193 protein-coding genes, 1 tRNA gene, 3 rRNA genes and 1 CRISPR repeat array (2 of these 198 running past the window's edge) are annotated in these 230,686 nt (G+C 48.7%); of the genes, 134 read left to right on the forward strand and 63 right to left on the reverse strand.

Translation table 11 applies throughout. The annotated features are described in order from the left end of the window. The 6 genes from H9I35_RS07425 to dnaA form a co-directional block, all read right to left on the reverse strand. Nucleotides 1–305, reverse strand: the start of a protein-coding gene (locus H9I35_RS07425) for an HsdM family class I SAM-dependent methyltransferase (protein WP_187418788.1). Its footprint begins 1,360 nt before the window's first position; only the first 305 of its 1,665 coding nucleotides appear in the window; the start codon lies at nucleotides 303–305; its stop codon lies beyond the left edge, outside the window. A 1-nt stretch (nucleotide 306) separates the two neighbouring features. Then, nucleotides 307–3,480 (reverse strand): type I restriction endonuclease subunit R, encoded by a 3,174-nt coding sequence (locus tag H9I35_RS07430; protein WP_187418789.1) that lies wholly within the window; start codon nucleotides 3,478–3,480, stop codon nucleotides 307–309. Between the two features lie 172 nt (nucleotides 3,481–3,652). After that, nucleotides 3,653–4,198 carry a DciA family protein gene (locus H9I35_RS07435; RefSeq protein WP_187418790.1) on the reverse strand — a complete coding sequence of 182 codons (546 nt, stop codon included), beginning with the start codon at nucleotides 4,196–4,198 and terminating at the stop codon, nucleotides 3,653–3,655. A 17-nt stretch (nucleotides 4,199–4,215) separates the two neighbouring features. Next, nucleotides 4,216–5,379: a DNA replication/repair protein RecF gene (locus tag H9I35_RS07440; protein WP_187418791.1), complete on the reverse strand. Its 1,164-nt coding sequence runs from the start codon at nucleotides 5,377–5,379 to the stop codon at nucleotides 4,216–4,218. Then, nucleotides 5,379–6,482, reverse strand: a complete 1,104-nt coding sequence (gene dnaN, locus H9I35_RS07445) for a DNA polymerase III subunit beta (protein WP_187418792.1) — start codon at nucleotides 6,480–6,482, stop codon at nucleotides 5,379–5,381. The genes H9I35_RS07440 and dnaN overlap by 1 nt, the downstream gene beginning before the upstream one ends. Before the next feature lie 271 nt (nucleotides 6,483–6,753). Then, complete coding sequence (dnaA, locus tag H9I35_RS07450; RefSeq protein ID WP_187418793.1) at nucleotides 6,754–8,154, reverse strand: chromosomal replication initiator protein DnaA; 1,401 nt, start codon at nucleotides 8,152–8,154, stop codon at nucleotides 6,754–6,756. Between the two features lie 100 nt (nucleotides 8,155–8,254). Here dnaA and msrB point away from each other — a divergent pair, with 100 nt between their 5' ends. The 3 genes from msrB (at nucleotide 8,255) to gyrA (ending at nucleotide 14,395) form a co-directional block, all read left to right on the forward strand. Continuing rightward, nucleotides 8,255–9,328 (forward strand): peptide-methionine (R)-S-oxide reductase MsrB, encoded by a 1,074-nt coding sequence (gene msrB / locus H9I35_RS07455; RefSeq protein ID WP_371809433.1) that lies wholly within the window; start codon nucleotides 8,255–8,257, stop codon nucleotides 9,326–9,328. A gap of 573 nt (nucleotides 9,329–9,901) precedes the next feature. After that, a complete protein-coding gene (gyrB, locus tag H9I35_RS07460) occupies nucleotides 9,902–11,821 on the forward strand; it encodes a DNA topoisomerase (ATP-hydrolyzing) subunit B (RefSeq protein ID WP_187418794.1) in 1,920 nt (639 codons plus the stop codon). A 102-nt stretch (nucleotides 11,822–11,923) separates the two neighbouring features. Further along, nucleotides 11,924–14,395 (forward strand): DNA topoisomerase (ATP-hydrolyzing) subunit A, encoded by a 2,472-nt coding sequence (gene gyrA, locus H9I35_RS07465; protein WP_187418795.1) that lies wholly within the window; start codon nucleotides 11,924–11,926, stop codon nucleotides 14,393–14,395. A 995-nt stretch (nucleotides 14,396–15,390) separates the two neighbouring features. Here the strand turns inward: gyrA and H9I35_RS07470 are convergent. The 3 genes from H9I35_RS07470 to H9I35_RS07480 form a co-directional block, all read right to left on the reverse strand. Beyond that, nucleotides 15,391–15,699 (reverse strand): MGMT family protein, encoded by a 309-nt coding sequence (locus H9I35_RS07470; RefSeq protein WP_187418796.1) that lies wholly within the window; start codon nucleotides 15,697–15,699, stop codon nucleotides 15,391–15,393. Then, nucleotides 15,684–16,751 carry a threonine aldolase family protein gene (locus H9I35_RS07475; protein WP_187418797.1) on the reverse strand — a complete coding sequence of 356 codons (1,068 nt, stop codon included), beginning with the start codon at nucleotides 16,749–16,751 and terminating at the stop codon, nucleotides 15,684–15,686. The genes H9I35_RS07470 and H9I35_RS07475 overlap by 16 nt, the downstream gene beginning before the upstream one ends. A gap of 265 nt (nucleotides 16,752–17,016) precedes the next feature. Beyond that, the gene (locus H9I35_RS07480) at nucleotides 17,017–17,448 is read right to left on the reverse strand and encodes an Hsp20/alpha crystallin family protein (RefSeq protein ID WP_187418798.1); all 432 of its coding nucleotides are present in this window, start codon (nucleotides 17,446–17,448) and stop codon (nucleotides 17,017–17,019) included. 654 nt (nucleotides 17,449–18,102) lie between these two features. Here H9I35_RS07480 and H9I35_RS07485 point away from each other — a divergent pair. From H9I35_RS07485 to H9I35_RS07535, 11 genes are all read left to right on the forward strand, one after another. After that, on the forward strand, nucleotides 18,103–19,119 hold the full coding sequence (locus H9I35_RS07485; RefSeq protein ID WP_187418799.1) for a helix-turn-helix transcriptional regulator: 1,017 nt from the start codon (nucleotides 18,103–18,105) through the stop codon (nucleotides 19,117–19,119). 606 nt (nucleotides 19,120–19,725) lie between these two features. Continuing rightward, entirely contained in the window at nucleotides 19,726–20,052 is a 327-nt protein-coding gene (locus H9I35_RS07490; protein WP_187418800.1) for a hypothetical protein, read from the forward strand. A 76-nt stretch (nucleotides 20,053–20,128) separates the two neighbouring features. Then, nucleotides 20,129–21,157 (forward strand): hypothetical protein, encoded by a 1,029-nt coding sequence (locus tag H9I35_RS07495; protein ID WP_187418801.1) that lies wholly within the window; start codon nucleotides 20,129–20,131, stop codon nucleotides 21,155–21,157. A 538-nt stretch (nucleotides 21,158–21,695) separates the two neighbouring features. Next, nucleotides 21,696–24,203 carry a CRISPR-associated helicase Cas3' gene (cas3, locus tag H9I35_RS07500; RefSeq protein ID WP_187418802.1) on the forward strand — a complete coding sequence of 836 codons (2,508 nt, stop codon included), beginning with the start codon at nucleotides 21,696–21,698 and terminating at the stop codon, nucleotides 24,201–24,203. Between the two features lie 12 nt (nucleotides 24,204–24,215). Next, nucleotides 24,216–24,899, forward strand: coding sequence for a type I-C CRISPR-associated protein Cas5c (gene cas5c, locus H9I35_RS07505; RefSeq protein ID WP_187418803.1), 684 nt, complete (start codon nucleotides 24,216–24,218; stop codon nucleotides 24,897–24,899). Then, a complete protein-coding gene (gene cas8c / locus H9I35_RS07510) occupies nucleotides 24,896–26,758 on the forward strand; it encodes a type I-C CRISPR-associated protein Cas8c/Csd1 (protein ID WP_187418804.1) in 1,863 nt (620 codons plus the stop codon). The genes cas5c and cas8c overlap by 4 nt, the downstream gene beginning before the upstream one ends. Nucleotides 26,759–26,763: 5 nt before the next feature. Continuing rightward, on the forward strand, nucleotides 26,764–27,612 hold the full coding sequence (gene cas7c / locus H9I35_RS07515; protein ID WP_187418805.1) for a type I-C CRISPR-associated protein Cas7/Csd2: 849 nt from the start codon (nucleotides 26,764–26,766) through the stop codon (nucleotides 27,610–27,612). Between the two features lie 8 nt (nucleotides 27,613–27,620). Continuing rightward, a complete protein-coding gene (cas4, locus tag H9I35_RS07520; RefSeq protein ID WP_187418806.1) occupies nucleotides 27,621–28,259 on the forward strand; it encodes a CRISPR-associated protein Cas4 in 639 nt (212 codons plus the stop codon). Nucleotides 28,260–28,273: 14 nt separating this feature from the next. After that, complete coding sequence (gene cas1c / locus H9I35_RS07525) at nucleotides 28,274–29,305, forward strand: type I-C CRISPR-associated endonuclease Cas1c (protein ID WP_187418807.1); 1,032 nt, start codon at nucleotides 28,274–28,276, stop codon at nucleotides 29,303–29,305. 15 nt (nucleotides 29,306–29,320) lie between these two features. Next, nucleotides 29,321–29,608, forward strand: a complete 288-nt coding sequence (gene cas2 / locus H9I35_RS07530; RefSeq protein ID WP_180487405.1) for a CRISPR-associated endonuclease Cas2 — start codon at nucleotides 29,321–29,323, stop codon at nucleotides 29,606–29,608. 167 nt (nucleotides 29,609–29,775) lie between these two features. Next, nucleotides 29,776–31,425: direct repeats of the CRISPR family, unit length 31 nt; unit sequence GTCACTCCCTTACGGGAGCGTGAATTGAAAC. A 304-nt stretch (nucleotides 31,426–31,729) separates the two neighbouring features. Then, entirely contained in the window at nucleotides 31,730–32,302 is a 573-nt protein-coding gene (locus tag H9I35_RS07535) for a flavin reductase family protein (protein ID WP_187418808.1), read from the forward strand. 255 nt (nucleotides 32,303–32,557) lie between these two features. On the opposite strand, the gene H9I35_RS07540 is transcribed toward H9I35_RS07535, so the two are convergent. The 4 genes from H9I35_RS07540 to H9I35_RS07555 are packed head-to-tail and all read right to left on the reverse strand — an operon-like array spanning nucleotide 32,558 to nucleotide 36,768. Further along, the gene (locus tag H9I35_RS07540) at nucleotides 32,558–33,004 is read right to left on the reverse strand and encodes a YbaN family protein (protein ID WP_187418809.1); all 447 of its coding nucleotides are present in this window, start codon (nucleotides 33,002–33,004) and stop codon (nucleotides 32,558–32,560) included. Next, nucleotides 33,001–34,707 (reverse strand): amino acid ABC transporter ATP-binding/permease protein, encoded by a 1,707-nt coding sequence (locus tag H9I35_RS07545; RefSeq protein ID WP_187418810.1) that lies wholly within the window; start codon nucleotides 34,705–34,707, stop codon nucleotides 33,001–33,003. Before H9I35_RS07545 ends, H9I35_RS07540 begins: the two co-directional genes overlap by 4 nt. Further along, nucleotides 34,704–36,440: an ABC transporter ATP-binding protein/permease gene (locus tag H9I35_RS07550; RefSeq protein ID WP_187418811.1), complete on the reverse strand. Its 1,737-nt coding sequence runs from the start codon at nucleotides 36,438–36,440 to the stop codon at nucleotides 34,704–34,706. The genes H9I35_RS07545 and H9I35_RS07550 overlap by 4 nt, the downstream gene beginning before the upstream one ends. Continuing rightward, nucleotides 36,433–36,768: a nitrous oxide-stimulated promoter family protein gene (locus tag H9I35_RS07555; RefSeq protein ID WP_187418812.1), complete on the reverse strand. Its 336-nt coding sequence runs from the start codon at nucleotides 36,766–36,768 to the stop codon at nucleotides 36,433–36,435. Before H9I35_RS07555 ends, H9I35_RS07550 begins: the two co-directional genes overlap by 8 nt. A gap of 235 nt (nucleotides 36,769–37,003) precedes the next feature. On the opposite strand from H9I35_RS07555, the gene H9I35_RS07560 reads away from it, so the two are divergent. The 15 genes from H9I35_RS07560 (at nucleotide 37,004) to H9I35_RS07630 (ending at nucleotide 52,692) form a co-directional block, all read left to right on the forward strand. Next, on the forward strand, nucleotides 37,004–37,399 hold the full coding sequence (locus tag H9I35_RS07560; protein ID WP_187418813.1) for a hypothetical protein: 396 nt from the start codon (nucleotides 37,004–37,006) through the stop codon (nucleotides 37,397–37,399). A 35-nt stretch (nucleotides 37,400–37,434) separates the two neighbouring features. Continuing rightward, nucleotides 37,435–37,719: a transcriptional repressor gene (locus H9I35_RS07565; RefSeq protein ID WP_187418814.1), complete on the forward strand. Its 285-nt coding sequence runs from the start codon at nucleotides 37,435–37,437 to the stop codon at nucleotides 37,717–37,719. 47 nt (nucleotides 37,720–37,766) lie between these two features. Beyond that, the gene (locus H9I35_RS07570) at nucleotides 37,767–38,306 is read left to right on the forward strand and encodes a MotA/TolQ/ExbB proton channel family protein (protein ID WP_187418815.1); all 540 of its coding nucleotides are present in this window, start codon (nucleotides 37,767–37,769) and stop codon (nucleotides 38,304–38,306) included. Further along, nucleotides 38,306–38,710 (forward strand): ExbD/TolR family protein, encoded by a 405-nt coding sequence (locus H9I35_RS07575; RefSeq protein ID WP_187418816.1) that lies wholly within the window; start codon nucleotides 38,306–38,308, stop codon nucleotides 38,708–38,710. Before H9I35_RS07570 ends, H9I35_RS07575 begins: the two co-directional genes overlap by 1 nt. Continuing rightward, nucleotides 38,694–39,386, forward strand: coding sequence for an energy transducer TonB (locus H9I35_RS07580; protein ID WP_187418817.1), 693 nt, complete (start codon nucleotides 38,694–38,696; stop codon nucleotides 39,384–39,386). The genes H9I35_RS07575 and H9I35_RS07580 overlap by 17 nt, the downstream gene beginning before the upstream one ends. Nucleotides 39,387–39,540: 154 nt before the next feature. Next, on the forward strand, nucleotides 39,541–41,577 hold the full coding sequence (locus tag H9I35_RS07585; protein WP_252722628.1) for a TonB-dependent receptor plug domain-containing protein: 2,037 nt from the start codon (nucleotides 39,541–39,543) through the stop codon (nucleotides 41,575–41,577). 45 nt (nucleotides 41,578–41,622) lie between these two features. After that, nucleotides 41,623–42,579 (forward strand): hypothetical protein, encoded by a 957-nt coding sequence (locus H9I35_RS07590; protein ID WP_187418818.1) that lies wholly within the window; start codon nucleotides 41,623–41,625, stop codon nucleotides 42,577–42,579. Nucleotides 42,580–42,650: 71 nt separating this feature from the next. Continuing rightward, nucleotides 42,651–43,565, forward strand: coding sequence for an InlB B-repeat-containing protein (locus H9I35_RS07595; RefSeq protein WP_187418819.1), 915 nt, complete (start codon nucleotides 42,651–42,653; stop codon nucleotides 43,563–43,565). A 177-nt stretch (nucleotides 43,566–43,742) separates the two neighbouring features. Then, on the forward strand, nucleotides 43,743–44,195 hold the full coding sequence (locus H9I35_RS07600) for a hypothetical protein (RefSeq protein WP_187418820.1): 453 nt from the start codon (nucleotides 43,743–43,745) through the stop codon (nucleotides 44,193–44,195). Between the two features lie 32 nt (nucleotides 44,196–44,227). Beyond that, the gene (locus H9I35_RS07605) at nucleotides 44,228–45,808 is read left to right on the forward strand and encodes a leucine-rich repeat domain-containing protein (protein WP_187418821.1); all 1,581 of its coding nucleotides are present in this window, start codon (nucleotides 44,228–44,230) and stop codon (nucleotides 45,806–45,808) included. A 90-nt stretch (nucleotides 45,809–45,898) separates the two neighbouring features. After that, on the forward strand, nucleotides 45,899–46,138 hold the full coding sequence (locus H9I35_RS07610; RefSeq protein WP_187418822.1) for a hypothetical protein: 240 nt from the start codon (nucleotides 45,899–45,901) through the stop codon (nucleotides 46,136–46,138). A gap of 26 nt (nucleotides 46,139–46,164) precedes the next feature. After that, nucleotides 46,165–46,518, forward strand: a complete 354-nt coding sequence (locus H9I35_RS07615) for a hypothetical protein (protein WP_187418823.1) — start codon at nucleotides 46,165–46,167, stop codon at nucleotides 46,516–46,518. Nucleotides 46,519–46,917: 399 nt separating this feature from the next. Then, entirely contained in the window at nucleotides 46,918–49,107 is a 2,190-nt protein-coding gene (locus H9I35_RS07620) for a bacterial Ig-like domain-containing protein (protein WP_187418824.1), read from the forward strand. A 217-nt stretch (nucleotides 49,108–49,324) separates the two neighbouring features. Continuing rightward, nucleotides 49,325–51,967, forward strand: a complete 2,643-nt coding sequence (locus H9I35_RS07625) for a cadherin-like beta sandwich domain-containing protein (RefSeq protein WP_187418825.1) — start codon at nucleotides 49,325–49,327, stop codon at nucleotides 51,965–51,967. Nucleotides 51,968–52,083: 116 nt separating this feature from the next. Beyond that, nucleotides 52,084–52,692, forward strand: coding sequence for a hypothetical protein (locus H9I35_RS07630; RefSeq protein ID WP_187418826.1), 609 nt, complete (start codon nucleotides 52,084–52,086; stop codon nucleotides 52,690–52,692). Between the two features lie 130 nt (nucleotides 52,693–52,822). On the opposite strand, the gene prtP is transcribed toward H9I35_RS07630, so the two are convergent. Continuing rightward, the gene (gene prtP, locus H9I35_RS07635) at nucleotides 52,823–54,658 is read right to left on the reverse strand and encodes a dentilisin complex serine proteinase subunit PrtP (protein ID WP_187418827.1); all 1,836 of its coding nucleotides are present in this window, start codon (nucleotides 54,656–54,658) and stop codon (nucleotides 52,823–52,825) included. Nucleotides 54,659–54,687: 29 nt separating this feature from the next. After that, complete coding sequence (gene prcA / locus H9I35_RS07640) at nucleotides 54,688–56,562, reverse strand: dentilisin complex subunit PrcA (RefSeq protein WP_187418828.1); 1,875 nt, start codon at nucleotides 56,560–56,562, stop codon at nucleotides 54,688–54,690. Nucleotides 56,563–56,832: 270 nt separating this feature from the next. Here prcA and H9I35_RS07645 point away from each other — a divergent pair, with 270 nt between their 5' ends. Beyond that, complete coding sequence (locus tag H9I35_RS07645; RefSeq protein WP_187418829.1) at nucleotides 56,833–57,624, forward strand: class I SAM-dependent methyltransferase; 792 nt, start codon at nucleotides 56,833–56,835, stop codon at nucleotides 57,622–57,624. A 118-nt stretch (nucleotides 57,625–57,742) separates the two neighbouring features. Then, complete coding sequence (locus tag H9I35_RS07650; RefSeq protein WP_187418830.1) at nucleotides 57,743–58,366, forward strand: class I SAM-dependent methyltransferase; 624 nt, start codon at nucleotides 57,743–57,745, stop codon at nucleotides 58,364–58,366. Nucleotides 58,367–58,600: 234 nt separating this feature from the next. Here the strand turns inward: H9I35_RS07650 and eno are convergent, their stop codons facing one another. Further along, complete coding sequence (eno, locus tag H9I35_RS07655; protein WP_187418831.1) at nucleotides 58,601–59,902, reverse strand: phosphopyruvate hydratase; 1,302 nt, start codon at nucleotides 59,900–59,902, stop codon at nucleotides 58,601–58,603. Between the two features lie 289 nt (nucleotides 59,903–60,191). Between eno and H9I35_RS07660 the strand changes: the two genes are divergently transcribed. Next, nucleotides 60,192–60,731: a hypothetical protein gene (locus tag H9I35_RS07660; RefSeq protein ID WP_187418832.1), complete on the forward strand. Its 540-nt coding sequence runs from the start codon at nucleotides 60,192–60,194 to the stop codon at nucleotides 60,729–60,731. Nucleotides 60,732–60,833: 102 nt separating this feature from the next. Continuing rightward, nucleotides 60,834–61,511: a carboxylesterase family protein gene (locus tag H9I35_RS07665; protein ID WP_187418833.1), complete on the forward strand. Its 678-nt coding sequence runs from the start codon at nucleotides 60,834–60,836 to the stop codon at nucleotides 61,509–61,511. A 25-nt stretch (nucleotides 61,512–61,536) separates the two neighbouring features. Here H9I35_RS07665 and H9I35_RS07670 read toward each other — a convergent pair whose 3' ends face one another. Further along, on the reverse strand, nucleotides 61,537–62,736 hold the full coding sequence (locus tag H9I35_RS07670) for a MalY/PatB family protein (RefSeq protein WP_187418834.1): 1,200 nt from the start codon (nucleotides 62,734–62,736) through the stop codon (nucleotides 61,537–61,539). A gap of 102 nt (nucleotides 62,737–62,838) precedes the next feature. Continuing rightward, nucleotides 62,839–63,708: a DUF3737 family protein gene (locus H9I35_RS07675; protein WP_187418835.1), complete on the reverse strand. Its 870-nt coding sequence runs from the start codon at nucleotides 63,706–63,708 to the stop codon at nucleotides 62,839–62,841. Nucleotides 63,709–63,786: 78 nt separating this feature from the next. Here H9I35_RS07675 and H9I35_RS07680 point away from each other — a divergent pair, with 78 nt between their 5' ends. After that, nucleotides 63,787–65,706, forward strand: a complete 1,920-nt coding sequence (locus tag H9I35_RS07680; protein ID WP_187418836.1) for a sigma-54-dependent Fis family transcriptional regulator — start codon at nucleotides 63,787–63,789, stop codon at nucleotides 65,704–65,706. An 84-nt stretch (nucleotides 65,707–65,790) separates the two neighbouring features. On the opposite strand, the gene H9I35_RS07685 is transcribed toward H9I35_RS07680, so the two are convergent. Continuing rightward, nucleotides 65,791–66,354, reverse strand: coding sequence for a hypothetical protein (locus H9I35_RS07685; RefSeq protein ID WP_187418837.1), 564 nt, complete (start codon nucleotides 66,352–66,354; stop codon nucleotides 65,791–65,793). Nucleotides 66,355–66,491: 137 nt separating this feature from the next. On the opposite strand from H9I35_RS07685, the gene hprK reads away from it, so the two are divergent. The 5 genes from hprK (at nucleotide 66,492) to pyrE (ending at nucleotide 70,199) form a co-directional block, all read left to right on the forward strand. Further along, nucleotides 66,492–67,481: an HPr(Ser) kinase/phosphatase gene (gene hprK / locus H9I35_RS07690; RefSeq protein ID WP_187418838.1), complete on the forward strand. Its 990-nt coding sequence runs from the start codon at nucleotides 66,492–66,494 to the stop codon at nucleotides 67,479–67,481. A 35-nt stretch (nucleotides 67,482–67,516) separates the two neighbouring features. Next, nucleotides 67,517–67,783 (forward strand): HPr family phosphocarrier protein, encoded by a 267-nt coding sequence (locus tag H9I35_RS07695; protein ID WP_187418839.1) that lies wholly within the window; start codon nucleotides 67,517–67,519, stop codon nucleotides 67,781–67,783. Between the two features lies 1 nt (nucleotide 67,784). Continuing rightward, nucleotides 67,785–68,396 carry a transcriptional repressor LexA gene (gene lexA, locus H9I35_RS07700; protein ID WP_187418840.1) on the forward strand — a complete coding sequence of 204 codons (612 nt, stop codon included), beginning with the start codon at nucleotides 67,785–67,787 and terminating at the stop codon, nucleotides 68,394–68,396. 1 nt (nucleotide 68,397) lies between these two features. After that, complete coding sequence (holA, locus tag H9I35_RS07705; RefSeq protein WP_187418841.1) at nucleotides 68,398–69,411, forward strand: DNA polymerase III subunit delta; 1,014 nt, start codon at nucleotides 68,398–68,400, stop codon at nucleotides 69,409–69,411. Between the two features lie 110 nt (nucleotides 69,412–69,521). Next, on the forward strand, nucleotides 69,522–70,199 hold the full coding sequence (pyrE, locus tag H9I35_RS07710; protein ID WP_187418842.1) for an orotate phosphoribosyltransferase: 678 nt from the start codon (nucleotides 69,522–69,524) through the stop codon (nucleotides 70,197–70,199). Between the two features lie 97 nt (nucleotides 70,200–70,296). Here the strand turns inward: pyrE and H9I35_RS07715 are convergent, their stop codons facing one another. The 8 genes from H9I35_RS07715 to H9I35_RS07750 all read right to left on the reverse strand — a co-directional run bounded on the left by H9I35_RS07715 (nucleotide 70,297) and on the right by H9I35_RS07750 (nucleotide 76,826). After that, nucleotides 70,297–71,469, reverse strand: coding sequence for a phosphoribosylaminoimidazolecarboxamide formyltransferase (locus H9I35_RS07715; protein WP_187418843.1), 1,173 nt, complete (start codon nucleotides 71,467–71,469; stop codon nucleotides 70,297–70,299). A 116-nt stretch (nucleotides 71,470–71,585) separates the two neighbouring features. Then, the gene (locus H9I35_RS07720; RefSeq protein WP_016521158.1) at nucleotides 71,586–71,816 is read right to left on the reverse strand and encodes a hypothetical protein; all 231 of its coding nucleotides are present in this window, start codon (nucleotides 71,814–71,816) and stop codon (nucleotides 71,586–71,588) included. 211 nt (nucleotides 71,817–72,027) lie between these two features. Next, nucleotides 72,028–72,495 (reverse strand): heavy metal-binding domain-containing protein, encoded by a 468-nt coding sequence (locus H9I35_RS07725; protein ID WP_187418844.1) that lies wholly within the window; start codon nucleotides 72,493–72,495, stop codon nucleotides 72,028–72,030. Nucleotides 72,496–72,521: 26 nt separating this feature from the next. Then, entirely contained in the window at nucleotides 72,522–73,178 is a 657-nt protein-coding gene (locus H9I35_RS07730) for a DUF2715 domain-containing protein (protein ID WP_187418845.1), read from the reverse strand. Between the two features lie 178 nt (nucleotides 73,179–73,356). Then, nucleotides 73,357–74,448, reverse strand: a complete 1,092-nt coding sequence (gene rfbB, locus H9I35_RS07735) for a dTDP-glucose 4,6-dehydratase (RefSeq protein WP_187418846.1) — start codon at nucleotides 74,446–74,448, stop codon at nucleotides 73,357–73,359. Continuing rightward, nucleotides 74,433–75,032 carry a dTDP-4-dehydrorhamnose 3,5-epimerase gene (gene rfbC, locus H9I35_RS07740; protein ID WP_187418847.1) on the reverse strand — a complete coding sequence of 200 codons (600 nt, stop codon included), beginning with the start codon at nucleotides 75,030–75,032 and terminating at the stop codon, nucleotides 74,433–74,435. Before rfbC ends, rfbB begins: the two co-directional genes overlap by 16 nt. A gap of 104 nt (nucleotides 75,033–75,136) precedes the next feature. Beyond that, on the reverse strand, nucleotides 75,137–76,009 hold the full coding sequence (rfbA, locus tag H9I35_RS07745) for a glucose-1-phosphate thymidylyltransferase RfbA (protein ID WP_187418848.1): 873 nt from the start codon (nucleotides 76,007–76,009) through the stop codon (nucleotides 75,137–75,139). Between the two features lie 217 nt (nucleotides 76,010–76,226). Next, nucleotides 76,227–76,826 carry a flavodoxin gene (locus H9I35_RS07750; RefSeq protein WP_187418849.1) on the reverse strand — a complete coding sequence of 200 codons (600 nt, stop codon included), beginning with the start codon at nucleotides 76,824–76,826 and terminating at the stop codon, nucleotides 76,227–76,229. Nucleotides 76,827–76,985: 159 nt separating this feature from the next. Between H9I35_RS07750 and H9I35_RS07755 the strand changes: the two genes are divergently transcribed. Beyond that, nucleotides 76,986–77,444 (forward strand): YbhB/YbcL family Raf kinase inhibitor-like protein, encoded by a 459-nt coding sequence (locus H9I35_RS07755; protein ID WP_187418850.1) that lies wholly within the window; start codon nucleotides 76,986–76,988, stop codon nucleotides 77,442–77,444. A 94-nt stretch (nucleotides 77,445–77,538) separates the two neighbouring features. Here the strand turns inward: H9I35_RS07755 and H9I35_RS07760 are convergent, their stop codons facing one another. Next, the gene (locus H9I35_RS07760; RefSeq protein ID WP_187418851.1) at nucleotides 77,539–77,979 is read right to left on the reverse strand and encodes a Dps family protein; all 441 of its coding nucleotides are present in this window, start codon (nucleotides 77,977–77,979) and stop codon (nucleotides 77,539–77,541) included. 298 nt (nucleotides 77,980–78,277) lie between these two features. On the opposite strand from H9I35_RS07760, the gene H9I35_RS07765 reads away from it, so the two are divergent. The 5 genes from H9I35_RS07765 (at nucleotide 78,278) to H9I35_RS07785 (ending at nucleotide 83,996) form a co-directional block, all read left to right on the forward strand. Beyond that, complete coding sequence (locus tag H9I35_RS07765) at nucleotides 78,278–78,712, forward strand: GNAT family N-acetyltransferase (RefSeq protein ID WP_187418852.1); 435 nt, start codon at nucleotides 78,278–78,280, stop codon at nucleotides 78,710–78,712. Continuing rightward, complete coding sequence (rihC, locus tag H9I35_RS07770) at nucleotides 78,712–79,629, forward strand: ribonucleoside hydrolase RihC (RefSeq protein WP_187418853.1); 918 nt, start codon at nucleotides 78,712–78,714, stop codon at nucleotides 79,627–79,629. Before H9I35_RS07765 ends, rihC begins: the two co-directional genes overlap by 1 nt. A 25-nt stretch (nucleotides 79,630–79,654) precedes the next feature. Next, entirely contained in the window at nucleotides 79,655–81,076 is a 1,422-nt protein-coding gene (dcuC, locus tag H9I35_RS07775) for a C4-dicarboxylate transporter DcuC (RefSeq protein WP_187418854.1), read from the forward strand. An 83-nt stretch (nucleotides 81,077–81,159) separates the two neighbouring features. Beyond that, nucleotides 81,160–83,028: a PfkB family carbohydrate kinase gene (locus tag H9I35_RS07780; protein WP_187418855.1), complete on the forward strand. Its 1,869-nt coding sequence runs from the start codon at nucleotides 81,160–81,162 to the stop codon at nucleotides 83,026–83,028. A 47-nt stretch (nucleotides 83,029–83,075) separates the two neighbouring features. Next, nucleotides 83,076–83,996: a ribokinase gene (locus H9I35_RS07785; protein ID WP_187418856.1), complete on the forward strand. Its 921-nt coding sequence runs from the start codon at nucleotides 83,076–83,078 to the stop codon at nucleotides 83,994–83,996. 94 nt (nucleotides 83,997–84,090) lie between these two features. Here H9I35_RS07785 and H9I35_RS07790 read toward each other — a convergent pair whose 3' ends face one another. After that, nucleotides 84,091–84,279, reverse strand: coding sequence for a hypothetical protein (locus H9I35_RS07790; protein ID WP_187418857.1), 189 nt, complete (start codon nucleotides 84,277–84,279; stop codon nucleotides 84,091–84,093). 170 nt (nucleotides 84,280–84,449) lie between these two features. On the opposite strand from H9I35_RS07790, the gene H9I35_RS07795 reads away from it, so the two are divergent. After that, nucleotides 84,450–85,802: an MATE family efflux transporter gene (locus H9I35_RS07795; protein WP_187418858.1), complete on the forward strand. Its 1,353-nt coding sequence runs from the start codon at nucleotides 84,450–84,452 to the stop codon at nucleotides 85,800–85,802. 97 nt (nucleotides 85,803–85,899) lie between these two features. On the opposite strand, the gene H9I35_RS07800 is transcribed toward H9I35_RS07795, so the two are convergent. Continuing rightward, nucleotides 85,900–86,385: a flavodoxin family protein gene (locus H9I35_RS07800; protein WP_187418859.1), complete on the reverse strand. Its 486-nt coding sequence runs from the start codon at nucleotides 86,383–86,385 to the stop codon at nucleotides 85,900–85,902. A 19-nt stretch (nucleotides 86,386–86,404) separates the two neighbouring features. Here H9I35_RS07800 and H9I35_RS07805 point away from each other — a divergent pair, with 19 nt between their 5' ends. The 13 genes from H9I35_RS07805 (at nucleotide 86,405) to efp (ending at nucleotide 101,548) form a co-directional block, all read left to right on the forward strand. Further along, nucleotides 86,405–88,876 (forward strand): ATP-binding cassette domain-containing protein, encoded by a 2,472-nt coding sequence (locus H9I35_RS07805; protein WP_187418860.1) that lies wholly within the window; start codon nucleotides 86,405–86,407, stop codon nucleotides 88,874–88,876. Then, nucleotides 88,873–89,433 (forward strand): NUDIX hydrolase, encoded by a 561-nt coding sequence (locus H9I35_RS07810; protein ID WP_187418861.1) that lies wholly within the window; start codon nucleotides 88,873–88,875, stop codon nucleotides 89,431–89,433. Before H9I35_RS07805 ends, H9I35_RS07810 begins: the two co-directional genes overlap by 4 nt. A 2-nt stretch (nucleotides 89,434–89,435) precedes the next feature. Continuing rightward, nucleotides 89,436–89,960: a hypothetical protein gene (locus H9I35_RS07815; protein WP_187418862.1), complete on the forward strand. Its 525-nt coding sequence runs from the start codon at nucleotides 89,436–89,438 to the stop codon at nucleotides 89,958–89,960. Nucleotides 89,961–90,041: 81 nt separating this feature from the next. Next, nucleotides 90,042–91,355 carry an SH3 domain-containing protein gene (locus H9I35_RS07820; protein ID WP_187418863.1) on the forward strand — a complete coding sequence of 438 codons (1,314 nt, stop codon included), beginning with the start codon at nucleotides 90,042–90,044 and terminating at the stop codon, nucleotides 91,353–91,355. Between the two features lie 11 nt (nucleotides 91,356–91,366). After that, nucleotides 91,367–93,370, forward strand: coding sequence for an ABC-F family ATP-binding cassette domain-containing protein (locus H9I35_RS07825; protein ID WP_187418864.1), 2,004 nt, complete (start codon nucleotides 91,367–91,369; stop codon nucleotides 93,368–93,370). A 194-nt stretch (nucleotides 93,371–93,564) separates the two neighbouring features. After that, nucleotides 93,565–94,704 (forward strand): redox-regulated ATPase YchF, encoded by a 1,140-nt coding sequence (gene ychF / locus H9I35_RS07830; RefSeq protein ID WP_187418865.1) that lies wholly within the window; start codon nucleotides 93,565–93,567, stop codon nucleotides 94,702–94,704. Between the two features lie 92 nt (nucleotides 94,705–94,796). After that, nucleotides 94,797–96,290 (forward strand): phosphohexomutase domain-containing protein, encoded by a 1,494-nt coding sequence (locus H9I35_RS07835; RefSeq protein WP_187418866.1) that lies wholly within the window; start codon nucleotides 94,797–94,799, stop codon nucleotides 96,288–96,290. Continuing rightward, entirely contained in the window at nucleotides 96,287–97,111 is an 825-nt protein-coding gene (gene phnC, locus H9I35_RS07840; RefSeq protein ID WP_187418867.1) for a phosphonate ABC transporter ATP-binding protein, read from the forward strand. Before H9I35_RS07835 ends, phnC begins: the two co-directional genes overlap by 4 nt. Then, a complete protein-coding gene (gene phnE / locus H9I35_RS07845; protein WP_187418868.1) occupies nucleotides 97,108–97,911 on the forward strand; it encodes a phosphonate ABC transporter, permease protein PhnE in 804 nt (267 codons plus the stop codon). The genes phnC and phnE (H9I35_RS07845) overlap by 4 nt, the downstream gene beginning before the upstream one ends. Further along, nucleotides 97,911–98,726, forward strand: a complete 816-nt coding sequence (phnE, locus tag H9I35_RS07850) for a phosphonate ABC transporter, permease protein PhnE (RefSeq protein ID WP_187418869.1) — start codon at nucleotides 97,911–97,913, stop codon at nucleotides 98,724–98,726. The genes phnE (H9I35_RS07845) and phnE (H9I35_RS07850) overlap by 1 nt, the downstream gene beginning before the upstream one ends. 38 nt (nucleotides 98,727–98,764) lie before the next feature. Further along, a complete protein-coding gene (phnD, locus tag H9I35_RS07855) occupies nucleotides 98,765–99,748 on the forward strand; it encodes a phosphate/phosphite/phosphonate ABC transporter substrate-binding protein (protein ID WP_187418870.1) in 984 nt (327 codons plus the stop codon). 42 nt (nucleotides 99,749–99,790) lie between these two features. Continuing rightward, the gene (gene earP / locus H9I35_RS07860; RefSeq protein ID WP_187418871.1) at nucleotides 99,791–100,924 is read left to right on the forward strand and encodes an elongation factor P maturation arginine rhamnosyltransferase EarP; all 1,134 of its coding nucleotides are present in this window, start codon (nucleotides 99,791–99,793) and stop codon (nucleotides 100,922–100,924) included. A 54-nt stretch (nucleotides 100,925–100,978) separates the two neighbouring features. Next, nucleotides 100,979–101,548 carry an elongation factor P gene (efp, locus tag H9I35_RS07865; protein ID WP_016521129.1) on the forward strand — a complete coding sequence of 190 codons (570 nt, stop codon included), beginning with the start codon at nucleotides 100,979–100,981 and terminating at the stop codon, nucleotides 101,546–101,548. A 144-nt stretch (nucleotides 101,549–101,692) separates the two neighbouring features. Here the strand turns inward: efp and H9I35_RS07870 are convergent, their stop codons facing one another. The 5 genes from H9I35_RS07870 to H9I35_RS07890 form a co-directional block, all read right to left on the reverse strand. Beyond that, nucleotides 101,693–103,243, reverse strand: coding sequence for a tripartite tricarboxylate transporter permease (locus H9I35_RS07870; protein ID WP_187418872.1), 1,551 nt, complete (start codon nucleotides 103,241–103,243; stop codon nucleotides 101,693–101,695). Nucleotides 103,244–103,255: 12 nt separating this feature from the next. After that, nucleotides 103,256–103,726 carry a tripartite tricarboxylate transporter TctB family protein gene (locus H9I35_RS07875; RefSeq protein ID WP_187418873.1) on the reverse strand — a complete coding sequence of 157 codons (471 nt, stop codon included), beginning with the start codon at nucleotides 103,724–103,726 and terminating at the stop codon, nucleotides 103,256–103,258. A 96-nt stretch (nucleotides 103,727–103,822) separates the two neighbouring features. Next, nucleotides 103,823–104,797 carry a Bug family tripartite tricarboxylate transporter substrate binding protein gene (locus H9I35_RS07880; RefSeq protein ID WP_187418874.1) on the reverse strand — a complete coding sequence of 325 codons (975 nt, stop codon included), beginning with the start codon at nucleotides 104,795–104,797 and terminating at the stop codon, nucleotides 103,823–103,825. 205 nt (nucleotides 104,798–105,002) lie between these two features. Beyond that, nucleotides 105,003–106,751 carry a phenylalanine--tRNA ligase subunit beta gene (gene pheT, locus H9I35_RS07885; RefSeq protein ID WP_187418875.1) on the reverse strand — a complete coding sequence of 583 codons (1,749 nt, stop codon included), beginning with the start codon at nucleotides 106,749–106,751 and terminating at the stop codon, nucleotides 105,003–105,005. Between the two features lie 131 nt (nucleotides 106,752–106,882). Continuing rightward, nucleotides 106,883–108,439 carry a phytoene desaturase family protein gene (locus tag H9I35_RS07890; RefSeq protein ID WP_187418876.1) on the reverse strand — a complete coding sequence of 519 codons (1,557 nt, stop codon included), beginning with the start codon at nucleotides 108,437–108,439 and terminating at the stop codon, nucleotides 106,883–106,885. A gap of 260 nt (nucleotides 108,440–108,699) precedes the next feature. Between H9I35_RS07890 and H9I35_RS07895 the strand changes: the two genes are divergently transcribed. The 14 genes from H9I35_RS07895 (at nucleotide 108,700) to H9I35_RS07960 (ending at nucleotide 122,241) form a co-directional block, all read left to right on the forward strand. Next, the gene (locus tag H9I35_RS07895; protein ID WP_187418877.1) at nucleotides 108,700–109,131 is read left to right on the forward strand and encodes a helix-turn-helix domain-containing protein; all 432 of its coding nucleotides are present in this window, start codon (nucleotides 108,700–108,702) and stop codon (nucleotides 109,129–109,131) included. A gap of 176 nt (nucleotides 109,132–109,307) precedes the next feature. Next, complete coding sequence (locus H9I35_RS07900) at nucleotides 109,308–109,601, forward strand: HPF/RaiA family ribosome-associated protein (protein ID WP_187418878.1); 294 nt, start codon at nucleotides 109,308–109,310, stop codon at nucleotides 109,599–109,601. A gap of 186 nt (nucleotides 109,602–109,787) precedes the next feature. Further along, the gene (locus H9I35_RS07905; RefSeq protein WP_180487334.1) at nucleotides 109,788–110,045 is read left to right on the forward strand and encodes a phosphopantetheine-binding protein; all 258 of its coding nucleotides are present in this window, start codon (nucleotides 109,788–109,790) and stop codon (nucleotides 110,043–110,045) included. Nucleotides 110,046–110,055: 10 nt separating this feature from the next. After that, nucleotides 110,056–110,304 carry an acyl carrier protein gene (locus tag H9I35_RS07910; protein ID WP_016521120.1) on the forward strand — a complete coding sequence of 83 codons (249 nt, stop codon included), beginning with the start codon at nucleotides 110,056–110,058 and terminating at the stop codon, nucleotides 110,302–110,304. Nucleotides 110,305–110,375: 71 nt separating this feature from the next. After that, nucleotides 110,376–112,403: an AMP-binding protein gene (locus H9I35_RS07915; RefSeq protein WP_187418879.1), complete on the forward strand. Its 2,028-nt coding sequence runs from the start codon at nucleotides 110,376–110,378 to the stop codon at nucleotides 112,401–112,403. A 73-nt stretch (nucleotides 112,404–112,476) separates the two neighbouring features. After that, nucleotides 112,477–112,842 carry an ApeI family dehydratase gene (locus tag H9I35_RS07920; protein ID WP_187418880.1) on the forward strand — a complete coding sequence of 122 codons (366 nt, stop codon included), beginning with the start codon at nucleotides 112,477–112,479 and terminating at the stop codon, nucleotides 112,840–112,842. Between the two features lie 3 nt (nucleotides 112,843–112,845). Then, complete coding sequence (locus tag H9I35_RS07925; RefSeq protein WP_187418881.1) at nucleotides 112,846–113,649, forward strand: glycosyltransferase family 2 protein; 804 nt, start codon at nucleotides 112,846–112,848, stop codon at nucleotides 113,647–113,649. Continuing rightward, on the forward strand, nucleotides 113,642–114,640 hold the full coding sequence (locus H9I35_RS07930; RefSeq protein WP_187418882.1) for a lysophospholipid acyltransferase family protein: 999 nt from the start codon (nucleotides 113,642–113,644) through the stop codon (nucleotides 114,638–114,640). The genes H9I35_RS07925 and H9I35_RS07930 overlap by 8 nt, the downstream gene beginning before the upstream one ends. Before the next feature lies 1 nt (nucleotide 114,641). After that, a complete protein-coding gene (locus H9I35_RS07935) occupies nucleotides 114,642–115,076 on the forward strand; it encodes an acyl-CoA thioesterase (RefSeq protein ID WP_187418883.1) in 435 nt (144 codons plus the stop codon). A gap of 22 nt (nucleotides 115,077–115,098) precedes the next feature. Further along, nucleotides 115,099–115,728: a LolA family protein gene (locus tag H9I35_RS07940; RefSeq protein ID WP_187418884.1), complete on the forward strand. Its 630-nt coding sequence runs from the start codon at nucleotides 115,099–115,101 to the stop codon at nucleotides 115,726–115,728. After that, complete coding sequence (locus H9I35_RS07945) at nucleotides 115,700–118,057, forward strand: MMPL family transporter (protein ID WP_187418885.1); 2,358 nt, start codon at nucleotides 115,700–115,702, stop codon at nucleotides 118,055–118,057. Before H9I35_RS07940 ends, H9I35_RS07945 begins: the two co-directional genes overlap by 29 nt. Before the next feature lie 72 nt (nucleotides 118,058–118,129). Beyond that, complete coding sequence (locus tag H9I35_RS07950) at nucleotides 118,130–118,546, forward strand: hypothetical protein (protein WP_187418886.1); 417 nt, start codon at nucleotides 118,130–118,132, stop codon at nucleotides 118,544–118,546. Nucleotides 118,547–118,696: 150 nt separating this feature from the next. Continuing rightward, nucleotides 118,697–118,990 carry an addiction module antidote protein gene (locus tag H9I35_RS07955; protein WP_187418887.1) on the forward strand — a complete coding sequence of 98 codons (294 nt, stop codon included), beginning with the start codon at nucleotides 118,697–118,699 and terminating at the stop codon, nucleotides 118,988–118,990. 218 nt (nucleotides 118,991–119,208) lie between these two features. Beyond that, nucleotides 119,209–122,241: a leucine-rich repeat protein gene (locus tag H9I35_RS07960; protein ID WP_187418888.1), complete on the forward strand. Its 3,033-nt coding sequence runs from the start codon at nucleotides 119,209–119,211 to the stop codon at nucleotides 122,239–122,241. A gap of 142 nt (nucleotides 122,242–122,383) precedes the next feature. On the opposite strand, the gene H9I35_RS07965 is transcribed toward H9I35_RS07960, so the two are convergent. Next, a complete protein-coding gene (locus H9I35_RS07965; protein ID WP_187418889.1) occupies nucleotides 122,384–124,774 on the reverse strand; it encodes an efflux RND transporter permease subunit in 2,391 nt (796 codons plus the stop codon). Between the two features lie 220 nt (nucleotides 124,775–124,994). Here H9I35_RS07965 and H9I35_RS07970 point away from each other — a divergent pair, with 220 nt between their 5' ends. From H9I35_RS07970 to H9I35_RS08000, 7 genes are all read left to right on the forward strand, one after another. Further along, nucleotides 124,995–126,197 (forward strand): dicarboxylate/amino acid:cation symporter, encoded by a 1,203-nt coding sequence (locus H9I35_RS07970; protein ID WP_187418890.1) that lies wholly within the window; start codon nucleotides 124,995–124,997, stop codon nucleotides 126,195–126,197. 231 nt (nucleotides 126,198–126,428) lie between these two features. After that, a complete protein-coding gene (locus tag H9I35_RS07975; RefSeq protein ID WP_187418891.1) occupies nucleotides 126,429–126,746 on the forward strand; it encodes a TetR/AcrR family transcriptional regulator in 318 nt (105 codons plus the stop codon). Nucleotides 126,747–126,800: 54 nt separating this feature from the next. Then, nucleotides 126,801–127,682 carry a TetR/AcrR family transcriptional regulator gene (locus tag H9I35_RS07980; protein WP_187418892.1) on the forward strand — a complete coding sequence of 294 codons (882 nt, stop codon included), beginning with the start codon at nucleotides 126,801–126,803 and terminating at the stop codon, nucleotides 127,680–127,682. 1 nt (nucleotide 127,683) lies between these two features. After that, the gene (locus H9I35_RS07985) at nucleotides 127,684–129,195 is read left to right on the forward strand and encodes a TolC family protein (protein ID WP_187418893.1); all 1,512 of its coding nucleotides are present in this window, start codon (nucleotides 127,684–127,686) and stop codon (nucleotides 129,193–129,195) included. Continuing rightward, nucleotides 129,192–130,121: an efflux RND transporter periplasmic adaptor subunit gene (locus H9I35_RS07990; protein ID WP_187418894.1), complete on the forward strand. Its 930-nt coding sequence runs from the start codon at nucleotides 129,192–129,194 to the stop codon at nucleotides 130,119–130,121. Before H9I35_RS07985 ends, H9I35_RS07990 begins: the two co-directional genes overlap by 4 nt. A gap of 71 nt (nucleotides 130,122–130,192) precedes the next feature. Continuing rightward, nucleotides 130,193–133,348, forward strand: coding sequence for an efflux RND transporter permease subunit (locus H9I35_RS07995; protein WP_187418895.1), 3,156 nt, complete (start codon nucleotides 130,193–130,195; stop codon nucleotides 133,346–133,348). Between the two features lie 21 nt (nucleotides 133,349–133,369). Continuing rightward, a complete protein-coding gene (locus H9I35_RS08000) occupies nucleotides 133,370–133,681 on the forward strand; it encodes a PG0541 family transporter-associated protein (protein WP_187418896.1) in 312 nt (103 codons plus the stop codon). Between the two features lie 487 nt (nucleotides 133,682–134,168). On the opposite strand, the gene H9I35_RS08005 is transcribed toward H9I35_RS08000, so the two are convergent. The 3 genes from H9I35_RS08005 to H9I35_RS08015 form a co-directional block, all read right to left on the reverse strand. After that, complete coding sequence (locus H9I35_RS08005) at nucleotides 134,169–134,936, reverse strand: class I SAM-dependent methyltransferase (RefSeq protein ID WP_187418897.1); 768 nt, start codon at nucleotides 134,934–134,936, stop codon at nucleotides 134,169–134,171. A 119-nt stretch (nucleotides 134,937–135,055) separates the two neighbouring features. Beyond that, entirely contained in the window at nucleotides 135,056–135,709 is a 654-nt protein-coding gene (locus H9I35_RS08010) for a cupin domain-containing protein (protein ID WP_187418898.1), read from the reverse strand. A gap of 143 nt (nucleotides 135,710–135,852) precedes the next feature. Next, a complete protein-coding gene (locus H9I35_RS08015) occupies nucleotides 135,853–136,515 on the reverse strand; it encodes a Crp/Fnr family transcriptional regulator (RefSeq protein ID WP_187418899.1) in 663 nt (220 codons plus the stop codon). Nucleotides 136,516–136,603: 88 nt separating this feature from the next. Here H9I35_RS08015 and H9I35_RS08020 point away from each other — a divergent pair, with 88 nt between their 5' ends. The 8 genes from H9I35_RS08020 to H9I35_RS08055 all read left to right on the forward strand — a co-directional run bounded on the left by H9I35_RS08020 (nucleotide 136,604) and on the right by H9I35_RS08055 (nucleotide 143,569). Next, nucleotides 136,604–137,554 (forward strand): ABC transporter substrate-binding protein, encoded by a 951-nt coding sequence (locus tag H9I35_RS08020; protein WP_187418900.1) that lies wholly within the window; start codon nucleotides 136,604–136,606, stop codon nucleotides 137,552–137,554. Next, nucleotides 137,529–138,287 (forward strand): ABC transporter permease, encoded by a 759-nt coding sequence (locus tag H9I35_RS08025; protein WP_180487311.1) that lies wholly within the window; start codon nucleotides 137,529–137,531, stop codon nucleotides 138,285–138,287. The genes H9I35_RS08020 and H9I35_RS08025 overlap by 26 nt, the downstream gene beginning before the upstream one ends. After that, complete coding sequence (locus H9I35_RS08030; protein ID WP_187418901.1) at nucleotides 138,265–138,951, forward strand: ABC transporter ATP-binding protein; 687 nt, start codon at nucleotides 138,265–138,267, stop codon at nucleotides 138,949–138,951. Before H9I35_RS08025 ends, H9I35_RS08030 begins: the two co-directional genes overlap by 23 nt. A 56-nt stretch (nucleotides 138,952–139,007) precedes the next feature. After that, nucleotides 139,008–139,628, forward strand: coding sequence for a DUF3261 domain-containing protein (locus tag H9I35_RS08035; protein WP_187418902.1), 621 nt, complete (start codon nucleotides 139,008–139,010; stop codon nucleotides 139,626–139,628). Beyond that, nucleotides 139,625–140,833, forward strand: coding sequence for a beta-ketoacyl synthase N-terminal-like domain-containing protein (locus H9I35_RS08040; RefSeq protein WP_187418903.1), 1,209 nt, complete (start codon nucleotides 139,625–139,627; stop codon nucleotides 140,831–140,833). Before H9I35_RS08035 ends, H9I35_RS08040 begins: the two co-directional genes overlap by 4 nt. A gap of 116 nt (nucleotides 140,834–140,949) precedes the next feature. Continuing rightward, on the forward strand, nucleotides 140,950–141,453 hold the full coding sequence (locus H9I35_RS08045) for a hotdog family protein (RefSeq protein WP_187418904.1): 504 nt from the start codon (nucleotides 140,950–140,952) through the stop codon (nucleotides 141,451–141,453). Between the two features lie 51 nt (nucleotides 141,454–141,504). Beyond that, complete coding sequence (gene fabG / locus H9I35_RS08050; protein ID WP_187418905.1) at nucleotides 141,505–142,245, forward strand: 3-oxoacyl-ACP reductase FabG; 741 nt, start codon at nucleotides 141,505–141,507, stop codon at nucleotides 142,243–142,245. Nucleotides 142,246–142,306: 61 nt separating this feature from the next. Then, nucleotides 142,307–143,569 carry a beta-ketoacyl-ACP synthase gene (locus H9I35_RS08055; protein WP_187418906.1) on the forward strand — a complete coding sequence of 421 codons (1,263 nt, stop codon included), beginning with the start codon at nucleotides 142,307–142,309 and terminating at the stop codon, nucleotides 143,567–143,569. A gap of 131 nt (nucleotides 143,570–143,700) precedes the next feature. Here the strand turns inward: H9I35_RS08055 and H9I35_RS08060 are convergent, their stop codons facing one another. After that, nucleotides 143,701–144,213 carry a ferritin gene (locus H9I35_RS08060; RefSeq protein WP_187418907.1) on the reverse strand — a complete coding sequence of 171 codons (513 nt, stop codon included), beginning with the start codon at nucleotides 144,211–144,213 and terminating at the stop codon, nucleotides 143,701–143,703. 182 nt (nucleotides 144,214–144,395) lie between these two features. On the opposite strand from H9I35_RS08060, the gene H9I35_RS08065 reads away from it, so the two are divergent. Together H9I35_RS08065 and hutH are read left to right on the forward strand one after the other, a co-directional pair. Continuing rightward, nucleotides 144,396–145,775, forward strand: coding sequence for an MATE family efflux transporter (locus H9I35_RS08065; protein WP_187418908.1), 1,380 nt, complete (start codon nucleotides 144,396–144,398; stop codon nucleotides 145,773–145,775). 159 nt (nucleotides 145,776–145,934) lie between these two features. After that, nucleotides 145,935–147,515 carry an HAL/PAL/TAL family ammonia-lyase gene (hutH, locus tag H9I35_RS08070; RefSeq protein ID WP_187418909.1) on the forward strand — a complete coding sequence of 527 codons (1,581 nt, stop codon included), beginning with the start codon at nucleotides 145,935–145,937 and terminating at the stop codon, nucleotides 147,513–147,515. A 44-nt stretch (nucleotides 147,516–147,559) separates the two neighbouring features. On the opposite strand, the gene H9I35_RS08075 is transcribed toward hutH, so the two are convergent. Genes H9I35_RS08075 through H9I35_RS08085 form a run of 3 tightly spaced genes read right to left on the reverse strand, consistent with a single transcriptional unit; the run spans nucleotide 147,560 to nucleotide 151,008 of the window. Then, the gene (locus tag H9I35_RS08075; protein ID WP_187418910.1) at nucleotides 147,560–148,567 is read right to left on the reverse strand and encodes a glycoside hydrolase family 130 protein; all 1,008 of its coding nucleotides are present in this window, start codon (nucleotides 148,565–148,567) and stop codon (nucleotides 147,560–147,562) included. 53 nt (nucleotides 148,568–148,620) lie between these two features. Next, the gene (locus tag H9I35_RS08080; RefSeq protein ID WP_187418911.1) at nucleotides 148,621–149,388 is read right to left on the reverse strand and encodes a response regulator transcription factor; all 768 of its coding nucleotides are present in this window, start codon (nucleotides 149,386–149,388) and stop codon (nucleotides 148,621–148,623) included. 12 nt (nucleotides 149,389–149,400) lie between these two features. Further along, complete coding sequence (locus H9I35_RS08085) at nucleotides 149,401–151,008, reverse strand: cache domain-containing sensor histidine kinase (RefSeq protein WP_187418912.1); 1,608 nt, start codon at nucleotides 151,006–151,008, stop codon at nucleotides 149,401–149,403. 330 nt (nucleotides 151,009–151,338) lie between these two features. On the opposite strand from H9I35_RS08085, the gene H9I35_RS08090 reads away from it, so the two are divergent. The 6 genes from H9I35_RS08090 (at nucleotide 151,339) to H9I35_RS08115 (ending at nucleotide 157,796) form a co-directional block, all read left to right on the forward strand. Next, a complete protein-coding gene (locus H9I35_RS08090) occupies nucleotides 151,339–152,724 on the forward strand; it encodes a GH1 family beta-glucosidase (protein WP_187418913.1) in 1,386 nt (461 codons plus the stop codon). A 111-nt stretch (nucleotides 152,725–152,835) separates the two neighbouring features. Then, on the forward strand, nucleotides 152,836–154,152 hold the full coding sequence (locus tag H9I35_RS08095) for an extracellular solute-binding protein (RefSeq protein ID WP_187418914.1): 1,317 nt from the start codon (nucleotides 152,836–152,838) through the stop codon (nucleotides 154,150–154,152). A 55-nt stretch (nucleotides 154,153–154,207) separates the two neighbouring features. Continuing rightward, nucleotides 154,208–155,083: a carbohydrate ABC transporter permease gene (locus H9I35_RS08100; protein WP_187418915.1), complete on the forward strand. Its 876-nt coding sequence runs from the start codon at nucleotides 154,208–154,210 to the stop codon at nucleotides 155,081–155,083. A gap of 88 nt (nucleotides 155,084–155,171) precedes the next feature. After that, entirely contained in the window at nucleotides 155,172–156,017 is an 846-nt protein-coding gene (locus H9I35_RS08105) for a carbohydrate ABC transporter permease (protein WP_187418916.1), read from the forward strand. Nucleotides 156,018–156,129: 112 nt separating this feature from the next. Continuing rightward, a complete protein-coding gene (locus H9I35_RS08110; RefSeq protein ID WP_187418917.1) occupies nucleotides 156,130–157,101 on the forward strand; it encodes a hypothetical protein in 972 nt (323 codons plus the stop codon). Beyond that, entirely contained in the window at nucleotides 157,098–157,796 is a 699-nt protein-coding gene (locus tag H9I35_RS08115; protein ID WP_016521084.1) for a LysM peptidoglycan-binding domain-containing protein, read from the forward strand. Before H9I35_RS08110 ends, H9I35_RS08115 begins: the two co-directional genes overlap by 4 nt. 155 nt (nucleotides 157,797–157,951) lie before the next feature. Here H9I35_RS08115 and H9I35_RS08120 read toward each other — a convergent pair whose 3' ends face one another. After that, nucleotides 157,952–158,512, reverse strand: a complete 561-nt coding sequence (locus H9I35_RS08120) for an NUDIX hydrolase (RefSeq protein WP_187418918.1) — start codon at nucleotides 158,510–158,512, stop codon at nucleotides 157,952–157,954. Nucleotides 158,513–158,745: 233 nt separating this feature from the next. Here H9I35_RS08120 and H9I35_RS08125 point away from each other — a divergent pair, with 233 nt between their 5' ends. The 7 genes from H9I35_RS08125 to rrf all read left to right on the forward strand — a co-directional run bounded on the left by H9I35_RS08125 (nucleotide 158,746) and on the right by rrf (nucleotide 166,035). Then, on the forward strand, nucleotides 158,746–159,042 hold the full coding sequence (locus tag H9I35_RS08125; RefSeq protein WP_252722630.1) for a hypothetical protein: 297 nt from the start codon (nucleotides 158,746–158,748) through the stop codon (nucleotides 159,040–159,042). Beyond that, nucleotides 159,005–159,361 (forward strand): helix-turn-helix transcriptional regulator, encoded by a 357-nt coding sequence (locus H9I35_RS08130; RefSeq protein WP_187418919.1) that lies wholly within the window; start codon nucleotides 159,005–159,007, stop codon nucleotides 159,359–159,361. Before H9I35_RS08125 ends, H9I35_RS08130 begins: the two co-directional genes overlap by 38 nt. Before the next feature lie 32 nt (nucleotides 159,362–159,393). Further along, nucleotides 159,394–160,218: a cytidylate kinase-like family protein gene (locus H9I35_RS08135; protein WP_187418920.1), complete on the forward strand. Its 825-nt coding sequence runs from the start codon at nucleotides 159,394–159,396 to the stop codon at nucleotides 160,216–160,218. Nucleotides 160,219–160,836: 618 nt separating this feature from the next. Continuing rightward, nucleotides 160,837–162,373, forward strand: a 16S ribosomal RNA gene (locus H9I35_RS08140). A gap of 144 nt (nucleotides 162,374–162,517) precedes the next feature. Continuing rightward, nucleotides 162,518–162,591: transfer RNA gene (locus tag H9I35_RS08145), tRNA-Ile, on the forward strand. 246 nt (nucleotides 162,592–162,837) lie between these two features. Further along, nucleotides 162,838–165,779: ribosomal RNA gene (locus tag H9I35_RS08150) — 23S ribosomal RNA — on the forward strand. A 144-nt stretch (nucleotides 165,780–165,923) separates the two neighbouring features. Next, nucleotides 165,924–166,035: ribosomal RNA gene (rrf, locus tag H9I35_RS08155) — 5S ribosomal RNA — on the forward strand. The 16S, 23S and 5S rRNA genes sit together here with 1 tRNA gene alongside, the layout of an rRNA operon. A 116-nt stretch (nucleotides 166,036–166,151) precedes the next feature. On the opposite strand, the gene H9I35_RS08160 is transcribed toward rrf, so the two are convergent. Further along, on the reverse strand, nucleotides 166,152–166,823 hold the full coding sequence (locus H9I35_RS08160; protein WP_187418921.1) for a hypothetical protein: 672 nt from the start codon (nucleotides 166,821–166,823) through the stop codon (nucleotides 166,152–166,154). Between the two features lie 45 nt (nucleotides 166,824–166,868). Here H9I35_RS08160 and H9I35_RS08165 point away from each other — a divergent pair, with 45 nt between their 5' ends. Next, nucleotides 166,869–168,698: a hypothetical protein gene (locus H9I35_RS08165; protein ID WP_187418922.1), complete on the forward strand. Its 1,830-nt coding sequence runs from the start codon at nucleotides 166,869–166,871 to the stop codon at nucleotides 168,696–168,698. On the opposite strand, the gene H9I35_RS08170 is transcribed toward H9I35_RS08165, so the two are convergent. Then, entirely contained in the window at nucleotides 168,688–169,239 is a 552-nt protein-coding gene (locus H9I35_RS08170) for an MBL fold metallo-hydrolase (protein WP_187418923.1), read from the reverse strand. The two genes, H9I35_RS08165 and H9I35_RS08170, sit on opposite strands and share 11 nt — an antisense overlap. Continuing rightward, nucleotides 169,236–169,901: a pentapeptide repeat-containing protein gene (locus H9I35_RS08175; RefSeq protein ID WP_187418924.1), complete on the reverse strand. Its 666-nt coding sequence runs from the start codon at nucleotides 169,899–169,901 to the stop codon at nucleotides 169,236–169,238. The genes H9I35_RS08170 and H9I35_RS08175 overlap by 4 nt, the downstream gene beginning before the upstream one ends. 53 nt (nucleotides 169,902–169,954) lie before the next feature. On the opposite strand from H9I35_RS08175, the gene H9I35_RS08180 reads away from it, so the two are divergent. Together H9I35_RS08180 and murI are read left to right on the forward strand one after the other, a co-directional pair. Then, nucleotides 169,955–170,239, forward strand: coding sequence for a hypothetical protein (locus H9I35_RS08180; protein ID WP_187418925.1), 285 nt, complete (start codon nucleotides 169,955–169,957; stop codon nucleotides 170,237–170,239). After that, nucleotides 170,236–171,075, forward strand: a complete 840-nt coding sequence (gene murI, locus H9I35_RS08185) for a glutamate racemase (RefSeq protein ID WP_187418926.1) — start codon at nucleotides 170,236–170,238, stop codon at nucleotides 171,073–171,075. The genes H9I35_RS08180 and murI overlap by 4 nt, the downstream gene beginning before the upstream one ends. A gap of 182 nt (nucleotides 171,076–171,257) precedes the next feature. Here murI and H9I35_RS08190 read toward each other — a convergent pair whose 3' ends face one another. Continuing rightward, nucleotides 171,258–172,454: an NADP-dependent isocitrate dehydrogenase gene (locus tag H9I35_RS08190; RefSeq protein ID WP_187418927.1), complete on the reverse strand. Its 1,197-nt coding sequence runs from the start codon at nucleotides 172,452–172,454 to the stop codon at nucleotides 171,258–171,260. A 139-nt stretch (nucleotides 172,455–172,593) separates the two neighbouring features. Here H9I35_RS08190 and H9I35_RS08195 point away from each other — a divergent pair, with 139 nt between their 5' ends. Next, nucleotides 172,594–173,817 carry an LL-diaminopimelate aminotransferase gene (locus tag H9I35_RS08195; RefSeq protein ID WP_187418928.1) on the forward strand — a complete coding sequence of 408 codons (1,224 nt, stop codon included), beginning with the start codon at nucleotides 172,594–172,596 and terminating at the stop codon, nucleotides 173,815–173,817. Nucleotides 173,818–173,877: 60 nt separating this feature from the next. Here H9I35_RS08195 and H9I35_RS08200 read toward each other — a convergent pair whose 3' ends face one another. Then, nucleotides 173,878–175,104 carry a hypothetical protein gene (locus H9I35_RS08200; RefSeq protein ID WP_187418929.1) on the reverse strand — a complete coding sequence of 409 codons (1,227 nt, stop codon included), beginning with the start codon at nucleotides 175,102–175,104 and terminating at the stop codon, nucleotides 173,878–173,880. Nucleotides 175,105–175,242: 138 nt separating this feature from the next. Here H9I35_RS08200 and H9I35_RS08205 point away from each other — a divergent pair, with 138 nt between their 5' ends. The 4 genes from H9I35_RS08205 to H9I35_RS08220 are packed head-to-tail and all read left to right on the forward strand — an operon-like array spanning nucleotide 175,243 to nucleotide 180,019. Next, on the forward strand, nucleotides 175,243–177,618 hold the full coding sequence (locus H9I35_RS08205) for a chemotaxis protein CheA (RefSeq protein ID WP_187418930.1): 2,376 nt from the start codon (nucleotides 175,243–175,245) through the stop codon (nucleotides 177,616–177,618). 11 nt (nucleotides 177,619–177,629) lie between these two features. Further along, complete coding sequence (locus H9I35_RS08210) at nucleotides 177,630–179,069, forward strand: CheR family methyltransferase (RefSeq protein ID WP_252722631.1); 1,440 nt, start codon at nucleotides 177,630–177,632, stop codon at nucleotides 179,067–179,069. Between the two features lie 11 nt (nucleotides 179,070–179,080). Continuing rightward, nucleotides 179,081–179,566 carry a chemotaxis protein CheX gene (locus H9I35_RS08215; RefSeq protein ID WP_016521068.1) on the forward strand — a complete coding sequence of 162 codons (486 nt, stop codon included), beginning with the start codon at nucleotides 179,081–179,083 and terminating at the stop codon, nucleotides 179,564–179,566. A gap of 18 nt (nucleotides 179,567–179,584) precedes the next feature. Then, nucleotides 179,585–180,019, forward strand: a complete 435-nt coding sequence (locus H9I35_RS08220) for a response regulator (protein ID WP_016521067.1) — start codon at nucleotides 179,585–179,587, stop codon at nucleotides 180,017–180,019. 69 nt (nucleotides 180,020–180,088) lie between these two features. Here the strand turns inward: H9I35_RS08220 and H9I35_RS08225 are convergent, their stop codons facing one another. Continuing rightward, nucleotides 180,089–180,829: a helix-turn-helix domain-containing protein gene (locus H9I35_RS08225; protein WP_187418931.1), complete on the reverse strand. Its 741-nt coding sequence runs from the start codon at nucleotides 180,827–180,829 to the stop codon at nucleotides 180,089–180,091. Nucleotides 180,830–181,006: 177 nt separating this feature from the next. On the opposite strand from H9I35_RS08225, the gene H9I35_RS08230 reads away from it, so the two are divergent. Beyond that, nucleotides 181,007–181,672 (forward strand): DUF4912 domain-containing protein, encoded by a 666-nt coding sequence (locus H9I35_RS08230; RefSeq protein WP_187418932.1) that lies wholly within the window; start codon nucleotides 181,007–181,009, stop codon nucleotides 181,670–181,672. A 74-nt stretch (nucleotides 181,673–181,746) separates the two neighbouring features. Further along, on the forward strand, nucleotides 181,747–183,345 hold the full coding sequence (locus H9I35_RS08235; protein WP_187418933.1) for a 1,4-alpha-glucan branching protein domain-containing protein: 1,599 nt from the start codon (nucleotides 181,747–181,749) through the stop codon (nucleotides 183,343–183,345). A gap of 53 nt (nucleotides 183,346–183,398) precedes the next feature. Here the strand turns inward: H9I35_RS08235 and H9I35_RS08240 are convergent, their stop codons facing one another. Then, nucleotides 183,399–184,712 (reverse strand): UPF0164 family protein, encoded by a 1,314-nt coding sequence (locus H9I35_RS08240; protein ID WP_187418934.1) that lies wholly within the window; start codon nucleotides 184,710–184,712, stop codon nucleotides 183,399–183,401. Between the two features lie 154 nt (nucleotides 184,713–184,866). Here H9I35_RS08240 and H9I35_RS08245 point away from each other — a divergent pair, with 154 nt between their 5' ends. The 3 genes from H9I35_RS08245 (at nucleotide 184,867) to H9I35_RS08255 (ending at nucleotide 193,359) form a co-directional block, all read left to right on the forward strand. Further along, complete coding sequence (locus H9I35_RS08245; protein ID WP_187418935.1) at nucleotides 184,867–187,887, forward strand: hypothetical protein; 3,021 nt, start codon at nucleotides 184,867–184,869, stop codon at nucleotides 187,885–187,887. Beyond that, complete coding sequence (locus H9I35_RS08250; RefSeq protein ID WP_187418936.1) at nucleotides 187,887–192,548, forward strand: SpoIIE family protein phosphatase; 4,662 nt, start codon at nucleotides 187,887–187,889, stop codon at nucleotides 192,546–192,548. The genes H9I35_RS08245 and H9I35_RS08250 overlap by 1 nt, the downstream gene beginning before the upstream one ends. 454 nt (nucleotides 192,549–193,002) lie before the next feature. Next, entirely contained in the window at nucleotides 193,003–193,359 is a 357-nt protein-coding gene (locus H9I35_RS08255; RefSeq protein ID WP_187418937.1) for a hypothetical protein, read from the forward strand. A 492-nt stretch (nucleotides 193,360–193,851) separates the two neighbouring features. Here H9I35_RS08255 and H9I35_RS08260 read toward each other — a convergent pair whose 3' ends face one another. From H9I35_RS08260 to H9I35_RS08270, 3 genes are all read right to left on the reverse strand, one after another. Beyond that, nucleotides 193,852–194,406, reverse strand: a complete 555-nt coding sequence (locus tag H9I35_RS08260) for an NAD(P)H-dependent oxidoreductase (RefSeq protein WP_187418938.1) — start codon at nucleotides 194,404–194,406, stop codon at nucleotides 193,852–193,854. A 198-nt stretch (nucleotides 194,407–194,604) separates the two neighbouring features. Beyond that, nucleotides 194,605–196,377: a flavocytochrome c gene (locus H9I35_RS08265; RefSeq protein WP_187418939.1), complete on the reverse strand. Its 1,773-nt coding sequence runs from the start codon at nucleotides 196,375–196,377 to the stop codon at nucleotides 194,605–194,607. Nucleotides 196,378–196,397: 20 nt separating this feature from the next. After that, a complete protein-coding gene (locus H9I35_RS08270; RefSeq protein ID WP_187418940.1) occupies nucleotides 196,398–198,371 on the reverse strand; it encodes an FAD-dependent oxidoreductase in 1,974 nt (657 codons plus the stop codon). Nucleotides 198,372–198,649: 278 nt separating this feature from the next. On the opposite strand from H9I35_RS08270, the gene H9I35_RS08275 reads away from it, so the two are divergent. The 3 genes from H9I35_RS08275 to H9I35_RS08285 all read left to right on the forward strand — a co-directional run bounded on the left by H9I35_RS08275 (nucleotide 198,650) and on the right by H9I35_RS08285 (nucleotide 201,896). After that, the gene (locus H9I35_RS08275) at nucleotides 198,650–199,099 is read left to right on the forward strand and encodes a low molecular weight protein-tyrosine-phosphatase (RefSeq protein WP_187418941.1); all 450 of its coding nucleotides are present in this window, start codon (nucleotides 198,650–198,652) and stop codon (nucleotides 199,097–199,099) included. Between the two features lie 89 nt (nucleotides 199,100–199,188). Continuing rightward, nucleotides 199,189–200,763 carry a glutamate--tRNA ligase gene (gene gltX / locus H9I35_RS08280; RefSeq protein ID WP_187418943.1) on the forward strand — a complete coding sequence of 525 codons (1,575 nt, stop codon included), beginning with the start codon at nucleotides 199,189–199,191 and terminating at the stop codon, nucleotides 200,761–200,763. A 77-nt stretch (nucleotides 200,764–200,840) separates the two neighbouring features. Further along, nucleotides 200,841–201,896 (forward strand): Fic family protein, encoded by a 1,056-nt coding sequence (locus H9I35_RS08285; RefSeq protein WP_187418944.1) that lies wholly within the window; start codon nucleotides 200,841–200,843, stop codon nucleotides 201,894–201,896. A gap of 80 nt (nucleotides 201,897–201,976) precedes the next feature. Here H9I35_RS08285 and H9I35_RS08290 read toward each other — a convergent pair whose 3' ends face one another. After that, on the reverse strand, nucleotides 201,977–203,443 hold the full coding sequence (locus H9I35_RS08290; RefSeq protein WP_187418945.1) for a DUF6938 domain-containing protein: 1,467 nt from the start codon (nucleotides 203,441–203,443) through the stop codon (nucleotides 201,977–201,979). Nucleotides 203,444–203,773: 330 nt separating this feature from the next. Here H9I35_RS08290 and H9I35_RS08295 point away from each other — a divergent pair, with 330 nt between their 5' ends. From H9I35_RS08295 to fabZ, 4 genes are all read left to right on the forward strand, one after another. Then, entirely contained in the window at nucleotides 203,774–204,730 is a 957-nt protein-coding gene (locus tag H9I35_RS08295; RefSeq protein WP_187418946.1) for an ACP S-malonyltransferase, read from the forward strand. Beyond that, a complete protein-coding gene (gene fabG, locus H9I35_RS08300; protein ID WP_187420765.1) occupies nucleotides 204,730–205,473 on the forward strand; it encodes a 3-oxoacyl-[acyl-carrier-protein] reductase in 744 nt (247 codons plus the stop codon). Before H9I35_RS08295 ends, fabG (H9I35_RS08300) begins: the two co-directional genes overlap by 1 nt. A 55-nt stretch (nucleotides 205,474–205,528) precedes the next feature. Further along, nucleotides 205,529–206,779: a beta-ketoacyl-ACP synthase II gene (gene fabF, locus H9I35_RS08305; protein WP_187418948.1), complete on the forward strand. Its 1,251-nt coding sequence runs from the start codon at nucleotides 205,529–205,531 to the stop codon at nucleotides 206,777–206,779. A 360-nt stretch (nucleotides 206,780–207,139) separates the two neighbouring features. Continuing rightward, complete coding sequence (fabZ, locus tag H9I35_RS08310; RefSeq protein WP_187418949.1) at nucleotides 207,140–207,577, forward strand: 3-hydroxyacyl-ACP dehydratase FabZ; 438 nt, start codon at nucleotides 207,140–207,142, stop codon at nucleotides 207,575–207,577. A 93-nt stretch (nucleotides 207,578–207,670) separates the two neighbouring features. Here the strand turns inward: fabZ and H9I35_RS08315 are convergent, their stop codons facing one another. Then, a complete protein-coding gene (locus H9I35_RS08315; protein WP_187418950.1) occupies nucleotides 207,671–208,870 on the reverse strand; it encodes an integrase catalytic domain-containing protein in 1,200 nt (399 codons plus the stop codon). A 212-nt stretch (nucleotides 208,871–209,082) separates the two neighbouring features. Here H9I35_RS08315 and H9I35_RS08320 point away from each other — a divergent pair, with 212 nt between their 5' ends. From H9I35_RS08320 to H9I35_RS08335, 4 genes are all read left to right on the forward strand, one after another. Beyond that, nucleotides 209,083–210,348 (forward strand): ABC transporter substrate-binding protein, encoded by a 1,266-nt coding sequence (locus tag H9I35_RS08320; protein WP_187418952.1) that lies wholly within the window; start codon nucleotides 209,083–209,085, stop codon nucleotides 210,346–210,348. 76 nt (nucleotides 210,349–210,424) lie between these two features. Beyond that, nucleotides 210,425–211,306 carry a carbohydrate ABC transporter permease gene (locus H9I35_RS08325; protein WP_016521048.1) on the forward strand — a complete coding sequence of 294 codons (882 nt, stop codon included), beginning with the start codon at nucleotides 210,425–210,427 and terminating at the stop codon, nucleotides 211,304–211,306. Further along, nucleotides 211,303–212,145, forward strand: a complete 843-nt coding sequence (locus H9I35_RS08330) for a carbohydrate ABC transporter permease (RefSeq protein ID WP_187418954.1) — start codon at nucleotides 211,303–211,305, stop codon at nucleotides 212,143–212,145. The genes H9I35_RS08325 and H9I35_RS08330 overlap by 4 nt, the downstream gene beginning before the upstream one ends. 54 nt (nucleotides 212,146–212,199) lie before the next feature. Continuing rightward, complete coding sequence (locus H9I35_RS08335; RefSeq protein WP_187418956.1) at nucleotides 212,200–213,366, forward strand: aminotransferase class I/II-fold pyridoxal phosphate-dependent enzyme; 1,167 nt, start codon at nucleotides 212,200–212,202, stop codon at nucleotides 213,364–213,366. 161 nt (nucleotides 213,367–213,527) lie between these two features. Here the strand turns inward: H9I35_RS08335 and H9I35_RS08340 are convergent, their stop codons facing one another. Next, the gene (locus H9I35_RS08340; RefSeq protein ID WP_187418957.1) at nucleotides 213,528–214,529 is read right to left on the reverse strand and encodes an ABC transporter substrate-binding protein; all 1,002 of its coding nucleotides are present in this window, start codon (nucleotides 214,527–214,529) and stop codon (nucleotides 213,528–213,530) included. A gap of 448 nt (nucleotides 214,530–214,977) precedes the next feature. Between H9I35_RS08340 and H9I35_RS08345 the strand changes: the two genes are divergently transcribed. Beyond that, nucleotides 214,978–216,585 (forward strand): ATP-binding cassette domain-containing protein, encoded by a 1,608-nt coding sequence (locus H9I35_RS08345; RefSeq protein ID WP_187418959.1) that lies wholly within the window; start codon nucleotides 214,978–214,980, stop codon nucleotides 216,583–216,585. Nucleotides 216,586–216,604: 19 nt separating this feature from the next. Then, nucleotides 216,605–217,663 (forward strand): glycosyl hydrolase family 18 protein, encoded by a 1,059-nt coding sequence (locus H9I35_RS08350; RefSeq protein ID WP_187418961.1) that lies wholly within the window; start codon nucleotides 216,605–216,607, stop codon nucleotides 217,661–217,663. 75 nt (nucleotides 217,664–217,738) lie between these two features. On the opposite strand, the gene H9I35_RS08355 is transcribed toward H9I35_RS08350, so the two are convergent. From H9I35_RS08355 to H9I35_RS08370, 4 genes are all read right to left on the reverse strand, one after another. Continuing rightward, nucleotides 217,739–219,118 carry an MATE family efflux transporter gene (locus tag H9I35_RS08355; protein WP_187418963.1) on the reverse strand — a complete coding sequence of 460 codons (1,380 nt, stop codon included), beginning with the start codon at nucleotides 219,116–219,118 and terminating at the stop codon, nucleotides 217,739–217,741. Then, complete coding sequence (gene creD / locus H9I35_RS08360; protein WP_187418964.1) at nucleotides 219,115–220,509, reverse strand: cell envelope integrity protein CreD; 1,395 nt, start codon at nucleotides 220,507–220,509, stop codon at nucleotides 219,115–219,117. The genes H9I35_RS08355 and creD overlap by 4 nt, the downstream gene beginning before the upstream one ends. Nucleotides 220,510–220,529: 20 nt before the next feature. Then, nucleotides 220,530–222,512, reverse strand: a complete 1,983-nt coding sequence (locus H9I35_RS08365) for a hypothetical protein (protein ID WP_187418966.1) — start codon at nucleotides 222,510–222,512, stop codon at nucleotides 220,530–220,532. A gap of 69 nt (nucleotides 222,513–222,581) precedes the next feature. Next, entirely contained in the window at nucleotides 222,582–223,652 is a 1,071-nt protein-coding gene (locus H9I35_RS08370; RefSeq protein ID WP_187418967.1) for a DUF2804 family protein, read from the reverse strand. 128 nt (nucleotides 223,653–223,780) lie between these two features. Here H9I35_RS08370 and H9I35_RS08375 point away from each other — a divergent pair, with 128 nt between their 5' ends. Next, complete coding sequence (locus H9I35_RS08375; protein ID WP_187418968.1) at nucleotides 223,781–225,232, forward strand: MBL fold metallo-hydrolase RNA specificity domain-containing protein; 1,452 nt, start codon at nucleotides 223,781–223,783, stop codon at nucleotides 225,230–225,232. A gap of 126 nt (nucleotides 225,233–225,358) precedes the next feature. Here the strand turns inward: H9I35_RS08375 and H9I35_RS08380 are convergent, their stop codons facing one another. Together H9I35_RS08380 and H9I35_RS08385 are read right to left on the reverse strand one after the other, a co-directional pair. Further along, entirely contained in the window at nucleotides 225,359–226,072 is a 714-nt protein-coding gene (locus H9I35_RS08380) for an IMP cyclohydrolase (RefSeq protein ID WP_187418969.1), read from the reverse strand. 1 nt (nucleotide 226,073) lies between these two features. Then, nucleotides 226,074–227,468, reverse strand: coding sequence for an ATP-dependent 6-phosphofructokinase (locus H9I35_RS08385; RefSeq protein WP_187418970.1), 1,395 nt, complete (start codon nucleotides 227,466–227,468; stop codon nucleotides 226,074–226,076). A 128-nt stretch (nucleotides 227,469–227,596) separates the two neighbouring features. Between H9I35_RS08385 and H9I35_RS08390 the strand changes: the two genes are divergently transcribed. The 4 genes from H9I35_RS08390 to H9I35_RS08405 all read left to right on the forward strand — a co-directional run. After that, complete coding sequence (locus H9I35_RS08390; protein WP_187418971.1) at nucleotides 227,597–228,202, forward strand: LemA family protein; 606 nt, start codon at nucleotides 227,597–227,599, stop codon at nucleotides 228,200–228,202. Nucleotides 228,203–228,231: 29 nt separating this feature from the next. Next, nucleotides 228,232–228,936, forward strand: coding sequence for a TPM domain-containing protein (locus H9I35_RS08395; protein ID WP_187418972.1), 705 nt, complete (start codon nucleotides 228,232–228,234; stop codon nucleotides 228,934–228,936). Continuing rightward, on the forward strand, nucleotides 228,927–229,754 hold the full coding sequence (locus tag H9I35_RS08400; protein ID WP_215905292.1) for a TPM domain-containing protein: 828 nt from the start codon (nucleotides 228,927–228,929) through the stop codon (nucleotides 229,752–229,754). The genes H9I35_RS08395 and H9I35_RS08400 overlap by 10 nt, the downstream gene beginning before the upstream one ends. Nucleotides 229,755–229,885: 131 nt before the next feature. Beyond that, a protein-coding gene (locus H9I35_RS08405) for a hypothetical protein (RefSeq protein WP_187418973.1) crosses the window boundary here: on the forward strand, nucleotides 229,886–230,686 show its 5' portion. The gene runs 39 nt beyond the window's last position; the window shows 801 of its 840 coding nt (coding positions 1–801); it begins with the start codon at nucleotides 229,886–229,888; the stop codon falls past the right edge of the window.

The raw sequence follows: 230,686 nt of genomic DNA on the forward strand, positions 1-230,686 counted from the left end.
GCAAGTGTCTGATGCGGCTTTAATCGGGGAACTGACCCCGGAAGATAAGTAAACAGGTCTTCAACTTCGTCTTCTGTAAAAAAATCGTATTCGGCATCCCACTTTTCCGCTTTCTTCAGTCGCGCACCATATTCAGGCGCTCGTTTTGCTTCGTAACCGAATTTATCATTGAAAAATTTATAGAGAAATATTTCTGTAATGATTTTGTATTCGCTTCCGTTGTTTGCAAGACCGTAAGCTCCCGTGGTTGACTTTAATGAGTCGATAAGCGCAATCGTTTTTAAGTTCAAGTTCTGTTCTGCCATTTTATATTATCGCTCCGTAACTATTATATTGATTTATGTATTCATTTGAAATTAAATTGGTGATGTATTTTTTGTCATCAATTGCGGCTTTTATTCCCAGAGAGTATAGTTTTGTCGCTACATTTGACATTACATCCTGCTTGAATTTGCTCTGGCTGTTGGTTTCAAGTATGTGCGGGTTCAAGTCTACATACGAATCTATAAGGTGTTTCATTTCATAAAGATTTTCGCACAAGACCATCTCATTGCTTGAGATTATTGCAACAGGGCGTTTTGTATTTTCTTCCAGAATGCGCTTGTGAACACGGACAAAACGCTCGTCGTTGTTGTATTTCTTTTTCAAGAGATTGTTCCTTGCATTGATTTCCTTTATCTTTTTCATTACTTCATCCATGTAGTGGATATTTTCTTTTGCATCTTTAACCGATTCCGGAACAAAGCCTTTTTTGCGGAAGAATGAACGGAATTCCTCTGCAAGATTAACATACTTATCTTCGACTTTATCGAAATTAACTTCAAATTCGCGCTGAACACGTTCGTACTTATCGCGTAAATCATTAATGAAGATTTGAAGTTCTTCGGGAACGCCTTTTACGAATTCAAAGTCAATCTCGCTCAGGGCAAGATTGATAATTCCGCTCACATCTTCCTTGTGTTCATTGCCTTCAAGTAAATTGATGCGCTCTATTCTATGGGTAACTTCGCTTATAAGAGAAGGAATCGTACCGGGAAGCATATCACGAACTTTTGCAGTCAGATCTTCATCGCCTGATGAACGGATTCGGTTTATGAGAGCTTTTGCCTCGTCTAAAACACTTCTCAGTTCATACAGTTTGTTTTTATCTTCAATCTCATCAAGCTGAATTCTGAATTCTTCCCGGTTTGAAACATCAAAATACCAAAGAATTGACTTTATGTTCCGGATTTTTGCAGCGATTTCTTCTTCGCTTTCAAGAATAGCCTGTGCCGGAGGAAGCTCTTCGCCGGTTTCTTTTGAATCATTCGTGCGGTTCAGTTCTTTCAGATAACGTTCATTCGTAGCGTCAAAATTTTCTTTTATGTTTACAAAATCAACAACATAACCGTATTTAAAATCTTTGTATGGGCGGTTTACGCGTGTTAATGCCTGCAGCAGATCGTGGCCGTCAAGTTTGCGTCCTAAATACATTTTTTTCAAACGGGGTGCATCAAATCCGGTAAGAAGCATTTGATTTACGACAAGTACATCTATGCTTTCTTTTTTCTTGAATTCGTCGATGTATGCCTTGCGCTCTTCCTTGTCGCCCTCGTCATGAAGAATAAGCGCTGCAATCAAAGGCTTTTGAATCGACGGAGCTTTCATCGGGTCGTATTTTTCGGCAAGCTTCAAGTCCTCATATTTTTTTGCCTCATCGTACCGTTTTGTCCAAAGTTCATAAAATTTTCTTGCCTGCGGATTTGTCTTACACACAACCATTGCGGCGACCGTATCATCAGAGTTTTCTATTCTGAACCTTCTTATGTCTTGTATTACATAGTCGATGAGAGCGTTCAAATACGTTTCATTTTCAATTATTTTATCTTTATCTATATCAGGCTTTTTGACTTCAACATCACCGGCCAGTTTATCAAGAATCGCTTCAAGTTTTTCACGATAGACAGTCTGAATCGGTTCACGCATGAGCTTTAATGTGTATCCGTCCGCTATTGATTTGTCGTAATAGTAGGTGTTGATGTAATCGCCGAATACACGCCAGCTTTCTCTCTCTTCTTTTAAAAGCGGCGTTCCTGTCATTGCAATTTTAATTGCATTTTTGTCAGCTTCCAAAAGGTTGGCAAGAAATGAGCCTTCCGGATTATAACCTCTGTGCGCTTCATCAATAAAAAAGATTCTCTGGAGATTTGTACTGTATGAATTCACAACTTCTATAGGCGTGTGGTCTTCTTCAAATTTCTGGATGTTCACGACCATAATTTCAAGCTCGCCGGTATTATTTTCAACAAGACTGTTGTCTTTGATATCTTTCATCAGTTCGTCTCTTGAAGATGCAGAGCGAACTTTCAAGCCCCTGCCGGCAAACTCATCCATAGCCTGTTCCATGAGAGATATACGGTCAACGATAAAATAAAATTTTGCAGCAATATTTTTTGTTGCAAAGAAATCCGTAAGACTTTTTACGGAATAATATGCCAATGCGGTTTTTCCGGATCCTTGAGTATGCCAAATGATTCCGCTTTTTATTTTCCTATCAAGAGCATCCCTAATTGCAAGAGAAGCGAATAACTGTTGATAACGCATGATGTGTTTTTGCAATTCTGTAACGGTTTCTCCGGTATCAAGTTCTTTTTTTAAATCAACATATGCAAAACCGTATCGAAGCAAAAACAGGAATCGTTCTTTGCTCAACATTGATGTGATGATCCTGTTTGTCGGCGTACCGGGTTTACAGTTAGTTACAAACTCCGGATGATGAGGAAGAGAAATGCAGTTTCGGTGCTTACAGATTTTTTTTGTAATTTCTTCTGTCAACGGCAGATAAGGATAGTTTTCTGCAAAATTTTTAGTCTCTTCGCGGAATACATTGTAGAATGCTTTTTCTTTGGATGTACAACAATAGAACGCTCCTTGAACAGGAATTCTATTCTGGCTGTCGTATTCCTGATTATTTGAGTAAATCATCAGTTGTGTGATATTGAAGAACCTTCGAAATGCCTTATTTCTAAACCGCGCATTTGTTCGATCAAATTCTGCACGCATTCCTTCGTGGTTATTAGGCTTCTTAACTTCAATAAAAGCAAGAGGTAAACCGTTTATAAAACATGTTATATCCGGGCGGAAACTGTCTTTTGTATCTTCGTTTTCACAGGTAAATTCGGTTGTTATATGCCAGGTATTATTTTCCGGAGTGTCAAAATCAATGAGATGAATTCCGGAATTTGAAGAAAGAAGTGTATAAAATTCTTTACCGAGGTCATCGTTGTTCAGACATGTAATAATTTTATTAAGGAAGTTTTTACAATCTGTATCGGAAAGCGCGGGATTTAATTTATGAAGTTGAGAAAGAAAAATATTAGTTAGGATATTTGTTTTAGAATCATATATTTCTATTTTATCAAGGTAGACATAACCAAGCTTGCATAAATGCAAAGCCGCCGGCACTTGAACCCTTGTATTTTCATTAAAATCCGATGACATTAAGAACCAACCTTTATTCTCATAATATCATATAATTATTTATTTTTGCAGATAAGAACGATATGTCGATCCAAGCCGGCTTAATTCTTGGAAAAAATCCCAAATATGAAATCATACCGGCGGCAGACGCCGTACGAGCAGAAAAAAATACGAACGCCGAACAAAAGCCCTTTTATTGTCCTTCGCCTTTTTCCGCTTCCGCGGCTTTTTCCATACTCAATTTCAGCGCATCGAATTTCGCCTGCAGTTCGGAAGAAAGAGACTGCCCTTTCCGCACCTGATTTTTTTCCGGCTCTCCGTAAGCCTTCTTATATCGTTTTTCAATTTTCCGCCGCTCTTCGGCGACCTGTTCGTCGTAGCTTTTGCCGCAGAGTTCCGCACCGCTTCCTTTCAGCTTAAACGACAGCGTCGTTATGCCGAGTTCCGGCGCGGCCCGCTGTAAGCCTGTCAAAATAAATTTCGAATAAATCTGCAAAATCTGAATCCAACCCGGATGATCGGCTTCGACAAGTAAAACGCCTTTTTCAAACTGTACGGGATTCGTATGAGCGCAAAGCTGCTCACCGTAATCGCGGCCGGAAGAACGCACTTTTGACACTACTCTCTTCCACGTGTCTATAAGTTTTCCGCTTTGATCGAGCGTTTTTTTGTCGAGGTTAGAAAATAAGCTCGTTATCATATCCGCTGCGGAAACGATATTTTGTTCGCCGTTATTCATATACGCTCCCGCCGATTTTATTCGTGCAGCCGATTCGATACTTCATTGCTTTGCGGAAAACTTTTTGATTCTTTTTCCCGCATCTCGTGCCATTCTCCGTTTTCGATACCGAAAATGCGCGTCGTCGAACGTTTATAGCGTTCGTACGGCTCGCCCGGTAAAAACGTGCAAAAAAGCTGATCGTAGTCGGGCAAAATCGCCGTCATTTTTTGCCGCTTGTCGGGGTCGAGTTCGAGCATGACATCGTCCATCAAAAAAACCGGCTTTACTCCGGTAACTCTCGTATAATAAACGGCTTGCGATGCGCGAAGCAAAAGCGCCGTAAGCCGCTGCTGTCCCGTCGACGCCGTCGGTATAAATTGATTTCCTCCGCGCATAAAAACGACTCGGTCGCGATGAGGTCCGCTCATCGTCGTTTCCATCATTTTATCCCGATCGCGCTTTTCCGAAAGTCTCTCCCGTATTTCTTCCGGCAAAGGAAAACGCGTAGCCGCTCCGTCTTCCGTTTCTTTCCACGACGGCACATAAACGATACGCACACCGTCTATACCCGCGACATCCTCATATAATTTTCCGAAAATCTGATTGAATTGAAAAACCGCCGTTTTGCGTTTTTTTTGTACTTCAAGTCCGCACTGCGCAAGCTGCGTATCGTAGACGTCGAGCATTTCGTACGAACGGTCTTTTAATAATTGATTGCGGTTTTTTAAAATTTTTTTATAATTGCGCAGATCGTCGATGTACAGCGTATCGAACATAGTAAGCGATTGATCGAGAAAAAAACGGCGATGCTCCGGGCCTCCGGTTGCAAAGCGCATATCGTCGTGACAAAAGAGAACGCACGGAATCGTATTTATCAATTCTTTTCGATCCTGAACTTTCTTACCGTTTTTTTCGATTCGTTTGATACCTTCCGCACAGCGTATGTCGATTTTTTGAACGTTGCCGCTTTCCTGTTTGTAAAGCGCGTGAAGCGCGAAGGCCTCTTCTCCCGTTTTTACGATTTGCGAATCGGTATAAGTGCGGAACGAAGAACCGTATGCGGAATAATACAGCGCTTCGAGAATATTCGTTTTACCCTGCCCGTTCGTACCGACAAAATAAATTTCCTTTCCCGAAAAATCTATTCTGCCGTTTTTCAAATTGCGAAAATTGTCGACTGCGAGCGATAAAAACGGCATCAGTTGAGATTCATCGGCATGATGATGTGGAAATAATCGGCTGCCGGTTCGGCTCTCATCGTGATCGCTTTCATCGGTTCGGTAAATTCGAAAACGATGTTTTCCGTGCCTATCGCTTTGATAGGTTCGGCGACATAGAGATAGTTGAGTGCAATCGTTACTTCTTCGCCGTCGTATCTGCACGGGATCTCTTCGACCGCCGTTCCCAAATCGGTTTCAGGCGAAATGAGCGTCAGCGTACCCGGTGACACTTTAAACAAAAGCCGGCTCACCTTTTTGTCGATGAGAATCGTCGTGCGCCTGAGCGCCGAATCCAAATCGTTTTTATTAACTTGAAATGAAAACTTTTGTTTTTCGGGAATAACTTTTTGATAATTAGGAAATTGTCCTTCAAGAAGTGCGGACGAAAATTCATAATTACCGAATTTTACGTAAATCAATTTGTCGACGACGGCGACCGAAACGTTTCCTTCATCGCTCGCATGTTTCAAAATGCAGCTCAATATTTTTATCGGAACGATGGCCGACGGAAAATCGTTTATGCCCTGTGCAATCGATTTCGCCGAATACGAAAGACGGCGGCCGTCAGTCGAAACCATAATCAAATCGTCGTCTTTTTTCGTAAAAAAAACGCCCGTCATAAAATAGCGGTTCGCATCTTCGGAAACGGCGAATATAGTCTGCGAAATCATCGCTTTCAAATCTTTTGCCGCGACATCGAAAAAGGGAACATCTTCAGCCTGTTTGACTGCAGGAAATTTATCGCTCGCTATGCTCTTCAGCTGAAATTTTATTTTTTTTGCGACAGGCGTGATCGTTATCTTTACGTCTTCCTGTTTGAACTCTATTTCACCCTGAGGCGATGAAGCGAGGATGCTCATAAATTTATCGCAATATACCGTCGTCGATCCTTCTTCCTGTACATCGACCGGAATTTTTGTTAAAAAGCCGACCGACGAATCGGTAGCTTTTATCGTAAGCGTATTGTTTTCCGCGCTCAAAAAAATATTCGATAAAATCGAAATTGCGCTTTTATTTGTAATGATTTCCTGAGCAACGGCGATTTCTTTGATCATCGCATCTCTGTCGAAAGAAAATTTCATATTAAGCTCCTGTATCGATTACGCAATAGTATTGTTTTTATTGCGTAGATTCGTTTTTATTCACAAAATGTCTCTTCTTAAATTTATAATATATATATAAATTTAGTCATCATAATAATAAGGCCGGGCAAAGTGTGGAAATCTCATGTATTTGATTATACTATAGAGATTTACGCTGTATATAACTTTATGTTCTCCGTCCACATGTTATACACTTTTCCACATTGTATACCTTTTTGTTCGTCTTTTCCACAACATTATAGCACATTATTCACTTTTTGTAATCTTTGATTTCCCTCATCAAAAGTTGAATTCTCGCTTCTAGCGACGAATCGATTTTTATCTCCGATGAAATTTTATCGTACGAGTGCATGACCGTCGAATGATCCCGTCCTCCGAATTCGCTTCCGACTTCCGTAAAAGAATATTCGGTAAGCTGCCGCGCAATGTACATGGCTATTTGACGCGGGATCACATATTTTTGATCGCGTTTTTTACTTTTCAAATCCGCGACTGAAATTGCATACATATCGGCGACGACTTTTTGAATAGTTTCAATGGAAATATTTCCGGCCGACGGACTTGAAAAAATATCGCGCAGCTGTTGTTGAGCCACTTCGATCGTAACCGGTTTTTGAATCAATTCCGCGTAGCCCGTCATCTTCGTCAAAGCAGATTCCAAATCGCGCACATTCGTTTCGATATTTTTTGCAATATAATCAATAACGTCTTCCGGAATTTGCTTATCGAGCAGTTTTAATTTATTTAATAAAATTGCGCGCCTCGTTTCGTATGAAGGCAATTTCAAATCGATGCTGAACCCGTTCGACAAGCGGCTCTGCAAACGCTCGCTGAATACTTTCATTTCTTTAACCGGGCGGTCGCACGTAAAGACGAGCTGCGAGTTTTTGTCACGGAGCGCATTGAACGTATAAAACAATTCTTCCTGTACTTTTTCTTTTCCCTGTAAAAAGTGGATATCGTCTATAAGCAGCACGTCGAGATTTCTGTATTTCGATTTGAATTTATCCATCTCTTTCGCTTTTAAGCCGATCGACCAGATAAATTCGTTCGTAAAAGATTCCGCCGAAATATAGCAAATTTTCAATTTTTCATCGCGTTGAAAAAGATAATTTCCTATCGACTGCATGAGGTGCGTTTTTCCGAGCCCGACGCCGCCGTAAAGCAAAAGCGGATTGAACCTCTTTCCCGGCTCTTTTGCCGCTGCGAGAGCCGCATTGTATGCGAAACTGTTATCTTCTCCGGGTATGAACGTTTCGAACGTAAAAGCTTCGTTCAGCTGCGGATGTTTTTTTTGCGATGCGGGAAAAGCGGGTTTTTCATCGTTCTTTTTTTGAGGAGCGGGGTTTTGAGAGGGCCCCGTTTCGGCAATATTTTCATTGCTTACGATGTGCTGCAGCTTTATATTTTTTTGCCCCGTCAGCGATTCTATTTTTTTTGCGATTTTATCGATATTGCCTTTTTTTAGCATCGTTTGCCACAAAAATTCGGACGGAACGGATACGGTTATGGTATTATCGGTATCTTCAATATAAGTCATATTGAACCAAAGTTTGAATTCCGTTTCCTGTTGAGGACCTGCATTTTTATATTCTTCGTGAATTTGATCCATTGCGTAAAACCAAACTTCACGATAGTTATTATTGGGCATAGAGATTAATTATAAACGAAAGTTCTCGTATCTGTCAATTTTTAAAACGGCATATAGACATCTGTAACCATTATTTTATATTTTTATTTATAAAACAGATATGAAACGATTACAATATATTAAAACGGCGTGTGCATTTTTATGTGCCTTTGTATTATGTGCGTCTTGCGCAAAAACGCAGGAACGAACTATTTTGAAAAAAACGCAAAATATTGTAAAAATAGGCGGAAAAACAATGGAAAAAGAAATCTACCTTGCAGGCGGCTGTTTTTGGGGTGTCGAAGCCTATTTCGAACGGCTTCCCGGTGTTACGCTTACCGAAACGGGATATGCGAACGGAAAAACCGATAAAACGACCTATCGCGAATTGGACGAAACCGACCATGCGGAAACCGTCCGCATCGTCTACGATCCTACGATAATTACGCTGGAAGAACTCCTTGCACATTATTTCAGGATCATAGACCCGACTTCCGTCAATCGGCAGGGAAACGACAGAGGCCGCCAATACCGCACCGGCATTTATTATACGGATGCATCGGACGAAAAAGACGTGCAAAACTTTTTGGATTTTATGCAAAAAAAATATTCCGCACCGCTCGCTATTGAAAAAAGCCTTTTGAAGAATTTTGTCCGCGCCGAAGACTATCATCAAAAATACCTCGATAAAAATCCCGGCGGCTATTGCCATATCGATTTGCGCCTTGCGGAAAAACCGCTGTACGATGAAAGCCGCTTTGCCGTGCCGTCCGAAGACGCGCTCAAAAAAAAGCTTTCTCCGCTGCAATACGATGTAACGCAGCATCGGGCGACCGAACGGCCCTATACGAGCGAATACGACGCTTTCGATGAAAAAGGAATCTACGTCGATATCGTAACGGGAAAGCCTCTTTTTTCTTCGACCGACAAATACGACGCGGGCTGCGGTTGGCCGAGTTTTACGAAACCCATAACGACCGATGCCGTCGGCTACGAAAAAGACACGAGCCTCGGCATGCTGCGCACCGAAGTGCATTCCCGAACGGGGGACTCCCATTTGGGACACGTGTTCGACGACGGGCCGGAAGATGCGGGCGGACTTCGTTACTGCATAAACGGAGCTTCTCTCAAGTTTATCCCCTATGCCGACATGGAAAGAGAAGGCTACGGCGATTACATGCCCTATGTAAAATAAAACGATATAAAATTTAATAATTCGGACGGAGCCGGTCGGAAGAACCGCCCTTTGCGGCTCGCTCACGCTCGGCCTCCTCACTCGCCTGCGCTCGCTCCGGTGGCTGCCTGCGGCACCGCTCCGGCCGGGCGTAGGCTTTTTGTGCACTGCTCGAAATAGCTCGACGCACGGCATGGATGCCGTGTCGTACCTTTGCAAAAACAGCGGCGTATTTTTGCAAAGCAAAAATACGGTAGTGAGCGCTGCACGGATGCTGCGCGAACGACCACTGCTCGGATTTGTTCGAATAAGTCTGGTGTCGAAAAACGCTCAACGCGTTTTTCTTTTATCCGTGCGGAGGCTTTAATACCTCATCCATTCGGATGTTATAACAAGGTATGAAAGCCGACTGCGATTCCTTATGAGGACACAAAGCGCGGCGTTTATGCGCGCTTTGTGATAGGATACACTCGCGATTTCTCCGCACTGCTCGAAATCGCGAGTTCTTTACTTTTTTCCCTTTTTTTGCTATATTAAAATATCAATTTTTTCTATAATATAGACAAACATATTGAAAATCATCAAAGGTAAAACATGAGTCAATCACCGAAAAATTATTCAGCGGGCAGCATTCAAGTTTTAAAAGGTCTCGAAGCCGTACGCAAGCGGCCGGGTATGTATATCGGTTCGACCGGTCCGCAGGGGCTTCATCATCTCGTATATGAAGTCGTCGACAACAGTATCGATGAAGCGATGGCGGGTTTTTGCGACCGGATCGTCGTTGCACTCGAAAAAGACGATATCGTCCGCGTCGAAGACAACGGCCGCGGCATTCCCGTGGGTATGCACCCGACGGAACACGTGAGCGCGCTGGAACTCGTTTTAACGCGTCTGCACGCCGGCGGCAAATTCGACAAAGGGGCGTACAAAGTTTCCGGCGGTCTCCACGGCGTCGGCGTCAGCTGCGTCAACGCGCTTTCCTCTTGGATGGAAGCGACGATCGATTCCGACGGCAAACGCTGGTTTCAGCGCTATGAAATCGGCGTGCCCAAGACGAAAGTGCAGGAAATCGGGCCGACCGACCGTCACGGCACGCAGATACGCTGGAAAGCCGACAAAACGATTTTTACCGAAACGACGACTTACGATTTCGACATCCTTGCAAAACGCTTGCGCGAACTCGCGTTTTTGAACAGCGGCATTACGATCGTATTCCGCGACGAGCGGCTCGAAACGCCGAAAGAGATCATCTTTAAATTCGACGGCGGCATCCGCCAATTCGTAAACTATCTCAACGAAGGGAAAAACGTCATTCCGGCGGAACCGGCTTTTATCGAAGGCGAAGACGACGGCGTTATGACCGAGCTCGCGCTCCAATACAACGACGGCTACAACGAAACGGTTTACACTTACGTCAACGATATTAATACGGTCGAAGGCGGAACTCATCTCGACGGCTTTAAAATCGCGCTGACTTTCGTACTCAATAAATTTTTGGAAGCGAATCAAAAACTTTCCAAAAAAATGGACGAAAAGCTCACCGGTGAAGACGTCCGTGCGGGCATTACCGCCGTTTTATCGCTCAAAGTGCCCGAACCGCAGTTTGAAGGGCAGACGAAAACGAAGCTCGGCAACAGTGAAGTGCGCACGATAGTCGATTCCCTCATCAAAGAAAAATTGACGCTCTTTTTCGAACAGCATCCGCAGGATTTGGAAAAGATTCTCGAAAAAGCGATCGGTGAAGCGAGCGCGCGGATTGCGGCTCGGCGGGCAAAAGAAGCGACGAGGCGCAAAAGCGGTCTCGACAGTTTCGGTCTTCCGGGTAAACTTTCCGATTGTTCGTCGAAAGATCCCTCCGAATGCGAAGTGTACATCGTCGAGGGCGATTCCGCAGGCGGTTCGGCCAAAAAAGGCCGCGATTCGAAGCGGCAGGCCATCCTTCCGCTGTGGGGCAAAATGCTCAACGTCGAAAAGACGCGGATCGACAAAGTGATCAACAACGATAAACTCGAACCGGTTATCGCGTCTTTGGGCGCAGGGATCGGTAAAGATTTCGACATATCGAAGCTCCGTTATCACAAGATAATCATCATGGCCGATGCCGACGTCGACGGTTCGCACATCCGCACGCTGCTGTTGACGTTCTTTTTCCGCTATATGCCGCAGATCATCGAAGACGGTTATGTGTACCTCGCGATGCCGCCGCTGTACAAAGTGAGCTGGAATAAAAAAGAGTGGTACGTATACGACGACAACGAAAAAGCCGAAGTTTTGAAACAGCTCGGCGACAATGCGGCAAAGGCTTCCGTTCAGCGCTACAAAGGTCTCGGCGAAATGGACGGTACGCAGCTGTGGGAAACGACGATGGATCCCGCGAGACGAAAAATGAAGCGCATAACGATTCCCGATGTCGTCGCTGCCGATAAAATGTTTACCGTGTGCATGGGAGAAGCGGTCGAACCGCGCCGCAAGTTTATCGAAGAAAACGCCGTTTACGCCAATTTGGACGTTTGACGTTTTGCGCTTGTCATCCGCCGGCTCGATCGCTCGCAGCCTGCGCTTTCGGCGGCAAAACGCAAGCGTAATGACCCGATAAAATCAATAAGGATTGCAATTATGGAAGAGATACAAACACCGGAAGGCGGTACGCTGATACCGATTCCTATCGACGCGGAAGTCAAACAGGCGTATATCGATTATTCTATGTCGGTCATCACGAGCCGTGCGCTCCCCGACGTCCGCGACGGATTAAAACCCGTTCACCGCCGCATATTGTACGCGATGGACGAACTCGGTCTTCGAAGCAGCGGCGCGACGAGAAAGTGCGCGAAAATCGTTGGAGACGTGCTCGGTAAATTTCACCCGCACGGAGATGCTTCCGTCTACGATGCGATCGTTCACTTGGGTCAGGATTTTTATCTGCGCTATCCGGTGATCACGCCGCAGGGAAACTTCGGTACGATTGCCGGAGACCCCGCCGCCGCATACCGCTATACCGAAGCGAAGATGGCAAAGCTCGCCGAAGAGATGGTCGCGGACATAGACAAAGATACGGTCGATTTTGTTCCGAACTTCGACGAAACGGCAAAAGAGCCGACCGTGCTCCCGTCGAAACTGCCGTATCTGCTTGTAAACGGCGCGTCCGGCATTGCAGTCGGTATGGCGACGAATATGCCGCCGCACAATCTCCGTGAAATCGCGTCGGCCGTCTCGGCCTATATCGACAATCCCGACATAACGATAGAAGAATTGAGCAAAATCGTGCGCGGTCCCGATTTTCCGACCGGCGGCATTATTTTCGGGAGAGGCGGCATCAAACAGGCGTATAAAACGGGTCGCGGCAAAATAATCGTACGCGGCCGTTTCAACATCGAAACTTCGAAGGGCGGCCGCGAATCGATTATCTTTACGGAAGTACCTTACGGTGTAAATACGAAAGTACTGTGCGAACGCATCGGCGAACTTGCGCGCAACAAAGACATCGACGGCATAACCGGCATAAACGACGAAAGCTCCGACCGCACCGGTATGAGGATCGTTATCGATTTGAAGCGGGGAGCGATTACGAAAATCGTATTGAATCAGCTGTTTACGAAGACGGCGCTTCAATCGAATTTCGGCGTCATCAACCTCGCGCTCGTCGGCGGTCGGCCGCAGATCCTCACGCTCAAGCAGCTCGTACAGCACTTTGTCGAACACCGCGATCAGGTCGTCACGCGCCGTACGCAGTTCGAACTCAACAAAGCGCTCGCGCGAGAACATATTTTGCAGGCGCTCATCGTCGCGATAAACAATATCGACGAAGTGATCAAAATAATCCGTGCGAGCCGCGACACCGAAGGTGCGAAAAACAATCTCAAAAAACGTTTCGATTTCGACGACGTGCAGGCGCAGGCGATCGTCGATATGCAGTTGAAACGCCTCACACATCTCGAAATCGACGATTTGAAAAAAGAGCTTGCGGAGCTTGAAGCGCTTATCGCACACTTACGCGATCTGCTTGCGCATCATGAAAAGCTGCTCGCTCTTGTCAAAACGGAAACGAACGAACTGGCAGAAAAATACGGCGACGACCGCCGTACCGATATCGTTGCGGATGAAATCGAAGAGATCAACGTCGAAGACATGATCAAACAGGAAGACGTCGTTATCCTCGTTTCAAAGCTCGGCTATATCAAGCGGCTTGCCGCGACGCAGTATAAAAGTCAGGGGAGAGGCGGCAAGGGCAGCTTCAGCGCAAACCTCGTCGAAGACGATTACATCAATCAGATTTTTATCGCATCGACGCATGACTGCATCATGTTTATTACGAACGAAGGAAAAGCGTATTGGATAAAAGTCCACGAAATTCCCGAAGCGTCGAAGATGAGCCGCGGTTCGCACATCAAAAGCCTGCTCGCCGTTTCCGCCGACGAAGAGATTACGACGACGGTGACGGTAAAAGAATTTGCCGGAGACAATTACGTGCTTATGGCAACGACGAACGGCGTCGTCAAAAAAACAGCGCTCAGCGATTTTGCAAACGCAAAGACGAAGGGCGTCATCGCGATCAAACTCGACGGCGGCGACAAACTCGTCAGTGCGATTTTGACTGCCGGCAAAAATGACGTATTTTTCGTTTCAAGACGAGGAAAAGCGCTCCGTATATCGGAAGACGACGTACGGCCTATGGGACGGGCAAGCCGCGGAACGCGGGGTATGAAACTTGCCGAAGGAGACGAAATCGCGGCGGCCGTGCGCGCGGAAGCGGGTAAGAGCATCATGCTCGTTACCGAAAAAGGCTTCGGTAAGCGGATCGATCCGGAAGACTTCAAATCGCACGGACGCGGTACCAGCGGACAGCGGTGTTACGGCAATACCGAAGAGCGCGGCGAAATAATCGGTGCCCTTGCTGTCGCCGACGGAGATGAAGTGCTGTGTATCACAAGTCAAGGGAAAACGCTCCGTGTTGCGGCGGGCGATATCAAAGAGCAGGGCGCATCTTCAACCGGAGTGTCCGTCGTCAAAGTGGATGCACCGGATTATCTGGTCGGCATTGACCGTGTAGCCGACGATGAAGAGGATAAGGACGATACAAAAAACACGTAGTTATATGTATTTTGTTATAATACAATGAAATAGGCGGTTTTGTCGGAGTGGGTTTTTTAAAGAAATTTCATGTTTTTTTTAAGAAAGTGCTGACAAAAATACATCATTGCCGTATAATGGGATAATACGGGACAACCGATGTTGCGCATTTTATACGGTTGCGGGTGGTCATCAGGCAGGAGCCGGATCGCGGAAAGCGGTCCGGCTCTCTTTTTTATCTGAGGATTTTGGGTATCATCTATACGGCCGCCGCCTGTTGCCGATTCAAAAGGCTCTGTAAACCTGTAGATACGGAACTATCATAATATAGCAGAGTTTTCAACAATGGGTATAACTTGTGGAAAAACCTTGTCGGGCGCTTAATGTTTCACGTGAAACAGTTATTGAAAGCCGCGCGGAGATAATGGCGATACGATTGGTTTTTTATACAGGCCGCGTCAGCTGTGAGCGATTGTTACCGAGTGTTTCACGTGAAACATTTATATGTGTTTTGAGATCGCTGCGGGACGGATAAAGCGGATTCGCTGCGAGCCGTTTTACCGGAGCAGATGGGAATCGGTATTCGGCCGATATGTTTCACGTGAAACAATTATTGAAAGCAGTCTTTTCCGCAAATGCGATTTTATAAAATCTCATAAGAAAAAGACACGGCGATACAAAGTTCGGGGCTAATAAAAGTACGAGGTTTTAAGTAAATACATCAGCGCTAAGATTCGAGTAAAAAAGGCGGTATAAGAGTCGGACACGGGAGTAGGGTAATTTTATAAAAAAGATGGAACAACTTTCGGTATGCGGTAAAACTTTGCCGATATTTTGATCGGGCGTGTCGAATGTTTCACGTGAAACAACAAACTTATCCACAGTCTTTCAACAATGTGGATAACTAACGAACGGTTGTTTGTATATCTGTAAACGACCGTTTGTTAGTTTCTTAATCCCCGCAATCAGATCGGAGATTAAACTTTTTACTATAACGAAGGTCCGTAAGCGTTTTTTTATATTTTCCAGCGGTGTTTTTCCAAATCGACGCAAGTGTCGTTTTTGAACGAAACGCCTTCGGCAAGGAGGCGGTTTTTTTGCTCGGGGAAATTCGGCGCAATGCGGCCTGAATGATTGACGACCCGATGGCAGGGATAGCCGCCGTAATCTTCAGCGCGGCTCAGGACGTTTCCTACAAGACGCGCGTTTTTATCCCTACCGATGGGATGTGCGATTTGCCCGTAGCTTGCGACTTTGCCTTCGGGGATTTCTTCGACCGCCGAAAGAATTTCGTATATCAAATCTTCCGTTACGATTTTCCGCATAGCGAATGCTCCGAAAGTGCTTTCAATAATCGTTCGACCTGCTCGTCAGTTGTTGCCCAGCTTGTCGCAAGGCGGACGACGGAGTGCGTTTCATCCGCTTTTTCCCAAAAAGAAAGACCGATTTTTTTAGAAAGCCGGGCGTAATCTTCGTTTTTCAAAACGATAAAGATTTGATTTGTAGGGGAAGCGAAATATTGCCGGAAACCGTGGGTGTCGAGGAATGAGCGGATTTTATCTGCGGCGCGGATGGCATTTTCTCCGATGCGGAAGTACAGGTCGTCTTCAAAAAGCGTTTCAAATTGAACGCCCAAAAGTCTGCCTTTTGCAAGCAGCGCGCCGTGCCGTTTTATCGTCGTTACAAAATGAGGTAAGCGGTTTTTATCGGGAATGACGAGCGCTTCGCCGAAAAGAGCGCCGCACTTTGTCCCGCCTATGTAAAAAGCGTCCGAAACGACCGCAAGGTCGGAAAGCGTTACGTCGTTTTCCGGAGATGAAAGCGCATAGGCAAGCCGCGCCCCGTCGATGTAAAGCGCAAGCGCATATTCGCGGCATAGGGCGGCAATATCGGACAACTCCTTTTTGGAATAAAGCGTGCCGCATTCGGTCGGCTGGGAGATATAGACCATGCCAGGCTGAACCGCGTGCGCTCTGTTTTCATCGGCATAAAAATCGTGCAGATACCGCTTGAGCGTTTCGGCCGAAAGCTTTCCCGCAATGCCTGCAAGCGTGAGTACTTTGTGGCCGCCCGCTTCGATTGCTCCCGCTTCATGCACGGTGATGTGTCCGGTATCCGCCGCGACGACTCCTTCGTACGGGCGCAAAAAAGCGTCGATGACTGTTGCATTCGTCTGCGTTCCGCCGACAAGAAAATGAACGGCGGCATCAGGACAGCTTGCAGCTTTTCGTATCAGGTTCCGAGCCCGTTCACAGTGTTCGTCCGTTCCGTAGCCGGAAGTTTGCTCCGTATTCGTTTCCGCAAGACGCTGCAAAATTGCCGGATGAGCGCCTTCCAGATAGTCCGATGCAAAATTCGGTTTATTTTCGGTTTGCATAGTACGTGTATTATATCATAAAAGCTTTTTATGGGTCTGTAAATAAAAGGACTGTCTCAAAACTCGGTTACTTTCTCGACAGCCTGTCGAGTTTAAAATTAAGTCTTTATATTATAATGACTTAATTTTAAACGTCGCACATAAAATTAAGGAAGCTGTCCAAAAACTGAAGTTTTTGGACAGCCCCTTTCTGAAAACTTTACTCATACGGCACGATCTGTTTACGGTGTGATGTGCCCGTGCCGTATGCTTTACGCGCTCTGCGTCAGTCGGCGGTGATCGCTATGCGTTTGGGTGCGGAAAGCGCTTTGCGCGGTATGGCTACCGTGAGTACTCCGTTTTTAAAGGACGCGGCAACCTGTTCGCCGTTGACATCGTCGGGAAGCGTAAAGCGGCGGCTGAACTCGCTGACGCGGCGTTCGCGGATGAGCCATTTGCTTTCATCTTTTTTCGCGTTTTTATTCTGCTCCTCTTTTTTCTCTTCGTGATGCGAAGAGATGGTCAAAACGTTGTGGTCGAGTTCGACGTTTACGTCTTTTTCGTTCATGCCGGGCAAATCCATTTCAAGCATGTACGCGTCTTTCGTTTCTTTTACGTCGACTTTCGGCACGCTGAAAGAAGTACCGAAGTTGAAATCGTTCATCGTGTCGTTCAGTGCGTGGTTAAAAAAGCTGTTGAAAAGTGCCAATTCGTTCATATCAAACCTCCAATATTTTTTTGTAATTCACGGAAGCCGCTTTGTAGAGCCGTTTCCGTGCGGGCTGCGATCCTTTCGATTCCGCAGCTCTCACTTATATTCTTAGCAATTTTTATGCCAACTATCTAAAAAAAGATAAAACCGGTAAAAAACGTAGATTTTATCTCGGATGAGGCGATAATAATCGATAAAAACGGCGTTTTTGCCGGAAATTTTTATTAAAACGAGGTATTTCTTTTTTTTGTACACGGTAAACGGTACCGATTTATTTGTGGATTCGGAAAAATTCCGTCAAAAATATACATATTGTATCATTTTAACGTGATTGAGTGTGTCAAAAATATACACTTGGATATACCTGTTAGAAAGGATTGCGCGTATTCTTGATTGGCAATTTCCGCTTTCACTGCTGCGCGATACGGCCTACGCCGCCGTGGAGCCGTGCCGAAGGCAGCGACCGCAGCGGAGCGAGGACGCCGCGCGTTAGCAAGCGGCGGAAGGGCGGACGGCAAAAAGGTTTCGTCCCGATAAAAAACAAAGAGCCGAAGCGGCGCGATCGGGCTTTGCTGCGGGAAAACTTAAAATACGGGAAAGAATCGCTCACGGAAAATATTTTCTGCGCGTTTTATAAAGCGGTGTTATACTGGTAACGTTATGGCAAAAAAGCTGAAAAAAGACCGTGAAGAAAAAGTAAAAGTTTTTCGCATTCTCAAAATCGACGAAATCATCCGCAGCGGAAAATTTCCGAACGCATCGTATTTGTGTAAAAAATTTGAAGTATCTCGCAGCACGATTATGCGCGATATCGATTTTTTGCGCGATCGATATAACGCGCCGCTTGAATACGATGAGGAAAAGCGCGGTTATTATTATACCGATCCGACGTTTTTTATAAAAAGCGTCATGATTTCCGAAGGCGATCTGTTCGCCGTATCGGCGGTTATTCCGCTTTTGGAACAATACCGAAATACGCCGCTCGAATCGTCCATGAAAAATATTTTCAATACGGTTATAAATCTCATGCCCGAAGAAGTTTCCGTCGATTCGTTTTTTTTGTCGGGTGATTTAAGCTTTATAAGCGATCCGCTGCCCCAGATAGACAACGGTGTTTTTTATGCGGTTTTCGAAGCTTTGAAAATGCAGCGTACGCTCGCATTCGAATACAAATCGCTCGGCGATAAAACCTACCATGTGCGGTTTGCAGAACCCTATCACGTGATCTGCCAAAAAGGGAATTGGTATATGCTCGCGTATTGTTTGAAACATAAAAAGTGCAGGATATTCGCTTTTTCGCGGATGAAAAATCCGAAAACGACGGAAGAGCGTTTTGATCGTCCGAAAGATTTTAATCCGAAAAAATATTTCGACAGCGAATTCGGCGTTTGGAATACCGCCGGCGCTCCGGTAAAGATAGAGCTTTTGTTCGATGAAAAGATAAACACGTATATTTTGGAACGCAGCTGGCACCCGACGCAACGCTTGCGGCACAATAAAGACGGCAGCGTATATCTTTCATTTAAAACGAATCAGCTGCCGGAAGCGCTTCATTGGGTTATGAGCTTCGGGAGCGCGGTTACCGTGCTCAATCCGCCTGAGCTTATCCAAGCGGTAAAAGCGGAAGTTCGAAAGATGGGTAAATTGTATTGGGCATCTCGAAAAACTCACCTTTAGCGACTTTTTCGAGATGCTGACGAGTTGTAACTCGCTGTATTATCGCGAGTTACAACATCGCATTTTCAAAGTTACCTCGAAAAACTGCAGTTTTTCGAGGTTCCCTATTGACGGAACGGATTTAGTGGGGAAACGCGACGTCCGCGATTTTTTAAGGAAACGCAATGTATTTTACTTTCGGCTGCCGGCCGAAAAATATACGCTTTTAAAGCGGCCTTCGGGAGGGAGAAGTCTCTCCCTGCGGGGCTGTCCAAAAACTTCAGTTTTTGGACAGCTTCCTTGATGTACTATGCGACGTTTAAAATTAAGTCATTACAATATAAAGACTTAATTTTAAACTCGACAGGCTGTCGAAAAAGTAACCGACTTTTGAGACAGCCCCTACCCTCTCTGCGGGGATACCCCGCAACGCCCCGTTCGCTTGTCATCCGATCGTTATCATCAGATCGACCGAAGCGAAAATCGGATAAAAAAAATTATCTGTATCACTTGTTGATACACCCTCTATTGTATACTTTCTTTGTAAAGCTCTTACAGCACTGTTACGGCAATGATCGTGCCGTAGCGATTCGGCACGTTTATCGAACTGTGCGCATGGAGGTTTGTATGACGGAACAACAGATGAAAAATCGAAAGATGCTTCAGGACGGAGCGGCTCTCACGGCGCTCGAATGTCTGGATGAGTCAGGCGGAGATATGGACTATGCTTGGGAGAGTATTCAAGGCTATTGTCTTACCTATGCGGAAAACACTCATATCATTCACGAAGCAAAAAGAGCGTATAAACAGGTGCTTAGAATGCGGGAAGAGGAAGAACGGCTCAGAAGAGACTCTGAAATATCTGCATGGGGTGAACTTATCGGTATTGTGATTTTTTGGGGCGGTGTTATTCTATTTTTTTCATGGGTTTGGCGAGCATGTACTTCTTTTTGAAAAGGCTGCGTATCATCGCTGACGGCAGTCGGAATCGCATATCCGGAGGGATTGTAATCAACTATCGGAGGTTTGTATGACGGAACTGAAAAATCGAAACGATGCGGATGTCATCGTTCGGGCGGAAGGAAAGTCGGATTCTCTTTATTGGGGCTTTAATCGGACGGGGACGGGACAGCTTGATTTTTGCGGAAAGTTCGAAGACATCACGGAAGGAGTGCTTGATGCGAGACAGACGCTCGACGGAAGTCCGTATTTTTCGAGCGCATGGTATACGTATGCGGACGAAGCGCTTTGCAGGGACATCCGCGTGTATCTTGCAAACGATTTTGAAATCGCGGATGCCGATACGTTCGCGTTTTTGATTCACGTCGGCGCGCTTTTGCTTGCGGTCGAAAGCGGCGATTCTTTGCTTGCCGCGGAACTGCTTGCACGCCGGACGGCTTTGTTTATGAAGTTTCCGCAGCTTACGCTCTTTATCGTAAAACCAGTTGCGGCGGAAGCGCTTTTTGCGTGGCTATACGGGCACACGCACAGCGATGCGGCCGCCTTTACCGCGCTTTACAAAACGAATGCGATGCCGGGTGCCGGTAAAACCGATACGGGATTTTTACTGTATTGCGCGGCAAAAGACGTTTTAAAACCCGATACCGCAAACGAAACGCCCGAGCAGATGTTTATACGGTATTTTAAAAATCGCAATACGGCGTTTACGATCGGCATCGTCGGAACAAACTTTTACGGCTGGAACGACGGATCGGATTTCCTCGACGATACGCTTTCCGAAAAAATCGGCGACGATATTTTAGCCGGCACTCAAAAAGTACGCGACGCAAAGAAAAAGCTCTATGCGTCGCTTCGTGTGAGTGTACAAGCCGAACCCTATAATCCGCACGATGCCAATGCGATTTCCGTTTCGGCGGAAGACGTTTGCGCGAAAGTCTTGGGCTATGCGGGTTTGCAACGCGCGGGCTATATCCGTGCGACCGGAGCTGCGATCCTTCGCGCCGCCAAACCGAATATGTTCCGTTTTAACGCGAGTCTTGCGCGCATCGGCGATATGCAAAACGGTAAGGGCGGCATTGTCGTGCGGGTGGAAGTGTGAGAGGGGATGTGTGTCTTCGGCTGACGCAAGGATGAGCTGTAAGCGGGTAGGCGGTAAAACGCTACAGGCAGGTTCCGCATAAAATGAGTTGCGGAACCTGCCTAGTATAGACATTATACACAAACAAACTGTTTCAATTCACGTTTTGTACGACATTTTACTATAACATAAAAAAAACGTTGTGTGAAGAATAAAAAAATCACAGTTTTACTTGACGAAAATGGTTTTTAGATGTATTATTTTTATATACAAATAAACTGAATTTTTATTCAAAAAGAGGATACCAATGCATAGTTCGTGTAATGTCGAAGAAACGGAAATTCATACTATAAAGCAATGTGCGGTAGCTGCATTATGTTGTAGCGCGAAGTTTATCGATTCCGAGCAAATAAAATCGGCAGGCTTGCTGCATGTCGTGAGCGAAAGGAATTTTTTACGTCAAAAGCATATACGGATGGAAACAAATGTATGAAAAAATGTTGGTTGGAAATAGTATTTTCTTGCATTATCTCAAAGATGTCTTATACTGGTGTTGTCTATGAATTTGTGGGCGCGATACCGTGAGTCGGACGGCGGCTATCAAAAATTATCCGACCATTTGCGGCAAACTGCGGAATTATCAAAAAGTTTCGGAAAAAAAATTCATCTTGAATACATAACGCAGCTTGCAGGTTTGCTGCACGACTTGGGAAAAGCGTCTCCCGCTTGGCAACTGTATTTACAAAATTCGGTACGGGAAAAAAAGCAGCATAAAAAAGATCACGCTACGGCAGGCGCACAATACCTTTTGCATCGTTTGTCGAATGAGGTCGGGCTTGCGGAAACGGCGATTCAGGCAGCGGTTATGTTCCATCACGGTTCGGGGCTTCCCGATATGTTGGGCCTCGACGGCAGGTCGGAATTCCTTGAGCGGTTGAATAAAACAACAGACGATACCGGATTGGATCAAGCAAAAGCCGGACTTCCGCAAGAGGTCGAGCGGGATATTGCCGAATGCATAAGTAAATTTGATTTGCACGATGGCGGGAAAAACCAGCTTGCGCTCCCGTGTAAGGCCGGCTGCATGAATGTCGACAGGCAAATTGATCGAAAAAAATTCTTTTTTAACATGGGCTTGCATTTGCGGAACCTTTCCAGCTGCCTTATCGATGCCGACAGAACAAACAGTGCGGCTTTTGAAGAAAATAAAGCAATGTTGCTTGATGATTGTAATGCAATTCCCGATTGGGGTGTTCTTTTGCAAAAACTGGAACGGGAATTAAAAAAGTTTTCAAATACCGATGTGCTCGGCAAAATACGGAAAACGGTTTCCGACCGCTGCGCCGAATTGGGCGCGGGTGAAAAGAGAATATATACGTGTTCGGCTTTTACCGGCGCGGGTAAAACGCTTGCATCGCTGCGCTTCGCCCTCGTACAGGCTCAAAAATACGGGGCAGACCGTATTTTTATCGTCGCGCCGTACACTTCGATTTTGGATCAAAATGCCGATAAAATCAGAAGCATTCTTGAAGATGAGCGCACGAGGGGCAGCATCGTTTTGGAATGTCATTCAAATATATCCGCCGAGAAAAAACGGGATTTAAAAGAATCGGAAGACGAATATGATAAAGCGGAACAAACGTGGACTGCGCCCGTAGTCATTACGACTATGGTGCAGTTTCTTGAAACCTTGTTCGGTTCGGGAACGAAAAAAATACGCCGAATGCATCGGCTGGCAAACAGTGTTTTGGTATTTGATGAAGTACAAACGCTGCCTTTAAAAGCGACCTATCTTTTCAATTGGGGATTGGAATATCTTGTGAAATGCTGCGGATGCTCCGCTTTGCTTTGTACCGCAACGCAGCCGTGCTTGGATAAAATCGGAGAAAATCGCTACAGGCTTCATATTGATGATGAAGTGATACCGAATATGTTCGAACACTTCGATATGCTTAAACGCGTTAAATTTATCGATAAAACTGCCGGCGGCACAAAAAAACACGGCGCAGGCGATATCGCTTCGTATATTCAAAACGAAATGAAAACGCACAACAGTTTTCTTGCCGTTGTAAATACCAAACCGCAAGCAAAAGAATTGTTTGAGCTTATTAATAAGTCCGGCTGTGCGGATTACGTGTATTACTTGAGTACGAATATGTGCCCTGCGCACCGGAAAGATATAATAAAAACCGTAACGGATGATCTTCCCTTACAAAAAAGAATAGTTTGCGTAAGCACCCGTTTGATAGAAGCCGGTGTCGATGTCAGTTTTGAGGGTGCGCTGCGTTATCTGGCGGGTTTGGATTCCGTTATTCAAACGGCGGGGCGCTGCAACAGAAACAACGAATTGCACGATGCATGCGGAAACGCCGTATGCGGGAAGCTTGCGTTATTCGCTCTCGAAGGAGAAAAGCTCCATTCACTCGAAGAATTAAAAATAGGTCAAAAATGCATGGAACGGGTTCTGCGTGAATACGATTCTGTGGAATGCAATTCGCGCGAATATGAGGCGTCTGAAAAAAACGACGATGCGAAAAACCTGATTCAGCCCCAAATAATCGAACGGTATTTTAAATACTATTATGCATCTTTTACCGACGATGTACTTCAGTACAATATAAGGGGCAAAGATTCAACCGTCTTGGATATGTTGTCCGATAATCCGTCCGCTGTCAACGAATACAAACGCACTCATAACGGGAAAAAATGGCAGCTGCCGTACATGCAGGCATTTAGAACCGCATGGGATAATTTTGAAGTGATTGCGGATGCGACGACCGGTATTATCGTACCGTATAAAGACGGAGAGCGCTTAATCAATTCTTTGAGCGCTCTTGAAAAATCCGACAACGATTATTATGCGTCTTTAAAATCCTTATTGAATGAATGTCAGCAATACACGGTAAATATGTACACAAATCGCATACAATATTTGGGGAGCAAGGGCATGATATATGAGATTATTCCCGAATCGGGTATCTACGCGCTCCATGCAAGTTTTTACAGTAACGATTTCGGTATAACGGAAGAGATTACAAGCGATAATTTATCGCCGTTACATTATTAAAAGGAGGCTGCTTTGAAAGAAAACAGTATTGAATATCGGCTTACCGGACGATATGCGCTTTTTACCGATCCGATTACCAAAATCGGCGGCGAAAAAAGCACCTATCTTGTTCCGACGTATGAAGCGCTGAAGGGAATAACGCAAAGCATATATTGGAAGCCGACGATCGTTTGGGTTATCGATAAGGTAAGACTTATGAATAAAATCGGTACGGAATCGAAAAATATTAAACCGCTGTGTTATAACGGCGGTAACGAATTATCCGTATACACGTATTTAAGAGATATCGAATATCAAGTAAAGGCGCATTTCGAGTGGAATATGCAGCGCCCCGATTTGGAACAGGACCGGAACGAAAACAAGCATTTCGATATGGCGCACCGTTCTCTTGAAAAAGGCGGAAGACGGGATATTTTCCTCGGCGCACGGGAATGTCAAGGGTATGTCGAACCGTGTGAATTTGGCAGCGGCAAAAGTTTTTACGACGACGATGAACCGTTTGCTTTCGGTTTGATGTTTCACGGTTTTGATTATCCTTCGGAAGTCGATACGGACGTTCTTTCCGCCCGTTTTTGGCAGGCAAAGATGGAAAAGGGAATAATAGAATTCCCTCGTCCGGAACAGTGCACGATACGGCGTGAAATACGAAATTACAGTGTAAAAAATCCCAAAATCGGAACGGAGGGAGATGTATGAGCTGGCTTACCGAATTGGAAAAAGTATACGACAATACGATAACAAAAAAATCGGCCGATAGGCCGGCGCCCATATATCATATTTCCAATAACGCTTCCGTGACGGTTGTTTTGGACGGAAAAGGGAAGTTTATAAAAGCTGAGCTTATAGACGCAAAATCGCGAGAACGGATAACGACGATGCCCTGTACCGATTCCTGTGCATCGCGTTCCAGCGGTGCCGATCCGTATCCGCTGTGCGATAAACGGGAATACGTTTACGGCGACCCTGAAAAACACGGCATGTATATGAATTTATTAAAAAGCTGGGCCTGTTCCGCATTTGCAAACGATAAAGTAAAAGCCGTTTATACATATGCTGCAAAAGGGACTTTGGCGGAAGATTTAAAACGTTCGGGTATAGCCTGCGATGATGTGTCCGATTTTATTCGCTGGAGCGTTGAGCTTCCCGGAGATACAAAACCGGAACTATGGAACGATGAAGCGACGCAAAACAGCTGGATACAATATTATAATTCCGATGCTTTTGATGAATATTGTAAAGTTCAGTTTACCGATAAAAAAGACCGGGAAAAGCGTATCAGAGAAACGGGCTTAAACTATACGGACGGAAGCAGTACAAAAATTGCCGCATACCATCCGGCAAAAATACGGCACGGCGGAGATAAAGCAAAAATCATTTCGTCAAACGATACTCAAAATTATACGTTCCGCGGCAGGTTTTTAACCGATAAGGAGGCGTGCCAAGTCGGAGCCGACGCGACGCAAAAAGCGCATTGTGCCTTACGCTGGTTGATAAGGCGGCAAGGGGAGAGCTTGGGAGACGGACTTTCCGTTGTAACGTGGAATGCGGCAGGCGATAGGCTTCCGTCTATTGTCGAAGGAAGCGGAATCTTTGACTACGGCGTCGATTTCGCAGAAGAGGGTAAAACGCAAAAAAAAGAGTATGAGACGGCGGAAGAATTCGCTTACGCGATGAATAAACGTCTGGTCGGGTACTACGGTGATATCAGTAATCCGCAAAATATTATGATACTGGTTATAAAAGAAGCGACACCGGGGCAGGGGCGCGCTTCAATAGCCTTGTACAGAGAATTGCAAAATACAGATATCGTACAAGCTTTGAATAACTGGTATGACGGACTGTTGTGGTATAGAAGTTATTGGCAGTGGAACAAGGACGGCGCAGGGGACTATGTACATTCGATAGGCACACCCTCTCCCAAAGACATAGCCGAATGCGCGTACGGCGAGCGGGTAAAAGCGAACCAAATTGAAAAAACCGTTCAACGGCTTTTACCCTGTATTCTTGACGGCAGTGCGATCCCCTTTGATTTGGAACAGCAATGTGTGCTCTCGGCGTCAAAGCTTTTGACAACTGACAAGTCTAAACGGAATTCGGTATTGGAAACAGCATGTGCTGTTTATAAATATAATAGAAATAGAATAAAGGAGGAATATCAATTGGCTTTGGAAGAGAACAGAACAAGCCGCGATTATCTTTACGGCAGGCTCTTAGCCGTCGCTCATCAAGAAGAACGAGCCGCATTAAAAGAAATGGATCAAAATCGGGAGACGAATGCGATGCGCTATATGCAGCAATTTGCTTTACGGCCGGCTTCGACATGGAAACTTTTATATACGGACAAACTCAAACCTTATCGGCGGCACCTTAAGCCGGGATTAGCGGAATGGTTTGAACAAAGATTGCAGGACATCAGCGTATTGTTTAATGCTGATGATTATACTAACGACAGTCCGTTGTCCGGCGAATACTTACTCGGCTATATGTGCCAGTTAAAAGCGTTTAGAAAAACAGCTGACGATACGTCAAATACAAATAACAATACGGAGGAATAAACAGTATGGCGGCTTTAAAAAACAAAATCGATTTTGCGTTGGTGTTCAGCGTAAAAAATGCAAACCCGAACGGTGATCCTTTGAATGGAAATATTCCGCGGACAACCTTGGACGGATACGGTGAACTTTCAGACGTATGTCTTAAAAGAAAAATCAGAAACCGTTTGCAGGATGCAGGCGAAAATATTTTTGTGCAGTCCGACGATTATCGAAAAGATGATTATCGTTCGCTGCGCAGCCGTGCGGAAGCGGTACTCGGTAAAGCGATGAAAAACGAAACGGAGCTTCACGAGCTTGCGAATAAAACGTGGATCGATGTAAGAAGTTTCGGACAAGTATTTGCATTTAAAGGCGGAGATGCAAAAGGCGTTTCTGTCGGTATTCGCGGACCGGTAACCATCCACCCGGCATTCAGCATCGACCCGATCAACGTAACAAGTTTGCAGATTACAAAAAGCGTCAGCGGCGAAGGCGACGGAACCAAGCGCGGTTCGGATACGATGGGTATGAAACACAGTGTCGATTTCGGCATGTACGCAACATACGGCAGCATTAATCCGCAGTTGGCCGAGCTCACGGGATTCGATGATACGGATGCCGATAAAATCAAACATGCGCTGCTTCACATATTCGACAACGATGCTTCATCCGCGCGCCCTGAGGGCAGTATGGAAGTGATAAAGCTTTTTTGGTGGAAGCACAATTCGAAAAGCGGTCAGTATTCCGCCGCTAAAGTTCACCGTACGTTAAAAATTACTAAAAAAGACGGTGTTTCGCAAGCAAAATCGGCGGATGACTATACTATAACGACGGATGATTTACCGGACTTGGCGCCGGAAGTTCTTTCGTTTTAGGTGCTCTAATGTACTCCGAATCCGACTACCTGCTGCTCAGCGGGCTTCAGCATTTGCGCTTTTGTCCGCGCCAGTGCGCGCTTATACACATTGAACAGCAATGGAGCGAAAACTTTTTTACGGCGGCAGGCCGGGTTCAGCACGAAAAAGTTCATGGCAACATGGCGGAGTCGCGTAAAACCGTAAAGACCGAGCGCAATCTGAAAATTGCCTCGGCTCTTCTCGGTATTACCGGCTGTACCGACGCCGTCGAATTTTATTCCGACGGAAAAATCATTCCGGTAGAATACAAGCATGGAAAACCGAAAGAAAACACTTGTGACGAAGTTCAGCTATGCGCTCAAGTTATCTGCCTTGAAGAAATGCTCTGCCGGACGATAGATGAAGGAGCGCTGTTTTATTTTAAAATCCGCCGGCGCATTCTCATACCCATCACCGATGAACTGAGAAAAGAAACGATCGAGCTTGCCGAGCGCTTCCATCGCTTCGTTTCGGACGGAAAAACGCCTGCGGCCGTCTATTCTAAAAAATGCGAAAGCTGTTCGTTTATCGACGAGTGCTTTCCCGAATCCGCCGGCAAAAACAAATCGGCAGTCGATTATATCAGGCGACGCTTGCGGCAGGGGGTTTCCGCGCTCGATGAATAATATACGGAGGATGTATGCAGCGCTTTCTTAACACGCTTTATATTACCACGCAAAAAACATATCTGCATAAAAAAGGGGAAGCGGTGGAAGTCGTTGCCAACCGCAAGGTGCTCGCGCTCATTCCTTTTATAACGCTCGACAGTATTATTTGTTTCGGGAATATTTTCGTCAGTCCGTTTTTGTTGGGCGCTGCGCCCAAATACAATATTACGATAAGTTTTTTAACGGAAACGGGAAAATTTCTTGCGCGTGTGCAGGGACCGGTTGCGGGAAATGTTTTGCTTCGAAAGGAACAGTACAGAATTTCCGACGATAAAGGAAAGTCCGCTTCGCTTGCAAAATATTTTATTATCGGAAAGCTGGCCAATCAAAAAACCGTGCTGCAGCGCTCACTGCGCGATCACGGTGAAAAAATCGATGCCAAGAGAATTCAAGATGTTGTTGCGCTTTTGGGTTCGAATATCGATAAGGCGGAAAAAGAATGCGACTTGGATGTGCTTCGAGGAATTGAAGGCGATGCGTCGAAAGCGTATTTTTCCGTCTTCGATGAATTGATTATTTCTCAAAAAGACGGATTCAAATTTGAAGGACGTAACCGGCGGCCTCCGCTCGACGCGATAAATGCAATGCTTTCGTATGTGTACACGCTTTTGTATCACGATATGATAAGTGCTCTGGAATGCGTCGGTCTCGATCCTGCCGTCGGCTTTATGCACCGCGACAGACCCGGCCGTTTAAGTCTTGCCCTTGATCTTGCCGAAGAGTTTCGTTCTTTTTTTGCCGACCGATTGATTCTTTCGCTTATCAACCGAAATGAAGTTACCCCCGAACAATTTGAAAAAACCGCAAGCGGTGCCGTCAGCATGGATGAAGCGGCTCGCAAAACAGTAATTACCGCGTATCAAAAAAAGAAAGAAACCGTTTTGCAGCACCCGTATATAGAGAAGAGAATGCACCTCGCAATTCTGTTCCATACCCAAGCGCGGCTTTTGGCCCGACATATACGCGGCGATATTGACGGCTACCCGGTATACCTTTGGAAATAAAAGAGGGCGCGCACGATGATGATGCTGGTAAGTTATGATGTGGCAAAAGATGAAAAAGGGGAAAAGCGGCTCCGGCATGTAGCGAAGATTCTTGAAAATTACGGACAGCGGGTTCAATATTCCGTCTTTGAATGCTTGGTAGACCCTGCGCAATGGGTTGCGCTGAAAAGTAAATTACTTAATGAAATAAATCCGAATTACGACAGTATTCGTTTTTACGCGCTCGGTGCAAATTGGGAGCGAAAAGTCGAACACGTGGGGCAAAAAAAGCCGATCAATCCGCAAGGTATTTTGATTTTATAATCGAATTTCCTGCCGCGAACGGGAAGCACACATCGGTTATTCATTACGCTTGAATTCTATAATCCGTTATATTATAGTGAATTAGATATTCGCATTATAGTGTCCGAACTAAGTTCGCGGAAATTATACTGTAAATATCGATATTACAAAAAAATAACTGCTATACCGTCACTCCCTTACGGGAGCGTGAATTGAAACACGTACGCGAAAGAAGTGCGGAAACAGCGGCGCGTCACTCCCTTACGGGAGCGTGAATTGAAACATTTATGAGCGCCGTACCCGCGACGAGGTTTTTGTCACTCCCTTACGGGAGCGTGAATTGAAACTCGGGTGTACGGTAGCGGAAAATCAACTGCTTCGTCACTCCCTTACGGGAGCGTGAATTGAAACACCGTAATTATAACGCGGGTTTATTCCCGTTGCAGTCACTCCCTTACGGGAGCGTGAATTGAAACTATTAACAGCCGTTACAGCACACGACAAGCGCAAGTCACTCCCTTACGGGAGCGTGAATTGAAACGTATACATTATGCGTTTGAGTGAAAACGCGGTACGTCACTCCCTTACGGGAGCGTGAATTGAAACGTAACGACGGTTGCGACGCGTGAATATTATCGCGTCACTCCCTTACGGGAGCGTGAATTGAAACAAAGCGATAGCGACAAATTTGCCTTTAAACTCAAGTCACTCCCTTACGGGAGCGTGAATTGAAACGTATCACGGAGCGGCATCATGTTCCCGCTCCCGGGTCACTCCCTTACGGGAGCGTGAATTGAAACAGATCACTCATGCGTATACCCCCGTTTTCCAACGTCACTCCCTTACGGGAGCGTGAATTGAAACAATACGATGGAAAATCTGCTGAAGCATCGCGTTGTCACTCCCTTACGGGAGCGTGAATTGAAACAGCAATCAAAAGCACGAGCGCTCGTCGAGAGTTGGTCACTCCCTTACGGGAGCGTGAATTGAAACTTATAAGATTGGCGGAAATGGGATATCCGATTAAGTCACTCCCTTACGGGAGCGTGAATTGAAACTTAATATAAAATCCGATTTATCACCGCATGAAATGTCACTCCCTTACGGGAGCGTGAATTGAAACGTCTTGTTGTTTTTCAAGAGCCGACACTAAATCGTCGCTCCCTTACGGGAGCGTGAATTGAAACATTTTGAAATTGCAAGCGATCAGAATGATGCGATGTCGCTCCCTTACGGGAGCGTGAATTGAAACAAAATGACATAATACTCTCCGTCAAAGAGCATCTGTCGCTCCCTCACGGGAGCGTGAATTGAAACACGTGTTAAATCCTCAAGCGATTCATCAATCTCGTCGCTCCCTCACGGGAGCGTGAATTGAAACGGGAAACATATTTTCTGTGTGTGCGCGCGTAAGCGTCGCTCCCTCACGGGAGCGTGAATTGAAACACATACACTACGGGTAAATCGGGAATGCTCTCGCGTCGCTCCCTCACGGGAGCGTGAATTGAAACTTGCACCCCTTACTAATTTTTACGCGCGCGGCCGCGTCGCTCCCTCACGGGAGCGTGAATTGAAACAGCATCTTTTTTATCGATGACAAATCCGATTAATGTCGCTCCCTTACGGAAGCGTGAATTGAAACTATGCCCGTGATCGGACCGGATATATACAGTTTGTCGCTCTCTTACGGGAACGTGAATTGAAACAGTATTGAAGGTGATACGGAAGATTTTAACGGTCCGGTCGCTCCCTTACGGGAGCGTGAATTGAAACCCGGTCGAAAGAATGAGACCCTTTACAACCATACGTCGCTCCCTTACGGGAGCAAGAATTGAAACTTCGTTACAATCAACAGCAACGCATTCGTTTCCGTGTCGCTTCCAGTTTGCGAGAACTCGAAATTTTCCAATTCTTTCATGCATTAATGAATAGCGAGTTTTAAAAATAAATAAGAGGAAACACACATTCCCCCGCGTTCCTGTATGCATCCCGTGTATGGGATCGCATCGCATTTCGTTGACAAAGCCTTCTTTCGGTGATAGTGTTTTTATCCGGTGAGATACGATAAACGGCGGCGCCGATAGTTTGCCGTCGTTTTTATCAAAGCTTTGCGATTTTCCGCAAAAATTACGGAGGCTTAGTATGAAAAAAGATTTAGGCGTTCATCCCTACGTGTTTCCCATGCCGGTGCTCATGGTTGCGACGTATAACGAAGACGACAGCGTCGACGTTATGAATATGGCATGGGGCGGTATGTGCGCGGAAAATATGGTCGCACTCAATCTCGACGAATCGCACAAAACGTCCGAAAATATCAAAAAACGCGGAGCCTTTACGCTCAGCATTGCGGACATCGACAATATCGAAGCGGCCGATTTTTTCGGCATCGCGTCGTGCAATACGATGCCCGACAAATTCGAACGTACGGGACTGCACGCGCATAAAAGCCGAAAAGTAGACGCTCCCGTCGTAGAAGAATTTCCGCTCACGCTCGAATGCAAAGTTGCGGCGATAGAACACGGTGTCGGCGGCTTCCGTGTTGTCGGTGAAATCGTCAACGTCATCGCGGATGAAAAAATTCTTGACGCAAAAGATAAAATCGAGCCTGAAAAACTCAACGCTTTCGTATTCGACCAATTCCAAAACGGCTATTACCGCATCGGTGAAAAAGTCGGACAGGCGTGGAAGAGCGGCGCCGCTTTGATGAAAAAATAAACGCGGTTTGAAAGCTCGCGTGCCCGTTCTGAGTCCGCGATCCCGATCGTCCGGGAAGAAATATGATTGACAATTAATAATTATTAAGTGTCAGGGCGTGCCCCTCGCTTCGCTCGGGTCGGGCTTTTCGAGGTTCCGCGCCCATGCGCTCCATTCCTCCGCTCGCTCATCGCTCGCTCCGGAACTTTCGCCTCTCCAATCCCTCACGCACGGCAAGCGGAAGCGGCGTCGGTCTTTACATCGGCTGCGTTTCGTTTACTTTGAAACGGCTTTATCGCGCTGTAAATCCGGTTCAGTATCGATATCACCGCATCGGTTTTGCGTTTTGTTCGATATTGTTTTTACGCCGAACAAAAAGTAGACGATGTGGCATATCCATACGACGGCGAGACAAATCCTCGCGACGGGTACGCGCTTCATCATGATAAAGCCCGTAAGCATTACCGCGCTCGACGTCGCAAGAATCGAAACCTTCGTTTTCAGCGTCATCGCTTTTCGTTCGACGAAACTTTCCAAATGCTTTTTATACAGCGATGTGCCTATAAACCAATCATGCAATCTTTTCGAACTTTTGGCAAAACAAAAAACGGTCGCCAAATAAAACGGTACGGTCGGAAGAAACGGCAGCACGATGCCGACGGTGCCGAGCCCCAGAGATATAAAACCGAGTGTTATCCACAAGATGCGAATCGGGTTTTTCATGTTGATTCCTTTTGCATTTCAAAGATGCTGTGTGCGATGTTCAACGTCGACATCCGATGCGATACGATGACGACGGTTTTACGTTTTGATTTTTCGTTGAGCGATTTTAAGATGATACCTTCGTTGAGAGAATCTAGATTGCTCGTCGGTTCGTCCAAAAGCATGATCGGCGCATCGTGTAAAAAGGCGCGGGCAAGTCCTATGCGCTGCCGCTCTCCGCCTGACAACGTGCTCCCCAGTTCTCCGACTTCCGTGTCGTATCCGTCGGGAAGCGCAGAAATGAATTCGTCGAGCGACGCTTTTTTCGCCGCGTCGATTATCTCTTCGCGCGTCGCACCGATTTTTCCGATAGCTATATTGTTTGCAATCGTGTCGCGGAAAAGAGCGGTTTCCTGCGTGACGTAAGATTCCGCCGCCCGGAGAGATGCAGTATCGATCGTCCGTATGTCTTTGTTTGAAAGCGAAACGCTTCCCGACTGCACGTCCCAAAAGCGCATGAGCAGTTTTAAAAGCGTAGATTTGCCGCAGCCGGACGAGCCGTATATGCCGAAGATTTTTCGTCCGGGAATCGTGAGTGAAAATTTCGTCAATATATTTTCCGCTCCGTAAGAAAAATCCGCGTTTGAAACGACGATATCGTTTACGGCAAAAGCTTTTTCAGCGGTTTCGTCGTTCATACTGCCGCTTGTCACTTCTTCGACGACAGGCTTTTCATCGAGCAGCGAGAGGACTCTTTCTCCGCTTGCAAGCGTCTGCATCAAATTGTTCGAAAGATTCGACAGCGCGACGACCGGCCCGAACGAACTCATCAAAGCGGTCGTCGTTACGACGACGTTTCCGAGCGAAACGCTGCCGGCAAAAAAAGATCGGAGCAACAGACAAAAGACCGCCGTGTCAAAGGCAAGTATGAAAAAATTGGTAATGGCGCGCTGATAGGATTCGAACGTCGAAAGTTTTTTTTGCGTAGCTGTCAGTTCCTGCGAGCGCTTTACCAATTCGGATAAGCGCTTTTTGCCGCAGCCGTATTGAATCGTTTCGTCCAGCCCTCGAAGCGAATCGAGTACGAAGCTTCCGAGCGCTCCGAACGCATTTCGGAATTTGAGACCGTCCCCGCCGCCGAGTTTCGCGTTGACGAGCGGGATGACAAAGCCGACCGTTATATACGCGCATAAAGCGATGATACCGGCAGCGGCATTTTCCTGCCATATAAAGACGGTCATGCACGTCGACACGATGAGCGCAATCGCTGCCGGTGAAATCGTGTGCGCGTAAAAAACTTCGAGCAGTTCGATGTCGGATGTTATTATCGAAATGAGATTGCCCTTATCTCTGCTTTCAAGCTTTGCGGGGCAGAGTTCGCGGAGTTTTGAAAAGATGCGGTGCCTGATGACTGCGAGCAGTTTAAATGCGATAAAGTGATTGCAGTACTGTTCCGCATAGTGGAAGATACCGCGGCATACGGCGAATGCGATCAAAAAATACGGTAAAATTCCGATAGGCACCAAAGGTGCGTTTTGTCCGGCGATTCCTGCGATTCCCGAAGCGGCCGACACCGTTACGGCTATCGCGCACAAGTGGCCGATGCTGCCGAAAAAGATCGCAAGCAGCATAACGGGAAGGAGCGTGCGTACGAGGACGATGAGGCGCGCCATAATCGAAAATGCGTTTTTTCCGCCCGTGCGGCTGTAAAAATTTCGGTTCATCGTTTTGCCTCCTCCGCATAGGTTTCGAGTTTATGCTGTGCGTTGTACATGGCTGCATATTTACCCTTCGCTTTTATCAATTCGTCGTGCGTACCCGATTCGGCTATCGCGCCGCCGTCGAGCATGTATATGCATGCCGCCTCCGCCGTATTCGACAGTTTATGGGATATGACGATAACGGTTTTCTTTTTTGCCAAAGCTTTGACGACGTCCATAATCATCGCTTCGCTTTCCGCATCAATGTTCGAAGTGGCTTCGTCGAATACGTAGACGGCGCTGTCATGAAGCAATGCGCGGGCGAGTGCGAGGCGTTGACGCTGACCTCCCGATAAATTGCCGCCTTTTTCCGAAAGCTCCGTTTTAAGTCCCTTTTGTGTTTGCAAAAAATCCCATAAGTTGACTTTTTGCAATGCGTTCTGCATATCCTTTTCCGCAGCATCCGCATTCCCCATGCGGAGGTTATATTCTACAGTTCCCTTGAACAGATAACTTTCGTGAGTGACGAGAGTCACCGTGTTCATAACGGCGTCTTCGCGTATTGAAGCGAGTTCCGTTTTATTAAAGCGGATACTGCCCGAATAGCCTTTGCTGCGCGTCATAATGAGAGAAGCGATCGTACTTTTACCCGAACCCGATTTTCCGACGATGGCCGTGAGCGATTTCGGTTTGCACGCGAGCGAAATACGGTTCAATATTTTTCGTTCTGCCGAATATGCGAACGAAAGATCGGAAAACTCGACGGAGACGGAAGAAGCTGCAAGGTCAGCCGAACGTTCTTCTTTTTCCGGTAAATCGAGCAGTGCGAATATCTTATCGGATGCCGCCATACCGTTCATCGCAACGTGAAAAAAAGAGCCGAGCAGTCTCAGCGGAATAAAAAATTCCGCGGCAAGCAGTACGATCATGAGACAGCCGCCGAGGGTGATTTCTCCTCGCGCAAATTCGCCGAGCGCGAAAATCATTCCGACCGCCGCTCCTCCGTACGCCATGATATCCATAACGCTTGTGCTGTTCAGCTGCATGGAAAGCACTTTCATCGTGATCCGTCGGAAGTTTTCGGCTTCCCTGTCCATTTCGCAGGCCTTTTGTTCATCGGCGCGATAGATTTTCAATGTCGTCAATCCCTGCAAATTTTCCAAAAAGCCGTCGCCGAGTTTTGCATAGAGTCCCCAGTATTTTCGCAAAAGATATTTTGCGATTTTCATAATGAGTGCGATCGAAAGGGGAATGAGAGGTACGCACAAAAGCAGCACGGCGCTCGCTTTTATGCTGATAAACGATAAAAAGGCAAAGAGCGTTAAAGGTGCGAGCAAACTGTAGCCGAACTGCGAAAGGTATTTTCCGAAATAGATTTCGAGCTGTTCGACACCGTCGGAAGCAAGCTGTACGATTTCCGCAGTCGGCGCGGAGTTTCGATACGAGGCGCCCAAGCGCAAAAGCTTTTCGTACATGTGTTTTCGGAGCGTTATTTTTACATCGGCGCTCGCTTTGTGCGATGCGGCGACGTAGAGGCGGTCGGACGCGAAGCGAAGGGCGAAACAGCAAAGCGATGCCGATGCGTACAGCGGAACGAGTCCTGCGATCGGCTCGTGTGCGAACACTCTTTGTACGATATCGCTTATAAAAAAGACGATCGCTGTTTGGCAGAGCAGCGAAATCCATTGGCAGAGTACTTGCAGAAGCACGAATTTTTTTGCGTGCGACAGCAATTTTATTAAACGAATTTTAATCATGCGTTTTCCTTGTTTGCATACCGACGATCATGTGTTTTATAACGAGGATCGGATGATATAAAAATATCCGCGGACCCGAAAAGCGCATAACCGTTTTGATTTTGTTCTTCATATCCTGCGAATAGCAATGCACTTTACATGCGGAGCAAAAAGTTTTTTCTTTTATAAACGGACACTTGTCGATTTTTCCGACCGCATACGCATACAGCGCGCCGCATTCGGAACACAACGATTTTTTCATGCCGTGCTTTTTTCTGCAATACAGCCGTATCATTTCGCCCACGATTTTTTTTTCGTGCGCCGTTTTTTCTTCGATGGAGTTATCCATTGCTAACGATACTAACGGATAAATATTCGTGCGTCAATCGAAAAAACGGGGAAATTCTGTTGACACGGAAAAGATAATAGGATAGCATAGGCTAACTTATCGTATAGTTTTACGTGCGTCTCCTTCGGCGCGTGCGGGACTTGCACGGTCGAAGATCCGCGTGCCGTAAAATACGAGGAGGCATTTTATAAAAAAATCGATTTTTTTATGCGTATACGCGGCTTTTATTGCAGCGATGCTGTTTGCCGGCTGTGCCGACAGCGATGATACCGATGACATTCCGCCTGAGGAACTCTTCGGCTCTTATTGGGGCACGATGGAAGTGTTCGGACAACCGCACGATATGTGTCTTGTCATAGGGCAAAACTCCGTTGCGATACACAGCGATAAAATGGGAAGAAGCTATCCGCTTATAAAATATACGGATAAAAAAGACGGCACGTGGCTTGTTTCCTGTTACAATGCGCGGGAAAATAAAAGAAAACCTTCGACGCACATGACTGTTACCGTAAACGCTTCCGCGAATCCTATGACCTGCAAAGTATGGATAAACTTTATGTCGAATTTAGGACTTATAAAGTTTCCCGATTGTCAAAAGGGTGCCGATTACGACGGCAGATTCGCACACTGATTGAAAATATAATTATAAAATAAATTTGAGATTATATGAAATATCTGTTCAATGAAATACTCGCATCTTTCAAAGAAAGGGGGATGCGCATAACGAATCAGCGCAGGCAGCTGCTTTCGATTATGTTGCAAAATCCCGACTTTTCGCCGAAAGAAATATTTTATTTGGCGCATAAAAAAGATAATTCGATCGGGCGGGCTACGGTATACAGGATGGTACATTCGCTTCAAGAGCTCGGATATGTCCGCCCTCAATCCGTTACGATAGTTCCGAAATGCAGGGAGCTGCATTCTGCGTGTTCCGTTTCGGGTGATTCTTAATCATAGTGCAAATAAATTTAATAATATTGAGGGAACGGGATGTTGTTATGCGATTGATTGAATTTATTAATTTAGGCGGACCTATCAACTGGGTGCTTGCCGTAATCTTGTGTTTTTGTTTTTGTCAATGTCTTGAACGCGGCATATATTTTTTTCAAACGCGCAAAGGTTCGAAAAACGATGTAGTCAAGCGCTTACAGGAAAAGGCCGCAGAGCTTGCCGCTCTGCCGGAAGCGCAGCGCAATGCCGAGATTACAAAGGAAAGCACGCTTTTGTATTACGAAATGAACCGCGGACTGTGGCTGCTCAATTTTATCAGCGCGGTGTCGCCTTCGATAGGGCTGCTCGGTACGGTTACCGGGCTTATCGGCTCGTTTTCGAAGATGGCGGAAGTGGGAGCGGCGGTGAATATTCAGGATCTGTCGGGCGGCATTTGGGAAGCGATGCTCACGACGGCGTTCGGCATGATCATTTCGATTCCGGCGCTCCTGTGCTATCGAACGTTCAAACGCATTATCGAAAAACGCATGATGTTTATGCAGCTGTACGGTGAAAAATCCGGCGGACAAAGATCCGGAGACAAGTGATGTTTGCACCCGATTCTTTTTCCCGCTACGAAGAAGAGCTTGTCGTAAACATAACGTCGCTCATTGACGTTATATTTATTTTGCTCATTTTTTTTATGGTATCGACTCAATTTAAACGAAGCTCGCTTCCGCTCGATTTACCGAGAAGCGAAAACGCGACGCAGGAACGCAATACGACAAAGGTGCTTGCCGTCACCGCCGACAGGATGGAATTGGACGGAGAGTCCGTAACGCTTGAAGCGCTCGAGGACAGGCTTGCATCGCTTTTTGCGCATGAACCGGAACTTGCGCTTTCGCTTGAATGCGAGAGGACGGTCGAGTTCGAGCGGATCGTTCAGATATTGACGAAGGTACAGGCGGCGGGGATCAGCCGCATAGGAATCGTGCATGAGCCGTTGGATTAGCTCCGCCCTGTGTACGATCGCAATCGCTGCGGTATTGTTTTGTCTGCCCTTTTGGGGTATACGGACATCTTCTTCTTCAACGGCGTCGATCGTGTCGGACACGACGGTATCGAATGTGAACATCGTACGGCGAGCTGCGAAAAAAGTGCCGGCGGCCGTGCACAATAAAACCGTTTCCGCAGTTCCGGCAACGCCGGCCGAAACGATCCCTTCTCCGAAACCCGAAGCGCCTGCCGAAAGACTTGAGCAAACCGAAGCGCCGGAAGAACCTTCCGACGAAACGAACGAAGCGGTCGATGAAACTCCGTCGACAGATGCGGGCGAAAGTGTGGCAAGCGATGTGGCGAATGCGGGCGGTGCCGTAGATTCTTTTTCTCATACACACGATGCTAAAGCCGCCGCAACGTATAAATCCTATGTACTCGGACGCATCGCGTCGAAAAAAACATACCCCTATGCCGCCCGTTCAAGCGGCTTGGAAGGGAAAGTGCGCGCGCGGATCGTCATCAATCCCGACGGAACGCTCGCCGAAGCCGTCATTCTTAATCCGTCCGAATACGAGCTTTTAAACAATGCCTGCCTCGCAGCCATCAAAAAATCGGCTCCGTTCAGAAAAATGATGAGCGGGGCGAGCGCGATGACGCTTTCGTTTGTTATGGATTTTTCATTGCATTGATAAAACGGGGCGGCGAAACGGATGCGTTTTCGTAATTGCGCAAAAAGATATTTTATTGATATTTATTCTCAATAAGACCCGATTTTCTTGCGTAAAGTAAAAAAATCCTTTAAATATTTTGTTAGCAATATCTAACTAAAATCGGGGTATATTCTTGAAATGGTGTATTTTTTTCTGCATCATAGTTTTTTCGGTACAGCTTTTGTTTTCGCAGGAAGCAGAAGACGATGTCATCGTCGTCGATGCAGACAAAATCGAACAGAAAATCGATGAGTCGGTCGAACAAAAAAAGACAATCACCGGAGAAGACATACGAAAGTCCGGATCGAAAACCGTAGGCGAAGCTTTAAAAACGCTTCCCGATGTTGCAGTCAGCGGCGCTACGGCGGGCAACGCGAACGAATCCGTTACGATGCAGGGGCTCGGAAACGGCTACGTCAAAATTATGATAGATGGCGTGAGCGTTTCGACCGATATATCCGGTTCCACGCCGATCTTTCAGATTCCCGTCGAAAACATCGAGCGCATCGAAGTCATCAAGGGCGCGGATTCCGTTTTATACGGAAGCGATGCGATGGGCGGCGTCATCAATATCATAACGAAGCGGGGAAAGGCGGATTCCGAAAAGGAAGACGCGCAGGGTACGGAAAAAGCGAAACTTAAAATCGGTGGCGGTATTACCGAAGAAGTCGGTTTTATGCCGCTCATACTCGGTTGGAAAAACTATGCGGCGGGAAACCTTACCGTTTCGGGAAAGCATATTTCGAATACGCTGATCGGCAGTTTCGATTTTAATCCGGGCAAGGAAAGGATGACCGAAGATGCCCTCGCCGGAAAAATTAAGTATTACGAAAATACAAAAAAAATACTCGGCTTCGTTCGGGATACGTTTGCGTGGAACGATGCGTGGGGGTCGGTCGGCGCATACGGAGTATACAGCGGCTCGCATCAAATAAGCAATTATACGAAAACGGGACTCGATAAAGGCGCGGATATGACATATACTGCGCATCGCGGCGAGTTCGGTTTTACGGGAAAATATATTTGGAACGACAAGCTGTATGCCGACGGTTTTCTTGCGGGAAAACTATATTTTTTGGATAACGTTTATCACGTTAAAGCCGGCATGCATTCTTCTTTAAGTGAAACGCATTCGAATTCGTTTGATGCGGAAAACGATGTGCGCTTTCACTGGAAGCCTAATAAAATCAACGACATTACATTCGGAGCGAATATCGATCTCGAATCTATGGAAGGCACGTCGTTCGAAAAACGGAAATACGCTTTGGAAGCGGCTTTGTTCGCGCAGGACAGTATTTCGCTTTTCGATGCGAAACTTACGCTTGTGCCCGGAGGGCGATTGGATTTTTCTCCGCCGCTTCAAAAAGGCAGCGTTTTATTTATGGCGACGCCGAAAATCGGAGTTAAATACAATCCGACCGAAAAGACCGCGCTCCGTTTCAGCTACGGCATGGGCTATAAAATCCCTACGTTGAAAGAAAAGCACTGGATTTTCAAGCACAGCTATGCGCCCGGTGCGGGAAACTTTATCCTCTACGGAAATCCGAATCTCGTGCCGGAAAAGTCGCACAGCTTCAACATCGGAGTCGAACAGAACGTAAAAAATCTTTTTAAGGTTTCCGCAGGCGGATATTTCAACTACATACTCGACCTCATCGACAGCGTCGTCACTGATGCTTCCTCTTCGCCGCAGATACGCGAATATCGAAACGTGGATAAGGCGATGACCTACGGAGGCGATATTTTAATAAGCTCCGAAATGGACAGGCTCACCGTAAAAACGGGCTACGCATACACCGGAGCGAAGTTTTTTGATAAAGACAACGGGCGATGGGAAGATCTTGCGCTGCGCGTCGCGCACAGGGTAACCGCGTATGCATCTTATCGAATTCCCCGTATCGAAACAACGGCGGCTTTGAACGTGCAGTGGAATTCGCCTCAGCTTTTGACGGCAAAAAGCGGTTATTATACGCCCGACTATTTTATGGTCGGCTTCGACGTTTCGAAAAAATTTTTGGACGACAAACTTGAAGTGTACGCCGGTGTGGACAACATGCTCAACAACCTGCATTTTGTAAAAGGAACCAACGGCGAAACGCAAGAAAAATATTACGGACTTGCCGAGGGTTTCGTGGTGCGTGTCGGGGGCAAATATAGTTTCGGACATTGAAGTAAGCATTGTGCATCGTTTTCTTCAAAAAATTATGGAGGCTTTATGAAAAAAAATATAGGATTTTTTTTAGCAGCGATTACAGCGGTTTTGATTCCGATTTCCTGTACAAACGAAGATATTCTTGAACCGCACGAAATTTCCGAGATTTACGGATATACATATAGCGGAGGTATTACCGCTTCAGGCGGCAATACGCTGAAGCCTTCGCTCATCATTTATAACGACGAACGGGTTGACTGGAATATGGGCGTAAACGGAATGTCTACCATACCGTTTTATTATAATGCGGTTAAAAACTCTCAAAATAATTACACGATGTACTGGTTCAGTGCTGTAAATCGTTCGCTTGCAAAACAAAAAATCAATGAAAAAGCGGATATGACCGTTCATCTCGGTATCAACACCTTAAATAAAGTTGTTATTTTGCTTACACAAGATAATCTTACCGGTAAGAGTGAGATGCAAAACGTACGCGTTCCTATGCAAATGCAGGCGGGAATTGAAAAAAAGACAACGCCTCCGGAGCCGAAAATTAATGAAACTATTGAAGATATAACAATCGGAATACCTTCAAGAGAAAAACGTGCTCCTTGGGGAGGAAAGGGTTTTTATACCGGAACCTTTGAGTATCTTATTGGAAACGGTGGCATGGTGGAAAGAGGAAACGGAACGTGCGATGGAGGACTTACGCCTGAAATCGTAATTACGGATACCGGTGCAAAAACAGCAAAGATTAGGGTATATAGTTTTGCATATTCGGAGAAAATTATATTCGGCGAGTTTGAAATCTCCGGTGTTGAAACGTATAAAGACGGGAATGTGTATTACTTGCATCGTGCAGCACAGAATGTTTCTGTGCCGGAAAAAAATAAAGGTACCGCTATATTAGAGGGGTTAACCGTTCACGGTAAACTTGAAAATAATCAGCTTAAATTGCGGCTTTCTTTTACCCCCAGTGTGTATTCGGTGCCGTTTGTTGAGATTTTTACTGGTAAGTGATTGCTTTACGGTAAAAAATAGTAAGTAGTAAAATTTCGCTTCGGCGGTATTGTTTTTTATCAGGAGGTTTTATGAAAAAAATATCGGTTATTGCGGCGGCTTTAGCTGCTATTTGTATCGGATTTGCTTCATGCGCTTATAACGAAGGAGATTCCGCAACGGCAAAAAAATACAGTGTTACGGTAATCGCTGTCAACGGAAACGGGACACTTACCGCTGAGGCGGACGGTAAAGCCCTTTCGGCTAAAGAAAAGGTAGCTCCGGGTACAACGGTCAAATTTACGGCGGTACCGAAAACGAAATACGAGATCGATAAATGGACGATTACCGGCGGGACGCTTGAAGAAGGCGGAACCGCCGGCAGTACAACTGCAAAGGTAAAGATAACTTCTTCCGACATAAACGTAAACGTAACTTTTAAATGGACGGGAGGGGCTTTCGAGTCCAATAAAGCTTATAAAGGTGACATCAAACTGAGTTGTTTTGTCGATGCAATGGGCGGAGTCGATTTCGGCGCGGGCCAGCCGGATAAAGGGGAAAAATATAAATCATTACTGGAAGGAGCCGATATTGCTTTTGACAGCGAAGGCAAGGCGAAAATTACCGCACGGTTCAGAAAATCAGCAGTATCTATTCACGGTATAAACGCGAATACGTTTATCGATCCACGCAACTCAACGCCGGGTTACTACGATACGGACGGAGTTAAAAAAGACGCAGACTTTACTATCAGTCCGGAAGGTGATACGGCAATTCCTCCCGAAAAGGATCCGGCTTATGCGTCGGGTGTCCGTTACGTCACTTTAATGACCTTTCCGGTAAGCACAGATGCATCCGTTTATAATTTATGGATTTATGTAAATTCCAGTGTAATGGGTGTGCAGTTTTGCGACGGAAGCGGTACGGCAGGCGCGGGGGAGCCGAATAAAGCAACAAGATTTATCGGTAAGATTACAATCGACTGGTCTACGCTTACAGAACAATAACATACACGGAATGCGTCCGCTGTGCCGGCGCTGAAACGGCGGATATGCGAATATAAGCGTGCGTAAAAAAAGCCGCCGGAAGCGCACTGCGCTTTTTCGGGCGGCTTTTTTGCCGAAGCGGGGAAAATTTTTAGTATCAACAGCAAATAAATTGCATGAAGCAAAAAGGAGGTTTTTATGAAAAAACTGTTTATTTTGGCGGCTTTGGCGGCCGTCCTTGTCGGGTTCAGCGGATGCAGTAACGGCACATCGGACGATAATACGCCGACGGTAAAACAGAGCGATCTCTACGGTGCGTATTGGGGCTCTTTGGAGGTCAAGACACCCGGTGAAGTGCATATAAAGAAGATGTGCATTGAGATACAAGAAAACTCTGTCGCTCTGCATAACAATGTAATGCCTTATTCGTATAAGGTAATAACCTTTACGGACAACAAAGACGGAACATGGCTTATCGGCTGTTATAATGAAGGGGAAGACACGACAAAGCCGTCAAAGCATGTATGTGTTACCGTCGATACGACAAAGAGTCCGTTTTCGTGTAAACCGTACATCGTGCCGATGGCGGGTTTCACGGACTGCGGCGACTGCATAAAAGGTAAGCCGTATGATAACGAATTCATAGGCTAATACAATAACGTGCTATAGCTAGGAGGAAAATAATGAAGACAGTAATTTTTAGACGGAAAGCGATTACTTTCCTTGGAATAACGGCGGTTTTACTTGCCGCTGCGGCTTTTACGGCGGGCTGCAAGACGAATGCAGATGATGATACCGGCGGAGATAACGGAGGTACGACGCCGCCGGCAGAATACACAAAGGTTGGTTTCGGTACAAACGGCGAGGGCTTACGAGACTACCTTGCAAAGGCATCGGCTGACGGCATAAACTACATAGAAGTAACCGGTCTTTCTGCATCGGACTTAGTAATGGATGCAACGTATATAAGCCCGCTCTGCAAAGTACTGAAGGACAACAAAACAAAAAAGGTCGCGCTTAAATTCGGCAGCGATCTTACCGGTGTTACCGATATGAGTTTTTGCTTTTTGGATGCTGCTTCTGGAATTGGCTGCAGAAATCTTGTACAGGTGTCCGGAATACCGGCCGGTGTTCAGAATATGAGCAGCTGTTTTTTGGGGTGCGACAACCTTGTACAAGCTCCTGAGATACCGGCGAGCGTTACGAATATGAGCAGCTGCTTTTCAGGCTGTACAAGTCTTACGCAAGCTCCTGAGATACCGGAAGGTGTTACGGATATGAGCAGCTGCTTTTACGTCTGCGAGAACCTTACAAAAGCTTCGGCGATACCGGCGAGCGTTGATACTATGGAAGACTGCTTTAAAGCTTGCACTAGTCTTACGGAAGCGCCGGTAATACCGGAAGGTGTTACGAATATGGGAGGCTGCTTTTACGGCTGCACCCGCCTTACACAAGCGCCGAAAATACCGAACAGTGTTAAGGATATGAGAGATTGTTTTTCCTCTTGCGCAAAGCTTACCTATGTGCCCGAGATACCGGCAACTATTGAGAACATAGACAGATGCTTTACAGACTGCATAAGTCTTACGCAAGCTCCAAAGCTGCAGGACGGCTTTAAGGCAGCTCTATCGGAGTGTTTTGCCGGCTGCACAAGTCTTACGGAGGTGCCTGAGATACCGGCCACCGTTACGTCTATGTCTGAGTGCTTTAAAGGCTGCACAAGCCTTAAAAAAGCGCCGGTACTGCCGTCAAATGTTCAGTATGCGGAAAGCTGTTTTGCAGGCTGTACAAGTCTTACGGAGGCGCCTGAGATACCGGCGACTGTTACGAATATGTACGGATTCTTTAGAGACTGCACAAGTCTTACGAAATTTCCTACGATACCGGACGGCGTTACGAGTATAAGCACTTGCTTTCAAGGCTGCACAAAGCTTACGAAAGCTCCTAAGATACCGGCACGGGTTGAAGAGATGTACCATAGCTTTGAAGGCTGCATAAACCTTACGGAAGCGCCTGAGATACCGGCAGCCGTTAAGAAGATGCCCAACTGCTTTGCAGGCTGCACAAAGCTTACAGCTGCGACGCTCAAGTGCGATTACAATTCTGATAAGCTGTATGATGAGCGGCTGGCTTTTCAAGACCTGTTTAAAGGCTGCACAAGCTTAAAAAACAACAGCGTAAAAGTTCCTGCCGGACAGCTGGCTGTGTATAAAGCCGGTGCAGGAACGATGGGTGCGAACGAGAACTGGTTTGCAGCGGAATAAGTAGGTTAAAAGCGCCGCTGAAATAGCGCGGTGCTTTTAACATGGAATGATTAATAAATATGTTTAAAAATATTTTTTTAGGAGTGTTTTATGAAAAAGATATTGTTTGTTTTGGCGGCTTTGACAGCTGTCGGAATCGGATTTACCGCATGCAGCAACGGCTCGTCGGACAACAACGGAGGGGGGATTAAACCTGCCGCAAAAACATACAAAGTCGGCGCTAGACTGAGCTGCCTCGTTAAAATGGGATCTAATCCACCAATCGATTTCGGAGAAGGACTGTTGAAAGACCTTCCGTTACTATTGACAGTTCCGGCAATGCAACGATGACGGCGAAGTTCGGAAAGGCAGAAGCGATGAGCGGAGCAGCAAAAACGTTTATCGATCCGCGCAATTCAAAACCGGGTTATTATGATGCAGGCGGAGTCAAAAAGGATGTAATTGCCTATACCATAAGCCCTGAAGGCGATACTGCAACTCCCCCTTTTGCTGATCCTGATCTTGCGAAAGGCGTCCGCTATGTCACATCGATGACTTTTCCTGTAAGCAAAGATAAAAACGTATACTATTTATGGTTTTACTTGAATTCAGATACGATGGGTGTACAGTTTTGCGACGGAAGCGGTTCGTTCACTTATGGCCAACCTGATAAGCCTACAAAATATAAGGGTGAATTTACGATCGACTGGTCTACGCTTACCGAACAATAGCATATAGAGAATATGTTCGCTGTGTCGCCGCAAAAAGGGCGGACAGTGAGCATAGGCGATAAGCGCGTTTGCCGCGAGTATGCGGCAAACGTTGTAGAGTATCGATTATGACGGAATATTTAAAAACTTATTGAATAAAAAACGGAAATCTCATTATGAGCATATTTTTGAGGCATTATCTTTATCATACACCGTACAGCGGGCGAAATACCGGCTGAATAGTTTTCACGGTGCGGCGAATCTTCAAGCATGTGTTCGAACCTGATTTGATCGGCTTATGTCGATTCGATTATCGGACGAAGCGGATCCGCTGCAGATCACTTAATAAAATTTATTAATCGGCAATAAACGGATGAGAGGGTTATCGGCTTGATGTATGTATATTAAGGAGGGTCGGGAATGACCGAGGGCATAAAAAACGGGCAGCGGCGGCTGTTCGGGAATTTCGGACGAAGATGTCTTTTATTGGGGAGCGCGCTGGTTGCGGCGACGTTCTTTTTTTCGTGCAACACGGATGTACCCGGCGGGGATGCGGCTTCGAAAGCGAAGCAGTATACCGTCGAACACTGGACGCAGGAAATCGATACGGGAACGGGAAAAGTTTACGATGCGCTTACACACAGCACACCCAATTATAAGCTGAAAGATTCCGAAAAAAAGAGCGGAAAAACCGGAGAAAAAACGGCGGCTTCGGCAAAAGCATACGAAGGGTTCAACGCGCAGGAAGTCGTACAGAAATCGATAGCGGCCGACGGCAAGACCGTCGTACAGATTTATTACGTTAGAAAAGATGTTACGCTGACGTTCAAGGCAAACGGCGGTAAATTCGGCGACACTACCGACGGAAAAACGTTGCAGGGCAAATACGGGGAGTATATTGCCGCTTCGGAACCGGAGACGCCGCAGAAAACCGACGGCAGTTCGTTTTTAAGCTGGGCGCCCGAAAAGCCTGCAGCCTTTCCCGCTTCCGATAGGGTATACACTGCGCAGTGGAAGGATCCTCAGGCGGCAGCGTACACGGTCATCCATTGGCGGCAGCCGGCCGTCGGCGATACGTACGCGGAAAACGAGCGCGAAACGCTTTCAGGCAGCGCGGGAACGGATACCGCGGCGGCCGTCAAAACGTATCCGGGTTTTCATCTCAGTACGATACGGCATTCCGGCGGAACGATAACTCAGCAAAAAATAAACGCGGACGGTTCAACGGTCGTAAATATTTATTACGACAGAAATACTGTCACCGTAAGTTTCAACACGGGCGGCGGCACTGCGGTTGGATCGAAATCGGGCAGATACGGAGCGCCTTTACTCAAGCCGACAGACCCGACAAAAACGGGCAATAGTTTTGCCGGTTGGGAACCTCAGCTGCCTGAAAAATTTCCGCTTAACGATACGGAATATAAAGCAAAGTGGACGGCGGAAGTGCAGCCGCAGTACAAAGTGGAACACTGGCTGCAAAAGATCGACGCATCTGGTAAAGCTTGCGATGCAACCGCTAAAAACGACACCAATTATGACCTGAAAGATACCGATACGAAGAGCGGTAAAAAAGGTACGCCGACACAAGCCGCCGCAAACGTGTATGCCGGATTTGACACGCCTGCGGTCACGCAAGCGACGATACAAGCCGACGGTTCAACAGTTGTAAAGATTTATTATGTCAGAAAAAACATTACGCTGACATTTAAACCGAACGGCGGTAAGTTCGGTACAAGTGCCGCCGATAAAACGGTACAAGGCAAGTACGGCGAAAAAATACAGGAAGCCGATGTCGGAAAACCGGTAAAAGACGATTCGGATTTCGATGATTGGGATTTCATATTGCCACAAAATTTTCCCGATAAAAATAAGGAATATACCGCGCAGTGGAAGACAGTAAAAGAGTTGGAAATTAAAACCGAGCCGACCAAAAAAGAGTATTCGGTGGGAGAGACGTTCGATAAGAGCGGTTTGCAGGTGTATGTAAAATACGATAATTATCCCGACAGGCCGCTCACCGATACCGAATATTCGATTGCAGGCTTTGATTCCATGGCGGCAGGCGTCAAAACGATAACCGTAACTTACAAGGGAAAAAGTACAAGTTTTACCGTTACCGTCAAAGCGGCGACACCGCCGAGCGAAACGTTTGCTTTCGGCGATATCATCGATAAGGACGGAAAAAAATATAAAAAAGACGCCTTTACTCCTGCCGCCGGTAAAACATGGCAGGATTATTATGTCATTATCGCGGTAGACGGATCAAAATATGTCGGCGTGCGGTATTTTGACAACACAGGCTGGGGTGATGTAGAGCTGGGCAGCTCAATCATAAATACCTATAGAAACCAGCCGGATTCTTTCCATCGATATCTTAATAAGGATGATGTTGCGGCAATTTTTAAAAACTTATCGGAATTCAAAGAATCCGTAAAGAAAATAAAGAGTTCCGGTATAACACCGGGGGCTGAAAACTTCACCGAGCAGAACTGCATATATAAAGGGCGGGATGATTTCGGCGACGATGCTTATTTTAACGGCAATAATACAAAAATAGAATCTTTTAATGACAGAGACATACTGCCGATTATAGCACGGGATTTCAACTGATGCATTTTATCCGTATATCGAAGGTACCTCTGCAAAAAAGAGGAGATTCCGTCTGCTGTCATCCGCCTCCGATCGGCGAGGCGGTTTAAACCGCGGTTTTTTCCGCTTTTATAAGCCTTCAAACAGTATCGATGTTTTGCCGTACGGCGAAATATAAATTTTATGCAGCTTATCGTCGAGCGATGAGCTGCAAGGAGATTATATAACAGGAGCATATATGAAAAAATTGCAAGTATTCTTTTATGCGATTTTACTTTTTTCGGGTATGATGATGAGTTGTATCCAGTCGCCTTCGGGCGGCGGCGACCCATCGCCTCAAACGCCTGCGACCGTCAAATTTGTCGTTACGGACGGCAACGGTGAAGAATGTCCGGTTACCGGCAGCGGTACGGAACATTTCGCTACGGTTTCGACGCCGACGGCAAAATTTAATGTTTTTACTCAAAGCAGTGTTACCGTAAAGATCGATACTGTCGCAGAAAGGGTTAAAGATGTGACATTTGCGACAAACGGAGAGGAGAAAACGCTCAACGTGGAGATTATCCGCGGCGACAATACGGAACATCATACGGTAAAGATTCTTTATGACGCCGGATTTCTGAATAAGCTGACCGTCAAAGATGACGGCGGTAAAGATGTACGCGTGACCCGTACCGGTAAATCGGTTTTTACGGCGAGCAGTCCGACACCGAAAGCGACTGTAACGGTTGAAGCCTTCGATGCGAGCGATACGGTAAAAATCGACGATGCGGAGATAACGGGGGCGCCGAAATCGAAAGCGGTCGATCTCACGGGTCTCGGAATGAAAAAACTGAAGATTTCCGTCAGCCACAACACGGTTACGGAAGAGTATACGCTCTCGCTTTATTACAGCGATCCCAACCAGCAGCCCGTAGATCCGTATTTGGAAAATATCAAAATAACCGATGCGGCCGATCCTGCGACGATTATTGCACTGTCGCCCGTGTTTGATAAAAACAATACTTCTTATACGGCGATCGTTGCGGCAAGCGTAAATAAAATAAAAATCGAAGCCCAAGCCGATGCGGGTATTGTTATTGAAGGAAACGGAGAGCATGATCTGCAGGAAGGCAGCAATACCGTTATCGTAAAAGCAAATCCCGTAAGCGATCCCTCCAACGTCCATTCGTATACGATTTCCGTATATAAGGCGGCGAGTTCGGCTTCTTCGGATGCGACGCTCAAATCGCTGGGTTTTACCGTCAAATATTTGGGAGTCGAAAAACGATGGATAACCGACCCGAATACTTTCAATCCGGCGGTGACCGACTATACGGGTACGGTCGATCCGCATAGCGATGAGTTGTTTATCACGGCAAAGCCCAACGTCGCCGGTGCTTTTATGTCGGTTACGGTTAACGGCGGAGTTCCCCAAGTTTTGACATCCGAGACGGAAAAACAGTTTACGCTGCCTATAACCGAAGAAAATACTTTTGCCGTTACGGTTATTGCTCCTGACGGAATCGCTAAGAAAACCTACAATCTGAAAGTAAACCGTAAATTCGGAAGCTATGTGCTTAAAACGTTTCAAGGTACCGGTTTGAATAATTTTTACGCCGAAAAATTCGACGAGTACAAAAAAAGCGGCATTTTCGGTTCAAAAAATTTTGATGCGACGGTAGCAAAAACCCAAAATCAAACGACGATAACTGCCGAACCGGAGTACCCCGCCACTACGACGATGAAAATCAAAATCAACGACGGCCCCGAAGAACCGTTTGACGGTACGAAAGTTGTCGATTTGACGCAGGAAAGCGGCTCTCCGGGACGTGTCCGCGTGCAAATCATTCTCGTGTCTTCGGCGCTCGGAGAAGGTTCCGGAAGTATTTACGGCGACACCTATACGCTCTGGATTGAAAAAAAAGATCCTGCAGGAGATCCGAACGCAAAGCTCAAAACTCTTAACATTTCGTATTACGGAGGGGGATATAAGTTTTATCAGACAAATCTGAACGAGACTTTCTCTCCCGATACGACGGATTATACGCTGACTCTGCCTGCGGACGTTTCGGAGATCAGAGTGGAAGCGGTTCCCGAAAGCAATAAAGCGTATATCGACGGTTGGCGCGGTGAGCAGGTCAACGGCTTTGACGCTCCGTTCGATGCGATAAAAATTCCGGTCGTTGCCGAAAACGGAAACAGAAAAGAGTATAAAATCGCTGTTACGGTGCTTTCACGGCCGAGTATAACGATCGATACACCTGCTGCAAACGAGGTTATCAATGTAGCGGCTTTGCCTTCGGGGTATGAAGTAACCGGATCGTTTACAGCTTCGTCGGGTGAGATCAGCGAAATATGGGTCGGTTCGTCGGGCTTGCCGATACAGCAAAATAACGGCGGCAAGTGGGTCAAAGCACAGATAATCGGCAATACCTTCAAGGCGCAGCTGCCGGCTTTGGCGGATCTTCCTAACGGAGCTCGGGACATAAAAGTCGGTGCTTTCAATGCTTCGGGGCAAACCCTTGCAGTTGCCCGCAGACCCGTTACGATAACGGGGAGTTCCGTTCCGTTTACTTCACTTCATGTAACGATAAACTCCGGCGGTTACATGATGCCTCCCGGTGCCGTCATGAGCGTTTTTGTATATGACGAAGATCTGTGGCAAAAATATGAAGATATTGTCCTCGACAACAAAATACTGGATCCTCTCGATAACAAGAATTTTCCGTTGGATATGACTTTCAGTGCAATCAAAGGAGATACCAACTGTAGAGTGGAAGTTCAAGTATACGAAAAGAGAGCGGGTAGAGACGTTCTCAAATATTCCAATGTTGTAATGAAGCGGGCAATAAAGGGACAAAGCAACAATTGTGAAGTTACTTTGAAATCACCCTATTAAAAAGAAAGGTAAAGCGTCCGGACAGGGTTAACGTGTGTTGTCCGGGCGTTTATCGCAATCGTTTGTTAAGCATCCGAAGGCTTTCGATAGCGGGTATTTTATCTGTAAGGAGTCCTATGAAACGAATTTTTATGTATCTTTTTAAACGAAGTAGTGTCGCTTTTGTCGCGGTATGTCTGCTTTTCGGGTTTGCAGCGTGCAATACCGATGCGGGTGATGCGGCGGAAACAATCGATATCGTATTGCCGCCTGCCGCCGAACGCGAAGTGCTGACGGAAAACGATACTTTGGGAAAATATATAGGTATGACCGCAACCTTTATGAACGGGAAACGGGAAGGAGATTTGTATAGAGAGACGGTAACGATAGGCAAATCTTCTGACAACAAGATTACCTTTGTTTCCGGAAAAACCGAATACGGTAATATGCCGGTCGACTTGAGCTATGCATTTGCAGAGATTACGCTTACGCAGGCACAGGACGGTAAGTCGTTTTCTTTCAACGGTACGAAAGGTGTATTGCGTATGTATGCGAAGCACAGTTCTCCGGGTGAAGAAGGTCGTTTGGTCAGTCCGAATACGGCGGTAAAAGGTTTTGTCTATAAAAAAGCGGGACAAATATATATCAGCTATGTTATTTCATACGATATGGCCGATATAGGTGATATGATGCCTGCCGATCACAAAACGCTCTCTTCGGTCGTAGAGGACGCCGTACGACAATAATTCCGTACGCCTGTAATTTTATAAAAAAACCGCTTCCCGTTTACGGAAGCGGTTTTTTTGTCACCGGCGGATAATTTTTTTGTTGCCTTCAGGCAAATCGTTTCGCCCGGCAAATCATTTTGTTTTTCAGCTATATCGAAAACGTATATTCCGTATCGGAATCATTCGACGGCGTAAGATTGTACGTATGATATGTACCGCCGGCATTGATGCCTATTTCGTATTCGGTGTCGCTTCGTAAACCGTAAAAACTTACGTTTCCTTTCGCATCGGTAAAGCCGCAGGATGCACAGACGCCGGTCCGCTTTTCATATACCCATACGCGCATTTCTTGCTGCGCGGTTCCCGATTTTTGTACGCTTATCTTTACGGCTTTTTCGGAATAAACGCTTCCCGCCTGCGGAACGCTTTTTTCCTGTACCGCTTTTGCCGCGTTCAAAACGTTTACGCGCCCATAACCGTACCACTTCGAATAGCCGCGCGCATCGTATTGTCCGTATGAAGATCTGCTGTCGATTTTATCAGCGGTGCGTTCGAGGACGGTTTTGATCCGGTACGGACTGAGTGTTGGGTCAATCGACAAAAGATACGCAATCGTTCCGGTGACGAACGGAGTCGCCATCGATGTACCGCTCATCCAACGGTATGTATTTTTTACGTCGGGAGAAACGGAATTCGCCCAATTGGTGCCGCCGTTGCTGCAGCTGTAGATAGCTTCTCCGGGTGCGCATACGCTCATCCACGTACCGCCGTCGCTGAAATATGCGCGCGTATCGTTCATGGTAGTTGCGCCTACCGCAAGGACGCCCTGCAGGGCGGCGGGAAAATTGGCGACGGTTTTTCCGTCGTTTCCCATTGCAATAACGGGCAAAACTCCCGCAGCGAGCGCTTTATTGAGCATTTCAACTTCATACGGACTCATTGCAAGCCCACCGAATGACATATTGACCGGTACCGTCGCCTGCGTAAGTTTCGGAAAATCGATTACCTCTTGAGGGAGTCCGCTTAATACGGTGAGATCCCGCGTTCCCGGCTCTTTTCGCAGTTCGGTAACGATCGCCGCAAGATCTCCGAGACACGAATAGGTGGCATGCGTGTCTCCTCCCGATACGTCCATGCCGCGGTAGGAGATGAGTTTCGTGTTCGCGTGCGAGACGCCGCAGATACCTTTACCGTTGTTTCCGACGGCAGCGATAGTGCCCGAACAATGCGTCCCGTGTCCGTGGTTGTCCCAGTTATCGTCAATCGGAACGATTTGTAAAGAAGTGAGCGGAGAAGGACTGCCGTAAGCCATAGACGCTTTTGCATAAAAAATAACGGAATTATCCGCTCCGTCATAAAAATCTACATGCTTGCCGTTTATGCCGGTATCGATGATGGCGGCGAGCACCGTATTGACGGCATCGTGCGCATCATATTGCTTAAACGCTTCGAGCGCGTGGGTGACGGTCAGTCCCCAATCCAATTTTTCCGCTTCGGGATCGTCTTGCAAGTTTCCATCTCCCGTACCGAACGGCAAAAGATTTTTCGGCTTACGGTAACCTTTACCTCTCGATGAGCCTTCGTACGTCTTCGGCGACTCGATACTGTAGTCGGGCTGGGCGTAGAGTACGCCGTCCATGTTCCGCACGGCCGACCTGAACTGTATATCGTCTCTTTCGGTCTTTATCAAAAAATACTTATATCCGTCGCGGAAATTCGATTCCGATACGACGCTTCCCCCCGCTTCGACAAATTTTTCAGGGTCAAAAGAATTCGCCGTTTTTATGATCGAATAGCCTTTTCGAACGGCGGCTCCAGTCGGGCTTTTTTCCTGCAGCTCTATGATCCGCTCCGAATTGAAAACGGCACTACCGCTGCTGTTCGCCGTACCGCTCGAAGACGGTTCACTGATGCTCATGGAACAGCCTGCAAGCAGCAGGGTACATCCTATCGATAAAAATATGCAGTTGTTTTTTCGTATCATGATTATCCTCGTATTGTACTTATCGGTTTTTACTCATCGGTTATTTTAAAATAATACTGTCCGTTCAAACTTCCTGCAACGCTGAGTCTGTTTGCAAAGCTTTCGCTTGAACTGAGGTCTTCGGTCGGCGGTGCTATTTCGTTTCCGTCGTTGTCTTTGCATCGCCATACCGATGTAAAGGCGGCAGGTTCGTCGTCGGTCGTACGGACAGCATCTTTGCCCCAGTCGAAGATATCCCATCCGTATGTATAGCCTTTCCGGAATTTATTCGCTTGATATTTCGGGTGACAGAATCCCGGAGTCCTGAGGTATGCGGGCTGCAGCGTAACGACGCCGTCATTATACGAAACGAGATCGTCTTCGGTAACGGCGTATCCGATAAAACCTCGCTGTTTCAACTCTGCAAGCGTGAGATCCAAAAATTGATTTCCTTGCGCAAACTTCAGCGTCAGCCGCTCTCCTTGGGGCTTTTTCAAATCGACGCTTACTTTTCCGGCGAATACGACATTTTCGGCCGTTGTTTTATCGGCGATGACAAGTCCGAACGTAAAAAAATCGGCATAACCCTTTTCCCAAATATCGCGGTTCGTCAATCGAAATGAAAGCCGTAAGTTGTCGAGCTCGGAGAATTTTACCGAACCGTTGTCGGCGGGGCTTTCGAGCCGGATCGTATTTGCCGGTAAAAGACGTGCAGTCGCAATAGGTGAATCGACACGGTGGGTGCTGTCGGTAAAAGCCGAAATTTTATATTCGTACGTCACGTTTTCTTCGAAAGAAGCGTCCGTATCGTAGCCGATATGAAAGCCCTTGTATGACGGATACCGTATATCCTGCTCTCCCGTATAATCGTTTGCGTATTGCCGTCGTCCTACATGGAGCCATGACCGCTCCCCCTGCTTTCGCCTGTATATATCGAATCCGCGGATACTCAAATCGTTCGATGAAAAATCTTTAATCCTAAACCAAAGCAATACTTCATGCGTATTGCTTTCACCGTTACGCCCCTCAATGGCGAACGGCCGCACGGTTTGCCGTTCGGGTAAATTAAAAAGTCCGAGCGAATGCGGAAAACGATGCATTTCAACGCGAAAGTTTTTAATTGTCGCATTTTGCGTGGTTGTCAGTCCGACCCGGCGTTCTCTGAATTCGATCGAGTTGATATGCCGTTCCACTCGGTTTCCGGCAACGTCATAGGCGGCGATGATGAGATCGTTTATCTCGGAGGGAAACGAAATGCTGTCGAATGTAAATACCGCCGTGCATGTCCAGCTTCCGTCATTTTCGCGCTTGCATATCGGAGAAAGCGAGGCGATATTGTTTTGTGAGGACGGCGAAGAACCCACTGCAATTGCGCAGCCGAAATTCCCGCCGTTCGTAGCCGCAACGGGGCGGGAAGGCGCCTTAAAAACGATTTCCAATTTCATCTGCTGATACATCGTACTTTTCCATACGCTGCCGTCCGTAAAATTTTCACCGTTGAGTTTGACGGATGTTACCGCCGGAGCTTTCGGTTCGGCCCCTTTTTGAATTTCGCGCTGAATCATCATAACGGTTTGCGCGTCCGTATCTTTGACGCAGTAATTTTCAATGACGGATTCGGCTAGTTTATTTTTTTCTCCGCTTAAATACAAATCGTAGCATTCGCCTTTGCGCAAGCCGAAGGTTGTCTTACCGTTATAAACGATAAACCTGTAAAAGGGGATTTGCGTACCCGTCTTATATACGGTAAGCGTCGTCGGCTCCGTAATGAGCGTACCGCCGACGGAATCAAATATGTTTACGCTGACGGAACTGTAGGATTCGTCAGCCGTTCCTGTCATGGTGCAGGCAAAAAAAAGGCCGATAATCGCTGCAATACAAAAGATTCCCGTAATTTTTTTTATTTTTGATAGATAACAGTTCATGTGTTCTCCATAAGGTAAATAGTTAATTATAATTTTTAGTTAGCTGTTGATAACTTATTCGATATAGGGCGTATTGTACTGAAGTCGTTATCCGTGGTCAAGATACGATATTCGTTTTGCGGCTTATTGCAAACGTTTTTATAGCTTGCAGCAATTATATGAAGAATCGGATGCGGATTTATCGATCCGTAAAAAATTAGCCCTAACTAACTGATTGAACTTATCGATAAAAATCGATATAGTTTTTACGAATGCAATCACGGAGGAATTATGAAACCGGATTATAAAAACTGGGTGCCGAAAGAAATACTCGCTCTTTTTTCCGCTTGTGCGGGCGTTTCGCTGATCCTGTTCATCGTTTTCGGAATTGCCGGCGTCGGCGTTTCGGGAACGTTCAAGACCGTGCTTTCGGTGCTGTTTGCGCTCGCCTTTGCCGTTTTCGGAACGGCTGCAGTATTGTTTTTGCGCTGGTACCGTGCATTCGATTATAACGGCAAGCGGCAGATGTCACGCGGTATCATCGAAGGGACGGCGAAGTACGTTACGCTGCCCTCAGGCGGTAGGGGGCTCGACGTGGGCTGCGGCAGCGGCGCGCTTACGATCGCATGCGCAAAACGCAATCCGCAAGGTGTGATGCTCGGTGTCGATCCGTGGGGTGCGGAGTACCGATCGTTCAGCAAAGCGCTGTGCGAAAACAACGCAAAAGCCGAAGGCGTTTCGAACGTGCGCTTTGAAAAGGGCAATGCGGTAAAACTCGATTTTCCCGATGAAAGTTTCGATGCGGTTACGAGCAATTACGTGTATCATAATATCACCGGTGTAAATAAACAGGAGCTGCTTTCGGAAACGCTTCGCGTGCTGAAAAAGGGCGGCGTTTTCGCTATCCACGATCTGATGTCCCGTTCCCGTTACGGCGATATGGATGCCTTTGTCGCGGACTTAAAAGCGAAGGGCTATGAAAAAGCCGAATTGATAGATACGACGCAGGGCATGTTTATGACGCCGAAAGAAGCGAAGTCGCTGCAGCTTGCGGGTTCGACGCTGCTCGTCGGCAAAAAATAGTTTTCATATTTTACGCGGTGCGGCTGAAATCCATTTTGGATTGCGGCGGCTAAATCAAACGGCGGTAAAAGCGCGTCCGCCGTGCATATCGAATTGTATTGTATAACGGAGGATGTAAATGGGTATTTTAAATAAACTGTTCGGCAATACGAAAAAGCCCGAAGGCTTTTGGGGTAAGCTTATGGTGGAGGGCATGAACCGCGGACACGCGCCGCTTGCCGATTGGGGAATGAGTTTTTTCGGTGATGTTCGGCCGAAATCGATTTTAGACTGCGGCTGCGGCGGCGGACGAAACGTTGCGGAATTGTTAAAACGATACCCGCAGGCGGAAGTTACGGGACTCGACTATTCTGTAGTGTCGGTAAAAAAATCGGAAGAAGTGAACATCGATGCCGTACGGAACGGCAGGTGCCGCATCGTGCAGGGCGACGTTTCAGCTTTGCCTTTTGCCGACGCTTCGTTCGATTTGGTCAGTGCGTTCGAAACGGTTTACTTTTGGCCGGGACCCGACAGAAGTTTTTCCGAAGTGTTCCGTGTACTGCGAACCGGCGGCGTTTTCATGGTCGTCAATGAAGCGGACGGCAAAAACAAAGCCGATGAAAAGTGGACGTCTATCATAGACGGTATGAAAATTTACGGTAAAGAAGAACTGGAACGCTTTCTGCGAGATGCGGGATTTACGCACATTGAAACGTATCGAAATGAGGGAAAACACTGGCTCACCGTCCGCGCGGTAAAATAAGCGTTTTCGGACGCTCGAACGGTTTCGGCAGCCGCTAAAAAATTATTAATTATTAATAAAAAGGCGCACGGGCGGCTTTGTTATAAGCCGATCCGTGCGCCTTTCGATTACGGGGCGAGCAGACTACGCCCGCGTGGAGTACCGCGAAGCGTCCGCGCGTGAGCGCGGATGAGGGTTACCGAAGTACGGAAGGCGGGTTCTTCCGTTCCGTGTCGTCCCTACGTTTTGGAAAATTTATCCGTTGCGTTTTACGTTGAACGCGCCGAATCCGGGGTACACTGCGCCGGCTCCGAGGCTTTCTTCGATGCACAGGAGACGGTTGTATTTTGCAACGCGTTCGCTGCGGCTCGGTGCGCCGGTTTTGATTTGACCTGCGTTGAGCGCGACTGCGAGGTCGGCAATCGTCGTGTCTTCGGTTTCACCGGAGCGATGCGATATGATTGCCGTAAAGCCCGCTTTGTGCGCCATCTTTACCGCGTCCATCGTTTCGGAGATGGAGCCGATTTGATTGAGCTTGATGAGGATGGAGTTGCCGCATCCGTTTTGAATGCCTTTGATGAGGCGTTCGGTGTTCGTGACGAACAGATCGTCGCCGACGAGCTGCACGTTTTTGCCGAGTTCTTTCGTCAAATGCTGCCAGCCTTCCCAATCTTCTTCATCGAGACCGTCTTCAATGGAAATGATCGGATATTTTTCGACGAGCGATTTCCAGTGCGCGACGAGTTCGTTCGACGTGAACGTTTTGCCGCTCTTGGGCTGTTTGTATTCGCCTTTTTTGCCGCCCTTCCATTCGGAAGAAGCCGCGTCCATGGCGAGAAGGAAATCTTTTCCCGGAGCGTAGCCGGCTTTTTTGATCGCTTCGAGGATCGTTTCGATCGTTTCGTCGTCGCTTGCGAGATCGGGCGCAAATCCGCCTTCGTCGCCTACGGCCGTCGCGAGTTTTTTCGATTTTAAAATGGACTGGAGCGCGTGGAATACTTCGGTGCACCAGCGGAGTCCTTCTTTAAAGGACGGAGCGCCTGCCGGCATGATCATGAATTCCTGCGTATCGACGCTGTTCGTAGCGTGTGCGCCGCCGTTTAAGATGTTCATCATCGGGACGGGCAGATTCGTCGCGTTGACGCCGCCGAAAAAGCGGTAGAGCGGGATGCCGAGAGAAGAAGCCGCCGCGCGCGCGCTTGCGATGGAAACCGCAAGGATCGCGTTCGCACCGAATTTCGATTTGTCTTTCGTGCCGTCGGCAGCGATCATTGCACGGTCGATCGCATAGATATCGGATGCGTCTTTTCCGACGAGCGTTTCGTTGATTGCACGGTTTACGTTTTCGACGGCTTTTAAAACGCCTTTTCCGCCGAAGCGCTTTGCATCTCCGTCGCGCAGTTCGAGGGCTTCATAAGTACCCGTCGATGCGCCGCTCGGTACGGCTCCCGTTCCGACCGTTCCGTCGGCAAGCGTCACTTCCGCTTCGACCGTCGGATTTCCGCGCGAGTCGATAATTTCTCTTCCCGTTATCTTTGTTATAAGGCAAGATTTCATACGAACACTCCTTAAAAATGAATTGCGATTGATAAATTCGGTATGCAGGGCTGCAAAAATTGGTTGAATACCGTTTGTTTACTATATATAAAAACGGCGGCTCGTGTCAATGTGCGCCAAACAAGGTGCAGGCATACAAGCATGGCGCCCCTGCGATAATTGTTTGTTATGAGCGCCGAATGCGTTCATATTCCCTGTTACATCGGTAAAAAAATCGTTATTATACATTCGGTATTGCAGTGCTTTGTATGCGGCGCATGGATACGGCAATGTTACGGGAGGTACCGGCATGAAAATAATAATTGCGGCTGCGGCCGCTGCAGCGCTTATGTGCGCGGGCTGCGCATCGGTAAAATCGAACGGGAGCGCGGGTATTGCACGCTCGGGCATTAAAAGCGTTACGACGATTGCGGAATCTTTCGGCGACGGAGAAAAAGTGTCCGCCGTTGCGATCGAATTTCCGAAAACGATCGACGCGGCTTCGCTTTCGGCGGATGATTTTTCCGTCGCGGGCAGGGAAGTTTCGGAAGTCGTGACGAACGACAGAGCTGCGATTCCTTCAAGCGCTTCTGTTCGGGGAAAATACGTCATCGTCAAATTGCGCTATGTCAACAAGTGGGATGCAACGGACGGCAAGATGCCGGCCATGCCCGAGAGCGCTCAGGGCGAAGCCGAGGGAAACGGGCCGCGCTTCGAAGACGACGGTACGCCCGTCGATTTGAGCGCCGCCGTTACGCAAACCGGCGAAGTCCGCGCACAAGACGGTACCGTTTATGCGGCGGACAATGTGCCGCGTAAAAACGATGCGTCGATCGAACTTGTCATTTAGGATTTTAAAAAGAAAGTATTCGCCGACACCGAAACGGGTATAACGCTTCCGTATTTCGTCTATCTTCCCGACGGTTATTCCGAGCGCGAAAAATATCCGCTCGTGTATTTTATTCCGGACGCGAGCGCCGATACGAGTATCGACACGGCGACGCTGACGCAGGGCAACGGTGCGACGATTTGGGCGACGCCGGAAGAACAGGCGAAACACAAATCGATCGTCGTCGCGGTGCAATATCCGCTTTCCGTCGTCAAACAGTACGGCGCGCTGACGACCGACGACTACGTGTGGACGCCGGGACTTACCGCAGTGTACAATCTGCTGCAGCATGTAATCGACACCTATGCCGTCGATCGGAACAGAATCTACGGCACCGGTCAGTCGCAGGGCTGCATGACGAATATCGCGCTCAGCGACAGATACCCCGATCTGTTTGCTGCGCAGTACCTCGTTGCGGGGCAGTGGAACGTCGAAGAGATGGCCGCGATGAAAGATAAAAAGTTGTGGATCGTCGTCTGCACCGGCGATGCGAAAGCGTACCCCGGCTTCAATGCCGCGACTGCGCTGTGGGAAAAACTCGGCTCACGCGTCGCCCAAAACAAAACGCCGTGGAATTCGAAAGCGGCATCTTCGGAAATCGAAGCGGACATCGGCGCGATCAAAGCGGAAAACGCGGACATAAATTATACGGTGTTTGCGGACGGAAGCCACATGTACACGTGGTCGTTTGCGTATTATCTCGAAGGCGTACGCGATTGGCTTTTCGCTCAGACGAAATAAAGGCGATAAAACGCCTGCGGCTTTTTCAGATGTATGTACTATTGTTTTTTATCTCTCGCTTGCCGCAGTATGCGTGCACGCCCGCTTTCAGACGCGCAAGGCCGTCGTCCACCGTCGACTTCGGGCAGGCGACGTTCATGCGGAGAAAAGAGCGTCCGTTTCCGCCGTAAATCGAGCCTGCGGTAAGGTAGAGTCCCGTTTCGCTTCTGATAAAACGCGCAAGGTCGTTCGAGTCTTCGGTGATTTTCGAACAGTCGAGCCACAAAAGATAAGTCGCGTTCGACGGAACGGCAAAGATTTCGGGAATTTCATTTTTAATAAATTCGCGCACCGTTTTTTTATTTTCGAAAATATACGCGCGAAGTTCATCGAGCCATGCCCCGCCTTTTGTAAATGCCGCCTGAGCCGCGATACACGCAAAAACGTTGGGTTCTGCGACTTCGTCGGTGTTGAGCTGCCTGTCGATCTTTGCGTGAAGCTTGGGATTTTTTGAAAATACGGCTGCGGTGTGCAGACCTGCGATATTGAACGCTTTCGACGCTGCGACACAGGTGACGCTGTTCATCGCGCAGGTTTCCGAAACCGATGCGAAAGGCACGTAGGCGGCGCCGGGATCGGTGAGGTCGCAGTGGATTTCATCGCTTATGACGGTGACGCCGTGCTTTGCGCAGAGTTGTCCGATACGTTCAAGCGTTTTTGCATCCCAAATTTTTCCGACGGGATTGTGCGGGTTGCACAAAATAAAAAGCGAACTTTGCGGATCGGCGAGCTTTTTTTCGAAATCCTCAAAATCGATTTCATACGCGCCGTCTTTATACGCGAGCGGACTTTCGAGAATGCGCCTTCCGTTATTGACGATCGAATTGAAAAAAATATTGTATACCGGCGTCAAAACGACGACGTATTCGGCGGGCGTCGAAAATTTCCGTACGGCGCTCGAAAGTGCGGGAACGACGCCCGTACAAAACGAAAGCCATTCTCTTTCAATCGCAAAGTTGTGCCGCGTTTTCCACCAGCCGATGAGAGCGTCGTACCAATCGTTTTCGATGATCGGATAGCCGAACACGCCGTGCTTTACGCGTTCCGAAATAGCATCGATTATTTCCGGCGCAGCCTTAAAATCCATGTCGGCGACCCACATCGGAAGTTCGCCGTCTTTTACATCCCACTTATACGACGCCGTATGTTTCCGATCGACGATCGTATCGAAATCGTATACTGCCATTTTAACCGCTCCTATATGTATGTGTTTCAGACTGTCAAAAACTTTCGGTTTCGACAGCCGTATTGATTTTATTAATTTTTATTTGATCAGATTATTAATTTTTTACACATCGCCGTTTGTCGACTGTTGGTTTTCTTCCGTGCAAATAATTTTCGTCTTTGACGGATCGACTTTATCTTTTTCGACGATGAGCTTTCCGATGCGCTCCGCGCGTATCATACCGCTTGAAGGATTAAAGACGCTGTCTATCGTATTCGTTATGTCGGCGTCTACGGATGAGTATTCGAAAGCGAGCGTCGTATTGATGAGCTTGCAATTTTTCATAACGATATTGTCGATGTAACACATACCCTGTAAACTTTCGATCGTACAGTTTTCGAAGGTCAAGTTTTTCGAATTCCAGCCGAGATATTCTCCGGAAATAAACGAATTGCGGACGACGATATTTTCGGCATTCCACAGCGCATCTTTTGAAATGAGTTTCGAATTATTGATTTCGATATTTTGCGCGCCGTCGAAAGGATAGTTTCCGACAAGAATGAAATTGTCGATTTTCATATTTCGGCTGTTCATCGCAAAGTAGTCGCCCTTTGCTCTGACGTTTTCAAATACGGCGCCGTCGCACGACCAAAAAGTTTCCGCCGCATTCGGAAAGTCCGCGTTTACGATGCGTACGTTTCGGCATCTGCGAAAATTTTTCGGCGCTTCGATGACGCTGTCTTCGACCGAGACATTATCCGTATACCATACGCCCGCGCGCGCCATTTCAAACCACGTGCAGTTTTTTACGGCGATGTTTTTACCGTACCACAGAGGATATTTCCATTTGAACATACAGCCTTCAAGTTCTATATCCGACGCGTGCTTCAGCGGCGATTCGCCGTCGGCAAAAATCGTGTCGATGATTTTCATGTCGTGCGCTTGAAAGAGCGCGCGTTCGCCCGTTAAAAATTTTTGTTCGATTTTTTCCATATCGCAATCCTTATATGCCTACGTATAAAATATAGTAAAACGGAAACGAAAGAGCAAATACGTGATATACTTGTATGTATGAGCGATATCGTATTGATTGCGCCGTATGAAAAAATGCTTTCGGATGCGAAACATGTTATTGAAAAAAGGCATTATACGAATATCGCTGCAGTGTTCGGCGATTTGTCCGCAGGCCTCATCGCGGCTTCGGATGCCTTGAAAAACGGTGCGAAAATTCTTATCAGCAGGGGAGGAACGTATTCTCTCATTCAATACGTTTCACCCGTTCCCGTCGTTGAAATAAAAACGAGTCCGATCGATTTTGCGGCGACGATCAGAGCGCTGCAAAATATCGACGATATTATCGGAGTCGTCGGCTATGCGAACAGTATGAACGGCTATGAACTGCTGAAAGAATTGGGAAAGCACGTTATCAGAGCGGAGCTGAAAAACAATAATGATTCCGTCGAAGATAAAATAAAAGACTGCGTCGATTCCGGCGCAAAAGTGATTGTCGGAGATGCGGTCACGTGCCGTACCGGCAGCGCTCTCGGCTATACGTGTTTTTTGCTTGAAAGCGGAGAGCAATCGCTCGAAGATGCGTTCGATGAAGCCGAGCGGATACTGCAGGCGATCGAACGGGAAGAAGAGCTTATCGACCGTTACCGCACGCTTATGGATTCCGTTCACGACGGCGTTCTTGCGACCGACGAAAACAACAGGATCGTTGCGGTCAATGCGCCCGCGTGCCGCATTTTCGGTTTGGAGCAAAAAGATTTGTCGGATATGCCGCTCGGTGTACTCGATCGGTACGGCGCCGTTATCCGGGAGATTGCAGCCGATGTGCCGCTTTCCGACGAGCTGCGGCAAATCGGTTCGTCGAAAATCGAAATCAGCAATTATCCGATACGGTCGGGCGGAAAAAAGCACGGTTCAATCGCGGTATTTCAGGATATCACCGCCGTACAGAACCGCGAAAAAAAGATACGGCAAAAGCTCGTGCAAAAGCGGCTTACGGCAAAGTATTCGTTTGCGACGATAATTTATAAAAGCCGCGTCATGGGCGATTGCATCGCGATCGCTCAAAAAATCTGCAATTACGATTCCGCCGTTTTGATCGAAGGCGAATCGGGCGTCGGAAAAGAATTGTTCGCGCAGAGCATTCATAACGGAAGCAAACGCCGGATTGCGCCCTTCGTTGCGGTCAGCTGTGCCGCTCTTCCGCCCGCGCTTATTGAAAGCATGCTCTTCGGATATGCGGAAGGCGCGTTTACCGGCGGCGTCAGGGGCGGAAAAGAAGGCGTCTTTGAAATGGCGCATACGGGTACTCTTTTTCTCGACGAAATCGGAGAGCTGCCGTTTGAATTGCAGGGGCGCCTTTTGCGTGTGGTGCAGGAACGCGAAGTGATGCGCATCGGAGGCGATGCGAATATTCCGCTCGACGTGAGGCTCATCTGTGCGACGAATAAAAATCTGCACGAACTCGTTACGGACGGAAAATTCCGCAAGGATTTATTATATCGATTGAATACGCTGCGTCTGTATATTCCTCCGCTGAACGAACGTACGGAAGATATTCCCGTTTTGGCGGAATTGTTTTTACGGAAATATAACGGATGCTATGCGAAACGATTTGCGGGATTTACCCGTGAAGCGCTTTCGTTTTTGAAGCGCTATGTGTACGAAGGAAACGTTCGCGAACTGCAGGGTATGATAGAGAGAGCCGTTATCATCGGCGAAGGCGATTTTATAAAAGAAGAAGATTTGTGCGCGGGACTTCCCGATCCGTTTTACGGCAAGTATCCGCAATCGAAAATCGATACGGTCGGAAAAGCGGGTGAGGATCCGCTTTCTTTCGGTGAAAAAAATCTGTCGCTTAAAGCAGCGGAAGATCGGTATATCAGAGAAATTTTTGCAAAGACCGGCAATTCGGTTTCGGAAACCTGCCGCATACTCGGCATCAACCGCTCGACGCTGTGGCGGAAAATGAAAAAATAATTGGTAGGGTGAAAGGCGGGGTTGCCCTGCAAAACGCCTTGTATGTGCCTGCAAGGGGATTCGAATTTTTATCCCGTTGTAAAATCAAAAGCTTCCGACGGCGCTTCCGTTCTTCAAAGAGATAAGCGTTTCGCGGGTTTTGGAATCCGTTTTTTCCGCGTCGATCTTTTGTAAAATCATTTCGGCAAACGGTTTCATCCCTTTCAGCATTACCGAAAAATATCCTTTTGTGCCGTCACCGCATTTTATGATAAACCATTGCATCGAAGGCGAATACTTTATATTGACGATCGAATTCCATTCTATTGTTATTTTTTTAAAATTTATTTTCCTGTATATTATAGCGTTTTCATCGTATGTATAGTTTTCGACAAAATACATATATACGAGAAAGATCCCGAGCAAAGCAAAAACTGAAAACAGTATAGTCGTTGCAGCCGACTCCGTTCCGTTCGGAAAGAGGTTTGAAAACAAAGCAAATCCGAAAAACAGCAGAAAATCTATAAGGCCGATGAAGAGAACATAGGTCGGCAATTTTAATCTCTTGTCGGTGTTCGTGTCCAAGTCTTTTTTCTTGTTCCGCTTCATCAAAAAGAAAATAAACGATATTAGGATACCGGTAATAACCAATCGGATTATGTCGCTCATATTTACTCCCATCTATAAAAAATTTTGCAAGATACTCGTATGGTATATTCCGATATGTTTGCTGTCAATAAGTTTTTTGTCCGCGGCATGCCGTTTTTAATCTTGCGCTTCCATCGATATATGTGTATAGTATAATTATGGCTGATAAAAAATTCACCGTTCTTGATTTGCTTGAACTGGATTTGCCCGGGCACGATGCGCTGTATTTGACGTGTATCGCGGGTCGGCGCGGTTTGCCTCGCGCTCTTACGGTGCCCGATATCAACCGTCCGGGTCTTGCGCTTGCCGGCTTTTACGAATCATTTGCTTATCAGCGCGTACAGCTTTTCGGCCGCGGCGAAAGCGCATACTTGCAAAAGCTCCACTCGGAACACAATCTTGCATCGCTGAAAGCGATTTTCGAATACGACATTCCGTGCTGCGTCTTTTCCTACGACATACAGCCGCCGGAAGATTTCCTTGCGATAGCGGAAGAAGCCTTTTGCCCCATTTTGCAAACGTCGCTCGAATCGACCGAATTTTCAAGCCGTCTCATCCGCGTTTTATCGAACACTTTCGCACCGAAAAAAACGATGCACGGCGTTCTCGTCGAAGTGTACGGCATCGGTATCCTGCTCGTCGGACACTCGGGTGTCGGCAAAAGCGAAACCGCGCTCGAACTCATCGAACGGAGTCATCGCCTCGTTGCGGACGACATCATCGAACTTCGGTGCGTCAACGGCAATATCCTGCTCGGGCAGGGCGCAAATCGATTTATCAGCCACCACATGGAAATACGAGGCCTGGGCATCATCAACGTATCGCAGCTCTACGGCGTCGGCGCCATCCGCGATCAAAAAGAAGTACAGCTTGTCGTCGCGCTCGAAGATTGGGACCCCGATAAAGTGTACGACCGTCTCGGTACGGATCAAAAATATATGGATATCCTCGGCGTTAAAATACCCGTTCTTGAAATACCGGTGCGGCCGGGGCGAAACCTGCCGATCATCATCGAAGCGGCGGCGATGAACGAACGCTTAAAGCGCATGGGGTACAATTCCGCTCGCGACTTCAATCAAAACGTGCTTAAATGGATCGAAACGGGAGAAGCGCAGGCTGCATATAACAGCAGCGACGATTCTTATTAATTGTTAATTTTACTTTTTTATAGAAGGACGGTGATATGCTTGAAAAGACGCTGATTGTAAAAAACCGTGCGGGCATTCACGCGCGGCCCGCCGCGCTCATCGCGCAGACTGCAAATAAATTCAACTGCGAGCTCACGCTTATAGTCGGCGATACGGAAGTGAATGCGAAATCGATTATGGGCGTCATCACGATGGCGGCGGGCTACAATACGAGCATCACGCTGAAAGCGGACGGCTCAGACGAAAGGGAAGCGGCGCAGGCGATCGAAGCGCTCTTCGATTCGAAATTTGCGGAAGAATAGCATGAAGGAAATCACCGACAGACAAAGACAGGTTTTGGCGTTTATCTCCGATTTTGCCGAAGAAAATGCGTATCCTCCTACCGTTCGGGAAATAAGCGATAATTTCGGCATATCGCTGCGGGCGGTGCAGGATCACATAGCCGCGCTCCAGCGCAAGGGATTTTTATCGCTGTGCCAAAAACGTTCGCGTTCGATTCGCGTACTTGCCGACGGCGAGCCCAAAGGTTCGCGCCCCTACATCGATAAAGTACCGCTCCTCGGAACCGTCGCCGCGGGTAAGCCGCTTCTTGCAGCGGAAAACCTCGACGGCTACGTCAATCTGACCGAACCCTTCGTACACCCGGGAAAGCGTTATTTTGCGCTTCGCGTGCGAGGGCAGAGCATGATCGACGCGGGCATCCTCGAAGGGGATTTGGCGGTCGTTGAACAGACGTCGGATGCGGAAAACGGACAAATCGTCGTCGCCGTGATCGATGAAGCCATCACTTTGAAACGGTATTACAAAGAAAAAAACCGCATCCGGTTGCAGCCGGAAAATCCCGCATTCAAAGCGATCTACAGTCAAGATGTCCGCATCGTCGGCATCTTATCGAATATCGTCCGCACCTATTGATATGGATACACCGATCTACCTTTACACCGGACCCGAATTCGGCGAACGGAACGACGCGGTTCTTGCCGTGAAAGAGGCGATGCGAAAAGCGCACGGAGAACTCGACGAATACCTTTTTTATGCGAACGAAACGCCTGTCTCGGAAATATTGACGATTTTGCAGAGCGGCTCCCTCTTTACAAACGCATCGTGTGTCGTCGTGCGTTCCGCGGAATCGATTAAAAAAAAGGAAGACGTCGTCGCGATATCCGCATGGGTAAAGACGGCAGGGGAAGGGACGAGTGCGCTTATCCTCGTATCGGATGAAATAGCCGTCGACGCAAAGCTCGAAAAACTTGTGCCTTCCGCGCACAAAAAAATATTTTGGGAAATGTTCGAAGACCGGAAAGTGCCGTGGCTTATAAACTTTTTCCGAAAAAACGGATACCGCATCGGCGAAGAAGCCGCCGAAGATATCCTCGACATGATCGAAAACAATACGCAGGCGCTCCGCTCCGAATGCGCGCGATTTTTTTTGCTCTTTCCGAAATCGCACGAAATCACGCCTCAAGATGTCGAAGCGGTGCTTTCGCACAACAGAGCCGAAAGCGCCTTTACGCTCTTCGCGGCGATGGCGTCGAGTGAAAGCGCATCGCGAAGGCTCGAACTTTCGCTCGACGTGCTGCAAAAAATCCGTCTTTCAAAAGATTCTTCTCCGGTGATGATACTTGCGGGGCTCGCTTCGTGTTTTCGCCGCCTTGCGCTGTGGCACGCGCTCGCATCGTCGGGACAAAGCGACGATTTTACGTTAAAGACACACGGTTTTTCGAGTAAAAAAGCGAAAGCCCAGTACAGCCGCGCTTCTTCGATTTGGACGGCGGGACAGACCGCGGCGATCCTTGCCGGCATCGCAAGCGCCGACATGGAAATCCGCTCGAGCGGTGCGCTTTTTGAAGACGTTCTTTTGCAGCGCGTCATCTACGAAACGGTCGTCAAAAAAGGCGCGTCCTGTTCTGCGTATGAAAGCGCGGTGTAATACATCTCAAGGCGTGCGCTGTAATGTATTAATAAAACTATTGTCAACGATCGCAATACGCTTACAAACGTGCAGTGTACAAAACCCGGTGTCCGCGTTATCATAGCGCTATGACCGATTATCAAAAAGATTTTATCGATTTTATGGTTTCGTGCGGTGCGCTCGCGTTCGGATCGTTTACGCTCAAAAGCGGGCGGCATTCACCGTTTTTTATCAACGCGGGTGCATATGTGACGGGCTCCGAGCTTTTGCAGCTCGGCAAATTTTATGCAAAGGCGATACATGACAATTTCGGCGACGATTTCGATGTGCTTTTCGGACCTGCGTACAAGGGTATCCCGCTCGGCGTCGCAACGGCGATAGCTTATGACGAATTGTACGGCAAAGCAGTACGCTATTCGTCGAACCGTAAAGAAGCGAAAGACCATGGAGAAGCGGGCATTTTGCTCGGCGGAAAAATTTCCGACGGCGACAGAATTTTAATAATCGAAGACGTAACGACGAGCGGCAAATCGATCGAAGAAACGTATCCGATCATCAAAGCGCAGAGCGAAAAAGCGAAAATCATCGGCTTGGTCGTGTCGATAAACAGAATGGAAAAGGGACTTACGACGGACAAAAGCGCGCTCGACGAAATAAGTGCATCCTACGGTTTTCCCGCCCGCGCGATAGTTTCTATGGACGACGTTATCGACGCGCTTTACATGCACGGTGATAAAACGATCATCACCGACGACATCAAAAAATCGCTCGATGACTACTACACACAATGGGGTGCGAAGCGCTGAAAGTGCGACGCCGCGGCAAAAACGCGAGTACCCTGCACAATCTACAAAATGCCGCGCGGCAGCCGATCGGAAAAAAATGCATCGCGCGGCACATCGCTCAGTGGTGAAAAAGGCGCATGCCGGTAAAGGCCATAACCATACCGTATGCGTCGCATGTGCGTATGACGTCGTCGTCGCGTATCGAACCGCCGGGTTCGGCAACGACGGAAGCTCCGCTTTTATGTGCACGCTCGATGTTGTCGCCGAACGGAAAAAACGCATCGCTTCCGACGGCGACGCCGGTATTTTTTGAAATCCATGTGCGCTTTTCTTCTTCCGTAAAAACGGGCGGCTTCGTTTTGAATACTTTTTGCCACACACCGTCCGCGAGTATGTCGCAGGATTCGCTTCCGACGTATACGTCGATCGCATTATCGCGTTCGGCTCTCTTTATGTCGTCGCGGAATTCAAGGGCGAGCGCTTGGGGCGACCGGCGGAGCCACCATGTATCCGCTTTGCCTGCAGCGAGACGCGTGCAGTGAACTCTCGACTGCTGTCCCGCACCGACTCCGATCGCCTGTCCGTCTTTGACAAAGGCGACGCTGTTCGACTGCGTGTACTTCAGCACGATGAGTGAAATTAATAAATTTAATCTGTCGGTATCTGAAAGCGTTTTATTTTTCGTTACGATATTTTTCAAACACGACGAGTCGATGACTGCATTGTTTCGTCCCTGTTCGAACGTAATGCCGAACACTTGTTTCCGTTCGATTTCTTCGGGAACGTATGAGCCGTCTATTTGAAGTACGACGTATGCACCTTTTTTTTTCGATTTTAAAATATCGAGAGCGGTGCCGTCGTAGCCGGGCGCGATAACGCCGTCGGACACTTCTTTTGCGATGAGGCGAGCCGTCGCTTCGTCGCAAGGATCGGACAGTGCGATAAAATCGCCGAACGACGACATACGGTCGGCGCCGCGTGCACGGGCATAGGCGGAAGCGAGCGGCGAAAGTTCGACATCTCCCGTAAAATATATGCGCTTGAGCGTATCGGAAAGCGGCAAACCGACGGCGGCTCCCGCGGGCGATACGTGCTTAAACGAAGCCGCGGCGCTTATGCCGCTTACGGTACGCAGCTCTTTGACCAGCTGCCATCCGTTCAGAGCGTCGAGAAGATTGATATAGCCCGGCATTCCGTTTAAAACCGCAAACGGTAGCTTTCCTTTTTCCATAAATACGCGGGAAGGTTTTTGATTCGGGTTGCATCCGTATTTAAGAAGTAATTCCGTCATAATTAATAATTCTCCTGACAGCGATAAAAAAAACTCCGTTCCGAGCCGGAACGAAGTTTTCACTGCGAATTAATTGCAGAATAAAGCGGTCTGTGATGTACGTTTCGAAAGAATAATCAGCCTTTTTCTGCGTCGGTAAAAATCGAATCCACTTCGTAGTTTGCGATAAAATCCTGTACATCTCCGTCGCTCATTGTGATGCCGTATGCGACATCGCTGCCCGGTTTTATATCGCCGCTGACTCCTTTAAAATCCGCATAGCTTATCGCCGTACCGGCAAGCGCGCTTTTGGCAGCCGCTCTGCTGAATCCCGATTTTCCATTATAATTGATATAAATATCACTCATACTCTCTTTACCCCAATGTAAAATATATATGTTAAGTATACAGGATTACCGACTATAAATCAAGGTGATTATTCAATAAATCAAAAATAAAAATCGGTACGAAAATCAGCCGAAAAAACGCTTCCGAGCGGCTTTGGGCGGACTTTCGTGCCGAATCGAAGGGGCCGTGCCGATTCGAAAACGAGTCGGTTTGACAGCCCCGTTTTCGATTTTACTTTAATTTTACCGCCAAACCGCTTATTTGAACGGAAACGGTTCTCTTGCCTTTGTCGTCGGCAATTTTTGTTTTCGTGCGTACGAAAATAACCGCATCGGCTTGGAGTTCGTCGGCGCGTTCGACCATTTTGTATACCGCATTGGCAAGCGCCGCGTCGAAAGGTGTCGGCGGAGCGATTACCGTTTTTTCGTTGATGTTAAGGTAGATGGCGTCGAAATTATCCAGGCTGCCGTAATTTCCGGTATCGCCCTCAAATAAACCGGTCGATGTCCGTACGTTTGAAACGCTTCCTTCTCCGCTTACGCGGCCGACTGCCGTATATGCTTCATAAGGAATTTCCGGCATTACCGGTTCGTTGTGCCGCATTCTGTTTATTTCACTTACGGAAGGCGGAATGCTTGAACAGGATGCTAAAATCAATATCGTTACCGCCGCCGAAAAAAGACTGAAAATTTTTTTCATATTAATTCTCCTTGAAAATAAATTGATTATAATTTAAAAACGGGTCCGAGTTTTATACTGAAAGCGTTTATAAAGCCCGGCGAATTTCCTACCATCCCGTATCCCAATCCGTCGGTAATGCAGGCCGTTATTCCGACTTTGCCGTTGAAAAAACACGCATAATCGAAGCGAAATGCGAGTGCTGCGAATTCGGCTAAAAGTGCATCTCCGAATCCGAATGCCGTTTGCAGTCCCGCTCCGAAATCGAATTGATGATTCCTTGCCGTTTTCGAATATCCTAAAAGGAACTCGCCCGCCCAGCCGGATACGAAACCGCCGCTTTTATAAGAGTAGTATCGGTGAAAGGGAGGATAAGAAAAGTATTCATATCCGCGGGTTATATAACTTGCATTTCCTAAAATAAGAGCGTTGTTGAACCAAACGGTAAAGCCCGAATTTCTGCGGTACATAAAATCCAAGCCCAATAACGCCGCATTTGCATTACTGTTACCCGGAACAACATAATTTTCATATCCGATGATCGGCGTAAGAAAACGCTGCCCCCGTATGCCTCCGCCTTTGCTTATTGCGGACATACCGTTTTCAAACGGAGAACGATACGTCCCTTTCGGCAAAAAGTTTTGCGCAAAACAAAACGGCAACACAAACAAGAGCATTGCCGAAACCGCACAGAGTTTTTTCATTTTCTATAACCTCCTTGTGTTATACTTTTAATATTTTCTACTATATTACCCCCCCCCATTTTGTCAAGAAATTTAATAACGATAAAAGAAAATTATCTGCAAAAAAATAAAATTGACAATGCGAAAACTATTGACATGCGAAAATATATTTTTTATTCAGCAGCTTTATATCTTTTTCTCACCGCTTCGCGTAATTTTCCGCAATCCACGTTTTGTATTCACCGGAGAGGATGTGATCGACCCAATCCCGATGCGAAAGATACCACGACACCGTACGGCGAAGTCCTTCGTCGAACGAAACTTTGCGCTGCCAACCGAGTTCGGTTTTGATTTTCGTGCAGTCGATCGCGTAGCGGAGGTCGTGTCCGGGGCGGTCTTTTACGTGGACGATCGTCTTTTCAACGTCGGCGACGTCTTTATGCAGTTCGCCTGCCGTAAGCTCGATGAGCTTTTGCAGCAGTTCGATATTTTGCAGTTCGTTTTCTCCGCCGATATTGTATTTTTGTCCGGCCTCGCCTTTTTGCAAAATAAGCCAAACCGCGCGGTTGTGATCTTCGACGTAAATCCAATCGCGCACGTTCTTACCCTCGCCGTATACCGGAAGCTCCTTTCCGTCTCGGATATTCGCGATCATAAGGGGAATGAGTTTTTCGGGAAACTGATAGGGTCCGTAATTGTTCGAACAGTTCGAAAGCGTAAGCGGCAAACCGTACGTGTGGTTGTATGCCGCCGCGATGTGATCGCTCGACGCTTTGCTCGCCGAATACGGTGAGCGCGGATCGTAGGGCGTCGTTTCGGAAAAAGCCCCGGTTGCCCCGAGCGATCCGTACACTTCGTCGGTACTTATGTGATGAAAGAGCACGTCTTCGCGCATCACGCCGTCCGGTTTTTGCCAAAAATTGCGCGCGGCGTCGAGCAGCGTAAAGGTTCCCATGACATTCGTTTTAATAAAGGTTTCCGGTCCCAAAATGGAACGGTCGACGTGGCTTTCCGCTGCAAAGTGCACGATAGTGTCGATATCGTACTGTTTTAAAATACGTTCGATTTCCGCTCTATCGCAGATGTCGGCTTTTTCAAAAAAATAGCGGGACGAAGCGTACTCGGCTTCGATGTCGGCGAGGCTTTCAAGGTTGCCCGCGTAAGAGAGGCAATCGACGTTGACGACGCGGCCGGCAAAGCCGCTTTCGCTTCCGAGCAAAAAGCGGATAAAATTGCAGCCGATAAAACCGGCGCCGCCGGTGACCATGATATTCGTTAATTTCCGAGCCATATACCGTCCTTTGAAAAATAGTGTGTAGTTTTATCGAATGAGGGATGCTTTTTATCCTTTTCCGAAAGGAGCGGCGTCACGTCCGGCGCAATACGCTCCCAATCGATTCCGATCGCCGCATCGTTCCACATGATGCCGCCTTCACCCGAGGGGTCGTAAAAATCGGTGCACTTGTATGCGAAAACCGCGTCGCCGCTCAGCACATAAAAGCCGTGCGCGAAGCCTTTCGGAATATAAAATTGATTTTGTTTTTCGCCGTCAAGCACCACTCCGTAGTATTTTCCGAAAGTCGGAGAGTCGTTTCGTAAATCGACTGCGACATCGTATACGCTGCCCGATATGACGCGCACGAGTTTTCCCTGCGGATGTTTCGTTTGAAAATGCAGACCGCGCAAAACGCCTTTTGTCGAACGCGACTGGTTGTCCTGTACAAAGCGCGCATCGATCCCCGCCGCGGCAAAGTCGCGCTCACTGTAGGATTCGAAAAAATACCCGCGCGCATCGCCGAATACTTTCGGCACTATTTCAAACAGCCCCGCAATAGGAACTCCGTCAATCGAACATTGATTAAACGCGAACGACACCGCACACTCCAAAATTAATAATTAATAATTCGTATCGCACGAAGCGCATGACCGAAAAAATGCGTGCATGTTTTTCAGCATCCGGGCAGTGCGTACAGACCGCATCACAAGCTTGCGATGTATTCGAGATATCTGCCGTAATCCGTTTTGTAACCGTCCGCGAGTTTTAACAAATCTTCCCGTGAAATCCAGCCGTTCCGATATGCGATCTCTTCGATGCACGACACGTACAAGCCCTGCCGCCTTTCGATCGTCGCGATAAAGTTACCCGCTTCGAGTAAATCGTTGTAGGTGCCGGTATCGAGCCACGCCATACCGCGCCCGAGCAGTTCGACCGACAAAGCGGAGCGTTCGAGGTACGCGTTGTTTATCGAGGTGATTTCGATTTCGCCGCGAGCCGAAGGCTTTACGTTCGACGCAATGTCCACGACATCGTTATCGTAAAAATATAAACCCGGCACCGCGTAATTGCTTTTCGGATGAGCGGGCTTTTCTTCGATACCGATCACTTTGCCGTTTTTGTCGAATTCGACGACGCCGTACGCGCTCGGATCTTTGACATAATAACCGAAAATGACCGCACCGCCTTTTGTTTCGATGCGTTCGACCGCATTTGAAAGATTTCGCGAAAATCCCTGTCCGTAAAAAACATTGTCGCCGAGCACCAGAGCAACCGTATCGTTTTTAATAAAATCTTTTCCGACGATAAAGGCGTCCGCAAGCCCGCGAGGTTTATCCTGTACCGCATATTCGAAACGCATACCGAGCCGCTTTCCGTCTCCGAGCAGTTCTTCAAAAACCGGCAGATCGCGCGGCGTTGAAATTATTAAAACTTCGCGGATTTTCGAAAGCATGAGCGCCGACAAGGGATAATAAATCATCGGTTTGTCGTAGAGCGGCAAAATCTGTTTTGAAACCGCTTTCGTAATCGGATAGAGGCGCGTACCCGACCCGCCTGCAAGAATGATACCTTTCATAATTAAAAAAAATATATCACATGGGAAGTAAATATGCAACGATATTATTTTTTTGAGGGGAAAAGCCTTTCCCCTCGGTTCAGAGCTCCGCTCTTCACCCGACCCCTTTCAAGCGGGGCGGACTTTTTTCGCTCGTGCCCCCGCAACGCCCCGCGTGCGGAAAGGTTTGTATCCGCTCCGAATTTTATATCACCTTGTTCGGAAAAAAATTAATAATTTACGGGATAAAGCGCAGCATCAATTTGAGCTGAGTCGTCACCGCGATATCCGCTTTGTGTCTGTCATGTTGTGCCGTATGTCCGAGTATCGAAATGCCGTTGGTTATCTTCGAGCGTTTAAACATACGGCGGAATACGCCGGCGGTTCCGCTCATACCGCTTCCTTCATGCGTACAAAACGGAACGATCGTTTTTCCGTTCATATCGTTTTTTTCTATAAATGTGTACACGACCGGCGGCAAGTCGCCCCACCAAATCGGATAACCGATAAAAATCGTATCGTACGGAGAAACATCCACGGTACCCCTATATGCGGGACGCGCTTTGTTTTTTTGTTCTTCTTTTACGTATGCGGTGCAGCTTTTATAATCGGCGGGATAGGGTTTTTCCGGTACGATTTCGAATATGTCGGCGTTCATTTTTTCAGCGATGAGTTTTGCAACGATGGCCGTATTGCCTTCGGTTACGTAGCCGACTTTGGCATTTTCATCCGCGCGGGAAAAATAGACGACGAGCGATTTGCGTTCTTTCGGCTTGGCTTGTACGCCGACCGCCGCAAAAACGAAAACCAAAGCGGCAATGATTTTTATTTTATTCATACGGTACTCCCGAATACGATTCCTATGCATCGATTTCGTTTACTATCCCGCTTCAGTACGGGGACAATAATGTGTAAAAGATATCGACTATCGGCGCCTTGTACAAGCGTGTTGACTTTCCGTATCCTTGCGATACAATGAAAAGCGGGAGGCCGCATTATGAAATTGACAAGTACGGCGTTTGCCGACGGTGAAAAATTGCCGAAAGAATTTGCAAAAATGGGTGCGAACCGCATTCCCCCGCTGAAAATCGAAGGAGTGCCCGGCGGCGCAAAGAGTCTCGTCCTTATCATGCACGATCCGGATGCACCGATGGCGGGAGGTTTTTATCATTGGACGCTGTGGAATATCCCTCCCGAAACGGCGGCGATAGGAGAAGGGGAGATTCCCGCGTGTGCCGTCGAAGGAAAGACGAGCTGGGGTACGAGCGGCTATAACGGACCGCAGCCGCCGTTCGGTACGCACCGCTATATCTTTTATCTTTATGCGCTCGATGCCGTGATCGATCTTCCCGCAGGCAGCGACGTACAAGCGCTCAAAAAGGCGCTTTCCGGTCACGAGATCGAAAGCGCATCGCTTACGGGCATGTTCGGCGTGCTGGATAATTTCAAAAAATAAGGCCGCTCAAGTACACGAAAAAAAACGCGGCACCGCTTTAAAAAGCAGCAGCCGCGTTTTTATAGCCTCCGCATTTATGCGGAAAAGATCTTCGTCAGCCGTTATACGCTTTCAGCATCCACGCCAATTTTTGGTATGCTTTCGTGTAGCCGTTGAACATATCTGCCGTTACGCCGTCGCCTTCTTTTTCCGCAAGACCGACGATTTCTTTCGAATCTTTGATCCAATAATCGGTGTCGGAAACGAGGGCGCGGATCGTTTCGTCGGCGGATTTCGGCCCGCCGTCCAATTCTTTGATCGTCGCCATTGCGAGCGCTTCTTTCATGTTCGAAACGGGATTGCCGCCGAGAGCGAGAATGCGTTCGGCGACTTCATCGAGGATGTCGTTCGCTTCGTCATACAGCTCTTCAAGTTTTGCATGAAGGGTAAAAAACTGAGGACCTTTTAAGTTCCAATGGAGATTATGTTTTTTGACATAATCGATCATCTGATTTGCAAGATACAAATTTAATTTCGATTCCAATTCCTTTGTCATATAAACCTCGTATTAAAAACGTTTGATTTTTGTGCAATCCCGAAAAAAAATTGCACAAAGCTAACTCCATTTAAAATAATAAAAAAGACCTTCGCTCGTCAACATGAAAATTATTGATACAAGGAAAAATCGTATCAAAAAAATATAATTTCGGGATCGTGAAAACACGTCGAAATTCGATCCGAATATATTTGACAGATACGGATTTCGGGTGTATGCTGACGGAAGGTTGGGAAAATATTTTCAGAAATCGTTTTCCCAATCAAAACGGCGGTTTCCATTAAAAGAATAAATAACCATGATATATCTTGAAAAAAACGGATTGACGGTTCCGATTTTTATATCGCTGCGCGAAAAAGCAGGTTTCGTTTATTATCGAAGCGAAGATGTTGCCGAAGCTTTGAAAAAAACGTGTTATTCCGTCGTTGCAAAAGATGACGAAAATGCCGTCGGTATGGCGCGAGTTGTCGGCGATAACAGGATCGCTTTTTTTATAAAGGATGTCGTTGTCGATCCCGCTTATCAAGGCAGAGGAATAGGCGATTTGATTATGGAAGATATTATGCGCCATATCAAAAACGTGTGTGCCGACGATGCGTATGTGGGGCTGATGTCCACCCCCGGACGGGAATCGTTTTATGAAAAATACGGCTTTATTGTGCGCCCGAATGAAAAATTCGGAAGCGGCATGGTACAGTATATTAAAACGGGAAAATCTAAACAGGAGGCATGATGACTAAAGAAAAAATCATTATCGATACGGATCCCGGAATCGACGATGCGGTTGCGTTGGGAATCGCGCTGTTCAGCGATGCGCTCGACGTCAAACTTATTTCGACTGTCGCTGGAAACGTTTCACTGGAAAAAGTTACGACAAACGCTTTAAAGCTCGTAACGTTTTGGGGCAAAAAGACGCCGGTAGCGAAGGGTGCGGTAAAGCCGCTTATTGCGGAGTTTGCCGATGCGTCGAATGTTCACGGAAAAAGCGGTATGGACGGTTTCGATTTTCCCGAGCCGGATATGTCTCTCTTGTCCGAAAAGCATGCGGTTGAAAAGATGCGCGAAGTTATCATGGCGGAAGATAAAATCACCGTCGTTGCCATCGGGCCGCTGACGAATGTTGCCCTGTTGTTTTCTCTCTATCCCGAAGTGAAAACGCATATTTCCCGTCTGATTATTATGGGCGGTTCGCTCACGCGCGGAAACAAAGGCGTTATGTCGGAATTCAATTTTGCAACCGATCCGCATGCGGCAAAAATAGTTTTTGACGCGGGACTTCCGATCGCTATGGTCGGCTTGGATATCGGCTGGCAGGCGACGGTTTTGCCGGAAAACACCGAAAAGCTGCTTTCGATGGGCAAGACGGGAGAGATGGTGCATGCGCTCTTTAAAAAATACAGAAGCGGTACTTTTGCAACCGGTTTGCGTATGTACGATGCATGTGCGATCGCATACGTATTGCGCCCGGATATGTTTAAAACCGCAGAGGCATTTGTCGATATCGAATTGGCGGGAAGCTTGACCGCCGGTTGTTCTGTCGTCGACTTAAAAGGATATTTGCATAAAGATGCGAATGCAACGGTTTGTACGGATATAGATCCCGCGGCTTTCCGCACGTGGTTTACGGATTCTTTGGCAAAATGTATATAAAAGGAGTAAAACAAGGAGTAAAACTATGGATGTGTTTTTGATGTACGGCTTGGCGATCGTCGCCTTTGCTCTTCTCGTGTATCTTCTGATAAAAAAAATGGATGTTAAAATATCGCTTTTTTTATTGGGTGTGATACTGATGTATGCGGCTTTGCTCATGGGCAAACCTCTTGCGTTCAAGAACTTTTCGAGTACGGGACTTGCTTTTTTGGATCCGCTCGAAATAATTATAGCGCAATTCAAATCGACGCTTTCATCGGCAGGATTTATTATTCTCATTTTGGGCGGCTATTCGGCGTATATGTCGCATATCGAAGCGAATAAAGTAACCGTTTCGATATTGCTGAAACCCGTAAAAAAAATAAAGTCGGTGTATGTGCTCGTGCCGCTCGTTTTTTTAATCGGAAATTTTTTGTCGCTCGTTATTCCGAGCGCATCGAATTTGGCGATTATTTTACTGGCGACGCTGCTGCCCGTTTTGCTTGAATCGGGGATGAGCGTACTGACGGCGGCGGCCGTTATAGCAACGACGGCGACGGTTATGCCGACTCCGCTTGGAGGCGATAACGTCGCTATAGCCGCGGAGCTTGCCAATACCGCTCAATACGCAGGTTTGACGGTGTCGGATTATGTTTTCAAATATCACGCGCTCGTATCGGTGCCCACGCTTTTGGTAATGGCTGTCGTTCATTTCTTTTGGCAAAAAATTATGGACAAAAAATCCGGCGGCATCGCGGCGGATGAAACAATCGTACAAAAGGAAACGAGCGAAGCAAAACACGGTCCCTTGTTTACGGCGGTCTACGGTTTGCTTCCCTTGCTGCCGATCATTTTTTTAATCGTCATATTTGTCCTCGATATCGCTTTTTCGATCAAAATTAAATTGACCGTTGAAATCGCGACCTTGTGTTCTTTCATTATCGCCGTCGTATGCGAAATCATCAGAAATAAAAGCGCGAAAAAAGCGCTCGAAGGTACGGAACACTTTTTCAAAGGAATGGGCGGCGTTATTCCCGTTGTCGTTCTGCTTGTCGCTGCAAGCGTTTTCGTCGTCGGTTTAAAATCGATCGGCATTATGACGCATTTGCAGAATTTAATGACGGGAATCGGAGGCTCGGGGACGGGTTTCGCTTTGCCTTTGATATTGCTTTTCCTGACCGCGCTCATCGTTTTGCTGAGCGGAAGCGGTACGGCTTTGTTTTATGCAATGGTGCCGCTTATGGTACCGCTCGCCGCCGCTGCGGGTATCAACGTGTTGGCGCTCAGCATTCCGCTCGGACTCGGAGGCAATTTGCTGCGTGCTGTTTCACCCGTGTCCGCGGTCGTTATCATCGTTGCCGGAAGCGTAAAGAAAACGCCGTTTGAAATCGTAAAGCGGACTTCCGTTCCGATGATTGCGGGAACCGTATTTATGTTTATACTTTCCATGATCGTATTCTTAAAATAAAATGACGAAGGGATCGGACGGTCGGTATACGGGCCGTCCGATCCGCAATATGCCGATACATTATAAACGGCTGTGAGGTTTTTTTGACGATTAGCGATATTGCCGCTCTCGCGAACGTTTCGGTTTCAACCGTTTCTAAAATTATTAACGGAAAAGACAAAGGTATAAGAGACGAAACGCGCGAACGAGTTCTGAAAATTGTTAAAGAATATCGATATAAACCGTATGATTTTATTAAAAAAACTGCGGGCTCGAAAAACTTTTTACTGGGACTCGTTTTATCGGATAAAAAAAATTGTTATTCGTTTCAAAACGGTTTTTTGCGTGAAGCGGAAAAGCAGGGCTACCAAGTGCAGCTGTGTCTTTCCGTTTCGGCGGAAAGCGAACGAAAGCACATCGCGTCATTATGCAGAAACGGAGTCGATGCCGTTTTATGGGAACCGGTTTCGGACGACGCGGACAATCAATCCGCCTTTATGCGAAAAAACGGAATGCCTTTTATGGTATTGGGCAGTGAAGATCCCGAAATAGGTATTTTTTACGATTATGAAAAAGCGGGATATGAGGCGGCGAATATCCTGATCGCATCGGGACATAAAAAAATACATTGTGTGTATGATGCAAACGATGAACGTGAATACGCAATACGGCGCGGAGTCGAGCGGTGCTGCTTCGACGGACATTGTTCATACATCGATTGTGAGGGGCTGCAGGAGGCGACGGCGGTTTACGGCACTTCCGCCTTTATCTGCTGTTCATGGGATTCGGCGCTGTCGGTATATGAGTACGCAAAATCGCATAAGTTCCGTATACCTCGCGATATATCGGTGCTGTGCATCGACGATGCCGAGCATATCAAATCGTTTCCGTATTTATCCGCCGTTCCGATTTCGCTTTCGAATTTCGGCGCGTTCGCGTGCGCTTGTTTAATAAATAAAATCGAAAATAGAAAAAATACGTTTGCCGTATACAGTGACCCTTATGTCTGCAATCATAGCGGGAGCATCGATTTGCCTTTTCCGCTGCAAAAAAAGCGGCTCATCGTTGCCGGCAGCATCAACACGGATATACTGCTTGCCGTAAAGAATTACCCGCAGACGGGAGAAAGCATTTCGGCTTCGAACGTTTCGATTGTGCCGGGCGGCAAGGGGATTAATCAGGCGGTAGGAGCTGCAAAACTCGGTGCGAACGTATCGCTTATCGGCAGTGTCGGCCGCGATTTTGACGGAGATATGATTTTAAACGTGCTCCACGAAAACGGCATCGACACGTCGGCGATCCGCGTCGATGCGGAAAGACCTACCGGCAAAGCGTATATTCACGTGCAGGAAGACGGAGAAAGCGGTATCGTTTTATACGGAGGGGCGAACGAATCCGTTACGGCGGAGACGATAGCGAACGGCGAAAGCCTTTTTGAGGATGCGGTCTTTTGTCTTTTGCAAACGGAAATACCGACGGATGCCGTGCGTGCGGTCGTCAATACGGCGAAAAAGCATAAGGTTGCGCTTATGCTGAAGCCGTCGGCGGTAAAAGAAATCGATGAAGAACTTTTTCGGGATTTGGATTATTTTATTCCGAATCGAAAAGAATTGAACAGGCTTTGTCCTTGCGAAGGATCACTGGAAGAAAAAGCGGCATGGTTTTTAACAAAGGGTGTAAAAACGGTTATCGTGACGCTCGGACGGGAAGGATGCTATGTCAGAACAGGGCAATATGAGCGCCGCTTTCCTGCCGCCGCCGTTTTCGCCCCTGTCGATACGACCGGTGCCGCCGATGCTTTTATCGCAGCGCTCGCCGTTTTTTTATCGGAGCATAAGAGCTTACAGGATGCGCTGTCTTATGCGATATACGCGGCGGGTTTTTCAACGACTCGGATAGGCGTCGTGCCTTCGCTTGTTGATCGGGCGACGCTCGAACATTTTGTGATACACAAGGAAGACGCCGAACGATAGATATGTCGGATGTGCCGCAAAAAAACTTATCGGTTTTTGGAGGAAATATGAAAATTGTTAATTTCGGTTCGTTGAATATCGATTACGTATATGCCGTTCCGCATTTCGTGCGTCCGGGCGAGACCCTTACTGCAGAGAGGCGCGATATATTTCCCGGCGGAAAAGGATTGAATCAGACTGCGGCGCTTTCCCGCGCGCTCGGCAAAGCATCCGGTATCGAAATCTATATCGCGGGCGGAATCGGAAAAGGCGACGGCGCGCTATTAAAACAAGCACTTATCGATATGAACGTCAATACGTCGCTGCTCGGCGAATACGATGCGCCTTCCGGACACACGTTTATCCAAGTGGACGCATCGGGGCAGAACAGCATCGTCTATTATCCGGGAACGAACAAAATGCACACGAAGGATTTTGTCGACGCCGTTCTCGCTCATTTTTCAAAAGGCGATTTTATCGTTTTACAAAATGAAATCAATATGCTCGATTATATTATCGAAAAAGCGCATGAGCGCGGGCTGAAGATTTTTTTTAATCCGTCGCCGTTCGAAAAAAACATACTCGATTTGCCGCTCGATTTTGTCGATTGCTTTCTCGTAAACGAAGTGGAAGCTGCCGATATTGCCTGTGTGCCCGTCGGAGACGGAGACGAGCTGCTTCGCGCCGTGACGGAAAAGTTCAGCAAAGCATCTGTCGTACTCACGCTTGGAAAAAACGGCGTAGCTTATAAAGATGCAAGCGGTACGTATAGGCACGGCATCTACAACGTACCTGTCGTAGATACTACGGCTGCAGGCGATACTTTTACCGGTTATTTTATCGTATGCCGCGCACTCGGTATGCCGGTCGAAAAATCTTTGGAGTATGCGTCGAAAGCGTCGTCGATTGCGGTATCGCGGAAGGGGGCGGCTCCTTCGATTCCGACATTCGATGAAGTTGAAAAGTGTACGCTCGCGCTGAAAAAGTGACGGACGAAAAAGCGAAAGCGGCTTTGCCGGCCGTTTTAAGCGAAAAGAGAAGATGGGGTTAATCGACCTTTTCCGCCGCGAGACATGGATGGTGTTATTCTTTTTGCTGCAGTCCCTCGTTTTCGGCTTTATCGAAATCGATCGGAGCGAAAGGCATGGCGAGGGCATCCGCCGCTTCCTGTGCGGTTTTTTCAGGAGATTTCGCCGTGCATGATACGGGCAGAAAAACGGATATACATATATACGATATCAAAATTGATAAGACGATTTTTTTAATAATCATGCCGGCCTCCGTATCATCATAACACGGATTCGTACGTGCAATCAACGTATGATTTCGGCCGGCGCCTCATAAAAAAATTATTGATATTATTAAAAGAAATATCGCCGCGCTGCAAGCGATTGTTAATAATCGGTTTGACAGAGATATATATTCTCTATACACTCATAGAAATGCAGGAAAATAAAATGGGCACGATGCCCGTAACCAAGCTTATCTTGAATATGTCGCTTCCGATGATGTTTTCAATGTTCGTGCAAGCGCTCTACAATATCGTCGACAGCGTGTTCGTCGCACAGATAAACGAAAACGCGCTCACGGCGGTATCGCTTGCCTTTCCCGTTCAGGGGCTTATGATTTCCGTCGGCGTCGGAACGGCGGTCGGTGTAAACGCTCTCCTTTCGATGCGGCTCGGACAAAAAAATCAGGACGAAGTAAATGCCGCTGCGGAAAACGGACTCTTTCTCGCCGTATGCAGCTTTATCGTCTTTTTTGTTATCGGTCTTTTTTGCATGCATCCTTATCTTGCAAGCCAGACGGCCAACCTTGAAATTATCGATTTCGGCATGGAGTATTTGAACGTCATCGTCCTCGGTTCTTTCGGTATGTTTTCCGCAATCATGCTCGATCGCCTTTTGCAGGGAACGGGGCGTACGGTTTTTACGATGTATTCGCAGACGGCGGGAGCGCTTACGAATATCATCCTCGATCCTCTGCTTATTTTCGGTATCGGCCCCTTTCCTCGCATGGGTATGACAGGGGCGGCGCTTGCAACGGTTATAGGACAGTGGCTCAGTATGTGCCTGTCGTTTATCTTCAATGTAAAAATCAATAAAGAGATTCAATTTCGCTTATCGCGTTTTCGTCCCGACGCGCTCGTTATAAAGCAGATTTATAAAGTGGGCGTACCCTCGATCCTTCTCAATTCGATTACGTCGGTTACGACGTATTTTTTGAATCTCATTCTCGGCTCGTTTTCATCGACGGCGATCGCGGTATACGGCGTGTACTTCAAACTGAACAGCTTTATCTTTATGCCGGTTTTCGGTTTGAATAACGGCATCGTTCCGATCATCGCGTACAACTACGGAGCGGAATATAAAAAGCGCATCGTGCAGACGATCAAAAACGGCACGCTCCTTGCCGTCTGCATTATGGCTTTCGGTACGCTCATCTTCGAAGTTTTTCCGGTGCAGCTGCTGAAACTCTTTCAAGCGTCGGACGCCATGCTTTCGATCGGAGTGCCCGCGATGCGCATTATCGCGTCGAGCTTTGTCGGAGCTGCCGTCGCGATTTCGCTGTCGTCGGTCTTTCAGGCATTCAGCTCGGCGATGTACAGCATGTTCGTTTCTTTTGCGCGTCAGCTCCTCGTGCTTTTGCCGGCCGCCTATCTTTTGTCGCTCGCCCGCAATATCGACGATGTATGGCTCGCTTTTCCGATCGCGGAAGTCATGTCGGTCGGCCTTTCGTGCTTTTTTATGATAAAAGTGTACCGCACGAAAATCAAAGTGCTTGCGGAGCGGTAAGGCGGGCAGCCGTTTTTATCGATGTATTGTCTTTTCGATATAAACCGAATCCGCTTTTTTATGCGGTATTTTTCCGCGTGAAACTGCGCTTAAAACTTCAATCGGACAGAGCGGAGATGATCTCGTCGATTGCGTCGTCGATCGTTTTTCCTCTTTTGAAGGCAGGGTTCACAAAGGATGCACGGCAGAGGATCTCATTGCCCGTGAGGAGTGCCTCCATTTTATCGAGACAGGTTTTCGCTTGTCCCCCGCCCGAACACGCAAAGAGCGCGATGCGTTTTCCGTCAAGCTTTGCGCGCCGCAAAAAAGTATTGATTGCCGGAGAAGGACGGCTTGCCCAAACGGGAGTGCCGATGACGATGTTGCCGAAAGGCGCAAGATCGGGAAAAGAAGCTTTCAATTCGGGTCGTGCGCCGAAGAGAGCGTCGCGTCCTCCGATAAAAAATTTTTTGAACCCTTTACGCGGATACGCCCTTTTCGTTTCAAGCCGTACGAGCTTTGCGCCCGTTTTTTCCGCAATGCACCGGGCGACATGGTCGGTATTTCCGTCGAGCGAATAATATATGATTACCGTATCTTCCATACCGATAACAATACCGCGAATGCGTCTGTCAGTCAAATGCCGCATCGAATGCGTGTTCGGCAAGATACGAACCGACGTATGTGCAATCGGTAAACGTGCAAAAAAATGCCGTGCGCGTCAAATGTGCGAATTGGCTTTTTCCGCCGTTTCGGATATGATGAATGCGATGCGAGTTCTTTCCGTCGATCACGTAAGCTACACTTATCCGCAGCAAAGTATGCCGGCCGTCAGCGATGTCGAATTTTCGCTCGAGTGCGGTTCGTACACGGCCGTTGTCGGATTGAACGGAAGCGGAAAGAGTACGCTCGCGCGGATTTTGTGCGGTCTCCTCGACGCCGAGAGCGGCGAAGTTTCGTATGCAAGCGGCGTCCGATCGGCTCTCGTGTTTCAATCGCCGAAAGATCAAATCATCTGCAGTGTCGTTTTCCGCGATACGGCTTTCGGCCCGCAAAACCTCGCCCTCTCACCCGATGAAATCGAGCTCCGCACGATCGAATCGCTTACCGTCGTCGGTTTGCTTCACAAAGCCTCTTCGCCGTCCGTGACGCTGTCTCTCGGGCAAACGCAAAAAGAAGCGCTCGCCGGTATCATCGCAATCGATCCGGACGTGATCATACTCGATGAAGCGCTTTCCATGCTCGACCCCGATTCGCGAAACGATATCTTTGCCTTTCTTTCGTATTGGGTTCGAAAGGGGCGTACGGTCGTCCACATCACGCATGATACGGATGCGATTCGAAAAGCGCAGGATGTCATCGCGATGGAAAAGGGGAAGGTCGTATATTCGGGAACGACGGATGATTTTTTTACCGATACCGAATTGTGCGAACGTATTACGGGAGAAAAAATCGTACACTCCGTCTTTAAAAAGAATAATAAAAAAGCGACAGACTTTTCCGCCGTGTCGAATGTGCCCGATACCGCAGCGGTGAATGCATCATCGCTAAAAGAAGCCGCGCGTCGGACTGTTGCGTGCGACTCCGCAGCGGAAGCGTATGCGGCACATGCCGTAAAAAAGTCCGAAGCCTCTCTCGCCTTTTGCAATGTCGGTTTTTCTTACGGTGAAAACGTCATCTTTAACAATATCAATTTTTCGCTTGCAAAAGGCTCGCTCACCGCACTCACCGGCGTTTCGGGGAGCGGTAAATCGACGCTGCTGGAAATGGCGGCAGGTTTACTCGCTCCGTCTTGCGGCGAAATCCGTTGCGATTCTCGTCCCGCTTTGTGCAGGCAAAACAGCGACGCCGCCCTTTTCGAACGCTTTGCCGCAGACGACGTTGCTTTCGGTCCGAAAAACCGCGGAGTTCGGGGAAAAGCGCTCGTTTCGCTTGTAAAGCGCTCGATGGATGAAGCGGGCATTCCGTACGCCGAATACGCCGAGCGGCAGACGGCCGAACTTTCGGGCGGCGAAAAACGGCGGCTTGCCGTTGCGGGGATCATCGCGCTCGACGCTCCGGTGCTCCTCTTCGACGAACCGACTGCGGGGCTCGACGGCCCTTCCCGTGCAAAGACGATGGCGCTCCTTCGTGCGCTCGCCGTTGCGGGACATACGGTGCTGTTCAGCACGCACCGCCCGGACGAAGCGGATTTTGCCGACGAAGAGATATCCGTTCGGGACGGCGAGCTTTTTTTCGTTCGAAGTAACGCACCTTCATCGAGCGTCGGGAAAATTATTAAAAAGGGAAAATCCAGTGCTGATGATGCCACAGGCTTCGACGCGCAGATGAAACGGCATACGCTTCCCGATACGGTACAGCCGCCGCTTGAAGGAGCGAAATTATTAAATTCGATCCGTTCAGCTTCGGCGAATACGGGGAACGTCAAAAAACACGGCGGCATCATAGCGAAGCTTCCGCCCGTAGTAAAATTCATCGTTTTTATCGCGCTCTTTGCCGCAACGCTTGCCGTTCGTCCGCTTTCGTTATGCGCGTGTATGTTTTTGCTTTCGCTCATCTACGCGTTTTCGGCAAAGTATCCGAAACGGCGCCTTTTTTTATCGCTCGTAAAGACGATTCCGCTCTTGCTGTTTTTTTGTATCTTTCAAATGATTTTTTATCCGCCGCTTGAAGGCGAACGGATGTTTCTCTCTTATCGATATTTTACCGTCACGCCGTCGAAGCTTTTGCTTTGTCTTACGACGCTTATCCGTACCGAAGGAGCGATCGCGTGCATACTTTCGTTTTCATACACGACGCCGGAATACGATATCGTCGACGGTCTTTCGGTTTTGTTAAAACCGCTTGCCGTGTTTCATATTCCCGTGCGATACCTTATCATAATAACCGAAATCGTTTTTCGCTTTATGCCCCTGCTTTTGGACGAAGCGTCCGAAATTATTAAAACGCAGCTCATCCGCGGCGGGCTCAGAGATGCGAAAGGGTTTTTCGGCCGCGTGCGTTCGCTCATTCCGCTTTTCGTGCCGCTTGTCCTGCAGACGATACGGAGATCGGAAGCACTCGCGGATGCGCTGACCGAAAGGTGTTTTTCATGAACTGCAACAATAATTTTAATTTGTGCCCCATGTGCGGCGGAAAAAATATCGATTTTGCCGACAATAAAAAATGGTTTTGTCCCGACTGCGATTTTACGCTGTATCACAACGTCGCCGCAGCCGTGTGCGTTATCGTCGCCGACGGGGAAGGGAATGTACTGCTTGAAAAAAGGGCAAAAGAACCGCGCAGGGGATTTTTCGCGCTGCCCGGCGGTTTTATCGATCCGGATGAAAGCGCCGACGAAGCGGCTTTTCGCGAATGCAGGGAAGAAGCCGCTTTGGAAATACGGCGGGTGCAATACCTGTGTTCGTTTCCGAACACGTACGAATATAAACGCATTTTGTATAAAACCTGCGACGTATTTTATCACGCATCTCTTCCGCGCGGCATCGAAACGATCGATGCGTTGATAAAAAATCTCCGTGCGCAAAAAAGCGAAGTCGAAAGCTTTGCGTCTGTGCGGATTACGAACGACGCCGAGCTTGCCGCCGTTCCGCTCGCATTTGAAAATTCGTGCCGTGCGCTCGGCGTGTGGCTCAAAAGGAGGCGTCGGTAAAAATGGACACAACGATAACGAAGACCGTGTACGCCGCGTCGGCGGTTTTGTACGCGCTGCTCGTTTTAACGATTTTTCTGCGGAAAAAATTGATTTTAAAGCGTGCGGGAAAATGCGTGCTTTCGGTTCGGCCGCGCTCCGCCAAATTTTCTGCGAGCATCATCGTGTGCGCTCCCTTTATCATGCTTTTCAGCGCCTTCGTCGATCTGCGATTTTATTTTAAGTGGATGCTCTGCGCAGTCGCATTGCTTGCGACGGAAATCGCCGTCCGCGAAGCTTCGACGCTGCGTTCGTCGGGCGTATATGAAAACGGCATCGTAACGGAAGGTGAAGTTATTTTGTTTACGCATATCTCCGGCGCAAAAAAAGGCTCGGAAACGGGCGAAATACGGGGAGAGTGCATCGCGGAATTGGAAGTCCGCGGAAAAGGGATGCGGCGCATCACCTATGCCGATGAAGGCGAACGGGATGCCGTATTGAAAGCGATATTCGAATGCTGCCCGCAATTAAAGCGCGGCATGGTATAAAAATCGAGTGCCGAAAATCCCTGCGCAAAAGCATTTCTTTTACCGATGACTTTTTTACCGTGCTGTGCTATGCTGTGTTCTATGATTTGTTTGACGAAAAAATACGGTTTGATTGCGATCTGCGCGATTTCCTTTGCGCTCGCATCCTGTTCCCGTTTTATGGGATACGGCATGCTGCTGTGGGATATCCCCGAGAGAGATCTCCGGGACGGCGATATCCTTCCCGTGTATATCCGTTCAAATATATCTCATACCTATGCCGTATCTGCGCCCGATTCGAAAGATCGTTTCGATATTCCGCTGTGGCAGATTACGACGCCCGCTTCCCGCCGCGAAACGAAAAAGACAAAGCTCCGATATGCGGAATTCCTTCACCGCTATGCATCGGTAAAGCTCGACGGGCTTCCGATCAGAGCGGAACCGGTTAACACTGCAAGACAAGTGTACCGTCTCAGAAAAGGCGAAATTATTAAGATTTTGTATAAGGGAGAGGGACAGGCGGTTATGACCGGATCCGATGCGCTTGAAGGAAATTGGCTTCGCGTTTTGACGTCGAGCGGTACGCAGGGCTGGTGTTTTTCATATAACCTCGAACTCTTCGAAATGCAAAAGGGAGGAGAAGCCGCGCCGGGTGCGGGGAGCGGAGAAGAAGAAAAAGACGATGCTTTTGAAAAGCTCGCCGGGACGATATGGTATCCCGATTATTACCGCTCCATGATACGCGAAAAGAGAATCGATCCGAGTCGCATGAATGCAGCTTATTGCTTTACGGTCGATGCCGAAAATCAAAAAGTGTCGCTGAATCTTCCCGAACGCTACGGTTCGTGGGAATACGGAGCGGCGACGAAAACCGCCGACGGCGAATATACCTTTACCGATACTCCCGTAAAGGTTTCCGTTAGGGACAATTATATCGCCGTCACCTGCGCCGACGATGCCGGCCGTCCGCGCGATTATAATTTTATCGCACTCGGAGACGATATCGATATAACCGCCCTCGTTGCCGAAGAAAAAGAGCGGCGCGGTGCCGAATATGCCCGCATAGCAGCGGCGGGACCGAATTTTAAAAGCGCCGCATACGGACAGCTTTCCCTTAAACGCGACGGCTCCTTTACGTGGCGGGGCAACCGAAGGCTCGTTCCGTCTCTCATCGCCGAAAGCGCGAAGGGCGGCGGTACGGTCGGAATCGATTATTTTATCGATGCGTCGCTTTCGCCGCAGTACGACGGTGTGCTTTCGTTTTCCTTTGAAGGTATGAAAGCCAAAGTGAATTTTTTGTATAAAATCGAATCGAACGGCATACGTCTTGAGGATGCGGCCGAAGCGCGCTTCGAAGGCAATACCCTTGTGCGGCGGGGAGCAAGTCCGCTCGTCATCTTTTTCGAAAAAAATTAGCAGCGCTTGTCATGGCTTTCGTTCAGTTTTCAAAAGTATCGCTCGCGTTCGGCGACCGCGACATATTAAAAAACGTTTCGATCAATCTGCAGTCGGGTACCAAAGCCGCTCTTACGGGAGCGAACGGGGAAGGAAAATCGACGCTTATCAAAGTGATGGCCGGTCTCATCCCCTGCGACAGCGGAACGAGAGTCGTGCAAAAGGATGCGCGCATCGGCTACTTGCCGCAGTCGGGGCTCACGCACGCGGGACGTACGCTGCTTGAAGAAGCGGATACCGCATTTCAATTCGGCTACGATATGCAGGCGGAAATCGACAGGATAGGCGATGAGCTTTCGCTGCACCCGGAGAACGCAGGCGACCTCGCCGAGCGTCAAGCTTCTCTCATTGCTGCGCTCGACGAAAGCGGCTGGCATAGGAGAGGGGCGCAGGCGGAAGCGGTGCTTTCGGGGCTCGGTTTTTCACGCGAAGATTTTGCCAAACGGACGGAAGCGTTTTCGGGCGGCTGGCAGATGCGGATCGCCCTTGCAAAAGTGCTCATGCAAAATCCCGACATACTCCTCCTCGACGAGCCGACGAATTACCTCGACATAGAAGCGCGTACTTGGCTCGAGCGGTTTTTACAGTCGTTCAAAGGCGGGTTTTTACTCGTCAGTCACGACCGCTATTTTCTCGATGTCAGCGTTACCGATGTGTACGAACTTTTCGGCGGCGAGCTCAAACGCTATCCGGGAAATTTTACGCACTACGAAGCGGTGCGCAAAACGGAATTGAAAACGCTCATCGCCTCTTACGAACAGCAGCAAAAGGAAATCCGTCATCTCGAAGAATTTATCAGGCGCTTCGGCGCAAAAGCGACAAAGGCATCTCAAGCGCAGGAGCGGCAAAAGCAGCTCGATAAAATACAGCGCATAGAGATCCCCGAATCGATGAAAAAAATCCGCTTTACTTTTCCGCCCGCTCCTCATGCGGGAAAGGTCGTGCTCCGCATAAACGGCGTGACGAAAAGCTATGACGGAGAACACAATGTGCTCGATAAGCTCGACGTGACGATCGAAAACGGGGATCGGCTCGTGGTCGCAGGGCATAACGGAGCGGGTAAATCGACGCTCCTTCGGATCATCGCGGGGGAAGACACTTCTTTTTCAGGCGAGCTCGTATTCGGGAGCGGCGTGCGCACGGGCTATTTTTCGCAGGACAGTTCGGAAAAAATTTCCGGCAGCGAAAGCATCATCGATTATATCGAAAGTGTCTCTCCCCTTGAAATGGTTCCGAAAGTGCGCGACATGCTCGGCGCGTTTTTGTTTCGAGGAGACGATGTATTTAAAAGCCTCGACGTGCTCTCCGGCGGGGAGAAAAACCGCATCGCACTCTTAAAGCTTTTGCTCGAGCCGGTCAATTTTCTCGTACTCGACGAACCGACGAATCACCTCGACATGCATTCGAAAGACGTACTCATGCAGGCGCTCAAAGATTTCGGCGGTACCGTCGTATTCGTGAGCCATGACCGCGGTTTTATCGAAGGGCTTTCGACGCGCGTGCTCGCTCTCGAAGCGGGACGCTTCCGCATTTTTCCGGGCGATTATGCGTATTACCTTGAGCGCATCGAAGCTGAAAAAAACGGAACGGTCGCCGGCATGCCTTTTTCATCTTCGGCCGACGGAAAAGGGCATGCCGTCTCTCGTGCTGCCGGATCGGGGATGAGCGGAAATCCCTCCGGTATGAACGATGTGCTTGCGGGAGGACAGCTTTCGTGGGAAGAAGCGAAAAAAAGGAAAGCCGAACAGCGCAAACTTGAACGCGAAGTCGAACGACTCGAAGCGGAAATCGCCGCGCTCGAAGCGCAAAAGACCGAATGTGAAAACGAGCTTGCAAAGCCGGAAGTATATGCGTCGGGAGAAAAATCGCGCGTCGTGCAAACGCGTCTTGCGGATACGGAAGCGCGTCTTACCTTACTCGCAGAAGAATGGGAGGCGGCCGCCGAAAGCGCCGAACGATTAAAAACGCAAAGCTGACGATATCCGGATAGTTGTTCGAACTGATATAATCCGCAAATAAAAAAGACATACCCGATGCCCTCAGGTCGGAGATAGTTGATTTATTTGTCTTTACGATAAATGGTTTTTGCCTTGTTCAGCGCCGACAAATCATATATACTGGACACTTGATTTTACAGTGCAATTTCTTTGCATGTTTTTACGGAGGAATCATGTCACTTGATTGCGGAATCGTCGGGCTGCCGAATGTCGGCAAGTCTACGATCTTTACGGCGCTGACGGCAGCTCCCGCCGCTGCGGAAAATTTCCCGTTTTGTACGATAGATCCCAACGTCGGCATTGTCGATTTACCGGACGAGCGCCTCGCATTTCTCGCAAGCGTCTTTGAGCCGAAAAAGATTACGCCGACGTCGGTAAAAATCGTCGATATCGCGGGCCTTATTAAAGGCGCGGCTCAGGGCGAGGGCCTCGGCAATCAATTTTTGGCGAATATCCGGGAGACGGCGTGTATCGCCCACGTCGTGCGCTGCTTTGACGATGCCGATATCATGCACGTCCGCGAAAATGCGAATACCGTCGTGCCGATCGACCCGAAAGGCGATATCGAAACGATCGATATGGAGCTCGCGTTTGCCGACTTGGATACGATAAGAAAGCGGCAGGAAAAAGTGACGAAGGCGAGCCGCGCGCTCGGAAAAGAGGAAGAAAAAAAATATGCGCATTGGACGAGCGCGGTCGCAAAAATCAAACCGCTGCTTGAAGCGGGAAAATGCGCGCGGCTCGCTCAGCTGACGCCGGAAGAAAAGGCGGCCGTGAGCGATATGTTTTTACTTACGATGAAGCCGACGTTTTACGTCTGCAACGTTTCCGAAGACGCGATCGCTGCGGGTACGAACGACTACGTTGAAGCGGTAAAAAAAATCGCCGCCGAAGAAAACGCGGAGACCGTCGTCATCTGCGGAAAGTTCGAATCCGATTTGGCGGAAATCAAAGACGAAAACGACCGCAAAGAATTTATGGAAGCCGCCGGTCTCAAAGAATCGGCACTTGCAAATCTTGCGCGGACGGCGTATAAGCTCATGGGGCTGCGCACTTTTTTTACTGCGGGAAGCGACGACTGTCACGCATGGACGATCCGCGCAGGAGACACCGCTCCGAAAGCGGCGGGCGTCATACATACGGATTTTGAAAAAGGCTTTATCAAAGCAGAAGCGTATTCGATCGATGACTTGCGTACCTACGGTTCCGAAGCGAAAATCAAAGAAGCGGGAAAATACCGTATTGAGGGAAAAGATTACGTCGTACAGGACGGCGACGTATTGTTTATTAAATTCAATACTGCCGGAAAATAATAATTATTGATAATCTTAAAATTAAATATTAATAATTTAATAAAAAACGGCCGCAGGTTTCGACTTCCTGTAAAAAATTTATTGGAGAAAATATGGACGACAATGCACTTGAGAAAATCGCACATGAACTGTTTCATGCCTTCGATGTCAGAATTGATGCCGAACAGCTGAGCGATGAAACGGCGTCCCGTCTGTACAATGCGCAGGCGTGGTATTTCAGAGAATGCCTCGGCACCGACGAAATCGTTTTGTGCCGGGATACGCGCAAAAAAGGCGAGCACTTTTTGCAGCTCGCGATCGATACTTTTTCCGCATTGGGATTTCGCGTGTATACGAACGTGCTGCCCGTTTCGACGTGTCAGTTTTATTTCAGCTGTATGCAGCGCCCGAGCTGTGCGGGGATCATGTATACGGCTTCGCACAATCCGAAAAATTATACCGGACAAAAAACGGTCGGACCGAATGTGAGACCCATCGCCGAAAACGTCGGGCCGGAAGGCGGACTTGTAGCCGTCCGCGATGCGTTTTTAAAAGGAAAAACCGTTCCTGCAAAAGAGGGCGGCAGCGTTACGGTCATCGACGACGGCGACGCATACGTACGCGCCTGTTTGGATTTGGCACGGATCGGAAAAGACGAACTTTCCGGTATATCCGTCGTCGCCGATTTTTTATCGGGCAGCGCGGGAAGCGAAGTGATGCGGGCCTTCCGCTATGCGGGCATTTCATGCGTTCCGCGAAACGTGGTTCCAGACGGCAATTTTCCGAGCGGTGCGCCGAATCCCATTATTAAAGAGAATATAAAAGGTACGCTCGACTACATACGCGCGCATCCCTCGTCGGTCGATTTTTGCTTTCTGTTCGACGGCGACGGCGACCGCGTTGATACGAGAGGCGGCGACGGTACGGAGATTTCGCCTTCGGTGATTATGACTTTTTTGTCTTCCGTGCTTACGTCGATCGTACCGCATACGGGGGAAGCGCGGATCGGAATAGACTCGAAGGCGTCTCCCGTCGTTCACGCGGAACTGAAAAGCGGCGGCAACAATCCGCTGCTCGTTCCGAACGGGCATTCGCAGATAAAAGATATTTTATTGCAAAAAAAAGCGATCGCCGCCGTTGAAGAGACCGCGCATTATTATCTCAATTTTCCGAACGGCGAAAACACGGTTCCGATGGAAAGTACGCTGCTTTTCTGCCTGCTGTTTTTGAAACGCTGGAAAAGCGCAAAAACGGAATTCGAAGCTCTCGTCGCGCGTCAAAACAGCGTGCTTCGCGAACGCGAATGGGGCTATACCTATGCGGATGAAAAAGACCGGGACGATGCACTTTCCGCGACCGAAAATTTTTTTACGGAAAGAGGATATGTGCCGCTTAAAACGCTCGAAGACGGTTCTCCGCTCGGCACGACATTGTTAAAACGCGATTGGGACGGAGATAAGTGGTGCTGGATCGCACAGCGCGCGAGCCAAAGCGAAAAAGGCGTTGCCCGCTGGATGGTGACGTCTTCCGATGCCGATGAATTGCAATCAGCTGTTGCGGCGATAAACGAAGCGGCGCAAAAAAAATTACACAGGAGCGATGTATGATTGAAATTAAAAATTTGGTAAAACGATATCCGTCGGGGCAGGAAGCGCTTAAAGACGTTTCGCTTTCCGTACGGGACAATGAAGTGCTTGCGCTTATCGGACCGTCGGGTGCGGGAAAGAGTACGCTTATCCGCTGCATCAACAGACTGATCGAGCCGACATCCGGCGAGATTGTTGTCAACGGAAAAAATATCTGTTCGCTCAACGGACGCGACCTTCGTTTTGCGAGAAGAAAAATCGGCATGATATTTCAAGAGTATGCCCTCGTCGACAGATTGACCGTTATGGAAAACGTTTTATCGGGACAGCTCGGCTACACCGGTTTTTGGGCAAGCGCGCTCCGCCGTTTTCCTCCGGCTACCATACAGACGGCATTCGATCTGCTCGACCGCGTCGGTCTCGGCGAATATGTAGACAGCAGAGCCGATCAGCTTTCCGGCGGTCAGCGCCAGCGCGTCGGCATTGCGCGTGCGCTTATTCAAAAACCCGATCTGCTTTTGGTCGATGAACCGACGGCAAGTCTCGATCCGAAAACTTCGCGGCAAGTCATGCGCCTGATTCTCGGTCTCGTAAAGGAACAAAATATTTCGTGTATCATTAACATTCACGATGTCATCCTTGCCCGGCAGTTTTGCGAACGCATCGTCGGTTTGCAGGCGGGAAAGATCGTGTTCGACGGTACGAGCGATAAAATCGACGTTTCCGTTTTGAATATGATCTACGGCGAAGAAGATTGGAATATCACGAAAAAAAATAAAGAAACGGAAGCTGCGGATACGGGAGACGACGCGGATATATTTTCACTCGGAGGCAACGAATGAGCGGAGAGCTTTCCAAAACGGTGTGGAGAAAAAAGCCGATGATTGCCAACGCCGTCTTGCGTTACGGTGTTTGGGTTTTAGTGATCGCATATTTGATCCTCTCTGGTAAAGATATAAAAGTGGATCCGCGCCGCATCGCGATGGGTGCAGGCAGGATCGGTAAATTATTTTCCGGTTTTTTCCATCCCGATTTTATATCTCGCGGAAAATATATCATCGAAGGAACGCTCGAAAGCCTTGCGATGACGGCGGCCGCGTCGTTTTTCAGCATGTTCCTCGCCGTCCCGCTTGCGCTCGGCGCGTCGCGCAATCTCGTGCCTAAATGGGTGTATGTCATTTGCCGCATCTTGTTGATGATAATTCGTGCGCTTCATGTCGTCGTCCTGTCCATTTTGTTCGTCATTATGTACGGGTACGGTCCTTTTGCCGGCGTACTCACGCTGATGATAAACAGCATCGGTTTTATCGGAAAACTGCTTGCGGAAGATATCGAAAATATAAATACGGAACAGCTTGAAGCGGTTCGCGCAACGGGAGCCAATTGGCTGCAAACCGTTGTGTACGGTGTGTGGCCGCAAGTGTCGACGCGTTTTATAGGTCTGTCGATCTATCGTGCGGATATCAGTTTCCGGCAGTCGACCGTTATAGGCATTGTCGGCGCGGGCGGCATCGGAGCGGTGCTCGACACCGCTATGGGGCGCTACGATTTCAATACGGCCGGAGCGATTTTACTCGTCATTATTATTTTGGTTTTGATCACCGAATATATTTCGAGCGCTATCCGAAGGAGGATTGTCTGATGCCGTTTTCCCGTGATATACAGAATAACAGGATCTGGAAACCGAAAACCGCTCAAGAGCGGTTTATAGCTGCGGGCTATTGGATTTTGGCGCTCGCGATTTTGGCTGTTTCATGTACGTATGTCGGCAAACATACGACGTGGAGTTTCGTATTCGACGCGCCGAAGCAAATCAAAGATTTCTTTTCGCGCATGTTTCCGCCCGATGTCCGCTATTTCGGAAAAATTCTTCCGGCGCTGTGGGATACGATTACGATTTCGATATTCGGCACCGGTATCGCGGTCATCCTTTCGTTTTTCCTCGGTTTTCTTGCCGCGAAAAATACGTCGCCGAACAAAGCGGTGCGTTTTGCCGTGCTGTGCATTATCGTCGCCTCTCGCTCCGTCAACAGCATGATTTGGGCGCTCATCCTCGTGCAAGTGATAGGGCCGGGACTTTTGGCGAGTATCCTCGCGATTGCAATCCGCTCGCTCGGCATGGTTTCGAAATTGACATACGAAGCGATCGAGGAAATCGATCCGGAGCCGATCGAAGCGGTTACCGCAACCGGAGCGTCGAAAATGCAAGTGTTTTTTTACGGTTACCTGCCGCAGATAATGCCGCCGTTTATCGGTACTTCGATCTATCGCTGGGAAAACAATATCCGCGAATCGACGATCATCGGTATTGTCGGCGGAGGCGGTATAGGGCTTTTGATGAATTCCGCAATCAATAAATTGGCGTGGAATCGAGTGCTTTCGATTTTAATAATAATATTTATTACCGTCATAGCGGCGGAATGGGTTTCCGTTAAAATACGAAAAGCCATTTCGTGACAGATCAATTTGTTTTTCATTACTGTAGGAGGTATAAAATGAAAAAAATATTAACCGCTTTTATAGTCGCCGGTATCTGCGTTTCGTTCGCGTCGGCGCTCGGCTCGCAGGAAAAAGGCGGGGACAAGTACGGCGAACTCGATTCGATGTACGTCGATAAAAACGGCGACATGATCGCCGATACTCCGGAAGATCCCTCTCAGTGGGAAGATCCCGATACGCTGATCTTTGCCTATGCACCCGTCGAAGATCCCGCCGTATACGAAGAAGTATTCGTCGATTTTCAAAAATATCTTTCGCAAAAAACCGGCAAAAAAGTCAAATGGTTTGCGGTTACGAATTATGCGACGCAGATCGAAGCGATGCGCGCCGGCCGTCTTCACGTATCCGGTTTCGCTGCGGGTACGGTGCAGGATGCGGTGAATACCGGCGGATTTGTTCCGCTCGCCGTCATGGGAACGGCAAACGGTTTTGTCGGGTACCGCATGGCTATCGTCACATATAACGGTTCCGGCATCAATAAAATAGGCGACCTGAAAGGCAAAAACGTTGCATTCGTTTCGGAAAGTTCGAATTCGGGATACAGTGCGCCGCGCGCGATTTTGTATCAGAATTTCAAACTCCTGCCGAATAAAGATTACCTCGTCTCCTTTTCCGGCAAACACGATAACTCGATCACCGGCGTATACAATCACGACTACGATGCCGGTGCGATTGCGGATACGGTCATGCAGCGCATGATCGCCGGCAAAAGAGTGCCCGATATTAAGACTTGGGGCAAAGTCGTATATCAGTCGGAAATTTTCCCGCCGACCGCGTGGGGTGTTTCGTATCGGCTTAAACCCTCTCTCCGCGATGCCGTCCGCGACGCATTCCTTTCGTATAATTGGGAAGGTTCGAAGCTCAAAGAGACGTGGCCCGAAGACGACCGCTTTATCGCCGTCGATTACGTAAAAGATTTTAAGATTCTCCGCGATATCCGCGAAGGCAGCCAAAAAGTTGCCGAACTGCTCGGAGAATAAAAAAGGCATGGAAGCGATTGCATCCTGTATCGCCCGGCATATATGACGGATAAAACGCGCCCGCTCGATATCGCAATTCTCTGTAAAGTCGTCGATAACTACGGCGACGTCGGATTCGCATATCGTCTGGCGCGCGCTCTTTCGGCGCTCGACGGCAGTATACGCATTCGATTCGTCATCGATGATCTCGCGTCTTTCGCTTTGCTTGCGCCCGGAATCGATTCTCATGCGGCGGTGCAGCGGTACGGAAATTGGACGGTTTTCGATTGGAACGCGGCGGATGCCTATAGCGCTTCTTTTTCGGAAGCGATGCCGAAAATCGTTTTGCAGTGTTTTCAATGCCCCTATCCCGAATGGCTTGAAGCGCTTTTATTCGACAAAAAAAATACCGCAGTCGTTCACGTCGTCAATATCGACTACCTTACGGCCGAAGATTATGCCGAAGAATTTCACTGCCTCAAATCGCTCACGCGTTCGTCGCGCGTACAAAAAGTCAATTTTATGCCGGGCTTTACTTCAAAGACGGGAGGGCTCATCCTCGACCGGAAGTCTTCTTGTGCGCCGGCAAAAAAAAATCCCGATGAATTTTCGGTTTTGATATTCGGCTATGTCCGTGATTACGCTCCCGTCGTACGCGCCCTTTGTGCATTTGAAGCGGAAAAGCGAAACTCGGACGAGCGCTGTAAGCTTTGTGCCTACGCCGCTGCGGGACAGGGTCAGGATGCATTTATGAAAACATACGCGGATTCGAATGCGCATTTTGCCGCGGAACGGCTTCCGTTTTTAGCGCAAAGCGAATGGGATGATATGCTCTATACTATGGACGCGCTTTTTATACGCGGGGAAGATTCGCTTTCGCGCGCGTGCCTTTCGGGTATTCCCTTTGTATGGCAGGCCTATCCGCAGGAAGACGATTATCAACTCGTAAAAGTCGAAGCGCTTTTGCATCGCATAAAAGTTTTTTTTCCGCCTGAGGATTTTGCCATCGTCGAAAATGCGTGGAAATTGTACAATGTTTCCGGCGCGGCTTTTTGCGATACGGAAAAAGCGCTCTTTGCCTTTTTGGAAGCTTCCGATCGGATAAAAAAATATTTTACCGCATTTGCATCCGCGCTTATTGCAAACGGCGACTTTGCCCGCAGCCTGCTTGATTATTTGCGGCATTTTGCATTATAATCATATACACTTTTCAATTTTGCCAAATCTTATTAATTTATAGAAGGTAGAAATATGGTTACAACATCGGAAATCAAAGTCGGTTCTGCGTTTATGTATGAAAACAATCCGCTCATGGTACAGCGTATGCTCGGTCAAAAATCGGGCCGCGGCGGTATGGTCACAAAGCTGCGCGTAAAAAATATCGTTACGGGACAGACGCAGGATCTCGGTCTCGATGCGGGCGAAAAATTCGACGAAGTCGATCTCGATGAAAAAACGATGAAGCTTTCCTATATCGAAGGCGATACGTACGTGTTTATGGATCAGGAAACCTACGAGCAGCTCGAAATGACAAAAGAAGATTTGGGCGACAACGCGGGCTATCTTTCTCCCGACGATGACATCGATATATCCATTACTTTTTATGAAGGAAAGCCGGTCGGCGTCAAACTTCCGGTCAACGTTACCCGCACGATCACGTACTGTGAGCCGGGCGTAAAAGGCAACACGAGCGGTAAAACGTTTAAGCCTGCGACGGTCGATACGGGCATTGAAGTGAACGTTCCGCTTTTTTGCAACGAAGGCGAACGCATCGTCATCGATACGCGCGACGGCTCTTTTGTCGAGCGTGCGAAAGACTGATTTACGCGGATCATTCGCCGTTTGCGGCAATTCTCCCGAATCGGATTATTAATTTTATATTGCAAACGAAAAAAAACTGCCGACATACGCCGGCAGTTTTTTTGTAGCGGCGGCTGCAGGATCGCAGTCGAATGTCCGCCGCGGTTATTCGGATTTTTCCGTTTCTCTTCGCGCGATTTTCCGCTGATTGTAAAATGCGGTAATAAGCGAAACGAGCGCAAGCAGGAAGAATACGATACAGATGGGACGGGAAAAAATCGTAGTGAATTTTCCGTCGACGATCTGCATATAGCGTCTGATGTTCGATTCGCTCATAGGTCCTAAAATAAGCGCAAGCAAAATCGGTGAAAGCGGGAAATCGTATTTTTGTAAAAGATATCCGATAACGCCCATGACGATCGCAAAATATACGTCGAACATGCTTTGGTTGATTGCGTATGCACCTACGAGCGACAGAACGAGTATGCACGGAATTAAAAAATATTTTTCAACCGAAATGATTTTCGAAAAAAGATTGACGCCGAGCATACCTACGATGAGGAACGCCAGATTTGCCGCAAGCATTGCGCCGAATACCGCGTATACGATATTCAGGTGCTCGACGAACATCATCGGACCGGGCTGGAAACCGTGCATGATAAAAGCGCCCATGAGCACTGCCGTGTTCGAGTCGCCGGGAACGCCGAGCGAAAGCATCGGGATCATGGCGCCGCCTGAACATCCGTTATTTGCGGATTCGGCTGCGGCAATTCCTTCGGGTGCGCCGTGACCGAAAAGTTCGGGATGCTTACTGCTGCGTTTTGCTTCGCTGTATGAAACGAACGCCGCGATATCGCCGCCCGCTCCGGGGATCGCGCCGATAAAAGTGCCGATAAGACTGCCTTTGAAAATGTGCGGCAAAATCGTTTTTACGTCGCGTTTTTCGGGTAAAATATTTCCGATAACGGATTTTAAATAGCGCAAAACGGGATTCGATGCGGATGCCGTTTTTACGCGCGCTTTATTTTCCTGTGTGCTTTGCAGCAGATGTTCGAAGTTTGCAATGACTTCGCTGATTGCAAATAAACCGATGAGAGCCGGAATAAACGGAATGCCGTCGTAAAAGCCCTGCAGTTTAAAAAAACGCAAGTACGCACAGGTTTTATCCATACCGACTGTTCCGATCAAAAGTCCGAAAGCTGCGGTGATGAGTCCTTTGATGAGCGATTTTCCGGAGATGGAAATGATGACCGACAGACCGAACATCGCAAGCGCAAAAAATTCAGCAGGTCCGAATTTCAGCGCCATCTTTGAAATGAGCGGCGACAAAAACGTCATGACGAGGGCGCCGATGATTCCTCCGCTGAAAGAAGAAAAAAGCGCAATCGTCAGTGCGCGGCCGGGTTCCCCCTTTTGCCCCATCGGGTATCCGTCGAGTACCGTCGCCGCCGCAGCGGGAGTGCCCGGAGTGTGGATGAGGATCGCCGCTATGGAACCTCCGTACATACCGCCGCAAAATATACCGAGCAGCATTGCAACTCCCGGAATAAAATCGAGACCGTAGGTAAACGGGATGAGCAGCGCGATACCCATCGTCGCGGTTAAGCCCGGAATGGCACCGATGAGAATACCGCCCGTCGCTCCGATAAGCGTATAGAGCAGCGTGGAAGGCGTAAACACTTGTCCGAAACTGGACGCAATTAATCCGAAATCCATACTTCGACTCCTTTAAAACAGCTCTTCCATAAAGCCGAGCGGCATCTGAATGCCCAACAGATATTTAAATGCGAGAAAGACGATTGCCGTCGCTCCGACTGCAACGATGATCATCTTTATGTACGATCTTTTTCCGAGCAGCAGCGTCATTAAAAATATTGCGATCGGCGTGATTATTAAAAAGCCGAGGACTTCCCACAACAGCGCATATACGACGACGATTGCGAGACCCGCGAGCGCTTTTTGCATGCCGCGGTTTTTCAAACTCATCGTCGGAGCCGATTTATTATTTGTTTCGGAAGTTTTTAAATTTGTTAATAATAAAAGTACACAGAATATGAAAAGTGCTATGGCCAGTACGCGCGGAAAAAACTCCGGTCCTACAGGTACGTTTTTGAACTGTTTGAAAGTAAAGGTATATCCGAATGCGGCTGCCGAAACAATTATGCCGATAACCGCCGATATGATATTGGCTTTTTTCACAAGAACCTCAGCGGATTGAACTCTACCGCTTTATTATAAAATGGAAACCGACCGGCAGAGCGCCGGCCGATTTTTAACGGTTGAACTTTTGTATGACTAGTCGATCAGACCGATGGATTTCATCGTCTTCGTAACCGCTTCATAGTTGCTTTTTAAGAAAGCGGCGAAGTCTTGGGGATTTTGATATGCGAGCGTTTGGTTGAGATTTTTTGCAGTCGCAATAAACGTAGGATCGTTTTCCGCTTTCGTAAACGCTTCTACCAATTTCGCTTTGATTGCGGGGTCGACGCCTTTCGGCAATGCAAGGCCGCGCCATGTCGCATATTCGATATTGTATCCCTGTTCTTTGAACGTTTTGACATTGGGGTACGCTTCGGGGCGCTTTGCCGCCATAATGCCGAGCACTTTTACATTGCCCGCATCGTATTGGGATTTGACTTCCGCAAGCGATACCGTAACCGCCTGAATGTGTCCGCCCGCTACTGCCGTAACCGCACCTGCCGCGCCTTCGAACGGAATATGTTTCACTTTGATACCGGCCTGATCGGCAAGCAATCCCGCACCGATGTGCCACACGGATCCGGGCGCCGAGTTTCCGATGGAAACTTCGCCGGGATGCGCTTTGCAATAGTCGACGAATTCCTGCACGGTATTGTACGGTTCGTTTTTGCCGACGGTAAGCGTCGCAGCATCGGCGTTGACGCGGATAAGAGGATCGAAATCGGCATACGTGAAATCGATCAAACCCTGCTGCGGCAGCGAATTCAATTCGAACGTTATCATACCGACCGTATATCCGTCCGGTCTCGCGTTTTTGATCGCAGCATGACCGATAGCGCCCGCGCCGCCGGTTTTATTTTCGACGGTGATCGTCGTACCGAGGTACTTTTCCGCAGTCGAACACAGCGCGCGCAAAATCGCGTCCGTACCGCCGCCGGCGCCCCACGGACAGATTACCGTAATGCCTTTTTTCGGATAATCCGCAGATTTTCCTCCCTTTTTTGCAAAAGCGGAAGAAATTAAAACGCTTGCGGCGATGATTCCCGCCGCAATTTTTTTTGTTGTTTTCATACTGTCCTCCATAAATTTTAATTGAAAATATAATGATTAGCGTGCACGGCCGTACACGTCATTGATATAATTATTCATTATATGTCGAAGTTTGAGCTTTGTCAATTTTTTTGAGTGCGTGTAAATTTTAAAAATCTATCCGGTCGATTCGGGGACACAACTCGGGCCGAAGGCCGGTTTCAATGAGCGGAAGGCGCTTTTGCGTTTATACATCGCTCCGCATCAGCGCTTCCAAATCGATTTCGCCTGCGACACAGGGTACCGTAACGGTCCAGTTTTCAAGCACTTGCGGATTGACTTCGCCGAAGACGCCGACTTCTTTACCGCGTACGATGACGGCGGCTTGGCGGCCGGCGATAAAGCGCGGGTCGGCGCTCTCTTTTACTTCGTACGTATGGTCGAGAAAATACAGGAGTGCCGCAACTTCGCTTGCCGCGTCGTTGAAGTTCGCATTTGCCGCCGCCATTAAAAAGCCCAAGTGCGTTCGTGTGCGCGTGCCGGTATTTTCTTCGCCGCAGAGATAGGCGACTTTACCGATTTCGAAAATCTTGTGCGGGAACTGCGCGTTCGCCGATTTGCTTTCCGCGCGGAGCAGTGAAGAGATTATCTCCGGTCTGATAAATTGATAATTTTCGCTCATCGGATTTGCGATTTCGATGACAGTCGATTCGTCGATGAGCATATTGTCGATGTAATCGCGGCGGCTTCCGACATAGTTGAAAATCATCTCCTGATAGCCTAGTCCGACCATAAGCGTTTTCGCTTTGCGGCTGAACTGCGTTATCGGTAAAAGTCTGCCGATCGTAAAATCGCTCGGGCTTTGCGGCTCGAACGAAGCGATATCGCGCCCGATCATAACGTCTTCGATCACATCGGCTTCGTGTAAAAAATCGTTGCGGTAGGGCGGAGGAAAGAGCGTAAACTCCGTGTCTTCTTTTCCGTCGATCGTTATTTTTTTTGCAGCCGCTTCATCGCCCATGCGGTAGAGCGCGGCGCACACTTCGTCCGCCGTAAACGACGAGCCGAGCATTTTGTTGATATGCGAAAGATAGGCTTTTGTCGGAACTTGAAAATAATACGGGCACACGACCGTTTTGCCGAATTTCGTTTCGTAAGGATAATCGACGCGCATCGGAAGAATTTCGTAGCCGCTTTCGAAAAAATCGCATGCGACGATGTTCGCTGCGAGCATAAGGCTTTCCATATCGTCGCCGGTCAGTTCGACCATTAAGCCCGTGTCTCCGACTTGTACCGCACCGAGCGTCGCGCTGTTGATGATCGGCGCCATCGACATGATTTCGCCCTTGTCGTCGACGAGCAGCGGAAATTTTTTGAAATCTTTTAAAATCCAGCCGTATTCTTTTCCTTTCGGATGGTCGCTCAAAATTTGCCGGCACGTCATGGGCTCTGTGCACTGCAGCGGCACAAAAGACGTTGCGTCCGGATCGACGGCTTTATAATGCACGGGAAATGCGATGTCGGAAACGCGGTACACTCCCATCGAAATGGTCTTCCGTTTGCGTCCGAAATTCCACGCGAGTTTTTCCTGCGTTTGGATGATATCTTTCAGCATCGCGTCGTCGATCGCTTTTCCGGAAATCACAAAGGCGACGATATACGGACGGATGTGTTCAAGATCGGCGTCTACGGTGACGACGCGGTTTTCCGGATCTTTTATCGTATCGGGGGCCGACATGAATTTTTGATAATCGGCGTGCGCCGCTCCGTCGTGCAGGGAGAGCTGCCGCGCGATGCCGACCGTCGACCACAAGTCGGGGCGATTTGTATCGTTGAGTTCGATTTTAATAACGCGCTCATCTTCGGACTTCGACGCATCGGGTTTTTCGTCGAGTTCGGCTTTTGCGCAGGGCAATTTTTTTTCAAGCGTATCGTAATCGTATTTTTTTCCGAGTAAAGCAAAAAAACTTTTTTCGTTGACTTCGATTTTAGGCATTTCTATCCTCGCAATTCTCGGCGGTTATTATAAAACATCATATCGATTTATTCAATTCGCACTATGCCGCGCCTTGCGCATCCCGTGCATGCAAATCACTGTCGAGTTCAAAAAATATATCGCCGGTTTTTTCAATCGTGCACGACAAATTCGGTGTGCGTATCTTTGCAGATTGTCTGCGCTGCGCGTCTGCCCGCCCATCCCGCGATTATAAGACCTCCGGGCATCATCGAACGCTGGCTTGCAAAGTAGAGCCCCCGTATCGTCTTCGATTTTGCAGGCAGTATGAACATCGGATCTCCGGGTTTCCACACGCTCATCCAACTGCCTTCAAAGCTCGCCGTATAGCGTTCGTAGGTCAAAGGCGTGGCCATATCGGTCACTTCGATCGCGTCCTTCGTTTCGGGAAAACGGCTTTCGATTATTTTAATAAATTTATCGATAATTTCTTTTTTGCATTGCCGGTATGTGCCGTCGGCTTTTCGAGCTTTCCACCAATCGTAACTCCCGCCGAGCAAAAGGCAGGTGAGTGCGGTACAGCCTTCGGGCGCATGATTCGCATAGCCCGCGTAATTGTTCAAGCGGATTTCCGTAAAGTGCAAACCCGCCGCTTCCAAGGGTTCGTCGAGCAGAAGTACGGGGCCGGCCGGTCTGTTCGATAAATCTGCTTTTATGCCGAGGGCGATAAACATATCTTGTTCGGTCGTTACGATTTTGCGCATCTGCTTCGCCCATCGCTCTTCAAGCGGTTTTGCAAAAAGCGAGTCGACTGCGCGTCTCGTGTCGAAAGCGGCAAGGACAAAATCCGATTTAATAATTTCCGTTTCGGAGCTTTCCGCCGAAGGAGCGAAACCGTCCGCCGTATGCGGCGATACGCCGGCTTTCGTACGCGCGATCTTGACGCCGGAAATTCGCCGCCCTTCCGTTACGATGCCGAGTACTTTTGTACGGTATACGATTTTTCCTCCGAGCGAAGTAAACGTATCGGCGATGTTTTGTGCGAGACGCAGCGAACCGCCTTCGGGGTATCCGCAGTCGCCTGAAGCGAACGATGCAAGCGTATAGACAAGCGAGAGCGCGTTGAATCTCGTACCTATGACGGAATGCAGCAAAGCGCGCAGTTTTTTGTTTTTAAATCGGGAGAGATAGTCGTCGTATGATACGTTTTTGAGGTAAAGCGCGGGAATCGCGGCGGGCGCCATGGGAAGCAATTCTTTCAGTGTCGGAATGACGGGAGATTTTGTTTTTATCCACGGTATGTCGCGCAAGACGAAGTGTACCGGCAAAAACGTTTTGATGTCGCGGCAGAGCGCTTCGATCGCTTTGCGGTCTTCGGGTGCGGCTTCGATAAATTCTTTACGCATTTTATCGATATTGCGGTAGAGACGGATTTCGGTTTTTTCGTCGATGAGCGTATACAGAGGCTCCCGGTAACGGACGGGATTGTTTTCTTTGAGCGCGCCGATTTCTTTCCACACACGGTTCAGAACGAGCTTTTCGGACGAACCGGTAAGCCAGTGCATGCCCCCTTCGAAAAGATACCCTTTGCGCGACCAGCTCGTCGAAAGACCTCCGGGAATCGTATGCTGTTCATAAATCGTTACGTCGAATCCCGACCGCTGTAGATAAACGGCTGCCGAAAGCCCTGCGATGCCCGCGCCGATGACAACAACGGATTGCTTTTTCATAAAACGAGTATATCGACAAAAAGGAGGAGGAGCAAGCTGCCGTTTCGGTTAGATTTTTACGTGAGGAAATACGGCTGTCGCATCGGGAAAATTCCGTTTGTCTTTTGATCTTGCATAAAAATCGCGCTTTGAACGCGTATATGCCTTTTTCGGGTAATCCGCAAAGCGATTTTAATCGTACGTAAAACTTCGAACCGTTATTATGACGCAATACGGTAAATAAATTCGTGCGGCCATATCTTTTGTGGTAAACCTGTAGTATGCACGTATTCTGGAAAAATGTTTACCGGATAATTAATTATAGAGGAATCAATTTAAAAACGCTTGCCGCGCTTTCGGATGTGCCGTATTCGACGATTACAAACGGAAAAAATAAAGGAGAAGGTCAGCCGTCCGTCGGAACGGCATATAAAATAGCATCGGCTTTGAACGAGCCGATAGAATCGCTTATGCGCGATGCGGTGCAATCGAAAAGCGGACGTATTCTCGAAGTAAAAAATTCCCTGCCGAAAAACGATGCCGCGCGTTATCGCCGGTACGAACACATTATCGATGCCCTTGAAAAACTCCCCGTCAACACCCGTGAATCGATTACGGATTTAATTCTTACCGTCGCTTCGGACGGAGAGACGAATTCGGATGCGGAAGTGAAAAAAACTTCCGAAAAGCGCATATACCGCGTTCGGCACTGATACGCCGTATATGCGCGGCAGTATTTTTATAACGGAGCTTTATAGGCACAGCCCTCAAATTGCGCGCTTATTTTTATTTTGCTTTTTTGCACATTCCGCTGTATACTATAGACGGCGGCTCGATCGCCGCGGCCTGTGTTTCAGGCGCACCGAACACACGTACAGAGGAGGGCTGCATGACAAAAAACGTATCGGCAGTCGGTTTCGAGTTTGAAAAAAAACAGTCGGACATGATCGACACAAAGTTAAAGCGCATCGCCTATGCCGAAGATTTGATCATCGATTTTACTTTGCGGGTAAAATACGATAAAGAGTATTCATTCGATGCGACGTTCAATTTCCGTTGGGGGACACAGGGACACGTAACAAGCAAAGATTACAGTTTCGATGCCGGCCTCAACAAACTTATGGATACGCTCGATACGAAGATAAAAAAAGAAAAAGATAAAATCCAGGACCACACAAAATAACAAGATTTCGGCTGCAGGCGCGGCGGTGCCGGCAGCCGGACTTCCGCTCATATTTCAATTATTACCGTATTCCCGCTTCAAGACAGGTTTTTTCGTTTTGATACGCGTCTTGACGTTCTGTTGCTTTTTTTTCTATGTTTGTTTATAATTATACAAATTTTATAATAATCGGGTTATAATATTGTTATGGATGATTTAAAACGACAAATTAAAGAAGTGATTGTGTCGTCGTTGCAGCTGGAAGACGTAAAGCCGGAAGATATTGACGACGCGGAGCCGCTTTTCGGAACGGGGCTGGGGCTTGATTCAATCGATGCTCTTGAATTGGGCGTAGCGTTGAAAAAGAAATTCGGCGTAAAGCTTTCCGCTGAAAGCGCTGATAATAAAAAGCATTTTGCATCGGTCGATGCATTAGCTGAATATATTGCTGCCGAAAAGGCGTAAGAGGAATTGTATGACTAAAGAAGAAATTTTCGACAACTTGAAAGCGATTCTTTCCAAAGAATTTGAAATCGAAGAGGATAAAATCACTCCGACGGCAAAGCTCGGCGACGATCTTGAGCTCGATTCCATCGATTCTATCGACTTGATCGTAAAGATGAAGGATTTTATTCCCGGCAAAGTCGATCCCGCGATTTTCAAAACGGTAAAGACGATGCAGGATGTCGTCGACGCGCTGTATCCGTATACGCAGCAGGCTTAACGTAAAAACGAATGCGGCAGGCTTTTGCGGCAGGCCGCTTCGTTTTTTTTAATCGATACCGTTTTCCGTCGATGAAAAAATTTGTTAAGGTTCTGTTTTATGCGGTCGCGTTTCTTTATCCCGTCCTTGTTTTTACTTTCCTTGTCGTATTAAAACTTCCGGTCAGGATTTTATCGCTGTGCATTATCGCTCTCGCTTTCGCATTTTTTTTGGGCGCGACGGGGCGGGCGCGGAGTGCGGACGGGAAGGAAAACGAAACGGTAAAAAGCGGAAAGCGGTCTTTCGATTGGAAGCCGCTTGCGCAGTCCGCGCTTTTTCTTGCGGCCGGTCTTTTTTGTTTTTTTACGAATCGGACCATATTTTTAAAATTGTATTCGGTTGCGATCAGTGCAACGCTGCTCGTTATTTTCGGCAGCACGCTTTTTTTGCCGCCGAACATTATTTTCAGATTTGCATGTCTGCAGGATAAAACGATACGCGGCTCTGCAGCTGAAAGCTCCATAGAGCGGTATTGCCGCAAAGTGACCCTTGCGTGGTGTATTTTTTTTATCTGCAACGGAAGCGTTTCGGCGTTTACGGCGTTTTTTTGTTCCGATACGGTGTGGTCGGTATACAACGGCGGCATTTCATACGTGCTTATGGGCTGTATGTTTGCCGTTGAATTTATTATCAGAAGGCGGGTACAAAAAACAATGCCGGAAGCGCATACGGTTAGTACATTTACGGCGGATTCCCGCCCCGACGATTTTATCGTCTGTTACGAACGGAAGTGGTCGGATGGCGCGTATAAAACGTGGCGCGATTTTCTTTCCGATTCGGCAAAGCTTCGAAAATTCATTTCCGAAAAATCGGCTCAAAAATATATTCTCCACTGCGAAGATTATTGGTATTTTCTGTGCGCGTTCATTGCTCTTTTGCAGTGCAAAAAAACGGTGCTTTTGACGCAAAACGTTACGCGCGAATTCATCGCGGAAATCAAAACGGACGGCGTCGAATTTTTAACCGACCGCGATATTGCCGATTCGATTTTTATTCCCGATGTCGTCGAAAAGGCGGCCTCTCCGTCGGAAAACGATATGCGCTCGTTGCCGAAAATCGTTGCGGACGATACGGATATTTTACTCTACACGTCGGGCAGCACCGGAAAGCCGAAAGGTGTCCGCCAGCGCATGACCGAATTCGAACTCGACAACGCGTTCGTCTTTTCCAAGTGGGGCGCGGAATTCGCAAAGCGAAAACTCGTTACGACGGTGAGCCAGCACCATATCTACGGTTTTTTATTCGGTATCGCGCTTCCGTTCGGGTACGGCGTTCCGTTCCGCCGCACACGCATCGAATATCCCGAAGAATTCGAAACGCTTTCCGACGAATCCTATATGATCATTGCGACGCCCGCATTTTTAAAACGCGCCGTTGAAACCGAGCGGAAACTGCCGCTTGACAATTGCTTTATCTTTACAAGCGGAGGAGCCGTTTCGAAAGAGCTTGCCGAAAAGACGGAAGTCGTATTCGGTTTTTGCCCGCTTGAAGTGTACGGTTCGACGGAGACGAGCGGCATCGCGTACCGGCAGCAGACGAAAGACGGACTTACGTGGACGCCGTTCGACAACGCGAAGATTTGGAAAGGGGAAGACGGTTGTCTCGTCATCGTCTCGCCGTATATCAAAGATCCGAAAGGTTTTGCGACCGCCGATTTGGTGGATCTGCTTTCCGACGGCAGATTCGTTATGAAGGGCAGGGCCGACTCGATCGTAAAGATAGAGGAAAAACGCATTTCGATGACGGAAGTCGAAAACAGGCTTTTACAGAGCGGCTTCGTCTCCGACGTAAAAGTCGTCGCTCTCGAAGATGTGCGCCAGTATCTTGCGGCGGCTCTCGTACTCAATGCGGACGGCAAGCGAAAATTTCAAAACGAAAAAAAATTGACAATTAATAAATTCTTTCACGACTATCTTATGAATTATTTTGAAAACGTCGTCATTCCGAAGCGCTGGCGCTATGTCGCGTCTCTTCCGTGCGATGTACAGGGTAAAAAGCACAAGGAAGATATCGCAGCTTTATTTGCAGCGCGCGATGCGTCGGATGCGGCAGTACGATAAAAACGGCACGGAGCTGCGATCCCGCACGGACGGAACGCAATGACGTATGCATAAAAAAGGAGGCATGATAAACATGAGTGAAAATCTGCACGATATCGTCGATGAAAAGATACTTTCGCAGAGCGGGGATTCCGCGGAGATAGAAATTTTTATTCCTGCTTCGAGCGATTTTTTCGACGGGCATTTTCCGGAGTTCAAACTGCTTCCCGCCGTCGCACAGTTTGAAATTATAACGCGGTTTTCAAAAAAATATTTCGGCACGGAGCGCTATGTGCCGGAAATCAAACGCATTAAATTTTCCGCGCCGATCAGACCCGATACGCTCGTCCGCTTAAAGCTCGATTTCAATCGCGAAAAAAAATCGATGTCCTTTTTGCTGCGGGATGCAAAAAAATCCGATAAAGCGTATTCGTCGGGAATCTTCGTTCCTGCGGTGTAATCGATGGATGCGGTACAAAGTTCGTCGCAAAACGATGCGGCACGGAAAGCTGCGATAAAACTCGGCTTCGTCATTCCTGTGTACAATCACGGTTCGACGGTCGGCTCCGTCATCAGCTCTCTTGCCGTATACGGCCGGCCGATCATCGTCGTGGACGACGGCAACGATGCGGCGAATAAAAAGCAGATCCGCGAGGCGGTCGATTCGTGTCCGCTTGCCGTACTTGTCGAACGGGAAAAAAACGGCGGTAAGGGCAAAGCGATGATGAGCGGCGTTTTAAAAGCGCGCGAACTCGGTTTGACTCATGCCTTTCAAATCGATTCGGACGGACAGCATGATGCGTCGCGCGCCTCTTTTTTTATCAAAGCGGCGGAAGAAAATCCTTCCTGCCTTATCTGCGGTACACCCGTGTTCGACGAATCGGTGCCTCTTTCCCGTAAAAAAGGCAGAGAGATTTCGAACCGCTGGGCTCGCTTTGTGTCTCTGAGCGATGAAATCGTCGATGCCATGTGCGGTTTTCGAATCTATCCGGTAGAGCCGTATTGCCGCCTGCTCAGCTGCCGCGCGTGGGTGGATGCGCGCATGGGATACGACGCGGACATCCTCGTACACTTCGTATGGAGCGGCGTGCGTATAAAATCCTATCCGGTGCGCGTAACTTACCCCGCGGACGGTATTTCGAATTTCCGCATGGTGCGCGACAATATCCGCATATCGCTGTCGTTTACGAAATTGTTTTTCGGCATGATCGTGCGCTTGCCGCTTTTGGCGTTCCGCGCGATTTGCAGAAGAGGGACTCATGGCTGAACTTGCGGAGAGGACGGACGAACACTGGACGCAAAAGAGAGAAGAAGTATCGAGCAGCCGCCCGATCGTATTCCTTGTGTGGCTCGTTTCGCATCTGCCCTTGTGGTTTGTCGGCTTGCTCGCATTTCCCATTTCTTTTTTTTATTTTGCGTGTTCGAAGCGTGCCCGAGACGAATCGCGCGCGTATCAAAATCGGCTGCTGCGGTATACCGAAGGCAGAGATGATTGCATAAAGCGGCCTCATATCTATAGGCACATCGTGTCGTTTGCCTTGTGTATTATCGAAAAGATCGAAGGCTGGTGCGGTAAAATCGATTTTAATAAAATCAATCTTCACGACGACGACGTTACATTGCTGATCGAAGAGCTCGATCGAAAAAAAGGCGCGCTGCTTATCGGCTCGCATTTGGGCAATATCGAAATGCTCAGAAGTCTTGCAGAATACGGCCGCACCGGCGTGTCGCACTATGTGCCCGTTACGGCGATTTTGAATTTGAATACGACACAAAAATTCAACAATACGATAAAAAAAATCAATCCTCACGTGCAGCTCAATATAATAAATGCGGATGAAATCGATGCCGGAACGATTTCGCTTTTGATGGACAGAATCGACGAAGGCGGGCTCGTCGTCATCGCCGCCGATCGCACCTCGCTCAATACCGTAAACAGATCGATAACGGAAAATTTTCTCGGTAAATCCGCGCGGTTTTCGTACGGCGCGTTTTTGCTCGCAGCGCTTTTAAAAGCGCCGACGTATTTCGTCTTTGCTCTCCGCGAAAAAACGCTCATGCTTACGCCGCGCTATTCCATGCACGTACATAAAACCGACATAGCATTCGATTGTCCCCGTGCGGAACGGGAGACGCGGATCAAACGTTTATGCCGTGAATACGTCGCTCTTTTGGAAAAGTATTGCATAATGTATCCTCTGCAGTGGTATAATTTTTTTAATTTTTGGGTTGAAGACGAAAATCTAAAGGAAGCATGATATGAACGGTTCGCTCATTTCGGAAGAGATGACATTTAAAGTCGAATTTTACGACGTCGATTCGATGCGCGTCGCATGGCACGGAAATTACGTAAAATTCATCGAACGCGGCAGGTGCGCGCTGCTCGATAAAATCGGCTACGGTTATCTGCAGATGGTCGAAGACGGCTACGCGTTTCCGGTGACTTCGTTGAATATAAAATACGTGCGATCGCTCGCATTCGGGGATGAAGCGTGCATCAAAGCCTCATTGATTGAATATGAAAATCGTCTTAAAATACGCTATGAGATTTATAACGCAAAAACCGGCGTCCTTGCGACGAAGGCGGAAAGTACGCAGATGGCGGTAAAGATAGAAACGGGTGAAACGTGTTTTGTGTGTCCCGAAAAATTGATTAGCCGCGTTGAAACATTATTAAAAAACAACGGCGTCTGATAGGCGCTTACGGAGGTATTGTATGAAAAAAATAATTATTAATTTTATATGTATTCTTGCTTTTGCGGCGATGCCGCTCTTTGCCGCGGATGCGACATTCGATAGCGTGTGTGCCGATCTTGCGCGACATCCGAATACGACCGGAAACTTTACGCAGGTGCGTACGATTTCGAAAGTGAACCGTTCGCTCACGTCGAGCGGAACCTTTATATTCAGTCTTGACGGCATTATGTGGAAAACGCTGAAGCCGTTTCCGTCGTCGCTTGTCGTCGGTTTGACGAGCGTTATTCAAACGACGCCCGACGGAAAAAAAACCGTCATCGACGCGTCGAACAATCAAATCTTTACGAGCATTTCGATGACGCTCTCTTCGATTTTTTCCGGCAATGCAAAAAAATTGTATGAAAATTTTTCCGTCGCTTTTTCTTCCGACGGAAACAAATGGAATGCCGTTCTTACGCCGAAAGATAAAACGGTCGCCGCCGTCATGAAATCGCTCGCACTCGGCGGAACGGGCGCATCCGGCGGAGCGGAATTCGATACGATCGTCATGACCGAAGCGGGCGGCGACACCATCACCTATACGTTTTCGAATCAAAAATATCCGAAGGAGCTTTCTGCCGATGAAAAAGCCGTCTTTACCGCGAAATAAAACTTTCGCATTTGCGTGGTTCGTTTTTCACGCGCTCATTCTTATTCCGTGCCTTTTTATCATTGCGCGTGCCGGCAGGGTAAACCTTGACGCCGATCTTTTCAATATGCTGCCCAAGCCGGATATCGGCAAAGCGATGGGAGTCGCCGACGAGCGTCTCACCGAAACGACGGGGCAAAACGTATTTATCCTCGTGTCGCACAAAGATTTCAATACTGCGAAGTCCGTTGCGGAAACCGTATACGGAGAGCTCGAATCGAGCGACGGCTTCAAATCGGTATCGCTTTATTCCGATGCGGCGATGCTTGAAGGCGTGACGAAGTTCGTTCACGAATACCGCTGGAATCTCCTTGACGATGAAGCCGTTGCGGCTCTTTCGTCTCCGGGCGGGGCGGAAAGTTTTGCGGAAAACGCGCTCGCGAAAGCTTACAGCGCCTTTACGTTTTCTTCTCTTGAAAATCTCGGCGACGATCCTTTTATGCTCGACGAATACATACTCCAGTATTATCTTGCATCGCTCGAAAATTCGGGAACATCCGTTTCACCGAAAGACGGCGTGCTCGCAACGGAATACGAAGGCGTCTGGTACGTGATGATTCAGGGTATTTTAAGCAAAGAGGGAGCGGCGCTCGCAAGCAAGTCGAATGCCGTCGTGCGGATTTATGAAGTCTGCGAACCGCTTGAAAAAGACGGTGTGCGCTTTGTGTATTCGGGTACGCCCTTTCACAGTCACAAAAGTTCGACATCGGCGAGCAACGAAATTTCAATCATTTCGACCGTGACGCTGCTCGGTATTATTATTTTGCTGCTGCTCGTGTTTAAAAATCCGCTGCCGATCGTTTTGTCCATCATGTCGATTTTGCTTTCGATCGCCGCCGCTTTTGCGATGACATATATGTGTTTCGCCCAGATTCACATACTGACGCTTGTGTTCGGGACGTCGCTGATCGGTTCCTGTATCGATTACAGTCTGCATTTTTTTATCCACTGGAAAGCGAACCGAACGCTTACGAGCGGAGCGGAAATCCGCAGTCACTTGATGACCGGTCTTTTGCTGTCGCTTATCTCCACCGAACTCTGCTACCTTATCCTCGTATTTGCACCGTTCGGATTGCTCAAGCAGATGGCGGTGTTTTCGCTTACCGGCATTTTCAGTGCATTTTTAACCGTCGTAAGCATGTATCCTCTGCTTGCGATGCCGGCCGATGAGAAGCGCGTTATTCCTCTTATCAATATGATTTCCACGCCAGCCTGGTACGACAAAAAGAAAATCGGACGGATTGCGGTAGCCGCCGTTTTTACGGTGACCCTTACGACGCTTTTCATCAATCGCAAAAATATTAAAATAGAAAACGATGTCAATAAATTGTACCAAGCGCAGGGGCGTGTCCGAGACGATGCCGTCATTTCGTATAAAGTGCTCAACTACAATCCGACCGGCTGGTTTATCATAGCCGGAGATACGATTGAAAAAACGCTTCAAACGGAAGAAGCGCTGTGCGCGCGCCTGACCGAAATTAATAAAGGCAAAGAGCTCGGCGGTTACGTTGCGACATCGCAGTATATTCCCTCTGCGGCAAAGCAAAAAAAATCTCATGAAGCGGCGGGAAATCTTTTGGCGCTTGCGCCTGTTCAATACGAAATGCTCGGCTACGATGCTTCTCTTGCTGCGGGATTGCAAGCGTCTTACGATGCCGACGGTGAAAAATACGTCACGCCGGAAGGCGATATCCCCGAATATCTTAAAAAGGCGATATCTTCCGCGTGGCTCGGCGAAATCGACGGAAGATATTATTCGATCGTACTTCCCATGTCGATCACCGATGAGGATGCCTATATACGCATAGCATCGGAAGACCCGAATGTTTATTTTGAAAATAAAATCAAAGATATCGGACGCGATTTGGACCGCCTGACGAAAACGATTTTGATGCTGTTTGCAATCGCATACGTAGTCATCGTCATCGTGCTGAAGATTTTTTATAATTGGAAACATACGCTGAAGATCGCATCGATCCCGCTGCTCATCGTGCTTGTCATCGCGTCGATTTTTTCAGCGCGCGGCATACCGCTCGAATTCTTTTCAATCACCGGCATGATTTTGGTTTTCGGACTCGGTCTCGACTACGTCATTTATATGATTGAAAATGAAAAACGCAGCGACACCTCCGTGAACGCGCGGCTCGAACCCTTTGCGATTTTGCTGTCGTTTTTGACGACCGCCGTTTCTTTCGGTGCGCTCGCACTCAGTTCCTTCGTCCCCGTACACATGCTCGGTCTTTCGATCTTTTTGGGTTTGACGACCGCGTTTTTATGTACGGTGTTGTAGGGAGGAGATGTTCTTCGCTGTGGGGCGGCGGGGGTGAAGCATAAAAAGTATATAAGCGCCGGAGGCATGCTTATGAAGCGAATCGGAATTGTGGTTGCGATATTTTTTATCGCGGTGCAGGCAATTTGTGCGGACGAACCGTTTAAATATTATTCCGATTGGGAAACCGGATATAAAGGTTATGCGAAAGCAGAGTATATAGGGAAGGGCGATGCTGAGCGATATCTTGAAGAAATTAAAGAAAAATTTCAAAAAGCTGAGTTAGACGGAGAATATGACGTTTCCGATATATTAAAGCTTACGAAAGAGGATTTATGGCTGTGCCGATCCGCTTTGTCCGAATATGATTTGGAAGACGGAGAAATATACGGCGTATATTGGTATCGTACGCCGGATCAGGATACCGTTAAATTTTTGATAGCCGTTATAAAGGATAACGGAAATTCGTTTGACTATTATTTTGCAAAAGCTGTAACTGAAAAAGAGTAGTATTATTTTTTCGTTAATCCTCTAACCGAAGCCGAAAACTTTTCTTGCTGTTGCGGCAACCTCATTGATTATTTCATCTTGTAGGTGGTAATAAATCAACACAAGATGAGGATATAAAGACCGCCAAGAAAATGGCCGGGGGTATCGATTATGGAAAAATTGACTGAATTTGATATGGCAGAATATCTTGATACCGAAGAATTACAAAAAGGCTATCTTGATTATAATGCCAAAGAGGGAACACCTGAAGATTTACTCCGTGCAATAAACGCAGTGGCAAGAGCAAGGGGAATGACAAAGACGGCAAAAGAAGCGGGCATTACAAGAGATGGGCTCTGCAAGGCACTTGCCCCCGAAGCGAACCCCGCTTTTTCAACGGTGTTTAACATTCTCCACGCTATCGGCTATACGCTCACGCCTACACCGATAGCAAAAACGATGTAACGAATCGGAATATTAATCCTCTAACCGAAGCAGGCGATTTTTACATTTTTCGGCGCGTTTTGCAAAACGATTGATAAAGCCGTGCGGAATAATTATCGGTGATAATAATAGAAAAAATCGAAACAGTGTTCGAGACTGCAAACCGAGAGCAGGAGGAAACGTTATGAAAAATTTCGGAAAAGCATATATCGTGCTAAGCGCGTGTATCGTGTTTGCATTTGCGGGATGCAATAACTCCGGGGGGGGACGATTCACCGCAAGTCGTCCCTGTAAGCGGCGTAACGCTTAACAAGTCGACGCTTACGCTCGATGTCGATACATCGGAAAAACTTATCGCAACCGTAACTCCGGATAATGCCGCAGACAAATCGGTAAAATGGCTGTCAAGCAATACGGAGATTGCCACGGTAACGGAAGACGGTACGGTCAAGGCCGTATCCGACGGAACCGGTTCTTCCGGCGATACGGCAACGGTTACCGTACGGACGACGGACGGCGCAAAGACCGCTTCGTGTACCGTAAAGGTCGGTCCTGCAGGCACCGTCGTTCCTGTCGTGGGCATAGCACTCGACAACACGGCGTTGATGATGCAAAAAGGTGAAAAGAAAAAAATTACCGCGACGGTACTGCCCCGTACGGCGACGGATACAACGGTTTCGTGGTCGGTAAGCGGTTCCGCCGTTTCTCTGAGCGCAGCGACCGGTTCAAGCGTGACCGTAACGGCAAAAGACGGCGGTACGGCGACCGTGACGGCACAGGCGGGAAACAAAACCGCTTCATGCGAGATAACCGTAGGAGACCCGCTTTCAGTTCGGGTGACGCGGGCGAACGGTTCTCAGTACACCGTTTCCGAAATAGACAAGCTCGATTTAACAAAAGAATCCGATCGTGTCGATGTCGCGATTTTCGGTGCGTGGCGGAACAGTGATGTAAGCACGCTCGGCAGCAAAATAAAAGGCTCGAACGCAAACGTTTCTCTCGATATGACCGCGGCGATAGGTATAACAAAGATTGTCGGTTATTTTTTCGGCGGCTGTTTTGAAAACTGTGCAAAGCTGACGAATATTCGACTGCCCGTCAGCGTTACGGAAATCCAAGAGAATGCGTTTTCGGGTTGTACGGCATTGCGCGAACTTACGCTCGGAACCGGGGTAACGAAAATCGCATACGATACGCTTGTCCGCTGCACAGGGTTGAAAAGCCTTTCGATTTCCGACGGTACGCTCGTTACGGGTGGTTATGACGCAAGGCGATTGTTAAAAGATTGTACGAATCTTGAGTCCGTTACGGTTATCCATACCGCCGGCAATACGACGGGTATCGCGCAAAAAATATTTGCAGGGAAAAATATAAAAACGCTCGTCGTGTCGGACGGCGTCCCGGAAATAGGAGACGAAATGTTCGAAAACTGTGTATCTCTTACGACGGTTTCCGTTGCCGGCAGCGTACAATCGATCGGTAGGAGAGCATTTGCAGGCTGTGCCGCGCTTTCGAATTTAACGCTCAATAACGGGCTTGAGACGATAGGATCGAGCGCATTTAATCGCTGTGCCGCCCTTACCGACATAACGATACCGGATTCGGTAAGGGTAATTGATGGAAGCGCATTTAACGACTGCAGTGCGCTTACGAAGGCGACGTTGGGTAAAAATCTTACGGCGCTCGGAAATGATGCATTTTCAGGGTGCGGAGCGCTTAAAACCGTTGTCTTTTCGGAAGCGGGCGGTTCGGGTACTCTAACCGTCGGAGAAAGGGCCTTTATAAATTGTTCGGCGCTTACCGATATTTCGCTTCCCGCGAGCGTAACTAAGGTAGGTGCCAGGTCGTTTGCGGGATGCACTTCGTTGGAATCGATAAGTATCTATGATTCGTGTGCAACGGGTGATTTTTCTTTTGATTCTCAGCCGCTCTACAACTGTCCGAAGCTGAATAAAGCCGTCGTCCGTCATGCGGAAGGAAACACTGAAGGCTGGCCAGGCAAATTCTTCTGTAAGTCGGCCATAAAGGAAGTCGTCATAGAAGAAGGGGTTACGAGCATACCTAAAGAAGCTTTTGAGTATTGTAAAAACCTTACGACGGTTACGATTCCTTCGACCGTAGAGAAGATCGGATACAGGGCATTTGCTTTTTGTGAAAAGCTCACTGCCGTAACGCTGCCGAAAAAACTCCGCGAACTGGGCAACAGCGCTTTTAATGAGTGTACGGCGCTTTCTTCATTGAAAATGAACGATTCGCAGCTTTCCGTTTTACATAAATCCGTTTTTTCAAAATGCAGCGCTTTAACCGCCGTAACGCTCCCTGCCGGCATTACATCGATAGGGGCGAATGCATTTTCAAACTGTACAAAGCTGGACATAGAGACGTTTCCGCCGAATTTGCAAACGATCGGGGAGGAGGCCTTTTCGGCGGCGGGACTGAAAAAAGTTATACTGCCCGATACCGTGACGAGCATAGGAGAAAAAGCTTTTTATTACTGTACTGCGCTTAAAACGGTTTCTATCGGAAAAGGAGCCGTAACCGTCGGAAAAGAAGCGTTTGCCCAATGTAGTGCGCTTGACGATCTTACGATTTCCGAAAGCGATGCGGTCAAAACCTTAGAGGAAGGCGCATTCGGCAGCTGTGAGTCGCTTTCTGCCGTCGTCATTCCGAATAAGGTAACGGTAAAAGACGATGTATTTTTACGCTGTACCGGTCTCCGCCGCATAACGCTCAGCAAAGATGCCGTTGTTGAAGGAGGGAGTTATGGGCAATCAGGATTTCCGAGGGATATCAATATCAAAGTGCACTTTACCGGAACGCTTGCGGACTGGTGCGACGAAGCGACCCGTATTGATACACTGTCGAACTCGTATTCGCTGTATGTCATGCATAATAACGCGGAGAAGCCCATTACTCAGATTCCGTTGCAGGGTACCGAGTTAAGCGATATTGTATATATACGTGATCATGCATTTCAGAATTGTAAGAGCTTAAAGGAATTTCATCATTATTTTGCCAAATCGATTACGCATTTCGGCAAATATGCATTTGCAGATGCAGCCATCACGTATTTCGATATCGAAGGAGCGGCCTTTACTTCCGGTAATTACACTTGGTATAAGACGGAGGATAAAGCGGCATGGAAAGCGTCCGATGTGTCGAGGGCGGAAAAAGTCGATCCAACCAATATTGCCTTGGGAAGACCGACAACGGATTTTAAAGACTATAAGAAGAATGCCAAATATTATTGGTTTGCCGTGCCGAATCCTTGATTTTAATACGATAAAATAAAAAGCCTGTCGTGTTTATTGCACGGCAGGCTTTTTATCAGACATAGTATAACATACAATAAAGGAAATCACGGATACGGTACGCACACGCCCCCGCAAAACTGCGGAGCGTGTGCATTCCTTATTAATTATTATTTTTCTTTTCGTCGAATTCTTTTCCGAAAGGTTTTGTCACGTAGATGAGTACGGGCGTCATGAGGTAGTCGGCAGCGAGTGCCGTCGTCAAACCGATAATCGACAGCATACCGACGCGGTGTGTCGCATTCATCGGGCTGAACGAAAACACAAGGAACATGGCGCAGATGATGACCGTCGTCATACACATCGTCTTTCCGATTTCAAGGTATGTACGTAAAACCGCATCTCGATAATTGCCGTGCACTTCATAATAATATTTTACGTGATTGATGAAGTGGATCGTGTCGTCGACGGCGATGCCGAGTATCATCGGCATGACGGTCATCGTCATCATATCGAGCTGGAAGCGGAAATAGCCCATGATGCCGGCGAGTATAATCACCGGCGTTATATTCGGGATCATACCGATGAGTCCCGTTCGGATACTCATAAATACGAGGATGAGCATTGCGGCGATCATGATGAATGAGCCGGCAAAGGATTTTAATTCACCTCTTACGATTTTGCCGTTCATTTCCGCAAATTCGGCAACCGCTCCGATAGCCGAAACTTCGGCTCCGGGAAAAAGTTCTTCGGCCGCTTTTTCAGCATCCGCGATGTTCGATACGATTCGGTCGCTGTCGTATGTCGCGAGGTTGACGTTGACATATGCCATGTTGTAATCGGCATTGATCCAATTGTAGAGCCGGGTTCCGCCCGAACTTTCATAGAGAAAAAGTTCCTGCGTCAACAAAGCTTCGTCATCGGGAATAGTATAGTATGCCGCGTCGTCTCCGTTGAGCATGAGGTTCGTTTCTTTTACGATATCGAGAACCGATTGGACGCGCGGCGTACCGTTCGACTTGCGCGTCAAACTTAAGTTGCCGAGCCGATTTTCGAGTGCTTCGAGCGCTTTCATACGTTCAGGTTTTTTAAATTCGTCGACGTCCGGATACTCGATTAATATTTTATACGAAAACACGGAACCGAGCTGTGTATCCTGCAGTTTTACCAATCGTGCGATGTACGGAACCTTTGTACCGAGCATTTCGATATAATCGAGCGTTACGCGGATCTTGAAAATCCCCGGTATAAAAACCATGACCATTGCAAAGCCGATGATGAGAACCGCTTTACTGTGTTTGAGCACATGCTTTCCGAACGATTCGAACGCGAGATCGGTTTTCGTAGCTTTTTGCATCTGCGTGTTCCGGTCGGCTTTTTTGTCTTTACCGAACGAAAGCAAAACGGGAATTAAAATAATCGCATAAAGGAATACGACCAAAACGGTCGCCGAAGATGTCACGCCGAGCCATTTTAGAGGTCCGATATCGACGAAGGCGAAAGAGATGAGCGAAGCGATTGTCGTGAGTGCGGTAAAAAAGAGCGGCCAGCCGGTTTCTTCAACCGACGTGATGACGGATTCTTTCCGAAGCCCCGTCTGTCTGAAATGCAGTTTAAACGAATTGATGTAGTGGATTGAATAACCGACCGACAGCGCCATGCCGAGCAGAATAGGAATGCTCATCATATTTTGATCGGCGACGATACCGAAATACGCCATAAATCCGAATACGACGCAGATACCGCCGACGGTCGAAAAAACCGGTACGATCAGTCCCCGCAGCGACCGGACGAATAAAATCAAACAGATGATCATAGCGATAAAGCCGCTTATGATATTGCGGGACATTTCCCGCCTCATTACGTCCCTTTCTTCGCATTCGGTATACGGCGTTCCCGCACAGATGAGATTCCATTTGTCGCTTTGCCATTTCGGGTCGTCGAGCAGTTTGTGCGCCGCCCTGCCGGCTTTATACATACCGGTGCGCGCTTTATTGTCTTCTTCGCCGTAACCGTACAAGTTGAGGATGACCCACGTTTCGGTCGCATCTTCGGAAACGAGTTTGTTTGCGATCGCTTTGCGAGACAGGAGAAATTGTCTGATGGAATCCATCTCCGCTTTGCCTTCCGCCGTGTGCGTATCGGGGATCCCGTTTTTGAAAGGCGTGACGACTTCCATGCCGTCTTCCGTTCCTTTTATAACCGATACTTCAACTACGGATGTTACTTCGCGCGCATACGGAATCGATTCAAGCATTTCGTTTCCGAGCCGGTCGATCATGTTGAGAACATCGGAATCGAATATATCTTTTGATTGAACCAAAACCGTGATGACGTCTTCGTTTCCGAATGTTTGTTCAAAGCGGTCGGTTGCGAGTTTGATTTTTTCTTTGTCGCCGAACCAATCTTCCTGCGAATCTTCGGCAACGAATTTTCTCAAACCCGAAAACCCGACCGCCGTGATGATGAACATGGCGATTAAAAAAAGCCATCTGAATTTAATTTGGATTTCGCCGAATTTGCGAAACGCTTTGTTTATTTCCAAAACTTTCATAGAAGCTCCTATTGTTAGCTTATGCTAATTATATCGTCGTGTCAAGAATAAAAAAACCTGCCGATCGGAACGGAAAAATTTTATCCGTTTATAATGTGCGGCTTTGCATAAAAAATTTGACAAGCCGAAAAAGCGGATTTATACTGTTTTATATTGCGGAATTAGGAATTCTTTACTGTGCTGCCGAATCAACGCCGCAAAAAGGAGGATTTTAAAAATTATGGAAAAAAAAGAAGGTTTTAAATTAGGTCTCTTGCCGCAGCTGGGCTTGGGAATTATTGCCGGCGTATTGTTGGGACTGTTCGTACCCGCTTCGGTGATGGGTATTATCGCAACGATTAAAAAATTGCTCGGATCGCTCATCTTTTTTGCCGTTCCACTCGTCATTTTCGGTTTTATCGCTCCGGCAATTTGCGATTTGAAAGCAAATGCGGGAAAGATGCTCGGTGCGTTTTTGCTGATGTCGTATGCGTCCGCCGTCGGCGCATCGTTGTTTTCAACCGTGGCGGGCTATGTACTGATTCCGTTTTTGCACATTCCGTCACAGGCCGCCGCGCTGCTTGAAGTGCCGGCAACTCCATTCGCATTGAATATCCAGCCCATTATGCCGGTTATGACAGCTTTGCTGCTCGCAATTTTGGCGGGTATTTCGGTTATCTGGACGAAGGCTGCGACCGTTGAAAAACTTTTGAAAGAAATACAGGCAATGGTTCTTGCTGTCGTCAACCGTGTTATCGTTCCGGTGCTGCCGTTCTTTATCGCGACGACGTTTGCCGAACTCGCATACAACGGCAGTTTGACGCGCCAGCTTCCGGTATTTTTAAAAGTCATCGTTATCGTATTGATCGGGCATTTTATTTGGATGACGCTGCTCTATCTTATCGGCGGAGCGGTTTCAAAGAAAAATCCGCTTGAAGTCGTAAAGCACTACGGTCCGGCATACGCTACGGCAGTCGGTACGATGTCGAGCGCGGCAACGCTTCCGGTCGCTTTGCGCTGTGCGCATAAATCGAGCGCTTTACCTTCGGATATCGTCGACTTTGCCATTCCGCTCGGCGCGACGACGCACTTGTGCGGATCGGTTTTGACCGAAACATTTTTTGCCATGACGATTTCCCAGCTGCTCTACGGTTCGGTTCCTTCCATCGGAACGATGGTTTTGTTTTCATTCCTGTTCGGAGTATTTGCCGTAGGAGCACCCGGTGTGCCCGGCGGAACGGTTATGGCATCGCTCGGTATCGTTATCAGCGTTCTCGGTTTTAACGAAATCGGTACGGGATTGCTCATTGCGATTTTTGCGCTGCAGGACAGCTTCGGTACCGCATGCAACGTAACCGGCGACGGCGCCCTTGCGTTGATTTTGCGAGGCATCTTTTACAATTCCGATGGGACTGCAAAAAAGGCGGCAAAGGTCGTCGATTGATCGCTTTCGTCGTGTCCGCAGTATTGTCTGTGGTATCGATTTCGGATAGAGTCGATACCGCAGCATCCGCGGATGCCCGATTTTTCCCGCAACGCTGCGTATATAATACGTTTTATTTCTCCTGACATATTTTTTTTAATTGCTCTTGACAAAATTTAAACAACTCTCTATAGTCCTGTAAGTTACCGAACAATCGGTAACCTTTTTCATCCGTAACTGTTTGGGAATTATATGACGGAAGGTCTTTCAACGCGGGACAGAATAATCGACGCTGCATTTTCGTTTTACCGCAATCCGGTATTTACGAATATTTCGCTGTCTCAGATCGCGCAAAAAGTCGGCATCAGCAAAGCGGCTATCTTTAAACATTTTTCGAACAAAGAAGCGCTCGGTCAGGCGTTGTTTGAGCGTATGTTCGACGGCATCGCCGAAGCGATACGGCGGATGATCGAATGCTATAAAAACGGTAAGCGCGTCGAAGCGATGTCCGAGGCGATTGATTTTCTCGTCAATCATCGCGAATATGTCATGTATTTTCAATCTCGGTAATGTATTGCCGATGAGGCGACTCTTGTACACGAGCTCCGTAAGCGCGGCGTGGCCGTGCCCGATTCTTTTTTCCGCGCCGACGGTTCGCTTAAAGATATCGATCTCTATGTGACGAGCATCTACGTCGGTACGACGATTTTTATTTTTGCGCTGCTTCGTTTTCAAGCGCTCGATACGAATGCTCCGAACATTGCTGACTCCGCCGACTTTGCGGATAAGCTTGCAGCCCTGATTGAAAACGGTATCGGAAAAAATATTCCCGAAAGAGAGCGGTTCGCACAGCTCGATGCGCGTTTTAAATCCGCAATGCAAAAAAAAGCGCCGCTTACCGACGAGCTTCTTGCATTCGCTTCCGTCGTATCCGAATACGGAGCTGCGGGCATTACTATCGAACGTGTGGCAAAAAAATTGAGACTCGCCAAAAGCTCTCTTTATTCGCGTTATAAAAATAAAAGCGAAATGATCGAATCGCTTATAAAAAACGAAGTGATTCGGATGCACGGTATGATCGCCGAAAATATAGAAGGTTTGACGACCGGTGAAGAATGTACGTATGCCGTCCTCCGAACGGAACTGCTGTATTTTATAAAGTATCCGGAGATAGTCGATATCTGTTCGAGTCTCATCGGCATCAACGATTTTGTCGATCGTGTCGAAGCACTTGATTTTGTCGATACGATATATGATTCGGTTTATTGGAAGCGTTTTATCGCTTCGTTTCCCGATGTCGGTATACCCCCGACCTCTCGACGCGTTCTCGGCTGGTTTTTTGCTCTCGTCGTTACGATGTTTATCCATTGCCGGAGGCTCGGTTTTTCGGACAAGCGTATGTTTGCCGCATTGAAAAAAATATACGCGATGACGGAATCGGGAATCGGAGCACTTCCGTTCGATGTTTCGGATGCGGTTAATAATTTGTATGAACTTAGGAGCTGAGATGAATATATGCAATAAAAAATACAAAGCGATATTATTAATTTTTTTTAGCGTCGTGCTGCGCTCGTTCGCTCAAAACGGCGATGCTTCTTCCGGCGGTGAGCCTTTGCAAAATGCGGCAGGCGATACGGCTGCGACAGCTGTAAAGACCGCCGCTGCCAAAAGCGCCGAGACGGTAACGCTTACCCTCGATGAAGCGGTAGCCTATGCGCGTGCCCACAGCCGCGCACTCAAAAGCGCGGATATCGATTTGGAGATAGCCAAGCGCGCATCCGATAATGCGTGGAACGTATTTTTACCCGATGTACGGGCGACGGGAACGCTCAATCGTACGACGGATATCAGCGGTTCGATAGAACAGGCAAATGCACTCGGTGCGATGGGGGCTGCGGTTTTTGGGACGCCGTATACGCCTGTTTCGGAAACGGAAAGCATGCACTGGGCGGCTGTCGGAAACATAAGCGCGGGTGTGAATTTGAGTCTTGCGTACATCGGTCAAATACGCGCGGCAAAGGCGGGTTACGAAGGCGGAAAAATCACGCGGGAGCAAACCGAACGAAAAACGATTACGAATGTTAAAAAATTATTTTTCGCTCTTTTGCTGCAGCGGGACAGTCTTGCCATTCAGCGGGAAACGCTCGAAAACGCACGGCGGCGGAGCGAGCAGGCGGCGGTGAATTATCGGAACGGAACGATCCCCGAACTGCAGCTTTTGCAGGCGCAAGTGCAATATGAAAATCAAATTCCCGAAACGGAGCAGGCTGAAACTTCTCTTGCACAGCAGCTCGATATGTTCGTGTTTTTGCTCGGTATGCCTTCCGGCACGAAGCTTGAGCTTGAGGGTTCGATCGATCCCTCTCTCATCGATATGGACGCAGGCGATCTCATCGCAAAGTACGGAAATTCGTCGCTCGCTTTGCGCTCCCTCGATAACAATATCGAAACGCTCGAGCACAATCTTTCGGCGCTCGACTTTGCAAGTTTTTCACCGGCTCTGTCTTTGAATTGGAATTACCAGCCGATGCTTCGCGACGCCTTCGATTCGAATTGGTTCGATAAGGATAATTGGAACGATAACGGCGCGTTCAGTGCGACGCTCGCGTGGAACATCACGAATATGCTGCCCTTTTCGTCAAACCGCCAAAAAGCGAAAGACCTTCGTGCGAATCTCGAAAAGCTTAAAATTTCGCGCGAACAGCTTACGGAAAATCAAAAGCTCGAAGTGCGCACTGCGATCAATACGCTCGATCAGGCAAAACGCCAGATCGATTCGATGCAGCGCAACGTCGCTCTCGCACAGCGCTCGTATGCGATGACGCTGCGTTCGTATCAAAACGGTACGACCGAACTGCTCGATCTCCGCGATGCGGAACGGCAGCTCAATCAAGCGCGGCTCGGTTTGGCGAATCAGCGCTATCAATATATTACGGCATTGCTCAATCTCGAAGAAACGTTGAATACGGATTTGACGATAAAAAATACCGCAGCAACGGCAAACGGAGGAACTCGATGAAATATTCGAATCGCTTTATACAAATCGCCCGCATCGCATCGATCGTTTTAATAATCGCTTCGATCGCGGGCTGCAAAAAAAATACGGCTGCCGCCGGCGGTGAAGGAGACGATATCGTTTACGCCGTCAACACGTATAAAATCGAAAAGGGCAACCTCGATCAATATCTCGAATTCGGAGGGGACGTCGCATCGGTTTCGGCGGTCGACGTGCTGCCGGACATGAGCGGAAAAATTTCACGCGTGCTTTCGAACATCGGCGATACGGTTGCAAAAGATCAAGTGATCGCATACGTCGATGCGAGCCGACCCGGCATGTCGTACAGCGAAAGTCCCGTGCGCGCTCCGGTAAGCGGAAGGATCATCACATCCATGCCGTCGGTCGGTGCGACGGTTTCTCAGACGATGCCCGTCGTGCAGATCGGCAATACCGACGATTTGGAAATCCGTGTCAATATTCCCGAGCGCTTTGTGAGCCGCATCCGACGCGGACAGTCGGCGACCGCGCAGTTTGCGGCTTATCCCGGCATCGACTTTACGGCAAAGGTCGTTGAAGTATCTCCCGTGCTCGATACGACGACGCGGACGATGGCGGTAAAGCTGCATCTTGCTCCGCCGGATGAGCGCATTAAAGTCGGCATGTACGGAAGCGTCCGCCTCATTACCGACAGTATACAAAACGCGATCGTCGTTCCGTCGGGAGCCGTCATCACGCGGGCGGGTAAGCCGTATATCTTTGCAATTGCGTCTCAGGCGCAAGGCGATAAAGCCGCCGTCGTAAAAATGTTGGCGGTAACGGAAGGTATCTCCGTCGACAACCGTACGGAAATTACGAGCGGGCTTTCGGCAGGCGATGAAATCGTCGTAAAAGGGCAGACGCTCTTAAACGACGGCGCAAAGGTAAACATCATCGGTGCTGCAAACTGAAGTGAGATCGGGTTTTTTCAAACGTTTTGCGCATCGATATGAAATTTATTAATTATTAAGGAAGTCGTATAATGACATTATCGGAATACTCAGTCAATAAGCCCGTCACCGTATTGCTGACGTTTATAGCGCTCATCGGACTCGGCATTTACTGTACGACGCAGCTCCCTGTCGATATGTATCCCAATATGAAGCTGCCGTATATGCTCGTCTACACGGAATACAAAAACGCCGGGCCCGAAGAAGTCGAGCAGAGTCTGACGCGCATATTGGAAAGCGGACTTTCCGGCGCAACCGGTTTGAAATACATACGTTCGCAGTCATCATCCGGGTTGAGTCTCATTTTTATGGAATTCAATTACGGTACGAATCTCGATGCAGCGGTCGCCGAAATACGCGATAAAATCGATTTGGTGCGGAGTTACCTGCCGAAAGGCGCATCTTCGCCGACGACGATCAGAGCCGATCCTTCGCTCATACCGATCATGGCGCTTGCGCTGGAAGGAAACAGAACGCCCGAAGAACTTCGCCGATACGCGAAGGATATCGTGCAGCCCCGGCTTGAACAGATCGACGGCGTTGCGTCTGCAGAGATCGTCGGCGGCCGTGAAAAATCGATCAACGTCGACATACCGCGCGACCGGCTCGAAGCGTACGGTCTTTCCATCACTTCCGTCGCGCAGATGATAGGTTCGCAAAACGTACAGAGTTCCGGCGGTACGATCACGAGCGGCGATATCAATTATACGATAAAAACGAGCGGCAAATATACGAGTATCGAAGATTTGAAAAATACCGTCATTTCGTATAAAGCGTCGGCAGCTTCGGGTTCGGCGAGACCTCGCGTGGCAACGATCCGCCTGCGCGACGTCGCCGATGTGTACGAAGGCTACAAAGATGAAAACACGCTCGCCTATCTGAACGGAACGCCCTGCGTTATACTGAACATCCAAAAACAGAGCGGAAAAAATTCCGTAAATGCGGCGCACGCGGTGCGCAAGGCGATCAAAGCCGTAAAAGCCGAACTGCCGTCCGACGTCGATATAATCGAATCGTCGAACGATACCGATATCATTGAACAGACGATCGCGGAAGTCGTAAAATCCGTCATACAGGGAGCGCTGCTTGCGATCATCGTGCTGTTTATATTTTTGCGTTCGATAAAGAGTACCGTCATCATCGGTCTTGCAATTCCCGTATCGGTCGTCATTACGCTGTTCCTCATGTATTTTATGAATATTTCGATCAATATGATCTCTATGGCGGGTTTGCTGCTCGGCATCGGTATGCTCGTCGACAACTCGATCGTCGTCCTCGAAAATATCTACGCGTACCGGCAAAAAGACGCGAAGCCGCGAGTCGCCGCAGTGCTCGGCTCTCAAGAGATGATCCTTTCGATCAGTGCGAGTACGTTTACGTCGGTATGTATTTTTCTTCCGATGCTCATGTTCAAAGGTCAGCTCGGCATTATGGGACAGATTTTCAGCGACCTTGCAATGACGATAATCTTTTCGCTTTTGTGTTCGCTCGTCGTTGCGATCGTCCTCGTACCCGTGCTGAGTTCGAAGTATCTCCGCATTGATAAACTCGCGGACAGGGGAGAAGGCGTGCGGTTCGAAATCAACCGCCGTTTTACGCACTTTTTTTCGCTGATTGATGACGCGTATGCACGCGGCGTCAAATTCGTTTTATATCATCGGAAGCTGTGCATCTTTTCGCTCATTGCTCTGTTCGTGCTGTCCGTTGCGACCGTCAAATTCATCGGTTTTATTTTTATGCCGGAACCCGCATCGAATACCGTTTCCGTCAAATTCGAACTGCCGAAAGGAACTCGGCTTGAAGTTACCGACGATACGCTCCGCGGATTTCAAACGACGGCGGGGCAGGAATTAAAGGGCGTCAAACATTCGGCAACGACGGTCGGCGGCACGGATATATTTTCGTCGACGTCGGGAACGAATACCGGTACAGTGACGTTTACGCTCTATCCGACCGAAGAGCGCGAAAAGGGCTGGGACAACGAAAAGTCGGCAAAGGCGAAGCTTCGAAAATATTTTAATAAAATTCCGGGTGTAAAGGTAAGCTTTGCACAAAATCAAAACGGCATGTCGACCGGCGGTATCAGCATCAACGTGCGCTGCGATGATTTAAATAAACTCCGCACGATCGGCGCTCAGCTTGAAGAGCTTTTAAAAGAGCAGGCACAGGATGTCGTTACCGAAGTTTCAAGCGATTTGGAAGACGGACTGCCGCAGGTAGAATTGGTATTCGACCGCGAACGTATGTACGAATTGGGAGTAAACGTATATACGGTCGGAAGCGAAGTGACGGCGCTCATCAACGGTACCACCGCGAGCCGCTATACCGACAACGGCGACGATATCGATGTCATAGTGCGGCTTTCGAAAAAAGATAAAACGAAACTTGCCGATTTGGATTTGCTTTCGATCGTAAACGCATCGGGAGAGCGCATCCCGCTTTCGAACTTCGCATACTACAAAGAGACGACTTCTCCCGTTACGATTTTGCGGCAAAATCAGGCGCGCGTCATTCACATCACGGCAAAGCCGATCATGGGTCTTTCGCTTGATAAAGTGCAGGACAAAATACAAAAGCTTATCAATGAAAATATCCCGAAAGATGAAAATGTACGCATCGGATTTTCAGGCGACTATGAAGATATGATGGAAGCCGCACGGAACTTCGGCTTGATTATCATGATGGCGTCGATCCTCGTGTTTATCGTCATGGCAAGTCAATTCGAATCCTTTATGGATCCGTTTATCGTTTTGTTTACGATACCGCTGTCTTTTATCGGTGTCATTACGATCTATGCGATAAGCGCTTCGCGCTTGAGCGTCGTCACCGTTATGGGGCTTCTCGTTTTGGTCGGTACGATCGTCAATAACGGCATCGTCCTCGTGGATTATACGAATCTGCTCCGCAAGCGCGGTCTTGCTCTCGAAGAAGCGTGTATCGAAGCCGCGAAAAACCGTCTGCGCCCGATTTTGATGAGTACGCTCACGACCGTTATTTCGCTCATGCCGATGGCGTTTTTTCCCGGAGAGGGTTCGGCGACCATGCAGCCTATAAGTTTGACGGTGTTCGGCGGTATGACTTTCGGTTCTTTGATGACGCTCTTTGTGATGCCGACCGTGTATTACATCGTCAATTCGAGACGGCAGCGGAAGCTTGAGCGAAAACTGCTTCGTGCTCGCGAATCGTAAAAGAATTAAAACGGAGTCGTTATGAACGAAACAAATGGAATAGGGCGCGTTCGAATGGAGATCATATTTTCCCAGGCGCTGGAAGAAGATTTTCAACAGGAATTTGCCGAACGAAAAGTCGGATCGCACTTTACGAAAATTCCTTCGGTGATGGGCGCCGGTTACGGAAATCCGCGTCTCGGAGACTCGGTATGGCCGCAGCTCAATACGATGTACATCATCTATTGCGGACGAGATGAAGAAGCCGAACTGAAATCGATTATTAAAAAGCTGCGGGAAAAATATACGACCGAATGCGTCGGTTGTTTTATAAGCGAAGCGGAAGAGTTTTAGCGGAAAGAGGAGCGGAGATATTTTTAATAAGGTTGATAAAAATATTCTTCCGTTTCTATGAGGAGATATCCGGTGATTACATTTTGCGATAGATCCGAATACTTTGTAGAAAACTGCGATACATATTTTACCGCCGTGCGCGACGGATTTTATAAAGGGAATAATATTTTATATGACGACTACGAATTTATTTTCGACGGCGATATATATAAAATTAATAAAAAGCGGATTTGTAAAAGAGTGGTTTATGCAAAATCGCAGGTACGAAAGTTGGGCAGCGATCGTGCTGTGATTTCATTTGAAATCGTGATTTCTTTTTCTCAATCCGGGATATTACGATATATATACATCGTCAAAGAAGCGAAGTAAGAGTCTGCGAGATTTTAACGGCCTATCGCGGAGATCGTTCGTTGTGATATGAACCGAACAGAGAGCGGTTTTTTTCACCGTTCGTGTTTTGCCGCTGTTTCCGTTCCTCCATTTCCGCTTATACTTTATTTTTTGTCCCGAAGCTGCAGATGTAGGCGAGGTCTTTTTTGTGTCCGTTGAAAAAGCGGAACATTTGTTTGAACATCGCCTTGTTTTCTTTTTTCATCGCGTTGCTTATGATTTTCAGTACACCGGCAAGGCCTTCGTCGTGGATCATGCCGCGCGGGCTCATCAGCGTCATCTCTCCGCATTTTTGCGTAACGGTAAAGCCGTTTTTGCAAAAGAGCGCTTCCCAGCCGGCGGCATCGAGCGGCTCAACGCTCACGTTTATGGCTTTGCTTAAAGCACTCCGCAGTTTTTTTTGCTCGGCGGGATCGGATGTCCTGAGAGCGACATCGTGCGTTAAAAGCAGTCCTCCCGGCTTGAGTACGCGGAAATATTCTTTGAGCGCCTTGTCTTTTTTGTCACCGATAAGCATCGTCAGCATCGCTTCGTTGACGACGATGTCGAAACTTGCATCTTCAAACGGCAGCGCGAGCGCATCGCCGTGAATCAGCGTCAGCTTGTCTTCAAGATGATTTTTTTTGATATTTGCGTCAGCTTTTTTGAGCGCATCTTTATCGAGATCCACGCCGGTGATCTTGCAGCCGAATTTTTTCGACAGCTGAATCATCGTCCTTCCCATATTGCACGCGACTTCAAGAATTTTCGTATCGCTTTTTATATTTGCCTGTTCGATGAGCCATGCGGTCGCATCGATTCCTCCGGGACGCAGCGTCGTTTTGCCCAGCCTTGCCAAAAATATATGCCCCGCTTCACCGTACATACTGTCTCCTTTTTTCTGCGCGTACAGCTGCCGCAAAAGCAATCGGTTTTTTTTGACAAATCGCCGAGTTTAAAAGTAAGTCAGCTGTACGCTATACATCTCTGTGGTGCAAACTGCAATCAGTCGCGGACGAGCAGCAAAGCCATTTTGAATTTGCCTTCCGCTTTGACGTAGTGCTTGCCGTTTTTATCGAACTTAAAGTTTTCGCCTTCGTGAATGCGGTACTCTTTTCCTTCGTATCCGATAATGCCCTCGCCGTCGAGACAGAAGATAATCGCGTCTCCGGGTGCGGAATGTTCGGACAATCCCGTTCCCGCATCGAAAGCCATAATCACAAATTTGGTTTTGTCGCCGTCGACGAGGTCCATGTTTACAATCTTTCCGTCTTTATAAGGAAGAAGATCTTTTAATGCGAAAACCTTCGCGCTCTTTAAAATGTCGTTCATAATACACTCCTTATCTAAAAGTATTTCCGAATATATGCATCCCGTTTTGCTCCGTATGCCGACGGGAATGTTTTGCGGTACGATAAAAATGTCGCCTGTGCGAAGCGCCTGCGTTTCGGCCGTCAAATACAGCACTTCGGCGCTGCCTTCTTCGATCTTCCAAATTTTCGGATGGTCGTAGCTTTCGGGACTGATGTTCGTGCCTGCAGCAATCGAAAAAACAATCATACTGCACGCACCGCCCTGCAGCACTTTTTCCGAAACCGTACACCCTTCCACCGGTGCATTGTCTTTTGCGATGGAAAATATATGTTTGCTTTTCAGCATATCGGCCTCCGTAAATTACCTGTAACTAACATACTGTAAATCCGGTGCGGAATCCGTTGCTCCGGCAACAAAATTACGGAAAAAGTTTTTTTCATCCGTTTCGTATGTCGGTCGATAAAGCGATTTCCGGCCGTGCGGTAAGTTCAATTCAGCGTTACCGTTTTTCCTTCAATTTGAATAATTCCTTCGCGCTTCATGCGGCTCAGCTCGCGCGAGACGGCGCTCCTGTCCGCCGATATGAATTGCGCGAGTTTTTCGCGCGTAAACGGCAGCGTAAACGGATTGCGGCGCAGCGCATTTTGCGTAAGATGCAGATAAAATAAAAGCTTGTCGCGGAGCGTCGGCTGCGCCAAAAGCTGAATTTTCATGTTGAGGTGCTGAATGTCGCGCGCCATTTCCCGCAACAGGTTTTCAAGTACGATTATGCGGTAGGGGCAGCCGCACCGATTTGTGCCGTCTTCCGAGGGAAGCTGAATGAACAAAACCTTTGTCTTTTCCGCGCTGATAATGCGCAAAAACGGGTTCGCCTGTCTGAGGCAGCACAGCGCTTCTCCGAAAGATTCCCCGCGTCCGATTTCTTTGAGCAGCACGGTTTTGCCGTCTACACCGATTTGTTCGGCGTGAACGCTTCCGTCGACCACGATTCCCGCATGAGAGACGATGTCGTCGGAGCGGTATATTTCCTGCCCGCACTCGAACGATTTATAAAATCCGCGCAGGCAGGCGATCGCTTTGTCTATGTCTTTGGCGGGAATCCCTTTGAATACCGCCGTTCGCGCCAAAAACGACGTGTAAAAATTCAGCATTTTTTCCCCGTTTGTTGCAGCGGCAACGGAATTTATTATTAGTTTATGCTAACTTTTGGGCAGTGTCAATCATCCGGAGGTATTAGAGATGAAAAAAATAGTGTTTGCCGCGGCCGCGCTGTTTATTGCGCTGAACTGTGCCGCCTTTGCAAAGGAACAGGTGATCCGCATCGGCATGCCGAAAGCGCCGCCCGCTTTGCCCGTTTTGCGCATGATCGAATCGAATGCGCTCGGCGAAAATGTCAAAATCGAATATACGATTTGGGATGCGCCGGAAAAACTTATCGCGATGGTGCAGAGCGGCGATTTCGATATGTTTGCGTTTCCGCTGACGGTCATCGCAAAGCTGTACAACAAGGGCGTTCCCGTAACGCTGACGAACGTGGACACGTGGGGCGTTTCGTATTTTTTGACGACCGATCCCGCGCTTAAAAACTGGTCGGACTTAAAAGGGAAGACCGTGTACGTCCCGCTGCAGTCTTCGCCGCCCGACGTTATCACGCAGTTTTTTATGAAAAAAGCCGGACTTACGCCGAAAAAAGACGTAACGATTATCTACTCTTCGCGTCCGGAAATTGCGCAGATGATGGCTGCCGGAAAAATTCAATATGCGACGATGATCGAACCGCAGGTTACGGCGATTTTAATGCAGAATAAAAATGCGCGTGTCGCGTTTTCGTTCGAAGAAGAATGGAAAAAAGTTACCGACGACAATACGATCATTCCGAATGCGGGCTTCGGCGCAAAATCGAAATTCATAAAAGACAATGCCGCCCTTGTCGCACGCTTTGAAGCGGAATACGAAAAGGCGCTGAACTGGGTGCTGCAAAATCCCGACAAGGCGGCTGCTCTTGCCGATTCCAAGCTCGGCATGAAAGCGCAGGTTGTGCAAAGAGCGATTCCGCGCATGGGGCTTATCTATAAAAACGCATACGATGCGAAAGCCGACTTGCAGCAGTTTTGGCAGCTTTTAGTCGATTTTGATCCGGCGACGATCGGCGGAAAAGTTCCCGATGAAAAAATCCTCTATAAAAAATAACTGCATAGCGGCGCTCGCCATGCTTGCACTGTGGCAGGTACTCTCTTTGGCGTACCCGCCGCTTGTAGTGCCGCCGATTCCGGCCGTCGGTAAAATACTCGCGCGTATTTTGTCCGCTCCCGATCTTTTGCACGAAGCGGCAAAAACTTTGGGCAGGCTTGGCGCAGGGCTTTTTTTCGGCATTGCGGCGGGCTGCCTCGTCGGCTATGTGTGCGGCGTGTGCAAAACGTGCCGGGAACTGTGCAAGCCGGTTCTCGGCGTGCTGCAGGTTGTGCCGCCTGTTGCGCTGCTCGTGCTTGCGATTATTTGGTTCGGTTTTAACGGAAAGCCCGCCGTCCTTATCGTCGCGGTTGCGATTTTTCCGATTATCGCGATTTCGGTACAGGATGCGGTTTTGCATGTAGACCGAAAACTGCTTGAGATGGGAACCGTGTTCAAATATACGAAAAAGCAGCGCTTTTTTTTAATCACGTGGCCGTCCGTAAAGCCGCAGTTTTATTCCGGTTTGCGGATCGCCTTGGGTACCGCATCAAAAACGGTCGTTATGGGCGAAGTGCTGACGACTTCTTCCGGCATCGGCGGGCAAATTGTGAACGCGCGTTTGAATATCGAACCGGAAGCGATTATCGCGTGGACGGTCGTGTCGGTGTGCATGTACTATGTGTTGGAAGCCGCCGTCGCCCTGCTGTTTGTGCCGAAGGAACAAAAATATGCTCAGCGTAAACAATCTTAAAAAAATCTACAACGGCAAAACGGTTATCGACCGTCTTTCTTTTTTTGTGAACAGCGGCGACATCGCAGTTATCGTCGGGCCTTCCGGCTGCGGAAAGTCGACGCTGCTCAATATCGTCGCGGGGCTCGATACGAATTTTGAAGGCTTGCTGCAAACGGGCGGCAAAAAAATCGGCTATGTGTTTCAGGAAGACAGGATTCTTCCCTGGCTGACCGTCGCACAAAATATCAAATCGGTAAACCCCGAAGGCGACGATAAAGAAGTGCAGCGCTTTATCGATATGGCGGGCCTTACCGGATTCGAGCGCTATTATCCTGACGAACTGAGCGGCGGTATGAAGCAGCGCTGTTCGATTGCGCGCGCCCTCTATTACGGCAGTGAGCTTTTACTTATGGACGAACCGTTCAAGTCGCTCGACTACGGCATCAGACATAAGATGATTGCCGATTTAGTTGCGATCCATCAAAAAGAAAACAATACGATTTTATTCGTTACGCACGACATCGAAGAAGCGCTTTCGGTTGCCGACGTTATTTTCGTGTGCAAAAAAAATCCGATGCGCCTTGCCGATACGCTTGACCTGCACGACAAAAGCGGACTTACGCCCGCAAAAAAGCAGGAATTAAAAGACGGGATTTTACGGATAATAACGGAGCAAAGCTGACGGCGATAATGAGCCTTGAGTTTGACAAAGCGCGCCATACAATTTACAATGAGCGCATGATTACGCAAAAAATGCTCACAGTCGGAAAATCTCATGCGCTCGTCTTCAAAAATGCGGTACCGTGCATGTTCGGGGTATTGCTGCTTGCGATCTTCGCTTCCTGCGCTACGGTAAAAGGGCGTTCTATGCGTTATCCGGTGCACGTTACGAATACGCGCGTCGTCGATCTGCTTTCGCCTTCGGATATCGCTTTTCCGATCGACGCTCTGTATATGTTTACCGCGAGTTTCGGCACTTCGTCCTTTTATATGCAGGCATTTATACAGGCGAACGAAGGCGGTATTTTTATTAATCTGCTGAACGATTTCGGGTCGGATATGGGTACGCTCACGTATACGGGCGGGGAACTTTCGCTTGCGTCGTCAGTGCTGCCGTCTTCGCTGAAAGCGCAGTATATCGTCGCGGATATTCAGTTTGCGTATTACGATGCGGATGCGGTCGCGCGGTCCCTGCGCAGTGCGGGGCTCGATTTTATCGTTACGAAGGACGACGGCATGGAATTGCGCAGGATCATGAACGGTAAAAAATGCATCGAAGAGATATCGATTTCATCTTCGTCGGTGAGTATCATCAACCATCTCCGCGGCTACGAATATCATCTCACGGAGGCCTTGTGACGGATCCGGTGTATCTTTCAAAGCCCGGCGTCGTGTGTGCGGCGGGTTCTTCGGTCGATGAATTGTGGCGGTCATGCGCCGCAGGCGACCGATCGGGCATAAAAAAACTGCGCTCTCTTTCCGGCAAAGAATTTTTTGCGGGACGGGCGGACGATAAAGCTTTGCATGAAACGGCGGCACGCTTCGATACGCGGTGTATCCGCCTCGAAGATGCGGCTCTCGTGCAAATCGAGCGGGAAATATTGGGTGCGCTTTCGGCGTACGGTCCCTCGCGCGTCGCCGTCTGTGTCGGCTCGTGCGATAACGGCACGGAACTTTCGCTTCCCGCTCACGCGGCTTTTATCGCGGACGGAGCTTTTCCCGCAAGGTATACGCTTGAAGTGCAGGGTGCGGATTACGCGGCGACTTACGTGTCGGAAAAATACGGTATACGCGGACCCGCTCTTGCGTTCAGCACTGCGTGTTCGTCGAGCGCCGGCGCGATCATCAAAGCTGCGGAATTGTTAAAAAGCGGACTTGCGGATGCGGTGATTGCAGGCGGCGTCGATGTCGTTTCCGATACGGTGCTTCTCGGTTTCGATTCTCTCGAAGCCGTTTCGCCGGAGATAACGAATCCGCTCAGCGCAAACCGGAAAGGCATTACGCTCGGAGAAGGCGCTGCTTTTTTCGTTATGACGAGGGATGCTCCGAAAGAAGGAGAGCCCGTGCGGCTTTTCGGTTGGGGAGAAAGCGCGGACGCTTACCACATGACGTCCCCCGATCCTTCCGGTGCGGGAGCTGCGCGTGCAATGAAAGCGGCGCTCGTCCGTGCGGAACTCATGCCGGATCAAATCGATTATATCAATCTGCACGGAACGGGTACGAAATTCAACGATGCGATGGAAGCGAAAGCCGTCGCCGAAGTGTTTGCGGACTGTGCAGTTTCCGTCGGTTCTACAAAGCCGCTTACGGGGCATACGCTCGGCGCGGCAGGTGCATTGGAAGCTGCAATATGCTATACTGCATTGGTTGAAAACGCGGGAAAAACGGAAGGCGATATCGTGCTTCCGAAACACGTATGGGACGGCGAATACGACCCGGATCTGCCGCTTTTGAATATTGCGGGTACCGTCGGTGCTGAGCACAAGGGTCGGGTAAAAATCTGCATGTCGAATTCTTTTGCGTTCGGCGGTGCGAATGCGAGCCTGGTGCTGGGTTTGGCGTGATTGTGTTCCATGCCGTTGCGCCCGCATACGGCTTGCGTCTTCGAAAGGTGCATTCGCAGAGAAGCGTATACGGAGCAATTGCGTGCAGAGTGCACGGGAAAAAAACGAGGAGAACTATGGAAAGCGAAACGATACGTGAAGATTTACCTCAGCGCATCGAGCGCGATGTGCTGATCGATCTTTTGCCGCACAAGGGAAAGATGTTTTTGCTCAGCCGCGTAACGCAGCACGACGCTGAAGCGCATACGGTTACGAGTGAATACGATATTACGCCGGAGTGTATCTTTTACGAAGCTGCGTCCGACGGTGTGCCGACGTGGGCAGGTTTTGAATTTATGGCGCAGGGTATTTCGGCGCTGACGGGCATTACGAATAAAGCGCTCGGCCGCTATCCTCGTCCCGGTTTTATTTTAAGCGTCAGCAAATTCAAAGCGGCCGTTCCGTATCTGAAAAGCGGTACGACGATCGTGATGAAGATAAAAGAAGATTACCGCTCCGAAATGACATACAGTTACAACTGCGAACTTTTCGCATCGGCGTCGGACAAGGAGCCTGCCGTTTCATCGACGATCACCGTCATGGAAACGGAAGATATTACGAATTTGTTTAAAGACGAATGATCGATAAACGATTTGCCGCACGCGGTGCGGTGAAACTCATGAGGAGTTTTTATGGCGGATGAAGCGAAAAAAATAATCGTTACCGGAGCGTCGGGCGGGATCGGCCGCGCGATTGCAGTGGAAGCGGCGAAAGCCGGCTACTACGTGATTTGCCACTACAATCACGGAAAGGAAAAGGCGGAAGAAACGCTTGCTCGGATTACGGCTTCCGGAGGAAAAGGAGAGCTCGTACAATTCAATGTCGCCGACAGGGCCGACTGCAAGGCGAAGCTCGACGCGCTCACGGAAAAACACGGAGCGCTGTGGGGCGTGGTGAGCAATGCGGGTATCACGCGGGACAACACTTTCGTCGGATTGACCGGAGAAGATTGGGATGCGGTGATCCGCACGAATCTCGACAGCTTTTTCAACGTGATCCAGCCCCTTGTCATGCCGATGGCGCGCAAAAAGAAGGGTCGTATCATCGCCGTGTCGTCGGTGAGCGGCATCATGGGAAACCGGGGACAGACGAATTACAGCGCGTCGAAAGCGGGGATCATCGGAGCGGCAAAAGCGCTTGCGGTCGAACTTGCGAGCCGGCACATTACCGTAAACACGATCGCTCCCGGCGTTATCGAAACGGATATGACGGCCGCGATCAACGAAGAAGCGAAAAAGATCATCATGCAGACCATTCCGATGGCCAGGGCGGGAAAGCCCGAAGAAGTCGCGTCTCTCGCGGTGTTTTTACTGTCGGAAAGCGCATCGTATATTACGAGGCAAGTGATCGCCGTCGACGGCGGCATCCACTGAATTATTAATTAATAATATTGTGCCGTGGGGAAACGCGGCGTGATATTGCGTAGGAGACAATATGACGTATACAAAACCGAACGGAAAGCGGCGGGTCGTCGTAACCGGCGGCGGTATGTTGACCGCTCTCGGCCGCGACTGGCAGACGGCTTTTGCAAAACTGCAGTCCGGCAAAAACTGTATCAAATATATGAGCGATTGGGAACGCTACGAAAAGATGAACACGCGCCTTGCGTGTCCGTACGAAGAGGAGCTTCCTTCGTACCCGAGGAAAAAGATCCGCGGCATGGGACGCGTCGCGCTGCTTTCTCTCGTATCGACCGAAGACGCGCTCAAGATGGCGGGATTGTTAAAAGACGACGGAGACGTCATCGACGAATTGAAAAGCGGCCGCACCGGCATCGCATACGGTACGTGCATGGGAAGCATGGACGCAATTATGGATATCGCCGAAATGATGAAAACCGGCGACACGTCGAAGCTCGATTCGCAAACCTATATCAAATCGATGCCGCAGACGAACGCGTGCAATTTGAGCGTCTATTATCAAATTCGCGGGCGCATCATCGTCACCGATACCGCGTGTACGTCGGGAAGTCAGGCTGTCGGTTATGCGTACGAAGCGATCGAAGACGGTAAGGCGGAGATCATGATCGCAGGCGGTGCGGAAGAGCTTTCACCTCCGGACGCGGCAATTTTCGATACGCTCGGCGCTACGAGCATCCTCAACAAAACGCCCGAAGCGACGCCGAAACCTTTCGACAAAGACAGAGACGGTCTTGTTATCGGCGAAGGAGCGGGTACGCTGATTTTGGAAGATATGGAACACGCCGTAAAGCGCGGTGCGAAAATGTATGCTGAAGTTGCGGGTTTTGCGACGAACGCGGACGGCACGCACATCACGAGTCCGAACGCGGCTACGCAGGCGCTTGCGCTTTCGATGGCGCTTGAAGACGCGGGTATCGACGGAAGCAAAATCGCTTATATCAACGCGCACGGCACTGCTACCGCTCACGGCGACATATCGGAATCGCAGGCTGTGTATTCGGTGTTCAATCGGGCGGTACCGATTTCTTCGACGAAGAGCTTTATCGGTCATACGCTCGGCGCGTGCGGCTGTGTGGAAGCGTGGCTTACGATCAATATGATGAACGAAGGCTGGTTCCATCCGAACTGCAATCTTGTAAACGATGATCCCGAATGTGCGCCGCTCGATTACATCAAGGGTGCGGGGCGTGAAATATCGTGCGACTACGTTATGTCGAACAATTTCGCGTTCGGCGGCGTCAACACGTCGCTCGTGTTTAAAAAAATCGAACGATAAACGACAAGGAGTTTTGCGGGGAAACGACATCGACGGTTTCTTTTTCCCGCGCCCTTATTCGTGCGGAGGGTTTAATACCCCGACGCAAGCGTCGGGGTTGTTTATGCTTCCCTTTTTCAGATTAACAATTTTTACAACGTGAGCGAAGGCGGCGCATAAGAGCGCGCTTTCAATTCGTTGTCGAGCATATACAGGGCTTTCGCATCGCTTCCGAAAAGATCGTATTTTTTGATCATATCGTCGGCATTTTTTTCTTCTTCGCCCTGTTCTTTTACGAACCAATCCAAAAACTGCATCGTACGGTAATCTTTTACCGCCTGAGCCGCATCGTAGACCGCGTGGATCAAACTCGTCACGTACTGTTCGTGCTTGAGCGATACGGTCAGAGCGTCTTTCAGCTGTTCGTAGCTGTGATTCGGTTTTTCGATTGCTTCGAGCGCTATGCGCTCACCGTTGTTTTGCAGATACTGCAGTATCAAATCCGCGTGATCCTGTTCTTCCTTCGCTTGGATTTTGTACCAGTTGCCGAAGCCTTCCAAACCTTTGTCGTAAAAATAATTTGAAATATCCAAATACAGATACGCGGAAAACAATTCCTTGTTGATTTGATTGTTCAGCAGTTTTTGTACGTTTTTATCGAGCATGGCATTCTCCTTGAAAACTCCCGTAAAAAAAATACGGAAAATTTTAATATATGACTGTTCGAACACCGCTTTAGAGCGTTCTGTATTAAAAATAAGTATAATTTCCGTATTCGTCAACTTGTGTATTAACGCGATCGATCAAAACCGTTATAATACGCCGAATGTTTTCTCGGCGGAATTATATGTCAAAACATACCTGTTTCGGCACAAGTCATTTTTATACTCGCGCGCTTTCGATTGCACTGCCGGTAATGGCGCAGCTTTTGGTACAAAGCTTTGTTTCGCTGATCGATAATTTTATGGTTGCCGGACTCGGCGACATAAAAATGGCCGGCGTAAATACGGCGGGGATGATTATCTTTGTGTTTATCATCCTCGTAAATACCCTTTGCTCTGCAGGCGGTATTTTTATGTCGCAATTCAGAGGAGCAAAAGACAGTGAAGGCATGCAGCAGAGCCTGCGCTTTAAACTTTTGCTCACCGGTACGGCGGGACTTGCGTTTACGATTATCGGTTTGATTGCGCCGCGAGGTTTGTTCCGTCTTATGCTGACGGTAAACACCGATGCGGAGCCGATTATCGATCAGGCCGTACGCTATTCGCGCGCGGTTGCCTTTTCCGGAATACTGATGGTGTTTTCGCAGTCGCTTGCTTCGTCTTTACGCGAAATCGAAATCGTCCGCCCTCCGTTGGTTATCTCCGTTATTGCAACGCTTGTAAATACATTCTTTAATTGGGTTTTTATTTTCGGAAACCTCGGTTCTCCGCGTCTTGAAGTTGAAGGAGCCGGAATCGCAACTGTCATTGCACGCGCGGCGGAGCTGATATTGTTTATTGCGTATGTTACCGTAAAAAAGCCGCCGTTTCTTTTCAACTTATTCAAACTTTTCAATATAAAAGTGCGGCTGTTCGGGACGATTATTAAAAAATCGACAATGATTTTATATTCGGAGCTGACATGGGCTTTGGCGGAAACCGTTTCAACCGCTTTGTATAATACGCGCGGCGGAGCGGAAGTCGTTTCCGGTATGTCGGCGGGTTTTGCGATCGCAAATCTCTTCTTTATCTGTTTTTCAGGGATCGTAACGGCTTCGTCTGTTATATTGGGACAGGAACTGGGGGCGGGCAAACTTCAAGAAGCAAAAAGATATAAAAATTGGATACTGTCCGGCTCCGTGCTGTTCGGCCTCATATTTATGGCGGCCGGGTTTTGTACGGTATGGTTAATTCCTTTTGTGTTTAAAAATTTAAGCCGCGATTCCCAAGCTATTGCACGAGGTCTTATCATCACTGCAGCTGCATACCTTCCGCTTTGGGCATATTTAAATGCACAGTATGCGATTTCACGCACCGGAGGCGATACGACGATGGGTGTTATCTGCGATACCGTTGCCAATATTCTTTTTGTAGGCGGTATCTTTCTTTTGGTACGCTTTACCGTACTCGGTCCCGTTGTGATGTATGCGATCGTAAAAACTTCCGATGTAGTCAAAGCCGTCATCGCGCATTTTTGGCTCAAAAAAGAACGTTGGCTTGTAAACTTGACTTCCGATAAAAAGTAAAATCGTTATGCAGCCTCTGTATCCTTTAGAAAACTCGAAATTAAACGGGACGCGTTATTTCAGCGTTTCGTTTTAATCTTCAAATAAAAATAATTTCCGTATTCGTCAACTTGTGTATTAACGCGATATGTTATACAGTAATTCAAACAAGGGAATACAATGATGAAAACGATAACGATTGACGGAGAGCATCTCTCGATCGACGATGTGTGTGCCGTCGCATACGGTAAAACTGCGGTTTCATTTCCGGAAAACGATGAGTTTTTCGAAAAGCTCCGTCGATCGCGCAAATTTCTTGAAGATTATATCGCAAAGGGCTTTCCGACATACGGAGTAACGACAGGTTTCGGCGATTCGTGCGGAAATCAAATCAATCCTTCCCGCGCGGAAGAGCTGCAAAAGTCCATTGTGCATTTTCACGGCATCGGACTCGGTAAAAAGTTTTCGCATGAAGAAGGACGCGCCGTCGTACTGTGCCGATTGAACTCCGACGTAAAAGGCGGGCATTCGGCGATCAGAGTCGTCCTCGCCGAAAGGCTCAAAACCCTGCTCGACAAAGATATCGTCCCCGTGATCCCCGAACTGGGATCGGTCGGCGCATCGGGTGATTTGACGCCGCTATCCTATGTGGCTGCCGTCGTTATGGGAGAGCGCGAAGCGTATTACAAAGGGAAAATCGTTCCGGCGATCGACGCGCTCAAAGCCGAAGGAATCGCCCCTCTTCCGCTTGCGGCGAAAGAAGGACTTGCGATCATGAACGGTACGTCGGTGATGACGGCCGTCGCCTCCCTTTCGTGGAAGCGCGCGCGGAGGCTTGCGAACATCTGCGATTTCGTCACCGCAGCGACTGCGGAGATCGTACGCGGCAACGAAGTGCCCTTCCGAAAAAAAGTCGCGGAGATGAAAAATCACGCGGGACAGATCGAAAGCGCAGGCTATATTTACGATATCGTAAAAAACTCGAAACGCGTGTATCGATACGAAAACCTGCTCGAACGTATCGGCTCTATCGGCGATGCGCAGTTTGAAAAGCGTTTTGTCAAAATTCAGGACCGCTATTCCATTCGCTGCGCTCCGCAGATAAACGGTGTCCTGCGCGACACGCTTCGGATTGCCGGGCAGTGGATCGAAGAAGAGATCAACTCCGCAAACGACAATCCGCTCGTCAACGTCGATACGGAAGAACTTTATAATACAGGCAATTTTTACGGCGGACATATTTGCGCCGCCTGCGATTACCTGCGCATCGCGCTTGCAAATATCAGCGATTTGGCGGACAAACAGGCGGAGATCATCATCGACGGAAAATTCAACAATCTCACGGAAAACCTGATCCCCTTTACCGACGATACCGATGAACGCGCGGGACTGCGCTTCGGCTTTAAAGCGGCGCAGATCACGATGTCGGCGATCCGTGCGGAAGTGCAGCATTGCTGTACGGCGATGAGTATTCAGTCAAGTCCGACGGAAGCGCTCAATCAGGATAAAGTTTCCATGGGTACGATTTCGGCACGGAAACTGCGCGACCAAATCGATCTCATCTATCTGCAATACGCCGTGCACATACTCGCAGTATGCCAAGCCGCCGATTTAATCGGAGCTTCGGAGTTTAGCGAATTTACGCAGCGAGTGCATGCCGAAGTCCGCGCCGTCTCCGCTCCGCTCGTGGACGACAGGCGGCTCGATGAAGATGCGGAAAAAGTCGCACGCTGGCTCGAGGAGACTGAGCTCTTTGAGTAAATGCGCGGGTACCGCATCCCGCGGAGGATCGTAAGCTCGGCGCTTTATTTTCCGGTCATGACGAAATCGACAAGCTCGTCGAGCGGGACCGTTGCCAAGCTTATGGCCGTATCGCAGCATCCGTAATAAATGTAGAGAAGCCCGTCTTTGTTTACGGCTGCCGTCGGAAACACGACGTTCGGGATGTAAAGACCGAAGCGTTCATAATATTCCTGCGGTTCCAAAATATAATTTTGTGCGCGCGCGATGACTTTCGAAGGATCGTTTTTATCGAGCATCATTGCACCGCACCGGTAAATATTTTTTTCGTCTACGCCGTGAAAGAGCAAAAGCCATCCCGCTTCCGTTTTGATCGGAGGTGCGGATGCGCCGACTTTTTTGGAATCCCAATCTCCGCAAGGGGTCGCCAGCAGCTCCGGCGCGCTCCATTCTTTCAGATCGTCGGAATAGCTTATCCAAATACTCGGCTTGTCGGTACCGTATTCTTTGCCGATATATTCTTCGGGCCGGCGGAGAAGAACGAATTTGCCGCCGATTTTTTCGGGAAACAATACGTTATCGCGGTCATTGATTTCAAAGGGGGTCGTATACGCTACTTGGCGAAAATGCAGGAGATCGCTGCTTTCCATAATGCCGGAGCGGGTCATAAAACTTTCGGGTTTTCCGTGCTCGCCCGGATAATCATACGATATTTCATCGGGTTTTCCCGTTCCTGTCGGGCTGTATCCGTAAGAAGACGGCCGCAGCGCATAGGTCAGATAAAACGTGTCGTCGATTTTTACGATCCGCGGATCTTGGATGCTTCCGTAAGGAAATCCGAGTGAAGACGACGTTATGACGGGTTCGTCCTGGACGGGAGTAAAATGTACGCCGTCCGTACTCTTTTGCAGACCGAAGTAACAGTTGAAGGGGCGCAGCTGTCCCGCCGCGCGTTCAATCATATAAAATTCTCCGTTGTGCAATATGACGGCGGGGTTGAAGACTGCGGCTTTTCTCCACGGAAATTGCCCCGGAACGACGATCGGATTTTCTTTACAGCGGATCAGGTTCATCTTTTTCTCCTTAAATTACGACAGGATGAAATCGGCGTATTTTAACCGACGATCTATATTTCACGGATTGCCGATTTGTATTTTGTCGGCGACTGACCGGTTATCTTCTTGAAGATACTATTAAAATATTTGTAATTTGTAAATCCTACTTGCTCGGCGATTTCATATATTTTCAGATTGCCTTTTTCCAAAAGACGGCACGATTTCGATATGCGGACTTTATTCAAATAATGCGTAAAAGTTTCCCCCGAAAGCTGTTTAAATAAATGGCTGAAATAATTTTCACTGAGATTTACAAGATTTGAAACATCGGCGATCGAAATGGCATGCTGATAATTTTTGTATACGTAAGATTCGATCGTGTGCATGAATGTATCGTCCATAACCGTCGTTTTGTCTTGCGGCAGCCGTAAAGAAGGCAGGAGTTTTTTTTCGTTTTCGCTTTCAAACGCTTTTTTTATATCTCCCAGCGCTTTTTCCAGTTCTTCTTCACTGACGGGTTTAATAAGATAATCGGCACCGCCGTATTTTATCACTTCACGCGCGTATGCAAAATCGTCATAGCCGCTGATTATCAATACTTTTACCGGAAGTTCTTCTTTTCTGACCGCTTTCAGCAGCGATATACCGTCCATCTTCGGCATACGGATATCGGTTATAAGCAAAGACTCGTCGCCGATCGTCCTGAGCAGGTCGAGAGCTTCGGTGCCGTTGGACACCGCACCTTTCACTTCGAAACCTAAATCATGCCACGGAATAATCTTTACAATACCGTCCCGGATCTGTTTTTCATCTTCGGCTATTACGACAGGTATCATCATGTTTTCTTTTCCTCAAGACAGTGTCGGCATATACGGAAATTTTATAAAAACCGTAGTGCCTTTTTCCGGTTCGCTTCGGATCTTGAGACCGTAAGCGTCGCCGAAACGCAGTTTAATACTTTCGTGTACGTTTCTGATCCCGAAACTCCGATCACGGCTCACGCTTGTCCGCAGTACCGTACGGCAGCGTTCTCTGCTCATGCCGACTCCGTTGTCGGATACGGTGATAATAATATTTTTGCGTTTTTTTTCTCCTTTTACAACTATGCGTCCGGGTCTGTTCGATTCGGCTATTCCGTGTATGATCGCGTTTTCGACAAGCGGCTGCAGCATGAGATGTGTCGAAATACATCCGTACAGTTCCGGATCGATATCGACGGCAACGTTGAGCGGGGTATCGTGCCGGATCGACACTATCTCAAGATAATTTTTCAGATATTCGACTTCTGTCCCTATCGTCGAAACCGTTTGACCGCCGTTTAAACCGAGCTTGAAGAGACGGGAGAGTGCGTACACGGATTTGGCCGTTTTCGGGGCAGACTCTATTTTTGCAAGCCAATATACCGCATCGAGGGTATTGTACAAAAAATGAGGATTGATCTGTGCTTGCAGCGCTTTCAGTTCGGCTTCTTTTTTGGCAAGTTTGATTTCATAAACTTCTTTGATGAGCGTGCGTATATGTACGCTCATTTTATTGAATTGTTTTGTGAGAATGCCTATTTCATCGTCGGATATGTTTTTTATTTCTATGCCGAATTCTCCGCGCTCTACGCGCTGCATACTTTCAGCCAGAGATTCCAGCGGAGATGTAAATGCCGCCGTAAGTTGTCCGATGAAAAGCGCCGCCGCGCCTATCGCAAAAACAAACAGCAGCGATACGGTTGTCGTTCCTGTAACGGCGGATTCCCTGAGAATTTCATTGAATGGATAAACGCTTACAAGAATTCCGCGGGGGGACGTATAATGCGTTATAAGGCAGCTTGTCCCGTCTATCATATTTCTGAAAAAACCGACATCGTCGGTAAAAAGACGTTTATAAACACCTTTTTTGCTTACGGTTTGCCCGCATATATCCGGATCGGAATGGAGGATTATACGTCCGCTTTGATCGCAAATGAAACCGTATGCGCGCGAAGCGTGATTTTGCCGGATAAACAATGACGCAGATTTTTGTGCGTCGATATCGATACGCAAAAATCCGTCCGTGCGGGACAGCGAATGCGGATCGCGCAGTTTCCGGTAAAACGAGATAACATAACGATTCCCGAGCGTTTGATAATTCCGGATATACGCCGAAGATACGACGGCTTCTCCGCTGTCCGGGATCAGGGGTGCCGTAAAAGGTATATGCGCGGATTGGGCGGCCGAAGTGCCCGTGCTTTCGTAATTTGAAAAACCGTTTGCTCCGTATATATTGACGGAAAGTATCTCCGATTGTGCGGCCGTCAAATTGGCAAGGTCATCGTTTACCGTATTGCGCAGCAGCGGAAATTCCGGCGCCGATTCTTTTTCGAGTCGGAGAAACGCGCGCACATTATTATTTGCTATGAGAAACAGGGAAATATCATGAACGGAATTGAAAAGGGCTTCTATGTTTTTGTCGATCAGTGAAAGATTCATAATTGTCGATTCGCTGACTTTATCGATTATATTTTTTCTTGTCCAAATATACGATGTTGTTCCTGTTAATATGAAAAAAACAGAGCAGGTCGATATGTATAAAATAAGCAATTTATTGCGGACGGTTTTCATACGGTAGCCTTAAAGACGAATATATTATATCACGGCTTTTCCGGTTAAAGTAGATTTCTCGGAAAATTATCTGAAAATTGCCGACGGTATTTTTGCTCTTGATTTATACGACCGTATAAAATACACTGAAAAGGAAGCGTGCCGAATATCGGCGGCGCATTACGTATGCCCTATACGATACCGAAAACGGGAGGCAGTATGCAACGAAGCGATCTTTCTGAAAAATTTTTATGGGGAGCGGCAACCGCTTCATATCAAATCGAAGGCGCGGTAAAGGAAGACGGCAGGGGGCCCTCGATCTGGGATACGTTCAGTCATATTCCCGGAAAAACGGCGAACGGCGAAACGGGCGATATCGCCTGTGATCATTATCATTTATATAAAAACGATTTTGAATTGTTAAAGCGATTGGGTGTCAATACGTATCGGTTTTCGCTTGCGTGGTCGCGTATTATGCCGCAGGGATACGGTGCCGTCAATGAAGCGGGCATCGATTTTTATAACCGCGTCATAGATTGCCTGTTGGAAAAAGGCATAGAGCCTGCCGTTACGCTCTATCACTGGGATTTGCCGCAGGGACTTCAGGATTTCGGCGGATGGGCGAACAGAGATATCGTGGAGAGATTTGCGGAATATGCGGAGCTTGCATATAAACGCTTCGGCGACAGAGTGCATCATTGGTTTACCCATAACGAACCGTGGGTCGCTTCGTTTGCCGGAAATTTGCAGGGGCGGCATGCACCCGGTATAAAAAACATTGCTGTCGCGACGGCGGTTTCTCATCACCTTTTATTGTCGCACGCGCGTGCCGTCGAAGTATTGCGGAATTCGCCGCACGGAAAAGATGCGCACGTCGGTGCCGTGCTCAACCTGTACCCCTGTGTTCCCGCATCCGATTCGGAAGACGATGCGGCATGTGCCCGTCTTGCCGATTCGTTTCAAAACAGGTGGTTTCTCGATCCTCTGTACAAAGCTTCCTATCCTTCCGACATGTATGAAAAATTCGAATCGGTGTATGCGGCGCCTCCGGTACAGCAAAACGATCTTTCATATATAACCGCGCAAAAGACCGATTTTTTAGGAGTCAATTATTATTTCAGAAAAGTGATACGCAAAGCGCGGGCCGATGAGCTTTCGGGTCCGGATGTCCTTCATCCCGTACTTCCCTATGTTGAAACGAAACCGGCAGGGGCTCCGTATACGGCGATCGGCTGGGAAGTCTGGCCGGAAGGATTAAAAGATCTGCTCATTCGGATCAGAGACGATTGCGGTAATCCTCCGGTGCAAATTACCGAAAACGGTGCGGCCTTTGAAGATGCGAAAATGACGGCCGATCCCGTTTACGGAGAAACGGTCGCCGATGACGACAGAGTCGATTTTATTAAAAATCATATACAAAATATTTCCGAAGCGATTGACGCCGGCTGCCGCGTACATGCCTATTACGTGTGGTCGCTGCTTGATAATTACGAATGGGCGAGAGGGTATTCGAATAAATTCGGTCTCTTTAAAGTGGATTATAAAACACAGCAGCGTTATTGGAAAAAGAGCGGTATCTGGTATAAAAATTTTTTGGAGAACTGAGCTGCGGCTTTTCAAAGAAATGCGGATATTTTCGAAGAATTATCGGATATTCAGCCCGTGTAAAACGTTTACAATAAAGATGCCGGATAATTATTTTCGGCAGGAGGAACTATGTTCAGGAAAAAGATTGTAAGTATTTGTTTGCAGGCGGCAGTCGTATTCGGAGCCGCTTTGCCGCTTTTCGCATTCGGAACGAACGATGCTGCGGGTGCCGGCACAAACGGACAAAAAGTAAAAATTTCCGTATGGCATTCGTTTGTAGGGGCGGATCAAAGGGCCGAATTTATGGCAAAGCGCATGGCGGATTTTAAAGCCGCGAACCCGGATATTGAAGTCGATGAACAGAAAATCCCGCGCGATCAATATCAAACGAAGCTTAAAACGCTTGCAGCAGCCGGAGAGCTTCCGGACGGATTTCTCATCTGGCCGAATTCCATGACGAAAGAATTTTCATCGGCAGGACTTCTTGCAGATATAAACGATCTGCTTGAAAGCGACAAAGTGTGGAGAGACAGCCTTTTGCCGCGCGCCCTGCAGGAATTCACGTTCAACGGAAAAACGTATTCCGCCGGCCTCGGAGTATCGCTGACATCGGAGCTTTTTTACAATAAGGCGATTTTTAATAAATACAATGTAAAGGTACCCGAAACGTGGGAAGAGCTGAAGACTGCGATCGATGTTTTCAAAAAGAACGGGATCATCCCGATCACGCTCGGCAATAAAGCGAAATGGCCGGCACAGTCGGAAATATTCAGCGTCGTAGCAAACCGCTGGACGGGGTCGGAATGGCTCGATAATGTCCTTGCGGGAAAAAATGCGAAATTTACCGACAGTCAATTTATCAGCGCACTTGATACGATGAGACAGCTTGCCGACATGGGCGCTTTCAATAAAGACTACAACAGTATCGACGACGTTCAGATGCGCAATTATTTTTACCGCGGCGAAGCGGCTATGATGATCCAGGGCTCATGGGTACTGCCCGATATTATTAAAAATACGCCTGCCGATTTTAAGGCGAATATCGGTATAACGGTTTTCCCCGCTTTCAGCGGAGGAAAGGGAGATCCCTCTGTTATGACGGGCGTCAGCAGTACGGGCATTGCAATCAACAAAAAGACGACCGCGGCACAAAAAGCCGCTTTGAAAAAGCTTATCGTGTTTTTGACAAATGCCGATGCGCAGGTTATGTATACGCAGTATTATATTCCCGTTTCTTCACGATCGGTCAAGCTTGATACTGCATCGGTCGATACTCTGTACGCACAAACCGTGGAGCTCATGAAGGCTCACCCGCTCGTAACGGTATACGATTCGGCGTTGAATTCCGAACAGACGGAAATTATCAATAACGGTTTGCAGGGTATTATGCTCCGAACTATGCAGCCTATGGATGTGGCCAAACAGCTGCAGGCGACAATTCGCTGATATCTTTTTCACGCAGCCGGCGGTTTTGCCGGCTGCCGGTTGTCCGAGGTACATTATGGATTCCATAAAAGACGGCAAAAAATATATTGTATGGGGATTGCTTCCCTCTTTGCTTTTTTATATTCCCTTTGTAATTTTTCCGATATTCAGATCGTTCGTTTTCAGCTTTTATCAATGGAACGGTCTTTCCGCTCCGGTGTTTTTAGGTTTCGATAATTTTAAAAAATTATTTTCCGATCTTATTTTTTGGAAATCGCTCGGCAATAATATGCTCGTTTTGCTCTTTTCCCTGTTGGGACAGATCCCCCTGGGGATCCTCGCAGCCGTAGTTCTGGACGGCAAGATTCGAGGCGCGGGCTTTTACAGAACTTCTTTTTTTATTCCGATGATTCTTTCAACCGTGGTTGTGGGACTGCTTTGGTCGACGATTCTCAATTCACAGGTAGGCATTATTCGTACTGTCTATACGATGCTCGGCATCGCCGATATGCCCGATTGGCTCGGCGATACCCGCATAGCCATTTATACTCTGTGCGTCGTCATACTGTGGCAGTGCGTCGGATTGTATATGATAATTTTTCTTGCGGCGCTTCAAAATATTTCAAAAGAACTTATAGAGGCGGCGGATATAGACGGCGCTTCCGAGTTTGTAAAACTTGTTAAAATCAGACTGCCTTTGCTCCGGAGCAGTATTGCGGCTTCGGCTATTCTTTGTATTTCAGGGAGCATGCGTACGTTCGATTTGATTTATACTATGACACAAGGCGGCCCCGCCCATGCAACGGAAGTTATGGCCACGTATATGTACAACAAAACTTTTACCGTGTATCAGTACGGCTACGGAAGTGCGGTTTCCTTGGCTATATGCGTTATCAGTCTTATTCTGATATTGACAAGCAGAGTATTTCTTTTGCGGAAAAAAGAAGCGTAATGCGCTGTTTTTCGGCGGCGCACGAAAGTCCGAGAGACGGCAGCGCTCCGTGTCTTTGCCGCATTTTTTTATGGAGGATCAACAATTTATGAATACGGAAAAAAGACGTGCCGTGAGTATTTTTATTACCGCCATTCGATATGTTATCCTGTCTCTGTTGGCGTTTACCACTTTGTTTCCTCTCGTCTGGATGCTCTATTCGTCATTTAAATCGAATCCGGAAATCATTCAGTCTTCGATCGCTTTGCCCAAAAAGCTCCATTTTGAAAATTACATAAATGCGTGGAATACCGCAAATATCGGAAAATATTTTTTTAACAGCGTTTTTGTCACGATCGTATCCATTGTTTTTGTCGTGATTGTCGGTTCGATGGCGGCATACGTACTCGCGAAATTCAAATTCCGAGGGCGTCATGTCATCATGATGCTTTTTACGATCGGCATGCTGATCCCGCTTCAAGCCGTACTTGTACCGCTGTTTTCGCAAATGAAAAATTTGCATTTGCTCAATACCCTCAAATCGCTCATAATCGTGTACACCGCATTTGCTTTACCCCTTGCAATATTCCTGCTTGAAAGTTTTATGCAGGCGTTTCCCGATTCGATAATCGAAGCGGCGCTTATAGACGGCGCTTCCGTGCCGCGTATTTTTTTCACCATTGTGATGCCCATGGCGCATCCGACGATCGCGACGGTGATAATCCTTTCATTTCTTAATAATTGGAAGGAATTCAGCTTTGCCCTCGTGTTTATCAATTCGGAAGCGAAAAAAACGCTGCCCCTCGGCTTGTATAATTTTTTAGGCGCATATACGGCCGACTATGCAGGTCTTATGGCGGCTCTCGTCATAGCGACGATTCCGACGTTCGCTTTATATATCCTTTTGCAAAATCAGGTAATAAACGGCATGACTGCAGGAGCGGTAAAAGGCTGATCACCGATCGTCCTCGCCCGCTTCGTTGCGGAAGTACCGTGAATACGGTATAATAATACTGATGTATTGTCGATACTTGACAATTTACCAATGAAGATTATGGAGGCAGAACGTGAAAAAGTATATAATTTTTTTCGGCGCTGCGCTGGCATTCGGGTTTGCGTCATGTAAATCCACGAAGCAAAACACAAAACCGGATACACCTGCGGTAGAACAGCCCGCTGTGACCGTACCGGTTGCAACCGACAATTCCGCCGCTCTTGATGCGGCAGAAAACGCGCGCCGTGCCGCCGTTAAAGCGGGAGCCGATAAAGCGGCGCCCGATCAATTTAACGATACGGATGCACGCTACAACGAACTTATGAAGCGGAGCAGGGCCGGCGAAAACGTGACGGTTGAACTTGCCGACGTGACGGCACGGTATCGTGCGCTTGAAGAGTACACGAAAGCAGCTGCACTTAAAAAGCGCATCGATGAACTCGGCTTTCAATCTTACGATAAGACGAATTACAACAAGGGTGCGAATGCCTTGAAAGAAGCCGAAAATCTTTCGGCGGATAAAGCGGCGGCAGGTGCAAAGCTTTATGAGCATGCGCACACAGCTTATGCGTCGCTCGGTACGGCCTTGCAGAATGCATTTAGAATGCGTGCGCGCGAAGAACGTACGGCGGCATTCAATGCAAAGCGCAATGCGGACAGCGTTTATGCGGCGGTCGCGCAAAAGAAAGCGTACGACGACGGCGTTGCGGATTTCCGCAGCGGAGACACGAGCTATGCGCAGCAGGACGCCGAAAATGCGTTGAAACATTACGGCGACGCACGCAAAACCTTTGAAAAACTCTATGCCGATATTTCCGAAAAGCGCGCGGCTGCACAGAAAGCCATCGAAGAGGCGAAAGCGAAAGTTGCCGCAACTTCGGAATATGCAGTGCAGGCGGATAAAGATGCGCCGCTTTCGGGCAGCAATATCAAAGGCATCGAAGACGAAAACGCGGTTCTGCTTAAGAGCGAAACCTACGACGATCCCTCGAAGGCCGCACAAGCGGTTCCTGAAACGGTCAGCGATACGGAGGCTGCAAAATGAAAAAATTATTAATTATCATCGCTTCGATTGCGTTTGCCGGAACGGTTGCGTTTGCCGTAAGTTACAAAAACAATACGTATCAAAAGCTCGCCGATGAGTATACGCGCCAAGCTCAAGCCGCGCTCAATGCGGGCAGATACGACGAATCGATCGAGCTTTCGAAAAAAGCCGAAGAAAATGCGGCGCTTTCCCGTGCGTACATCGATATGATGCTCGCAAAAAAAGCGGCCGACGATGAAATGAAAATTGCGCAAAATAAAATTGCGTGGGCGAAGAGCATCGATGCGGATAAAAATTTCCCCATGGCGTTTACCGCTGCGCAAAATAAATATTCCGGTGCTGAAAAAGCTTATAAAGGCGAAGATTATAAAGCTGCGGCAAATTATGCGCGCGAATCGGTCGCCTTGCTTGACGGTGTGCGCGAAGTAACTCCGCTTCCCGAATTCTATGTCGTCCGTCCGTGGGCGGATACGAAGGATTGCTTTTGGAATATTTCGGGGCGTCCGTATATCTACAATAATCCCCTTTTGTGGGAAAACCTGTATCAGGCGAACAAGACGAATATCCCGCGTCCCGAGGATCCGAATTTGATTTTGCCCGGCATGAAGATGCAGATTCCGAGCTTGAGCGGTGAAATCCGTGCCGGCGTCTACGATCCTGCGAAGGCTTACGATCCGTACAACGTCGCGCGATGATTCCGCGTCCGGCGTTTAAATGTGATCCGGTCGATGTGCGTTTGTACACCGGCCGGATTTTTTTTATCGCATTTAATAATTCGGAAATAAAATTGTTTAAACTTCTGTTTTGAAATTTTCCTTACCGCGTATTGTTAAAAATATTTCGTTTGTTTTTACGCTTTTTCTTTTTGCCGCTGATAGAGTGCGACGGCCGCTGCCATGAGCGCGTGTGAATATTCTTTTTTTGTGCCGAGACCGTCGATTACTTCCCGTTGATCGAGTTCGAGGTATTGCACGTATTCGTCTTTATCCAGATGCTGTTCGTGGATATTCGTCAAATCTTCCGCAGCGAAAAAATGTACGTGATTCGACATGAGCGCGGGATTGGGACTCATCGTTCCGAGGTAAGTCAGCCGTCCTGCCGTGTGTCCCGTTTCTTCGAGCAGCTCCCGCGCAGCAGCCTGTTCGGGCGTTTCTCCTTCGTCCATGACCCCGCCGGGGAATTCGATGCTCAGCACGCATTCGGCATGCCGCCATTGTTTTACCATCAAAAATTTACTTCCGTGTACCGGTACGACGATCGCCCAATCGTGTCCCGGTTCGATGACCATGTAGTTTCCTTTTTGTCCGTCGGATGCAACACTGTCCGTTTCGGTTACCGTAAATACCGGTGTTTTTAATAATACGCGTTTTCCGTTTTCCTGCCAAATAAGCGCGCTGTCGTCAGCATTCATATCCGATCACTCCCATAATATTAATGTATAAAATTTATTTTGTATTCACCTTGTAAAATAAATTCCTTTATTTTTAGGTTATCTTGAGTTATACTGTATTTAGAGAAATTATAAAAGCGTGTATTCGGATTATCGAAAAGACTGCGGTTGTCTGACGGTTTGCAGTATCGATACGCGAAGAGAAAAAATATGAAATCACGTTCGGATAAAAACCTTGACGATATAACCATTATATGGTTATAATACCGAATAGGCGGATAATGTATCGGGTAATACAAAAGAAAAAAATACTGAAAACGATTTTGAAAATGCCGGAAAAAGAACAAGAATTGTTTTCATATTTATTGGAAGATCTGCAGGAAACCGGACCGATACAAAAAGGCTGGCCCAATTTCAGTGCGCTCGGAAAAAATAAATACCACTGTCATTTATCATATCATTGGGTTGCCTGTTGGAAAGAAACGGTAAAAGGAATCGAACTGGAGGTATATTATGCAGGTAGTCGTGAAAACGCCCCCTATAAAAATTGAAGGTGATATACCGCAAGACTTACTCACGTTTGTCAAAACACGCTATCCGCACGCTATGGTTGAAGAAGACGATGATGAAGCGTATGTCGAAATAGCTGAAACCGAATGGTATAAAAATATTGTGAAGGATCGGACACCTCAAAAGACGTTGAGGTTGTTTCGCTATCGCGATAATCTGACGCAAGCGGCTTTGGCAAAAAAATTAGGCATTCCTGCACAACATGTTTCCGGGATGGAAACGGGACACAGAACGATAAGTCCTCGTATGGCGCGAAAACTTGGAGAAATATTCAAAACAAAGTATCAAAATTTTTTATAGTTTTATAATAATGATAGGAATGGGAGGTGCGTATGGCTATTGTTGCAATTTCTCGGCAGCTTGCAACGTTCGGCGATGAGATTGCGAGCGTTGCAGCGGAAAAACTTAACTTTAAGTTTATCCGAAAAGATGAACTTGAAAAGCGTATCGTGCAGCTCGGATTTTCGCCCGAAAAACTCGGCAAATATGATGAAAAAAAACCGGGATTTTTTGCAGCTCTTGTTAAAGACCGTGACGAATATCTGCACTATCTGCAGACTGCGGTTCTCGAAGCCGCAAGTCAAAACAACTGCGTGCTTATAGGGCGCGGCGCCTACATTATATTGGAAGGTGTTCCTAATGTCGTTTCGTTTCGTCTTGTTGCCGAAGATTCGGTCAGGTTGCAGCGGCTTCAAAATGAATTTGCATGTACATCGAAACAGGCGCAACAAAAAATTGATGAGAGCGATAAAGACAGAAGCGGCTTTCATAAAAGTTTTTTCAATGTCGATATCGCCGATCCGACGCATTTTCATTTTGTGCTGAACACGGGACTTGTCGGAACGGAAGAAGCGGGATTGTTTATTGCCGATTTCGTTGGATCTCATATTTCTCCCGAACGCGATGTACTGGGAACGGAAAAGATAAAAACGCTTCTTTCGGCGCAGAAACTTGTCAATACGCTGGTGTTTACGCATAAAGTCAATATCGAATTTTTACATGCCGAAATCGAAGGCGGTATGATCGTATTGCGCGGTGTTGCGGATTCATCCGCCGTAGTCGAACAAGCCGTCGCGCTTGCAAAAAAAGAAATGCCCGGATACGATGTGAAATCCCGTGTTAGCATCGTTCAGGATTTTAAAGCGCACCCGAAATGATTTTCAATTAAAGCTGCGGTTTTGCGATTGGAAAAACAATACTTCGTTTCTTTTGGGAAGTTTTTTATCGGCGCGATATAATTTCCGTTCGCGATCTCTCCCTCGAACTCCGCAGTGGTTTGCGGCGGATTGGAAAAAGACCGTAAAAGCGATGATGAAAAAGGCGGAAAGCTATATTAATAATTAATAAATTTTCGAAAGGTGATTTTATTCGCGCGCTCATTGTTTGCAGTACATATTGCCTGTGCGGCCGCGTCTATGTGTCGTGCAAACGCTGTGGAAGACGGACTCGTCGTCTGAGAGAATAGGGTTTTTGCGCGGGCTGCGCGGTGTTTTCAAGCTGCATTTGGGGGCAGGGTGCGAGTGCCGGCGGGTGTGTGGGGTAGTGAAAAAAGGTTTGAAAAAAGCGGTAGGAAGTACTTGACACACAAGGGGAAAAAGCGGTAAATTACAAGCTACCCGCGAAAACCGCAGGTGCGCTGTTTGACAGGCAAAGGGAAGGAAAGAAAGCAAGACGCATGCGGAGACACAAAAGTCTCCCGAACTAAACTTAAGCGAGAGCAAAAAGGAAGCGGGGACAAACGAACGAAATTAGACCCGGAGCAATCCGGGAACATAATGATGGAGAGTTTGATCCTGGCTCAGAACGAACGCTGGCGGCGCGTCTTAACCATGCAAGTCGAGCGGCAGGCAGCAATGCCGAGAGCGGCGGACTGGTGAGTAACACGTGGATAACGTACCCCGCTGACCGGGACAGCCTGTAGAAATAGAGGGTGATACCGGATAGATCACTGTTTACGGAAGGTAGACAGCGGGAAAGGAGCTTCGGCTCCGCGACGGGATCGGTCTGCGGCCCATCAGCTAGACGGCGGGGTAATGGCCCGCCGTGGCGAGGACGGGTATCCGGCCTGAGAGGGCGGACGGACACATTGGGACTGAGATACGGCCCAGACTCCTACGGGAGGCAGCAGGTAAGAATATTCCGCAATGGGGGAAACCCTGACGGAGCGACGCCGCGTGAACGAAGAAGGCCGGAAGGTTGTAAAGTTCTTTTCTGTCCGAGGAATAAGTGTTGGAGGAAATGCCGACACGGTGACGGTAGGGCAGGAATAAGCACCGGCTAATTACGTGCCAGCAGCCGCGGTAACACGTAAGGTGCGAGCGTTGTTCGGAATTATTGGGCGTAAAGGGCATGCAGGCGGGTCGCCAAGCTTGGTAAGAAATACCGGGGCTCAACTCCGGAGCTATATTGAGAACTGGCGAGCTAGAGTTGCCGAAGGGTATCCGGAATTCCGTGTGAAGGGGTGAAATCTGTAGATATGCGGAAGAACACCGATGGCGAAGGCAGGATACCGGCGGACGACTGACGCTGAGGTGCGAAGGTGCGGGGAGCAAACAGGATTAGATACCCTGGTAGTCCGCACAGTCAACGATGTACACTGGGCGTGTGCGCAAGAGCGTGCGTGCCGAAGCAAACGCGATAAGTGTACCGCCTGGGGAGTATGCCCGCAAGGGTGAAACTCAAAGGAATTGACGGGGGCCCGCACAAGCGGTGGAGCATGTGGTTTAATTCGATGGTACGCGAGGAACCTTACCTGGGTTTGACATACACAGCGATCATATAGAGATATGTGAGCGTAGCAATACGGCTGTGAACAGGTGCTGCATGGCTGTCGTCAGCTCGTGCCGTGAGGTGTTGGGTTAAGTCCCGCAACGAGCGCAACCCCTACTGCCGGTTACTAACAGGTAGAGCTGAGGACTCAGGCGGAACTGCCTGCGACAAGCAGGAGGAAGGCGGGGACGACGTCAAGTCATCATGGCCCTTATGTCCAGGGCTACACACGTGCTACAATGGCCGCCACAGAGCGGAGCGAAGCCGAGAGGCGGAGCAGAACGCAGAAAAGCGGTCGTAGTCCGGATTGAAGTCTGAAACTCGACTTCATGAAGCTGGAATCGCTAGTAACCGCACATCAGCACGGCGCGGTGAATACGTTCCCGGGCCTTGTACACACCGCCCGTCACACCATCCGAGCAGGGGGTACCCGAAGCCGGCAGTCCAACCGCAAGGGGGACGCTGTCGAAGGTACGCTTTGTGAGGGGGGTGAAGTCGTAACAAGGTAGTCGTACCGGAAGGTGCGGCTGGATCACCTCCTTTTCCAAGGGAAGAGGAGCGCGCAGTGTACGCGCGCAAACCGCATGTGTCAGGCTGTTCGAGCCGTATCGGTTTTTGAACAGTTTTCGCTTTCTTTCTTTCCCTGTGCCCCTTGATCAGTAAGCAAGTGCGGCTATTATCAAATACGGGACAGTAGCTCAGTTGGTTAGAGCACCGCTCTGATAAGGCGGGGGTCAATAGTTCAACTCTATTCTGTCCCAGATTTAAATAAAGGACAGACGTGAGGGGGCTGTCTCAAAAGTCGGTTACTTTTTCGACAGCCCGTCGAGTTTAAAATTAAGTTTTTATATTGTAATGACTTAATTTTAAACGTCGCATAGTACATCAAGGAAGCTGTTCAAAAACTGAAGTTTTTGAACAGCCCCATGCTCTTTGAAAATATAGGGAAGGGAAGAAGGTTTGAGCGTTTGAGCGGTTGGAAGCTTAAAGCGCGGGAAAGAGAATATGGTCAAGCAAGAATAGGTCTGTGGCGGATGCCTGGGAGCTGTCCGGCGAAGAAGGCCGCGGTAAGCTGCGAAAAGCTGCGGGGAGGAGCAAACATCCTTAGATCCGCAGATAGCCGAATGGGGTAACCCGTATGTCGTAAGGCATACACCGCGCGCGGGAAGAAGATACTGCGGCGGAGCGAGACTGCGTGAAGTGAACCATCTAAGTAACGCGGGAAGAGAAATCAAAAGAGATTGCGCAAGTAGCGGCGAGCGAACGCGCAGGAGCCTAAACCCTTTATAGGGTGTTGCAGGGCCGCACGGGGATGACCCGTGGAGTTAGGAAAAAACCGATTTTTAGCAGAAGCGGCTGGAAAGGCGCGCGAGACAGCGTGAAAGCCGCGTAAGCGAAAAGGATCGGACTCCATGGCGCGGTACCTAAGTAGGGCGGGGCACGAGAAACCCAGTCTGAATCCGGGTCGACCACGATCCAAGGCTAAATACGAGACAGCTACCGACAGTGCAGCAGTACCGTGAGGGAAAGGCGAAAAGAACCCCGGTGAGGGGAGTGAAAGAGAACCTGAAACCACAGATCGACAAGATGTCACGGCTCGCAAGAGTTGTGGCGTGTCTTTTGTAGAATAAACCTGCGAGTTGCGTTGCGCGGCGAGGCTAAGGGTTGGAAGATCCGGAGCCGGAGCGAAAGCGAGTGTGAAAAGTGCGAAAAGTCGCGTGACGCAGACCCGAAGCCAAGGTGATCTAATTATGGGCAGGCTGAAGGCAGGGTGAAACCTGTTGGAGGGCCGAACAGTAATCTGTTAAAAAAGGTAGTGATGACCTGTGATTAGGAGTGAAAGGCTAAACAAACCTGGAAATAGCTGGCTCTCCCCGAAATGCCTTTAGGGACAGCCTCATGCAAAGCGGAAGGAGGTAAAGCACCGGATGGGATAGGGGGCGTCACAGTCTACCGACACCAATCGAACTCAGAATGCCATCCGCCAACGCATGGGAGTGAGACTGTGTGCTCCAAGGTTCATAGTCGAGAGGGAAACAGCCCGGACCGTCGGCAAAGGTCCCAAAATAACGCTCAGTGTGAAATGAGGTGCGTCTGCACAGACAGCCAGGAGGTTGGCTTAGAAGCAGCCATTCCTTAAAAGAGTGCGTAACAGCTCACTGGTCGAGCAGGCGTGCGCAGACAATGTAACGGGGCTAAGCGTTATACCGAAGCCGCGGGTCCGCATCTTGTGATGCGGGCGGTAGGGGAGCATTGCGCTAACCGGAGAAGGCGTACCTGTGAGGGGCGCTGGAGGAAGCGGAAGAGAGAATGCAGGCACAAGTAACGAAAAGACGGGTGAGATTCCCGTCCGCCGAAAGCCTGAGGATTCCCGGGTAAAGGCAATCTGCCCGGGGTAAGTCGGCCCCTAAGGCGAGGACGAAAGTCGTAGTCGATGGGAAATCGGTTCAAAATCCGATACCCGGCTCAGTTTTGAAGGCAGGACGCATGAGGTGAAATCCGGCAGGAGAACGGTAGTTCCTGTCCAAGCAGTGAGGTGTTGAGAGGGCGGATAAAAGAGCTCTTGAGCTGAGCTGTTACGGGGAGCGGAGCGCAGGCGAAGCGAAGCGGACGTAATCAAGGTGCCGGGAAATACTGTCTAAAGGTAGGCTGAGTCGGACCGTACCGGAAACGGACACACGCAGGCAGGATGAGTAATCTAAGGCGCACGAGCGACCCCGCGTTAAGGAACTCGGCAAAAAGCACACGTAACTTCGGAAGAAGTGTGGCTCACGCTGATAAGGATGTGAGCGGCAGAAAGCAGGCCCAGGCGACTGTTTATCAAAAACACAGCCATCTGCGAACCAGTAATGGGACGTATAGGTGGTGACACCTGCCCGGTACCGGAAGGTTAAGGGGAGGGGTTAGCAGCAATGCGAAGCTCCGAACCGAAGCCCCGGCAAACGGCGGCCGTAACTATAACGGTCCTAAGGTAGCGAAATTCCTTGTCGGGTAAGTTCCGACCCGCACGAATGGTGTAACGATTCTGGGCGCTGTCTCAACGCGGGACTCGGTGAAACTTATATTCCGGTAAAGAAGCCGGATACCCGTAATTAGACGGAAAGACCCCGTGAACCTTCACCGCAGCTTATCACTGGGATTCTATCCGCCATGTGTAGGATAGCCGGGAGGCTATGAAGCGTGCGCGTTAGCGTGCGTGGAGCCGTTGGTGAAATACCGGCCCTGGCGGATGGGATTTCTAACTCCGGTCCGTGAAGCCGGATGGGGGACAGTGATTGGCGGGCGGTTTGACTGGGGCGGTCGCCTCCTAAAGGGTAACGGAGGCGCGCGAAGGTCTCCTCGCGGTGGTTGGAAATCATCGTACGAGTGTAAAGGCACAAGGAGGCTTGACTGCGAGTGAGACATCACGAGCAGGTGCGAAAGCAGGTCTTAGTGATCTGGCGGTTGCAAGTGGAAGCGCCGTCACTTAACGGATAAAAGGTACTCCGGGGATAACAGGCTGATTTTCCCCAAGAGTTCACATCGACGGGAAAGTTTGGCACCTCGATGTCGGCTCATCGCATCCTGGGGCTGGAGCAGGTCCCAAGGGTTTGGCTGTTCGCCAATTAAAGCGGTACGTGAGCTGGGTTCAGAACGTCGCGAGACAGTTCGGTCCCTATCTGTTACGGGCGGAGGATGTTTGAGAGGAGCTGCTTTTAGTACGAGAGGACCGAAGCGGACGAACCTCTGGTATACCGGTTATCCTGCCAAGGGTAAGTGCCGGGTGGCTACGTTCGGAAGGGATAACCGCTGAAAGCATCTAAGCGGGAAGCCCGCCTCAAGATGAGACATCCCTGAGGGTATAACCCTCCTAAAGACCCCGGAGACACTATCCGGTTGATAGGCTGCAGGTGCAGGCACGGCGACGTGCACAGCCGAGCAGTACTAATAGGTCGTGAGGCTTGACCATATTATCGTTCCCGTGCCTATGCGCGAAACGCTATACTTACGAGCACATAAGAGCTCGTGTGAAACGACGGCAGGTGATTGAAGGCGTAAAATGTTTTGAGATGCCTGCCCCTTCTTCCTTTTTCTTTTTGTACGGCAATTATTGCCCGGTGGCCATGGCGGGGAGGAAATACCCGTTCCCATTCCGAACACGGAAGTCAAGCTCCCTTGCGCCGATGATACTGCTTATCTAGCGGGAAAGTAGGTAGCTGCCGGGCTCTTTTTTTTACAAACCAACTGCTCGAAATTAATAATCTTGTTACTCGATATATGCAGGATAAGATTTTCACTATACCCGAATTATTATTAATTTCCATAACTGGTGTTTGAAGCGTCATTTGCGGTTTTTTCTATATCCTTCCTTCTTTACCCAAAGAGATGTGTGTACGCGCCACGTACGAAGTTCCGCATCGTCCGTATCGCCGGAATGTGCAGATATGTCTTCCGTGCATTTGTCGGCAATTTTATCCGCTGCCTTTTCATCGTTTGCGCTTTCGCTCTCGCCGATTTCCGCATCCGCGATCCTGAATACGCTGCAGGAATAGGGAAAGCCGGCGAATGAATTGTGTCCGTTTTCGGCCGCGCGGGGCGATTCCGCTTCATCATCCGTTTTTTTTTCGGTATGCAGCGGAGCTTCGGCTTTATCGCCGTATTTTTTCCCGGCGAGTATTTTTCCGCAGGCGGCTTTGCCGTTTCGAAATCGCAATATTGCGGAAAAAAAAAATTCTCCGTTTGAAACTTCGGGAGTACCGATCGTAAAGGATGAGATCGTATCCCGTATCGTTTTCAGCCGTATCGCGTCGAATGCCGTATTCGCATTGCCGCCTGCTTGCATGATCGTATCGCTTTCAGCAGCGAGGTAATCGAAATTATTAAAAAAAGCCCACAGCGGAAAGAGCGGAATCCAGCAATGTGTTCCCGACTCGGCATTAAGATGCGAAAGCGTTGCTTTTTGCGTGCGCGACAGGATGAGAGCTTCCGTCGGATGGGGTATAACGGCGAACATAAGGGCAGTATAGCTATTTTTATAAAAAAAATGTAGTATTGCCCGATGATGTCTTTTTTTAAAAAATTAACAATAAAGCAAAAAATTCTTTTAAGCGTGCTTACCGTATTGCTCGCGTGCGATATCGGTCTGCTTGCAAAAAAATATCTGTCGAAAACTTCTTCGCTTTCACTCGTTTTTCCCGAAGAGATGCAAGCGCCTGTGTTGAAACTTACGGCATTGAACGCAAATGCGAAATCCAAAAAGGCGCGGCCGGGTTACGCGTATTATCGATTTACGGATGAACAGCAGCGGCTGCTCGATTCGTATATTCAACGCTTCGGCGATGCTTCTCTTTCGGTGCGCATGCGGATTGTGCACGATGAGGCGGCGGGCGCGGATAAAGCGTTTATGCTCGGTTTTTTATTTGCCGACGATTTTACGTTTCGAGGCAGGCTGCGAAAGGAGATCGAAAGGCGCCCGCTTGCAAGCCTTGTGGTGCAGGAGCTTTCGGAATTCGCTCTCGCATTTTCGATCGGAAAAGACGAAATGAAAAACGGTAAAAGCATACCGTGCGGTTTTTTCGTGTACTCGGCCGCTCCGGCTTCGATTATCGCAGCGGAAATTCGAAGCGGGGCGATAGGCTGGGATAAAAGCGCTTCCGTGCCCCTCTTTGCCTTTGCGCCGAACGGCGGCGTGATGCATGAGTCGCCCGATGAAGCGGACTTTTCCGGCGCATCGCTTGTCTTCCCTATGCAGAACACGGACACGGCCGTTATGCCGAAGATCGTTGCGGCGTTTTACGCGCCGGATGATTGGGGTACGGCGCAAAATCCCGTAAAGACGGAGCTGAATGCGGGTGGTGAAAAATTAACAATTTTTCGTACGGATAAAACACGGGTGTCGGGTTCCGGAAATAAAACGTACGCATACGATATACCGACGGCGGCTCTTGTAAATCCTTTTTCGACGGTTTCCTGCCGCGATAAAATCGATAATATGCCCGTTCTCATGATGACGCGGAGCGATGTCAAAAACGAATTGAATGCGGGCGGAAAAATTTTTGCTCCTTTTAAAACCGATCCGGGATTGATCGTTTCTTGGCCGCGGGCGAAGTGGCGCACGGGCGATTACGAACTTTTCGAATGGGATAGATTTCCCGGCGTACTTATTATCGATACGAAAGACTTCGCCGTGCAAAACGATTTTTTTAAGCGGCTCGCGTTTTTTTCCGAAAAGATGGGCTATCGCGGTACGCTCCTTACCGATGAAGAGCTCGAAAGCATGCACGGTTTTAATGCGCACGATTACAATGCCTCTTCTCTTGCAGCGTTTTTTACAAAAACAAAAGCGGATGATTTTCCTCTCAATGAGCGGGAACTTCTTTTGCGCGATATCCTGCTTGCGAACGGAGTGATCGTCGCCGACGGTACGGCGTATACGGCAGGACGGGGAGCTCTCATTTCGATTTCGCAGGAATCGCCCGAATGGCTTCGCAATCGCTATATCGCGCACGAAGGCTGGCACGGTATTTTTTTTACCGATGAAAATTTTCGCAACGCCACGGCCGCCGTTTTTTATACGACGGATGAAGCTTCGCGCGATTTTTTAGAGGGCTATTGGCATTTGCATCCGAATCTCAACTACGATTTAAATGACGAATATCTCGTGCATAACGAATTTATGGCGTACATCATGCAGCAAAACGTTTCCTCCGTCGCCGCATATTTTGTCAATCTCGCGAATTGGACGTCGGTACAAAAAGAGATTCCCAAACTTGCAGCGCACGTACGGCAAACCCGCGGTATTCCGTTTGAAGATGCGGCAAAAGTATTCGACGAATACGCGTTCGACAACTGGGGGCTTTCGTGCGGCCGCGTATGGCTCATACGATGAACATGCGCTCCGCACCGACGCAGGTCGGCGGTCCGTGTCCCGGCATGATGACGGTCGCATCGTTTTCCGACAGTATTTTTTGTTCGATGTTTTTCCGAAGCACGAAATCCGAATAGCTGCTGTTCGTGCTTCCGATTTTTCCGGCAGAGAGGCTGTCGCCGGTAAAGAGGACGTTGCCGATTTTGTAAATCATGGAATCGGCGGTGTGACCGGGCAGCGCCATGTAGCGCACCGTAAGACCCGCGATGCGGATTTTTCCGTCGCCCGTGATGACGTGCGTGTCGTTTCCCGCGACTTCCCAGTCGGCTGCATAGACGGCGGGCGTATATATTTTGCGCAGCGCTTTTAATCCGTGCACATGACTTCCGTGGTTATGCGTGATAAAGACGCCTGCGAGTTTGTACGATTCGTCTTCGATGCGTTTGATGATATCGTCCGTGATTTTTCCGGGATCGATGATGATCGCTTCTTTAGTCAATTCGTTTTCGATAATGTAACAGTTTGAAAATCCGCCGATGTTGAGGTGAAAATATATTTTCATATACCGCCTCTCATCTTCGGAGCGATTCCCTGAAAAAGTTCGCTGCCTTTGCGGTCGAAAACGGCTTCCCTCGTATTCGACATTTTCATTGAAACGTTTTCGCACACGCATTCGAGAAAAAGCGTATTTTTGATATTACAATTTCTGATCGACGTGTCGACGAGGCGCGCGCCGATAAAGCGCGAATTGTACAAGTCCGAATCGTCGAACGATGATTGAAAAGCCTGTACGCCGTTGAAATTGTTTTGCACCATGTCGCTGCCGGTAAATATCGTGTGTGAAAACGTACAGCAGGCGAACGACGTAAACTGCATTGCGGAGCCCGGGAGCATGCAGTCGGCGAAGGTTGCAAAATCGAACATGCACAGTTTACCGAGCAAACTTTCCGAGCGGAGACCGATAAACGTACAGTGCTGAAAATTGCAGCCGTAAAATCGCTTGTTCGATAGGTCGATATCGCGGAACATAATACCTGCGGCGTTTAAACCGACTATGACGTCGTGCGTTTTAATATAATCGTAAATCGATTCCTTTGCGCGTCCGGGATCGGGCGTGTGATTGAGACAGTATCCGCGTTCTTCGGTCATACCGTTCGTTTTATCGAAAACGGAGAGCGAAAGATTTTTGCACGAGTGAACGAGGCACTTGTTCAGCGTAAACATGGTTTTATCGTACGCTATTGCGTTTGTTTAGTCAAACGTTTACAATCGATTATATGTGTTGGAAGTGCAAGCGCGCGATACGCAGTTCCGAAAAAATCTTCAGAACGTCGGTATGCGAATTTTGCGGAGCCGATTTGCATGTCTGCCGCAACTGTACGTTTTATTCGCCGGGTGCGCATTACGACTGCAGGGAAACGGTCGAAGAGCTTGTCGCCGACAAAGAAAAGGCAAATTTTTGCGCAGCGTTTTCACCGCGCACCGATTTTGCAACGGCAGACGATAAGGCTGCAAAAGCGCGCGATGCGTTCAACAGTTTATTCGGCGGTATCGTGTTATGAATTTTGCGTTTTTGGATTCGGGTACCGGCGGCATCCCCTATATGCTCCGTCTCAAACGGCTCGCCCCCGATGCGACCTGCGCCTACCTCGCCGATACCGTGCATTTTCCGTACGGAGAAAAAACCGTCTCCGAAATAATCGAATACGCCACTGCTGCCGTTTCGCGCATCATCGATACGTGGCGGCCGGAAACGATCGTCGTTGCGTGCAATACGATTTCCGTTTCCGCTCTCGCCTCTCTTCGCGAACGGTTTCCTTTCGTTCCGTTTATCGGTACGGTGCCTGCGATAAAACTCGCCGCTTCGGTAACGAAAAATAAAAAGATCGGTTTGCTTGCGACGAATGCGACCGTGCGCGACGCATATATTCAAGAGCTCGAAAAGGGTTTTGCATCCGGCTGTACGATATATTCGAGGGGAGATGCCGACCTCGTTTCGTTTATCGAACGGAAGCTTGTTACCGCCGATGAAAATGAAAAGATGCGTGCGGTTATGCCCGCACTCGATTATTTTGCTGAAAAAGACTGCGACACGATCGTACTCGGCTGTACGCATTTTACGCACCTTGCGGATATCATGCAAAAGGCTGCGGGAAAAAACGTAAACGTCGTCGATTCGCGCGACGGCGTTGCGCGCCGTGCGATCGAAGTACACGACAATCTTATTAATTCGAAAAAAGAAAAAAGTGAAAATATTCTTACCGCTGCCGCCGATTTTCTTTCGGATGTGCCGGACGGATCGTTTTTCGTTACCGGCGTTTCGGACGATAAAGCGAAAGCGTATTACGAGGCGTTTTGTAAAATGCTTGCGATCCCCTTCGGAGGTACGCTCGCATAAGGCGATACTTTTCGGATGAACGCTCGCCTAAGGGAAGCCGCCTACGCCCGGCCGGAGCGGTGCCGCAGGCAGCCGCCTGAGCGAGCATAAGCGAGCGAAGGGGCCGAGCGTGAGTGAGCCGCGGAGGGCGGGATCTTCCGATACGTGCCGTCCGAAAAATTAATAATTAATTTTGTGCCGCGCTAGAGTCGTTTTCGGATCGCGTCGATAAATTCCCACGAGTTGAGCACGCGCTCAGGAACGGGGTTTGCGAGGCGCGCTATGTCACCGGTCATCTTTCCTTCTTCGATCGTCGAAAGCGTTGCCCTTTCGAGGCGCCGTGCAAAATCGGTAAGCGCTTCGGTGCCGTCGAGTTCGCCGCGTTTTGCGAGCGCGCCCGTCCATGCGAAGATGAGCGCGACGGGATTCGTCGACGTCTTTTCGCCTTTTAAGTAGCGGTAGTAGTGTTTTTGTACCGTGCCGTGAGAAGCTTCGTATTCGAATGCGCCTGAGGGGCTGACGAGTACGCTCGTCATCATTGCGAGGCTGCCGCATGCCGACGCGATCATATCGCTCATGACGTCTCCGTCGTAATTTTTGCACGCCCACAGCATGCCGCCTTCGCTTTTCATAATGCGCGCGACGGCGTCGTCGATGAGCGTGTAAAAATAAGTGAGGCCGGCTTTTTCGAAGCGCGTTTTGTATTCGGCGTCGAATATGCGCTGAAAGATTTCTTTGAACGTGCCGTCGTAGGTTTTCGATATCGTGTCTTTTGCGCCGAACCACACGGGTACGTTTTTGTCGAGCGCGTAGGTAAAGCAGCAGCGGGCGAAGTTTTCGATGGATGCGTCGAGGTTGTGGATGCCTTGGATGATGCCGGCGCTTTTCATGTCCATGATCGTTTTGCGGATCTCTTTGCCGTCCGTTCCCGTAAACACGAGTTCGGCTTTTCCCGCGCCGGGCGTGCGGATTTCGCAGTTTTTGTATACGTCGCCGTATGCGTGCCGTCCGAGCGCGATGGGTTTTTTCCAGCACGAAACGGACGGATTGATATTGTTTACGAAGATGGGCGTGCGGAAGACGGTACCGTCGAGCTCCGCGCGGATGATGCCGTTCGGACTCGGCGTGAGGTGCGAAAGTTTGTATTCTTCCATGCGCGCCGCGTTCGATGTGATCGTTGCGCATTTGACGCCGACGCCGAGCCGCTTGATCGCTTCGGCCGCTTCGTAGGTTATTTTATCGTCGGTTTCATCGCGCTTTGTTAAACTTAAATCGTAGTATTCGGTTTTGAGATCGACGTAAGGGACAATCAATTTGTCTTTGACGATCTGCCACAGCACTCTCGTCATTTCGTCTCCATCGAGTTCCGCGACGGCGTTTTTCATCGGTATCTTGGTCATGGCAATGAGTATAACTTCTTTCGCTCTCATCGTCCAGATTATCATCCGGCTTGTCTCGGCGTGGTCGTGTGCGCCGACAATGCTTTACTTTGTGTACGATTTTGTTGCACTGTTTTGCGCGATTCGCTAAAATGCGTTTATGATAGAACGAAACAGATGCTTTGCCAATCTCACAGCAGGCTACCTTTTTCCCGAAGTTGCGCGCCGAAGTAAAACATACGCGGCTTCTCACCCCGATGCGAAGCTCATCAGTTTGAGCATCGGCAATACGACGGAACCGCTCGAACCGCACATTTCAAGCGCGATGTCGGACTATGCGCGCGTCCTTGCGACACCCGAAGGCTATTCGGGTTACGGCGACGAACAGGGGCTTTCCGAACTCCGCAAAAAAATCGCCGAAACCTTTTACTCGGGCATTGCGGAAGCCGATGAAGTGTTCGTGTCCGACGGCGCAAAATGCGATATTGCGCGCATACAGCTTTTGTTCGGAAGCGGAGTGCGCGTCGCCGTGCAGGATCCCGCATATCCCGTGTATGTCGACGGATCGGTGCTCATCGGTGCGGCGGGCGCGGCACAGAACGGCGCATACGAAGGCATAAGCTATCTTCCGTGTACGCCGGAAAATAATTTTTTTCCCGATTTAACAAAAGTACGCGACAACAGCATTATCTATTTTTGTTCGCCGAACAATCCGACGGGCTACGCGTCCACGAGAGAAGAGCTCGGCCGCCTCGTCGATTTTGCAAAGGCTCACGGCTGTATCATCGTGTTCGATGCGGCGTACGCGGAGTTTATCCGTACGCCCGGACTTCCGAAATCGATTTTTGAAATAAGCGGCGCGCGTACCTGTGCGATCGAAATCAATTCGTATTCGAAGCCTGCGGGATTTACCGGTGTCCGTCTCGGCTGGTCGGTCGTACCGAAAACGCTTTTATATGCCGACGGCACTCCCGTCATCAAAGATTGGTCTCGCGTTATGACCACGCTTTTCAACGGCGCGTCGAATATTGCGCAGAGAGGCGGGCTTGCAGCCCTCGATCCCGAAGGCCTTGCCGAAATGAAAAAGACGATCGATTATTATCTTGAAAACGTTCGTGCGATCGGGGAAGCGCTTTCCGGAGACAATTTTGCAAAAGCGGGAGTGCGTGTTTACAGTACCGGAAACTCGCCCTATCTTTGGGTGCATTTTCCGAAATACACGAGCTGGGAAATCTTTGATAAAATTCTCGACGAATGCCGCGTCGTAACGACACCCGGTTCGGGATTCGGAGCGGCGGGCGAAGGTTTTTTGCGTTTCAGCTCTTTCGGTCATCACGAAGCCGTAAACGAAGCGTGTGTACGGCTTTCGAATTTGAAGTTGTAAAATTAATAATTATTAATAATTCTTTTGCCGCACGGCAAAGCGAGCTGCGGTGTTTCGTGCTTACAGCTGCATTTTGTAGCCGAAGCTGCACTCGAATGCGGCGGCAGGTGAATTTTTTATTAAATCGGAAATACGGATTTGTACCATGGAGCGGTATTCTCCCCGTCCGATTTTCGCCGCTGCATAGGGGGAGACGGCGATCGTCGGCAGAGCGGAAAAAAGTCCGATGAAATTCGGCATATCGATATATGTTTTATCCTTAAATGAAAGCGTATTGTGGATGCCGAACTCGAATTGCTGTGTGCCGAGATATACCGAAGCGTTGCAAAGCGTAAAATTAAAGCCGAGCGTATCTCGGATAAAAAGAAGTTCGCTCACGGTGTCGGAAGGAAGACTGAATGCGGCGAACATCGCCTGATACTGCGACAAACGCATACGGAATTCCGCGAGCAGATAGATGCTTGAAATGTCGAACGAAAAAGTGTCCGAACCTCGTCTGATCGGCAAGTCGTATACGCCCGCCTGTATAAAAAGTCCGAGGGGCGTATAATTGTTTCCGACAAGCATGGTGATGCCTGCGTGCGCGTACAGAGAATCGACGAGAAGTATGACGTCTTGCCCCGCGCCGTTTTTGGTTTTCATCGGCGAATTGACGCCCGCCGCCGCATCGAGAATAAAATATTGATAAGCGCACGCGAAACGCGCATCGGCGTTCAATACGAAATTATTGTCGGGATTTTCACGGTTGACATAGAGGTAACCGCCCGCCGCTACGGGCGCTTCAGAAAAACATACGGTATCGGAAACGCCGATGCCGAACAGCGGACACACGATCGAGCCGGAAAGTCCGAGCCAGCTTTCGGTAATTTTCGAAGAGATCGATTCTATGCCGAACTGCCGCCGCAAAAACAAATCCGATCCGATCGGTTCGTAAGTACCGGCAAAAGCGCTGAAAAAATTCGTGCCGCCGTAAAATTGTCTGCGGTAAATGAGCGACAGTTCATCGACTTTGAAATCGGCTCGTGTTTTATTGAAAACGGCGGTGTCTATGATATCGTCGGTGCGCAGTGAAAATTCCGCGCGCGCGATGAGATTTTTTGTCAAATTGAATTGACCGGCAAAAAACGAGTGCAATTTGAGCTGCATGTCGAAAGCGCCACTTGCATCCGCAAATCCGAGATCGGCTTTGATTCCCGTATAACCTGAAAAAAATCCCGCGGCGGATACGCGATGAGCGAGTACGGCGGACAATGCGTATATGATAAAAAGCGTTTTCCTTCGGTTCACGGCGGTACTCCTGAAAAATACTATCGTTATAATATCGGCAAAAAGAACGGATAACTGTATCGATTAGAGGGCGGAAAAATGAATGAATTTTTCCCGTTTAGCGCTTGAATTATCTTGGTTTCCGTATATAATAACGGTATGAGCGATTATCTTGATCCCAACAATGAAGAGCTGTTAAAAGATTTTTTTGCCGAAGCCGAACAGCAGGTAGATAATCTCGAAAGCAATGTGTTGGTCATAGAAAACGATCCGACGAATCACGAAGCGATCGACGAAATATTCCGCGCGGCGCACACGCTGAAAGGCGGATCGGCAACGGTCGAAATGAACGAAATTGCGTCGTTTACGCATTCGGTCGAAGACATGCTCGACGAAATCCGCTCCGACAAATTAAAAGTTACCGAACCCGTCATCGATGTTCTGCTCAACTCCATCGATGTTATCAAAGCGATGCTCGAAGCCCGCACGAACGGTTCGGTCTACTCGGAAAACATCGACAATCTTATCAATACGATTCATTCATACATTTCCGGAAAAGGCGGAAAAGCGCCGTCTGCAAAAGCCGCACCGAAATCCGCATCTCCGAAAAAGACGGCACCGAAGGCGGAAGCTCCGAAGCCTGCCGTATCCGCGGGTGCGGATTTTGCACGGCCCGAACTTTCCGAAGGCGAATTCCTCGAACTGAAAGAAGCGTGTCAGGGCAATCAGTCTCTGTGGTGCGTCGCCGTAAAATTCGACGAAAGCAATCCGATGAACAGCGTCGGCGGCATTCAAGTGTTCGCCGCGCTCAAATCGCTCGGCAGCGTTTTGAAAACGGTGCCCGATTTCGACGCGCTCTACGAAGATACGTTTTACGAAAACGTTTATTATTATATTGCGACGGCGGAAACGCAGGAAAAGATCGAAGACACTGCATTCCTTAACGACGTGACGCTTGCTTCCGATGCGCAGCGCATCGACTCGTTCGACGGTGCGGACGATGAAGCGGAAATCGTCGAAGCGCCTGCCGTTTCCGGCGAAGAGGAATCGATCGAAGAGACGGTTTCTTCCGCGCAGCCTGCCGCTTCACAGACGGCTGCTGCAGCATCGGCTCCGGCACACACGGCGGCGCATACGGCGCAAACGGGTTCCATACTGCGCGTTGATTCCCGCCGCATCGATTATTTGTTAAACCTCGTCAGCGAAACCGTTATCACAAAAGCGGCGTTCAATCAGCTTTCCATGCAGCTCGTCAATTCATTTATTATGTTCCAGGGTATGGAAGCGAGCTACAAAGAAAGAATGCGGCAGCTTTTTGAAATGCTTCCGCAGTATCTCGAAAAAATTAAAAACGGTACTCCGGTCAAAGACGTAAAAGAAGAAATCATGAGCGGATACGGAAATCTTTCGAGTCTCTTCGATGCGTACGTTGCCGAAGTCAAAAGCGCAACCGAAAAATTTCGTTCGTCGACCCAGAACCTCGGACGCATTTCGAGCGAACTGCAGGAAGGCGTCATGAAAATCCGCATGGTTCCGATCAGCCAGATTTTCAGCCGTTTCCCGCGCGTCGTCCGCGATTTGCAGCGCGATCTGAATAAAAAAATCGATCTGAAAATCGAAGGTGAAGATACCGAACTCGATAAATCCGTCGTCGAAGATCTGCTCGATCCGATCATGCACTGTGTTCGCAACTCCGTCGATCACGGCATCGAATCTCCCGATGAGCGAAAAAAATCGGGTAAACGCGAAACGGGTACGGTGCTTTTGAAAGCGTCGAACGAAGGCAATATGATCATCATCGAAATATCGGACGACGGCGCCGGTATCGATGTGCAGCGTGTCCGCCAAAAGGCGATTCAAAAGGGCCTCGTTCATCCGGATAAAATTCTTACGGATCAGGAAGCGTTTAATCTCATCTTCGAACCGGGATTTTCGACGTCCGATAAAATCACGAACGTTTCGGGACGCGGCGTCGGATTGGACGTCGTCAGAACGATGATCGAAAAATTGAACGGTACGGTATTCGTCACGTCGGTAAAAGGACGCGGCACGACCTTTACGATCAAGCTGCCGCTGACGCTCGCCATTATACAGGGTTTGCTCGTCAGAGTCGGAAGCGAAGTGTATTCCATTCCGATTGCGAGCGTCATCGAAAGCCAGCGCACCAAGCTGAGCGAGATAAATACTATCGACAATTACGAAGTACTCAATGTGCGCAACGAAGTCATCAGCATTTTGCGCTTTTCGCGCTTGTTCAATATCCGCGAAACCGACGACGATAACGACGGTTATTGTTTTATCGTTATCGTCGGTTCTGAGGAAAAGAAAATCGGCATTATGGTCGACGGACTTATCGGTGAAGAAGACGTCGTTATCAAACCGCTTCGCGACCAGTTTACGAATTCGCCCGGCATCGCCGGTGCGTCCATTCTCGGCGACGGTTCGGTATCGCTGATTATCGACGTGAGCCAGCTGCTTGAACTCGGCGTTCGCAAAGAAATAAACGCCCAGCAGGCGATCGGTGCGAATAGGTGAGTGAGGTTCCGATGGAAGAAAAGACAATACAGGATCGATTGAAAAACGCTTTTGCCGTGGCGGAAGCCGCGGTCGCCGCCACGCGCGGCAATCTGTCCGTCGTCGATTTCAGAATGGTATCGTTTTCGCTTTCCGGAAAAGATTACGGCGTCGATATCATGCACGTCAAAGAGATAGCGAAAGCGGGGCAGTTTACTTATGTTCCGAATACGCTTCCGTTTGTGCTCGGCGTGTATAATCTCCGCGGCGATATCATTCCGATCATCGACTTACGCCTCTTTTTCAATATTCCCGTACCGGAGCGCACCGACAAAAAAAACAAACTCGAAAGCTTGCTTATCCTTTCGGTCGGCGAGCAGACTTTCGGCGTCGTCGTCGATAAAATCGATAAAGTTCTCGGCGTACAAAAAGGCAAGATACAGCCGCCGCATCCTCTGTTCGGCGATATCAATATCAAATATATTTCAGGTATCGTCGAAGCGGATAAGCGTCTCTACATTTTGCTCGACATCGCACGTATTTTCAATGCGCGTGTCGGGGAAGAAGAAAAAGACCGCACCTATACCAAACAGGTTTTTCATGCTCCCGATGCAGCACCGCAGGCGCAAAACGCTCCTGCTCGAAAAAATGCCGCGGATGCGATGAACGCACGAGCGGCAGCCGCAGCAAAATCGTCCGCGTCGGAAAAGGACAGCGCACCCGATACGTCTGCGCAGGATTTGAAATTTATTATAGAAAGCTTAAAAACATACCGAAAATTTACAGTGACGCCGCTCAACGAGCAGTGGGTGAATGCGCGCTTCGATTCGTGGAAAGAAGAGCGCGGCAAGGGCAAGTCGCAGCTGCAAAACGAAAACGACGCGGATCTTTTTCTGTCGCTGTTTTGGTCGCCGTGTACGGGCGCGTGGTGGACGAAAGCTTTTGCCGACTCGGTATACAAGGCCCTGCCCGACAACACTGCAAAGCAGATTTGCGTATGGAATCCCGGATGCGGCAAGGGTATGGAAACTTATTCGCTTGCGTGCATACTGCGGAAAAAATATCCCGAAGCGCGGCTTCGAATTTATGCGCAGGATATCGATTTGCTGAGCGTTTCGAACGCACCGCTTATGTCCGTGCCGGATGCCGTCGCGTCCGATTGGTACGCGCCCTTTTTGACCAAAAAAGCAAACGGCGAATACACATTTACACAAGACGTAAAAGATAGTATTATGTTCGAGTACCACGATTGTCAGCATACGAATCCGCTTCCCGGAATCGATATTATCTTTGCGCGCGACGTTTTGTCGCTTTTGCCGCAGAGCGGACAGGAAGCCGTCATCGCGGATTTCGACGAAAAGCTTAAAGCCAACGGCAGCATTTTCGTCGGAGAAAACGAAACGCTGCCTGTGGGATCGGGCTTTGTTGAAAAGACAATAGGTGCACTGAAAGTGTACACAAAAAATAAATAAAGGGGACTTGAATGAGAGTAGAGTATATTAACCCGTTTGTTGAAACTTCTTACAGTGTTTTAAAAGAAGTTCTCGGGGGAGCTGACGTAAAGCGCGGCGATTTGTATCTCAAATCGACGGCTATGCCGATGATGGGAGTTGCCGCACTGGTAGGTCTTGCAGGCGATGTTGAAGGACGTGTCCTGTACGATATGACAATCGAAACGGCACTGGGCATCGCTTCGAAAATGAACGGTGAAACGCTTCCCGAATTCGACGATTTGGCAAAAGCGACGATCAGCGAACTTGCGAATTTGATTACGGCGCAGGCGGTTACCAAATTGCAGGAACTCGGATTTAAATTCGATTTGACGCCTCCGGCGCTTTTTGTCGGTCAGAAGATGGAAATCGCGGCTCTCAGCAGCGCTCACACGGAAAACGTCGAAGCGCTCATCGTCCCGCTTATTTCCGAATGCGGCAAAATCGAAGTCAATGTGGCAATACGTGAACGTACATAAACGGCAGGAGTGTAGAATATGAAGACAAAACAGGATTTTCCGACAATTAACGATCGTCCGCAGGAAGGACTGAAAGCCGACGGATCGAAGATCCGCGTATTGGTTGTAGATGATTCAATGTTCGTTGCAAAGCAGCTCGGTCAGATTCTCTCAAGCGAAGGTTACGAGATTATCGCGACGGCTGCCGACGGTAAAGAAGGTGTGGACAAATACAAAGAACTTTGCCCGAATGTCGATCTCGTAACGATGGATATCACTATGCCGCGCATGGACGGTATCACCGCGCTCGAACAGATTATGACGTTCGACAAAAATGCGCGCGTCGTTATGGTCAGCGCACTCGGCAAAGAAGAATTGGTAAAAAAATCTTTGCTGCTCGGTGCAAAAAATTATATCATCAAGCCGCTCGACCGCAAAAAGGTTTTGGAGCGCATCTCTTCAAGCATGAAATAAAACGATATGGAATGAGGGCTGTCGAAAAAGAAAAAAAACTTTTGAGACAGCTCCGTTTCTTGTATTTTTTCAAACGATCGTACATGTCGTTTCCGCATTTGTAAAAAGTCTGTATCCGTTTTTCACTTTTAAAATATGAATTTCCGAATTTTCTTCGTCGAGGTATGTCCGTAATCGCGATATAGCCGAATAGATCGTACCTTCTTTTGCATATATACCCCGTTTTCGAAGCAGCAGCTGCAGTTCGGGAATGCTTACCGCCCGCGTTTCATTTGTAAACAGTATTTCAAACACGGAAAAGATCGAAGCGGGGAGTTTTTTTCTGTATACGGCAAGAAGCGTTTCATGCCGCGCCGTATTTTTTCCGTCTTTCGAAAGGCCGGATGCTTTCGATATGCGTGCGAGCGGTATGTGCGGTTTTGCACCGTGAGTTTCGATTATTTCGGCAATCGTTTTCAGCGGAGGAATCAGGGAATCGATATCGAGGGAACCGATGTGTCCGTAGTACAGATTGAGCGCCATAATCCAGTGTTTGAGCCGAGAATCTGCATCTTTGGGGAACGGACTGTTATAAAACAGCAGCGGGATGGAACATCCTATTTCATGCATGTATCGGTAGATGTTGAAAATGCTGTGATCGTAAGTGAGATAATCGATAAGGAGCAAATCGGGATAAATTTTTATCTTCAAAATCGATTTGTAAAATTCGTCCAAGTTCGTGTAAGTATTGCACGTATGACCGTTTTCTTCCAACGCTTTTGTAATCTTTTTACATGCCTTTCGGTGCTTCGTGTAAAAGTAAAATGTCATCGCCGCTTTCTCTCCTCAAACCTTCGTACTTCCGTTTACGGAAAATATATCGATCATATTGTAGCATGAAAAATCCGCCTTGACTAATATTTCTTTTTCTAGGATTATTAAGAGCATTATAAAAAACTACGGATTAAAAAGCGGCGCTTGAACGGCGAGACGCATTTTAAGGATGTTATGAAAAAAAACACGATAACCCGCACATATCTTGAATCGTTGTCTTTTTCCGATTTGCTTGCTCTCTCCGACACGTACGGCATAGACGTGCCTGATAATTTAAACAGACGATTTCTCATCGGCGAACTCCTTGATGTTGCAAAGGAAAGCGGGAACGATTCGTCCGATATGATCGTCACTCGGGAAAAGGATGAAGAGCAGTCTTTATCCGAGCGGCTTCCCGAATCCTACAATGTTACGGAAATAGGAGCGGTACTCAGAAATCCGGCGTGGATTTACGTCTATTGGGATATAGGCGAACGCGATGTCCGCAGTTTAAAAAAACACGGAGACTATACCGTTTTTCTCCGCGTCCGCTCTTTTTCCGACCGTGCAGCTTTAAAGAGCGAAGATGCGTATGATGTGCAGATCGGCCAAGGCGATACGTCGGAATACCTTTTGTGTCCCGCAGGCAAAAAAATCATCCGTGTGGAGCTTACCGCTTCGAGTGCGACGGGAACGACCGTGCTCGCTTCTTCCTGTCCGGTTGAAATTCCGCGCTCTTCAAAACTGCTTACTCATATCCGTCCGGGCAAAGACGGCGATATAAGACCGATTTCCGTCCTGTCGGGTATAAAAGAACTTTTACTCGATCATTATGTACATCATCGTGAATCGTTTTTTTAAAAGGCACCTCTGAAAATTCGGTCGGATTTTTAAAGGTGCCGCCGAGTTTTTAATTTTCAAAACCGGAGACTGCGATGGCAAATAAAAAAATTGTTTTATTAATTTCAAATCTTCAGGAATTCATCTATCACACGGGCGCCGAAGAAAAAAAATTTGCAGCCGAGATGAATCGCCTGTATGAATCGATCTCATACGTTTATATACCGCTGCTCAATATGTTCGCATCGCTTGAAAAAGACGGCGTTCCGTTTAAAATTGCGCTCGTGCTTTCGCCGGTGCTGTGTACGCTTTTGAAAGACCCCGTCGTGCAGCGGCAGTACATCGCATGGCTCGATGCGAAAATCGAATTGGGTAAAAGCGAGCTTAAACGCTGTGAAGACGATGCGGCGATGTGCGATGTCATTAAATTTCATCTTGAAAAAGCGCAGGAAGACCGCTTTTGCTTTACGGCGGTGTACGGTCAGGATTTATTGAAAAAGATTGCCGAATACCAAAAAAAAGGTTGTGTCGAACTGCTTGCAACTTGCGGCACGAATATTTTTCTGCCGCACTATGCGGATATGGGCGAAGTGCTCAATGCGCAGATAGAAACGGGTTTGTATGCGCACCGCTCTTTTTTCGGCGAACGCGCGAAGGGATTTTGGCTTCCGGAAGCGGGCTATGTTCCGGGGCTCGAGCGAGTGATGCGCACGTACGGTGTGGATTATACGGTACTCGATGCGCGCTCATTTCTTTTTTCCGACGATATCGTTGAAAAAGGCATATTTGCACCGGTCGTCGGCGGCGGAGAAATTGTCGCCTTTGCACGCGATAACCGTACCGATGAAGAAGTTTTCGGAGAAAGAGGTTATGCTTCTTCTTCCGTCTATTGCGACGTCAATCACGACATTGCGTTTGAACTTTCATCCGAACGGCTCGCGCCGTACTTCCGCGGTGCTTCATCGCGTTATGCGTCGGGCTATCAATATTACAATAAAGGCGCCGAAAAAAAAGGTTCCGACCGCCTCTACGATCCGGTGCGCGCCTCCGAACAAAGTGAAACCGATGCGGCGGCTTTTTTCGACAAAAAGCTCGATGTACTCGTACAGGCCGAAGCTCTTTTGCCGTCCGTGCCTCAGCTTTCACTCGTTTGTACATTTTCAGTCGAACAGTTTTTGCAGCAGTGGCACGAAGGCGTTTCCTGGCTCGAAAACATATACCGCTACGCAAAAGACAAACCCGCTTCGTTTTCGTCTTTCGAAGATATCATCGCCGCGCAGGGGCCTTTGCAAAACCTGCAGCCCTACTGCAGTGCTTCGATCGGTTCGGGGTACGGAGAAACGCTCATCGCAAATAAAAACAGCTGGATGCTGCGTCATGCGCGCAAAGCAAGCGAGCGGATGGTCGATTTGGCCGAACGTTTTCCCGACGATACGGGACTTAAAGCGCGGCTTTTGAATTTGAGCGCAAGAGAACTTTTGCTTGCGCAGTCGTGTACGTGGGCGAATATGATATGGGAAGACACTTTTCCCGAATATGCCGAAGCGCGTTTTACGGAAAGCATAGGCGCGTTTATAAAGGTTTTCGAATCGCTCGGCGCAAATACGGTGAGTACCGAATGGCTTACGTCGTACGAAGCGAAGCATCCCGTGTTTCCGTGGATAAATTATCGGATTTTCAGTAAAAAAAGATGATGCAATGGGGCTGTCGCAAAAGCCGCCTGCTTTTTCGGCAGTTTTCCGTTTTGTTAATTTTGCAGAGATTGTGCGTCGCGGATGCGCTGCTGCAAAGCGATTTGATTTTGTGCGCTTTCGATTCCCTCTGCCGCGGGGGTAAAGCGGGGATCGAGCGCGAGTGCTTTATTCCACACTTCGACGGCTCCCCGGTAATCGCCCTTGGCGAAGAGTGCGAGTCCTTCGCCGTACAATCGTTCCGCTTCGTTTTGCCGCTTTGCCCTCCCGCCGTCTCCGAGCAGTATTTTTGCACCCGCGCTTATGTGATTTGACGGAAAAGGAGTGAATGATGAAAATCGGTCGAAAGTATAGGCCGCTTCGAAACGCACGCGCTTAAAAAGCGTAACGCTTATGCCGCCTCCGGCGCTTTGAAAACGTATATAGGGGGCGTTTTCGTCGGTGGAAAAAGTGCAGCCTGCGAAAATCGCGAAAAAATCGGTGACGGTCAATTCGACGGCGCAGCCGGCAGTTCCGGGCATATAGTTTCCGATGTCCGAAAGATTTACGGGTTGTTTGAATTCCATAGCGGTAAGCAGCCGTTTGAGAGGCCGGTAAGACAGTCCGAGCGAAACGCTTGTCGGAAGCGGGTCGTCCGTTTTAATCTTTTCTCCGAAGCCGGTTATCGCGGCCCCGGCATTGCGGACACATAAAGCCAAACGCAGGTTCGGCTCTCGTGAAGCGAAAAATTTGCCTGCATTGAAGCGCAGCATGACGCCCGCATCCGATGCAAGTGCGAGGGCGGAACGCGAAAGGCTTGCGGAACTTACGATTGATCCCGATGCGTCGGGCATACTGCGCCATGCGGTTTTCAGATTTGCGCCGATCGCGATCCCTTTGAAATAATAACCGGCGAGAATATTGTATGATATGTTGAAGGTTGCCGACGCTTCGGAATAGAGACTATCCGCACTTCGTTCGCCGAAAGCGCCGTATTCGTAAAAGGGGACGTAAAAAAAGCGGAGTTCTCCGCCGAAACCCAAATCGCCGTGCCTTGCGACAGCTGCGGCCGTTTCCATCGCCGCTCCTGCGATCCATATATTGTGAAATAATGCGATTTCGTTTTGTTCGAGCAGCGAGCTTGCCGCGGGATTGTAATCGATACAAAAGCTGTCGTCGGAAAGAGCCGTATATGCGCCGCCGAGCGCTTCAGCCCTTCCGCCCGACGGAACGGTGAGCGAATAAAAAGAAAGTTTTTTTTCGTCCGTATTTGAAAACGCGGAAAAGGCTTTTGCGAATGAGCCGGCTCCCGTAAAATCGAGGGCAAAGGCGCGAATCGAAATACAAAAAACGAACAGTAACGGTATACGGGCGAAAAATGTTTTCTTCATCGGCGTCTCAGTATATCATATTTTCGGCATTTTTTCTCGGCTTCGGGATTGAAAATACCGAAAATATAAGCAGGTATATGCAGACCGGTAGCGTAGGTTTTTTCGCAAAAACATGATAAAATATACTAAAACGGGAGAATGCAATCCGTTAATAATGAAAAAAATATTTTTAGCCGCAGCATACTGTATTCTCATTGCCGCGCCGTTTTTCGCAAAACCGAAAGACGGCAGCCTCTCTCTTACCGAAATCGACCGGCTTATTCGGGAGACGGACTACGATGCGGCGCTTTCCGCTCTTTACGATTTCAATGTATCGCATCCGGAACGCTTCGAAGATATGCAGCGGCGTATCCGAAAAATTATTAAAAAGCTTGATCTCTATACCGCTGCCGCTTCGCAGCTTTTCGACACCGTGGAAACCGAACCCGAAAACGGGGAAAAAATATTGGCGATTATCGCAAAGCTCGAATCTTTGAAAAAAAATCCGACGGAACAGCAGCTTTCGTTTATCCGCGAAGCCCGATCGGCGGCTCAGTTTATGATGTACCGAAGGCAGATGTTTTCGATTTTGCAGGCGAGTGCGGATTCGGCGCACGCCGGCAATTATACGGATGCCGTCGAAAAAGCGGAAAGCGGTTTTTTTATGTACCGCGATGATTTTTTTAATGAATACACCGATGCCCGCGTAACGATTCCGGTACGGAGCGCTTTGTCTTATGTCGATGAGCGGATCGCCGCGTATAAAGCGATCGAAGAAAATCTGCAGAGCGCGGTACGTTCTTTTTCCGATGCCGTCCATTCGGGCGATGCCGAAAAAGCGCATACTTTATTTGCCGCCGTACAATATTCTTTCGGTGAATTTGCGGAATTGCGGAACAGCATCTGCCGGCTCGGTTTCGAACTGTGGGATATGGGACAGGCGATGCAGGCGGAAAACGGGGCGGTAACCGATGCGTCGTTTTTGCCTTTCGTTTCGCGTTTTATTCTCGGCATCAATACGATCGCGGACTCCGGTGTTTTTGGCGCGATGAATTGCGAATGGGATGCGCTTACAAAGCGTATGGAAGATGAAATCCGATGGATGCTTATACACAACATCGATTCTTTCGTTGATAGCTTGGACACCGGCGCGTTTACGGACGAAATCGCTTTTCCCGAGCAAAAAGAACTTTCTGCATTTATGTCGTTTGCGGAACTCGGAAAATCGGTACACGCTTTATATATGCTCAGACTGGGATCGGACGGAATGCCGGAAACATCGCCGTTTTCGAATTTCGGCGTATCTGTCGATTATGCGGCAGCTCTCGCTTCCCGTTTTTCGGTTTTGCTCGACGCGGGTAAAGCGATGACTGCAGAAAGATATAAAGCGCTTTCGCTTCCGGAGCCGGCCGATTACGACCGCGCGGCAACGGACGGAAAAGCGTATACGGACTCTCTTTTTGCTTCCGTCGAATTTATTAAATCCGAAGAGATGAAAATTTCCCGGGATAATTTCGAACTTTCGCCGGAAGCCCGTGCATACCTCGGAGCGCAGCATACGGAAGACGAAGACGATGAAATAATCCCTTTCGATACCGCCGTCGGCGCATATCGTAAATTCTCCGGCGATGCGGCCGACTTCCGCCGCAATACCGAAATTGAAGTGTGGCAGAAAATCGCCGCGTATTATGCTGCGTGCGGTGCGTCGTATGAGGCTGCGCGCTCAACGGATTTTGCCCGTATCGAAGCGCTCGAAGATGGAGGTTTCGACGAAGGCATCGGCGCGACATTGCACTATCCGCTTCAGACGGCGGAAGCGGCAGCCGCTTTTCAAAATGCGCTTGCGGCAAATAAAGATGTCCTCGTTTCGGCGCGGACGCTTTTGGCAGGGGGAGCGTATGCGGATACGTACGCATTGCCGCTGAAGAGGATCTACGATGCGATTGCCAAAATCGATTCGTTTGCACCGAAAGCTCAAACCGTAAAAACCTATGCGGCCGAACAAGTCAATGCCGCACGGCGTGCAAAAGACGAAGCCGATTTGAGGTACGAGCAGGCACGAAAGGCGCTTTCGGCGAACGACTTCGGTGAAGCCGGCAGAAGACTTCAGGAAGCGCGCACGAAATACAACGAATCGCTTTCGTATCAGGAATCGCCCGAACTGCGCAAGCTTTCCGATGAGCGCCTTGCATCTTTAGGCGAACGTATTCAAATGCGGCAAAACGAAAACGTTGTCCGCCGCGTACGCGACATGAAAACGAAAGCGCGGAACGAATATTACAACGGAAATTTCATCGCCGCGGAATCCGTTTTGACGCAGGCAAAAGCGCTGTGGGCAACGACGAATATAGGTGAAGACGAAGAGATAACGTCGCTGCTTGCTTTAATCGGTACGGCGCTTTCACTTCAGGCGGGGCGCGTTCTTTCTCCGTCTGCGCCGCTCTATCCGGAGATGTCGCAGCTTTTAAGTATTGCGCGGCAGTATTTCAACGAAGGGCAGGATTTATTAAAAAAAGGCGATACGGATGAAGGGAGAATGCTGCTTGCTCAAGCGCTGCAAAAAGTTCAGGAGCTCCAGCTTGTCTACCCGCTCAATAGAGCGGCAAGTCTTTTAACGTTGCGGATCAGGCAAGTACTCGATCCTTCGGGTTTTGCATCTTTGTTTGCAGAACGTATCGAAATGGCGAAAGCGAATTACAAAACGCCCGACAAACGGCAATCGGCTTATACGGATTTGCTCGACTTGTATGAAATCAATCCGTCGTATCCGGGACTTGCCTCTCTCATCTACGAAACGGAAATCGATTTGGGGATCCGCCGCCGTCCGCAAGACCGCAAGGCGATCGCTCGTGCGGCATCTCTTACGGAGCATGCGCAGCGCGTTGCCGACAGCGCAGGACGCGACGAAGTGAAATTGCGCGCGGCTCTCTCTCTTGTCAATGAAGCGATTTCTCTCGATCCGAACAACAATGCGGCACTTCTTTTAAAAGATCGCATACAGATTGCGATCGGAGGCAAGACGCTTATCGTGTTGTCGTCCGAAGACGAAGCGAAGTATCAAAAAGCGGTTGCCGCCTTGCAGCGCAATAACATCGTTACCGCGAATGCGCTCGTCGAAGAGCTCTTGCAAAAACCGTCAAATAAAAACTCTTCAAAGATTATCGATCTGCAAAAAAAGATCCGGGCACTGCTGTGATGAACCGAACGATAGCGATAATAAGACGCGCTCCTTTGTCCGCGCTGTGTGCCGTCCTCTTTTGCATTTTCTTTGCGCCTCTTCATGCTCAATCGATGTATTGGGAAGATACCGTACGCATAACGGAGGGCGATGCCCGTTTTCCCCGCGTCGTAACGAGCGGTCAAAAGACATGGGTGTTTTGGGAAGAAATCGATACGAAAAACGAAACGATAGAACTTTCGTGCCGCTATACGGATACTGACGGTACGGTACGGACGAACCGCCGTTTTGCCGGCCCCTTTCCGTATTCGGGGAGGGTACCCGACATCTATTCCGCTGCGGTTTCGAAAAAAGGAACGGCAGTTGTTGCAGTTCTTTCGGGAAAAAGAGCGCTTTCGATTTTCGCATCGTCGGACGGCGGCGCTCGTTTTACCGAAGTGAAGATTCCGCATTATGACGAGCCTTTCGTTGCGCCTCAAATCTATGCGACCGAGCGCGGCACTTTTATGCTTTTTGTATCGCTCGGACAAAACGATTCGTTTGCAATGTATGCGGCGGTATCTCCGGACGGTTTTTCATGGTCGGAGTTTTCTCCTTTTTTGCCTGCCGATTCTCAGGTAAATCCGTTTGTACCCGTACTTCATTCGATGCCGAAAAACGATGTCGTTGTTTTTCAAGCGCAGTATCTCCTTGAAAGCCGCATATCCTATCAGCTTTATGCGACTTTTTCTTCCAATGAGGGAATGACGTGGTCGAAGCCTTTGCTGATCACCGGCGCTTCTTCTCTTGCGCCCGACGATAAGAACAGTTTTTCCGCGTATCACAATCAGCGTCCGTTTTTGTTCACGCGATCGGGCGTTACGTATATCGCATGGGAGAGGACGTATTACGCTTCCGAGAATTCGCATATTTGGGTCGGACAGCTGACAAAAGAGGGAATCGTTAGCGGTACTGCAAAGCAGATCAGCGGAGAGGGGAATGCAAACCGCGCCGTCCTCTTTTCGTTTAATAATACTTTATCCGCCGTTTGGTTCGATACGAGGATCGGCATCGAAACGGTGCGCATGGCACAAAAAAAAGGTCCGCTTTGGGAAGAGATTACTCTTTCTTCGGGGCGGGTTCCGAGCCTTTTTGCATTTCCGGTTATCACCCGATCGAAATCGAACGCCGAACACCTCGCATTCGTGTGGCAGGAAAATCCCCAAAACGGGAAGCCGGGTATTTATCTCCTTGAACCCGATATTTCGGCTGCTCCGCCTTCGATCAAACCCCTTTCGTTCGAAAAAGGAAAACGCTCGAAGGAAGCTCGCGTACGCTTCCGCATCGAATTGCCTTCCGATTCGTCCGGCGTCGCCGGTTATTCGTGGAGTTGGTCGCAAAACGAATCGACCGAACCTCCCGACAGGATCATGAACACTTCGAAAGAGAGGACGGTCGAAGTAAATGCGTCTGCCGAGGGCAAATGGTATTTTAAAGCACGAACGGCGGACTATGCGGGAAACTTTTCGGATTCGGCAGTGTCCGAATATTACCTTGATCTGACGGCACCGGCAAAACCTTCGGTCAAGCTTCCCGAAACGGATAAGGCCGGCTTTATCGATTCGAATTCGTTCGGCATAAGCTGGCAGCCGGATGCGGCCGACAGCGATATCGCCGGCTATACGTGGCATTTGCAGTACATTGCACCGATCGATAATCGTCTTGTTTATACGAAGCGCCGTACGATGCGGGTGAGCGTTGACGAAGCGAAAGCCATGGCCGCTTCGTTTTTAACATCTCATGCTGATGATATTCGGCACGCTGAAAAACCGCCGAAACGCATACTCGGAAAAGAAAGCCGTACTTCGTATGCAAACTGTAAAAACGGACTCTATGCGTTTTCCGTTGCGGCCATCGATGACGTCGGCAATATAGGCGAAGCGTCTACGATACCGCTCCTGCTTAACAAATATGTACCTGTCACCTATATTACGTCGGTCGCTTCGTCGAGCGACATGTTCGGAAATCTCACGATCGATATTATCGGCGGAGGATTTACTTACGACGGAACGGTAAATGAAATATATATCGACAAGGACGGAAAGGCTCCTTACGATTTGACGCTTCGGCGGAGCGAGGGAACGTTCCGAGTAGTATCGGACAATCGCATCGTTGATATACGCACCGGCACCGCGCTCGATGAAGGCGCATATCATATAGGACTCGTGCATTCCGACCGCGGACTTTTTATGAGCGGCGTGCTTTTCCGTGTCGAAAAAAAAGGTACGGTGAAAATGGAAAGGCAATACGCTTTCGGTTCGCCGTGGCAGCCCGTTAAAAAGGTATTGCCGTATCATATTCAAATCGGAACGCTTTTGCTTTGGATCGTCATTGCCCTTGCCGCGGCAGGGTTCGCGTTTGCCCTTTTCGGCTTGACGGAGACGGTACGGGATACGCTTGCCGTCCGTATGGAAATACGCGCGCTTATTGCAGGAGATATTATGCCTCAAAAGAAGAAAAAACGATTTATGCAGCTCAAGTATAAAGGCATCAGTCTCAGACTCAAATTGATGCTGTTTACGACGCTTCTCGTGATCGTTACCGTCGTACTTGTTGCGATGCCCTTCGGCATCAATATGGTACGCACGCAGCAACGTACGCTTGCACGCGGGCTTTCCGAACGAGTCGATATGCTCCTTGAAAGTTTGTCGTCGAGTACGCGCATCTATATGTCGACGCAGAATATCCTTGAAATGAATTATCTGCCCGATCAAATGTCATCGCTCGAAGAAGCTCGGTACGTAACGATTACCGGTTATCCGTCGAACAATGCGAATACCGGTCTCGGATATGTATGGGCGACAAACGATCCCGATATTTTGCAAAAGATTTCGACCTCGGCACTCACTTACGGGGTGTCGGAGATGACTAATGAAACCGTTCGGAAAATTGCCGAGCGGTGCGAAAACCTCAACAATGCCGCCGAAGAAGAGGTGGGAGATATTGCGGATGATATAGCCGAACTCAATGCCGAAGGCATTTCGCTTGCGCTGCGGACCGACGAGCGTTCGGTTGCGCGCCGCGAAGAGATTGCCCGGATCACGACGGAGCTTTCGACAAAGCTGACCGTTTGTCTGAATGAGCTTGCGGCAAAAGGAAGCGGTTCGGTTCCTTCGTACGATTATAACCACTTTGACCGTGTAAATACCGATTATCTTTTTTATCGGCCGGTGTTGTACCGTTACGGTACTTCGCAGGAATACGTGCGGGGCATCGTCTTTATGCGTGTGTCTACGGAAAATATCGTTGCCGCGGTATACAATGCGCGTACAAGAGTATTTTTTACAGCTTTTATCATCGGCGCCGTTGCCATTCTCATCGGTGCGGTCGGATCGTTTATACTTGCATCGATTATCGTAGCTCCTATTCGTGAACTTGCGCGCCACGTGCAGATCATCGGTGAAACGGCGGACAAGATGAAGCTTGCGGGGCACGATATAAAAATCAAAGGACGCGATGAACTCGGGCAGCTCGGAGAGAGCGTCAACGAAATGACGCACGGACTTGTTCGGGCTGCAAAAGACGAACGGCTGCTTATGGACGGCAGGGTTGTTCAACAGACTTTCCTCCCGCTCGTGACGGGCGAAGACGGTACAAAAGGAACGTTCGCAAAACTCGATGAAGCCAATCTCGGATGTTTCGGTTATTACGAAGGTGCGACGGGGGTTTCGGGTGACTATTTCGATTATAAAAAACTCGACGACCGCTGGTATGTTTTAATAAAATGCGATGCTTCCGGTCACGGCGTTCCCGCAGCTCTTCTTATGACGGTCGTCGCGACGCTCTTCCGCACGTATTTCGCAAATTGGTCGTACGAAAAAAACGGTACGCGGATCGATACGGTCGTTTCGCAGATAAACGATTTTATCGAATCGCTCGGCATAAAAGGAAAATTCGCGACGATAATCATCTGTCTTTTCGATACCGTTTCGGGCGATGTGTATATGTGCAATGCGGGCGACAATATAGTTCACATGTACGACAATATGGCACAAAAGGAAACCGAGTTGACGCTGCTTGAAACGCCGGCGGCCGGTCCGCTCCCGTCATCTCTCGTTAATATGAAAGGCGGATTCAAAGTCGAAAAAACTCACCTGCAAAAAGGCGATGTGCTTTTTCTCTATACCGACGGTATTGAAGAGGCGACGCGGATATTCCGCTCTCCTTCGTTTGGCGTTATGCAATGTGCCGAAAAAGGTTTACGTCCGGGAGACGTTCACGGCAATCATAAAGTCGGTGAAGATTCGGAACAATTTGAGCACCGCCGTGTCGATGAAATCATCGAAGCGGTATTTTCGCGAAGCGTTTATACGCTCGAAAAATTTCACAATCCGATTCCCGACGAAGAACTCGTTTTCGATTTTTCGACATGCAAAGGTACGATCGAAGAAGCCGTCATCGCACTCGTATCGGTTGAAAAAGTGTTCCGCATGTATAAGTCGCCCGATGTAACGGCAGCCGATGTCGTGCGCGTTGACAAAAAAATCGATGAGTTTCTTGAAAAACATTTCAATCGATATAATTATTATTGCGGCGTAAAACAGGAAAGTGCAGAAGGATCGAATTATTTCGAATACGTATATCTCCGTGAAGACGAACAGCTGGACGATTTGACCCTGCTCGCCGTCCGCCGACCGTAAAATATTTCGCCGAAAATGTTTTGCAAAATCGGCAAATTGTGTGTATATTATAGGGTGAATAGCGAGTTTTGAAAGTAACAGTTAACGCCATGCTTTCGGCGAGAACGGCTGCAGGATAATTGTTCGTAATCGTATACAATTGCGGCTATCACAGCGGGCGCCCCGCTTATGCTCCGGTTGTGCTTTTAAGCGAGGCTTCCGCAAGCTGAACGCACAAAGTCGCACGCGGGTCTCCCGCTGTTACGCCGCATCGCGCACGTTTGCGGTCGTTTTATCATGCAGCCGGGAAGTTGCCACCGCACACTGTTATTTGTGTTCAAAACTCGCCATTCAGTTGATGCACAAAACGGTTGGAAAAGGGACTGTCTTAAAAACCGATTACTTTTTCGACAGCCCTTCGAGTTTTACAAAACTCGAAATTGAATTTTGATAGGGAAAATGTACAGGAGGTTGTATGGCTATCGGTGATAAAATCAAACGGTATTTTGACAAAGGTGTCGCGGCGTCTAAAACGGCATTCGACAAAGGTATGGAAGCGTCCAAAACCGCGCTCACCAAGGCGGGCAGCGCCGTTCAGGATTTCAGCGACAAAAGCGTCGTGCGTATAGAAAAGCACCAGTTCGAAACGAAAAAAGAAGAACAGCTGCTTGCGCTAGGAAAAAAAGTTTTTGAAAAATTTTCAGGCGATGCGGTAGCTGCCCTTCGCGCCGATGATGCGGATATAGTGCCGATCATTGCGGAAATAAAGCACTGCGATGAAGAGATTGCAAAGCGCGAAGAGGCTCTTGCTCAAAAGCCGAAGCAGGACTGAAGGTTTAAAAGCGCCGCTGAAATGGCGCGGCACTTTTAAGTTCGAGTTTTCTTTCGAAAACTCGCGGATGTACGTATGCGCTTTCGCGCACGAATTGCACGGCTCCTAAATCCGAAGATTTACTCGCCGTGCAATTTTAAGGAAGGTTTAAAAGCGCCGCTGAAATAGCGCGGCACTTTTAACTTCGAGTTTCGGACGAAGCCGAACCATCGCTTATTAACTGTGCGCGCTCGCGCACCAATTCAACAGTCTCCAAAATTGATATTTTGTTCGACTGTTGAATTTTAAGGAACGGGGTTTTGCCCTGTGCTGCCGTTCGACGTGCGCGTCTGCAGGTTAAAAAAAACGGCGGACTTTTATACATGCCCGTCGTTCAATCATTTAATTATTATTAATAAATTTTTTGTCAGCGGCTGCCGGAAGCGATATTCGCGTTGAACGTGTCGGCACTCGTATTGAGAGCTGCGCGGCAGCTTTCGTTTGCAGACGGTATCACGCTTGCAGGAGCGCATCCAGCCATGCCAAATAATCTGTCGCGCTTTGCTCTGCCGCCCGCACTGCGGCTTCGCTGTATCCCGCATTGCTGTCTATCGTATGAAAGGTAAACGGCGGACGGTAGTCCGCGTTGCAGTATTTCGCCGTGAGTTCGAACGGGCGCAGCACTTCGGCAACGCTGCAGCCGACGGCGCCGTCTGTGCGGTAGTCTTCGGCAGGCGCGCCGAGCGAGACGGCAAGCGCGATTTTTCTGCCTGCGAGTGCCTTGCCTTTTGAGCCGTATGCCCAGCCGTGAGTCAGCACTTCGTCGAGCCACTGCTTCAGCAACGGCGGACAATTGAACCAATATACGGGAAACTGCCACACAAGCGCATCGTGAGATTCTATCAATTTTTGTTCGGCGGTCGCGTCAATTTCGCCCCTGTTATAAACGGTGTAGAGTTCATGAACGGTGTAGCGATCGGTGTGCCGCTTGAGCGCAGCCGCCCAGTGTTTATTGACGACGGATTGAGAAAGATTGGGATGGGCGAGAATGATCAAAGTTTTAGGCATGGAGATCTCCCATGGATTTTAGTGTCGGCGATATTTCAGACGATATTTTTTATCATATCTCCTTAAAATAACTATATCATGCCCGTATTGTAAACGCAAGAAGCATATATTTATGCGGTTAAAAAAACGGCGGGCTTTTATACATGCCCGCCGTTCGATCATTTAATAATTATTAATAATTTTTTGTCAGCACTTGATTCAGCGCGATGCCGCCGATTTTCCCGCGGTTTTTCCGAATACCATGCAGTCTACGATCGCATTGCCTCCGAGTCGGTTCGAACCGTGAATGCCTCCGGTAACTTCGCCGCACGCGTATAAGCCGGGAACGACTTTGCCGTCCGCACCGATTACTTCCGCATTCGTGTTGATCTGAATACCGCCCATCGTGTGGTGTACGGTCGGAACTTTTTTGCACGCGTACCACGGACCCGCGTCGAGCGTTTTGTCGTCCGGGCTGTTCGATACAAATCCGAATTCGTCTTTTTCAACTTCTTTTGAAACAACGGAGTTGTACTGCGCAATCGACGCTTTCAGATCGGCTGCGTTCATCTTTGTCTTTTGCGCAAGTTCGTCGAGAGTAGCAGCTTCGATGACGGAACCCTGTGCGACCATATTTGCGATCGTCGCACCGTTGTTGTCGACGAAATCGCGTGAGGGATAGCGCACGGAATTGACGACGATCCAGTACGTGCTGCCGTCTTGTGCGAAAATCGCTTTGCACAAAGTATCGCGCGCAGCGTTTTCGTTTACGAATCGTTTACCCGAAGCATTGACGAAGATTCGGTTTTTACCTGACGTTCGGATATTTTCCATGAGACCGGTTCCCTGAGTTCCGCAGGGGTGGAGCTGGATGTCCGACATACCGACGACGTTTGCACCGGCGCTTTCGGCAAGGGTAATACCGTCGCCTTGCGCGCACAGGAACATATTCGTCGTGCCGATCGAATTGTCAAGCTTTACTTCTTTCCAAACGCCCGTGTTCACTTTTTGGCGGAGCGCGACATTTGCACCGAATCCGCCGGTCGCGATGATGACACCTTTGGAAGCGTTGACCGTGATTTTTCTGCCGCCGTTTTCTCCGATCGCACCTGACACGCGGCCGTCTTTTTTAATAAGCGACGTCGCTTTCGTGTTCATGATGACGGTGATGTTCGGGTGTTTTGCAGCGTATGCTTCGAATACTCTGATATAGCTGTTGCCGGACGGCGTTTTCGGGTAGTGGCTGCGCTGTCCGAGCGAGCCCGTCGCGGCGCCGACTTTGTCTTTGAACTGCACACCGATCGATTCAAGCCATTCGACTACGGGATAAGCGTTGCTCGTCATATAACGGACGAGGGATGCGGTGCCGGTGTTATGGCCGCCGGTCATCGTTGCGTTGTAAAAAGTTTCGACGGAATCGGTGATACCCTGCGGCACTTGGCGTTTGGGGTCTACGGCGTTGAGCGCGCCTTCGGAAACGTTCGTGCTTCCGCCGAGTAAACCGATTTTTTCCATGACGATGACTTTTGCGCCGTTCTGCTCTGCGGCGATGGCAGCTGCAAGTCCCGCGCCGCCGCCGCCGATGACGAGCACGTCCGTATCGTAGGTTTCATCTTTAAGCTGCTTCGCCTTTTTCGGCTTTGTCCATTTTTTTATATCGGCTCCCGACTGCACGAGACAGTCGCGTACTGCAGCGATGAGCGAACGGCTCGAAATGCTTGCACCGGTAACGACGTCGACGGCGAGCGATTGATTTTCGATAATCCGTGCGGCGACCGTTTCAAGCGCTTTTTTTCCGACGCCGATCGTTTCAAGGTTTTTCGAATAATCGATATCGGTAATCTTTCCGCCGCTTATCGTTACGGAGACGGTCATCGGCGCGTTGTGCGCTGAGATCGTTTTCGAATAAGTTTTCGGCTGCGCTTTTTTCGCAGCGCCTGCCGCGCTTACGAGCAGTACGGCCGAACATAAAAATAATGTGATTTTTTTCATGTAAGATCCTCTCATTTATTTTATTTTGCGTCCGCGACGACGGTGTCGCCGGCAAGTTTGCCGAAGACGACCGTATCTACGACCGCGTTGCCGCCCAAGCGGTTTGCACCGTGAATGTCGCCGGTAACTTCACCTGCGGCGTACAAGCCGGGAATCGCTTTACCGTTTGCGTCGAGTACGCGCGCATCTTTGTCGATGGCGACGCCGCCCATCGTGTGGTGGATGCACGCTTTGCGGGGCGTTGCGATCCACGGACCGTGTTCAAGCTTTACCGAATAGAGCGTTCTGCCGAATTCGTCGCGGCCGGATGCGACGCTCGCGTTAAACGTGTCGACCGTCGCTTTAAGAACTGCGGCATCCATACCGAGCTTTGATGCCATTTCGTCGAGCGTGTCGGCCCGGTACATAAAGCCGTTCTTTTCGCAGTATTCGAAGGTAAAGCCGTCGGCGCTCCTCCAAGACGGATCGTTGATGTCTTTGTATTTGTCGCCGTCCGCACATTCGAGAACATAGTAAAACTGTTCGGGCTGGTTGAAAACGGCAAGACAGATATTGTCGCGGCGGCCGCCTTCGTTTGTAAAGCGTTTACCTTCTTTATTCACAAAGATGATTTGATCGGTGCCGTTTGCCGCGCGCAGCGTGTATTTCGAAATTTGACCGTCCTGCAAGTTGCCGAGGTACAAAAGCTGAATTTGTTCCATGTCGGCAAGGGCGGCGCCCGCAGCGGTTGCCATGGTTATGCCATCGCCCTGCGAAGCGGAAAAGCGGTTCGTCGTTCCGACCTTGCTCAAGTCGCTCCATTTGCCGGACGTATTGTACTGCTGTACCATTTTGCTGTTTGCGCCGAAGCCGCCTGTCGAAAGGATAACGCCGTCTTTTGCGGAAATCGTAAATTCGTTTCCGTTTCTGTCCGCGCACACGACGCCGGTAACTCTGCCGTTTTCTTTAACGAGCGACTTTGCCGTCGTTTCGACCATGAGCGAAACGTTGTCCATTTTTTCGATATTGTCGATGTAAGTTGAAAGAAAGCCCGTGCCGAGTTTCATAACGCTCGTATGCGTGCGCTGCCACAAAGAGCCTGCGCCCTGCGCAATCTTGTCGGAAAAGCGCATGCCGAGTCCTTCGATCCACTTTAAGCCGTCGTAGGCGTTGTACGCGAGCGTTTTGACAAGCTCAAGATTTGCCGCTTTGTCGCCTCCGTTCCACGTTTGCAGTGCGTACCATTCTTTCGAATCGAACAAATCTTTGCGTCCGCTTGCTTTATACGCATTCCACTGTGCGCGTACCGCTGCCTGAAGGGCTGCGTGTTCGTCACTTACGGGTTTTTCCGCGAGCGCTTTTTCGATCGTCGGTTTTACCGAATCCGACATCGTAACCTTTTTTTGCAATTCTTCATCGGCCGCATTGTAGATGGCGCCGCACACGAGGGTGTCGCCGCCGACTTCGCCGGTTTTTTCGATGATGATAACCGATTTGCCTTGTTGTCCCGCTGCGATTGCGGCTGCAAGACCCGCACCGCCGCCGCCTACAACGACGACATCCGCGCTCGCGTTTGAAGGAGTTTTAGCGGGTTTTTGCTTTTTGCTCCAATCTGCGGGATTTGCGCCCGCTTGCTTTAAGCAGTCGGATACTGCGGCCGTAATCGCGCGCGAAGTAATCGTGGCTCCGGTTACGACGTCCACATTGACGCTTTGGTTTTCTACAATGCGCTGCGGAATAACGTCTACCGGAGAAAGTCCGCCGGCCGTTACGACGTTTCCGTCTATGTCTTTTAAGCGCGTGCCGATACCGGGCGTTTCCGCATCATTTGTTACTTCGACGCGGGCAATCTTTTTACCTTCGATCGTAACGCTGACTTCAACGTCGCCGTTCATACCGCCGACGGCAGCCGTGTACGTGCCGTTTTTAACGGATTTTCCGCCGCACGAAACGAACAGGAATGCAATTGCAAAAAGCGCACATACCGCCGTTTGCAAAAACCGATTTTTTTTCATATATCCTCCATGAAAATGATATAATGATTTTTATATGATGAAGCTATGCAAAAAAATCTATATGAATACGGTACTTTATGAAAAGCGGATATTACGGTCGAATATAACAAAATATTTAAAACTATTCAATGTAAGCGAATGTAACCTTTTTTGTGCGATCGCTGTTTGAAAGGTGAATGCAAGAGCAAACGTAATCTGATTTGCTTTCTCCTCTCCTTTCTGGAGCCCTGCCGTCGGCAGGGCTCCTTTTTTTATTTCGTTTCGTGTATACTGAAGGCATGCATCGCATTTTATTTATCTGTCACGGAAACATCTGCCGCTCTCCGATGGCGGAATTCGTCATGAAAGATTTGGTACGACGGGCGGGACGAGAGCGCGATTTCGTTATCGATTCGGCGGCGACGAGCAGCGAAGAAATCGGAAACGATATTCACCGCGGCACGAGAAAAAAGCTCGACGATATGGGAGTAGCGCATGAAGCGCGCTCGGCGCGCAGAATCATACGTGCCGATTACGACGCATACGATTTTTTGATCGGCATGGACGACGAAAACCTGTACTATATGCAAAAAACATTCGGCGAAGATACCGCGCATAAAATGAGCAAACTGCTCGAATGGTGCGGCGTGCATCGCGATGTTGCCGACCCGTGGTATACGGGCAACTTCGATGCGACGTGGAACGACGTGCTTGCAGGCTGCCGCGCGATTTTAACAAAGCTTTCGTAAGCGTTCCGTTTTTCCGCTCGGCCGCCGTGCCTGCATCGGGAATGCGCGTAATTGCGTGAGCGTTATTATTCTGCTATAATCGATCCGTTATGGAAAACGAAGTACGTGTTCGCTACGCTCCCTCTCCGACGGGGATGCAGCATATCGGCGGTGTGCGCACCGCGCTGTTCAATTATCTTTTTGCGCGTTCGCAGGGCGGCAAATTTGTTTTGCGGCTAGAAGACACCGACCGCACGCGCTACGACGAAAAATTTGTTAAGAATTTATACGATACGATGGCATGGCTCGGCATCGATTGGGACGAGGGCGGCGACAGAGGCGGTCCTTACGGTCCTTACGTGCAGAGCGAACGTTTCGATCTCTATAAAAAATATGCGGAAGAACTCGTTGCAAAGGGCGAAGCCTATTATTGTTTTTGCGACGAAGAGAGGCTCGCGCGCATCCGAAAAATCCAAACGGAAAATAAAATGGCGCCGGGCTACGACCGCCATTGCCGTATGCTGACCTCTGAAGAAGTGCGGGAAAATATAGCGGCGGGAAAACCGTACGTCATCCGTCTCAAAGTGCCGCTCGAAGGCGAAACGGAATTTCACGATTATCTGCTCGGAAAGATCACGTGGAAAAACGAAGATATCAGCCCGGATCCCGTTTTGCTCAAAAGCGACGGTTTTCCGACCTACCACTTGGCGAATATCGTCGACGATCACTTTATGCATATTTCGCACGTAATGCGCGCGCAGGAGTGGATACCGTCGACGCCGCTGCACGTACAGATGTACCGCGCTTTCGGCTGGAAGCATCCCGAATTCTGTCACTTGCCCATGGTCAACGGTAAAGACGGTCAAAAACTTTCGAAGCGGCACGGCGCGACGAGCGTTGATGAATTCCGTGCGCGCGGTTATCTTCCGGAAGCGATTATCAATTACGTTGCGATGCTCGGCTGTTCGTACGAAGACGGCAGGGATCTGTATTCGCTCGACGAGCTGTGCAGCTTATTTAAAATCGAACATCTGAATAAATCGCCTGCGGTATTCGATTATAAAAAACTCGAATGGTATAACGGGCAGTACATCCGCATGCTTTCGGACGAAGCGCTTTACCGCATGACGCTGCCGTTTATCACGGGGACGGGCGATGCCGCTCTTCCGATCCATTCCGACGGTGAATTGCCTCCTCCGCGCGTGGGGCCTGAATATTCGGGCATCGCGCTCGGAAACGACGGCGAGCCGGTTTGCGTTGACGCTTCCATGCAGATGACAAGCGCCGACGTAAAAGCAGCCCTTATGCGCCTCATGCCGCTTATTAAAGAGCGGCTCCACTATCTGACCGACGCCGCGGAGATGGTGCGCTTTTTGTTTACCGAACCGGCCGTGCCTCCCGTCGAAGAGATCGTTCCGAAAAAACTCGACGCGGCGAAAACGAAAGAGATTCTGCTTCGCGCAAAAAATTTCGTCGATGCGGCTTTCGCTATGAGCCATGAAGAAGCAGAAAATCTTGCGAGGACGGAAGCTGAAGCGATCGGCGTAAAGCTCGGAGATTTTATGATGCCCGTGCGCATGGCGGTGACCGGCAGCAGAATAAGTCCTCCGCTTATCGGCTCGATTCTCATACTCGGAAAAGAGCGGTGTCTTTCGAGGATCGAAAAGACGCTGGAGAAGTTTTAAGGGGGTGATATGCACAAAAAATAAAAATATTTGTGCATGACTTGACAACGTGCACAAAGTGCATGAAAATATAATTAATGACAAAACTTCCGTATAATTTTAATTTTGATGATATTGCCTTATTGAAAGCTCTCAATAAGGCGAATCATACGCTCGGCCGGCTCAACGGCGCAATCAATCTTTTGCCGAATCCGTATATCATTTTCAATGCGATCACTTTAGGAGAAGCAAAGGAATCTTCCGAAATTGAAAATATCGTTACAACCTTTGATGAAATTTTTAAGGAAATGACTTATTCAAAAACGAATCCCGCATCAAAGGAAGTCCTCAATTACAGACAGGCAATGCTTACGGGTTTTGAATTGATTAAGGAAAACGGATTTCTAAGTACAAATCATATAATCCGAATTCATCATATTGTTGAACCGGAAGCGGGCGCTATACGAAAACTTCCGGGGACTGTGATCAAAAATACCAAAACGGGAGAAGTCCTGCACACTCCGCCGCAGAATTACAAAGAAATCTCGGACTATCTTACAAATCTTGAAAAATATATAAATAGGAATGCAATTCAAGATATTGATGCGGTTTTAAAAATGGCCGTCATTCATTTTCAGTTTGAATCGATTCATCCTTTTTATGACGGTAACGGCAGAACGGGACGAATGATAAATATTTTGTATCTTACGTTAGCAAAAAAACTTGATATTCCGATTTTGTATCTGAGTAAATACATAAATCAAAATCGTGCAAAGTATTATGAATGTCTGAATGCGGCTCAAGAGGATTTATCCGAATTAAAAAATTTTCTTTTATTTATGATTCAAGGTGTGTATGAAATGTCGGAGTTTACGCTCAATTTTATTCATTCTTTTATCGAAACGATGAATGATGCTGCGAAGCTCATAAAAGAAAGATGTCCTAAGATGTATTCGCAAAAGCTGCTGGAACATTTGTTTTATGATTTTTATACGAAGAACGAATACCTGTGTGAAAAATTAAATATTTCCCGCAATACTTCGAGTAAGTATCTGCATGAGCTTTCGGAAGCGGGGATTTTGATTGAAGAAAAAATCGGAAAAACAAAATTATATAAAAATGCGTTTTTATATAATTTAATAAAATCATGGTAGAAAAATATAACGACGCTCGATGAGTCCTCGTTCGCGTCTCTCGTATACAGCCGCTTCGTCGTACACGCCGTAATGAGCGTTTACCCCTTGCACGCAAATCGAAGTGCGTTGTAAGCGCCGTCGTATACGCCCGCTTTTGCATTTTGCCGTATGTGTTTGATGTACATTTCGAGCAGGTCGTCCGTTTCTATGAGCGTTGCGAGCGTGCGGTGCAAGTCGGATGTGTTTTCCGTTTCGATCGTGCCATCGCCCATTTCGCTACCGCGGATCGCACCCCACGCTTCATGTTTTCCGACTCGCTGGATAAACAATTTCGGTATGGGGTAAAAAGACAGTTCGCTCGGCTTTGTGATCATGATGTCGCTCGCGTGCATCAGCAAATTCGTTAAATAAACCGCCGCGTAGAATTCGTCGTGTAAAAATACGTGAACCCCGCGCGCGTCGTCCGTTTCGGCTTCTTTGACGAAGCGCTTTGTCGCATTCCAATCGGTGTGTATCGTATATGAAACGCCGCTCTTATCGAGATTCGCTTTGAGTTCTTTCCATCGTCCGGCGTGATCTCCCATATTTACGAAAAACGCCGCTTTGCCGCATTCGATAAATGTCTTGCACGTTTCGATGATATCCGCAAAACGCTGTGCCTGCGCTCCGGCTCCTCCCATCGTGAGCAAAAAGCGGCGGGGCTTTCCTTCTTTCATGCGTTCGATCCGCCGTTTGCAGTCTCTTTCGATTGCCGATACGATTTCGTAATCGACGTAGTGACCGGCTTCGAGCAGCGTGTGCGGTTCGAGACAGTGCGTGATTTTGCGCTCTCCGTCCATCGAAAGAAGCGTACGGTAACCCATGTACGCCGAGGGCGACTGCACGGTGTGTCGGCTTCCTTCGACGAGCCAAAATCCCATCGGGTAATTGTCGGGGATGATGCTGACGACGTTTTTGACGCCGCCCATGATCGCCGCGTGACCGACCCACGGGTGCATCGAAAGGAGCGGTACGTCTTCGGGGATCAATTCCAAAATCGGTTCGAAAAGCTGCGAGAGGATGCGTTCGTTCACGGACGCCGAAAGCGGTCTGTTTTCGACGGATGTCGCTTTTTCCCAAATATGTTTGTTGAACCATTTCCAACGCTGGGAAACGCGCGAAAGCACATCGTACCAATACTGTAAAAAGCGGATCGATTTTTGCGCCGTGCTTCCGTCGAAAGCCGTCAAATCCAAAAGATAGGGCGTATAGCCGAAACGTTTCGCTGCTGATGCCATTGCAATGGCGATGCGCCAGTGTCCGAATCCCATGCGGATCGTGCCGATGATGATCGCGTGTTTCGATTGTATGTCGCGCACTTCTCCTTTGGTTTTGTTTTTGTCGACGATCGTGAGCATGCCGAAATCGTTGTACGCTTCCCCTGCGGCGACGGCTCCGGGTTCGACGGGACTATCGTCCCGAGAAAAAAGGAAACGGCATACGCGGTATTTGAAAAAGGCAAAGCGCACTTCGCGCGGCGCGATCGGATTGCCGAACGCCTGAGTGTAAGAGCCGTGCGGATCCATAACGATATTGTAATGCAATGAATGCCTGCGTGACAAGAATTGCACGCGAACGGAGGGACTTCCGCCGGGGTGCTTCCGATTTTTTATATCGTAGGGTATTTTTCGGAAAAGAGGGTTTCCGGTACGGGGCGTTGCGGGGTGTCCCCGCTTGAGGGGGCAGCGCACAACGAAGTGTGCGCGAGGGGGAGGCTTCCCCCTTCGGATTAAAAATATTTTGTTCTATTACTTGTCAATTTTTACCTTGACAAAACCCGTAATTTCACTATCATATAAATGTATTGAGAATGACAAAATATCGCGTTTTGTCATTTTGATTTTGACGAGGTACCAATGAAAAAATATGCTTTTTTGTTTCCGGGTCAGGGCGCACAGGAACCCGGCATGATGAAAGACGTGTGCGAATCTTTTCCCGAAGCGCGCAAGCTGCTCGATTCGATTTCATCGATTACCGGCAGGGATATGGCAAAGCTTTTGTGGGAAACGGACCAGGCGGAATTGAGCCGCAGCGACAACAGTCAGCTCGCAATTACGTCGGCCTCTCTTATGGTTTCCGAAGTGCTGAAATCGAAGGGTATCGTGCCGTCGGCGGCTATGGGATTCAGCCTCGGCGAATTTCCGGCGCTCGGTATTTCGGGCGTCCTTTCGTTTGAAGATCTTATCCGCGTCGTGCAAAAGCGCGGCGACATCATGCAGCGCGTGTGCGAAGAGATCGCTTCCGCAAATGCGGGCCATGCTCCGGGCATGAGCGCGATCATCGGTTTGCCGCCTGAAAAGGTGCAGGAAATCTGTTCGGGGCTTTCCGACGTGTACGCCACAAATTTAAACAGCGTCAAACAGACGGTTATCAGCGGTACGGCTGACGGTCTTGCCGCTGCCGAAAAAGCGTGTACCGAAGCGGGCGCGCGGCGTGCGATCAGGCTTTCGGTCGCAGGTCCCTTCCATTGTCCGCTCATGCAAAAAGCCGCCGACGAATTTGAAAAGGCGATCGCGGACGTGACGTTCGCTGATCCTAAAATCGATTTGTTCAGCAACGTAACCGGAGAAAAAGTCGTCAAAGGAAGCGATGCGAAAAAAAATGCGGTGCTGCACTTGACGAATCCGGTGCGGTGGACTTTGGAAGAAAAAGTGCTCGCCGACGGTATGGCTGCGGATTCCGCGAATGAATGGCGCGTGCTTGAGCCGGGCGTCGGTAAAGTGCTGAGCGGGCTTTGGCGCGATTTTCCCGCAGGTGAAAAGTGGCCGAGTACTCCCGTCAATTCGGCCGAATCGATCGGCGGGGTCGAGTGATGCTGCTTACAGGTAAAAAGGCGCTCGTCACGGGATCGAGCCGCGGCATCGGCCGAAAGATCGTAGAAACTTTTTTGCGCGAAGGCGCTGAAGTATGGGGGCTCTGCTCGCATCCGTCGGAAGCGAAATCGGAGCTGGAACAGTTCGCCTCATCGCAGGGTACGGTTTTTCACGAAATCTCCGCCGATGCGGGAGATGCCGCCCGCCTTTCGGAAGTCGTTAAAGAAGCGCTTTCGGCTTCCGGCGGATTCGACGTACTCGTCAATAACGCGGGTATCACGAAGGACGGCCTTTCGTTCCGCATGAAAATCGAAGATTGGCAAAAAGTTCTCGACGTCAATCTCACTGCGGTGTTCGTTGTAACGCAGATCGTTTCAAACGATATGATTCACAAAAAATCCGGCTCGATAATCAATATGTCCAGCATCGTCGGTATACACGGAGGAGCGGGACAGGTCAACTACAGCGCGAGCAAAGCGGGTCTCATCGGCTATACGAAAAGCCTTGCAAAAGAAGTGGGTTCCCGCGGCGTACGCGTAAACGCCGTAGCGCCCGGCTATATCGAAACGGACATGACAAAGGCGGTGAATGAAAAAGCGCGCGAAGCGTGGGTCGCTCAGATTCCGCTCAAACGCGCGGGACAAACCGAAGACGTTGCGAATGCGGTGTTGTTTTTGGCAAGCAATCTGTCGGCATACGTTACGGGCCAAGTGCTCGGCGTGGACGGCGGTATGGGCGCATAAGGCCCGTGCTTGTTGATTATCAATTTTATAATGGAATAAACAGGAGTTGGCGGTTATGGAAAAGAGGCGTGTTGTTATAACGGGTATGGGAGCTGTTACCCCGATCGGAAATTCGGTTGAGGAAACCTGGGCTGCGGCAAAAGCGGGCAAAAGCGGAGTCGCTCTCATCACTCATTTCGATGCGAGTACGTTTAAAGCGCGGTATGCGGGCGAAGTAAAAAACTTCGACGCGACCAAGTATATGAATCCCGAAGCGGCGCGCAAGATGGCGCGCTTTTCTCAGTATGCGGTCGCCGCGGCAAAGATGGCGCTTGACGATGCGTCGATCGAAGCGAACAGCGATGTCATTAAAGACGCCGCGATTTTTATGGGTGTCGGTATCGGCGGCTTTGAAGTGAACGAAGAGTGCTGTATCAAATATTCGCAGAGTCCGCAGCACCGTCTGCCTCCTATGACGATTCCCGAACTGATTCCGAACGAAGCATGCGGCAATATTTCCATGGCTTTCGGCATTCACGGACCGGCACACACGGTGACGACCGCATGCGCGAGCGGTTCGGACGCGCTCGGCGATGCGCTCGATTTTATCAGAGGCGGCAGACGCGATATATGTCTTGCGGGAGGATCCGAGAGTACGATCAACGGATTCGGCATTGCGGGCTTTGAAGTGCTCCACGCGCTTTCGACTTCTTTTACGGACAATCCCGCAGCGGCGAGCCGCCCCTTCGACAAAAAGCGCGAAGGCTTTGTCATGGGCGAGGGCAGTGCGGTTTTCGTGCTCGAAGAATACGAACATGCGAAAAAACGCGGAGCGAAGATATACGCCGAACTCGCAGGCTACGGCGGAACGAGCGACGGTTATCACTTGACCGCTCCGAACCCCGACGGCGTTTGGGGTGCGGCCGCTATGACGGAAGCGCTGAAAGACGCGGGTGTAAAGCCGGAAGAAGTGCAGTATTACAACGCACACGGAACGGCGACGAAAAAGAATGACCCTTGCGAAACGCAGATGCTGAAGATCGCGTTCGGCGAAGAAAACGCGAAAAAGCTGCACATATCGTCTACGAAAAGCATGACCGGCCACTGTCTCGGAGCTACGGGTGCGATCGAAGCGATGTTTGCAGTCAAGGCGATCCAAGAAGGATTTATCCCTCCGACGATCAATCTCGACGAACAGGATGTCGAAGGCGGCTGCGATTTGAATTATACGCCGAATAAAGGCGTCGAATGCAAAGTCGACTGTGCGATGAGTTCGACATTCGGCTTCGGCGGACACAACGGCGTTATCGTACTGAAAAGAATTTAATAGGTCGAAAGTCGAGTTTCGAAAGTATTTCTAAATAAAGATATGCTTTCGGCGAGAACCCGTCCGCTAAGCCGCGGTCGAGCTTTTAGGGTACGCTTCCGTAAGCCTAACGCTCGAAACGGCACGCAGCCGGAACCTCGCCTCCGCATCATTTTATTTACTTTCGAAACTCGCCATTCAGTTGGTGAACGAAACGGATGGAAAATTTCGAGTTTTAGAAAACTCGAAATTGGACATAATATTTTCCTTTTTGTAAAACTGAATGGCGGGTTTGAAAACGAACAACATCGCCGAAAGCATGGCGTTAAGTTAATGTTTTCAAACTCGATATTCAGCCTGCAAACGCACTACGGGGGACTTATGGTTACGAACGATATCGCTTCTCTTTTGCCGCATCGGAAGCCGTTTTTATTTGTCGACGAAATACTTTCGTGCGATGAAAAAGGCAGCGTGAGTACGCGAAAATTTACCGACGACGATTTCTTTTTTAAAGGACATTTTCCGCAGTATCCCGTCGTACCCGGCGTTATCCTCGTCGAAACGATGGCGCAGGCGGGAGGAGCGGCGCTCAGCTTTCAAAAGAAATTTCAAGAAGGCAGTTTGTTTTTTCTCGCTACGGTCGATAAAGTAAAGTTTCGAAATCAAGTGCGTCCCGGCGATACGGTGCGCATGGAAATCACGAATCTGCGCGTTTCGGCTCACATGGTAAAGCAGTCGGGCAAAGCCTATGTCGGCGATGTTTTGGCGGCGGAAGCCGAATGGATGTGTCTTGTCGGAAGTGAAAGCTCCGTACATTGAAATTATTTCAATCTGCCGGGGTAATTACGTATTTCCTCACGTAAAAATCTAACCGAAACGATTTCGGTTCCTCAAGTAAAAATCTAACCGTAGCTATGACCGTTGCACCGCCATAGCGATAAGCTTACGCTGCAAGAGTTGTGTCTTGTCAAGCAGCTGTTGTAAATCCAATCTGTTCTTTCTCCTGAAAAGCTCAGCTTTTACCGCCTTGCTTACCTCCTTACTTTCCATAAGCCTTCGGTAGGGAGTCTTAGCCGCATCATATTTCTTTATGACCTTTGCGTCTATTCGTTGCTTTGCAATAATCTTCATCGAGGGAAAAAAGAAATTAACGAGCTTATTATAACTTTCATACAGTTCTGCTAAGACAACACAGGCAGCTTCTCCCTCAAATCGATAGTAGCCGACAATACGCCTTACCACGCTGTCGTTTTTCTGTTCAACAAAACAGTTGTCATTTTTTTTGTACGACCGGCTTCGGGTGAACGTAATATGATTTAGTTCACACCACTGCAAAAGCTGTATATTTTTGAACTCACGTCCGTTATCGCTGTCAATGCCTTTCATAGCAAAGGGTAAGTGTATTTTCACGTCCTCTGTCGCTTCTTTGACCCACCGATGAGCTTTATTCAAAAGCGCACGATTTTCCGTCCATCCTGAATGAACGTCGGTGAGTGTCAGGGTACAAATATACTGTCCTTCCGTAGTTGTACCGCAATGAGCGACCGTATCGGCTTCGAAAAAGCCCGGTTTTCGTTCGTCCCAATCGAAGAAGGTGCGGATCGGAATGAGTTTATTGAGATTCTTTGCCGGTCGTGTCGTTGCAATACCGCGGATGGAATGCTTGGGGATTTCCGGCTTGAGTATCCTTGAGACCGTTGCGCTTGATATGTGAGCAAGTTTTGTTTTCAGTTGTTCAGTATAGCCGAACTTGAGGGCAAGGTAATCGATATTGTCGCGGATAAAGGGTACGAGCCGTTTTGCACACAGGTACATCGAAAATAGCCACAGTCGAATAACTTCACGCTGCACATCTTGACCGTAGTATTTTTCATAGTGCCGCTTTTTACGAGGCTTTTTGATGATCTGTACACTCTTTCTTTCGACGTTGTTGAAGTGTGTTATTTTTATGCGTGCGCTGTTTTTGAGGATGTGGATGGCGTATTTTCGGTTGTAGCCGGTGGTTGCGGTGAACTCGTCGATGATTTTCGTCTTGCGCTTCTTGTTTGCCGTACAGTAGCGTTTTGCCGTTTCTTCGGTCAATTTCTTTTTCGTTTTCATATCTAACCCCATGGTGCCCTTCCTTCGGGCTTCTATTGTGACTCAGATTTGGGTTAGATTTTTACGTGAGGAACGGCTTTTTTTTCGGTTAGATTTAACGTGATGCAATGCGAATTATTGACAAATACCGAATCTGGGACTTATAATAAATAAATATAGGGAATATTCGGAAATTGCGATTTTCGGGTATTCCCTATAATCAGTTTTACCGACCGGAGGATTCCATGAAAAAAATGTTGGCAAGCATCGCGCTTTGCGCAGCGCTTTGCACCCTTATCTCCTGCGCCAAAAAAGAGCAGAAGACCACGCTCAATTTTTTGGAAACGATGACGGCTCCCGAACGCACCGTAATCATCAAGCAGATAATCGCGGATTTCGAACAGGCGCATCCGAATGTTTCGATCAACCTCATCTCTCCGCCGTACGATCAGGCGCAGAACCGTCTGTCGCTCATGCTCACGAACGAAGATCCTCTGGATATAATCGAAGTGCGCGACTATGACGTGCGGCAGTATGTCAACAACAGAAAATTGACAAATCTCGAAGATATGATCGCGAAGTGGAACGAAGGCAGCGACCTTTTGCCCATTACGATGGCATGTGCGAGAACCGCCGACAATACCGCATATATCGTTCCGCAGTTTTTATACGTCAAAGCACTTTTCGTGCGCACCGACATTCTTGCCGCGAACGGCATTACCGAAGCGGATTACCCGAAAACCAATGAAGAGCTCTATGCGCTGTGCCGGAAAATTACGAATCCCGCAAAAAATCAATACGGTTTCGATTTCAGAGGTAAAGCGAACGAATTTAAAATTGCCGATCTCCTCATGCTTTCCGACGTAAACGATATCGATCCGGCAAACGTATATAAAACGCTCGACGGAAAATTCTCGCTTTCAAATCCGGGTGCGCTTGCCGCCGCCCGTGCGTATATCGCCATGTTCAAAGACACCGTTCCCGCAGACGGCATCAACTGGGCGTTCAACGAACAGGTCAATTCTTTCGTATCGGGCATCACGCCGTTCCTTATTCAGGATCCCGATACGGTAGGTCTGCTCGACACGCAGCTCGGACGAGACAAGTATACGGTTATCCCGCTGACGGTCGGAAAAAGCGGCAAAGCGCCCATCGATTACGGGTTCGCTTCGCTTGCGATTCCGTCGTATTCAAAAAACAAAGAGCTCGCATGGGAGTTCATTTCATATATGTCTTCCGCGAAAGTGAACGCCGAACTGTGCAAAAAATACGGCCCGTTGCCGATTCATGCCAGCACGTATAAAGACGATCCGTATTTTTCGACGGGCGTGTATAAAGCGTGGGATGTGCAGTTCGGAGAACCGGATAAATACATGCTCGTCAAATTTCCGCTCGACAGCGAAAAATGGCCGGGCTGGTCGCAGACTCATGAACAATACATGCAGTCCGCACTGCTCGGGAACATAACGACTGAAGAGTTTATTGCAAAATGTGCCGACTACTGGAAATAAATAATTTATAAAACCAATAACGGGAGGAATGCCGAAAAGCCGCGCATTCCTCCTTTGCTTATACCGAGAGGATCCCATGAAATATCACAACCGCATATACAGGCTTATGGTATTGCCGGTTTTTATTATTTTGACGCTGTTTATGTACTGGCCGGTTTTGCGCGGCGGGTTTATCGCGTTTCAGCATTATACGCTTTTCGATTTATCGAAAATAAAATTTTCCGGATTTGAAAATTTCATTGCGATCATCCGCGACAAAGATTTTCCGTTTTTACAGATTTTATCAAATACGCTGATATGGATTTTCGTTTCGCTCTTTTTTCAATTCGTTTTGGGATTTTCTCTCGCGCTTTTGCTGCAAAAACCTTTTCCGCTGCGCGGACTTTACAGCGGGCTCGTGTTTTATTCGTGGACGCTGTCGGGCTTCGCCATCGGCTTGGTGTGGGCGTGGATTTTCAACGGACAGTTCGGACTGGCAAACGATGTGCTCATGAGGCTCGGATTTATAAACTCGCCTATCGGTTTTTTATCGAATCAGAAAATAGCGATTTTTTCCGTCGTCGCGGCGAACGTGTGGTACGGCGTTCCGTATTTTGCGATCATGCTGCTCGCCGCGCTGCAGTCCATTCCGAAAGAACTGTACGAATCCGCGGAACTTGACGGCGCGGGACCTTTTGTGCGTATGTTCAAAATAACGATTCCGTATATTTTACCGACGATCATCAGTACGACGCTGCTTCGCACTATGTGGATCATGAATTTTCCCGATATCATCTATGCGATGACGGGCGGAGGACCCGCGAACAGCACGAATATTTTGGCTACTCAAATGATCAACAAAATTCAAAAGAGCTACGATTACGGTCAGGGTTCCGCTGTCGGTATCATGATAATAGTGATCCTGCTGCTCTATGCCGTATTGTATTTGAAAATCATGAACAAAGGAGCGGACAAATGAAAAAGACCGGCGTCGCGGAAATCAAATCCGCATTTCGCATTTTCGCGCTGATCTTCTTTCTCATCGCGGCAATCGGGCCTCTGTATTGGATTATCGTCACATCTCTGAAAGGTCCGAGAGAAATCTATTCCAATCCCATAAAATATTTTCCGAGCCGCATCACATTGGAAAGCTATAAAAAACTTTTCAGTTTCAGCAATTTTGCCCGCTATTTTTTCAATAGCGTCGTGCTGTCGATCGGCGCCGCTTTTGCCGCTCTCGTTATCAGTCTGTTCAGCGGCTTTGCGCTTTCGCGATACAAACATCCGCGCGAACGGAACAGGATCGTTCTCGCGTTTTATTTTACGCAGATGATCCCGAATTTTATCATCATGATGCCGCTGTATACGATGATGGCGAAACTGCACCTTACGGATAACCTTGTAACGATGGGCGTACTCTATACTGCGACATCGGTCGCTTTCAGTACGATCATGGCGAAAAGCTTTTTCGACAATATTCCGTCGGCGCTGGAAGAAGTGGCGCTGATTGATGGCTGCAATACGCTGCAAGCGATATTTTATGTCATCGTGCCGGTCATGTTTCCCGGTCTTGCGGCAATTTTTTCGTTTTCGTTCGTCAACATTTGGAACGAACTGTTTTTGGCGGTTATGTTTTTATCGTCGGAAACCAAAATGACCGTTCCCGTTGCGCTCAATTCGTTTATTTCGAAAGCGGGCGTTTCATGGGACATACTCAGCGCGGGCATCGTTATCGCCCTGCTTCCCACGATGATCGTCTTTGCGTTTACGCAAAAGTACATCGTCGCAGGATTGACGGAAGGCAGCGTAAAAGAATAGGCATATCTGAAAACCGCAGTTTTCAGAAGTTCCCGATAATTTGGAGGCACTGTTATGGTAAAGGATATCACCGAAATCCTGCATCACATGGGAGAAGACGCGCTCCCGCTCAATGCGGTAAGCCCGCCCATTTTTCAAACATCGATATTCTGTTTCAAATCGTTCGACGATTTTAAAGATGCGCTCGCCGACGAACCGTCGCATTTTATTTATTCCCGGGGAAACAATCCTACGGTCAATCTGCTCGAAGAAAAGATCGCCGCGCTCGAGCACGGTGAGCGTGCGAAGCTCGTCTCTTCGGGCGTCGCCTCGATTTCCGGCGCGGTCATGGCTTTTTTAAAAACGGGCGATCACGTCGTCGCGGTGCGGGACAGTTATTCGTGGGCGAAATATTTATTTACGACGTATCTTGCACGATTCGGTATTGAAACGACGTATGTGGACGGCACCGACCCGGAAGAGTTTGAACGCGCCGTAAAGCCGAATACGAAACTGTTCTATCTTGAAAGTCCGACGACGTTTACGTTCAAGCTGCAGAATCTTTCGGCCGTCGCGCAAATTGCCAAAAAGCACGGCATCAAAACCGTTATCGACAATACGTGGTGTACACCCATTTTCCAAAATCCGATCGATTGCGGCATCGATATCGTCGTGCATTCTGTAACGAAATATATGAGCGGAAACAGCGACGCTGTCGCCGGCGTTATGGTTGGTTCCGATGAAGACATCAAAAAGATTTTTGAAAGCGAATTCCAGCTGCACGGAACGGTTCCCGATCCGTTTATGGCATGGCTCGTTTTGAGAGGGCTTCGGACGCTGCACATCCGTATGCCGGTGCATTTTGAAAACGCGAAAAAAGTCGCCGCATATTTGCAGAGTAGAAGCGAAGTGGAAGACGTGCTGTATCCGTTTTTGCCGTCGTATCCCCAATACGATCTTGCCATGAAGCAGATGAGAGGAGGCGCCGGTCTTTTTTCATTCAGATTCAAAACGCGTAAGCTCGATGAGATACGGAAATTCACCGATTCGCTTAAGATGTTCAAGCGCGCCGTAAGCTGGGGCGGCTATGAAAGCCTCGTCGTTCCGGCTGCCGTTTCCCGTTATCCGAACGATGTTATCCCCGACGACAGGATTTCGCTCGTACGCGTTCACATCGGACTTGAAACGGCGGACAGCCTTATCCGCGATCTCGACACAGCGATCGCCGCAATGAAATCGTAACGATCTGAAAGCCGAGTTTCGAAAATGTTTCGAAAGAGCGTATGCTTTCGGCAATACTCAGTCAGATTTTCGGAACTCGCCGTTGGGCCTAAAAGCCGGCCGATGCGCAGCGGATGTCGGCAAACGTATAACGGCGGCTTTTAACAAAACAATTCTCATCCTTATCGAGCCGTCAATTTTCCGTTTTGATAAATATAATTCGCACTCTCCGCATATTTTTTCGGAATCGCAATGCCGCATGCAGCTGCCGCATCGACGTCGATGAGCAGATCGCTGTCGCTCGGTTCCGTCATAAAACGGATCGGCATATCTGCAGGCTTTGCGCCGCGCAAAATCTCTACGACCATTTCGCCCGTTGCGCGCCCGGCTTTATAATAATTAAAACCGCTTGCCATAAAGATGCCGCCGTTTTTCGCTCCCGTCACGTCTCCAGAAAAGATCGGTTTTTTCGCTTTGGCAAAAACGTTTACGACGGCGGGAAGCGCGCTGAACACCGTGTTATCGGTTGAAAGATACAGACCGTCGACTCGCTTTACGAGCGTTTCGGCCGCCTGCTTTACTTCCGACGAATTCGTAATCGCTTGCGTCACAAGCGTAAGCCCCTGTTCTGCGCATCCTTTTTTTACGAGGTTGAGCGCGCTTGCTGAATTGGCTTCATTGCTTGTGTAGATGTAGCCGAGCGTTTTGATTCCCGCGACTTCTTTAAATAATTTAACATGCTGGTCGGTCGGAATCGCATCGCTCATACCGGTTACGTTGCGCTCGCCGTGTGCCGTCGTCGATACGAGTCCCGCACCGACAGGATCGGTAATAGTTCCGAATACGACAGGCACGTCTTTGATCGTATTGGCAAGAGCGACGGCAACGGGGGTTGCAATACCGACGGCGACATCAACTCTTTCGTCGCGATAACGCGATGCGATTTGAGCGGCCGTATTTACGTCTCCGTTTGCATTTTGCAAATCGTAGTTTGCTTTGATGCCCGATTCGTTGATCACATCCATAATGCCCCGCTCGATGTCGTCGAGCGCTTGATGCTGCACGATTTTCGCAATCCCGATCTTATAAGTCTTACCCGAAGAAGGCGCATCCGCCCCTCCCATCGCCGACACAAGGCCCGCCGTAAACAAGACCGCCGTAAAAGCCGCACATAATTTTTTCATACAAAACTCCTATTGTATATCCGCATCAGGCGGATTTGTTTTTGTCTGTTTCTACAAACAGTAACAACAGTATAATACTATTTATAGAAACATGTCAAGAGCAAAAAAAAGCGGAACGGTGCCGGGCTTGCAACGAGCGCGAAGTTCCCCGCGCCACTTGCAACGAGCGCGGAGCGCGAAGTTCCCCGCGCAGGATTTACTCGCGTCTTCCGTAATTGTACGGGGCGTTGCGGGGTGACCCCGCAGAGGGGGTAGCGCGCAACGAAGTGCGCGCGAGGGGGAGACTTCCCCCTTTGTATAAAATATTTGATCCGTATCGCAAAAAGAATAATAGGCATCGGAGAGTAAAGTGCGGCAATCGTTTTGCAAATTGCCGACACGACATCCGTGCCGTACGGTTGCAAAATCTTCCATACACATTTCACGGCTTTTGCAGTATACTGATACAATGCAGCGCGCGCTCATTACACTGGAAAATTGCCGCATCGAAAACGCAAAGCGCATATTGATCGCGTCCGTTTCGTGGACTATGCGGACGGGCGAAGTGTGGCTTGTCACGGGGGCGAACGGCGGAGGAAAAGCGGCTTTTCTTTCGGCGCTTGCGGGGGAACTCGGTATCGTACCCAACGACGGCGAAACGAGCGGCCGATTTTTTTCGGAATTTAATAATGCTGCGGAAATCGTTTCGCTTGAACGCGCCGCCACTCTTATCCAAGAAGAGCGCGATAACGACGAAAGTGAATACTGCGAGGGCGGAGTCGATATCGGACGAACGGGGCGCGCCTTTATCGCGGAAGCGCTTACAGGTATAGACAAAAAAAAATCCGTGACGCCCGAACTTTTGGATTCGATCGCATCACATCGGGCGGTAAAATTATGCGGCATAGAAGCGGTGCTCGAGCGTGGGCTGAAATATATGTCTACCGGCGAAATCCGCCGCACGCTGCTCGCCCGCGCCCTTGTTTCCGGAAAAAAGTTGTTAATTTTAAGCGATCCCTTTGCGGGGCTCGATGCGGAAAGCCGTACGATCCTCAAAAACTTTTTCAATGCGATTGCTCTCAAACAGCGCGCCGAACACGTACCGGACGGAGCGGATCCGTATATCATCCTCGGTGCGGAGCGTTATACGGAAATTCCCGATGCCGTAACGCACGTGATCGAATTTAACAAGGGCGCGCTTTCATTTTGCGGTACGAAAGGCGATTACGAAAAAAATATCGAAAAACGAAAAAAAGAAAATGCGAAAACGAGAAGCACCGACAAGGCGGCATTCGTCCGGCAGATTATCAATTTTCAAAACGATTTGAAAATGATGGATGATGATTCCGTTTCGCAAGAAAAGACACAATCGGATCGCCGTGCGCTTATCGAAATGCGATGCGTAAATGTCGGATGGGACGGACACGCCGTGCTTGTCGATTTGAACTGGACACTGTACGAAGGCGAACACTGGCTCATCAGGGGGCCGAACGGTTCGGGCAAAACGACTTTCCTCGAATTGATAACCGGCGACAATATGCAAGTGTATTCGAACGACGTTCGCGTATTCGGTTCCCGTCGCGGGAGCGGTGAAACGATGTGGGATATCAAAGCGAAGCTCGGCATCGTGTCTTACCGGATGCATGTCGAATACCGCATGCTCGGCGGAACGGCGCTGCGCGACGTGGTCGTTTCCGGATTCCGCGATTCGATCGGCTTATACGGAAAAGCGACCGATATGGAAACGGCGGCTACGGAAAAATGGCTTTCGCTCGGCGGGTTTTCCGGACGCGGTAACGAAATTTTTTCCGCGCTCAGCTACGGCGAACAGCGCGCAGTCTTGATTTTACGTGCCGCGGTAAAATGCCCGCTCATCCTCGTGCTCGACGAACCCTGTCACGGTCTCGACGAAAATCACCGGCGGCGAGTGCTCGACCTGCTCGAAACGATTGCGGAAAGCGGTACGACGACGCTTCTTCACGTGACGCACGAAAGCGACGAAGTCCTCGCCTGCGAAAAACACATACTCGAATTGCATCCGGGCAAAACGCCGATGTATAAAATAATAACAATATAAATAACAGGAATACGCAAAAATGACCGACAACCGAAAAAAATTAATAATTTTAATGCTGTCGCTTTTTCCTTTTTTTGTTTCGGCGGGAGGAAAAAAAGATGTGCCGCCTCAGGAAACTCCGGCGGAGTATGCCGAACGGACGCTTTCGGAAAACGAAGGCGCCGCATATCCTCGTGAAGCGATAGACGGAGAACACTCTTCATTCGGTGAAGTGTGGGGTTTCGCGCTTCAGGAGCGGGCTGAAGAAATCGATTTGGATGCTCCGCTCACCGATATCGCGCTCTTTACCGCGACGCTCAACAATTATGCGGAACTCGACGCTGTGCCCCGCCGATCGTCGCTTTCATCGTTTGCTGGCCGCGTGCATCTTACCTTTGCATGCGACAGCCGCGCGCTCGTTCATTTCGTATTGGATAAAAATCTCGGTTTTCGAAAAGGATTTGAAACTTCTCTTGCGGAAGCGGCGGCGGATTTTGATGGTCTTTGCATCGATATGGAGTATATTCCCGCGCGCGACAGGGAAAATTTTTTAACTTTTTTGCGCGATATGAAAAAATTGATCGGCGGAAAAATTTTAAGCGTATGCGTGCCGGCACGGACACGTACTATCTCCGACGATATCTTTCCGTATAAGACCATCGGTGAAATTGCGGACAGGGTTATCATCATGGCGTACGATGAACACTGGAGTACAAGCAGCCCGGGACCGGTCGCATCTTACACATGGTGCGCAAACGTCACCGACTATGCGCTTACGGTAATTCCCAAAGAAAAAATCGTCATGGGACTTCCGTTTTACGGACGCACATGGATGGAAGAGCGGCACGCGGGTGCGTGGTATTTCAGCGGCATCAACCGTAAAATGCTTGAAAACCGCGTAGTTGCCGTCGAACGCGACGAAGGCGGCGTCGCAAAGATAAACTATACCGCTACGGTCAACGTAACCGGCTATTTCGACGACACCTATTCGCTCGTAAAAAAATGCCGTCTCTACGAAGAAAAGAAAATTAACAATATTTCATTTTGGCGGCTAGGTCAGGAAGATAAATTGTTTTGGCAATGGATAAAAATAAAATAGATTGCGGCAATACGGTTTTTCGGCTGCTTGCGCGATAAGATTCATTCGTGTACGCGGAATATCGTCGGTCCGATTTTATCCCGCGTACGCTATTTTTTCCCATTTCGTCCGCGTAAGGCGTATTAAAAAAATCATGCCGCGGAAACAGAGTTCTATGCCCATCGCGATCCATGCTCCGTACAATCCGAATCTCGGCACGAGGAAAATTGTCAGTACGATACGCACGCCCCACAAACTTGCAAGATTCATAATACCGGGAATGAGGGTGTCGCCGGCTCCGCGGAGTGCGCCTGAAGCGACGATGGCGGCGGCAAAAAGAGGTTCTGCAAAAAGTTCTATGCGCAGCACGCGTACGGCGAGCGTCCGTACGGCTTTATCCGTCGTCAAAAAGGCGAACACTGCGGGGCAAATCGCATACATGATTGCACCCGTTATCGTCATTACGATCATACCGCTGGCCGTCGTAAGCCGCGCAAATCGTTTTGCCAAATCGCTTCGTTTTGCGCCGACGCTTTGTCCGACAAGAGTCGATGCCGCTTCCTGTATGCCGAAGCCCGGCATATAGCACAGCGACTCCGCCGTTACCGCAAAAGAATTTGCCGCAAGAGAAACGGCTCCGAGCGGCGCGATAAAGCGCATTGACGCGACGACCGCTCCGCTCCATGCAGTTTGTTCGGCTCCGACAGGTAAACCGATTTTGAGGGCGCGCATAAAATCGCCTTTATCGATTTTCCACGTGTCTTTTTTTGTGAGCGCAAGTACGGGAGATTTACGGAGCGTTCTGTACAAAATCAAAACGGCGGTTATGACGGCTGCACAGGCGGAACCGTAGGCCGCACCCGCCGCTCCGAGATCGAGTATGATGATAAATACATAATTGAATGCGACGTCGAACGCACACATGAGCGCGTTCAATACGGCCGGCGTTTTCATATCGCCGGATGCCTGCAGCATTCCGCTCATCAAATATACGATCTGGAAAACCGGCAGTGCAAGCTGAAATATAAAAAAATAAGAGGAAGCGTCGTTCCTGATCGCATCTTCCGCTCCGAGCCATACGGGCAGCATGCCGCTCATTGCCGCACTCAGAGAGGCGACGACGCTTGAAAAAATCGTGCACACGACAATCGCGTGGCGCAAAAGACGTTTTGCTCTGTATTCGTCGCCTGCACCTACGGCCTGTGCGGTCTGTACGGTAAAGCCCGCCGAAAGCGAATGGGTCAATCCTCCGAACATCCAAAGCGCGGGCGAAACGAGTCCTATCGAAGCGGCCGCTTCCGCGCCCAGCCTTCCGACCATAGCCGCATCGATATATTGCATCAAAATCGAAGAAACTTGAGCGAGCATGCCGGGCACGCTGAAGTGCCATATATACGAGAGAAGACGGGAGAGCGGAATTTCATTGCGCTCTTTTAATAATTTTGCAAGGTCGGGCGATTTCGTCCGCTCCGTCAATTTTCTTCCTGCGCGGCGTACCAATCGATTTTCCGCGTCAGCACCATGAGCAGCGTTACGACGAAGAACAATCCGAGGCTGCCGATCAAAAGCGCGTAGTCTTCGGCTTGCAGCGTACCGAATAAAAATATATACGATACCATCTGAACGAGCGCAAAGCAGGCGCCCCATTTAGGCCTTTTGAAAATTGCGGCCGCATAGAACAACAAAAGAAAACTCACCGCAGCCGAACTGATCCAATAAGTTGCGCCGAAGGAAATGTGTTCGGAAACCGACAGGAGCAGCAGATAAAATATGACATCGGCAAGTCCTATGAGACAGTACTGTACCGGATGAATTTTTACATGCGTAAAAATTTCGAATATGAATATGGTAATAAAAGGAATTATTAAAAATAGAAGCGCGTATTTTATACTCCTCTCGGTTTTTTGATAATTGTCGACAGGCGTTACAAAATCGATCTGTATGGTTTCGGCAGCGTCGCCGTCCCTGTCGTATGAATCGTACCCGTACTTTTCATTGTATTTTCTCATTGCCGCTACGGGCGCGTCCTTTTTTTCCGATGCGATCCACTCTTTCGGAAAAACGGTCGAAAGACCCGCGATATTCCATACGGCGGAAAAACCCCCGTCGGAAATGCTGCGTTCGGTCGGAAGCCATCCTCCGGTAAAGCCCGGCGTCGGCCACGTCGATTCGACGGAAAAAGTATTGTCGGCTGCGATCGGCATTGCCGCAAAATATCGTCCGCCTTGGATTCCCGTTTCAGCCGTAAACGAAAATCCTTTTTTGCAGTATTCGGCCGGTAAATTATAAAACACCGTATTTGAAAAAGGACTTGCGTTTTCAGGCGACATGAGCGACATTTCGAGAGGCGTTCCGTTCGCGGTGATGACGGGGAGTTTCGTCAGATTTTTTTTATTGGAAATGCCGAGCATCAAAACGCATTCGTTCCACACGATGTCGCGTTCGTCGATTTTATTATACGAATAATCGACTGCGGAAAAGCCGCCGTCGGAATGTACCGTTCCGGAAAATACCGGCGCTTTAAAGATGCCGCGCGTCAGGTATTCGGGTTTTGCAGAAAAACGCATATTCCATGTTTCGGGTACGCACACGATATAATTCGTTTTTCGCTCGGAACGTTTTACGCCGTTTTCCCATACGTCGACCGTTTTCTTGAACGGTACGGCGATTACGAATCCCTCTATGACCGGAGCGCCGCCTTTCGGTTCGAGGATCGAACGAACGGCGTCTTTTTGGTATGATTTTCTGTCGTCGACGAGAGAGTCCAGCATGCGCAGCGGTATCAAAAAGAGCAGCACAAGTATGAGAATGATGAAAGGTTTTACACCGATCTTTCCTGCGGAATTTAATAATTTATTTTTGTCCATAAAATGCTCCTGAAAATATTTTATGATTTGTTTTGATATGCCGAGCGTATGGCTTCGGCAAATAATTTGTTTTGATCGTGCCGTTCGGGTACGGAAAATTGAGGTTTCCCGTCTTCTTCCGAAATGCGGTACACTTGCGTCGGCGGCACGGAGTAAGCGGGACTGTCGGGATTGTTGATCCACCAGTCGAGTACGGCTGCGATACACAGCGTATATTTTAATAAATTCGCATTTGTCGCGTTCGTCGTCGCCGTCGTGTTTTGCGCGCCGAGCAAAACGTCGAGCCGCTTTGAAATTTCATTCGGAATATCGAATCGATAATGTTCCCACGGATTTTTAACCGAATCGACGGTTCCGCGTACATGAGCCACCGCATCGCATGCATTTGCAACGTCGGTAAAATATTTGCGTATGAAGTCGATGCGTTTATACAGAGGCGGGTACTTGCTGTCGTTTACGGGACGCTCGAGCACGAGGGGTTTGAATTTCAGTTGGGGTAAAAATTGATACTGCGCCTGCCATAAAAGGTTCGTAATCGATTTTTTGCCGAAAGCCGAAGATTCGAAATCGCTTTGAGAATATATTTGGTTGGCAAAATAGATGAGCGGCTCGGCGTATAATTTATTGAAAACGTCTTCCCGATATGCCGACCACGTATCGAGTACTGCGTCGATCGAATCGGATTGCGAGCCTCCGGTTTCTTCTTTGACGAAAGCGATATTGCGGCATCCTTGAAAAAAATCTTCGATGATGCGGAGCAGAACGACGGTTACCTGCATGGGATTTGAGGGCGATAAAATATTGAAACCGTCGCCGAATTTATAAAGCGGCTGAAAATACGGAAAGAGATCGGGATGCGTATCGAGTTTTTGAAAACCGGCTTCGGGGAAGAGTCTGTCGAGCAGGCTCAATCCCGTGTTGACGGTTTCATCGCGCTTGCCGTGAATTTCACGTACGACCGTTTCTTTACGTTCGGTTATTTTCACTTCTTCTTTCGGTTTATCGGGAAGCAGCAAATCGAATTTATGAAGATCGACAAATTGGAGGATATCGGCTACTTTTACCGAAAAGAAAACGGGATACACTTCGTAGGAGTCCGAACACATACGCATGAGCAGCGGATATAATTTTCTGATGATTTCGGTATCGATGTAAAGCCATATCGTGATCGCTTCTTTTGCAAGCGACTGGAGTTTTTCTTTGTCGGTATCGGGGTAAACCGCTTGATCGGTATAGATCTCTTTAATAATTTTCGGGATCTTCGAACTGCCGTAATAATAAACCGTCATCAGCGGCCGGTAGATTGCTTTGATAAAAGGAATGAGATCGCAGACGAGGATCGGCTGAGGCAGCATGAACAGATCGCCGTATGCGAGTTTGATATTTTGCATCGTCCATCCGGCGACCATTCGTAAAAATTTGAATTTGATTTCACTGCCGCCGGCTATCTTCGTTTTGTATGTAGGAGGCGCCGTCTGTATGAGCGTTTTAATAACCGTAATAAAAGCTTCCATCTGGTCGATATAGAGTTTCAGCGTTACGTCGTAAAATGCCGGCAAAATTTTTTCGGTGCCGTCTTTTTGAAACCGGCGGATAAAATTGAAGATGCCGTAATTCGCTTTGATTTGATATTCGCTCGACATCATCAGTTTATCGATTTCAGTGCAAAGTTTCGGAGAAAGCGTTTGCAGATCGTTTTTTCTTCTGTGCTTTACGGGCGTATGAGAAGAGGAAGATGAAGCGGATGTTTTGGAGCGGCTTCCGGAAGACGGACTTGACGGATTGTGAGGCGTGCGGGAAGAAGGTGCGGAAGGACGCCCGGCACGCGGCGTATTTTGTACGGGAGAATCCGCATGCGCAGTCCGTTCATTTAAAACTTGGCCGCCGAGTTTTTTTGCCAGCGTTGCCGCTTCTTTCGGATCGATATCGCCGATCGCCTTTCTCGTTTTATCGAGAGTGCCGGGCGCCCAGTCCGCCGTTTTGTTAAAAGAATCTTTGGCCATTCCCGTACCTCCGTTTAAAAATATCGCTTGACCGAATGCGGAATCGATCGATATCGGCTTTGCGGTTTATTAAATACGCAGTCTGTTTTTTTTCACAATGCCGGGGAAATTTTTGAGGAAAAGTTTTTCACCCGTGCCGGTAAGCAGGACGCCGTCGAAGGTTCCGAAAATCGTAGAAGAGTCGGTACGCATGACGAGAATGCTTAAAACCCGCTTGTTGATTGAAACGGGCGTAAAGGTGAGATCGACCATGGATTCCGTATCCTGTACGACCCACGTTTTGGCGCTTCCGAACGGATGCGTAATCGTTACTTCGGGAAGCGGCGTCGTTTTTCCGTCGAATACGACGATATTTTCATTGCAGTCATTCGCTTCTTCGGCATCCATATTCGTCATGACGAAACGGAACAACAGTTTCCTTCCTTCGTAGTCGCCGAGTCCGCACATCATTTTGCTTTTCGAATGATAACGGTAATACGTTCGGTTCATCACCATAAAAGCAAGTCCCGAAGTTTCGCTCATCGGAACGGCAGTCGTCTTTTTTCCGGGAAGGATATTGAGGGAGCCTTGTATGCTCATCGCCGAAAGCCATGAAGCGGAACAGCGCCTTGTTGTCGGAGCGGGGGAGACGACGACGAGTTCGGCATGCAGCGGATCGCTGAAATGCGAAACGAATGTGCCGGTTGCCGCAGGGCGTACCGTATCGCCTTTTACGCTGAACGTGACCGAAATACGGTCGCGCTTTCGGTTCCATGAAATGCGGATATAGCGCGATTTTTTGTGATTGATACAGGCGGCTTTGTCGAGCCGTATAGGGACGAAGCGGAAGCGCGGGGGCATGAACGTATGATAGACGAATTTTTTTCCGGTGGAACGATACCAAAAAATGACTTCTGCGAGACCGAACATTTTATCGTCGAAGAATTCGATCATACCGATATAATCGCCGATCGAAAACATATATGCGATACGGCTTTTAATTCGGAAATTCGTTAAAAATGCCGGAATCGGAATTCCGCCGAACGGAGCTTTGAGTCCTTTTATATCGAGTTTTTGCGGCGCACTTGAAAACGTTCCGAACCGTACTTTACCTTCGGTGATAATCGATTCGGGAGCTTCGCTTACTTTTCTTGAATACAATCGCTACCTCGAAAACTGTAAAACACTTGTGTCCATTATACAGTAAAAATATCACTCGCGCAATTCATCCGATTTTGCTTGAGCAATGCGGTGAATTGCAATAGTATAAGCATGCAAGGAGTCGTGCGATGGGGATCAAGCTGTATTCGCTCGGAGCGGCCGAAGAAGTAACCGGTTCGAAACATATATTTGAAATCGACGGGCGTACGTTTATGGTCGATTGCGGTGCGTTTCAAGGAAAGCGGAAAACGGCCGACGAAAAAAACCGCAATTTTGCGATTGCGGCGGATAAAGTCGAAGCGGTGATTTTGACGCACGGTCACCTCGATCACTGCGGACAGCTTCCCGTGCTCGTGCGAAAGGGATTTACCGGCAATATCTATGCGACGCCCGCGACGCGCGACATAGCGAACATCGTTATGATGGACAGTGCACGCATTCAGGCGAAAGACGCCGAATTTTTGAAAAAGAAAGCCGACAAAGTCGGTGAAAAATTTACGTGGCGGCCGCTCTTTTCGGAACGCGACTGCATCACGACGGCAAATCAAATCGTCTCTCTTTCGTACAACCGGAAAATGTACATCGCGCCGGATGTCGAGCTCGAATTTTTCGACGCGGGGCACATACTCGGTTCGGCGTTTGCAAGCGTTACGATAAAGGGACTGCACGGAAAAATCAGCGCGCCGCATCCGGGACACGCGGGTGAAAACGAAACGCGCATTTTGTATACCGGCGATTTGGGGCGTCGCAATCAGCCGATCATCCGCGATCCCGAAACGAAAGTGCCGGCGCCGGACTATATCTACATCGAAAGTACCTACGGCAACCGCAAGCACGCCGAAAAAGAATTCGCCATGCACGAACTCGAACGCGTCGTCAACGAAGCGGTTTGCCGCGGCGGGAAAATCATCATTCCGTCGTTTGCGATCGAACGTGCGCAGGAATTGGTGTTTTACCTGCACTTGCTCGTCGATGCGAAAAAAATTCCCGATATTCCGATCTATGTCGATTCTCCGATGGCGACGAACGCGACGAGCGTGTTCAAAGTACATCCCGAATGTTACGATGAAGAGACGAACGAAGCGTTTTTAAAACATCACAAAAATCCCTTCGGTTTCAGCTCGCTCAATTTTACTGCGAGCGTCGACGAATCCAAAGCGCTCAACAAAAAAGCCGGACCCATGATCATCATCAGTGCGGACGGTATGTGCGAAGCGGGGCGCGTACTTCATCACCTCGCGAATAATATCGGCGACGAACGCAATATTATCCTTGCGGTCGGCTATATGGCGGAAAACACGCTCGGCCGCAGAATTCTCGACGGCGATAAAGAAGTGAAGATAATGAACGACTTTTATGCGGTGCGCGCGTCGGTCGAACAGATAGATGCGTTCAGCGCTCATGCCGATTATACGGAAATCACGGCATGGCTCGACGCTGTCGACACGAGCCGCCTCAAACGGATCTTCATGGTACACGGTGAAAAAGACGCGCAGGAATTTTTCAAAGCTTACCTCGCCGAACACGGATATCCGAACGTGACGATCGTAAAATACGGCGAAAGCTACGAAATCGAATAAGTTAAATGTCGAGTTTAGAAAATATTAGCTGAATAAAACTCGCCATTCATTTGATGCACGAAACGGTTGGAAATTTCGAGTTCCGGAAAGCTACGAAATCGAATAGAATAATATATACTCGGCCGATTAAGCGTTTTTATTGACGATGCGCGTTTCGCATTCGCCGGTTTCTATTTTTATAAAACGCGTAAAAAGCGACACTTTATTGTTTGCGTTGAGGCTTTCCCATATTCGATTCGTAAAGACGTCGATATCGCCGCGGATGACGACGGGCACGGGTTCTCCTTCAAAACTCGGAAGCGGATTTCCGTTTCCGCGGTACGTGTGGATAAAGCGTCCGACGCCGTCCTGCGGATTGTCGTATGCGAATGTAAAGCGGCATGCGCTTTCAGGATTTCCGTTATCGCTTTTGAGGATCGAAAGCGCGTAATCGCACGATCCGTTTTCGACGTGCAGCAAGCCGGAAATGCGCGGCGTATAGTTCGGCTCGTCCGGTTCGAAGGTGCGGGAGCGGAGCGCCTGTTCGAATGTCAGTCCCTTGGATAAGCCTTCGTACAGCGTATCGGTTTGATCTCCGTTCGTGACGATCGTATTTTTCCCGAGCACGCGCACCGGCGCGTAAATTATTAAACTCGGATCTTTCATTTTAGAAGCGTCGAAAGCTTCGGTACGGATCCCCTCGTCTTCGGCGGCGAAAATGCGGTTTCTGCTGTTTTCGCTTCTGCCCATAATAAAATACGCGGCGACTGCGGCAGATCCGTCTTCGGATTTTCCGAGCACGATGCCACGTCCGGGGTATTCGTTTTGTTTCAGCGTTTCGGAAAGAGAAATCGGTTTCATGTTATTTTTCGCTCGGCTTTTTTCTGCCGCTGCAGGCCGCCTTTGCCGTACGTTCGCGGGCGGATTCCATATTGTTTACCATAAGGATCGGCTGGTCGGTCGCTTCGAGCGCATCGCGCCACAGAGCGCCTTCGGTGTCTACGACGTTACGGTGGCGCGTTACTTCGCTTATGGGAATATGAACGAACTTGTCGTGTACGAGACCTACGACCATCTTTGTTTTGCCGGCCATAGCCGCGTGTACGGCGTTGTTGCCGAGACGTTCGCAGTAGATGGAATCGTTCGCCGTCGTAACGGCCGCTCGGATTTGATAACCCGGATCGATGTATTTCAGATTGATATGGAAGTGCTTGTTTTTAAAATACTTCGTAATTTCGTCGCGGAGATATACGCCGATATCCGCAAGTTTGATATTGCCAGACGCATCCGTTTCGTTCGTCTTCGTGAGCAGTTCCTGTCCCGCGCCTTCGGCAACGATAACGACGGCGTGATGACGCTCTTTTAAGCGCTGTTCGAGGTATGAAAGAAAACCGTTCGGTCCGTCCATATCGAACGGAACTTCGGGAATAAGACAGAAATTCGCTTCGTGGGACGCGAGCGCCGTTTCGGCAGCGATAAATCCCGATTCGCGCCCCATGAGTTTTACCAAGCCGATGCCGTTGATTTGCGAGTGCGCTTCCATGTGGATCGAGGCGACGGCTTCTTTTGCCTGCTGCACCGCCGTTTCAAAACCGAAGGACCGGTCGATGAACAAAAGATCGTTGTCGACCGTTTTCGGAATACCGATGACCGCCACTTTCAATCCGCGCCGCTCTATTTCGTTTGCGATATCGAGCGCGCCGCGCTGTGTTCCGTCGCCGCCGATGATAAACATCATGCCGATGCCGAGCTTTTCGATGCAGTCGACCACGTCCGAAACGCGGTCGCCGCCGCCTCTGCTCGTACCGAGAAACGAACCGCCGATTTTATGAATTTCGTCGACATTGTCCGGTGTCAGTTCGAGCGTTTCGAATCCCTGATCGGGGAAAAATCCTTTAAAGCCGTATTGAAAGCCGAGGATGCGGCGTACCCCGTATCGATTGTATAAATTGCGGACGATCGCACGTATGACATCGTTGAGGCCCGGGCAAAGTCCGCCGCACGTGCAGATGCCCGCCTTTACGTGATTCGGATCGAAATAAATATATTGACGAGGACCCGCTTTTTGCATGAGGTTTGCCGACGTCTGATCGTCTTCTTCGCCGCCGTGAAATACGTTTACGCGGTACCGTACGAACGAATCATCTTTGACATAGTTTGCACGGAAATCTCCGATGACATTGGAGAGCTGGATCGGAGAAGGAATTTTGCACGGTCCGAGCGTTTCAATCGTAAAATCATATTTTTCGTCTGTCATACTTTACGCCTCTTATTATTTTATATTATAGATAATGGCTTTTTTTTTCAATACGCACGTATAGATTTCTGCAGCGGAAAAACGGTATATTATAAGCGTATATACATTATTTTTACAGAGGAATTATTATGGCGAAATTATCAAAGGGATTGACGGCGCTTATTGCGGTCGCGGTAATTATTTTTTTGTTCGCATCGCGCGGATGCGGAGTTTACAACAACATGGTGTCGATGGACGAGAGCGTCACGAGCCGATGGGCTGAAGTGCAAAATCAATATCAGCGCAGATATGATTTGATTCCGAATCTCGTTTCGACCGTCAAAGGATACGCGAGCCATGAAAGCGACGTACTCACGCAAGTTGCGGAAGCGAGGTCGCGCGCCGGCGGCGTCGTAAATGTCGACGAATCGATTTTGACGAATCCGGAAGCGTTTGCGCGTTATCAGCAAATTCAAAGCAGTCTTTCCGGAAGCTTGCAGCGGCTTTTGGCCGTCGCGGAAAATTATCCCGAACTCAAAGCGAACACCAATTTTCTCGCGCTGCAGGATCAACTCGAAGGAACCGAAAACCGCATTGCCGTGGCGCGACAGCGTTATAACGAAGCGGCTCAAGAGTTCAACTCGTATATCAGAAGGCTTCCGAACAATTTTATCGCATCTTTCGGCAGATTTGCCGCAAAGCAATATTTCAGCGCGGACGGCGAAGCGCAGTCGGCTCCGAAAGTCCAGTTTTAAAATCCGGGCGCAAGCATATTGAATGATATATGAAAACGCAGACAATGCTCAAAAGGCTCAAGCTCTCCGATGCCGAATTCGACAGAATAGCGGAAGCGGTTTCAAAGGCGGAAGTTAAGACGACCGGTGAAATTAAAATCGTGCTTGCACCGGAAAGCGCGCACTATGCGTTTTGGGAACTGCTTGCCGCCGTATGCGCTTCAGCCGTCGTCTTTGCTTTTCTCTTGCCCTTTGTGGGAAAAATAACCGATACGTACGCTCTCTTTGCGTGGACGGAGAGGATATGGATGCTGCCGGCTTTCTACGGTTTTGTTTGCTTTGTAAGCATAGCCGCGGCATTCAAACTTTTTAATATACCTGCGCTTGACCGCATCGTTGTGCCGAAAAGCGTTCGGATAGCGAGCGTTACGCGGCGTGCTTTCCGTCTCTTCGTCGAATGCGGCGTTTACGATACGGCCGAGCATTCGGGCATTTTGATTTTCATTTCGTATTTGGAACGACAAGTGCGCATCGTCGCCGATTCGGGCATTTCAAAAAAAATATCGCACGACCTGTGGCGCATCATTTCGGATGAACTCGCTGCGGAGATAAAATCCGGAAATGCGGTAAACGCTTTTATCGGCGCGATCGGAAAATGCGGCGAACTCCTTGCCGAACATTTTCCCGCCCGCGAAGAAAACCCGAACGAACTGCCCGACGGCCTTATCGTATTGGAGGACGCGGAATGGTACTGAATCGAACGGCTGCCGGAACATTCCGGATTTCGAAAATCGTGATTTTAACTTCATTAATAAAATTTTTCCGTCCGACGGCGCTTTTGTGTTTTCTTTCGATGATGACGGCTTTCCGACTTGCGGCGCTCGACGTTCCCCCTCTCACCGGTCGCGTCGTCGACAATGCGAGCCTTTTGAGCTCTTCGGAAAAAGAAGAGCTTTCGTCCTATCTCGAATCGCTCGAAGATACTACAGGCGCGCAAATTGTGGTTTTGACCGTTGCAACGCTTGCGGGTGATTCGCTCGAATCGTTCGGCATCAGAGTTGCGGACGAGTGGAAGCTCGGCCGAAAAGGTGAAGACGACGGCGCGATCCTTATCGTTGCGCTTGCAGAGCGCAAGATGCGTATCGAAGTCGGCTACGGTCTCGAAGACAAACTGACCGATATGAAGTGCGGCCTTATCATACGGAATGTTATCGCGCCGTATTTTCAAAACGGCGACTACGGCGGAGGTATTAGCGCAGGCGTAAAGAATATGGTCGGAATCGTTGCCGGCGATGAAGAACTCGTTTCGAAGCGCGTTGCGGACGAAACACTGCCTACCGATGTGATTCCCATCGCCGCGTTTATTGTCTTTTTTCTGATCAATGTGCTGTTCGCGATGATAAGCGCTCGTTACAACAGGCGATATCCTTCAAGCAGGATATACCGTTCCGCATTCGGAAGCGGTTTTTCTTCGTCCTCTTCGGGCGGAGGCTTTTCAAGCGGTGGTTCTTCCGGAGGCTTTTCGGGCGGAGGCGGAGGTTTCGGCGGGGGCGGCGCTTCCGGCGGCTGGTAAAGTCTGCGCTGATGCTGCGAGGCACAGGATAATTGCGGCAGGTACGGAGAAAAGCGGTTAGTCGGATACGTGTTGCCGATTCGCGGTTTACTATAATGTCAAGGCACTGACTTCGGTGCAAGGAGAAAAAAATGAAAAAAATTATTTCGATTTTATGCTCGCTGGTCGGATTAATAATTATTAACGCTTGCGCTTCAACGTCTGTATTGGATCACGGTTATTATTCGGACGGTGCCGTACAGGGATCGACGGCGAAAATTACGGTAGATAAAAATCTTGAAATCACCGGAATCGATACATCAAGTCACATAGCGGCATTCGGTGTTAAAGGGTGGTCGAAAAAATTAAGGCCCGGCCAAATACAGGAATTTACGATCAACGAAGGCGTACATTCCATCAGTGTGAGATTTAACAGCGGAAACCTCTTTACAAGCTTTTCAAAAGTGCTGATAGCAAAATTTGAAGCGCATAAAGAATATAAAATCATATACAATATAAATAAAAATAATGTCGTATATGATATTATCGATGTACAAACAGCCGAATCGGTTTTGCTTGATATGGACTCTCTGCAAGGAAAAACGAAAAATATTATTTCACAGTTTATAAATGCAGTGTTAAATCCGACTATGGAAGGAACCGATAAAACGGTTGTCGAAGAAAATGACGAGTATATATTGACATCTTTACCTCACATGAAATATGAGTTGAAAGATAAAAAATCAAATACGATTCAAAAAGGTTTTAGAGGATTTGTAACGGATTTTACCTTCAAAAAGGGTACTGTTTATCTGTATGAAACGAATACGATTTCATCAAAAGAAGAATTCTTAAAAATCGATTATAAGGCCGATTCAAAAATTATCCTTGAAGTAACGGATTGCGATTCAAAAACGGTTACGTATACGTATGTAAAACCTGAATATATGGCA

Source organism: Treponema sp. Marseille-Q4132, from assembly GCF_014334835.1.
GTDB classification, from domain to species: Bacteria; Spirochaetota; Spirochaetia; order Treponematales; family Treponemataceae; genus Treponema_D; species Treponema_D paredis.

Coding starts and splice junctions, on each gene's coding strand:
- H9I35_RS07430 (WP_187418789.1), bottom strand. CDS start 3,480: ATGTCATCGGATTTTAATGAAAATACAAGGGTTCAAGTGCCGGCGGCT.
- H9I35_RS07435 (WP_187418790.1), bottom strand. CDS start 4,198: ATGAATAACGGCGAACAAAATATCGTTTCCGCAGCGGATATGATAACG.
- H9I35_RS07440 (WP_187418791.1), bottom strand. CDS start 5,379: ATGCCGTTTTTATCGCTCGCAGTCGACAATTTTCGCAATTTGAAAAAC.
- dnaN (WP_187418792.1), bottom strand. CDS start 6,482: ATGAAATTTTCTTTCGACAGAGATGCGATGATCAAAGAAATCGCCGTT.
- dnaA (WP_187418793.1), bottom strand. CDS start 8,154: ATGCCCAATAATAACTATCGTGAAGTTTGGTTTTACGCAATGGATCAA.
- msrB (WP_371809433.1), top strand. CDS start 8,255: ATGAAACGATTACAATATATTAAAACGGCGTGTGCATTTTTATGTGCC.
- gyrB (WP_187418794.1), top strand. CDS start 9,902: ATGAGTCAATCACCGAAAAATTATTCAGCGGGCAGCATTCAAGTTTTA.
- gyrA (WP_187418795.1), top strand. CDS start 11,924: ATGGAAGAGATACAAACACCGGAAGGCGGTACGCTGATACCGATTCCT.
- H9I35_RS07470 (WP_187418796.1), bottom strand. CDS start 15,699: ATGCGGAAAATCGTAACGGAAGATTTGATATACGAAATTCTTTCGGCG.
- H9I35_RS07475 (WP_187418797.1), bottom strand. CDS start 16,751: ATGCAAACCGAAAATAAACCGAATTTTGCATCGGACTATCTGGAAGGC.
- H9I35_RS07480 (WP_187418798.1), bottom strand. CDS start 17,448: ATGAACGAATTGGCACTTTTCAACAGCTTTTTTAACCACGCACTGAAC.
- H9I35_RS07485 (WP_187418799.1), top strand. CDS start 18,103: ATGGCAAAAAAGCTGAAAAAAGACCGTGAAGAAAAAGTAAAAGTTTTT.
- H9I35_RS07490 (WP_187418800.1), top strand. CDS start 19,726: ATGACGGAACAACAGATGAAAAATCGAAAGATGCTTCAGGACGGAGCG.
- H9I35_RS07495 (WP_187418801.1), top strand. CDS start 20,129: ATGACGGAACTGAAAAATCGAAACGATGCGGATGTCATCGTTCGGGCG.
- cas3 (WP_187418802.1), top strand. CDS start 21,696: ATGAATTTGTGGGCGCGATACCGTGAGTCGGACGGCGGCTATCAAAAA.
- cas8c (WP_187418804.1), top strand. CDS start 24,896: ATGAGCTGGCTTACCGAATTGGAAAAAGTATACGACAATACGATAACA.
- cas7c (WP_187418805.1), top strand. CDS start 26,764: ATGGCGGCTTTAAAAAACAAAATCGATTTTGCGTTGGTGTTCAGCGTA.
- cas4 (WP_187418806.1), top strand. CDS start 27,621: ATGTACTCCGAATCCGACTACCTGCTGCTCAGCGGGCTTCAGCATTTG.
- cas1c (WP_187418807.1), top strand. CDS start 28,274: ATGCAGCGCTTTCTTAACACGCTTTATATTACCACGCAAAAAACATAT.
- cas2 (WP_180487405.1), top strand. CDS start 29,321: ATGATGATGCTGGTAAGTTATGATGTGGCAAAAGATGAAAAAGGGGAA.
- H9I35_RS07535 (WP_187418808.1), top strand. CDS start 31,730: ATGAAAAAAGATTTAGGCGTTCATCCCTACGTGTTTCCCATGCCGGTG.
- H9I35_RS07540 (WP_187418809.1), bottom strand. CDS start 33,004: ATGAAAAACCCGATTCGCATCTTGTGGATAACACTCGGTTTTATATCT.
- H9I35_RS07545 (WP_187418810.1), bottom strand. CDS start 34,707: ATGAACCGAAATTTTTACAGCCGCACGGGCGGAAAAAACGCATTTTCG.
- H9I35_RS07550 (WP_187418811.1), bottom strand. CDS start 36,440: ATGATTAAAATTCGTTTAATAAAATTGCTGTCGCACGCAAAAAAATTC.
- H9I35_RS07555 (WP_187418812.1), bottom strand. CDS start 36,768: ATGGATAACTCCATCGAAGAAAAAACGGCGCACGAAAAAAAAATCGTG.
- H9I35_RS07560 (WP_187418813.1), top strand. CDS start 37,004: ATGCTGTTTGCCGGCTGTGCCGACAGCGATGATACCGATGACATTCCG.
- H9I35_RS07565 (WP_187418814.1), top strand. CDS start 37,435: ATGAAATATCTGTTCAATGAAATACTCGCATCTTTCAAAGAAAGGGGG.
- H9I35_RS07570 (WP_187418815.1), top strand. CDS start 37,767: ATGCGATTGATTGAATTTATTAATTTAGGCGGACCTATCAACTGGGTG.
- H9I35_RS07575 (WP_187418816.1), top strand. CDS start 38,306: ATGTTTGCACCCGATTCTTTTTCCCGCTACGAAGAAGAGCTTGTCGTA.
- H9I35_RS07580 (WP_187418817.1), top strand. CDS start 38,694: ATGAGCCGTTGGATTAGCTCCGCCCTGTGTACGATCGCAATCGCTGCG.
- H9I35_RS07590 (WP_187418818.1), top strand. CDS start 41,623: ATGAAAAAAAATATAGGATTTTTTTTAGCAGCGATTACAGCGGTTTTG.
- H9I35_RS07595 (WP_187418819.1), top strand. CDS start 42,651: ATGAAAAAAATATCGGTTATTGCGGCGGCTTTAGCTGCTATTTGTATC.
- H9I35_RS07600 (WP_187418820.1), top strand. CDS start 43,743: ATGAAAAAACTGTTTATTTTGGCGGCTTTGGCGGCCGTCCTTGTCGGG.
- H9I35_RS07605 (WP_187418821.1), top strand. CDS start 44,228: ATGAAGACAGTAATTTTTAGACGGAAAGCGATTACTTTCCTTGGAATA.
- H9I35_RS07610 (WP_187418822.1), top strand. CDS start 45,899: ATGAAAAAGATATTGTTTGTTTTGGCGGCTTTGACAGCTGTCGGAATC.
- H9I35_RS07615 (WP_187418823.1), top strand. CDS start 46,165: ATGAGCGGAGCAGCAAAAACGTTTATCGATCCGCGCAATTCAAAACCG.
- H9I35_RS07620 (WP_187418824.1), top strand. CDS start 46,918: ATGACCGAGGGCATAAAAAACGGGCAGCGGCGGCTGTTCGGGAATTTC.
- H9I35_RS07625 (WP_187418825.1), top strand. CDS start 49,325: ATGAAAAAATTGCAAGTATTCTTTTATGCGATTTTACTTTTTTCGGGT.
- H9I35_RS07630 (WP_187418826.1), top strand. CDS start 52,084: ATGAAACGAATTTTTATGTATCTTTTTAAACGAAGTAGTGTCGCTTTT.
- prtP (WP_187418827.1), bottom strand. CDS start 54,658: ATGATACGAAAAAACAACTGCATATTTTTATCGATAGGATGTACCCTG.
- prcA (WP_187418828.1), bottom strand. CDS start 56,562: ATGAACTGTTATCTATCAAAAATAAAAAAAATTACGGGAATCTTTTGT.
- H9I35_RS07645 (WP_187418829.1), top strand. CDS start 56,833: ATGAAACCGGATTATAAAAACTGGGTGCCGAAAGAAATACTCGCTCTT.
- H9I35_RS07650 (WP_187418830.1), top strand. CDS start 57,743: ATGGGTATTTTAAATAAACTGTTCGGCAATACGAAAAAGCCCGAAGGC.
- eno (WP_187418831.1), bottom strand. CDS start 59,902: ATGAAATCTTGCCTTATAACAAAGATAACGGGAAGAGAAATTATCGAC.
- H9I35_RS07660 (WP_187418832.1), top strand. CDS start 60,192: ATGAAAATAATAATTGCGGCTGCGGCCGCTGCAGCGCTTATGTGCGCG.
- H9I35_RS07670 (WP_187418834.1), bottom strand. CDS start 62,736: ATGGCAGTATACGATTTCGATACGATCGTCGATCGGAAACATACGGCG.
- H9I35_RS07675 (WP_187418835.1), bottom strand. CDS start 63,708: ATGGAAAAAATCGAACAAAAATTTTTAACGGGCGAACGCGCGCTCTTT.
- H9I35_RS07680 (WP_187418836.1), top strand. CDS start 63,787: ATGAGCGATATCGTATTGATTGCGCCGTATGAAAAAATGCTTTCGGAT.
- H9I35_RS07685 (WP_187418837.1), bottom strand. CDS start 66,354: ATGAGCGACATAATCCGATTGGTTATTACCGGTATCCTAATATCGTTT.
- hprK (WP_187418838.1), top strand. CDS start 66,492: ATGGCTGATAAAAAATTCACCGTTCTTGATTTGCTTGAACTGGATTTG.
- H9I35_RS07695 (WP_187418839.1), top strand. CDS start 67,517: ATGCTTGAAAAGACGCTGATTGTAAAAAACCGTGCGGGCATTCACGCG.
- lexA (WP_187418840.1), top strand. CDS start 67,785: ATGAAGGAAATCACCGACAGACAAAGACAGGTTTTGGCGTTTATCTCC.
- holA (WP_187418841.1), top strand. CDS start 68,398: ATGGATACACCGATCTACCTTTACACCGGACCCGAATTCGGCGAACGG.
- pyrE (WP_187418842.1), top strand. CDS start 69,522: ATGACCGATTATCAAAAAGATTTTATCGATTTTATGGTTTCGTGCGGT.
- H9I35_RS07715 (WP_187418843.1), bottom strand. CDS start 71,469: ATGACGGAATTACTTCTTAAATACGGATGCAACCCGAATCAAAAACCT.
- H9I35_RS07720 (WP_016521158.1), bottom strand. CDS start 71,816: ATGAGTGATATTTATATCAATTATAATGGAAAATCGGGATTCAGCAGA.
- H9I35_RS07725 (WP_187418844.1), bottom strand. CDS start 72,495: ATGAAAAAAATTTTCAGTCTTTTTTCGGCGGCGGTAACGATATTGATT.
- H9I35_RS07730 (WP_187418845.1), bottom strand. CDS start 73,178: ATGAAAAAACTCTGTGCGGTTTCGGCAATGCTCTTGTTTGTGTTGCCG.
- rfbB (WP_187418846.1), bottom strand. CDS start 74,448: ATGGCTCGGAAATTAACGAATATCATGGTCACCGGCGGCGCCGGTTTT.
- rfbA (WP_187418848.1), bottom strand. CDS start 76,009: ATGAAAGGTATCATTCTTGCAGGCGGGTCGGGTACGCGCCTCTATCCG.
- H9I35_RS07750 (WP_187418849.1), bottom strand. CDS start 76,826: ATGAATAAAATAAAAATCATTGCCGCTTTGGTTTTCGTTTTTGCGGCG.
- H9I35_RS07755 (WP_187418850.1), top strand. CDS start 76,986: ATGAAATTGACAAGTACGGCGTTTGCCGACGGTGAAAAATTGCCGAAA.
- H9I35_RS07760 (WP_187418851.1), bottom strand. CDS start 77,979: ATGACAAAGGAATTGGAATCGAAATTAAATTTGTATCTTGCAAATCAG.
- H9I35_RS07765 (WP_187418852.1), top strand. CDS start 78,278: ATGATATATCTTGAAAAAAACGGATTGACGGTTCCGATTTTTATATCG.
- rihC (WP_187418853.1), top strand. CDS start 78,712: ATGACTAAAGAAAAAATCATTATCGATACGGATCCCGGAATCGACGAT.
- dcuC (WP_187418854.1), top strand. CDS start 79,655: ATGGATGTGTTTTTGATGTACGGCTTGGCGATCGTCGCCTTTGCTCTT.
- H9I35_RS07785 (WP_187418856.1), top strand. CDS start 83,076: ATGAAAATTGTTAATTTCGGTTCGTTGAATATCGATTACGTATATGCC.
- H9I35_RS07790 (WP_187418857.1), bottom strand. CDS start 84,279: ATGATTATTAAAAAAATCGTCTTATCAATTTTGATATCGTATATATGT.
- H9I35_RS07795 (WP_187418858.1), top strand. CDS start 84,450: ATGCAGGAAAATAAAATGGGCACGATGCCCGTAACCAAGCTTATCTTG.
- H9I35_RS07800 (WP_187418859.1), bottom strand. CDS start 86,385: ATGGAAGATACGGTAATCATATATTATTCGCTCGACGGAAATACCGAC.
- H9I35_RS07805 (WP_187418860.1), top strand. CDS start 86,405: ATGCGTCTGTCAGTCAAATGCCGCATCGAATGCGTGTTCGGCAAGATA.
- H9I35_RS07810 (WP_187418861.1), top strand. CDS start 88,873: ATGAACTGCAACAATAATTTTAATTTGTGCCCCATGTGCGGCGGAAAA.
- H9I35_RS07815 (WP_187418862.1), top strand. CDS start 89,436: ATGGACACAACGATAACGAAGACCGTGTACGCCGCGTCGGCGGTTTTG.
- H9I35_RS07820 (WP_187418863.1), top strand. CDS start 90,042: ATGATTTGTTTGACGAAAAAATACGGTTTGATTGCGATCTGCGCGATT.
- H9I35_RS07825 (WP_187418864.1), top strand. CDS start 91,367: ATGGCTTTCGTTCAGTTTTCAAAAGTATCGCTCGCGTTCGGCGACCGC.
- ychF (WP_187418865.1), top strand. CDS start 93,565: ATGTCACTTGATTGCGGAATCGTCGGGCTGCCGAATGTCGGCAAGTCT.
- H9I35_RS07835 (WP_187418866.1), top strand. CDS start 94,797: ATGGACGACAATGCACTTGAGAAAATCGCACATGAACTGTTTCATGCC.
- phnC (WP_187418867.1), top strand. CDS start 96,287: ATGATTGAAATTAAAAATTTGGTAAAACGATATCCGTCGGGGCAGGAA.
- phnE (WP_187418868.1), top strand. CDS start 97,108: ATGAGCGGAGAGCTTTCCAAAACGGTGTGGAGAAAAAAGCCGATGATT.
- phnE (WP_187418869.1), top strand. CDS start 97,911: ATGCCGTTTTCCCGTGATATACAGAATAACAGGATCTGGAAACCGAAA.
- phnD (WP_187418870.1), top strand. CDS start 98,765: ATGAAAAAAATATTAACCGCTTTTATAGTCGCCGGTATCTGCGTTTCG.
- earP (WP_187418871.1), top strand. CDS start 99,791: ATGACGGATAAAACGCGCCCGCTCGATATCGCAATTCTCTGTAAAGTC.
- efp (WP_016521129.1), top strand. CDS start 100,979: ATGGTTACAACATCGGAAATCAAAGTCGGTTCTGCGTTTATGTATGAA.
- H9I35_RS07870 (WP_187418872.1), bottom strand. CDS start 103,243: ATGGATTTCGGATTAATTGCGTCCAGTTTCGGACAAGTGTTTACGCCT.
- H9I35_RS07880 (WP_187418874.1), bottom strand. CDS start 104,797: ATGAAAACAACAAAAAAAATTGCGGCGGGAATCATCGCCGCAAGCGTT.
- pheT (WP_187418875.1), bottom strand. CDS start 106,751: ATGCCTAAAATCGAAGTCAACGAAAAAAGTTTTTTTGCTTTACTCGGA.
- H9I35_RS07890 (WP_187418876.1), bottom strand. CDS start 108,439: ATGAAAAAGCAATCCGTTGTTGTCATCGGCGCGGGCATCGCAGGGCTT.
- H9I35_RS07895 (WP_187418877.1), top strand. CDS start 108,700: ATGCACGTATTCTGGAAAAATGTTTACCGGATAATTAATTATAGAGGA.
- H9I35_RS07900 (WP_187418878.1), top strand. CDS start 109,308: ATGACAAAAAACGTATCGGCAGTCGGTTTCGAGTTTGAAAAAAAACAG.
- H9I35_RS07905 (WP_180487334.1), top strand. CDS start 109,788: ATGGATGATTTAAAACGACAAATTAAAGAAGTGATTGTGTCGTCGTTG.
- H9I35_RS07910 (WP_016521120.1), top strand. CDS start 110,056: ATGACTAAAGAAGAAATTTTCGACAACTTGAAAGCGATTCTTTCCAAA.
- H9I35_RS07915 (WP_187418879.1), top strand. CDS start 110,376: ATGAAAAAATTTGTTAAGGTTCTGTTTTATGCGGTCGCGTTTCTTTAT.
- H9I35_RS07920 (WP_187418880.1), top strand. CDS start 112,477: ATGAGTGAAAATCTGCACGATATCGTCGATGAAAAGATACTTTCGCAG.
- H9I35_RS07925 (WP_187418881.1), top strand. CDS start 112,846: ATGGATGCGGTACAAAGTTCGTCGCAAAACGATGCGGCACGGAAAGCT.
- H9I35_RS07930 (WP_187418882.1), top strand. CDS start 113,642: ATGGCTGAACTTGCGGAGAGGACGGACGAACACTGGACGCAAAAGAGA.
- H9I35_RS07935 (WP_187418883.1), top strand. CDS start 114,642: ATGAACGGTTCGCTCATTTCGGAAGAGATGACATTTAAAGTCGAATTT.
- H9I35_RS07940 (WP_187418884.1), top strand. CDS start 115,099: ATGAAAAAAATAATTATTAATTTTATATGTATTCTTGCTTTTGCGGCG.
- H9I35_RS07945 (WP_187418885.1), top strand. CDS start 115,700: ATGAAAAAGCCGTCTTTACCGCGAAATAAAACTTTCGCATTTGCGTGG.
- H9I35_RS07950 (WP_187418886.1), top strand. CDS start 118,130: ATGAAGCGAATCGGAATTGTGGTTGCGATATTTTTTATCGCGGTGCAG.
- H9I35_RS07955 (WP_187418887.1), top strand. CDS start 118,697: ATGGAAAAATTGACTGAATTTGATATGGCAGAATATCTTGATACCGAA.
- H9I35_RS07965 (WP_187418889.1), bottom strand. CDS start 124,774: ATGAAAGTTTTGGAAATAAACAAAGCGTTTCGCAAATTCGGCGAAATC.
- H9I35_RS07970 (WP_187418890.1), top strand. CDS start 124,995: ATGGAAAAAAAAGAAGGTTTTAAATTAGGTCTCTTGCCGCAGCTGGGC.
- H9I35_RS07975 (WP_187418891.1), top strand. CDS start 126,429: ATGACGGAAGGTCTTTCAACGCGGGACAGAATAATCGACGCTGCATTT.
- H9I35_RS07985 (WP_187418893.1), top strand. CDS start 127,684: ATGAATATATGCAATAAAAAATACAAAGCGATATTATTAATTTTTTTT.
- H9I35_RS07990 (WP_187418894.1), top strand. CDS start 129,192: ATGAAATATTCGAATCGCTTTATACAAATCGCCCGCATCGCATCGATC.
- H9I35_RS07995 (WP_187418895.1), top strand. CDS start 130,193: ATGACATTATCGGAATACTCAGTCAATAAGCCCGTCACCGTATTGCTG.
- H9I35_RS08000 (WP_187418896.1), top strand. CDS start 133,370: ATGAACGAAACAAATGGAATAGGGCGCGTTCGAATGGAGATCATATTT.
- H9I35_RS08005 (WP_187418897.1), bottom strand. CDS start 134,936: ATGTACGGTGAAGCGGGGCATATATTTTTGGCAAGGCTGGGCAAAACG.
- H9I35_RS08010 (WP_187418898.1), bottom strand. CDS start 135,709: ATGCTGAAAAGCAAACATATATTTTCCATCGCAAAAGACAATGCACCG.
- H9I35_RS08015 (WP_187418899.1), bottom strand. CDS start 136,515: ATGCTGAATTTTTACACGTCGTTTTTGGCGCGAACGGCGGTATTCAAA.
- H9I35_RS08020 (WP_187418900.1), top strand. CDS start 136,604: ATGAAAAAAATAGTGTTTGCCGCGGCCGCGCTGTTTATTGCGCTGAAC.
- H9I35_RS08025 (WP_180487311.1), top strand. CDS start 137,529: ATGAAAAAATCCTCTATAAAAAATAACTGCATAGCGGCGCTCGCCATG.
- H9I35_RS08030 (WP_187418901.1), top strand. CDS start 138,265: ATGCTCAGCGTAAACAATCTTAAAAAAATCTACAACGGCAAAACGGTT.
- H9I35_RS08035 (WP_187418902.1), top strand. CDS start 139,008: ATGATTACGCAAAAAATGCTCACAGTCGGAAAATCTCATGCGCTCGTC.
- H9I35_RS08045 (WP_187418904.1), top strand. CDS start 140,950: ATGGAAAGCGAAACGATACGTGAAGATTTACCTCAGCGCATCGAGCGC.
- fabG (WP_187418905.1), top strand. CDS start 141,505: ATGGCGGATGAAGCGAAAAAAATAATCGTTACCGGAGCGTCGGGCGGG.
- H9I35_RS08055 (WP_187418906.1), top strand. CDS start 142,307: ATGACGTATACAAAACCGAACGGAAAGCGGCGGGTCGTCGTAACCGGC.
- H9I35_RS08060 (WP_187418907.1), bottom strand. CDS start 144,213: ATGCTCGATAAAAACGTACAAAAACTGCTGAACAATCAAATCAACAAG.
- H9I35_RS08065 (WP_187418908.1), top strand. CDS start 144,396: ATGTCAAAACATACCTGTTTCGGCACAAGTCATTTTTATACTCGCGCG.
- hutH (WP_187418909.1), top strand. CDS start 145,935: ATGATGAAAACGATAACGATTGACGGAGAGCATCTCTCGATCGACGAT.
- H9I35_RS08075 (WP_187418910.1), bottom strand. CDS start 148,567: ATGAACCTGATCCGCTGTAAAGAAAATCCGATCGTCGTTCCGGGGCAA.
- H9I35_RS08080 (WP_187418911.1), bottom strand. CDS start 149,388: ATGATGATACCTGTCGTAATAGCCGAAGATGAAAAACAGATCCGGGAC.
- H9I35_RS08085 (WP_187418912.1), bottom strand. CDS start 151,008: ATGAATCTTTCACTGATCGACAAAAACATAGAAGCCCTTTTCAATTCC.
- H9I35_RS08090 (WP_187418913.1), top strand. CDS start 151,339: ATGCAACGAAGCGATCTTTCTGAAAAATTTTTATGGGGAGCGGCAACC.
- H9I35_RS08095 (WP_187418914.1), top strand. CDS start 152,836: ATGTTCAGGAAAAAGATTGTAAGTATTTGTTTGCAGGCGGCAGTCGTA.
- H9I35_RS08100 (WP_187418915.1), top strand. CDS start 154,208: ATGGATTCCATAAAAGACGGCAAAAAATATATTGTATGGGGATTGCTT.
- H9I35_RS08105 (WP_187418916.1), top strand. CDS start 155,172: ATGAATACGGAAAAAAGACGTGCCGTGAGTATTTTTATTACCGCCATT.
- H9I35_RS08115 (WP_016521084.1), top strand. CDS start 157,098: ATGAAAAAATTATTAATTATCATCGCTTCGATTGCGTTTGCCGGAACG.
- H9I35_RS08120 (WP_187418918.1), bottom strand. CDS start 158,512: ATGAATGCTGACGACAGCGCGCTTATTTGGCAGGAAAACGGAAAACGC.
- H9I35_RS08125 (WP_252722630.1), top strand. CDS start 158,746: ATGGTTATAATACCGAATAGGCGGATAATGTATCGGGTAATACAAAAG.
- H9I35_RS08130 (WP_187418919.1), top strand. CDS start 159,005: ATGCAGGTAGTCGTGAAAACGCCCCCTATAAAAATTGAAGGTGATATA.
- H9I35_RS08135 (WP_187418920.1), top strand. CDS start 159,394: ATGGCTATTGTTGCAATTTCTCGGCAGCTTGCAACGTTCGGCGATGAG.
- H9I35_RS08160 (WP_187418921.1), bottom strand. CDS start 166,823: ATGTTCGCCGTTATACCCCATCCGACGGAAGCTCTCATCCTGTCGCGC.
- H9I35_RS08165 (WP_187418922.1), top strand. CDS start 166,869: ATGATGTCTTTTTTTAAAAAATTAACAATAAAGCAAAAAATTCTTTTA.
- H9I35_RS08170 (WP_187418923.1), bottom strand. CDS start 169,239: ATGAAAATATATTTTCACCTCAACATCGGCGGATTTTCAAACTGTTAC.
- H9I35_RS08175 (WP_187418924.1), bottom strand. CDS start 169,901: ATGTTTACGCTGAACAAGTGCCTCGTTCACTCGTGCAAAAATCTTTCG.
- H9I35_RS08180 (WP_187418925.1), top strand. CDS start 169,955: ATGTGTTGGAAGTGCAAGCGCGCGATACGCAGTTCCGAAAAAATCTTC.
- murI (WP_187418926.1), top strand. CDS start 170,236: ATGAATTTTGCGTTTTTGGATTCGGGTACCGGCGGCATCCCCTATATG.
- H9I35_RS08190 (WP_187418927.1), bottom strand. CDS start 172,454: ATGACCAAGATACCGATGAAAAACGCCGTCGCGGAACTCGATGGAGAC.
- H9I35_RS08195 (WP_187418928.1), top strand. CDS start 172,594: ATGATAGAACGAAACAGATGCTTTGCCAATCTCACAGCAGGCTACCTT.
- H9I35_RS08205 (WP_187418930.1), top strand. CDS start 175,243: ATGAGCGATTATCTTGATCCCAACAATGAAGAGCTGTTAAAAGATTTT.
- H9I35_RS08210 (WP_252722631.1), top strand. CDS start 177,630: ATGGAAGAAAAGACAATACAGGATCGATTGAAAAACGCTTTTGCCGTG.
- H9I35_RS08215 (WP_016521068.1), top strand. CDS start 179,081: ATGAGAGTAGAGTATATTAACCCGTTTGTTGAAACTTCTTACAGTGTT.
- H9I35_RS08220 (WP_016521067.1), top strand. CDS start 179,585: ATGAAGACAAAACAGGATTTTCCGACAATTAACGATCGTCCGCAGGAA.
- H9I35_RS08225 (WP_187418931.1), bottom strand. CDS start 180,829: ATGACATTTTACTTTTACACGAAGCACCGAAAGGCATGTAAAAAGATT.
- H9I35_RS08230 (WP_187418932.1), top strand. CDS start 181,007: ATGAAAAAAAACACGATAACCCGCACATATCTTGAATCGTTGTCTTTT.
- H9I35_RS08235 (WP_187418933.1), top strand. CDS start 181,747: ATGGCAAATAAAAAAATTGTTTTATTAATTTCAAATCTTCAGGAATTC.
- H9I35_RS08240 (WP_187418934.1), bottom strand. CDS start 184,712: ATGAAGAAAACATTTTTCGCCCGTATACCGTTACTGTTCGTTTTTTGT.
- H9I35_RS08245 (WP_187418935.1), top strand. CDS start 184,867: ATGAAAAAAATATTTTTAGCCGCAGCATACTGTATTCTCATTGCCGCG.
- H9I35_RS08250 (WP_187418936.1), top strand. CDS start 187,887: ATGAACCGAACGATAGCGATAATAAGACGCGCTCCTTTGTCCGCGCTG.
- H9I35_RS08255 (WP_187418937.1), top strand. CDS start 193,003: ATGGCTATCGGTGATAAAATCAAACGGTATTTTGACAAAGGTGTCGCG.
- H9I35_RS08260 (WP_187418938.1), bottom strand. CDS start 194,406: ATGCCTAAAACTTTGATCATTCTCGCCCATCCCAATCTTTCTCAATCC.
- H9I35_RS08265 (WP_187418939.1), bottom strand. CDS start 196,377: ATGAAAAAAATCACATTATTTTTATGTTCGGCCGTACTGCTCGTAAGC.
- H9I35_RS08270 (WP_187418940.1), bottom strand. CDS start 198,371: ATGAAAAAAAATCGGTTTTTGCAAACGGCGGTATGTGCGCTTTTTGCA.
- H9I35_RS08275 (WP_187418941.1), top strand. CDS start 198,650: ATGCATCGCATTTTATTTATCTGTCACGGAAACATCTGCCGCTCTCCG.
- gltX (WP_187418943.1), top strand. CDS start 199,189: ATGGAAAACGAAGTACGTGTTCGCTACGCTCCCTCTCCGACGGGGATG.
- H9I35_RS08285 (WP_187418944.1), top strand. CDS start 200,841: ATGACAAAACTTCCGTATAATTTTAATTTTGATGATATTGCCTTATTG.
- H9I35_RS08290 (WP_187418945.1), bottom strand. CDS start 203,443: ATGGATCCGCACGGCTCTTACACTCAGGCGTTCGGCAATCCGATCGCG.
- H9I35_RS08295 (WP_187418946.1), top strand. CDS start 203,774: ATGAAAAAATATGCTTTTTTGTTTCCGGGTCAGGGCGCACAGGAACCC.
- fabG (WP_187420765.1), top strand. CDS start 204,730: ATGCTGCTTACAGGTAAAAAGGCGCTCGTCACGGGATCGAGCCGCGGC.
- fabF (WP_187418948.1), top strand. CDS start 205,529: ATGGAAAAGAGGCGTGTTGTTATAACGGGTATGGGAGCTGTTACCCCG.
- fabZ (WP_187418949.1), top strand. CDS start 207,140: ATGGTTACGAACGATATCGCTTCTCTTTTGCCGCATCGGAAGCCGTTT.
- H9I35_RS08315 (WP_187418950.1), bottom strand. CDS start 208,870: ATGGGGTTAGATATGAAAACGAAAAAGAAATTGACCGAAGAAACGGCA.
- H9I35_RS08320 (WP_187418952.1), top strand. CDS start 209,083: ATGAAAAAAATGTTGGCAAGCATCGCGCTTTGCGCAGCGCTTTGCACC.
- H9I35_RS08325 (WP_016521048.1), top strand. CDS start 210,425: ATGAAATATCACAACCGCATATACAGGCTTATGGTATTGCCGGTTTTT.
- H9I35_RS08330 (WP_187418954.1), top strand. CDS start 211,303: ATGAAAAAGACCGGCGTCGCGGAAATCAAATCCGCATTTCGCATTTTC.
- H9I35_RS08335 (WP_187418956.1), top strand. CDS start 212,200: ATGGTAAAGGATATCACCGAAATCCTGCATCACATGGGAGAAGACGCG.
- H9I35_RS08340 (WP_187418957.1), bottom strand. CDS start 214,529: ATGAAAAAATTATGTGCGGCTTTTACGGCGGTCTTGTTTACGGCGGGC.
- H9I35_RS08345 (WP_187418959.1), top strand. CDS start 214,978: ATGCAGCGCGCGCTCATTACACTGGAAAATTGCCGCATCGAAAACGCA.
- H9I35_RS08350 (WP_187418961.1), top strand. CDS start 216,605: ATGACCGACAACCGAAAAAAATTAATAATTTTAATGCTGTCGCTTTTT.
- creD (WP_187418964.1), bottom strand. CDS start 220,509: ATGGACAAAAATAAATTATTAAATTCCGCAGGAAAGATCGGTGTAAAA.
- H9I35_RS08365 (WP_187418966.1), bottom strand. CDS start 222,512: ATGGCCAAAGATTCTTTTAACAAAACGGCGGACTGGGCGCCCGGCACT.
- H9I35_RS08375 (WP_187418968.1), top strand. CDS start 223,781: ATGGGGATCAAGCTGTATTCGCTCGGAGCGGCCGAAGAAGTAACCGGT.
- H9I35_RS08380 (WP_187418969.1), bottom strand. CDS start 226,072: ATGAAACCGATTTCTCTTTCCGAAACGCTGAAACAAAACGAATACCCC.
- H9I35_RS08385 (WP_187418970.1), bottom strand. CDS start 227,468: ATGACAGACGAAAAATATGATTTTACGATTGAAACGCTCGGACCGTGC.
- H9I35_RS08390 (WP_187418971.1), top strand. CDS start 227,597: ATGGCGAAATTATCAAAGGGATTGACGGCGCTTATTGCGGTCGCGGTA.
- H9I35_RS08395 (WP_187418972.1), top strand. CDS start 228,232: ATGAAAACGCAGACAATGCTCAAAAGGCTCAAGCTCTCCGATGCCGAA.
- H9I35_RS08400 (WP_215905292.1), top strand. CDS start 228,927: ATGGTACTGAATCGAACGGCTGCCGGAACATTCCGGATTTCGAAAATC.